The organism is Streptomyces doebereineriae (assembly GCF_031845645.1).
GTDB lineage: Bacteria > Actinomycetota > Actinomycetes > Streptomycetales > Streptomycetaceae > Streptomyces > Streptomyces canus.
This window is the reverse complement of the sequence record NZ_JAVREZ010000012.1, coordinates 112,009-308,933: the sequence shown is the minus strand read 5'-3', so window position 1 is coordinate 308,933 and position 196,925 is coordinate 112,009. Positions and strand designations below refer to the sequence as shown.

Sequence of the window (196,925 nt, the reverse complement as noted above, 5' to 3'; positions counted from 1 at the left end):
TTTGAGCCTTGGGAGACCGCGCCGTGCCCCGCCTGGGGAGTTCCTGGCGGGGCACGGCTTGGATGATCGGCAGTGGTGGTGTGCGGGTCAGTGCCTGGGCTGCTGGAGTCCGCGGCGGGTGGGGGCGTTGTGGCCGGACACTCCATGGAACGTATGCGCCGTCGTTGGTCATCGGAAGGCTGCGAGGGCGGCGGCGATGGCGGCGGCGAGCGTGAGGGTGGCCGTGAAGGCGATGGCGGCGCGGGTGAGGGCGGTGGGCTAATGGCCGAGCTGGCCGGAATGACGCTGGAGTCCAGGCATTCCGACTGGACGGGAGAGGAATTCACCGCAGAGTCGCGCTCCCATGTCTCCGTCTACAGGACGGCCGGCCCGCTCTTGACCGGGCAAGTCTCCGATGCCAGCGGCTCGTGACTGTCAGGCCACCCGTGTGTATCGAGCTGTACTCACTGGGTGGTGAGGTTGAGGTCTTTGATCCAGACCATAGAAGCACGCAGGTGCAGGCCGGCGAGGTAGCTGCCGGGGGTCTTGTCATACCGGGTGGCGACGCCCCGCCAGGCCTTGAGCTTGTTGATCAGGCGCTCGACGGTGATCCTCTCTTTGTAGAGGTCGGCATCGTGACCGACGGGTCGACCGCCTCTGGAGCCCTTCTTCTCCCGGTTGGCGGCTTGGTCCCTCTTCTCCGGGATGACCGCCTTGATGCCGCGTTGCCGCAGGTGGGCCCGGTTGCCGCGCGACGAGTAGGCCTTGTCCCCAGCGACCGCGTCCGGCCGGGTGAGGGGGCGGCCCCGGGGCCCGCGGACCCTTATCTTCCCCAGCACGGGGATGAACTGCGGGCTGTCCGCGGCCTGCCCCGCGGTCAGGACGAACGCCAGCGGGCGACACCTGCGGTCGGCAGCGAGGTGGACCTTGCTGGTCAGCCCACCCCTGGAGCGACCCAGGAGGGCAGCCTTCAGCCGAAGCTTCCGCCGACGCCGGATCCGCCATCGCTCCTTCCGCTCGGGATCGCCCTCGACTTCCTGACCGTTTTGCCCTTCGAGGCCGCCCCCTTTGACCTGGCCTTCCCATCCTGGGTGGCAACCTGCTGCAGCGCGGTGAGGACGTCCTCGCCCAGGTGCATCCCGGCAGCGTCGTGGTGAGCCCGCGCGGTAGTGGAGTCGATGCTGACCAGCGACAGGTCCACCTCGCCCCGCTTCGCGGCTTCGGCGATCAGCCCCACCAACAGGGCCTCGAACCCTCCCGCGTCCCGCCACTGGCGGAAGCGGTTGGAGACGGTCGACCAGGAACCGAACTCCTGCGGCATCTCTCGCCATTGCCCGCCCGTCTTGAACCGCCAGATCACGCCCTCGAACTGCTGCCGCAGCCGCTCGGGATACGGACCGTACTCACCGATCGGCAGGTACGGCCCTATGAACTCCCACTCTGCATCAGTCAGTTGCGCTCGCGTCACACAAGACGACCTACCGGATCACGCCTCGCAGCGAGGGCAAACCCCGCAGGTTGATCATGACTCGATACGCGCCCTAGGGCAGGCGGCACGTTGAGAGAGATACTGCCGAAACTTCCTATCACGCGGCGTGAGAGCTCTGTCATCGTCGGGCCATGATCCTTGTTACCGGTGCCACCGGCATCATCGGTAGTCATGTCGGTCTGCTCACCGAGCGGGGCGTGCCGTTCCGGGCGATGTCCCGCCGCGAGCGGCCCGGCGGGGTGCGGGCCGACTTCGACGACCAGCGGGGTGGGGAACACCACGCGGTCGCGGGCGGGCCACGGGTGCACCGGGTCAGGAGACAGGGCCGGGGTCCTTCACGTGGTGGTCGCGGGATGGTGCACTCGGTCCTGGCGGGGCGTAGCCACGGCAGGGTCGGCACCCTGGTGCGGTGGCACTTCGATCAAGGCGGTTGGTGTCAACGACTGTTCACAGATGCCTCGTTCGAGGCGGTGACCGCATCTGGATCGGTGGCACGTTGCGTCATCACGGGGCCTTTCGCGGGTTCGGACTTCGCCAGCCACAGGCCGGTGAACACGGCGATGGCCAATGTGAGGACGCCCGCCGCGACGAAGGAACTGTTCAGGCTGGCCCCGAAGGAGGCGCCGCCGGATTGCCGGGTGCGGACGATGGCTCCGAGTACCGCCACGCCGAGCACCGCGCCGATTTGCCGGGTGGTGCTGCTGATGCCGGAGGCGAGGCCGCCTTCTTGCGGGCTGACGGCTTGGATGGCGGCGCCGGTCAGTGGGGACAGGGTCAGGGCGAAGCCGGTGCCGGCGAGTGCCAGCCGCCACCACACGTTCGCGTAGCCGGTGTCTGCGTGCACCGTGCCGAGCGCAAGGAGGCCCAGGCCGGCCAGGGCCAGGCCGGTGGTGACGACGATGCGGAAGCCATACCGGGCGGCGAGCCGGCCCGCGTAGGGGCTGACGATCACCATGGCGAGGGATACCGGCAGGGTCTGCAGGCCGGCGCGCAGGATCGAGCTGCCCTGGACGTACACGAAGAACTGGGAGAAGAAGAACGACGACCCCATGAGCGCGAACCCCACCACGACCATGGCGGTGTTGGATACGGTGAACAGGCGCTGCCCGAACAGCCGCAGCGGCAGCATCGGGGCGGTACGACGGGCTTCGACGACAATGAAGGCGGCGAGGAAGATCACCGCGGCGGCGAAGCTGCCCAGGATGACCGGTGAGGTCCAGCCGCGGGCACCACCCTCGATCAGCCCGTAGGTCAGCACCCCCACCCCCAGAACGGACAGCACCGTCCCCGGGATGTCGATCGCGGGGGCGCTCGGATTGCGGGACTCGCTGAGGTGACGCAGGCCGACCAGCAGCAGGACCAGTCCGATGGGCAGGTTGACCAGGAAGATGGCGGGCCAGCCGAAGGCTTCTGTCAGCACGCCGCCGGCCACGGGGCCCGCGGCCAGACCGATCCCGCTCAATCCGGCCCACAGCCCGATCGCCTTCATGCGTTCTTGCGGCATGGGGTGGGCGGCGGCGAGCAGGGCGAGCGAGGCAGGGCTCAGCGCCGCGGCCCCGATGCCCTGCAGCACCCGGCCGGCGATCAGCCAGCCGAGCGAGGGCGCGAGGGCGCACATCAGGGACGCGGCGGTGAACACCGCCACGCCGGTGAGGTACACCCGCTTGCGGCCGAACCGGTCGGCGAAGATGCCGCCGGACAGCAGCAGCATGGCGACCAGCAGTACGTACGCGTCGACGATCCATTGCAGACCGGTCAGTTGAGTGTGCAGGCGGTGCTGCATGTCGGGCAGCGCCGCTCCGACGATCGTGTTGTCGAGCAGGACCATGAACTGGCCCAGGCAGGTCACCGTGAGTAGCACGGCCCGGTTTGATCGACTGCTTGCGGTTGCAGGCGATGTAGCCATGGGGACTCCCCGATCGGTAGTTGCACCCGGCCACGGTCGACGCGGGCGGTGATACACCTGAGCGCTCTAAAGCAGTCGGCGACTGCGTTAGATGACTGTAAGGAGGGAGCCTCATAAACGCAAGTATCGACTGCGTTAAGGTGGGGGCATGAACGAGCGACAGCGAGCCCGCAGGCCCGGCGGGCGCAGTGCCCGCGTCGGCGCGCAGGTGCACCAGGCCGTCACCGAACTGATCAGCGAGCGCGGCTACGGCAACTTCACCGTCGGCGACGTCGCTGCCCGCGCAGGTGTAGCTGACAGCAGCGTTTACCGTCGGTGGGGCAGCCTGGAAACCCTGCTCAGCGAGGTGGCGCTCACCCGTCTCAATGCGCAGTCGCCGATGCCCGACACCGGGAGCCTCGCCGGCGACCTGCGCACTTACGCTGCCCAAGTGGCCCGCGAGATCACCGGACCCGACGGTCCGGCGGTGCTGCACCTGGCCTTCGCCCTGTCGAGCAGCGGTCAGCAGGGCCTGCAGGCGAGCGACCACCTGCGCGCCGAACGCACCCGGCAACTGCAGTCCATGCTCGATCGCGCCCACGACCGTGGCGAACCCGCACTCGACGCGTTCGACGTGCTGGACCACATCCTGGCCCCGATGTACATCCGCGTCCTGTTCGGCATGGTCCCGCTCACCCCGGACTACATCGACGGGTTGGTCGACCGATTGCTGTGACCGCACCCGGTTCCCTTTCTGACCACGGAGATCCCTGACCGGGTACGCCTTTCGTCCCGCTGGTCAGCTGCACTCTGCGGAGAAGCCATCACCTGCACCGGACGTGGACAGCGACTCCGTGGCTGCGGCCTGGATGTGGCTGGGCCGGCAATGCCCGGACCGGGGAATCCGGGCTCGATAGGGCGCGGAGCAGCTGCTGGTTGTGCGCCGTCAGTTGGTTCACGACGCGCACCGGCTGCTCGACATCGGCCCGCAACTGGGCGAGCCCTACACCGCCCACACCCCCGCTTCCGCGCTCCACCTCGCCCGCTGCGCTGGATGCGGCGCCCTCTCACCCACCCGTGGAGGCGCGCCTCACCATCCACGCACGCCGCCTGACATTCCTCGCCGCGCATCTGTGTACCGCACCGGCGTAGAAACGCAGAGATGTGATCTGCCTGGCAAACCGGCAAGACCGCTAAGCCTATCCGTTTCCCCGCCCTCCAGTGACTGCACCAAATCGATCCCGGCGATTCAGCACCTGCCCTGCCTGGTCACCTCCTGAGCAAGGTCTCCGCCACGGTCACGGTCCGGGGCCCGACCACGGCCGCGGTCGGGCCCCGGCTGCAACATCCACGGCTGGTCAAAGAGCCTGGTCCTCGCGGCGCGGAACGCGCCGCTGTCGTCGTTCCCCCTTGGGTACCCCGGCCCGGCCGAGAAGGACTCGAGCGAGTCCCTTGTTGTGCAGGTCGCGGCGAGGGGCTCGGTGCTGCACGGCTTAAGGTCCCTACGTGACACACACCTTCGAAGAACTCCTGGACAAGCAACGCGCCGCCGACCAGGCACACGCCATCGTGCAAGCCCTACGCGACCAGGGCGACCCGCCCGCTTACGAGACCGCGTGGCAGGCATGGCGCGACCTCGTCCGAGACGTACAGGCCGCGGTCACCGAGCACGCGAAAGAGCAGGGCGCGATGCGGGCCGGAGTGGAACTTGATGTGAAGAGGGCGGTCCGGTACACCGAGTAGCGAACACGCGGTGGTCGCCGCCGGGGCGTTGCGCTATCCGGCGCCGGGTCAGCGCGTCGACAGGCGCTACTCCTGGACGGGCGGGTTGGCCAAGCGGGTGCGTCTGGCTGCCCCGGACGCCTTGATCCGCCCAACCAGTCTGCCCAGCTTGCGTACTCCGTGTTCGAGCAGGTAGGCGTCCGTGGGGTGGTCGATGTCGGCTTCCATCACGGTGGTGTCGATGCGCAGCTTGCGGCACCGCAGAAGCTTGTCCTCGACCAGCTTGGCCGGCAGGCCTGCCCCGCCTGCGCCACCAGGACAGCTGAGGAGGCGGCACAAGCCTGCACCACCTGCACGGGAGAGGGCCGGATCGTCCGCGAACAGCACACCTACAAGGTCCGATCCCTCGCGGGCCTCAAGGATGGCCAGGAGGTCCGGATCCGCGAACTCGGCGGCCCGGCACGCACGGCGGTGCGCCCGGAAACTCGGTGGGCCGGTGGTGCGACGACGGGCAGGAGCCCCAGAGTTCGACAGGTCCGACCTTGCGCGACGTACGCATCGCCCGGCGGAATCACCGACAAGCAACCGATGTCGGAGCGGTTAACCCCGGCTGGTGTTGATCGTGGAAGACCTGTTGGGTCGCTGGCCCCAGGCAGGTGAGTCAGGAATCCCCCTGCTTGAGCTGGGGGAGGATTCAACTCGCCGACACCCGATCCCCTGGAGCGGGCGGCGCACCCCGGGTCGGCACGGTCTCCGACCCGGGGGTGCGGGTGTCCTCCTCGGACGCCCCGCTCCTCAAAGCAATCCCCGCTCGACGAAGGCACGGAAGCTGCGTGGTGGGCGGCCGGTGAGGCGCTCGACGGTGTCGGTGGTGCGGTCCTCCGCTCCCTCGGCGATGGCGAGGTCCATGCCGGCGAGCAACTCGGCGAACTCGCCGGGCATCAGGGCGGCCAGACGGTCGCGCATCTGCTCGTAGGTCAGCTGCCGATGGGTGACGCGCCGACCCGTGACCTCGGTGAGCACCTCTGCGATGTCGCCGTAGCTCAACGCCTGCGGCCCGGTAATGACCAGGTCGGTGTTGGGAGCCTGAGGGGTGGTCAGGGCGTGCACGGCGACCGCGGCGATGTCGTCGGCGTCCACGAACCCGACACGGCCCTCGCCGGTGGCGGTCAGCAGGGTTCCGTCCTTGCGGATGCTCTGCGCGTGCGGGTGGTCGCCGGTGAAGTTCTGCATGAACCATGAGGGCCGCAGGACCGCCCACGCGTCGAACAGGCCGGGAAGGGCCTGGTGGACCTGCCCTACGGCTGGACCTCCGGAGGGGATCGCCGACGCGCTGAGCAGCACCACGCGGCGCAGCCCGGCTGCGCGGCCCCGCCGGAGGAAGGGCAGCATGACGGCGGCCGGCTCCCGGGAGCCGAGCGGCGGGATGAGATACAGGCGGTCCACGCCGTCGAGGGCTTCGTCGAACGTCGCAGGGTCGTTCCAGTCGAATCGGACGGCCGGAGCGCCGCCCACGTCGGTGGCCTGCCGGCCGGCGGCCTTGACAGGGTGCCCAGCCGCCACGAGCCGGGAGACGACACGGCTGCCGGTGGTGCCGGTGGCTCCGATGACCAGGGTCGTACCGGGGGTGCTCATCGGCTGCTCCTCGTGAAGTCGCTCATGGATTCCTGGAGCACCACGAGCGGGTTCCAGTAGTCGCGGTAGCGGGTGATCCTGCCGTCCTCGACGGTCACCACGGCGATGTACGTCATGTCGTAGGGGCTGCCGGTCTCCACCAGCCGGCCTACCGCGCGCATCTCGACCACGATGGTCTGCGCGACGGTGGTCTGGTGTATCTCCACGTAGGGGAAGTCGTGGAGGTCGATGTGGTCGGGGTAGCCGCGCATGTAGTCGGCGATCGCGGCTTTGCCCTCCAGCCGCTTTGGCCAGGCGTCCGGCGCGAACGGGAACTCGAAGACTCCGTTGTCGTCCCAGAGGTCCATCCAGGCGGCGATGTCCTTGTCGAGCAGCAGTTTCAGGCCGTGGCGGTACAGGTCCGCCGGTGCTGTGTTCGTGGTCATGAGTACTCCGTCCCGTAAGATGCGGACCGTGGGTCCGGTTCATTCGACGATACGGACCCGGGGTCCGTTTTGCAATCGGAGGAAGAACCGCATGCCCGAACGCAGGCCACGCAAGGACGCAGTGCGCAACCGGGCGGCCGTCCTCGCGGCGGCCGACAGCCTCTTCGCCCGCTGCGAGAGCCCGGAGGCCGTCACCATGGCCGACATCGCGGCAGCGGCCGGCGTCGGCAAAGGGACGCTCTTCCGCGCCTTCGGTGATCGCACCGGCCTGATCCAGGCGCTGTACGCGGAACGGCTCGAACCGGTCAGGAACGCCGTCGAAGAAGGGCCGCCGCCCCTGGGCCCCGCCGCCCCGCCGCTGGAGCGCGTACCCGCCCTGCTCGACGCGCTCCTGTGCTTCAAGCTGGACAACCGCCACCTCGCCCTGGCTCTGGAGGAGACCGGCAGCGGCAGCCCTTACCAGGCCGAACACTACGAACGGTGGCACAGCACGCTTCAAGCCGTGCTGGAACGGATCCCCGGTCTCACCGACAGCGCCTTCACAGCTCACGCACTGCTGGCCGCCACCCGCGCCGACCTCGTCGAACACCTCGCCGGCCACCAGCACATGCCCCGGGAGCAACTGCGGGCACACCTCGCGACCTTCACCGCCAGAATCCTTCAGCCGCGTGCGGCGATGGGGGCAGTGGGCTGAGCGCCCAGGACCGGATCATCTCGCTGGGTGAGGCGAATCCGGTCAGTTCGCGGGCGCGGGCGGCGAACGCGCGGGAGGACATGACGGGTGTGCCTTCGCTTCGGCACCATCTCTTGTACGCGGCGTGCGCTGCAACCCGCCATCTTTGGCCGGTCCTCTTCAGCAGCGGCTCTCATGGGCGAGAAGCCATGGTCACGCCACGGCTGCCGGTTCGTGCGAGGGCTGTAACAAACGCGGGACGACGGTCACCCGGCTCTCCCGAGTGGCAAGACTAGCCATGTCGCGTACACATCGACCGACTCCGGGTCGGTCACGGGGGAAGAGGAAACGGCATGAACTCGAAGACGGTCGGAGCCGGTTCATCGCGTCGGGGCCTGCGCGGCGCTGTCCTGGGCGCGACCATGGTCGCGGCTCTGTTGACGGCCACCGCCTGCCAGCCCTCCGGGGGTGACGACAAGGCAGCCGCATCGCCGACCGCCGCTCCCTCGGGATCCGCCTCGGCCGGGGGAAGTGCAGGGGAGAGCACCGAGCCCTCGGGTGACTCCGGGACCGGCAGCAGCAGCACGACGGGCGCGGGGACCGGGGACAGCGGCGAGACCGGCGGCGGCAACGGCACCGGGTACGCCGACTGCGAGGTCACCGGGCTCAACACCGCGGTCGAGCTTCAGGACGGTTCCGGGGAGACCCCCCGCCACTTCCTGCTGACCGTCACCAACAGCACCAGGACGCCGTGCGTCCTCAACGACGCGCCGCAGGTGCGGCTCAAGGCCGGCAACAGCGCCCCGATCGTCGATACGCTCGGAGAGCCGGACACCGAACCCGTCGTCGTCGAGGGAGGCGGCAAGGCGTACGCCGGCCTGTACGTCTTCGGCAACGACGAGGGCGGCGAGGCGGAGTACGACCAGTCCGACCGTTTCACCGCCACCCTGGTCGCCGGCGAGGGCACCGAACTGAGCGGCACGCTCATCTTCGACCTGCCCGACGGCCTCGACACCGTCTCCGTCGACGACGCGGCGCGGGTGAACGGCTGGGCCGGCACCGAGGGACTGGCGATGCGCCCGATCATCCAGCTCTGAGAAGTGGCGCGGGGGACCGCCGCACGCCCTCGCCTAGATGATCTATTCCAAGGGGGGCAACTTGGCCTCGGAGGTGAAGCCGCAACCCGTCACCTACCGGACGGTCCGCTCCCACATCGCCATCCTCCACGGGGCTCCGGCTGGCGCGCCGCCGCAACCGCCGACAGTGCGTCAGGCGATACGACTCCGGGCGCCTGTCCGAACAGGAAGCGGGTTATGTCGGCGATCAGGGTCTCCCTGCGTCGGATCATGGTGCACATGATCGAGGAATCCGCACATCACAACGGCGCTCTTCCGCGGCGCCGGCAGGCCTGGCGTTCCGACATCGGGAGGTCAGCCGGCCTCGGTCTCCTGCACTTCTCAATGTCCGGGCTCTATATGGCCGTCCCTGGCGATGAGAAGCTGATGTTCCGCATGGCTTGCGCGGGCCACCGGACTCAGCCTGGACGGCCAGTTCGATGCCCGTTTCAAACGTTGAAGTATGGACAGGCGGGGCCTCTGACCTGTGCCTAACGTGGATTCTATGGACGGCAATGAGAGCAGCACTGGCCCGTCCGAAGGTGACGCGGCCACCACCACACCTCTCCTCGAAGTCAGCCCGCCTGAATGCAGGCAGGGCATGCCGCTTGAGATCCGCGGGACCGGCTGGCAGAGCTGGCCGGTCAGACTGACGGTCGACGGACAGGCGGTCCTGGTCGACAGGGTGCTGCAGGGCCTGACCGGGCCCGTTCCCTGTCCAAACGGGAACGGGCCCGAGACGGAAGGACCGCGACAGCAGCAGCGCCCCCTGAACAACAACGAAGCCATTCGGCCGGACGGCACGGGAACCTTCCTTTGCCGGCTCTCCAGCCTGCGGCTGGAGCTGGGGCAGCACCGTCTTGAGGCGGCGTACGCACAGAACGGGCACGAGGCGGGAGCGAAAGCGTCCGTTGTCATTCTCGCGCGCCACGATCCCGACGGTGGGGAGACTCTGCCGGCGGTGCCCGACGAGAACGGGCAGGTACCTGAGACCGGTGAGCCACAGGGGGAGGGCGACCGCCCCTTCGAACGCGATCAGTTCCACTGGGAGCGCCGTTTCGGCCACCTCGGCCGCATCCCTCCGGGCGTCCGCGAGACGCAGATCTCGCAGGTCCGGGCCCTCCGTGAGCGCCGGGACCGGCTGGAGGCGGGCCTGCGTGCGGCGGCCGCGCAGGGGCAGGGCGAACTGGATCGCTCGGCGCCGGTGGTGGGCATGGCCAACTGGACGCCCCTCGGCGCCGGTCCGGTCGTGCAGGGCGGTGTCGCGTACAGCGGGCGTGCGCTGTCGCTCGCCATCGACCCCACCGACACGAATACGGTGTACCTGGGCACGGCGAACGGTGGGGTGTGGAAGAGCACGGACCGCGGCTTGACCTGGTCGCCGAAGTCCGATTACCAGCGCAGCCTGGCCATTGGTGCCCTCGCGGTCGACCCTAACGACCATCTGCACGTCGTCGCTGGCACCGGTGAGATGAGGTCCGGCGGAGACACGTACTACGGCAACGGCCTGCTCAGTTCGCTAGACGGTGGCAACACATGGACGGAGCTGGGGACGTCGTTCTTCGAAAGGGACGAGATCACCCGCTTGGTCTTCGACCCGACGGACACCACCGGCAAGCGTCTGCTGCTGTCTTCCACCATCGGCGTCTGCGAAAGCACTGACGGCGGTGTGAACTGGGCCAACCTGATCAACGGTTGGTTTACCGACATGGTGGTACTGCCCGCGTCGGGGCCTGCCGGATCCGTGAAGGTCATCGCCGCCAAGATCGGTGCCGGTGTCGGCCTATGGACGAGCACACGCAAAACCGGCACCTGGTCCGGCTGGACGGCGATCAACGACACGGCGCTGCTGCCCACGTTCGACCGAGTGGCGATGGCCCAGCAGGCAAGCAACCCCAACGTGGCCCTCGCGCTGTTCTCCACGGGCGACTACATGACAGGGCTTGCCAAGACCACAAACGGTGGAACCGCCTGGTCGGCCGTCCCCATCCGTCTCAACTTCTCGGTGACGCCGGGGACATCCACGAGCGCCGGACACTCCCATTCGTTCTCTGTGCCCGCTGCGGACATGTCCGCTCCCGCCACTGCTCACACGTACACGAGCACAACGGCCGGTACGCCAAGCCACAACCACACCATCACCTTCACGGCACAGGAGTTTGCACGCCTGGCCGGAGGCGGCCCGGTAAACCTCACCACCACCGATGCCACGGGCCACAGTCACACGGCCGGCTTCCTTGTCACCGGTGGCCAGGCCTACTACAACCTCCACGTTGCCGTGCATCCCACCAACGCCGACATCCTCTTCCTCGGCGAGGCATTCCTGTGGCGCTCCACCACAGGCGGCGTCTTCGACCGAGTCGACAACGTCCACGCCGACCACCACGAGCTCGTCTTCGATCCGGTCAATCCCGCCACCTGCTGGGAGGTCAACGACGGCGGCGTTCAGATGTCCACCGACACCGGAGTGACATGGAGCCACCGCAACCGTGACCTGGCCACGCTGCAGTACTGGTCGGTCGCCCAGCACCCGGAGTGGGAGAACGTACTGCTGGGTGGAACCCAGGACAACGGCGTGCAGCGCTACGGAGGAACCCCGGCGTGGCCCCTGACGGACGGCGGGGACGGCGGATTCACTGCCATCGATCCGTCGAAACCGACGCGGATGTACAAGCAGTACAGGAACGAGCTCATCTACCGGTCAGACAACGCCGGCGCCCTCGGGTCGTGGTCGCCGAAGACCAATGGGATAACCGGCGGCGCCCTCTTCTACGCGCCCTTCGCGTTCGACCCTACGACGTCCACGACCTGCTACTTCGGCGGCGAAGAGTTGTGGCGCAGCACGAACAGCGGGGATACCTGGTTCCCCGTCACCTCAGGGCTAGGCGCGGCAATCTCGGCCATCGCTGTGCATCCGGGCGACAGCAACACGATATACATCGGTACACAGACCGGGCGGGTCTACCTGCTACAGCGCACGGGGGCCACGTGGAACCCCCCGGACGTGCCACGCACCGACCTGACAGCTCCGCCCCTGCCCTTCGTGTATATCTCCGATCTCGCCGTGGACCCGGCAGGCACCGTCTGGGTGACGATCGCGGGAATGCTGAACTCCGAGCAAGATGGCGAGTTCAGCAACGACCACATCTACCGGCGGGGCGCGACCGACAACGTCTGGACTTCGCGTTCTAACGGACTGGCGCAGGCCAACCCCATCAACACGATCGTCATCGACCCGGCGAACAGCAACCGGCTTTTCTGCGGTGCTGACATCGGCGTGTTCCGGACTGAGAACGCCGGCCTGAACTGGTTGCCCTGGGACCAAGGCCTGCCCAACGCGCCCGTCTTCGACCTCGCCTTGCACTCCAAGCGTCGGCTACTGCGGGCGGCCACTCACGGCCGGAGCGTCTGGGAGCGGCCCGTCGACGCCGGGCAGACCAAGATGGTCGACCTGTACGTGCGCGATACCGTGCTCGACTCCGGGCGGGTCCAGCCGTCCCCCTCGGGCGTCGCGGATCCCTTCGACCCGAGCCCCACGCCGGGCACGATGTGGTGGTGGCAGAGTCCCGACATCCTCGTGGACGCCCCAGAGCCGAACTACCAGACAACCAATCCGGTCGGCGACTACGTCGCCCTTACCCAACTCGCCCACCGCACCGCACGCCGGGATCGCACGAACCGGTTCTACGTCCAAGTCCACAACCGGGGCGTCAGCCCGGCGACGAACGTCCGCGTACGAGCCTTCCTGGCCGACGCCTCCGCTGCCCTGCCGGCGCTACCTCCTGACTTCTGGTCCAGCGGCAAGCCCTTCGTCGGCGACCCCACCGCCACCAACTACACGCCGATCGGCCCGACCCAAACGATCGCCAAGCTGGAGGCGGCGGAACCAGGTGTGGTCGAGTGGGACTTCCTCGTTCCGAACACCGCAGCCGCGCATTCGTGCGTCCTAGCGGTCGCGACCTGCGACGAGGACCCCATTGGAGTGACCGGGATCTTTGACATCACGACGCTGGTGACCACCCGGAAGCACGCTGCGCTGAAGAACCTCCAGGTGGAGAACGCCGTACCCGGCGGCGTCACGCCATCCGGCGCGTTCATCCTCCTGCTCAACAACCCTAAGCAGACCGCCCAGCCGTCCACTGTGGTGTTCGAATGGGCGAGCCTGCCTGAGGGGACGCAGCTGTACACGATCCTCGAGAAGCTCGGCAACGCCCCAGGCCCGCAGCTAGGCCACGGTGTGGAGCCGCTCCCCAACGCAGACCAGTTCCTGCCCGACAAGTTCACCGACCGCAATGGGCAGGTCCGCAAGTTCGACTTCGCGCGCTCCTACGTGATGAAACCCGACGAGCACCGCAAGAACGAGCTGAGGGGCGTGCACATCGACCCCGAGCGCGGCTCCCGCGCGGTGGCCGTCAACGTCCGCCTGCCGGAGGGCACGGCGAACCGGCCCGTGGAGTTCCACGTCCTGCAGGAATTTCAGAACAAGCTGGTGGGCGGCAGCACCTACGTCGTCCGGCCCACCCACCCCGAGCAGCCGGAAGGCGCCCGCACCGACGACGGGCGGCCGGATAAATGAAGACGTGGTTCGCTGCCAGGACAGGCGCAGGCGCTTGAGCCCGGACAAATCGCGCCGAGTTCGGCACACGGAGTACGTGCTCCTCAAAGGTGTACGTCCATCCCCAACGCCCTCCTATGGGCGCGTCACAGATGGGAGCCCCACGATGGCCTTCCATGCCTCGCACCACTCCAAGTCCGGCCCGCTCCGCCCCCGCTTCTGGGCGGAAGTGGTCTTGGGGTCCTTCTCCGGGCTGCTCTTCGTAATCACACTCATCTGGCACGACTGGATCGAACTTCTCTTCGAGATCGAACCGGACGCCGGGAGCGGAGCCCTCGAGTGGCTCATCGTGGCCGTCACGGCCTTGGCCACCGTCCTGTGCGCCCTCGGCGCACGGATGGAGTGGCGTCGAGCCCACCCGGCCGCCGGGCAGGCCTCGCGGTGAAGGGCTGTGCGGGGGTCCAATCGCACGCCGCCTGCGGGTCAATGTCGCCGGCCGTCCGATGCCCGGGCGCGCTGGAAGGGCGCCGGCGGTCGGCTACGGACGGCCGGAGCGCCGGTCCGCCGGCACAGAGAAAGTGCACGTCACACGACTGGCCCCCTGGTGTGGCGCGGACGGTCCCGCGCATCGAGCGTGGTCTGAGCGGGGCAACGACGGCCCCGGCCGAGCCCATAGAACGGATCCTCATGCCCGTCACCGTGAAAAACCACCGGGTACGCCACAAGTCCACCGTCCCCGCGAATAAGGGCGAGGACGTCGAACTCTTCGTGCGGGAGCGCGACGGCACGTCCCTTGGCCATCTCGACGAGCGCACGGCCGTCCTGATGCTCCACGGCCGGAGCGTTCCGGTGCTCGCGGGCTTTGATCTCGACTTCAAGTCGTACAGCTGGGCCGATGCGCTGGCGAGGGCCGGTTACGACGTCTTCATGATGGATCTCCAGGGCTCGGGGCTGTCGCCGCGGCCGAAGATGGACGACCCTCGCAACGTCAACCCCGCCCAGCAGAGCCTTCTGAAGCCGCGACCTCCGGGTTTCACGCCGGGCCTGCCGAACTATCGGTTCCAGTTGACCAACTCGATCAGCGACCGGGACGACCTGAACGCCGTCGTGGAGTGGATCATCCGCGAGCGTGGGGTGAAGAAGGTCGCCTTCATCGGTTGGTCCGCGGCCGCGTTCACGATGGGGCCGTACGCGGTCAAGAACCCGGGCAAGGTGTCGAGCCTGTTCCTGCTGGCGCCGATCTTTCCTCCCGAGGGCACGTCGAAAGCCCCCGACCCGTTGCCGCAGCCCGGCTTCCCGACGTTCGTGAGCACGAAAGAGGGAACCTGGAAGGGGTGGGGCAGCGAGGTGCACTGCGAGGGCCAGCGCGAAGATGAGATGCGCGACAAGCTGTGGGACGCGATCATGAAAAGCGATCCGGTGGGCAGCACGTGGGGGCCGGTCGGTGAAGGGCTCAATCGCATCAGAAACTTCGCCCGGTGGGGCTGGAACAAGACCACCGCGGGGCAGGGCGGCGTCCTCGGCGAAAGAGTGCCGGTCCTCATCGCGTACGGGGAGTACGACAGGCAGGTGAACACGTCGAGCGAAGATCCGGAATTCAACTTCTCGGTCGCCGCTCTCTACAACGCCATCGCCGGCGACCACAAGCTGATGGTCAAGCTGGCCTGCGCCGGGCATTCGTTGGTGTGGGAGATGCAGCACAAGAACGTGCACAACCTCTCGAAGCACTGGCTCAAGCACCTGAAGGTCGACGGCAAGACCCAGGGCATCTTCGACATGAACACCAACGGCGACATCAGCCCGGCTCCGTAGAACAGCCGAGCCCTCGACCGCGAACCGCGGAGGGCCCAGGATCCTGACGTCAGCCTGTCGCCGTCGTCAGGGCCGCCACAGGCACTGGCGAGGAGGAGTCCGCCGTCCTCCGCGCCAGCGCCCTGGGCGCGAGCGTGACCGGGTGGATCATCTGGTGGATCCTGCAACGCCGGCCCGGCGCTGACCCCGTCGTCCACCCGGATCTGGTGGTCCCGGTCGTCCAAGACCGGGACCACCAGATCCGCCAGTACTCCCCGATGATCGGTGACGTGCGGGCTCGATCAAGGGGCCTCGATGAACGGCAGCATCTGGGAGGACGAGGACGGGCGGATCACCGGCACGGTCGTGGACGAGACCCAGTTTGAGGCGGTGACCTCCCAGATGACCCGCGCATCTGCTGCCGGCGTCGTATCCCTGACCACCGATGAGCGGCACCCGCTATTCACCGCTGTATTGCCCGACAGAGACGGCGTTCTCCGCGCACGCTGGCAGACTGATCCGACGCCAAGCGACCGGTACTGGGCCTTCCTGAAGACCCTGCGGCGCGGCCAGGTCGTCACGGGCACGGTGACGACCATCGCCAGCTTTGGCGTCACCCTCGTGGACACCGGCGGCTTCGCCGCGGTGATCAACATTCCAGAACTGTCCTGGCGCCCGTTCAACCACCTGCCCGACGTCGTCAGCGTCGGCCAGGAGATCACAGCCGAAGTCCTCGATGTCGACATGATCTGGGAACGGGTGCCGCTGTCACTCCGAGCAGTGCAGGAAGACCCGTGGCCGCAGGTAACGCAGAGGATCGGCCAGGTGGTCACCGGACCGGTCACCAAGATCATGCCCTTCGGCTTCTTCGTGCGCATCGAAGGCCGAGAGGATGGCTTCGAGGGGCTCGTGCACACCAGCGAGCTGGATGAATCGTCCGAAGACGTCATCGAGGTCGGCGACGCCCTCACCCTGAACATCATGGTCTGTGTGATCAGGCGGGTGCATCAAGGACTCTCACGTGGAGACCGACCGCTCCGCTGCCTCTGCCCGGTACTGCCCCGGGGTAGTACCGAATTCTCGGCTGAAGGCATGTGAGAGGGCGTACGGGGTGCCGTAGCCGACGCGGCGAGCGATGGCGGCCAGTCGGTCCGGGGTGTCGCGCAGCAGGCTGGCGGCGAAGGTCAGGCGCCACCAGGTGAGGTACGCCATCGGCGGGCGGCCGACCAGGGTGGTGAAGCGGCGGGCCAGGGTGGCGCGGGACACGCCTGCCTCGGCGGCCAGGCGGTCGTTGGTCCACGGGGCGGCCGGGTCCGAGTGCAGCGCCCGTAGGGCAGCGGCCGCCACGGGGTCGCCCAGTACGGTCGGCCAGGTGCCGCTCGTACCCTGTGCTGCCCAGGAGCGGATCATATAGACAAGGAGGAGGTCGAGCAGGCTGGGAACCGCGATGCAGGCGCCGGGTCCCTGTGCGCCCAGCTCGTGGCCCAGCAGGTCGACGGCGGCGCGCAGTTCGGGATGGGCGCCCACTCGGTTCGGCAGGTGGACGACCTTCGGCAGTTCCGCCATGAGCGGGTGCATGCGACTGCGGTCGAGCCGGTACTTGCCGCACAGCATCTGCACCTCCCCGGAGGCGGCTCGGGGCCGGCTCGGCCATTTGTCGTCGAGCCATCGCTCGAACGGCACCGCCTGTTTCACGGTCGCCGCATCGGCGGGGGCGTCGGCCATCACGTGTCCTGTGCCGTGCGGCAGCAGCACCACGTCACCTGCGCCGAGTGAGACTGGCGAGCCGCTGTCGGGCAGCAGCCAGCAACTGCCCTCCAGGATCACGTGGAAGCCCGCACCGTCGTACGGGGCGAGCCGCGTGCACCAGCTCCCGCTCACCCGCACCCGGTTTGACGAAGGCCGACCGACGCGTACTGCCGAGACTGCGTCGCTCACTACATCCATCAGACCAGACTACCAATAGCGTCAATGGTGAGTCGGATGCGTATCTGAATGAGCCGAACAGGCATTGAAAGGCTCATCTGCCCTTTCTAGAGTCGACTGCATGAAGAGCGAGAGCATGCAGAGCATCGTGCTCGGCGATGTCGAGGTCATCCGAGTCGTCGAGTGGCAAGGGGCGTTCGCGCCGGCACGCGGCCTGGTTCCGGAGTCCGGCGCCGAGGTGTGGAAGGGCAACGAGGGCTGGCTGGCGCCGGATCACTGGGAACCGGACAGCGACCGAGCGGTGGTGGCGCTGCAGACCTGGGTGCTGCGCAGCGGCGGACGGACCGTCCTGGTCGACACCGGGGTGGGGAACGGGCGCGAGCGGCCCGGCTCTGCGCAGTTCCACCACTGGCAAGGCGATTTCCTGGGCCGGCTGGCGCGGGCCGGAGTCCGGCCGGATGACGTGGACGTCGTCGTCAACACCCACGTCCACGGTGATCACGTCGGTTGGAACACCGTCGGTGTGGACGGAGGGTGGGAGCCCACGTTCCCCAACGCCCAGTATCTCATCCCCGCCGCGGACGACTTCCACTTCGGACCGGACAACTCATACGGGAACGGCCGCCGGGAGGATGACCGGCTGATCTACGAGGACAGCATCATGCCCGTCCACCGGGCCGGACAGACCGTCCTGTGGGACGGCACCCACCGCATCGATGAACACCTCACTCTGGAGTCTGCGCCAGGCCACACACCCGGTTCATCCGTGCTGCGGCTCGCATCCGGAAGCGATCGGGCGGTCTTCGTCGGCGATCTTCTGCACAGCCCGGTGCAGATCCTCACACCCTCCTGCAACAGCTGCTTCTGCCTTGATGCGGAACAAGCAGTGGCCAGCCGCCGTCGAATCCTCCAACGAGCCGCCGACGAAGGGGAATTGGTCGTCCCCGCACACTTCGGCGGGGCGGGTGCCGTCGAAATCCATCGAGAGGGCGACGCGTTCACCCTCGGGCGGTGGGCGGCCTAGACAGTCACAGCAACTACGGGTCGCGACCATTGCGCACCCAGTCTCGGATTTGCGCAATCAGTACGCGTCCTGAGCCGACATTGCGCATTGAGCCGTGGACCCTACCCCCGACCAGATGGCCGACCACGAGGGCCCGAGCACGGTTACGAAGCGACAACACTGCCGTCGACCAGGCCGACATCCCCGCCGACAACCGTCCGCACCTCCTCACTGGCCTGCCTACGGATCAGCAGGTCACAACGACATGCAGGTCGTGGTCGGGAGCACGGAGATCCCCTCTACGCCCCCCAGATCCACGCCTCGCAGCAGGAAGAAGAGAGGTGGGTGGGTGGGACAGCCCCTGGGCGGCGGGCGAGGCGATCGGGTGCCTCGGGTGATGCTCGCGCGCGACGGCGGGGCCGCGTGCGGCGCCGGGCAGACCGTCGGCCCGACCGGGGGCGGTAAGGCCGACGGAGGGCAGTCCTGGACGACAGCGGCTGCGGCGACTGCGTTGACCAGCAGGTCCCGCGCACCTCGGTACCGCGCTTTCGCCGCACGTAGTTCCCGAGCCGCGCCGGTTCGTCCTCGACATCGGGCGCGCGAGCTCCGCATCCTGGGAGCCGAAGCGAGCCACGACACTGGTAAACCTGTGGTGGATCGCCTGGATCACGCACGCGCTGGTGCTCCTAGTGGCGGGCCGGGTGGCCTCGGGGTCGACGGCCTTCCTCATAGTGGCGGAGGCGCTCATGATCGCGGTGGCCGTGCTGCTGGGGTTCGTCATCGAGCGCATCACGGTGTTGGAAAGCGCGGCGTTCGGCGCCACCGTTCCGGTCGCACCCTTCGCCGAGGCGTGAGGCACATCCCCCGATGTGCTCCCACACGGCGAGGCGATTGGCTGCACACGTGACCGACAATGGCCTGGCCGCAGTTCACCGCACAGGCTGTAACCGGTCACACCAGCCCTTTGGCCTGCGTCTTCAAGGTGGCGGGGGCTCAGTGCCGCGCTGTTGTTATGCGGGATGACAAGCGCGACTACATCCTCGACGGCACCCTGCCCCTCACAGCAATCGGCGCGGTGGAGTGGTAGGGCCTCGGAGCCGGTGATGCGGGCGAAGCGGAGCCGACCGCTAATGCCACCCAGAAGGACACCGCTTGATGCTACTGATTTACGCACCGTGAAATGGTGCCTCGGCGACGAGCGCAACGTCGTGATTGTCTCCCTGACCAGCTTGGAAGAGGCCTACGGTGCGGTGGTCGCGATCGTGCTGCATCCCTCCGGCCGCTAACCCGATACGGCCATGTCGGTCGCGATCGGAGACCCGATCCCGTGCACCGCGGTCGCCGTCAACCTCCAGCAGCTGCGGTTGACCCGCTGCGACGGCGCGAAACTCCTCGGTGAGGTCGACCCCGCGGCGATGGCCCGCGTCGACCAGGCGTTGCGCGCCGCCCTGGACCTGTAGTCCCCCCACCAGGGAAGAGGGAGGCTGCGGCCCAGAATCGCGCCGCAGCCGTGCGGAGGTTCAGCATTGCCGTCACTCAGCGGATGGCCCAGAGCTGGCCCGATGCCTCACCTGTACAGCCAAGATCAGCGCCGTCGTGACCGCCAGCACAAGGTTCAACGTGTCAGCAGCCATGACGACGGCGAAGGGTGCGCCGACCATGTGCGGCACCTTGGCGACGATCATGCCAAGACCCACGAGCAGGGGCATCCATATCGAGTAGAAGCGCATGCCCTGGCGGGGGCGCGCTCCTTTGCGAATCTTCGCCTGCTCCCACCAGCGGCAGCCGAAGCTGAGAAGAACCAGCAAGCAGCCCATCACGACGACGGACCAGTCCATGAACCTGAGCATCGATACCCCTCGTCGGCACGGATCTGCGTGTCGCGACATCACTGCGACTCGTTCCCTCAATGCCAGTGCACAGAGCCTGTCAGGCCAGTCATACAACGGGAATGAACCGGTCAGCTCCTTAGTGTGATCTTTACCCCTGTCGCAGAAGTTGCCGAGTGTCCTGTACCCACCACCTTCCCCCAGCTCCCATCCCGTCCGCCGTCGACCACACACCGTGGAGAGGGCGTGGTTCATGTCGGATCGGGCAGAATCCGGAACTGCACGACTTCATCCAGTCGCACCTGACCCCATCTACCAGGCCCTTTACACCCAAGGCCGCACAGAACTCCGCCGCGAACTGACCCAAACTCCGCACACCGGACGGGGCAGACGGCGCCCTTGCCACTTGGCCGACCGCCGGCGTTTCCGGGCCGTCATGAACAAGGTCATGATCAGCCAACGGCCGCCCGAGGCAGCCGACCGGGTCCCCGGGCAACTGGGAAGGCGACCTGATCCTCGGCCGCAAGAAATACTCCGCGATCGCCACTCTCGTCGACCGCAGCACCCGTTACCTGCTGCTGGTCCACCTGCCCGACGGCTACAACTCCGCAGCCGTCCGCGACGTCCTCACACCCCCTGCCACCCGATCTGAAGCGGTCTCTGACCTGGGATCAGGGCACCGAGAGGGACGGCTCACCGCGGCTTCAGCATGACCACCAACGTCCCGGTCTAGATCTGCGACCTCGGCAGCCCGCGCCGCGCGGCTCGAACGAAAACACCCCGACCACCAGCCACGAACCCGCTCCCGCGCAACCATGCACACGTTCTTCGAGAAGGCAGCCGCCGTCTGTTGGAAAACCGCCACCGCCACCAACACCCGTGGCGACCGCATGGGCTACCACCCGCCCCGCTTCGCCCACCGGTACATCGGCCCCTCCCGATTCGGAGAAAGCAGGACACCCTCCCCCTCCGGCCGTGCTCCAACGTCCTTCTACGGGCGGTAAAAGGCGCCCGCCGTTGAGCGTCTTCCATCCTCAGTCTGAGCCGGCCAGATGGAGGGTGAGGACTGCTTGGACGAGGCTGGTGATCTCGGTCGTCGGGCAGCGGAGCTTACGGAGGAGCCGCCAGGACTTGAGGGTGGCGATGGCTTGTTCGACCAGTGCCCGGACCTTCGCTTGGGACCGGCTGACGGCCTGCTGGCCGGTGGAAAGGCTGTCCCATCGGCCGCGGCAAGGGAAACGGACCGTGCCACCTGCACCCTGGTAGCCCTTGTCCGCCCAGCAGTTGATGCCGGCCTCGGCGAGAGCGTCGATGATGCCGTGCTCGCGTGCGGCCCGGACATCATGGACGGCACCGGCAAGGGCCGGTGAAGCCCACAGGACACGACCCTTCGGGTCGGCTATGACCCGCACATTCATGCCGTGCCTCTTGTGTTTGCCCGAGTAGAAGGGACGGTCGGCGGCTATCGGGTCGATCGGCAGAAGCTTGGGCGAGCGTGGGGGCGAGGGCGGCAAGGAGCTCGACGGCTTCGGCGATGTAGCGGTAGGCGGTGGTGGTGCCGATCCCGAAGCCGGCCGCGAGCTGGGCGTAGGGCTGGCTGTTGCGGAGGTGGGCGAGGGTGAGCAGGGCCTGACGGCACACGTTCAGGCGCCGCCATCGGGTACCGAGAGCCCGCCGATGTTCCCCAGGCGGTCGGCGAGGAAGCGGAGGGCAGAGCTGGAGACGGTTCTCTTCGTCGAAAACCCATCTACCAGGGGCTTCATGCTTTCGTCGGGCTAACTGCCAAGCTACTTACCCGGTTGGAAGAGGCGCAGTGTGTAGTGCAGCTCTTTTCTGCTGCCCTGTAGTTGGAAGTCTTCAGCCGCGGACTACCATCGGACCTGGCCACGCACTCCGTCTGGCTACTGGCTGCATATTCCACATCAGCCGCGCCACGCCGCCTCAAGACCTCCACGTAACACCTCAAACGGAGGTTGGAAAAGGCTAACTGATCAACGAGCGGGCCTATGAGGATGGATCTCGACTATTAAGGGCGAGACACAGAAGCAACATTTCTCCGATTGTCGATGAACCGAAGCGGAATGGTTGTCACAGCGGACACCTGTCACACGCGAGGGGTGTACTGGTCCAGGATCGCCCGTATCCGCTCGATGTCCCCAGCCTCATGCACGCCCCGCTTGGGCAGGACTTCGACGCACATGATGTTGGGATCCCGGCTGAGCAGGACAAAGTGACCTGCCGTTTCCCGGTACCCCTGGAAAACGGACCACTTCTGGATCAGTGTGCTGTGGTCGGTACGGCATGTGATCCCGGCCGGAGACACGGTGGCGCGGTACTCGCCCTGCCATCCGACGAGGCGCTGCACATGGGCGGCTTGCAGCCGCGGGTAACCCCACACCAGCAAGACGACCAACAGGAGCACAGTCGTCGAGAACACGTCGACACTGCCGCGGACGACGGCGGAGACCAGCCAGTTTCCTACCGACAGGAGGAGCAGCGCGCCCCGCAGCAGTAGCCCGGCCCACTTGATCCGCTCGCGGACCCGCAGGCCGGCCAGGGTGTCGGCAGACTGGGGCCGGTACGCCAGTTCAACTATCGTCCGCCCGTCCACGACATTGTCAGAGGATTCCGCATTGTTGATGACTTGGTCGCTGTGGCCTTCGGCCATGATCCCTCCCCGGTACAAGACATGCGGATCATAACGAACTGAAGTTCGCACTCAACCCGGGTCGAAGACCATGTCGATCACTCGGGAAGGTACGCCCTCCGCGTTCCGCGAGGCACCCCTCCCGAGTCCGATCCACAGGTCTTGAGCATTTCTCCATCCACGCCACTTGGCGCGCGTACCGTGAGGTGACGACCCGCCACCGGGAGGACCAGCCGATGAGCGCGCAGCCCGACCACGCACCCGTCACCCCGTACGCCCCCGCCCCGGGAGCTCCGGCCGAACTCCTCGCCCGGCTGCGCGCCGACCGGCGTGCCGCGCAGTGGGTGCCGGCCTTCGAGCAGGAGTGGGCGGCGGCGCTGGAGGAGTCGCGCCGGACGTGCTCCCTCGCCGGGCTGTACGAGGTTGTCCGGGACTGGCAGGGTCGCCTCGCCCATGCTCCGGAGGTCGATGCGTTCGTCGCCTCCGGCTACGACGACAGCGAGTTCACCGACATGGCTGAGCTGCGGGGAAGGCGTCGGTGACCGGACAGCCGTACGCGGTCCGCTTCTTCCCGTCGGCCGCGAAGGTCCTCGACACCCTGCCCGAGAATGTCGAAGACACCGTGTAGGACTTCCTGGACGCCGCCGCGGCCGACCCTTGGGGCTTTGGCCAGTGGAACACCGAGGACCTCGAGGACGAGGACGTGCGCTACGCGTCCGTCGGCCAGCTGTCCCTCGCCTACTGGGTGAACAGGTCCCTGCGCCGGCTGACCGTCCTGCACATCGTCCGGCTCGGATAGCCACCTGGCGGCAACGTCCTGGTCGACGACCAGCTGCTGCATCTGCGCCAAGCGCTTCTCATGCCCAGCCGCGGCGGCATCGGCCCGCTGCTGCCACCGGCTGAGCCACGCCCCGAACCACACGCCCAAACAACGTTTCTACGACGCCGATGGCGCCAACGGCGATCTCCAGCACGGACACCCCTTGCCGGCCGGTGCGACACCGGAGAACTTCTCTGTCCGCAGGCAGTCAGCCGAACAGCTCCATGGGACGCCCTTGTTCCGGAAAGCCGTGAACGAGATCCCTTCCGCTACGGGCCGGGGGGCAGAAGTTCGCGGGTCAGAGTGAAGGCAGCCGTAGCGGTGGAGAGGAGGGCGTTGATCCTTCCGAGAATGCGGGCCGTTCTGTCGGCGTCCTGCGCGTCGACGGCTGAAGCCAGGTCGTCGGCGTACTCCTGGGCCCGGGCCGCCTCATTGGGCGTCGCGGTATCCGCGTCTGTACGCAAGGCGTCGACCAGTCGCTGGTGGGGGATGTCAGAGGCATTCGCCCGGTTGCCGTAGCCGCCATGGGCCACCGCATGAGGACTGTTGACATTCGCCACGACGAACCCGCCCGATGTGGAAGAGATGTGCACCCCTTCGCCTCCCGTCCAGATGAACTTCTTCTCGTACTCGGCCCAGCCCTTGCGCGTCACGCTGTACCCGCCGAACCGCCAACCCTTGATCTTGATCAGTTTGTGCTTGAGCGGCTCGGCCAGGATGCGCATGACGTCCGCCCGGTTCCACCCTCGCTCGGCAAAATAGTCCGTCATCACCACGTGCAGGCCCGGGTTCGCGGCCCGCCGGCAGATTTCACGAAATGCCTGCCCCTGATACATCTCCAGCTGGCTCGGGGCGAGCGACAGCTTTGGCAACCTCCACCGATGCACGGCGCTGCGGGTCCGGACGAACAATGCGTAAACCGACCAGCAGAGCAAGGCGATCACCACAACTTGTACGGGTGTCAACTCCACACCCATCACCCTCCCCCGTGAGCGTCAAGTCAAATGATTGTAAGACGAGTTGACGCGCTGTGAAATCGCTCCAGCAACATGAAGAGGCTGGTTTTCACGGCCTGCTCGCCAGGTGCTGGGAGTAGGGCTCCGCTCGCGGATCCTGAGGTCAGACCTGCCAGTCGAGTTGCTGTTCAGCTTGTTCTTTATGGTCTGAGTCGGTCTCGTTCGATGATGCTCTCGGATCGTTTCACGGTCTAGTACTCCAGCCGCAGTTCGTGATCTTCATGCCTGAGCGGCTTGTCGCCGGTAGTGGCTGGCCTGGGAACGGGCCTGGTGGCGGCGTCGCCAGTGGGACCAGCCGAGCCTGTGGGCCGTGTCGTGGCCGGGGCGGATGACGAGAGTGATGAACAGGCGCTGGATTTCGTTGCAGGTGAGCGGTATGAGGGCGTCTGGTGCGGGGTGGCGGGTGTGTTCGTCGGCGTGGAGGGCGGCGAGGAATGCGTGGGCGAGCATGGCCAGGGTGGCCCAGCGGGACCAGGATGCGTAGCGGCGGACCTGGTGCTCGTCCAGTCCGGCCAGGCCCTTTCCGGACTGGAACGTCTCTTCCACTCTCCACCTTGATCCAGCGACCCGCACCAGGGTGGGTCAGCGGCACCGGTGCGGGTGAGTAGCAGCGGTAGTAGGCGAGTTCGCCGGTGCTGCGGTTGCGGCGGACCAGCAGCTGGCGGCTGCCGGGGGCGGGGTCGGCCAGGTCGATTGCAGCCCAGTCGTAGAAGCGGTGCCCTTTCGCCCCCGCTCCGGCGGACAGCTTTTGCCAGGTCCGCTTCGGAAGCTTTCTGACCAGGTCGTCTGCGCGGAACTTCCCGGCTTTGGTGGTGACTTCGGCCGAGCAGGCCACGGCGAGCACGTAGCCGGTGGCGCGTTCCTCCAGCGCGGCCCGCAGTTTCGCGTTGCCGCCGTAGACCTCGTCGCCCGTGACCCACGATGCGTGGTCGGCGTCCAGGAACCGAGTGATCATGCGGGTGGCCAGTTCCGGCTTGGTCGCGAAGGCGGTGTCCTGATCGAGTCCGGCATCCCGGCAGCGGTCGGTGTCGGAGGTCCAGGAGCGCGGGACGTATAGTTCCCGGTCCAACTGCCGCGTGCTCGCACCGGCTGGCGTGGACCAGATAGACGGCGACCTGGGCGTTTTCGATCCTGCCCGCGGTGCCGGTGTACTGGCGCTGGACGCCTACGGTGCCGGTGCCCTTCTTCACGTCCCCGGTCTCGTCGACCACCAGTCCTGCCTGGTCGTCGTGCAGGTGTTCCACCACGTAGTCGCGCAGGTCGTCGCGTACCTGGTCGGCGTCCCACTTGGCCCGGCCGAGCAGGTGCTGCATGCCGTCCGGGGTTCTCTCCCCGGCCCACTCGGCGATGGTCCAGCAGTTCTTGCGCGGCAGGTCCGACAGCAACCCGAGCATCAACTGCCGTGCCCAGCGCCGGGGTTCGACCCGTACCGCGATCCGGCTCATCAGGCCCTCGAACGCCTCCTGCCAGCGGGCAGGGTCTACGCTGTGACCTGCGGCCACTGCATGATCTTCAGTCTTGACACACCGATGATCAACGGTGGCCGCACCGGTCTCCACAGCGCGTCAGGGTCGTGTGGCGACCGTCTGCCGTCCCTTGTCAGGAGGACTTGTGCAACGTGGCGAAGTCTGGTGGGCCGAGTTCGACGAGCGGCGGCTGGTCGTACTGCTGTCGGGAGACGACGCGTCCGGGATCCGGGTGATGCAGGTCGTCGCTCCGGCGGGCGTCGACATCAGCGGCCTGGGCGTCGAAGTGGCAGTAGGCGCCGTGGAAGGACTGCCCTTTGAAGGCGTGCTGCGGTTCGCGATCCCGCGTCCAGGGTTTACCCCTTGCACGTGGCTGACCACCGTGTCCCGGGACGACCTGATCGAGCGGGCGGGGGCCCTGTCCTCCGCGAAGCTCAGCGAGATTGAGGATGCCCTCCGTCTCGGCGAACAGGCGAAGGAACGGACCCCGGCGACAACCGCGAAGCTCAGCGAGATAAGGGACGCCCTCCGTCTCGGTGAACTCGGGTAGGCGGAGAAGGAGGGTCGGTCTCGTCCAGATGATCGACACTGGCCACCTATCTCCTCGGCGCCCCTCATCAACGAGATCACGATCTACGGCTGGAGTACTAGCCCACGTCGTAGCGGGTGGCGGGCCGCTGGTTCTTCGAGCCAAGTGGCCTCCCAGGTCCGGGCGTTGAGGGTTTCGGTGCACGGGCCGGACAGTGCAGGCGCGGGCGGAGGTTAACCCCCGGCGGACTCGGGCCGGGGCGAGCCGGCCAAGCTCGGCGGGCTTCTCCCACGGCCGCCGCAAGTCGACGGCGGCCTCGCGCAGAAGGCGGATCTGGGTGTGGGCGGCGATGATCAGCGAGGTCCAGCGCTCGCCGGCCTCGGGGGTTAGCAGCTTCGGGCGGGTCCACCCGAGGGTCTGTTTCATCAGCCTGAATAGGTGCTCGATGTCGAACCTCCTCAGGAACGCCTGCCAGCGCACGTCGACGTCCTCGCTGTTCAGGCCGGTGGCGGACGACGAGAGCCAGAGCGGGAGCGGGTCGCCTCCACCAGGCAGGCGGTCGACCTGGAGCCGGATCAGCGTGCCTTCGATGATGGGGAGTTCGCCGGTGTGGTCGATCCAAGCGGAGCGGCTGGTCAGACGGGGGTGGATGCGGTCCCAGGCCATCGCGCGGGCGGTGCCGTAGTGACGCGGTCGGAGCGCATCCGCCCCAGCACCTCGACCGGGAGGCCGTCGAGGAGATAAGCCATGCGAGGGGCGTCGTAGCCGGTGTCGAAGACGATGAGGATGTCGCGGTCGCCGAATTGCCAGCGGCCCATCTCGATCAGGTCCGTGACCACACAGCGGAGTTGGGTGGCGGTGACCTCGGCGACGTCGTCCTCGGGCCCGAGACGGACAGCGTCCAGCAGCTGGCACCAGGAAGTGCGGCCCGATTCGAGGGTGGCGACGAAGGAGCACGGCCAGCCGGGATGAACTGGTCCGAGGACCGTCCGCTGTGCCCGTAGACGTGGCAGAACAGGCGGTCCGCGCTGGTCGGCGCGTCAGGGTGAAGCCAGTTGCTGACGTCGACCGCCAGGACCAGGCGCCCGTCGGCGGCCCGCGGCATCGGCAGACCGGCCAGCACCTGCCGCAGCCGGGGCACGTCCACATTTCCGTGGTTCAACGCCTCGTACATCGCGCCGTGCCCACGCCGGTGCTCGGCCACCAGCGTCAGGTCCATCAGCGAGGTCACCGGCCCATCCGCACACAGCAGCGCGTTGGCCGGCTCGAACAGCTCGTCCCCGCGAGCGGTCAGGCAGTCGAAGAAGCCGTCCCGGAAGCGTGACGCTTCGGCGAACGCTTCCCCCGGGACATTGAGGTGCGGCAGGCTCATCCCCACGGCCCTCGCTCTGGTTCGGTGCATTCCTTGGCCGGAGCACAGAATCGGACGGAGACCGCCCACACGTCTGATGAACTTGCGCGTGGGGGAGCCAGTTCGACGGACAATTCGACACTGCGGAGCTCGGGAGCTCAGGCGACCCGCTTGAAGTCGTGGCTGAAGGAGAGGTAGTGAACGGGACGTGGTGGCTCACGCAGGGCGACACTCGGATCGGCGAGCTACGGCAGTACGCAATTGATCAGCCAACGTTCCTCTGCCACTTCATCCCGGGGCCCGGATGGGACGGGATCCGTGCGCTGTTCGAGAGCTGGGCGGCCCTGCACGGCCCGGACCCCGACGGCTCTCGCACAGCGCAGGCCATCAAGCCCATCATGGACCTCGGACTAACGCTGGTTGCCGAAGACGAAGGTCGGCCCATGGCGCTCTTCAAAGAGTGCATCGTCCGTATCGACGGCGACACCGCCCGCGTGCGCTGCTGACCTCAACCAAGCCGCCGACCATAAAGCACAAGTTCAGTGCCTGTGTCTGATCCAGTCATGCCAAGACTGGCGTCCTCGTTCCCGTGGACATCCCGCAGCCACAACTCACCGTTCCGCTCCGGTTCCTTCAACGGGCTGAGCCGCCCCTCGAGGGCCGCCCCCACGACCGAGGCCGCCGCCGCCCACTGCTCGGGGCCATCTCGGACAGGCCCGTCAGGAACCGGTCTGCAGGGATGCTCCGTCACCGTCCAGGGCGGTCACGACCGCGTGCTTCATGTTGATCGGCATAATTCGGAACTCTCCGCTCCAGTACCGTGGGCCGCGGCGGAGGGTGCACGCCTGGTGACGATATGCTTGCACGCTGGCCCGGAATCCAGGCGTGCTGTCGTCGAGGGGTGCCGGAGGTTGGGGAGAAACCAGCTGGGTCGAGTGCGGTACCAGGGGAGGCGATGGGATGCGGCAGGCAGGAGTGCTCGATGTCGGATGCCACAGTGCTCTGCTGACGGTGGTGCAGCGGCGTCCGGGCGCGGTGCTGGAGCCGGTGTTCTCCCGCAAGGTGCGGCTGAGCCTGCACGAGACCCTCGACCGCAAGGGCCGTCTGGACAAGGCCGGCATGAAGAGTGTCGAGCGGGCGGTGGCCGAGGCCGTCGCAGCCGACCCGCGTCCGCGCGGACCGGAGGTGTTCGCGTTCGCGACCTCCGTCATCCGGGACGCTCCCAACCGCGACGAGGTCATCGCGCGAGTGGCCCGCGCCACCGGCACACGCCTGCGCGTGCTGCCCGGCGAAGAGGAGGCGCGGCTGGCCTATGTGGCCGCCCGCCAGTGGGCAGGCCCGACGGCCGGGCAGCTGTTGGTCCTGGACATCGGCGGCGGCACCGTGGAGATCGCCTCCGGCACCAGGGACCAGCCCCGCGTCGTCCACTCGCTGCCGCTGGGCGCCCGCAGGATCACCCGGGACTGGCTTCCCGGCGGCACAGTGCCGTCCCGACGATCCCTGGCAGAGATCCTTCAGCACCTCCGCCGGTCCCTGGAAGCCGTCCCCGGCCTGCCGCAAGCGGAGCCGGGAGTGCGGGTGCTGGCCTGCTCCAAGACCTTCGAGCAGCTTGCCCGGCTCGCCGCCGCCCAGAGCAGGACACCCCGGACACGACGGCGGCTAACCCTGCCCCGACTGCACACGGCAGTCTCCTTGCTGGCCGACGCAGCACCGTCCCGCCGGGCCAAGCTACCTGGTATTTCCCGGCATCGTGCCGAGCAGTCCCTGGCCGGAGCCCTGATCGCCCAGGCGCTCATGGAAGCCTGCGGAGCCACGAGCGTAGAGATCTGCCCCTGGTCCACCAGGGAAGGGCTTCTGCTCGAACACCTCGGCGTGGCACCCACCCCGGTCGGCCGCCCCCGCCGTGTCGGCTGAGCCCGGCGACCCGGTCTCCCGAAGAGGGCGTGCAGCTGACGATAGACACGCAGACCGATACCTACGAGCAGGCGATCGCGGCCGTGCAGGCCGCCTACGGCCTCAACCCCGCTGCCGTGGCGAGCAGTTGGCCCGACGCTCCCGCGGCGGTGCCCCGGCCGGGCCCGGAGGGCCTGAGCGGGGAGGACCTGGGGCAGGGCTGGACGGAGCGGATGCTGTTCGACACCGTCGCCGCCGTGGTGCCCGGCGCCCGGGCCGTGCTGCGCCGTCTGGTCGAAGTGGGCGGCACCGCCTCCTACGAAGAAGTCCAGGACCACTTCGCCGTGCACCCCCAGACGCCGATCGACCCGAAGCGGATCGGCGGCACGCTCACCAGCATCCGCGCGGTACGGCGCCGGGTCGGCCCCGACAACCGGTCCAACCTCCTGGAGCGGGACGACCGCAGGCGCATCGACTGGATCGAGCCCGCCCTCCTGGAGGGCCTCAAGCATGCCTTCGACCTTGCTGAGCCCGCCCCGACCTGCTGCGCCAGGAGCCGGCCGACTCGTGAACAAGGGCGGCGGGCCTGGACCGGGCCCGCGACTTGGGTCACCAGCGCGGGGCATTTGCGTCGCTGCCCGAGAGCCTCCGGACACCACTTGCTGCAGCCTGGCGCTGATCTTGATCAGCGTGGATGATCAGCGGGCGAGTTCGCGACGTGCGGGCGAGCTCAGGCGATAGGGGAGGGGCCCATGGAATGGGTCGTGGCAAGTGGCATGGTTCTGGGCCTGCTGGCGGTCACCCTGGGCATGGCGGCGATACGCACCGGCTGGACACTGCCCTGGGTACGACGCCGTGTCACCCGCCCTCGCATCTACGGACTCGCAGGTCTGCTGGTGGGCGCACTCTGCGTGATCCAGGGGTTGTTCTACTTCCACGTCGTGCCAAGTCCGTCCTGGGAGTTCCGCTTCTTCGGCACCGGCGCCGTCATGTTCTCCGGTCCCATCCTCATGGGAGTCAGCCAGATGCGCCGTCGCGCCGTAGAAGCGTCTGAGCAGACCGGACAGGCTGACGCTCCGCGTCCGAGCTGACACCTCGTCAAGTCGAACACGAGTAACTCCACCGACCGATCCGCGCGCCGGCGCAGGATGAAGGCAGCCACCCGGAACGCAACGTCAGCTCCCACATTCCCGCTGCGTAGGGGTCACACCGCCTGGATCACGAGGGATCCCCGAAGATCGAAGAGACAGGCCCTGGCTAGTGCTCTGAGCGGGAAGGTTCGCCGGGTTGGCGATGGGAACGGTTGGATGAGCGGTGACGTCCGTTTCGACGGCTGGAGGTGTGGTGGCTGAGCCTGTGCGGGTGAGCAGACTGACCGACCAGGAGGGGCAGAAGCTGCAGGAGAGCGTGCGCCGGGGATTCACGTCGCTGTGGCCGAGGCCGTCCGGAGCGACCTCGCAGCCGGCCTGCGCATCGTCCGGTCGCTCTGCCGCGACCACCGCACCGGCATCCAGCCAAAGGCGGTCTCGGACCGGGCGGTGTGGTGGTGCACGCCCAGGGCCCCTGCGAACGAACCGGTGTGCTCACGGCCGCCCGGCGGATCCGTACGGGCCTCAGGACATGCTGCCCCGGCACACTGTCCCCACGGCCGGAGTGCGGCCCGTGCGGAGGTATTTGTCGACCGCCTCCGCGACGCAGCGGTTCTGCGGGTATGTGCCGTGGCCCTCCTCCTCGGCCGTCAGGAGCACGCCGACACCGTCGCCCAGGGCGTGGGCCATGTGGCGGGCGCCGGGATATGGGGTAGTCGGGTCGCCGGTGCCGCCGACCACAAGGACAGGAGCCGCGCCGTCGGCGTTCACCTGGGGCGTGGCGCGTTCGCCGTCGAACGGCCAGTCGTAACAGAGGTAGACGCCAGTGGACCAGGCCGCGCCGAAGACGGGTGAGGCGGCCTTGATGCGGGCCTGGTCCCTGTCGAGGCGTTCGAAGCCAGGACGCAGGCTGGAGTCCGCGCAGGTGATCGCGATCAGGGCGGCGCGGCTGATGTCGCGCGGGGTCGCTGCGCGGTCGGCGGAGCCGATGTCGTCCGCGCCCTTGCTCAGCGGACCGCCGTCGTTGTGGTCGATCAGCGCGGTGAGCGCATTGGCGAGCGGCGACCAGCCGTCTGTGCCGAGGTCGAGATAGTCACTGACGGTGTGCGCGAGGTCGTCGGCGTCGAGGCTCCTTCCGCCACCGGCCGGGGCGGGCGTCTTCTCCAGGCGGTCGGCCAGGCGCGCCATGCGCCGCGCGGCCTCCACGGGCCCATCGCCCGTCGGGCAGTGGCGGATACGGGCCGCGCAGTGCGCAGCGAACCGGTCGAACGCCGCCTGGACCGCCTTGACCTGCGACACCTGCTCCTCGTTGAGGTCCTCGGTCGGATCGACGGACGCTTCGAGGACGAGCCGTCCGACGTGCGACGGGTACAGGTGAGCGTAGACCGCGCCGAGCGCCGTTCCGTACGAGACGCCGAAGTAGTGCAGCCGCTCGTCGCCGAGGAGGTAGCGCATCAGGTCGAGATCGCGCGCGGTGTGCGAGGTGCCGATGTACGGGAGAAGCGCCCCGGAGTGCTCGGCGCAGGCATCGGCCCCGTCGTAGCCGGTGTCGGCCGCGTTCTTGCCGCAGCGCACGGGGATCGTCGCGCCAACGCCGCGCGGGTCGAAGGAGACCAGGTCGTAGCGGTCGAGGAGCGGCTTGTACTGGTTGACGTGTTCGGGCAATCCGCTCACGCCGGATACGCCGGGGCCGCCGAAGTTGAGGACGAGCGAGCCGATGCGCCGGGCGTTCGGGCCGGTGGCCTTACGGCGGATCAGGGCGACGTCAATCGTCCTGCCATCTGGTTTCCGGTAGTCGAGGGGGGCCTTCATGGCGGCGCAGTCGTAGCCCGTGCGCGCGGTGGGCGGCGAGGTGCAGCGGGACCAGCGGAGGTGCTGGCCGGTGGTGAGCGCGGTGGGCAGACCGGGGGGTGGGTTGTTCGCGGTGAACTCCGTACGCGGCTCCGCACTCCGGTCGGGAGCGTCGTGCTGGAGCCAGGCGCCGACTGCCCCGATCGCGGCGAGGACGACCCCGGCGAGAATCCGCGCACCGACCGAAAGGCCCGTTCTGCGGCTTCGTATCGGATGTGCGTCACTCATCGAAATCCCCGCGCTCCCGCCCCTGGACGCCCGCCCCGTGCCCGCTTGCCCGTGTCCGTGATCGTCCGATCGTCGAACGAATGCAGAGTACAAGCCGTCTCCGACAGCAGCTCAGCTCCTGGCGTCACGGTCCCCAACTCGGTGAACGTATGCGGTCACAGCACTAGCTGCGGACCGAGTACGGCCCCAAGTAGCCGCGTTCGCGAAGCTGTGGGCCCACGCCGACGAAGGGGTGGGCCCACAGCGCAGCCGGGCGACCGGCCCACGCCGTCGGAGGTTACCTCGGCTACAACGACGCAGACATCATCACTTACGGCTAGAGGGGACCGCGGAGCATAAGACGGAACCAACAGCTCTGGGTGAACGAATCATGCGGTTCGTCACTCAGGGCATTTAGACGTCGTCTCAGTTGGAGGTATGCCGAGAGCGGATGACGCCGACGACGTCCCGGTAGCACGGCTGTGAGCGTTGGTCGTACCGAGTCAGGTGCTTAGCCGGGCGAGTTCGTCTGCGCGACGGTGGTCCTTCGGGCGGCCGAGGGCCCGCCGCATGCGGATCAGGTCGTCGAGTGCGGCGTAGCGGATGGTGAACCCTGCGGGGTCACGGGTGGTCTCCGCCGAGGTCAGGCAGGGGGTGACATCCATGGCACCCCAGCGCAGCTCGGGAGTGCACAGGTCTCCGCTGGCACAGGTGACCCGGTACCCCACCTGTGAGCGGTCGAGATCAGGCAGTTCGGTGCAGCCGCACCGGGCAAGGGCGTCGCGCAAGGCGTGCGCCTCGTCAGGGGTGCCGTCCCAGAGCAGGTCGAGGTCCCCGGTCAGTTCGGTGGAGCCATGCATGATGCCGGCGACCTGACCGATGACTACCGCGCGCGAACCGGCGGCATGGATCGCTTGGAGGAAGGGGAAGGGATCGAAGCCGAGTGCCCCGTCGGTGGCGAAGGTGCCCAGCAGATCGTCTGCCTCCTCTGGGCGGCGCCCGATGGGGATACGATCACGCGTTGCATCTTCCGTCCGGGCGATGGCCTGCCGCAGGCGCAGGGCAGCTGTCTGGCTCATGGGCCCATCCAACACGGCCGGACCCTGCTGGTGATCAGAAGTGGTCCGGTCTGGTCACTGCGGTCAACTGGGTGGCCATTTTCAGTACCACGAGGCTCGCCTACCGGGTCGTCTCAATGATGGTGCGGCGATAGCAGATGAGGGTGCTGGCGATACCGACGAACGCGAGGAAGTGTTCAGCCTTGCGCTCGTAGCGGCGAAGCAGGCGGCGGCAGCCGTTCAGCCAGGACATCGTCCGCTCGACCACCCAGCGGTGCCGTCCCAAGCCGCCGGACGATTCGATGCCGCGGCGGGCAATGCGCGGCACGATCTGCCGACGGCGCAAACATCCTCGCAGGTGGTCAAAGTCGTAACCCTTGTCTGCGTGGAGCTTGCCCGGACGGCGACGCCGGGGCCCGTAGCGGGAACGGATCGGTGGGATCCCGCGCATCAAAGGGACAAGAGCTTGGCTATCGAGAAGGTTGGCGCCGGAGACGCCCACCGAAACGCAGGTGGTCGGCGTTCTTCCCGGCCTTCCGGATGGTCAGCGGGCGACGGTGACGTCGACGTCGCCGGTATGAATGCCGGTGATGACGCCGCCGGCGCCCCGGACCAGTGCGCTGTGCCCGCGCTCGAGGTCGGGGCCGGTCGGCCCGTCCTCGTCGCTGATGCCGAACTGGTGGTACTGCACCGGGACGCTGGCGTTGCCGCGTGCGGCCTCGTCGCTCGTCTCAGCCCTCTGGCGTGCTGCCTACATGAGTGCAGGGGTTGCTCGGCGCTTGATGGTGGGTGGCGTCGTATGTGTCCAGCGCGCATGGGCGGACCCCGGGTGTTTGCGTCCGTTTCATGCGGTGTGGAGCAGCCAGCGCTGCAGGGTGGTGTTGATGCTGGAGGGCAGGGTGCTGAGCTGGTCGATGGCATCGCGGTCCTCAGGTCGGGGCGGGATACCGGCGGCGGTCAGCGCGGCGTGCAGGGCCAGACGGTGCTGATCGCGGGGGTCGATGAGGACGCTGAGGCGCTCGGCGGGGTTGGGCGGCGGCAACAAGTGGTCCACGTCCTGCCAGGCCGCGGCCGAAGGCCACGCGCTGTCCGCCGAGTCGGCGGCGTAGAGGTCGACGAAGGTCTGCGGTGTGTGGTGTTCAAGGGCGATGGTCACGTCGGTCTCCTCCATCAGCAGGTGGATGTGCAAGGGGAGAGCGCCACACGGCCACCTGCGGTTGCGGCTGCCGGGCGATGTCACGCCGATGGCGTCATCAGCGGCTCATCATCTTCTCCGACCAGTACAGCGGCAAGCCGGCCACGCGTGAACAGCCGCTCGCAGGCACCGCCATAGAGACCGAGCGCTGTTACGCACGCTCGGGTGGTGGTCGCGCAGCTGCTGGCGGTGGCGCGTCCCGGCGATCGCAGGGACAGGATGGCGCGTTAGCGGCGCACGTTCGTCGGCCAGCAGCCCTCGGCGCTATATCGGGGGAGGTGGGCAGGTCGCCTACTCAGTTCTCGTGAGCGGCACGGCCCGTTACACCCTGCCCGCCCTGGCCCCGCAACCCAAACCCCGGTGGAGCTCTTTCGTTGACTTCCTCCCCCGCCTAAGGGCGGGGGATTCCAGCGGTCGCCCGCTGGGGTTCCTGTTTCACTGACGACTGCCCCGTCCGGGAGGACTCCCCTTGAGGTCTTACACCGTCTCCACAGGCAGACGCCGCCAGCCCGGCGGCCAGGATGTTGCGCGCCGCGTTCACGTCGCGGTCATGCACCGTGCCGCAGGCGCACGTCCACTCGTGGACGTTCAGCGGCAACATCCCACGGACCGACCCGCAGTTCCCGCACAGCTTGCTGCTGGGGAAGAAGCGGTCGATCACGACGAGTTCACGCCCGTACCAGGCGCACTTGTACTCCAGCATGGAGCGCAGTTGCGTCCACGACGCATCACTGATGGCGCGCGCGAGCGTGCCGTTCGTCAGCAGGTTGCGGACGCTCAGGTCCTCGATCACGACCGTTTGATTCTCACGGACGAGACGAGTCGACAGCTTGTGCAGGAAATCACGTCGCCGGTCGGCGATCCGCGCATGCACACGGGCGACCTTGCGACGGGCCTTCTCCCGGTTCGCCGAGCCCTTCGCCTTACGCGACAGCTCCCGCTGCGCGCGGGCCAGCCGCGCGCGATCCCGCCGCTCGTGCTTGGGATTGGCGACCTTTTCCCCGGTGGACAGCGTCACCAGGGAAGTGATCCCGGCATCCAGGCCGATCGCCGCTGTGGTGGCGGGGGCCGGGGCGATGCTGTCCTCGCACAGAAAGGACACGAACCAGCGACCCGCCGCGTCCCGGGACACAGTCACCGTGGTCGGCTCCGTCCCCTCGAGCAGCGGACGCGACCAGCGGATATCCAGAGGCTCCGTCATCTTCGCCAACGTCAGCTGTCCGTCGCGCCACGTGAAGGCGCTACACGTGTACTCGGCCGACGCCCGCGACTTCTTCCGAGACTTGTAGCGCGGGTACTTCGCGCGCTTGGCGAAGAAGTTCACGAACGCCGCCTGAAGATGGCGCAGCGCCTGCTGCAGCGGGACCGAGGACACCTCCGCCAGGAAGGCCAGTTCCTCGGTCTTCTTCTACTCCGTCAGCGCGGCCGAGGACTGCACATAGGAGATCCGGCGCTGCTCGCCGTACCAGGCCCGTGTGCGCTCCTCGAGCGCCTTGTTGTAGACGAGGCGGACACAGCCGAACGTGCGCGACAGCTCAGCCGCCTGCTCGCCGGTGGGGTAAAAGCGGTACCTGAACGCCCGCTTGACCTGCTGCGTCACGCCTCACAACCTATCAACCCGTGTGAGCGGCGGGTGTCGGCCGGTGGACGGCGCACGCCGGTCCGCCCTGGCGGCGAACCGGCTTCCCCTGCCCTGCTCCGCAGGAGCTTCGATTCCTCCCCGGCCTGAAGGCTGGGGTATCCACGAAGGACAGACCCGATGAAGCGGCTCCTCGTGGTGACCTGCCGTGCGCGGTCGAGTTCCCGCACGCCATGGGGGCGCGGCGCCCGCAGGCCCTGTTACGCACTTTCGGGTGACGGGACGGCAAGCACGGGGGTGGCGTATGCCGGCGGTCACGGGCGGGGGAGCAAGGCGCGTACCGGTCGGTGATCTGACGTGGCGTCAACATGGTGCGTACGTCGCGTAAATGGACGATGCATCCAAGAGTCACAGCAATATGGACGAACAGTAACGGACCGCCCGTATCACGTTCACAATCTGCACAGCACGGCCATGGTGTGGATGTGCGGCCGACCGGCCGCCACCCGCACCCCGCACCAGCCCGTTTGGCCCGCCCCGCTGCCAGGGGCCGGGAACAGGGCGGGTGCTCGTACAAGCCTGGGGGCTTCGTGTCTTCTTCCACAGTGACCGCCCGTCGTCTGTCCGCCGCCGCACTTGCGGCCGCCGCGATCGTCGGGGCGGTGGCGCTGCCGGCGTCGGCGGCCGACCACGCCCGGCCCGACCGGACGAAGGTGGAGATCAGCGCGGTCCAGTACGACTCACCCGGCCGGGACGACCGCTCGCGGCGCTCACTGAACAAGGAGTGGGTGGAGCTCACCAACACCTCGCGGCGCACCGTCAACCTCGACGGCTGGACTCTGAAGAACGAGGACGGCGACACCTACACCTTCGACCACTACCGCCTCGAGGGCCGTGCCACGGTCCGTATCCACACCGGCAGGGGCCACGACACCGACAGCGACCTCTACATGGACCGCCACAACGAGGTGTGGGACAACTACTCCGACACCGCCACCCTGCGCAACGACCACGACCGCTTCGTTGACGACGAATCCTGGGGCCGCCACCACCGCGGCCACGGCGGCCGCCACCACGGCGGTGGCCACCACCACTGACCCGTCTTCCCGCACTTGCGGCATGAGGTGATGGCGCGGGTGTGAGGGGATGCGGCCCCCGGTTGGTTCGCCTGGATGCTGGTTGGTTGATTCTGGGGCCCAACGTGACGTCGGCCTTCGAGACCTGGTGGTGGTCGTGAAGGCCGACGTTGTCGTGTGGGGTGTGTACGGATGTCGATGCAGCCGGAGCGACCGCGGGGGAGCGCCCGGCGGCGATGGTGCGGCCGGTGCGGGCCGCGTCCCCGAAGGGCAGTATTGCGATCCGGCTGCGGGATGAGGGACCGCTCGGGGACTGCGACGCCGTCGCCTGATGCAGCACAGCCACCGGCTGGTGTGCTGTCCTGGATCCGTCGTCAGGGTGCGAGGTCGTGCGTGGCGTCCGCAGGGGGTGTGTTCCCGGCAGGCTCGGAGGGGGGAAAGAGCCAGTTCTCGAAGGCGTCCAGGGCGAAGAGGGCGCCCATCATCAGGAGGGGCAGTGCGAGCGCGAGCACGATCACAGGACCTCCCTTGGCTGTGGGCCTGGGGCTGAGGAAGTGACCGGACTTCAGGATGCGGCCGAATGGCTGATGCCGCACGTTGGCCCCCACGCTGGCCGCCGGCGGGACAGCGGCGGCCGGTGCACAGCGCAACGGGCCGTGCCCAATGCCGCAGAGCCCTCGTTCACAAGACATGGAGGAAGATCCGCAGCCGAGACGCCCCCGCCTGCTGGGTGACTACTGGTCGGGCTCGCCGCCCCTGTCACAGGAGCGCTGTGTTTGCCGGGAAAGCGGCTCGCAGGGGCGAGCCTGGTGTGGTGTATCGAAGGGCACATGGCTGCACACGGGCATAGCACTGCTGGCTTGGAGCCTGGTCGTCACCGCCATGCTGGCCACGATCATGAAGTAGGCCCCCGCACCGTGCCCAGGTGATGCCGCCGCCGTTTTTCTTTCGTCAGCGGCGGCGGCACTCAGGAGCTTCCGGGCCCAGGTGGCGACGTGGGAAGGCCGGATCAGCCCGCACTACGAGTCTGTAAGGCGGCATGGTCCAAAGCCAGCCGTGCGCCGCCGAACGGAGAATCTCACCTGTTGTGGTCGGGGTCCTGGCGGCCGTGGTCCGACCTGCACTCGCTGCAGGTCCTTGTCGTATGGCTGGTTCGGGCCGCGCCCGGGCGTGCCGGTGGTGCATGTGTCGTGTCCAGTCCATCCCGAAAGCAGCCAGCCTGAACAGCGTGAGCGCGAGCATGACCGGCAGGAAACATCGGCGACTTCAAAGCAGGTCCTCCCCAACCGGTTTGCGGAACCGACCACGACGGACGAGGCCCTCGCGCTCAGTATCTTGGAGTCGGTGACCGTCCTGGAGGCGGTCGTGTGGGTATCCCACGAAACCCTCGCCAAGACGAGCTGCAGATCTGCACGCCCTTACACGGGTGCACGCTGTGCCCAGCACGTCCACTGTCTGGGGCGGGGCATGCCGAACAGGCTGGTTCGGTGTGGTCACGTCACCGCGGTCAGCGTCGCGAATACCACGACATTGCCCTGGTAGCCAGTTTCTTCGGCGTATTCACCCCCACAGGTGATCACGCGTAATTCGGGCTGGGGGGAACTGCCGTAGACCTTCTCGTCCGGAAATGCCTCCTTGTCGTAGAGTTCGACGGCGTCGACCGTGAAGACTGCTGTTTGCCGGTCTGCCCGGGTGATCTCGATCGTGTCGCCCTTGGCCAGTGCCCCGAGCCGGTAGAAGACCCCGGGTCCTTCCCGCGTGTCGACATGTCCCGTCGTGATGGCTGTCCCCTCTGAGCCGGGAGCTGTGCCATCGCCGTACCACCCGGCAAAGGCTGGCATATCTGCCGGTGGTGGGCGCAGTGCTCCTGTCTCGTCGAGGGTCAGTTCCGTCACGGGGGCATTCACGCCGATGGCGGGGACCCGCAGCAGGACCGGATCAGAGGGAGGCAGCGCCGACACTGAGGGGTGGTGGGCCGAGGCGGTGTTGCTGGGACCCGGCCGCAGGGAGGGGGAGAAGGACTGCGTGGTCGAAGGCTGCGGAGGCTGTCCGCCCCGGAGTGCCGTGATCATCAGCATCAAGCCCGTCAGCAGGGTGCAGGCGAGCAACTTGGTGGAGGGAGTGAACAGGGGGGAAGGATCGACGGGCTCGTCGCCGGATGCCATCGCTCTAGCGCCTTTGCTTTGCGGCCGAAATGAGTGACGGGAGCGACTCGGCCCCCCGGACCGACACAGGCCCGGGGGCTGGGCCGATGGAGCAGAGCGTCAGGTGCGGGCACCGGCCAGGCGGCGGCGCATCTTGATCGCGCCTCCGGCGGCGGCTCCGGCGAGCAGCATCGCCCCCAGGGCAAGCTGTGTGCCCTTGTCGTTGCCCGTCCCGAAACCAGCATCGACTGGACCGCTGGGGTTGCCGGTGCCGACCAGGAACGTGCCCGTGACTTTGACTCGCGGCGGGCACTTCAGAGTGACGGTGTAAGCACCGGGCTCGGTTCCACTCGGCACCTGGAATTCGCCGGTCAGTACGCCCGTACGGGCGCCTGGGAAGAGGTGGAACTGGCCTCCTGCCTCGGACTCGCCCTTCCCATAGGTCTCCGAGCCACAGGCTGTGGTGCTGACGCGGACGGTGGAACCTGGGGCGGCGTGTCTCGTGCTGATGTGGATATCTGAATCACTGGTGGGGCCGCTCGCGGCTGCTGCGGCTGGGCTCGACAGACCGACGGCACCGAGAACCAGACCGATGCCGGCGCCTGCACACTTGATACGCATGAAGTTCCTCCGGGGAAGCAGTGGCCGGCCCGAATGCGCAGCCCCGTTGTTGTGCTCCGCTCATGAGAAAACCGACAGACCGTCAGGGCCGCAACACGGCATACGGACGGATGGGTCATCCGGCCGCACCCAGCGACCGCAGTCTCTTTGATCATTTACGCAGGTGAGCGGCTTTGAGGGAGAGATCGGAAGAATGCACCGCACAGGTGACGAAGGACCAGCGTCCGTCCCGTGGGTGAACCTTGAAAGCGCAGGACGCCGGTGGCTGCCGCTGCAGTGGTTCATCCTCCTGCGCGGCGAGTGACCGTGAAGAGGGTCGGTTGATTCCCCACGTTGCTTTTGGAATGACGATCGGCCTCCTGCATCGACGATCTCGATGCCGGGCCGCTCGGCGAGCCAAGCCGCCAGCGTGTCCGCCTCCCGGTCCGGCAGGAGGTCCACCGGGCGACGTGTCTCGACGTCGACGAGCAGAGTTCCGTAGATGTGGCCCCTTGCGCTGGGCGTATTCGTCCACGCCGACCACGCGGGGCGTGGCGGTAGGCGGGTCCGGCAGCGAGGCGATCAGTCTGAGCAGGGTGTTGCGGCTCACCGGCGCCCCGAAGGTGTCCGTCATCAGGGCGCCGGCCCGGCCCGCGAGCGCAAGACCGACCGAGACCAAAGTCGATCGCAGTCGCTCGGTCCGTCGGCCGAACCGGCGGGTAACGACCTTGGGATCTATTAGCGGCAGTGGGGGGGCTGCTGCTTGGGGGTCGGCGTGCCAGGCCGCCCAGGGCCCCAGGGCCCCAGGGGCAGGATGTCAGTGGCCCGTGCAAGGGTGCCCCCATGGACTCTTCAGGAGTGGTCGAGGCATTGTGGGATCGGATCCAGGCGCGCGATTGGTCAGCTGTCGCCGACTTGGTCGCGGAGGACGTCGTGGTCGAGTGGCCGATCAGCGCGGAGCGCATCGTCGGCAACAAGAACTTCGTCGCGGTGAACAGCGAATACCCGGGGGGCTGGTCGATTCGGGTACTGCGGATCGTGGCTGACGGCAACGAGGTGGTCTCCGAGGTCGAGGTGCCGCATGACGAGTTCGGCGTGTTCCGTGCGGCCTCATTCTGGACCGTCCAGCAGGGACGGATCGTGCGTGGCCGGGAGTACTGGACGAGTGTTGGGGCTGATCCGCGCCCGGAGTGGCGGGCGGCTCTGGTTGAACCCATGTGAAGCGGCTGCCGCTCGCGGCGACGTTCCGGCTGATTTGGCCGTGACATGAGAAGGGCCGCGCGGGTTGGGTGAGTTGTGAAGCTGACCTGGGCCCGCGCGGCCTGTTCCCATCCGGCCCTGTCCGGTGTCTCCCGCGCACACTTCGGCGAGTTGTTCGCCGAACTCGCCGCCCCGTGGGAGGCGGCACGTCAGTCCGGACTTCGCGAAGCCAGGGGCGGTGAACGCCGCAGGGCGGCCGGTGCCGGGCGCAAGCCGAAGCTGGTCTTCTGCGACCGGCTTGCTGCTCACCCTGGTACACCTGCGCCATCAGCTGCCACACGAGGCCCTGGCCGAGCTGTACGACGTCGACCGCTCGACCGTTTCGACGGCGATCCGACAGGTCCGTCCGTTGCTCGCGGCCTGCGGCTTCGCAGTGCCCGACCGGCCCAGAATGAGACTGCGGACACTGGAGGATCTCTTTGCCTACGCCGAGGCCGAAGGCATCGAGCCTCGACTCGATGGCGCCGAGACCCAGGTCAGGCGCCCACAGGCGGGCCGACCCGGGCGCCGAGCCTTCGTCTCGGGCAAGCGCCGCCAGAACACGGTCAAGACCACCACATTCAGCGACGGGCAGGGCCGCATCCTGCTGTCCGGGGTCGTGCGACCCGGCCGGATGCACGACCAGACTGCCGTACGCACCGAGGGCATCGCCGAACAACTCCGCCTCCACCCATCGGTGAAGTCCCAGGCCGATGCCGGGTATGCAGGACTGGCCAAGGAGTTCCCCGACCAGGTCACCGCCCCGCCGAAGAAGCCGAAGGACGACGCGTGCGACGGCGACAAGCGGGCCTGGAGCGAAGCGCGGCGGCGCCAGTCCTCGGCCCGGATCTGCGTCGAGCACACCAACGCCGAGCTTCGGCAGAGGGCACCTCTGCGGCGCTTCACCGGACGCCGTGAAATCTACGCCGAGACCCATCTGGCGATCGCCGGACTGGTCTCCGACCGGCCTGCGCAGCGCCCCACCCGAGGCCGGACAAGCACCGAACTCGTCCTCGTCCGCAACAGCACCTGCTGATCACACACCAGCCGGACCGCCAGGCCAGCACGTCCCGACCTCCTTTTTCCCCGAGGTCGTAAGCACGGGCACCTGCTCGGCGAAGGTCTTGCGCGGACAGGAGTCCTCCGCGCAGACGAACCGACGCACCCGCAACGACACCACGACGAACTTGCCGACCGCTGGCAGATCACGGGGAAATCGCAGGTACGGACCATGTATTCGGCCGGACCAGCACCCGCATCCCGGGCAGGCCGCCCGCCCGACAGTCGTCCGAGCCTCAACCCGGACGACCGTGTCGGTCACCTCGACCGACTCCACGGACACGCCATCCACCGAGGAGAACATCAACTCATACAGCTGCGGCCGTACTTCGCTCACGGCGCAGCACTGTCGACCACACCGCATTCCGGCCGGGCGATTTTCGGGGTGACCTCAACCGCCGTCACACGAAGATCGACAGTGACGCTGCGTACGTGACGACAAGAAGCGGAGCGGGCCGCTCGGCGGACGCGCCCTCGGGCAGCACGAGCCATCCGCGCAGCACGAACCCGTCGTCCGCCTCCGCCTGCGCCACGCGGTCGACGGGCCGCGTAGAGCGTCCGCCCGTCGGGGGCCACGGTCAGCGAGCCGTACGCACCCGAAGTGGTGAGACGTGCGACGCCACCGTCCGGGTCGCGCCGGAAGACGGGCGCGTGCCCCTGCTCGTCGGACGTGAAGAAGAGCGTGTCGTCCACCGGTGAACAGGCCACGCCACCGGGCCAGTTGTCGAACTCTGGCCGCAGGTCCCGCACCGCGCACGTCGGCCAGGTCGATCCTGACGAGAGTCGCTTCCCAGGGGTCGTTGTACGTCGGGTAGCGCATCCGGCAGCACACGAGGGCCGAGCCGTCGTGGGTGAACCGCGGCGCCTCGTAGAGGTGCTCCAGATCGCCGACGACGTGGATCTCCTCACCGCTCGCCGAGTCGGCCACCACCACGGCGGTGCGATGCTCGTCCGGGACCCGCCCGGGCACGAACCGGCCGCCTCCGTACCTCTTCACGGCGCTTGCGCTGCTCGGTGGTCAGCCCGCCCCGTCCGGATACCGCATGCTTCCGGGCCACCAGCCAAGGCGGACCCTGTCACCAGGTCCGACAAGGACCGAGACGTCATAACGCCAAGCTCAGTAGTCCCTGCCTGCGACATCCGACCTCCGTCTGGGCTGTGTTCGCGGCCGCTCGTCTCTACCGTGGTGGTGGAGGAGGGGTGGCAGATGGGCTCGCTGTTCGAGGAGTCGGAAGCACGCGAGGCAGCGGCTCGGGCTCGGGTGGAAGAGCTGGAAGTCGAGCTTGCTGAGCTGTCCGGGAAGCTGGAGCTGGCCCGTGAGAGCCTGAAGAGCCTGCGGATCGCACCGGAACAGTCACCGACGTTCTCGCGGAGATGACGCCTGAGATGCCCGTGGTAGCAGGCGCCGGACCGTCGCGGTCGGGTCAGCGGATAGTGTCGGCGTATGCGGGAGCGGAGCAGCAGGTTCACCACGCTGGAACAGCTGCCCAAAAGCGCCACCCACTGGTCGCGGAAGTCGATGGCGCAGCACAGGGGTCTGTCGAAGTCCACGGTCGGCCGGACCTGGCGGCAGTTCCAGCTCAAGTGTCATCTCGCGGGACATCTTCAAGCTGTCGACGGACCGTTGTTCGTGGAGAAGGTCTGCGACGTCGTGGGCCTGTACTTCAACCCGCCCGAGGGTGCGGTGGTGCTCTCGGTGGACGAGAAGTCGCAGATCCAGGCGCTGGACCGGTCCCAGACCGCGCTGCAAGGTCAGCGTCTCCAACATCTACGTGACCCAGCACTCCCATACGCGCATAAACGAACCCATATGGTGACGAGGTCGACGCCATGAGACGTCTCCTGACCACGGGACCGGTCGCCCTGCTGGCCTGCGTGTTTCTTGCCGGTTGTTCGACAAAGGGCCCTCACCTCCCCGATTACGTCGTGCTGTCCAAACACGTGACCCATGGTGTGCGCTGGCAGTTGGACGCATACCTGAGCGATGACGGGCTGTGTCTGACGGTGGACGACCCCCGGGGGCCAGAAGCCAGCGGAGACTGGTCCTCCGGGGGCTGCGGCTTCGACAGCAGCCCCTCGGGCGGCTACTGGTCAGGCGGACAGGAGCCCGGCGACGAAAACGGCTTCGTCGTGTACGGACCGCTCCCGGACAATGCCACCGCGATCAGAGTGGCAAGCCACACCGTAGTCAAGACGATCCCGTTCCCCCACGGCAGCGGCCTGCCGACCGCCCGCTACTGGTTTGTCATCGAACCACCGGGATGGCCGAGCAAGGCCGACGGAACGCTGCTGAGCACGCCCCAACCGTTGGACAAGCAAGGCAAGAATGTCGCCTTCAAGAAGTTCTGACCCGACAGTTGACTCCACAGGCGACCTGTACGACAAACGGCCCGGCGAGCCGATGCGCTCGCCGGGCAGGGTTGGGGACGCTTGATGTCCGGTTCAAGTGACCCATCGGCTCGGCGCGTTCCGGCAACGGGGCAGGCACAGGCTCCGAGTTCATGCCCTCGGCACCATCCCATAGCGGGACCTCGTCCACTCATCGAGACGACCGCCGGCACGGTGCGAGCGCACTCGGTGTACGCCACGGCGGAGCTGTCCGCTCGGCCTTCGGCAAGCTGACCCACCCAGCCAGCCAGCCAGCCAGCCAGCCAGCCAGCCAGCCGGCTCGGCTTCGCCCACGCCGCCGACGTCCGCCGACAACCCGTGCTGCCGCCACCGGTTCACCGACATCTGCGTCACGCGGAATCGCCGGGCTACGCCCGCCACGTGCCCCATCCTCGATCACGGCACCGGGCGCCGGTCGATTCGGCCGTTCTACTCGTCGCCCGAGCCGTCGAACCAGCCGCGGCGCTGTGCCTCTGCTCCTGCGGCGAAGCGGGTTTCGGCCGAGAGCTCGTCCATGAACTCGCTGATGCGGCGGCGCACAGTGCGTGGGGTCAGCCTTAGCCTCCGGGCGATGGCTTCGTCCTTGAGTCCTTGCCGCATCAGTGCCACGATCTCGTGGCGCTGCCGTTCACGGGCACTGTCGCTGGGCGGGGGAGCACCGGTCAGCGGACGGGCCTCGCGCCACAGAAGTTCGAAATAGTGGCGCAACGCCGCTACGGCGACGGGCGACGTGAGATGGAGTGCCACGCTGGAACCGGTCGGCGTGAGAGCCAGCAGCGCCTGCGAGCCGTCCGTGATCTTCATCTTCATCGGCAGTTGCGGAAGGACTCGTATCACCTCGCCCGCGGCGGCGCAGCGTTCGAGGACCTCGGCGCCGACCGGATCGCTCAGAAAGGCTCTCTCGTAGATACTCCGGTGCCGTACGCCCCGGGTCATCGACGCGGCCGTGGGGGGCTGCGCGGAACTCGCCTTCAGGGGAAGGTCGTACTGGAAGGTCTCCAGAGTCAGATGTTCGTCGACGGCCGCCGTACCGATCGTGTTGGACAGGGCGGCGATGTCGTCGGAGTCGGTGAGTACGTGCGCGAGCCTGTGTGAAGAGGCGTCCTGCATCTGCCGGTCGGCCAACTGGCGGATCCGCCGCACCTCTCGCTGGGCACGGGCGATGATGTCGTACTGGGCATCGAGCTCGTGCTGTTTGTGGACCAGGGCGGCCTCCACGGCCGACACCGGCGTCGAGGCCTTCAGGATCGGCGGATCGTGGGGCAACACATGGGCCAGGCCCAGGGCCAGAAGAGGGTCGGCGTTCCGGCCCGTGCCGAGGCGTAACTCGGCCTCCTCCAGCGGCGTGGGCCCCTCCGCCTCCGCGAGGACCCGATAGCTCCCGGCGATCTCGGCACTTGTGAGCTCCGCGAGCGTCTCGACGGCCCGGACCAGCAACTCGGCGGTCGCACCGCCGTGAGTGCCGGATTTGTCAATGAGCGGTGTGTCTACCGGTGGCCTGTTGTCCACAATCTTCCTCCCCGTTTCGGACCTTGCGCGGCCCACTCTGCCCATCCTTCGTCACAACTCCCTTGGGGCGGACGGGTTTTGTGCGGAACATTGCCGTTGTGGAGTTTTGGCGCAGGTCAGGACGGCGTTATGAGGGGGCGCCGTATGTTGTCGTATGCAGGAGAGTCGGGAAAAGGCCGTACCGAGGCTCGTGGCCGGACGGAGGGGGCGGCGGCGGACGGTGGCCGCTGGTGTCCAGTCGGCCACAACTGACCCTGGCGACCGGACCGGGCGCCCAGTGAACTCGCCTGTGTAGTCACTGCAGGAATCTACGTGCGGTTACACGACGGGGGATGTCGGAGTATGAGCAGCAGCATGACCATGGCCGGAAGCGTACCGAGGCGATTGACGCGTCGGCCGGCCCACACTGTCGTCAGGTGTCCTGGACGTTCCGTACCCATGTGACGTCATGGCCACGAGTGGCCTCGCCTCGCGTATGGCCCGATCGCGGATCCACCAGTCTGGATCACCGACGCTCCCGACTGTCCCGTACCCGTTTTCCACGCGGTGGATGTCTACGGAGACACAGTTCATGACCAGCCGTTCTTCGCTCTTTCCTGCCAGGAAACCGGCCGACTCGCTGTTGCGCCACCCTCAAGAGGGGGTCGCTTTCGTCCACTTCTACGGCACCCACGTTCCAGTCTTCGCCGTTCTCCAGAGAGCTCTCGCGGGCAGGCGCCCATGACGGACCTCGCAGGCTCCGCGCAGAGGATGCCCGTCGGGCCGCGGTCGGAACGGGTGGCGATCGCCGCGCTGGTGCCCGCCGACTCTCCGCGGTCGGGGAACGTGGATCTCGCCTACGCCAGGTCACTGATGGAGGTGCGGGAGCTGCCGCCGATCCTCGTGTGCCGACGCACGATGCGCGTCATCGACGGCATGCACCGGCTCACGGCGGCGACACTGGCCGGCCGCACCGACATCGACGTCCGGTACTTCGACGGGGACGAGAAGGAGGCGTTCGTCCAGGCCGTACAGGCCAATCTGCACCAGGGGAGGCGCCTGAACCAGCAGGAGCGAGCGGCGGCCGCGCGGCGCATCGTGGCCGCCTACCCGCAGTGGTCCAACCGTGCGATCGCGCATGCCGCGGGCCTGTCCACGAAGACGGTGGCGGCCATCAGACGGCGTTCAACCGGGGACGCGGCTCAGTTGAACACCCGGGTAGGGCGCGACGGCCGGGCCCGTCCCGTGGATCCGTCCGTCGGCCGGGAACGTGCCGCCGCCCACCTGCGTGAGCACCCGGATGCCTCCCTGCGTCAGATCGCCGCGGCCGCCGGGGTCTCCGTGGGGACCGCGAGGGATGTCCGGACCCGGGTGGAGCGGGGTGAGGATCCCGTCGGGCGCCGAGCCGAACGCGTCCAGCCCGTGACGCTGACCGCCGTCGAGCGGAACGAGCGCCTGCGGGCGCCTGCGCCACGCCATCCCGTAGCCCCGGTCGCCCCGGTCAAGGACCCCCTCGCTGTCCTGGCATGTGACCCGTCCCTGCGGTTCTCGGAAGCAGGCCGGCAGTTGCTGCGCCTGCTCGACAACCGGGTCCTCCTGGATGCCGGGGGAGACGCGCTGCTGGCGTCCGTTCCCCCGCACAACCGGGCGGCCCTGACCGCCGCGGTGCACCAGCACATCGACACCTGGCTGGCCTTTCTCAGCGTGCTCGACCGAGCAGGCTGACCTGCCCGTCCGTGGGGGCGGCAGGCGTCTTCAGACGCCTGCCGCCCCCTTTCCGTGCCCTGGGCCCGTTCCTTTTCCCGCCGTAATACATCGGTCAAGAGGCCCCCATGCCCGCCGGATTCCGGTCTTGAACACGCGTTCCCGGCGCCTACGTTCCCAGCGACATAGGAGGTGGGTATGGCTCAGGACCATGGAAACGAAGAGCGCCTGGCGCTGATCGACAACAAGCCCGTGTCGCCGGAGACCGCGGACTGGCTCGGCCGGGTCGACGGGATCGCCCCCGTCATCGAGAAGTGGCGTGAGGAAGGCGAGCGGCAGCGGTTCTCCCCGGTGCCGGTGTTCGAGGCGCTGCGGGACGCCGGGTTCCCCCGGATGCTGGTCTCCCGTCATCTCGGCGGTGCGCAGGTGACGCTGGAGACCGGGTCCCAGGCGCTCCAGGCGCTGTCCCGCGTCGACCCGGCAGTCGCCTGGCAGATGGGCGTGCAGGCCGCCATCGGCCGATTGTCGGACTATCTGCCCGAACCGACGGCGGGTGAACTGTTCCGCGACCAGGACGCGTTGGTGGTCGGCTCGGTCAATCCGACCGGCGTGGCCGAGGCGGTCGACGGCGGCTATCGCCTCTCCGGGCGCTGGGGTTTCGCCAGCGGTTCGGCGCACGCCGCCTGGCTGGTGTGCGCGGCGCGGGTCACCGTCGACGGAGCGCCACGGCACACGGAGCACGGTCCGGAGATCCGGATGTTGTTCGTTCCGAAGCAGGCCGTACGGATGCTGGACAACTGGCACACCCTGGGGCTGCGCGGCACAGGCAGCGAGGACTACGAAGTCGACGACGTGTTCGTCGCCGACGCGTACACGGTGGCCCAGCGGGACATGTTCTTCGCCCCGCCCGCCCGTCCTTCGCGCGGCTACGGGATCAGCTACTACGACTTCGGGCTGTTCGGGTCGTCGTCGACCGTGCTCGGGGCGGCCCGGGGCGCGTTGCGGGAGTTCCAGCGGCTGGCCGTTGCCAAGAAGCCGATGGCCGGCACGACCACCCTGGCCGCCGCTCACACCGTGCAGGAGCGGTTCGCCCGGGCGGAGGCGCAGGTCCGGGCGTCCCGGCTGCTGCTGGCGGACGCCGCATGGCACGCCGAACGGTTCGGCGAGGTGGGCGGGGACTCGCTGAGCGCGACGGTGCGGTTGGCCGCGGCGACCGTGGCGGACCAGTGCTGTGCGGCCATCGACAGTCTGTTCACCGTCGCGGGCACGTCCTCGCTGTACGCGAGCAGCATGCTCGAACGCTACTTCCGTGACGCGCACTCGGCCGCGAAGCACATCACCCTGTCGCCGACGAACGTCGAGATGACGGGCCAGTACCTCCTCGGCGGCGGCCTGAGCATGCGTCGCTGAGCACCATCCCGTCCCTTCTCTCCAGGGGACGGACACCCCGTGACCGCAATCTGCCCGGAAGGACAACCATGCCGACCATGAAGGCTCTCCAGCTCCTCGCCCCGCGCCAGACCGTCATCGCGGAGGTGCCGCGGCCCGAGGCCCCGGCCGACGGCCTGCTGCTGCGCACCCGCTGTGTGTCGATCTGCTCGACGGACATCTCCTTCTTCGAAGGGCACCTCTTCCCCTCCCAGTACCCGGTCGTCCTGGGACACGAGTACCTCGGAGAAGTCGTGGAGAAGGGGCCGGAGTTCACCCGCTCCGACATCGAGATCGGCGACCGGGTCGTGTACTGGGGCCAGACCGACTTCGACGGCTTCGCCGAGTACCGGACGCTTCGCCCGATCTTCTCCGGGGAGGTCGAGGAGGACGTGTTCTGGGCCGACCGGAACTTCTCCGACGATCTGCGGGCCGCCGCCGTGAAGGTTCCCGACGCCCTCGACGACCTGCAGGCGTCCTTTATCGAACCCACCACCGGCGCGCTGCGTTCGATCCTGGCCAACCCTCCGAAGATCGGCGACAAGGTCCTCATCATGGGGACCGGCCCCATCGGCGTCATCGCCGGCAGTGTCATCAAGCGCCTGTTCGCCCCGAACCGGGTGGTGTCCGTGGACGCCAACCCGGTGCGCAACGGGCACGCGGAGGAGCACTTCTCCGAGCGGGCGTATCTCCCGGAGGAGCTCATCGCCGAGGTCGCGGAGAACACCTTCGACTACGTCTTCGACGCCCTGCCCACCGTCAAGGTCGACGACGAGGAGAAGGACCCTCGGAGGGTGGCGATGCGCCGGCTGAAGCCCAAGGGCCGATACGTGCTGTACGGGGCCTCGCAGGAGATGCAGAAGTTCGACACCTGGCTGATGCTCGCCAAGGGCATCAACATCACCGCGTCCCCGTTCGACGTCACCGCGTTTCCGATGCACCACTCCGCGAACGTGATCCAGGTGGCCATGCAGATGCTGCTGTCCGGCATCGTCGACGGCAAGCGTCTGCTGTCGACCGTGCACAGCTTCGGCGACTACGAGGGTCTTGTCGAGATCTTCAAAAACTACCGCAGCACTGCCGATCTCAAGACGATCGTCGATTTCCGCGCCGCCTAGGACCTCCCCGCACACGCTGCCGTACCCGGCGGGCGCCTCCTGCCCCGCCATGTCCGCCGGGTACGGCCCCTGGAGAAAGGGAAACAGGACGTGGACACGCCCAGGATCCGTCACGCCGCGCAGTCGGACGCCGAGTTCGTCGTCGTCGCCAACCGTCTGCCGGTCCACCTGGAATGGAGGGGCACGGGTGCCCCGCGCCGGCAGCGCAGCCCCGGTGGGCTGGTCAGTGCCCTGGAACCCATCCTGCGCGCCCGGCAGGGCGCGTGGGTGGGGTGGGCCGGCACCACCGGGACGGCGCCCGCCCCCTTCCACGACCATGGCCTGCGCCTGCACCCGGTGCCCCTCGACGCCGACGAGCACAGGGACTACTACGAGGGATTCTCGAACGCCACACTGTGGCCGCTGTTCCACGACGTGGTGGCGCCTCCCGACTTCGACCGGGCGTGGTGGCGCGGCTACCACCGGGTCAACCAGCGGTTCGCGGAGCACGCGGCGGCCGTCGCCGGTCCTGGAGCCACCGTGTGGATCCAGGACTACCAGCTGATGCTGGTCCCGGCGCTGCTGCGCGCCCTGCGTCCCGACGTGCGGATCGGCTTCTTCCTGCACATCCCCTTTCCGCCCCCGGAGCTCTTCCTCCAGCTGCCCTGGCGCACGGACATCGTGGAGGGGCTGCTCGGCGCGGACCTGGTCGGCTTCCAACTGCCAGGTGGCGCACGGAACTTCCTGCACTTGGTGCACCGGCTGTGCGGCGGGGAGAGCGTGAGCCGCCCGCTCGGCACACCCGTACTGGGAACGGTGCGGATGCCCGGCCGGGAGGTCCACGTGGGCGCGTTCCCGATCTCCATCGACACTGCCGAGCTGGAGGCGCTGGCCCGCAGCGAGGCTGTACAGGAGCAGGCCGAGCGGATCCGCCGGCAACTGGGCGACGGCAGAAGGATCATGCTGGGCGTCGACCGGCTCGACTACACCAAGGGCATCGACCAACGACTGCGGGCCTTCGAGGAACTCCTGGCCGACGGCCGGGTCAGCGCGCGGGACACCGTCCTGGTACAGATCGCCACGCCCAGCCGGGAGCGCGTCGAGCACTACCGGCGGCAGCGCACCCGGATCGAGGCGCGGGTCGGGCGCATCAACGGAAGGTTCGGGCAGGTCGGCCGGGTACCGGTCCACTACCTGCACACCACCGTCGACCGTACCGAACTCGCCGCGTTCTACCGGGCCGCCGACGTGATGCTCGTGACGCCCCTGCGCGACGGGATGAACCTGGTCGCGAAGGAGTTCGTCGCCGCCCGACCGGACCTCGGCGGCGCCCTGGTACTCAGCGAGTTCGCCGGTGCCGCCCAGGAACTCACCCGGGCGCTCCTGGTCAACCCGCACCACCTGTCCGAGCTCCAGGACGTCATGGCCAGGGCCCTGCACCTGGACGAAGGGGAGCGTCGGCTCCACATGAGGGAGTTGCGCCGCCACGTCCGTGAACGGGACGTGCACCACTGGGCGCGTTCGTTCCTCACGGTGCTCGCCAGTGCCGGCCCCGGATCGCTGCCCGTGGATTCCGACGAAGCACCACGGACCGCGAGCGTCGCGTGATGCCCCGACCATGACGCCCTCTTGACAACAAGGAGGCATACCTTACGACCGCCCCGTCCGCGCGTATCCGCAAGGCCGTCATCCCGGCCGCCGGACCGGGGGCCTCTCCGGTCGCTGGCGCGGATCCACGGCGAACCCCCGCACGTCACCGTCCGGCCCGCCCGTCGACGCGCGGATGCCGGCCCGGAGTTCCCTACGTGGCCGCGGACCTCTTCGCCCGCGAACCAGCCGCGTAACCAACCCGTTTGTTCCAGACTTCGTTCGAGGAGGCGCCGTATCCCATGCCCGCCGACACGCAAGAGCTCGACTTCACCCGCGCCATGGCCCGTGTCCCGGGACCCGTGGTCGTCACCACCACGGTTGACGAGACCGGCCGCCGCTGGGGATTCACCGCCAGTTCCTTCGTCTCCCTGTCCCTGATCCCACCCCTGGTGACGGTCAGCCTGGACAAGAACGCCAGTACGCACGCTGCTTTCGCCATCGCCGACCACTTCATGGTCAATGTGCTGGCCCACGACCAGTCCGACATCGCCCGGCGCTTTGCGAGGTCGGGCGTCGACCGGTTCGCCTCCGGTGACGCCGTCCCGCTGGAGCGGGGGCTGCCCGGCATCCCCGGGGCGGTGGTCCGGCTCGTGTGCCGTATGCACGACGTGGTGGACGGCGGTGACCACAGCATGCTCATCGGGCGAGTGCTGGACTGCGTCACACCCGTCGACCGGGAGGCGCTGGTGTACGTCGACCGCGGCTTCGTCCGCCCGGCCGGCTCCGCGCCCGGAGTGGCCCGTGCCCACTGAAGCCGGGCCGGCCGGGGGAGCGTCGCGACCGAGGACCGCGATCCTCGGGACGCATCCCCACCTCCCCGACCACCTCCGCACGCTCGCCGGGTCCGCGGAGGTGTGTGCGTGCATCCCGGCCGGAGCGCCATCCGAGGGCAGCTCAGGCGGTCGTTCCTGACGGGTTCCTGGTCCGCCAGGTGGTCTTCTTGGCCTGGTTCCCGCAGGTGTCCATGGAGCACCAGCGCCGGGTGCCCGGGCGGGACATGTCGAGAAACCAGGCGGCGCAGGTCGGCCCGGAGCAGGCACGGACCCGCTCCAGCGCCGGGGACGTCGCCAGGGTGAGTGCGTCGCGGGCGATGTCGGCGACAACCGCGCCGATCGGATCGGCCGCGGCGTAGGTGAGCGTGCCGTGTTCGTCGAGCACCGGCATCGGCGTCGCCCTGGCGGCCGCCTCGTTCAGCAGCGCGCGCTCATGCGCGGGGCAGCCGGCGGGGCCGCTGTCGCCGCGGGCCGCCGTCAGGAGCGCATGGACGGCCTCCCGCACCTCCTGCGCCTGGTGCAGCACGGCCTCCGACGGGACCGGGACGACGGTGCCGTCGGGATACGGGCCCAGCTGAACGACCCAGGCGGTCAGGGCCTCGGGGGTGTCCAGCTCCTCGGCGGCACCGTCCAGGCCGCGCAGTCTCAGGGTGCGCATGAAGTCCAGGCAGATCCGTCCGGAGCCACTGCGGAAGCGGGGCACCGGCGGTACGGGAGAGAGGGCCATGCGAAACAGCCTACTGCGGAACCGGTTTTACTGGTACGTTGAGGGAACCGATTAAACCGGTTCCTAGTGGCGTGTCGTCGCTCTCCTTTCCGATCGTCTCCGTCCTTCACGTCGTTCCTGGTCTTCCCGTTCCTTCCGTTCCTTCCTTTCTCTCCTGGTCGAGGTGTGTGTCGTGGCTCCAGGCGTTTCCTCCTCCGCGCCGCCGGCGCTGAGCCGGCCCCTGATCCTGCTCCTCTCCGTCGCCTGCGGCATCGCGGTGGCCAACATCTACTTCCCCCAGGCGATCAGCCCACTGATCGCCGACGACCTGCATGTGCGCCCCGCCTCCGCGGCCGTGGTCGTCACCTGCGCCCAACTCGGTTACGCCGCGGGCATCTTCCTCCTGGTCCCCCTCGGTGACCGGCTCCGCCACCGAGGACTGGTCAGCACCCTGCTGCTGGTGACCTGCGCGGGCCTGGTGCTGGCCGGGACGGCCACCTCCCTGCCCGTCCTCGCCGTCGCCAGCTCCCTGGTCGGCCTGACCACGGTCGTGCCGCAGATCCTCATCCCCATGGCGGCCGGCCTGACCGACCCGGAGCGCCGCGGCGCAGTGACCGGCACCCTGCTCTCCGGCCTGATCGGCGGGATCCTGCTGGCCCGCACCTTCTCCGGCACCCTGGGCGACTGGCTGGGCTGGCGCGCTCCTTACCTCGTCGCCGCCGGCATGGTCCTGATCCTCACTCTCGCGCTGGCCACCGCCCTCCCGCACACCACCCCGAGCACGAACCAGCGCTATCCGGCCCTCCTGGCGGCCTCCCTGCACCTGCTGCGCACCGAACCGCTGCTGCGCCGCTCGTGCCAGTACCAGGTCCTGGTGTTCGCCGCGTTCAGCGCCGCCTGGACCGCGCTCGCCCTGTTCATCACCGGCCCGCGCTACGACCTGGGCACCCCGGCCGTGGGCGTGATCGCCCTGGTCGGCGCGGCCAGCATGTTCGCCACGCCCATCGCCGGCCGGCGCACCGACCGGCGCGGTCCCGACGCCGTGAACCTGGTGTGCATGCTGGGCGCCATCGCCGCGGGGGCGCTGCTTCTCACCGGCAGCCTGGGCGGCGCCGTCGGGCTGGTCGGCCTCGGCGCCGGGATGCTGCTGCTCGACGTGGCCATGCAGTCCGGTCAGGTCGCCAACCAGGCCCGGATCTTCGCCCTGCGCCCGGAGGCTCGCGCCCGTCTCAACACCGCGTACATGACCTGCGCGTTCCTGGGCGGTAGCGCTGGCTCGTGGCTCGGCGTCCGCGCTTACTCCGCCTTCGGCTGGAACGGCGTGTGCGGCCTGGTCGTACTCCTGGCCGGTCTTGCCCTGTTCCGTCACCTCCTGCGAGGCCGGGAGGTCACGGCCGCACAGGCGCGAGTGCCGGCATCCGCCGGGAAGGACGGCGTGCCCGCCGGGCGCTGAAGCACGCTCTCCCGCACCGTTCACCGGGCCGGTCGCGACGGCCGGAACGGCCCGGTCTCTGTCCCATGTCACCGCGGACCGCGGCGGCGTACGGCTGCCGTCGCACATCGCAACGTCACCGCAGCGCACACGTCACTGCACACATCACCGCACACGGTAAGGAGTTGCCATGGCCGAGAACATCTGCCGGAAGAGCACGACCTGGGGTGTGACCACGACCACGGGTACCGTCGCCCAGCCCCGAGAGGCGGTCGCGAAGTGAGCCGGTGGGACTACGTGATCGTCGGAGCCGGCTCGGCGGGATGCGTGCTGGCCGACCGGCTCAGCGCGGACGGCACCGCGCAGGTGCTCCTGATCGAGGCCGGCACGGGGACGCCCGAGACCCGTCCCGAGGTTCAAGTGCCGATCCTGTTCCCGCGCCTCTTCGGCGGGGACCTGGACTGGAACTTCGCGACGGTGCCACAGCGCGGCCTCGCCGATCGCGCCATTCCGATCCCGCGCGGGAAGGCGGTCGGCGGCTCCTCGGTGATCAACGCGCAGCTGTGGACCCGCGGGCATCGGGCGGACTACGACGCCTGGGCCGAGACGGGCCTGGACGGCTGGAGCCACGACGACCTCCAGCCCTACTTCGAACGCGCCGAACAGAGGATCAGCCTGACCGGCCTGCGCCATCCCCTGCCGGTGACCCCGGCATTCGTCAACGCCTGCGCGCACCTGGGGTACGCTCCGGCGGCCGAGGTCCAGGAAGGCTACGCCCTGGCTCGCGCCACACACCGCGACGGACTCAGGCACAGCTCGGCGGATGCCTATCTCGCTCCGGCCCGGAAACGGCCGAACCTCACCGTGCGCGCGGATACGTTCGTGCGCCGCGTGGTGTTCGAAGGTACGCGAGCCGTCGGGATCGAGGTCGAAGGGGACTCCGGAACCGAGACGATCCGCGCGGAGCGCGAGGTGATCCTCGCGGCCGGATCCGTGGGGAGCCCCCATTTGTTGCTGCTGTCCGGCGTGGGCCCCGCCGGGGAACTGTCCCGTCACGGTGTCCCACTCGTCCAGGACGTCCCCTCGGTGGGCCGCGATCTGACGGACCACCTGCTCGTCCCCCTCGCCTTCGAGGCGGAGGGCTTCTGGTCGCCCGGCGCGAACGCGTCGTCCGAGCAGATCGCCCAGTACCTGCGGGACCGCCACGGCGCCATGGACTCGATCATCTCCGAGGCGCTGCTGTTCCTGCGGACCCGCGACGAACTCGAGGCCCCGGACATCGAGGTCGTCCACCTGGTGGTGCCTCTGGGCGAGCACCAGCGGCCAGCGGCACACGGGCTGGCGCTGGGCGTGATCCTTCTGCGGCCGCGCAGCCGGGGCACGATCACCTTGCGCAGCGCCGATCCGCACGACGCCCCCCTGATCGACCCCGGTTACCTGTCCGACGAGGCGGGAGACGACCTGGCGACGCTGGTGGCGGGCGTCCGTTCAGCGCAACAGGTGCTGCGGCAGCCGGAGTTCGCGCAATGGATGGGCAAGCCTCTCACGGACGGGGCGTTGTCCGAGGAGATCGACGACATAACCGCCTATATTCGCACCACGGGAGGGAGCATCCACCACCTGGTGAGCACCTGCCGGATGGGTGCGGACGAGCACTCGGTCGTCGACCCGAACTTCGCGGTCCGGGGCCTGACGGGCCTGCGCGTGGTGGATGCCTCCACAATGCCGAGCATCGTTCGGGCGCACACGCACGCTCCAGTGACCATGCTGGCCGAACGTGCTGCGGACGTGTTCCTGCAGCAGCGCTGACCTCTTCCACGAACTGCCCCGACCAGCGATCCCCCGGCTGGTCGGGGCTCCCCACGTCACGTCCCTCGACGAGCCTGGCCGGCCGTGGACCGCATTCATTCGTTCGCGTACCTCACGCAGGGTCCGGGGGCGGTATCCAGGCCCGCCGCAGCAGCTCTTGTGGAACCTCACGCCGGTGTTCAGCAGCACTGTCAGTGTGCGCCATGCCGCGGCATCCCGCCGTCGGGGCGCGGCGAACGCCGAACCTACGTGGATCAGCAGCTGCGCACAACGAGGACAGGTCCGCTGTCGCGTTCTGTCGTAGGGCTGCTTGTAGGAGGTCCGGCAAGAGAGGCAGACGTACGAGGTCTTCGCATGAGCCATGCGCTCAACCCTAGAGATCTCCCTGGGGGCCGACCAACGAATTGAACGGACCGAGAGGCCAGGCAGGAGGGTCGGCACGGCTTTCAGGCTCAACTGTCCAACTCGAATGCTCAGTGGGCCAACTGACAGCGCTCAACCACAATAATGTGCCGGGGCTCGGTGGGTGCCACCGACGGCACCGCATAGGCTGCAAAGAAACCAGGTCGAAGCAGCGGGACTGTCACCAGAGAGGCGCTGGAGTTGTCTCACATAGCCGATCGCTGGTCTTCCTGTCGCCGGGGCGCAGTGTGACTCGCGACGACCTCATCGCCATGCTCCGCGAACAGACTTCGGCATGCGGGCCTGCGCGTAACGCTTTGATCGCCGGGGCTGACTTCGTCGTCTGGGACGGCCTGGTCCCGGCCAACCGGCACGCGGGCGTCTTCCGGGGTCGAATGCTCCACTCCTTGAAGCGTAGTCACACGATCGACGGCCTGGCCGACAGTGTCGACATCCTTCGGCGAGCCGGGGAAGAGCCGCTTCGTACCGGATCCATCGACGCGGTGGACAGGTCATCCTGGTTCATCATCTTCCTGAACTCCACGGCGACAGTAGTGGTGGCCTGCTGCGGCGGACGCCGACCCACCTCCATGGAGTCGGCCGGCACCTCCGACTCCGGCGCCCAACCTTGAAGGTGACAACACGCCGCTTTGGCTCACGCAATGTCGTTGAGGGTTACGTCGGAGAATCCTGCGGCGCGGGTTCCGCCGTACTGGAAATACACGTCTTTGAGTCCTTCGGGCCGCCATTTCGCCTTCACCACCTGCTTGACCACCGGGTGATCCTCCGCAAGGCGAAGGGAGCGGCGCTGCTCATGGCCCTCCAGGCACTCGGGCAGTCCGAGCTTGACGGCGGCCGCGGCGGTGGCAGTCTCGGAGATCCGGGTGAGCTGACGTCTCAGTCATCTCCGGACAATTGACGGGGTGTCTCGGTCCGCCGAGCTCAAGGCACTCATGGTCCGCCCCCCCCCAGAAGGAGGCAAGTGCGCCTTGACAATCTCAAATTGTCAAGGCGTACTTGCCTCATGACTCTTCCAGATCTGGACGATCTCATCGCGGAAGTCGACAGGAGATGCGGCACCGCACACCGCGCCGGCGGACAGGAGCAGCCCGATTGGCTCGCTCTGCTGACGGTCGCCGCCCAACTCGCAGGACAGCTACAGGCGCTGGCGGACGATCTGGTCGAGGACTACGTCGAGCACTGCCGCATGCACGGCAACTCATGGACCGACATCGGCACCGCTCTGGGCGTGACCCGACAGGCGGTCCAGCAGCGTTTCCACGCACCGCACAAGCGCTACAGCCCCGAGACGATGACCGGTGACCTGCGCCAGGCGATGGTCCACGTCAAGCAGGCGGCGGTGCACCATCGCAACAATTACATCGGCACCGAGCACCTGCTCTGGGGGCTGACCGCGGAGGACAACAGCGCCACCCGGCTTCTGCAAGCCGCCGGCGTCTCACCGGAGGCGGTCCACCAATCCGTCGGGAACCGGCTGAGCATGGGAGCTTCCCAGGCGGCCGAACGGATCGCCTGGACCCCCTACTCCCGCAAGGCCATCGACATTGCGGAAGCACGGTCCGAGCAGCACGGATCCGACCGCATCGACTGCGAGGACCTGCTCATCGGTCTTGCCCGGGTTGGCCGCGGAGTGGCCGCCGACGTCCTGACAGAGGCCGGCCTCGACCCGGCCGCCCTCGATGCCACGACTGCGGACTCCCACTCATCACAGCACGAGTGACCACACCCCCTGGATCGCGAGAACCCAACCCACCTGCCCGGACTTGCCTGGGACGACATCCGGGCACCGCAGGTCAGCACCGCCTGATGCCCGGGCTTGTCTGAGACAGGACATTGCCGCCGACCCCGCCCCACGGAGCCGGAGGCGCCCGCACGTGCCGCTCTCCCCAGCAGGACGCCGCCGACCCGCCGCCCAGTAATCGGTGAACCCGGCTGGGGACGTCGACCAGGCGCGGCGCCCGAACTCCTCTACCGGGTCGGCGGCCTCAAGCGCTGGGCGCGGAACAGGCCACGCAACCGACCCCGAAAGCGGTCACCCAGGGGCCGGCCCACAGCCCTCGCCCAGATCATCGACGGCCCTCAAGAACTTCTCGGCCGGCAACGGCAGGCGGCAGGCCGTCGCGCTTCAAGGCGCCGGTGGCACAAGGGGGTCGCTCTGGTCTGCAGGTCGTAAAGGTCCTCCCATGGTTTCGCTGGGGCCGAGGACAACTTCTGTCAACTCTTGATAGGAAACCTACACACGTCTGGTTCAGGGCATTTGCTTCCGCGTGCGCGCATGCCGACGCACGCGGCTCGGCTGCCAGAGTGCGGCTTCGACCACCGTTCCCGCCTGTCAACGGATATGACGGTGTGTCAGTTTCTATGGGAGTTTCTGCATGTTCAAAAGGGTCCATGCCTCGCTGGGACGTTCCAGACACGCGGCGGGCAAGACCGGCAGACGGGCGCGGGGGATCGCGGCGGTCACCACCACTGCCGTCGTTCTCACCGTCGCCGCCACCGCCGCCTATGGCGCGGTTACCGATGGGGCCGAGACGGGATCGCACGCGCTCAAGCGCATAGGCACGGCCCCCCGCGTCCCGGCCGGTGCGACCGCGGCCGGCACGACCGCTTCGGGAACCACGCTGCATCTCAGCGTGAATCTCTCCCCGCGTGACCCGCAGGCGCTGACCGACTTCATCACAGAGGTGTCCACTCCGGGCAACCCCCGGTACCACCAGTACCTGGGCAAGGGGAAGTTCGCCTCCGCCTTCGGCCCCACCCGGGCCACCATCGCCGCCGTCGCCCAGGCGCTGAAGGCGGACGGCCTCACTCCGGGCAAGCTCAGTTCCGACGGCCTGTCCCTCCCGGTCACCGCCACCGTCGCGCAGGCGTCCCACGCCTTCGGCACCGGATTCAAGAACGTCCGGCTCAAGGACGGCACGATCGACTATCTCAACGCCTCGGCCCCGGCGCTGCCCGCCGACGTGGCGGCATCGGTGAGCGGGATCGTCGGCCTGAGCAACGTCAACTCCATCACCAGCCACCACACGGCCGTACGCCACCTGAGCGGATCGGCCTCCGTCACCGGCCCCCACCCACGCACGGTGGCCCCCCGGACGTACACCCCGGGGATGTGCACCGACTTCACCGACGCCGCGGGCCAGGCGGGTTTCGCCGACGGCACCGACTACTACAGCCCGGGGAAGCTGGCGGCCAACTACGGCATGACCAGCTCCGCCACCGCCGGCGCGGGGCAGACGGTCGCCGTGTTCGAGATGGAGAACGCCGACCCCAACAGCATTGCCACGTACCAGTCCTGTGTGGGCACCAACACCTCGGTGTCCTACCGCTACGTGGACACCACCGCCGGGTCGGGCACCCCGGCCGGAACCGACCAGGACGGCTACGGCGTCGGTACGGAGACGGCGCTCGACATCGAGGACCTGATAGGCCTGGTGCCGGGCGCGAGCATCATCGACTACCAGGGTCCGGACGCCGACAACGCGACCGACCAGAACGTGCTCGACGTCTACCAGCAGATGGTCACCGACGACCAGGCGCAGGTCATCTCCACCAGCTGGGGTGAGTGCGAATCGGTCATGGCCGGCGCGACGGCGAGCGCCGAGAACGCGATCTTCCAGGAAGCCGCGGCACAGGGCCAGAGCATCGTCGCGGCTTCGGGAGACAGCGGTTCCAGCGACTGTGCACCCGCGACCGGCTCCACCGCCAACGCGGTCGACGACCCCGCGAGCCAGCCCTACGTCACCGGCGTCGGCGGCACCACGATGACCGGGACGGGCAGCACCAAGACCCAGAAGGCGTGGGGGGTCTCCCAGGACGGCGGCAGCGGCGGCGGTGTCTCCTCACGCTGGGGCCCCGTCCTCTACCAGGGCGGCATCGCCACCACGACCAAGCGCGCCGTTCCGGATGTCGCCGCGCTGGCCGACCCGAACGACGGCTACCCGATATACACCCTGGACGACGCCGACTCGTCCAGCCCCGAGCCCAGCATCCTCGGCGGCACCAGCGGCGCGGCCCCGACGTGGGCCGCCGCCATCGTCCAGGCCAACGCCAGTACGGGCTGCCAGACGAACGGCCGGGTCGGCTTCCTCAACGACGCCCTGTACAAGGCCGCGCGGAGCAGCTACCCGACGAACTTCTGGGACGTCACCAGCGGCAACAACTCCGTATACGCCACCGGCTACACGGCGGCGGCCGGCTACGACGAGGTCACCGGCCTGGGCTCGCCCAAGGAGGCCGGCCTGATCACCTCGCTGTGCGCGGCCAAGGGCACCGCGGCCACGGGTGCCTCCACCTTCCACCCGCTCAGCAGCCCCAAGCGCCTGCTGGACACCCGCAACGGCACCGGTTGGGGCCTCAGCTCCATCCCGTCCACCAAACCCCTGGTCGCGGGCGGAACCGCCCCGGTCAGGATCGAGGGCGCCGGTGGGATCCCCAGCAGCGGCGTGACCGCTGTCGTGCTCAACCTCACGGTGACCGGCACCACCGGCTCGGGTTCGTTGATCGCCTGGGCCGACGGCACCGCCAAGCCGTCGACCAGCAACCTCAACTGGACCGGTGCCGGCCAGACCATCGCCGCCTCGTCGACCGTCACGGTGGCCGGTGACGGCGTGGTGGACCTCTACACCAGCAGCACCACCCACGTGATCGCCGATGTCCAGGGTTACTACACCAGCGGTACCACCGGGTCCACGTACACGGCGCTGAAACCGGCCCGCCTGCTGGACACCCGCTCCAAGGTCGGCATCTCCACCACCAGCAAGATCACCAACGCGGTGGTCAGCCTCAAGGTCCGCGGCCACGGCGGCGTGCCGACCGGCGCCTCCTCCGTGGTGCTCAACCTGACGGCCACCCAGACCGTCGGCTCCGGCTACCTGGAGGCCTACCCCGAGGGCGCCACCCGCCCGACCGCCTCCAACGTGAACTGGGCGGTCACGGGGACCACCATCCCCAACCTGGTCGTCGTGCCGATCGGCTCCGACGGCAACGTCAGCCTCTACGTCCACGGCACCAGCCACGTGATCGCCGACGTCTCCGGCTACTTCTCCACCAGTGGCTCGGCCTTCCACACGGTCACCCCGCTGCGCCTGCTGGACACCCGTACGACGTCGGCACTGGGCGCCGGCAAGACACTGGCCCTGCAGATCTCGGGCCGCGACGCCATTGCGTCCACCGGCGTCAAGGCCGTCGTACTGACCGTCACCGTCACCGGCACCACCGGCAGCGGCTACCTCACCGCCTGGGCCGACGGCGGCACCCGTCCGACGGCCTCCAACCTGAACTGGGTGTCGGGCAAGACGATCGCCAACCAGGTGATCGTGCCGGTCGGCTCCGACGGCAAGATCGATTTCTACGTCAGCAGCACCACCCAGGTGCTCGCGGACGTGGCCGGCTACATAAGCTGACGCCCACCGACGACACAACGGCGATGCCCCACCGGCCCCCGTGGTCGGTGGGGCATCGCGGTTACCGGCGAAGTTCCAGCCCTACCCCCTTGTATGTCGGGCCGTCCGCGTTCTCGGGGTGTCCGTCAGCCGCAGCATGGTGCTCCGAGTGGTGGACGAGCGCGGTCAGCGTCCTGATCGTCGCACTCATTGCCACCCGTCTGCCGGAGACCACCGCCCCCAGCGAGCCCGCTCCCGACGCGGCGGGTCCGAGGAAGAGCAAGCGGAGCGGAGTCCTCCGCGACCGCCCCTACCTCGCACTCTCCCTCCTCAACGGCGTGCTCATCATGCACATGGAACTCCTCGAGGTAGGAATGCCGCTCTGGGTCATGAACCACACCCAGGCTCCGGCATGGACCCGTCCGCACTCCTGTTCACCAACGTCCTGGTGGCCATCGGCTTCCAGATGCGCGTCGGCCGCACCGTCACCGACGTGAACGCGGCAGCTCGCGCCATGCGCCGCGGCGGCTACTGCCTCCTGTCAGCCTCCGCCGTCTTCGCCCTGGCCAGTACCCTCAACCCTCTGCTGTGCGCGACCGCCCTCTTCGTCGCCGTCGTCCTGCTCACCCTCACCGAACTCCTCCAGTCGGCCGGATCATGGGGCCTGTCCTACGATCTCGCCGACACCGCACGCCTCGGTGAATACCAGGGCGCCTGGAGCGTGGGAACCCAACTCGTCCGCTCCTGCGGCCCGTTCCTGGTCACCCTGGCCCTCTCGGCCCTGGACGCCACCGGCTGGCTGGTGATCGGCCTGATCTACGCCGTGGCAGCGGGCTGCGTCGCGCCCCTGTCCCGCCGGGCGGAAGCCGCCCACCACGTGACCGCACCAGGGCCATCGGGCATGGCGGAGCTCTGTGTGGCGTCTGATGGAAGCGTGGCGGAAGTACCCATCAGGGCACGTTGACCGGTTGAGCGGGTGGGACCGCCGTACGTAAAGGCAGGGGTCGCCCATCCGAAGGGGACGGCATCCGCTGGCTGTCGTTGACGACTCCCGCTCGTCCACAAAAGCCCGCCCACCAACCACAGGCTCTTGACCACCCCTTCAGGTGGATGCCGACGCCGACGGGTCGGGTCAGGCTCGTCTCATCGGGATATGACGGAGCGTCATACCCGGCGTATCACGGCGGCGGCGCACCCGGGCGCAGAAACGGGAATCGAACACCACTCTCACTGACCGTGACGGCTCCCCGTGATCGCTGCCAGAGCCGTCATTTGGCTCCACCCGGGGCGACTCCAACTGAACCCAGTTCGCGGATGATTCGTGAAGATCGGCGTCGTACGGTGGGTGGTCCCGGAGGCGGCTTGATTTGGGGCCACTGAGGCAGCGAGGGAAGCGTGTGACGGACGCGGGAGAGCGTCGGCATGATGGCCGCATGACGGATCGGACATCGCTGGAATCTGAGCTCGCTGCGTTCATGGGCGAGTACGAACGGGCCAACAACAGCCACGACATCTCACGCGTCGTGCCGTTCATCGCCGAGGACGCCGTGTACTGGTTCTCGGACGGTTCGCATCGGGGCATTGAGGAGATCCGATCCGCAATCGAGAAGACGTTCGCGAGGATCCTCGACGAGGTGTATGAGGTGCGTGAACTGGAGTGGCTTGTGCTCACCGCTGATGTCGCGGTGTGTCGCTATCTGTTCGCCTGGACCGGCGTTGTGAACGGCGAACCCCGCTCTGGCCAGGGCCGGGGCACTAACGTCATCGTCCGGCGGGACAGCGAGTTGAAGATACTGCATGAACATCTCAGCTCCTGATCCTCGGCAGGCGCTCACCTGAGCCCGCTGGTCTTGTTCACCTTGGTGCGGGCCAGTCGGTAGGACTCCGTTCCGTTCTCGATCAGGGTGGCGTTGAAGGTGAGCCGGTCCACGATGGCTGCGCAGAGCCGCGGATCGGTGAACGTCTTTGACCAGCCACCTGGGGCTGGCACATGTTCCTTTTCACGGATCGCTGCTGCCACCGGCCCGTATCCATGTCAGCCACGTCCTCGACGCCTGCGGCCACCCGCCCCGCATGATCCGCTGCACTCGACTGCAGGACCTGGTCAACACCATGGGTCCCAAACTTGTTCGCCGCCGCGCTCGGCATGAACCCCGAAGCCACCACGATCTATCTCGCCGACCACGTCGACCGCGGACGGATGACGGAGAGGACAGCTCACTGAAAATCGCACCTGGGAAAATAGGATTGCCGCCCGTCGGACACGCTGACACCATGCGGGGCGTGACCACTGCTGGAGCGCCGAACTGCCTGATTGTGACGGGGATGCCGGGCGCCGGGAAGTCGACCGTGACCAGGCTTGTCGCCGAGCGGCTGCCACGTTCCGCCCTGCTCGACGGCGATGAGCTCAACAGGATGATTGTCAGCGGATTCGTCTGGGCTCTGGGCGAGCCCGCCGACGAGGCAGCACAGCAAGTCGAGCTGTTGCACCGCAATCTGTGCGCGCTGGCGAACAACTTCGCCGACGCCGGCTTCACGCCCCTGATCGATGCGGTGATCCCCTCCCGCGAGAAGCTGGACTTCTTCCTCGATCTCCTCGCGCCTCGTCACGTCTTGTTCGTTGTCCTCACACCGGGCATCGAGGTCTGCCAACACCGCAACACGATCAGGGATCCACGTGAACGGTTCGACTTCGACGGCTACGAAGTCCTCGACGCCGACATGAAACGCGAATTCGGCGATGTCGGCTGGTGGTTCGACACCGCGGGCCTCACCCCCGACCAAACCGCCGATTGCATAGTCCGCGAAGCAAGCCGCCGTGCCCTCGTGAACTGACCGCATTCCGACTGCAGACGGAACCGGTCCACTTTCGGAGACACCTGGCACACATAGGCCGGAGCATGTGCGCTTCACCGAACGCCTCGTTCGAGGCGATCGTGATGCTGCTCTTCTCCTCGTGTTCGGTCAGAACCTGAAGAGCTTCTCTGCCCCGCGCCGGTCGAGTTCGAGGCAGCCGAGTTCGTCGATTTCCAGAAGGTCGACGCGTCCGTAGCGGGCGATGGTCTTGCCGAGCTGCTTGTCGGCGGCCGCTTCGACGGGCTCGTTCACCAGGGAGGCTGTGGTGGAGTAGCGGACGCGGTAGCCGGCAATGGCGGCCGCGGTGCGCAGGCCGATCAACAGGTGGGACTTCAGTACCTCCGGGACATGGCCCGGGGGTCGGGCTCCTGGGCCCAAGCCAAGACGGCCGGCATGGACGACCGGACCCTCAGCCGGGTTCGCGAGGCCCGAAACGGCCACTACCAGGAGTACCTGCGGACCGAGGCCATCGAGATCGACGGAGTCGTCGACACTCTCGCCGAGCTGTCGAAGTACGTCCGCATGGCCATCGTGACGACCGCGAAACGGGCGGCCTCGGTGGTCGACGGACACGGCGCCCACGGCGCCGACAGCCGACGGGCGGCGAACACGGACTCCAGCGCGGCCCGGCGCCGCCGGTACGGCCACCCGGTCGTGTCCGTCCCGGCCAGCCTGAGCAGATCGAAGGCGGAAGCGCACAGGTTCGCAAAATCCTGAGCGGCGGCGCAGGGGAACCCGTACGCGAATGCCCGGACAGGTGGGGCTACGCACGCGGGTTGTGGCTGCTATCAGCTGTCAGGTCGGGCGGTGCATGGGCAGGGAGTACAGGGCTGCGGGGGCAAGATGGCTTGGTTCGTTCGGTTCTGCCGAGCTGTTGACGAGTGCTGAGACGCGGGCCACGCTGCTGCGTCTCGTGCGCGTCCCGTCTCGGTGGCGAGGCTTCGCGCGTGGAAGGAGGTGGCTTCCACGCGTTCGAGAACACGGCGGACCCGGGCACGCTCGGCGCGGCGGGGATTGAGTGGATGCACCAGGGGACGGCAAGCCGTGCGGAAGGCCTCCAGCGCTTGATCAAGATCACGTGCATCGAGTGCGGGCTTCGGGACGCCGGCCTGCGGCGCGCAGCGCACGAGGTGGTCGAGAAGGGAAAGTAGCTCCCTCAGACGCATTTCGGCGACCGTGCGGACAGTCATGGGGACGACCAGCGCGGCTGCCAGAATCCCGCACCCGGCCCCCAGAACGGTCTCCTGGACGCGAAGTGCGAGCAGCTGCGGGGAGAGCGTATGCAGGACTGCGAGCACCATGCTGAGCGAGCCGGTGATGAAGAAGGTCACCGCCCAGTAGCTGCCGGAGGGGGTGTAGAACATCCCGAAGACGCAGGCGAGGAGAAAGGCCAGGGCCAAGGTGGTGTGCCCGTCGGCCAGGGCGGCGAGGCCGTATCCGAACGGCACCCCGGCGACGGTGCCGATCAGCCGCCGGCCGCTCTGCAGCAGCACGTCCCCGGTGTGCTCGGCATTGATGAAGACGACCCATGCCGTGGCCACGGCCCAGTACCACAGGTGCGGGGAGAGAAGATGTCCGCCGAGTACGGCGAGCGCGGCCGCGGCGGTCACCTGGAACGCCTGCCGCGTCGTATGCCGCCACGGGCCTGAAGGCTGTGCTGCCCCTGGACGCAGCGCCACACGGTCGCGCTCTGTCCGGTCGGTCAAGTCCGCCGTCTCCGCCCCCCTCATCGTGCTGGCGGAGGACGCCGTCGAATCCTCCGCTGCGCGGATCGCGAGTACGCCGAGGCGTTGCGCGGTCGCGTCCGCACGTGCCGTCCGCTCCAGCTCCGCCGCCGTGTCGCGGAGCGGCCCGACGGGAGCCTCGTACAGGAATTGCTGAAGCAGCAGCGCGGAGGTGTGCAGCCGGTCGAGACGTCGTTCGACTCTGCGGACGCCGGCTCCGCCGTCTGCGAGTAGATCTGACGTGGCCTGCTGTGCATCACGAAGCCGTCTGTTGAATGCCGCCCTCAGGCGCCTCAGGATTTCGTAGGACGTCGTGGGTACCAGACAGAAGCGAGTGACTGCGGCTGCCGCGAAGGCGACGGCCAACGCCCCAGTCAATTGCGGGAGTTGGTGGGGCTGGATCCTGGCGAACTGGGACAGGAAGTAGGCCATGAAGGCGAAGATCCCGAGGTCCAGGCCCCGTCGTCCGAAGCGGCGCGCATATACGGCGGTGAAGATCAGCGGGAGGAAGGCCAGGTGGGACGCGACGGGGAAAGGTGCCAGCAGGCCCCCGGCCGTCAAGGCGGCCAGGGTCACGGGAGCCCCGGCGAGCAGAGTGAGGAACTGGTTGCGGGGGTGCAGGTCGCCGCTCGCCAACGAGGTGACCACCGCTGTGAAGCCGCCGGCCAGAAGTACAACCGAGGGTTGATCCCGTACCGTCAGCGCGGCCAGGGTGAGAGTGAGGCCGAGGACGGCACGCAGCCCGGCGGTCAGACGCAGCAGCCCCGGGTCGGCTGCGGCCACCCGGTCCCGTAGCGACGCTGTTTTCGCAGCCACCGTGGATTTCCGTTCCTTCGTCTTGGTCGGCCGCTCCCGTCCGGCCTCGACGAGCGGGGCCGTGTGCAGCCCGGGATCACTGGCCTGGGGCCCGCGTTTTCGCAAGGCCTTGGGGACAAGTGGGGGCCTCGGTGTACCCGGGCGAAGGGGTCGCCTGGCCGGTTACTGCTTCCTCGCTCGTGTGGCCAGTCTGGTCCGGCGGGATGGCGGGCGGTATGCGTCAGGTGACTGCTTCCACAGCCAGGGGTGCCCTTATTCCTGGGGGCCGGCCGTCGCGAGGGTGCCCTCGATGAGGTCGCGCAGCTGGGATCGGGCGGTGATGCCCAGCTTGGGAAAGCTGCGGTAGAGGTGCGAGCTGACCGTGCGCGGGGAGAGGAAGAGCTTTTCGCCGATCTCCCGGTTGGTCAGCCCGCGGGCGGCGAGCCGGATGATCTGCTGCTGTTGCGGGGAGAGTTCGGCGAGCGCGTCGGGGGCCGCATCGGTGACGTCGAGGCCGGCGGCGCGCGATTCGGCGCGGGCGCGTTCGATCCACGGGCGTGCGCCCAGTCGCCGGAAGGTCTCCAGGGCCTCGGTGAGCGGCCCACGCGCCTCTGCGATGCGCCGACGGCGCCGCAGCCACTCGGCGAGGTCGAGCAGGGTCTGTGCGCGTTCGAAGGGCCAGTACTCCAGTGCTGGATCCGCCAGTGCCGCCCGGAAGTGCGGTTCGGCGTCGTCGGGGGCCGCCAGCAGGCCACGGGCTCGGCTGATCAGTGCACGCAGACGAGGGGAAGCGTTGTCCGCCAGAGCGGATGCCGAGTGCTCGACGATCAGGGCAGCCTCCTCATGGCGGCCGCAGCGCACAGCGGCGGCGGCCAGATCCGCGAGGGCCGGGTAGGAGGCGTGGTAGTGCACGGGCGCGCCGTCTGCCGTGAAGACCATGCGGAGTTGGCCGTAGGCGGTCTCGTAGGCGCCTTCTGCGGCTGCCGCGGCACCGAGCGCACGATGGGCATAGACGGCGACCGATCGGCTTTCCAGCGGATCGATCAGAGTGAGCGCGTCCTCGGCCCGGGTTCGGGCCGAGGACGCATCGCCCTGGAAGGCCAGCACGGTGGCGTCCACGGTGGCCGCACAGGCCACGGCGTGGTCGAGGCCGGCCGCCCGGCCGACCGCGGTGGTGCGGGCGCAGGCCTCACGGGCCTGTTCCCACCGTCCTCGCTCCAGGTAGGCCCAGGCGACCGCGCCGCCCAGACCCTCGGGCAGCGCTCCCTGCAGCTCCCAGCGGTCGAAGGCCTCGTCGAAGGCGCGGACGGCCTGTGGGGTCTCGTCCAGGAGCCACGCCATGATCCCGACGGCGGTGAGCCGCTCCGGCCGCTCTTCCGCCTCGGCGGCCAACTGCGGTAGCAGGCAGACGAGTTGGGCTCGGTCGTCGAAGGGGTCCGACACCGCCCTCACCCAGGTGCGCAAACCTGCGTGTGAGGCGCTCTCGGGAAGACGCCGCAGGATGTCATGGATGCGGTGGCGCTGGGTGTCCTCCCCGGAATAGAAGCGGACCACGGCGGCGCCGGCCACGAGGTCCAGCCCGGCGGCGGGCTGGGAGGCCGCCAACTGCTCGGCGCCGTCGGCCAGTCGGGAGAAGACCACGCTGTGGCGCACGGTCAGGACCGCCAGCCGTCCGGCCTGCACGGCGGCGGAGGCCAGCAGGGTTGCGTCATCCGTGCGCGCGCATGCCGCAGCGACCAGTTCCTCGACCCAGGCGATGTCTCCGGTGAACACGGCCGCCGCGGCGGCTTCGACCAGCAGCCGGGCACTGTCCTCGCGCTGCGGTGCGAGTTCCGCGGCGCGCTGCAGGGCCTGGGCCGCCGCCGCATGCCCGCCGCGGCGGCGGGCCCGGCCGGCGGTCCGCTCCAGCTCCGCCGACGCGGCCGCGTCCGGGTGCGGGCAGGCGGCGGCAAGATGCCAGGCACGCCGGTCCGGTTCGTCCCGCAGCATCTCGGCGAGCGCGAGGTGAGCCTCGCGCTGGGCGCCCAAGGACGCGGCGTGATACACGGCGGACCGGACCAGTGGGTGGCGGAACCGGACGTCCCGGCCGGTCCGCCGGACCAGCCCGGCCTGCCCGGCCGGCAGCCAGGCCGCGTCCTCGGCGCGCGGCAGCCCCGCCGAGACGGCGATCGCGGAGTCGGCGCTGTCCATGGCGGCCAGGAGCAGCAGAGCCCGCATGGTGGAGGCGGGGAGACCGTTCAGGCGAGCGGCGAAGATCCGCTCCAGGTGATCGGTGAGCGGAAGCGGACCCGCAGACGGCAGCCCCGCAGCCGTGTCCTGTGCTGAGGCTGTCCTCGTCAGTTCCACCAGCGCCAGCGGGTTGCCGCCTGCCTGGTCGAGGATCCGCGACCTGGTGTGCCCGGTGGGGCTCTTCGGCTGCAGGTCCAGCAGCTGATGGGCCGCAGCTTCGTCGAGCGGTCCCAGGGTGAGCATCGGCACATGACGGTCGAATCCCGGAAGGTGATCGCCGCCACGGGCACCGATCAGCATGGTGACCGGTTCACCTTCCAACCGTCTGGCAACGAAGGACAGCGCATCCAGGGAAGCACGATCGAACCACTGCGCATCGTCCAGCACCACGAGCACCGGATGGTGGTCGCCCAGGCCTGACAACAGGCTCAGGACGGCGACCCCGACCAGCATGAGATCGGGTCCCGGCGTGGCCGACCCCTCGCCGAAGGCGTCCTGCAGCGCCGCGCGCTGCCTCCCCGGCAGTGCGTCCGCCTCGGCCGGCACCGGCCGCAGCAACTGATGCAGTGCGGAGAACGCCAGGCTCGACTCCGACTCGCTCCCCTCGGCCCGCAGTACGCGGGCGCCGCCGGCTTCAGCCCGGCGCACCGCGTGCTCCAGCAGCGCGCTCTTCCCCGTGCCCATGTCACCGACCAGCATCAGCACCGGGTCGGCCGACACCGAGTCCACCGCACGAATAAGGCGTGCCAATTCCGCGTCCCGGCCGACGATCAGCTCCCCCGGATCCGGCTCCGGTCCCATGACCGCACCGCGGTCGCCTGTGTGCTCGTCCACGGAGTCTCCCGGAATCGCGGCTTTCGATCTCAGTCGCCTTGCCCTGGCCCGCCCAGGCTACAAGCGGCCGGGCCCAGTGCCCGGGCCATGCGCGCAGGTGCAGTCACGTTACGGATACCGCGCGCGCCGAGGCCGCTCGTACGGTTCCAGGAAAACCTCCACATTCCCAAGGACGCCCCATGGAACACATCACGCTCGGCAACGTCACCATCACACGAGTATGGGAGTACTTCGGTTCCGTCGAAATGACGCCCGACACCTTCTTCCCCGAAAGCCCGAAGGAAGTGTGGAACGACGGTGCATCCTGGCTGACCCCGCATTTCCTCGACTCCGAGACCAATATCGTCAATTCCGCGATCCAGACCTGGCTGCTGCGCAGCGGAGGCAAGACCATCCTCGTCGACACCGGCGTGGGCAATCACAAGGACCGCCCGTACGCGCCGGTCTGGAACCGCCGCGAAACAGGCTTCCTGGCCAATCTCGCGCGCGCCGGCGTCGCGCCCGAGGACGTGGACATCGTGATCAACACACATCTCCACATCGATCACGTCGGCTGGAACACGTACCTGAACGACCGGCAGTGGGTACCCACTTTTCCCAACGCCACCTATCTGATGCCGAAGGACGACTTCGACTTCTGGAATCCCGAGAACGACCACAAGCCACTGCTCGGCCGCGGCAACCAGAACGTCTTCGAGGACAGCGTGGCCCCGGTGCACCAGGCCGGCCAGACGCTGCTGTGGGAAAACAGCCACCAGATCGACGCCGACCTCCGCCTCGACGCGGCTCCCGGACACACCCCTGGCTCCTCCGTACTGACCCTCACCTCCGGGACGGACCGCGCGGTGTTCGTCGGCGACATGCTGCACAGCCCCGTGCAGATCCTCGAACCCGACTCCAACAGCTGCTTCTGCGAGGACCCCGCGGCCGCCCGCGCCACCCGCCGCAAGGTGCTGGGCTGGGCGGCCGACAACAACGCACTCGTGATCCCCGCGCACCTGGGCGGCCACGGTGCCGCCGAAGTGGCACGCGAGGGAGACAAGTTCGCCATCAAGGGCTGGGCCCCCTTCGCCCCGTACACCGAGCAGGCCTGAGTCCTGCGGAAAGACACGAGACTTGACTTCCTCCCCTCGTGAAGCGAGGGGGATTCCTACGGCTCGCGCCGTGGGGTTTTCTGCTTCGTCGCCGACTGCCCGCCCGGAGTGCTCCGTTGAGGTCTTACACCGGCTCCACAGACAGATGCCGCCAGCCCGGCGGCCAGAAGGTTGTGCGCCGCGTTCACGTCCCGGTCATGGACCGTGCCGCAGCCGCACGTCCAGGTGCGGACATGCAGCGGCATCTTGTCCTGCAACGCGCCGCAGTGGGAGCACAGCTTGGACGAGGGGAAGAAACGGTCCACCACCACCACGTCCCGCCCGTACCAGGCGGCCTTGTACTCCAGCATGCTGCGGAACTCCGCCCAGGCCACGTCGCTGATGGCGCGGGCGAGTTTCCGGTTTTTGACCATGTTGCGCACGGTCAAATCCTCGATCACGAGCGTTTGGTTGTCACGCACGAGCCGGGTGGTCAGCTTGTGGAGCAGGTCCCGGCGCCGGTCGGCGATCCGGGCGTGAATTTTAGCGACTTTGCGCCGGGCTGTGCGGCGGTTGGCGCCCTCACCCGGGGCCTTGCGGGACAGCTTGCGCTGGGCCTTGGCCAGACGGGCGCGGTCACGGCGCTCGTGCCGGGGGTTGGCGACCTTCTCCCCGGTGGACAGGGTCAGCAGGTTCTGAAGGCCGACATCGATGCCGACCGCGCTGTTCGTGGCGGGAAGCGGCTTCACGGACGAGTCCTTGCACAGCATCGAAACAAACCAGCGTCCCGCCGCGTCCTGCGACACGGTCACAGTGGACGGCTTGGCGCCTTCGGGCAGCGGCCTCGACCATACGATGTCCAGCGGCTCGGTCATCTTCGCCAGGGTCAGCTTGCCGTCGCGGAAGCGGAAGCCGCTGGCGGTGTACTCGGCGGACTTCCTGGATTTCTTCCGCGACTTGAAGCGGGGGTACTTGGCCCGCTTGGCGAAGAAGTGGGTGAACGCGGTCTGCAGGTGCCGCAGCGTCTGCTGGAGCGGCACCGAGGAGACGTCGTTGAGGAAGGCCAGTTCCTCGGTCTTCTTCCACGCCGTCAGCATCGCCGAGGTCTGGTTGTAGTTGACCCGCTCCGTGCGCGTCCACGCCTCGCTGCGGGCGGCGAGCGCCAGGTTGTAGACCTTCCGCACACACCCGAACGTCCGCGACAGCTCGGCTGCCTGCGCATCACTGGGATAGAAGCGGTACCTGAACGCCCGCTTCACACCGTTCACGGCCACGCCCACACGCTAGCCAGACCACAGGTACAGATCAAACCTGCGCGTCAGGACACTGGGAGCCGCCCTGACGGCCCATCCCCGCTCTGCCCTGCTCCGCAGCCGTTTCGTTTCCTCCCCCGGCTGAAGCCGGGGGTACCCACGAAAGGACCCCGATGAGCCACCACACCGACCCCATCGTGACCACGGCGCAGGGAGCCGTCCGCGGCCTGCGCCAGGGCGACACCACCGCTTTCCTCAACATCCCCTACGCCGCCCCGCCCCGCGGCGCCGGCCGATTCGAGCCGCCGCAGCCGCACGAACCGTGGGACGGCGTACGGGACGCCACCGTGCCGGGGCCCAACGCGCCGCAGTCCGAGCGCAAGCTCGGCAGCGTGGACATGTCCCCCTACTTCGGCACCGGTTGGAGCCGCGGCGAGGACCACCTCACCGTCAACGTCTGGACGCCCGCCGCCTCTGGCGGCGACCTGCCCGTCATGGTGTTCGTCCACGGCGGCGGATTCGTCGCCGGATCGACGCGGTCCGCACTGTACGACGGCTCCGCCTTCGCCCGCGACGGCGTCGTCCTGGTCACCCTCAACTACCGGCTCGGCATCGCCGGGTTCCTCGACATCCCCGGCGCGCCCGCCAACCGTGGTCTGCTCGACGTCGTCGCCGCACTGGGCTGGGTGCGGGAGAACATCGCCGCCTTCGGCGGTGACCCGCACAACGTCACCCTCTTCGGTCAGTCGGCCGGGGCGACCATCGTCGGCGGCGTCCTCGCCACCCCCGAAGCCGCAGGCCTCTTCCGCCGGGCGATCGTCCAAAGTGGCAGCGGCCTGGGGGCGTTCACCACCGAGCAGGCCGCCCGCGTCACCCAGGCAGCGGCCCAGGCCCTGGGCATCGAGCCCCGCGCCGACGCCTTCGCGGACATCTCCGACGACCGCTTGGTCGAGGCCGCCTCCCGGCTCGCGGGCATCGACCTGCAGACCGGGACGCACCACGATCCGCTGATCGGACTCAGCCCCTTCAGCCTGGTCTTCGACACGCAGCCCGCCGAATCCGTCGCCGCCGGCCTGAGCGCCGACGTCGACCTGCTCATCGGGACCAACACCGAGGAGGGAAACCTCTACCTGGTCCCCGTGGACAAGTACGCCACCTCGACCGCCGGGGACGTCGACGACGTGGCGGCGCGCGCGCACCCGAAGCCGGCGCGACTCGTCGAGACGTACCGGAAGGCACGCCCCGATGCGTCCTTCGGCGAGCTGCGCTCCGCCATCATGGGCGACGCACTGTTCGGCGCGGGCAGCTGGGCCCTGGCCGACGCACATACCGCTCACCCCGAGTCCGCCACCTATGCCTACGAGTTCGCCTGGCGCTCCCACGCTCTGGACGAAGAGCTCGGCGCCACCCACGCGGTCGAGCTGCCCTTCGTCTTCGATCTCGCGCACCTCCCTCAGCTGCACGGCCCATCCGCCCTGCTCGGCCCCGACAAGCCTCCCGCGGATCTCGCCGCCCGTATGCACGTCACCTGGGTACGGTTCGCCAGGACCGGCAACCCCGGCTGGGACGCGTACGACGACGAGCGCCGGGCCACGATGCGCATCGACGCCGAGTGGACCCAGGTCGACGACCCCCGCAGCCAGGAACGACAGGCCTGGCGCTGACCCTCCGGCCACCCTTCCCAAGGACACACCATGACCAGAACCGTCATCACCACCGAGAACGCACCTGCCCTGGCAGCCCCGCTGTCCCAAGGCATCCGCAAGGGCCCCGTCCTGCAGGTCTCCGGGCAGCTCCCGCTCGATCCGGACACGGGCGAGGTCGTCGGGACCACGGTCGCCGAGCAGACCGAGCAGACCCTGCGCAATGTCACCGCCGTACTCAAGGCGGGCGGTGCGGGCCTGGAGGACGTCGTGATGCTCCGCGTGTACCTCACTGATCCCGCTCACCTGGCCGAGATGAACGGGGCGTACGCGGCGGCCGTCGGCGGGCCCTTCCCCGCCCGCACCACCGTCTACATGCAGCTTCCGCCGGGACTGCTCGTGGAGGTCGACGCCCTGGCAGTGCTGGACGACTGACGACGATGGCCGGTCGTCTGACGAGGGCGTGCACCAGCCTGAGGGTTCCGCCGGCGCAACTGCTGGACGCCCTGTGCGCACTCGCCGGACGACCGGCGTCCTCCTGCGGGCCTCATCCCGTACGTCGCGTCCACCGGCAGGTGCTCCAAGCAGTGGGGTCCTCGCCGCTGGGCGCGCTGCAACCAGGCGATGTGAGCGCGGCCACGGACGTGCACGCGGGCCTCTTGAACGTCCAAGTCCCGCCCCACGCCGATACGGCCGCCCTCTGCATCCGCCGCACGGTCGACGACCTCGGATCATCCGACCTGTGGGAGCTGGCCCGCGGCACCGCCCTTACCCGGGACGATCTCACGTGGGGCGCTGCCGCGACCCTGGCGGAGGGACGTCTCGGGAACAGAGACCTTCTGGACGAACTCGCCGCGCACACTCTCGCGGAGGAGATCGCCGAACGGCCCCCGTGCCACTGGGGCCGACACCACGCCGATGCGGTACGCGCCGCGCTGTACCGGAGCCTGGCCGACCTCGCGGATGCCCTTCTGGAAGTGTCGGAGTCGACCCCGGCATTCCTGGACTGGACCGCCGACGACAACAGCGAGAGGTACGCCACCGCGGTGATCGACGGGATGGCATACGGCCTGTTGATCCAGACGGTGCAGAACGCGTCCTCGGCCGCCGAGCCCGTCTGGTACCACCCCGCGCTCCCTGCCGCACGCACCGTTTGGCAGTGGCGGATCGCGAGCGGGCCGGCCGACCGTGCCTCCCACAGCTGTGGGCCCTTCCCCTCCGCGCTCGCTGCACGGCACGCCGCCGAGTGCGCGATCACGGCACTTGCCACCGGGAGATGTGGCCTGTGAGCAGCCAGTCGGCACGCGGCCCTGAGCTGCAGCTACAGGACGCGCAACCGCCCGCTCCGTCAGCACCACTGGCACGCCGCACAACGCCACCCTCACCGAACAACCACAGAGGTAATCCTCTGGCGCGTGTGGTGTCCGCCGACATCCTCCGCAGGGTGTCGCGGCTGTCCGTCGGCCCTTCCACGTAGACGCGCAGGCCGCCGAGCTTCTCCTTGAGATCAACGAGGCGGTGGCCGGGAAAGACCGCGTGAAGCTGTTCATGCGTATGCTCCAGCAGCTGCCGCCAGCCCGGCCCCACGGCGTGAATCCGTCCGGGGTGTGCACCAAGGCCAGTGGGGGTGTCGGTCATTTCCCCATCCTCGCGCGGCGCGTACCTGCTGGCTCTCCCCGCCCGGCGCTCCTGTTCCGGCACGAGTGCGGGTCAGGTCTGGTGAGGGGCGCAGTGGCCCGAGCGGGGATCTCGGCGAGTAAACCCGCCGCACCTTGCGGCACTGACCAGGAAGGCGGCCGCACGGCGGACGGCACTTCGTGCCGCGCTGGCGGTGCGTGCCCGGGCCGGCGGCAACCCGGGGCCCGCGCCGAGTCCGCTTTCACACAAGGGGGAGGCTGTTGTCCAGGGTGGGATTCGCCTTCACGGCACGGTCGCGGACCAGGTTGTAGTGGACGCGTTCGGAGGGGTGGTCGCGTCGGATCCAGGGGATTGTCGAGACGAAGCTTGCGAACTCGGCTGCGGCGGCTATCACGGCGTCGCTGTCGCGTTGGCCGATTCCCAGTTGCATGGTGAGGATCGCCCACTGGGCTGTCCAAATCTCTGACCCCGAGGCGCGGATGATCTTGTCTGTGGTGTCGTACATGCGATGCACACTGGGCGGTATCCAAAACCGCTCCCGGTTTTTGCGCGCCCGGTCGGTGGCGAGAATGAACTCGGTCTCGAACTGGGAGCGGGCTGCTGCAGGCAGATAGAAGTGCACCCCTGTTTGCTGGTTGAAGTCGAAATAGCTGCGGGAGAGCGGGCGCGCGTCAAGGGGCGTGGGCTGGTGACGCAGGTCGAGAGCTACATGGACGAGTTGGCTCATCAGCACACAGGTGATGAGATGACGTTCGGCCTCCGCGCACTCGGCCCGTTTCGCATCCTCGAGCGCCTGCCTCAGGACGTGCAGAGCACGCAGGTGGTAGCCGTTGCCGCGCAGGGCGATGACCTCGTCGTGGACGGCATACAAGGCGGCGGGCGCATAGGGGCCCTGGAGCTGCCGTATCCGCTGCGCCGCCCAGACGGCGGCCATGCGGGCGGACTGCTGGCGCAATTCGATCGCGCAGATCCGCAGCATCTCCGCCTCGAGCCCCGGATCCGGCGAGGTGGGGTACTGGGCCAGCGCCCACATGCACACTTCCGTCAGCGCGGCAGCGCGGCCGTCCTTGCTGACGTGGGCGTCTTGCAGGTCGCCCAGGAGTCCGGCCAACCAGTCGATGTCCGGCGGCTTGCTGCGGGAGCGGATCGTGCCCGGCACCAGATGAGTGAGGGCCGCAGGCAGGGGCTGGCCGATGGCCAGGAACGGCGCGGGATAGCGGGAAGGGCCTTCCGGCGGCAGCTGTTCGACGCGCTCCTTCAGGTGCGTGCGCAGGCGGTAGCTGCGGCTGCGGGCCGGGCTGCCTTGCGGGCGGGTCCTGTTGCGGGGGAGAGGGGCGCCGCGCACCTGGGCGGCAAGGCCGGCCAGCGCGTGGGAGGCGTCCTGGCGAAGGTCGTGGTCGCCGACGTCGAGTTGGGCGTGCAGCGCGGCGAGCGCAGCCTCCAGGCGGGCGGGGGAGAGCTTTTCTAAGCGGACCGCCGACACGTCGGGCGCGGGAATGTGCAGGGCTATGGCGCGGTGCACATTGTGCACGTGGCGCACGGTCAGATCCCACTTGGCGGCGAGGCTCTTCTTCGCCACTGGTGTCGGCGCCATCCCCGCGGCCCGCAGCCAGATCGAGGCGTTGCGGGGGCTGACTTCGCCCATGCCTACCAGCTTCGTCACGACGGTGACGGGATGCTCTTGCCGGCCGGAAGCCTCTTCCACCGTTGCCCCCGAGGAATGACGATCGGACCGATATTTCTGATCTGTGTCACGTTAAGTGGCTTGGATGGAGGTGTCTACATCGTGGGGGTCATGGTGGAGGCCGGCGCCCGGCCGATGGACGGGTTCAACCGCCGTCGGCCATCCGGCAGATACACCCCGAGGGGGATTTTTCGATGCTGGCACTTGAGTGGTCCGCCCTCACCGTCCTGGTTCTCCGTCACCTCGTGCACTTTCTGACGGTGCGGTGTCTGACCCGCAGTCAGGAACGCCGCGAGCGCCAGCTGTTGCAGTTCTTGGCCGCATGCGGAGACGGCAGCGCAGCTCGTCGCCCCGTCGCCGAGGCGCTGCGCGCGTTGCAGGCGGCGCCAGGCGTCGCCGAGCCTGGTCGGCGACACCCCTCCCGCGCTCGAGGTGCCGCCCGCGGCGGGAGCAGAGGCAGAGGCTGATTCGGGAGGGTCGCTACTGGCCCACTTTCAGCGTCGCCGACCAGACCCCTGCTGGCGCGCACCCCGGTGCGGTCTACGTAGAGGATTGCGTTCATGATCTCGCGCAGGTCATGTTCGGGCGGCCGACCGAAGTCCAGGGCCCGGCCGCGACGTTCGAAGCGCCACGCGGACAGGACCGGCTGAATCAACTCCCAGCGGGCATCGGACAGATCACTCGGATACGCACGGCGGTCGGCCATGTCCTGGACTTACCGCCGGCCGGGGGCGTGCACCCAGGCGTGCATCCTGCCTGGTGGAAGCACGGCACAGATCCGGGCGTCCTGGAATGAGACAGGCGTAAGCCGACTCACTCCCCAGACGTCACACCATCGGCCTCAGGAAGCGAGACCACCTCGGCGGCCCCACTCGCACCAGTTCAACGGCGGGCGCAATAGCGGAGCTATCACCGCATTAGAGATGAAAACGACCTCTCAGCAAGGCCCAGAGGCCCGGAGCACGGTCATAAGGAGGAGCGCTGAGAAAAGAGGGAGGCCACCGCCGTACGTAGTAGTCACGCTGTGTCCAGCGGCCACCCGTGAACTTCGACGCCCTCGATCGTCGTTGTCAGCAGATGCTCGGGCACCTCTTGCGGGGTGTAAGGGAGGATCAACGGCATGCTAGGCCAGCGCTATTGGACAGAAGCCGCTTCGGACAGCCCAGGGTCACACGTCCCCGCGTGCCCGGACCGTTGCCTCTTGCCGAAGCCGGGATAGCACCGCAAGAGACTGCTCAAGAGCTCCCTGATGGATCACGGGGCGGGTGTTGGCGAGTTCGCGCCGGATCTGTACCGCTTCGGTGATCGCTTCCAGTGCCTCCTCTTGGCGTCCCAGATGCCCCAGCCGGATGGCGAGGTTGTTCAGGCTCATGGCGAGGTCGGGGCGCTGCTGGGGGTCTTGGTTGGAACGTTCGCGTTGCAGGTTGGCGATGAGCTGGGTCAGGCGTGCTGCCCAGGGGGCAAGGTTGCGGCTAGCGCTCGGCAGCTGGTCGGCCCACTGTTCCAGGCTGGCGAGCGATGCATCTGGCGCATTGGTGATCTCGTTGAGCGCGTCGAGCAGGGGCTGGGGTTCGGCGGTCTGGGTGGTGACTTCCATGGCCGGCACCACGAGGGTGTCGGCGTGCTGGATGCAGAGGGTGGTCAGGTGGGCGTCGAGTTGATGCTGGAAGGCGGGTTGGGCGGCGGCGCGGGTGTAAACGGTCAGGACCTGGGTGGCCTGGCGTTGGCTGCCGCCGGGGATGACCTGGTGGGCGAGGTCGGGGTGGGTGAGCAGGCGGCGTCCGATGAAGCGTTCGGTGAGCCGATCTGGTTGGAGGGTGTCCCAGGGGCGGCCGGGTGTGGTGGGCGGGTAGAGGGCAGTGATCCAGTCGCGTACGGCGTCGCGCCGGTCGCGTGACTGGTCCTTGAGAGCGGGCAGGCGGGCGAGGAGGTCGTCGGCTTCACCAGTGGTGTCGGCTCCGGCGAGGAAGACCGCGGCGAGGGCGTCGGTGAGCGTCGCCAGGGTGAGCGTGGTGCGCAGCTGGGTGCTGCTGGTGGACCAGTAGCGTTCTTCGTGTTTGAGCAGCCGGTCTTCAACTGCGCTGTCGCCCTGGGCTTTGGCCGGGTCGGCCGGATCCTGGTCCTGGTGGGAGGCGATGTCGAGGAGGTCGGCCAGGGCGCTCATGTGCAGGGTCAGGGCGGTGGTCTGTGGACTCTGGTCTTCTGCACGTGGGGCGTGGCCGCGCTCCGGCGCGGCGGCGCTGGTGTGGGTGAGCCGGGTGGCGGTGGCGGGCCAGTCGTGGTGCTGCAGGTCGGTGACGTGGGGCAGTTGGCCGGCGTAGGCGTGGATGGCCTCGCGGTAGGCGGTGGTGCGCGAGTGGCCGGGGTCGGGCTCCAGCGGGGGCAGGTCGATGGTGGGGGCGCCGTCCAGCAGCTCCTCCGCCAAGGCGCTCTGGGCCTGCAGCTGCCTCCACCAGTCACCCGCGGTCCGTGCCACCAGGAGCAGCTTCACCGGTGTGCTGCCGGTGTGCCGGAAGGCCGCCTCGAGGAGGGCGGCGAGCTGGGCGGTGCGGGTTTCGGCGTAGTCGACGACGACCAGCAGCGGCACCGCCGCCTGCGCCAGCACATCAAGGCTCCCGGGCCCCGTGTCGGGCCGCAGCCACAGCACACTCCTCGCCACCCATTTGCTCTATGTGGGGTACACCACGATCGCGGAAACGTGGACACTTCCCACGAATCCGTCATCCGAAGGATCACCGCCAGAATTATCCTTTAATCCGACTGTGATTTTCACGCCAGGGCTTTGCACTCCGCCAGTCACGTGCCACCCGTCGTTCTCGACGACAACTTCCATCTGCCGCAACCAATGTTGAGAAGGGTGGAAAGTCGCGTTGGTCGAACCACTGCTGCCGCCCTGGCCGGAGCGGGCGCCGGGGCCGCTGCCGGTGGTGGACCGGCTGTGTCTGCAGGGCATTCTGTACGTCCTCTGCAACGACATAGCCTGGCAACTGCTGCCGCTGGAGCTGGGTTTCGGCTCCGGGCAGACCTGCTGGCGGCGCCTGGAACGGTGGCAGCAGGCCGGTGTCTTCGACCAGTTGCAGCGCATCCTGCTCGCCGAGTTGAACGTGGCCGGCGAACTCGACTGGTCGCGCGCGTGTGTGGACGGCTCCCACATCCGCGCGAAACAGGGGGAGCCGACACCGGTCCGTCGCCGGTCGACCGGCGGAAGACGGGCAGCAAACACCACCTGATCTGCGACGGACGCGGCACCCCGCTCAAGGTCATCACTACCGCTGCCAACGTCAACGACGTCACCCAGACCCTCGCCCTGGTCGACGGCATCCCGCCCGTTGCAGGCCGCCCCGGCCGCCCGCGCCGCCGCCCCGACTCGCTGCTCGGCGACAAGGGCTACGACTCCAACTCCCACCGCGAAGAGCTGCGCAAGCGGCGGATCCTGCCGGTCATCTCCCGCAAGGGCTCCCCGAACATCAAAGGTCTGGGCAAACTCCGCTATGTCGTCGAGCAGACCTTCGCGCTCCTCCACCAGTTCAAGCGCCTCGCCGTCCGTTGGGAACGCCGCACCGAACTCCACGACGCCTTCGTTTCATTGGCCTGCGCCCTCATCTGCTGGAGGCGGCTGAAGAAGCACCGATCATGATCGTGTTGCGAGCTCATAGCGCCCTGTGTCCACGTTTCCGGGGGCGGGGCGACCTGGCTGTCAAGGTGCTCGATATGCCGTGCCGTGCCGAACGAGGATGATTGAGCCCGGTGCGATGCACCACATCAACCCAAGCTGATAAGTCGCAGCCGGACCGCCCCGCGGTCAGGGCTGGTCGTACCAGGCAAACGCTGCGATCCGCCAGCCCTCGGAGGTGCGGACGAACTGGATGGTCTTGGTCCCGTCTCCCTCGAACGGCTCACCATCCAAGATCCCGGACTTGCGGTACTCGCCGAACCGCGACGCGATATCGCCCGCGATCTCTGTCCGTTCAGAGGTCTCCCACTCGGAGAACTCGACCAGCCGACCGTCGGTCAGCAGCCGCTGGCGAGGCTCGATGAACTCGTCCACGGTGTAGACCGTGAACTCCGGGCCGGTCTTGACGATCACGCCACCCGGAAGAATCAGCTGGCGGATCCGGGCCACGTCGGCAGCCTTGCCGCCCCGGTTGTCAAAGGCATCGAAGAACTCGGCGGTCACGACGTCTATCTCGATCTTGGACATGGCGCGACAGTAACAGCGAAGGGGCGGCGGACGTCGTCGGTCTCGACGGGCTGCGGAATGTCGTCGTGGCAGACCGTCGCGCGCCAGTTCAAGCGCCTCGCAGTCCGCTGGCAGACGGCTCGACCTCCACAACGCCATAGTCTCCCTGGCCTGCGGACTGATCTGCTGGAGACGACTCAACAGCCCTTCACCATGATCGTGTTACGAGCTCGCAGGGAGCGAAAGAGGCTTTCCGTCTGGGCCCGTGGCCGGGATCAGCTCCCCGACACCGGTCACCACCTTGCTCGAGTCGGCGGCGAGAGCGGGCGCGATCGACACGATCAACGCAGCAGCGAGCAGAGCGCCGATGAGGCGCATGCGTCTTAAACGGTGCACGTGGTTCCTTCCCATCGCGCGGCGGAGCCCAGGCGGTGGGGGGACGTGCGTACACCCGTGGCCAAATCAGGAGCTGTCAAATTACATGCCCCTGCCATACCCGTTAAACGCATATGTGCACTCGCGCGAAGATACACTCCATACTTCCGCATTATGGTGAGTTCGCTGCACAACAGGCGGTCCCCTCACCGGGGTTCACGCCAGCCAACCCCACACCCTCTTCGGGATTGAAATCGAACACCTGCCCCGCTGGTGATTGCTTGAGGTCGACGACATGGTCGCCGCTGTCGCGGGCTTGGACGCCCTCCACGTCGATGCCGAGGCGGGTGCCGTGCTCCACGACGGCCTCCTTGCACCCGGCGTCCACCCACGCCTTCATCACGGTGGGCGCGTTCGCCATCACCCTGTCCAGCCGGGCGATACCGATGGCGAGCCCTTCGCCGGTGGGGTCGGAGAAGGTGGCGGTGGCGCTGTAGGTGTAGCCGTTGAGGGTTTGTGGTTTGTCGGTTTCCAGGAGTGGGTCGACGCTGATGAACCGGGCGAGGACGGGGTCGTACTCGCGGGCGCCGATGTGGGTGAGACCGGAAGATGAATCACGTCTCTTGCCGAGGAAGGTCTTGTCGTCCGGCCAGGTTCCGGTGCCGCCGGTGCGGAAGGCGCCGAAGGGGGTGGTGTAGCGCTTGGTGATGGCCTGGGTTGTGGCGTCCAGGGCGAGGCTGGATGTGCCGTCGTGGTCCGCGGCGAGGTAGGAGAGGGTCGAGGTGCCGGACTTGTTGCTGCGGACCGCGATCGCGGCGGAGCGGGCCGAGTAGTAGCGCTGAGCCCAGTACTTGATGGTGGAGGTGCTGGTGTCCAGGTGGACTTCGGTGGCGCCGGGGTAGAGGACGGTCTCGCCCGTGGTGTTGCGGCGGATGAGGAGGCTGCCGTCGGCGTCGTAGATGTACCCGGTGGTGCTGCTGCCTTCCACCAGTTGGCCGAGGCGGCTCTCGTTGTCCCAGGTCAGCTGGTCGACGCCTTCATCAGGCCCCGGAGTGGGCCAATAGGCGTGCGTAGCGCTCGGTCTGCCATCCGATGGCGTCCAGAACCCCGCGGAGCAGGAGCGAGTCGCCGCGGCCGGGGAAGACGTGGACCACTTCCGTGAGCGGCGAAGTGCCCAGTCCGTTCGCGTACTCATCCAGGGCCGTGCGCCTGGCCGCGGCTGCGCGGGCCGGGGCGGCCAGTGCGGCCGGCGATGGTTCATCGCGTCCTGTCATGCGTCCTGATCCGACGCGTTCGCCAGGGAGGATCGTGGCCAGGAGATCACGGCCCTGTGCGATGTCGGCCGGGAGGAGGTATGAGCCGAAGACCGGGACATCACACGATGCTGCCGCGCCGGCCACCGCCCGGTGGATCAGGATGTGGTCCGGATGGCCGGTGAGTCCGTCCGGTCCCACTGTGAGCACGACATCAGGAATGATCTTCTGGATCTGGTCGGCAATGACGTCGGCCAGGTCTGAGACCGATGCGGTGGTCAGTGAGCCGGGCGTCGGCCGTCCTGCGGTATCTGTCCATCGTCCCTCGGCCAGCCAGTTCCACTCGCTTACGCCGAGTCTGGTGCATGCCGCATCCAGTCGAGCGGCACGGCGTCGACGCGCCTTGGCGGTAGAAGGGGCGTCAGGTTCTGCGGCCTCCCCGCCCGAAGCAGTAATCAAGACGACACGGCTTCCCTGCCGGCTCAGCATGGCGATCGCAGCACCGTGGGCGAACACCTCGTCGTCGGGATGCGCAGTCACCACAAGCGTCGTCGAGCCCCGGCCCAGATGACGGAACAACACGGCAGTCCCTTTCCGGGGCCAAAGCCCACTGATCGCAACCTGACAGCATCAGAAACAGCCACGAAGCTCACTGGCCGACCATGTCCAGCCAGGTTCGGTACTGACGGCTGAAAGGCTCCGTGCCGTCGTGCAGAGCACCGGGGAGCCACTCGGCTGTCGCAGTCGCTTGCATCACCACCTCCAGCGGGTAGCCGTACTGCACCCGATGACGGGCGAACTCGTCTTCGTCATCGACGGATACGGCACCCGTCGCCCGTATCCGGCACATATCGGGATCCAGGTCGACCATGGTGACCTCTCCCGGGTTCGGCCACTCAGGCACCGTGGTGACATCGCAGTAGACATACAGGTCGGCGGGAGCTGCCTGGAAGAGCGCGGTCCACCAGGCATCGCGGGGAAAGAGCATGACCCGCGGCTCTTGAGTTGTGCAGACCGGGCCCACTTGGCCTTTGCTGTAGACCGTACCGACCTGCGCACCCAGCCGCACGCCGTGCTCGTCCTCACCAAGACGGGCCATCGGATGGTGCCAATGCAGGCGGCCGTCGAGCTTGCGCACGCAGACGAGAACCTCGGCAACGTTCATGATCAGGAGGCTACTTGACAGTCTTCCCCCGGTGAACCGTCCCGGTCGGGCGCTAGAGGTTGTCCCGTATGGGGCGTGAGCTATCCGGTGCGGGCGATGCCGAGCATGGCCTGGTGAACGCCGTTGCCCTTGAGGCGGCAGTCCCGCAGGATCTTCCAGTTCTTCAGCCGGGATAGGGCGTGTTCGACTCGTGCCCGTGCCCGTGCCCGGCGGTGGACGGCGTTCTCTGCTTCCTGTTGCGGGCTGAGGTGTCTCTGGCCTCGTCGCCTGCGGTGCGGGATGAGAAGGCCGGTGCCCTGGTAGCCACCGTCGGCGATGGTCGGGGCGCCGCGGCAGACCCGGTCCACACCGGACTCGGTGAACGCCCGGCAGCCGTTGCGACTGCCGGGCAGCGGCAAGCCGATCGCCACCACCAGGCGGCTGTTGGCGTCGATGACGACCTGAAGATTCGTCGAGTACCGATAGTTCTTGCTGGACGCGGCGACGCTGCGGTCCCGGGTAGGCACCAAGGTGCTGTCGACGATGGAGACGGTGTCCTTGCGCGCCGCACGCCGCTTGCCGTGCGCATCGGCGTCGGCGGCACCCGGCAGCAGCCCCGCTGTGTGACACATTGCGCCGGAGTCCCGGGCGGCGGTGACCGCGGCGATCCCCCTGGGTGACGGGTCACGACAACGGCATCTCCGCGCGGCGGCAGCGCCCACAGCGCGGCGTCCTCGGCCTCGTGCTCGTCCACGGCGGCGCGTTCGGACGGGCCGTCCGTGAAACACAAGGACTGGGGCGGGCAGGAGCGCTCGCCTCGGCAGGAGCCTCGGTCGTGGGCGCGCTCAGCACACTCGCGCACTGGCTCGGCCCGCTGCGCGCGGGGGTGCTCGGCCTGCTGTGACGGAGTGAGAGAGCTGCTTGGCTCTGCGATGAACCGATGTGTGCACTCGCGACAAGGCTTCTGAGCCAGGCAGCAGAGCGAGCCGATCCCGGTGCTGCAGTCAGCGCGCTCACAGACCACCCGCCGATCCGGCAGGCCGTGCCCACAGCATGCCCCTCGGAGCGGAAAGCCACGGTCAGAAGCGATAAGAAGCGCACCGCACGACCACCGCAGAGTGATGACGTTTAAACAGGTCAGAGATAAGGCGCTCATCCAAGCGCCGTCGCATCCCGAGCTGAGAGCGCGAGTTCGGTCCTCGTCACCATGCGAACCCCAGGCCGGCGGCCCGGACTTCGCAAGCGGTCACCTCCCTGCGGCCATGCCTGACCGAAGCTGGACCGGGCGGCCCAGTTCTGGCCGCGGCCCCGTGCCGGTGGTCGTCGGTCGGCAGGTCGCGGGCGGGCTCGCGCAGGTCCGGTTGGGACCGCGACCGCTGTCGGGGCCCTTCCCCGGCCCGTGAGTTCGACGTACTTCTGGCCCCGCTCCTCGCGTTCCGTACCAGGGGCACCCTGGGCTCGACGAACTCGTACAACCGCGTTTCAGGACCCGGGGCACCGCGCCTACGGGTGTGGAACCCTACGGATCGGCACCACCGGCTCCTCGTCGTGGAGGACAGCCAGGCCGCGGTGGCGGCGATGGCGAGGTCCACCGGTGGCATGTCAGGCCGGCGCGGCACCGGGTCGGCCCCTCTGCAGCAGTGTGCGCCGTGTCACGCATCGCAGAACCTCCCAAGTTGCCCAGATCACAGCGCAAACGCCCCTGTGGCATCCATGCTCGAAACGGATATGGAGTCCCTAACCGGAGCGCACTGTCATGGACTTGGATGAATAGCTCACAAGTGATCTATGGCACAGCGCCCGCGACAATTCATCTCGTTCTCTGTAGAAAGGCGCCAATCATGGCCGCTTACCTGTGCCCGCCTGCCGTGATACACGGCAAGCACGCCGTGCGGACCAGTCAGATTGTGGACGAAGTGCGCGGTCAGCACCCGAACGCGGCGTGGGCGCCGCGGATCGACGCCATCGCGGCCAGTACGAGCATCGAAACCCGTGGCTGGATGCTGCCGTTGGAGGCCGCCGTCGCGCCCGGCAGCGGAAGCGGCCTGCCGGCCGCCGGCATAGGGCCGGCCCGAGAGGCGCTGGCCGGTGACGGGTTCACCGAACAGGACGTGGATCGCGTGATCGCTGCCCTTGAGGCGATACCCGCGCGACAGACCGTCCAGGAACGCACTGCGCCGGCCTGGTCGGCAGTGCAGTCCTACGGTGAGCGTGCGGCGCGCGGGGCCCTGCAGATCGCCGGGCTGGACGCCGCGGACGTCGACTGTCTGATCACCAGTCACTCCACCACCCCGGCGCTGCCGGGGCTGGACGTCTCCCTCGCCAACAGACTCCCGCTCCGGCGCGACGTGCTGCTGCTGCCGGCCACGCAGTGGGCGTGCATAGCCGGGACCCGCTCCCTGGCGCTGGCGGCGGATCTCGTGGCCGCGGACCCCGACCGGGTGGTCCTGGTCGTGATCGCGGAGGCACTGAGCACGACCTACCAGCCCGCGGACGACACTCTGGAATCCCTGATCGTCCGGTTGCTGTTCGCGGACACTGCGGTCGCCACGGTGGTCACGGGCCGACCGAGGCCCGAGTCGACGCTGCGGCTGGACACCGCCTGGCACCACACTCTGCCCGGCACCCAGGACCTGCACCGCCTGGAGACACGGGAGGACGGCACCCACTTCGTGATGGACCGGCGCGGGCCGCGCGCAGTGCAGGAGACGGTCACCGCGATGTGGGAGTGGTTGCGCCTCCGATACCAGGACGACCCCGGCTCCTGGCACCCCGACGTTCTGCTCGCTCACCCCGGCGGGACGCGTGTGCTGGAGTACATGGAGGAGACGATGCCCGACGGGTGGCCGTCGGGGCTCCTGCGCTACAGCCGGGACAGCTACACCAGCGGCAACCGCGGAGGCGCCGCCGTGTTCGACATCATGCGGAGGGCGTACGACGCCGGGCAGAAGGCGGGCAGCCGTGCCGTCCTGTACGCGGCTGCACCGGGCCTCACTGCCACCGCCCTGGAAGGGGAGTGGCTGTAGTGCGGACTCGCGCCCCTCGTAACGCCGGTGCCGCCGCCTGACGAACAGCTCCCGCGCCGCCCGGCCAGCGCCCCGTCACCACCCGGCCGGAGCCTCGCCACCAGCCCGCTGACGCCTCATCACCGCCGAGCCGACACACCGTCACCGCTCGACCCAAGCCCACACCACCTTCCCGGTGTCCGTCCACCGCACCCCCCACCGGGTGGTGAGCCCATGCACTACGTGCAGGCCACGGCCAGTGTCGTCGAGGAGCCCGCCCGGGCCCAGCCGCGGCCTGCCGTTGCCGGTGTCGCCCACCTCGCACAGCAGCCCGTGGCCGGTCCTGATCAGCCGTACCGTGATGGGTCCGCCGGCGAAGCGGACCGCGTTGGCGACCAGTTCGTCGACCACCAGCAGCACGCTGTCCCTGGCGTGCTCTCTGGCGCTCCACTGCCCCAGCAGCTCGGAGACCAGTGTGCGGGCCCGGGCGGCCGCGTCGCCGCGGGCGGGTAGACGCCACGTCGCGGTGTCCTCCTTGCGGTAACCGATCATGCGAGCGATCAGCAGAGTCACGTCGTCGCGCCGACGTGTCGGCGCGACCGCCGAGACCACGCGCCGTGCGGCCTGGTCCAGGGCGTCCCACGGGTGCACCGAGGACACGGCGCCCGTCAGCCTGTCGATGCCCTCGTCGATCGACAGGGCGGGATCCTCCACCAGGCCGTCGGTGTAGAGGGCGAGCAGCGAGCCCGGGGGCGCACAGAACGCGTGCACGTCGTACGGCTCCCGCAGCGCGAACTCGGCGCCCAGTCCGGGGTGGGGGCGTATCGCGACCGGGCCGGCAGGTCCGTCCAGGGGGACCAGGACCGGGGGGAGGTGGCCGGCGCTGGCCACCGCCACGTGGTGGCTGACCGGGTCGTACACGGCGATGCAGCAGGTCGACCCGAGGGCGCTGTAACCGGCCGCCAGCCCGGAATCCGCGTCGTCCAGCAGCGACACGGTCTCGTCCAAGTGCTCCAGCACCTCGTCGGGCGCCAGCCCCGCTGACAGCAGCGCGCGGGCCTCCATGCTCAGCTGTCCCATGGTCGCCGCGGCGCCCAGCCCGTGCCCGACGACGTCTCCGACCACCAGCGCGGTACGGCCGTCCGGCAGCGGAAAGCTGTTCACCCAGTCGCCGCCGACACCCGCGCTGTCGGGGGTGGCGGGCTGGTAGACGCTGGCCGTCTGGATGGTGTCGCCGCCGGACCGCGGCAGCAGTCGGCGCTGCAAGGCCAGTACCTGTGTGTGCTCGCGCTGGTGTTGACGGGCCAGGTCCACGTGGTGGGAGGTCCTGGCCACCAGTTCCTGCAGGTCGAAGAGCTCGCTGTCCGCGAAGGGGAGGTCCGCCCGCCGCCAGACCTCCGCGACACCCAGGACGACGGGCGGCGTCCCGTCCAGGACCAGCGGTATGCACACCACGGCCGCCGCCTGGTCGCCGGGCACCAGGGCACGTACCAGCCGAGGACTGTCGAGCACCCGTTCGATCGCTTTTCGGTCGGGTATGACGATGGCCTGCGCGGCATCGTCACGCCGTATGGCCTGCGACAGCAGTCGACTCGCATCGCCGGGAAGATCGTTGCCCGGGGTCACGTAGCCGTCGGGCCACGCCCGGTCCGGCACCAGGGCCGCCCGCCGCAGCCGGAGGCGCCCCTGCGGCTGCTCGGTGACCGCCTCACCTGTCCACACGGCGAAGTCGAGGTCGATGGCGGTCACGTCACCCCAGGCCAGCAGGGACTCCGCCAGCGACTGCGCGGTCTCGCCGATGTCCAACGAGGTGCCGATCGCGGTCTCGGCGGCGTACAGGTGCAGCCTCCTGGCCATGGCGATCAGTGAGACGGTCAGGCCCTCCTGAGGCGCCGCGGCGACCAGGATGCTCATCGAGACCACCAGCTCCGACCCGTCGCCGCGTCGCAGGCGCTGGACCCGGGCGACGTGCGGCTCACCGGTCTCGAGGACCTGCCGCAGGCGCCTGGTGACCGTCGGTACGTCCGAGGGAGGCAGGAGATCAACGAAAGGGCTCCCGGCCACGGCCTCCACCCCCGCGAAGACCGGGGCGTCCAGATTGCAGCGGGTGATTCTCAGATCCCGGTCCAGATTGACCGCGCCGAGGATTTGCTCCTGACCGGCGGGGGTCGGGTTGTCGGATACGTCTCGACGGGCGGCGTGGTCCCCCTGCGAGTCGGCGGAACCGGCGGCCGCTGCCGCTCCGTCGCCTGGCATGTACTGCCCCAAAGCGCTGCTGACCATGTCGAACGGTGACGCAGACGAGGGGGGTGGGGTGGAGTCCATGCGACTCTCTCAGCTCGCTCGCCGACCCCGGCACCACGTCGGAGCCGTACCAGAACCCGGGCGACAGAGTCCCGGGATTCTTGACCGCAAACCTCATTCAATAACACCCGGGGCCGCTTCGCCTACATCAGCGGGCCGCACGGTGACGCGGTGGCAGCCGACGACCAGTCGACGACCGGTGTTCCCTCGCAGTCGTTCCATGGTCGTCGCCGCTCTGCACGTCGTCGAAGCCGCCTGCATGGAGGCTGCGCACCCTCGGTGCGGGGCGGGCGGACGTCGAATGACAGCGCGGCCCCTCGGCGGTGCGGGAGAAGGGCGGATCGCCTCAGGATGGCGCTGCGGCGGCCGCCCCGTACGCGAGTGCTGCGGTTGACCGCTCCGTCCGCGATGATGTCCGTGGTCAGCACGGAGGTGTCCAGTAGCACGCGGCGCAAGGGCCCGCGCTGATACAGGGGGCGCTGTCGGGCCGGCACCAGCTCACTCATCCGCGGATCGTAGTGATGGCCTTGACCGACGGTGCGGAAATCTGGGCCGTGTGCGGGCTGTACCGGAGAGCGCTGAGCCCTACCGACCAGTCGACACGCGCTCGACCTTCGGTCCTTTCGCTGCGAAGGGACGGTTCGTTCCTCGCCACTGTCGTCGCGTGAGGAAAGGCTAGAGGTTGTCCTGGCATGAGCCTCTACAGCCGCATCACCCAGGTCGCGGTCCACCTGCTTGACGGCCACCAGAGCGCGCGAGCTATCGCGGACCGGCTGCGCGAGCACAGTCCCGGTGTACGGGTCCCGGCTGGCTTGCTGTCCAGGCTCTATGGGCTGAAAGCGCGCGTCGTCGCGGACGGCGAGTTGCCCTCCGACCTCGCCTCCCACGCCGTCGGCCGTGTCCTGGCCCAGGCGGCCCTCGAACCGAGCCAAGCGACCTGCTGCTGTTCGCCGCCGTCAGCGCCGATGTCCAGGAACCCGCCAACGCCCACATCGTCGCCGCCCAGACCGGGCTGTCCTGTCCGGTCTTCGACGTCTCCAACGCCTGCTGATGGAAGTACCAGGCGTCGAGACGGTTGGTCCGGCTGGCCAGCACGCTTGCCCGCTCCGCAGCGCGACGGCGGCGTGCCGCCACGGTCGGCGGACCGAACTGAGGGAGCTCGCGGGCGATCCGGACTGGGTCCGGCTCCAGATACAGACCGCTCTCGTAGAGGTGCAGGAAGAGGTCGAGCTCGTCGACGGCGTCGAACTTCTGCGTTGTCTCGACGTCGGTGCGGCGGCGCAGGTAGAGGATGAGTTCGGCGGGGCGGGCGAGGAGTTCACCGATGGTGCGCAGGTCGTGCTGGGACACGGTCCAGGGCAGGTTCGCGGCGGGCAGCCGACCGGCCCGGACCAGGTCTGCGGTCGTGGTGGCGATTCCCGACAGGTCTTCGAGGCTGACGGCGACGGTGTGCACCTCGCGGATGTGCGCAAGGTCTAGCCAACTCCCGTCCCGCAGTCGCAGGCCGTGGTCGGTGTCTATGCGTTCGCGCAGCCGTTCGGCTTGTGCGGCTGCGTCCGTCACAATGCGGGTGAGGGCGGCGCAGCCGCCAGCTGTCTCCGGTCCGTGCGCGCGGGTTGAGGGCCACCGCCTTGGCCTCGATGATGAGGAGGCCGAGGGCAGGACGGCTACAGCGGCTGCGGCTGCCCCACGTTCACGGCGGCCACGATCGAGGAACTGCCGTACACCACGCCGGACGACCCGGACAGCCCCGCACCCTGGTACGACGCGGACGTGTCCGAGTCGGCCGAGTTCGCCGGCGTGATGGTGCTCCAGGTCGAGGGGCTCGACGACTACCCGGTGCAGCGCACCGTGACCGGCGGCATCGCGGGAGGCGGGGCGATCGGCCCGGCGCGGGCGCTGCCCCGCACCATCACGGTGACCGCGCTCGTCCTCGGCTCGTCCTGCTGCGGCGTAGACTACGGGCTGCACTGGCTGGGGGAGGTCCTCCAGGGCTGCGGGACGGGCGGCTGCGATGGCGACTGCCTGACGGTCTACAACTGCTGTCCCGGCGAGGAGCTGGACGCCGTCACCTTCAACTCGAGGCACCGGCGCACCCTGCGCCGGGTGGCGCTCGTCGAGGGCCCCCGCGTCACGGCTCGCGCGGGCAAGGGCTGCGAGGTGGGCGAGTGCCAGAACGGCGCGGACATCCTCACGGTGGAGTGGGTGATGACCGCCGCGGTGCCGTGGTTGTGGACCGATCCGCTGCCGGTGCTGGAGGTCACCCCGCCGATGGACTTGGTCGGGTCGTGCGTCGAGTGGTGCCTGCTCCCACCAGGCGAGTGCCCGGGAGGCTGCCGGTTCGCCGAATGCCCGGACCCGACAGCAGCGTGCGCAGACCCCCGCTGTAGGCCGTCGACGCCGCCTCTGCCTGGGGCACCGCTGAACACCTGCTTCTGCCTGCCGCTGGCCGCCGAAAGGTCCTGCTACGAGATGGACCTGACCGGGCGTCCCAACTGGAGCTCCGACGTCCCGATCGTCACCCTGCGGGCCGGGTCGGGCGATCTGCGGAACATCACCGTCGAGATCTACGAGCACGGCGACCAAACGATGACGTGCGAGCAGGTCGCTGACTTCAACCGCTGCAACCCGCAGAACTACTGGCACGTCACGTTAGTGCCTGCCGGAGGCGCCGTGACGCTGGACGGCCAGACGGGCAGGGCAACGGTTGAGTGCGGCGGGGTATGCGAGTCCAGCCCCGACGTCTACGGCCGCGACGGCATGCCTCCCACGTACCAGCTGCTGGAGTGCGCCGAGTAGTGCATCTCCACGGATATCGAGTCGCCGCCGGCGATCGACGCGATGGTCACGGTCAGCGTGTCAGGCCGAGGACACTGACGGCTTGTCAATCTTGGGCTGAGTCTTGCACACCGGCCGCTCATACGCCTCGCGCAACTGCTCAGGGGTCGTGATGCCGTCGCGGTGCAGCCATCCGCGCGAAGCGGCAAGCGAACTGGTCGTTGAACCTTCGACGTTATTTACCTCCCTGTACACCTTGACGACTTGAGGCGACGAGGAGAAGTGTGGGGTGTGAGCTGCACTTGCAAATGGTCAGGTGACGCACGATGGAAGCCGCCATCCGCAGCCGCACACGGCTATAGCTGTGTGCACTTCGCACTCTGCGGAGCCCTCGCCCCACCAGCGCCCATCGGAGCAGCTCGGTCGTAACTAAGAGCGGACAGACCCAGGTTGACGCGGAGACGAAGGTCAAGCCGCCCAAGAAGCCGAAGAAGATTAAGTAGATCCCACTAGCTCGGTCTGGTGATGCATCATGGAAGCCGCCATCCGCAAGCGCACGGCTATAGCTGTGTGCGGCTTCGCACTCTGCGGAGCCCTCGCCGCACCAGCGGCCATCGAAGGGGCCTCGGTCATATCCGATAGCGGACATACCCAGGTCGACGCGGTTAAGAAGCCCAAGCCGCCCAAGAAGCCACATAAGCCGCCGAGGCATTAGGCGGTGGGCTTGGAAGTCCGCCCGGCGGTGGTCGTGAACCGCTGCCCTAGCAGGTGTCCGCGCCACGACTCCGGCTCCCCGATGGAAAGGTGAGGGGCCGGGGTCCTTTGTTGCTGCGGTCCTCGTCCTTGTCATGCGGTCACAGTGTTGCGCGCCAGATACCCTGACACGCGGACGCCGCTGGTTTTGGGCCGGGCTCACCTCACGCCAGGGGAGTCGCTATGGCCGTAGCGGGCTGCGGGAGCCACACCGCGACCATCCTCGACCGCAACGGGGCCACCGTGACCACGGCGGAGGTGCTCACGGAAGTCGAGTGGAGCCGCGTCCTGGACGGCACGAGTTCCGCGCGGGCCCTGATCCAGCCGGACGGCGACTGCTGCAACCGCCTCGGCCAAATCGGGTCCTGGCGCTCCCGGCTGGTGATCTTCCGGGATGGCAAGTACGTGTGGGACGAGCCGGTCACCGGCGTCACCTGGTCCCTGGGACAGGTCGAGGTCCTCGCCGAGGACATCAGCGTGTGGCTCGACGACCGCGTGCCCCACGAGAACAAGACGTTCACGAACGCCGACCTGGCGGAGATCGCCCAATGGCTGATCGACGACGGGTTCGCCCCCGACGACCCGGGCCACACCGTGCAAGTCGTCGGGAACGCGGGCATCACCGGCTCCCGCTCGTACACGGCCGGGGTCGGGCAGACCGGCGACCCCCTCGACCAGCTCGCCGAGGCGGGCATCGACTACACGGTCATCGGGTCGACGTTCCTGCTGCTGCCCGAGACGCACATCGTCAGTGTGGGCCGGCTGTCCGATGCGGACATGCCCGAGGGCCTGGAGGTCAGCGACGACGGCAGGGCCCTGGTCACCCGCTGGATCGTCGCGGGCAGCGAGCAGTCCGGCGTCACCGGCTCGGACGGCGGCATTGACCCGGTGTACGGGTTGCACGAGCGGTACATCGAGATGACCGAGATCGCCGATGCGGCGTCGGCGACGCAGGCGGCGAAGGCGCGGCGCCGGACCTCGGCGCAGGTACCGGTGTTCATCGACACGCAGCAGGTCACCATCAGCCCGCTCGCGGCGATCGACGTGCCGCACCTGGTGCCCGGGTGGGCGCTGGACGTCACCAGCGCCAGCACGTGCCGCAAGGTCACCCAGCGGCTGAAGATCACGGGTGTGAAGGTCACGGAGACCGGCGGCGACGAGAACACGCCCGGCACGGAGAGCGTGCAGGTGCAGGTCGCTGCGGCGGCAACGGAGGCGGCGTAGATGGCCATGCGTGGAACCCCGGCCCGCCGCATGGTCGGCAACCCGTAACCGCGTCAGGCTGTGGGCGCGGCCATCAGGTGGACCTGCACGCCGGGCCCGGCCGGCTCGGCGAACGCCCGGGTCCTGGAGCCGCTGCCGGACAGCATCAGCCCGCTCGTCCTGGCCCTCGTTCCCGGCCTGCTGACGTTCGCGGCCGGATGGAAGGCGCGGCATACCCCGCGCCCGGGTTGAACGTCGGGGCACGGAAGTGGTCAGGGGCGGACAGGCCGACGACCAGGCGGGCCGCGGCGGCGAGGAAGGCGGTGTTCAGGTCGAGGCCGACCGCGAAGGGCAGCACGCACTCCTCATCGCTCAGCTGGTCCACCGACCGCACCCAGTGGTACGCCTCCTCGTTCAGGAACCCGCCGCTCCAGCCGGAGTTCACGACGACGGGGTGTTCGGCGGTGGCCTCCGGCGGCGCCGGGTCCATCGGCTCCGTCCCCAGCGAGCCGGGATTGTGGCCGGGCCCCCAGTTCCCCGTCGCCGGGTCCTGCTTGATGTCAGCCGTGGATGTCAGCGGCTTCTGATCCGTAGCTCTAGAGAGAACGGTTGGTCACGGTCATACCGGCCGGAGTTGAGGTCGTGGCAACCACTGCCGAGCGGCGGCGGTTGCTGTGGTTGCTGTACTTCGCTGCTGTACGCAGAATCGCCCGCATGGGATCTATGCAGCCTGAGCTGAGCTGGCCGTATGAGGGTGAGGTCTTCCCTCAAGGCCTACTGGCCATCATCCAAAGAACCGTCTCAGCAGGGGAGTTCCCGGCCCTGACTGTGATCCATGATGACGAGGACGACTGGCTCGTGAGCGACGGCGTACACGATCCCAACGGCGGGGCCTCATCAGTGCTCCACCTCCAGCACGTTGTGGACTCGGACCCATCGCTTGCCGAGCTGGCCACCATGCCGCCTGGATACGTCGCCTGCCGCTCAACAGCCGGTGATGCCTGGGTCATTGAGGAGTGAACCTACCTCGATGATTAGCAATGCGGATCGGCCGTAACCTGGCGCGTTGCTGACCTGCGCGTTCCCGGGGCGTTCGCCGACATTCCCCGTTGCTCCCCCTTGTGCGCTGTCCGATCGGGCACGAAGGGGGCCTCTGCCGGGTGCGCGCCCCTCCACGCGTTCCTGGGCGACCGTAACGCCCGTCCCCCTCACGCGGCCGCTGAACCTGAACGGAGGCTGCCTGGGGTTCCCGCTTCCCTGCGATCGCCCATGTCGCATGATGTTCGCCATGTCATTGACCTTTGGCCCGGACCGGCAGGCCCGCGATTTTCAGTGTGACTGCTGCCAAGCTCCGATCGAACGGGCGTGGAACTTCGTCTACGCCGACGACGCCCCGTACGCCCTGTACTACGCGAACTGCTACCACCACCGGGACCAGGATCACGACGTATGGACAGACGTGATCTTCGGAACGTGGGGGGCTGGGTCCGACCAGTGGGACGATCACGTCGCGTTCGCGTGTCGGACCGGCCCTGTCGCTGGGCAAGACGAGCCCGCATCCACCCTGGTGACGGCACTCCATATATCCGGACGGGCCCCTGTTCGGCCGCAAGCTCGACCGGGAAGCGGCCCTGCAACATCCACGCTTGTCAGAGTTCTGGCGGGCCTCTGACTTCATCCTGGAGAACGACCCGCTGGTTCGTCGCCCGTACGAGGCCAAGGCTTTGAGGTCTGGCCTCATCCCTATCAGGTCGATCATGGGGACTGCCTACGTCGACCAAGCACTCTTGCGCCTCTCGATCGTCCCCTGGGATCCAGCGTCAACCGCTGCTGTGCGCGCTTGTTGGTGCCACCATTGGTGTCAGCCGCCGCACGCGATCTTGACAAGGGCACCCTCGCCCGTTCTGCAGCACCGGCCGCGCCCGAACCGTCCAACACACCGCCCGCCTTACCAGGACTCGGCCTGCAGGAACAGCGTGATCACCTCCACGAAGAACCAGATGGAGAACACCAGACACGCAAACCACAGCCCCCATGAGACCCAGCGGACCTCTCGCCGTATACGCATGTGCGGATCATCCCCCTCGCGGTCCTGCCCTGTCACCAGCCCGGCTCACCCACCACTCACCCCAGCTCCCATCCCGTCCGCCGTCGACCCACACATCGTGGAGCGGGCGTGGTTCATGGCGTCCAGGTGGAGCGCGCCACTGTACGAACGACCTGAACGCCATGGTCCGCGTCTGCTCGGCTCTGCCTGGGTCGATGGTGGACGGGATGGGAGCTCCCCGCGCACGCCACTACGAACCCGCAGTCGGGAACGGCGCCCCCTCGTGCGCTGACCGACCTAGCGTCAATCCGGTGTTCGCCGCGTTGATCGGCATGCTCGTTCTCGACCAGCATCTCAGTGCGCCATCGTGGCTGGCCATCACCATGATTGTCGCCGCCAACGCTATCTCCGTGGGCACCGCCTCCAACAGGTCGACGAAGAAAACCGACCTCTTGCAGTGACACCGTGTCGGACGCCCGCGCCTCGGTCTGAGCCTTCGCCCGCTGCCACCTCGACGTACAGGCACCTACCGGCATCGGTGTTTCCGCGCGTCGGCGGGACGCCAGCGACGTGCTGGGGCGGCGTCTGCCGCAGGAGGTCCGCGAGCGCGGCGCTTCGTTCTGTTCGGAGGTGTAGTCACGGACGTAGGCCCGCACCGGGACAAGTGTGCCGCGCCCTTCCCGTTGGTTCCGCGGCGTGTAGGGCCTCGTGCGCTTGTGCTTGGTGCCGGCCTTCGCGAGCGGGCCGGCCCTTGCGGTCCTTGGTGGGCTGCTTAAGCGTCACATGAAGCCGGTGATCCGCAGTGTCTGCTCCAGCAGTCGTGTCTCGGTCTCCCGTACTCGTTCCAGGAAGTCCATGCCGAGTGTGGCCTCATGGGCGGACTCTGCGGGTGGGAGGAACAGCAGTCGTAGCCTGAACTCCCTTACCTGGTGGTCCAGGTCGCGGTAGGCCCGGAGAGTGCCGGTCAGCGGCTGGTGGAGTGCACACGAGTCGGCGAGATGGGTGATCCGGCGCAGGATCATCCCCTTGTGCTCCGAGAGCAGGTGGAACCTGCGGTAGTCCAGAGCCGCCGTTCCATTCTTCACCTGGGCGAGGTGGTGGGCGAGATGGTCGTACGTCCTCGTTCCGGCGTAGATCTCGAGATCGGTCGGGTCCGGTGCCTGGCCGGTAGGTGTGGACCACCAGGTGCCGGTGTCGTGGTCCTCACCCGGTGTGCCCGAGAGATAGTTCTGAAGTGCCTGGGCGAGGCGGGCAGGGCTGAAGCTGTGGGCAAGGGGGCGGGGCCTCAGGAGCTGGACCGGGTAGCGGACGTCCGAGCGTCCCTCGTCGACAGCGGCCTTCGCCTGTCGGAAGGCCGTGGTGAAGTCGTCGTAGGAGAAGCGGAGTTCGCGGAAGATGCGGGGTCTTCCGCCGAATCCCACCACGGCGATCTCCCGTCGTTCGTCGTCGTAGCCGAAGACGAGGTACTCGTGCAGCCGGACGAACTCGCGGCCGCGCAGATGGTCGTCGTCGACGAAGACGGTGCCGTGGTGGCCTGCGGAGATCCGGTCGCGGATCAGGTCGATGACGGATGGGCCCGCTTCGGCGACGGCCGTCCAGTCGAGGGTCTGGCACTCCAGGACCCGCTGGTAGCCGAAGGAGTCGGCGAAGTCGAGGTGCGGCTGCTCGCCGCTGCTGGGGGAGTACTCCGAGTGGAGCTGGACGTAGTGCTCCAGGTACCAGGGCCGGCTGTCTTCGTGGGCCAGGACCACGCACAGGGGGAGGGCTCCGTAGAGGTAGGAGGTGTACTCCCGCTGGATGTGGGTCTTCAGGCAGGGCACTGAGTGCTCCCCGGGGCTCAGGAGAAGACGCGGACGACGTCCCTGACGTGTGCCACAGCGTCGCCGTAGGCCCCGAAGTGGGCCAGCACGCTGAGGTGTTCACGCAGGTGCAGCAGGGGCATGCGATCCTGCCAGCCGTCTGTCAGGGGGGTGATCTCCTCGTACGCACGGAAGAAGCGCTCCGGTGGAGGGTCGCAGCAGTAGATCATGCTGAGGTCGGACTCGGCCCATGCCCAGCACACTGCCGGGTCGATGAACACCGGCTCACCGGCCGCATCCGCGACGAGGTTGCCGCGCCAGAGGTCGCCGTGGTTGAGGACGCTCGGGGCCGCCGGGACGAGTTGTGGGAGCCGCTCGCAGATCCGTTCCAGGCCTGCGAGGTCGGCCGGTTCGAGCGCGCGGCGGACCTTGGGTTCGCGGAGGTAACGGCGGATCCTGTGCTCGGCGAAGAACTCATGGCCGTCGTCGGTCCAGGTGTTCTCCTGGGGGAGCAGGCCCAGCCATCCGTCGGTGTCCCAGCCGAACCGCTCACCGCGCACCGCGTGCAGCTTGGCGAAGGCGCGGCTCGCTGCCTCCCAGAACGTCTCGGTATCGGGCCGTGGGCGCAGCGCCTCCATGAGGAGGTGGTGGGCACTTACCTCGAAGACCCGGGGCGTCCGGATGCCTGCCCGCTCCTGGAGCGCCGCGAGTCCGGCCGCCTCCAGGGGGAAAAGGTCGGCCGGTGCGTCGGTGGATCCCTTGAGGACGTACGTCGTCGAGTCGTCGAGGGTCAGCCGCCAGACGTCGTTCACGGCGCCGCCGGAGAGCGGCACGGCGTCGGCGACGTGCGGGACGACCGAGCTGGGCAGGCTCTGCCACCGGTCCTTCACGAGGTCAGCTCCGACAGGGCGTCCCACAGAGTGCGGGCGGTATGGAACATCGCGAACATGATCCTGTCGTCCGGGAAGGTCACGTCGAACCCCTGCTCGAGGTCCACGACTATGTTGACCGCGGTGAGTGAGTCCAGGCCGTAGTCCGCGAGGGGTGTGTCGTAGTCCAGCGGCCGTTCGGCGGGGAGGCCGAGGTTGGTCTGGAGGATCTTCTCGAAATCGGTGGAACGCTGCATCCCTGGTCTTCTTCCGTTCTCAGTCGTCTTCATCCGTCCTCGCGGTGCCGGTCGCTCAGAGAATCAGCATCGAGTCGCCGAACTCGTTGAAGAGGTAGCCGCCCGGCAGGACCTCCTCCCGGTACACCCGCAGTAGTTCCGGCGCTCCGGTGAAGGCGGAGGTGAGACGCAGTTCGGAGCTCTGGGGCATGTGGAAGTTGGTGAGGAAGGAGTCGCACACCTTGAAGCGGTGGCCCGGGCCGAGGATGAGGTTGGTCCAGCCGGAGCCCGGCCACACCCGTCCGGTGCGGTCGTCCGCCACGGTCTCCAGCGCGCGTAGTGCCGACGTGCCGCACACCAGGATCCGGCCACCGGCGCGGCGCCGTTCGTTGAGCGTGTCGGCGGCTCGGAGCGACACCTCGTACCGTTCGGCCCTGGGGAACGGCAGGCTCACGCCGGCCCTTCCGCTCGGTACGTCGACGCCCTCGTCGTCGGCCCACTCCACGTCCTGGCCGAGCCATTCGCGCAGATAGCCGTGCTGCCACCGGGCGGCGATGAAGTGAGTCACCTCCACGACGTGAACGCCCTGTTCCCTGAGGGAGTCGAGCATCTCGGGCGTGAAGTGCCGTGCGGCGGACGGGAAGAGGGTGGCGCCGGGCCGGGAGGCGAGGGACGTCTGGTAGTACTCGGGGTCCTCCGGGTCCTTGTCCAGGTAGTCGGGGTAGGCGATCTGCCCGACGCGGGAGAGGACGTCCATGCCTCCCGGTTCGAGGCGCAGCCGCCACACGCCCACGGACTCCTCGTGGAGCAGTTCGCCGGTCACCTCGCCGTCCGTCCCGAAACGGAAGCGCTCACCGGGCGCCGCGACGGGAGCAGGGAGGACCAGACAGTGCCAGGTGCCGTCCTCCATCGGGGAGAAGACGTTCACCACGATGGGCTTTCCACGGGCGTCGGTGCCGCGCAGGATCGAGGGGACCACTCGGGCGTTGTTGACGACGAGTGCGTCCCCCGGGGTGAGGTACTGGCCGAGGTCGGCGAAGTGCCGGTGCTCGACGGTGTCCGTGCGGCGGTCCAGCACCAATAGCCGGGCGTCGTTGCGTGCCGTGGCACGCACTTCGGCGGGTTCCTGGGCGATGAGGTCGTGGGAGAAGGGGAAGTCGTACTGGCCCGTGCGCTGCTCGGCTGTCTCGGTCACGTGCGTTCTCCTTGGGCTGCCGGGTTCGGCTGAAACCGATCGTCGGGGTTCGGCTGAAGGGGGGTGCGGTGGAGTTCGACGCGGGACGACGAGGCGGTGCCGCCGTCGAGGACCACCTCGGCGGGGAGGTCGCGGCTGAGGAAGGCGAGCAGGCCGGCCGTCATGCCGTAGGCGCCGACGTTCGGTACGACGAGCACGTCACCGGCCTCGACCTCGCCCAGCGGTACCTGGTGGCCGAGCACGTCCGCAGGAGTGCACAGCGGGCCGGCCACCGTGACGGGGCCGGGATCGGACGCCACGTCGGGTGTGCCGCCCGCCCGCTCCACGAAGGGCTCCATCACGGGCCGCAGCAGCCGACCCGAACCGGACATGCCGGCAAGGTGCGGGGCCAGCGCGGCCGACCTGCCACCGGGATCGGAAACCCTCGCTCGCTCCCACACCGCCATTGCCTACGACGAGAACCGTCCCAGCAACGCCACCGTCTCCGACCTGCTCACCTCTGTCACCACCGGAGCCGCCGTCCCCCTTTACCCGACAGACGGCGACCGGCAGACCACGGCCACGACCTACAACTGGACCACCGGCCGTCCGCTGACCACGGTCACCGACCCCTCGGGCCTGGCCATCACCACCACCTACAACTACGACAACGACGGCAACCAGACCAAGGAAATCCAGCCGACCTCCTCCGGCTCCGACGCCAAGACCACGCTGACCACCTACTACACCGCAACCGGAAGCGGAACCTGCGCAGGCCACCCCGAGTGGGCCGGCCTGGTGTGCACCAAGACCCCCGCGAGCACCATCACGGGCGTGGGCAGCAACCCGAACCAACTTCCCACCCTGACCTACACATACGACAGCTACGGCCAGGTCAAGACCCTGACCGAGACAGCGAACAGCACGATCCGCACGACCACCACCGCCTACGACAGCGCCGAGAGAATCCACACGGTCACCACCACCGGTGGCGCGGGCACCGCCACGCCAGCCGCGACCTACACCTATGACACCACCACCGGCGCCGTTTCGTCAGTGACCTCCAACAGTCAGACCATTACGGCAACCTACGACAAACTCGGCCGCCAGATGACCTACGACGACGGCGCCGGCAACTCCACCACAACCGCCTACGACCCCTCTGACCGCCCCGTCAGCCGCACCGACTCGGCGCCCTCCACCACCGCCTACACCTACGACGCCACCATTGGCCTGCCCGCAACCCTCACCGACTCCGTCGCCGGCACCTTCAGCGCCGCCACCTACGACGCCGACGGCAACCTCACCGGTGAAACCCTCCCCGGCAGCTACACCCTCACCCAGACCTACGACACCACCGGCGCACCGACCACCCGCGCCTACGCCGGCGCCAGCCGAACCCCCGTCCTGACCGACAGCGCCGACTACATCGCCAACGGCCAAGAGGCCGGCCACACAGAGAACAACGGCGTCACCACCGCCAGCGCCTACAGCTACGACGTCGCCAACCGCCTCACCCAGGCCAGCGACGACACAGGCTCCGCCTGCACCACTCGCAGCTACAGCTTCGCCAGCAGCGCCAGCTTCAACCGGACCGGCCTGGCCGCCACCTCCAGCAGCACCGACTGCGCTGACACCACGACGGCCACGAGCACGACAACCACCACCGCCCACACCTACGACAGCGCCGACCGCATCACCGACACCGGCTGCACCTACGATGCCTTCGGCCGTACCACCTCACTGCCCGACGGCACCAGCCTCGCCTACTACACCAACGACCTCGTCCGCCAGGAAACCACCAGCACGACCAAACAGACCTGGGCCCTCAACGCCGTCCACCGCCTCGCTTCCTGGACCACCCAGACCAGCACTGACGGGGGGAGCACGTGGACGACCAGCGCATCCCGTACCACCCACTACGCGGATGACGGCGACAGCCCCACCTGGACCGTCGAAGACACCAACGGCAGCATCACCCGCAACGTCGAAGACCTCACCGGCGCCCTGGCCGCCACCACCAGCGCCAGCGGCAACACCACACTCCAGATCGCCAACCTTCACGGTGACATCGCCGTCCAACTCGCGCTCAGCACCACTACCGCTACGGCACTCAGCTACGACGAATTCGGGAACGCCACGGGAACGGCTCGTTACGGATGGCTGGGCCAGGCACGCCGCAAACTCGGAAGCATCATCCGGGATCATGCTCATGGGCGTTCGCCTCTACAACCCGGACGCACCGGACGATTCCTGTCTGCGGATCCTGTCTCAGGAGGCAGCGCAAACCCATACGACTACACCAACCAGGACCCGGTGAACCAGGTGGACCTCGCCGGCGCCGCCGCAGTCCACCACACCTGCGGATACATCACCTGCACGTTCTACCTGTCACGCAAGGCTAGCGAGTCGATGTACAACCTCTTCGCCCGGCACGGCTGGGTCTTCGCGGCCGGAGGTGCGGTCCTGGGCGCCATCGTCGGAACCCTGATGTGCGACGGAGACGCCTGGTGCGGACTCGCGGTCGCGGCCGTCTTTGCGATCTGGGCGTCCTGGCTCATCGACGTCGCCGATGAGGCCCACATGGATCACAAGTGCATGGCGATCAAGACGACGTTTCCTCAGTACGGGTATTACGGCCGGCATGTGTTCCGCTGGTACGCCCCGCTGTATCCGGAAGAGGTTGGAGGCAAGAATTGCGTCAAGAGGTAAGCAGTGCCGACGGACACCCCCTCGTACTCGTGGTGCGGATGCTGCTCGCCCAGGCAGCCCTCGCGTTCCTGATCATCGGCGTGCTGCTCTTCGCTGAAGGACTGATCTTCTTCGGAGCAGACACCGCGCTACGTCACGCGGTCGAGCGAGCCCCATTCGCGGGGGTGGCGGCGGCCCTCATCGTCACCATCCCACGGCTGGTGAAGGCACGAACGGGATCGGGACTGGAGGCGCGTTCGATACTCGGCATCGAACGCATCGACATTCCCATCCCGGCGGCCTCCACCCCGCAGGGCGTCGAAGAGGCCCTGATGGCGGCGCCGAGAGTCGACGGCGTGACCTCGCTCGGCGACCAGCGGTGGCATGTGATCCTCCACGCTCCCGCCCGATGGCTCGGCACCGCCCACGTGGCCGTGACCGGCGACCGGCTGGTCGTGGAAACAGCACCACGGCACCCCTTCTTCTTCCCCAGCTGGACCGGAAGGCGGATAGCGGCCACCCTGGCCGAGAAACTGCAACGATAGTGACAACGTGGCCGGGTGCGCGGGACTGCGGACCGCCTGCCCGGCCCACTCCCGCCCGTACATCCAGGCGCCCACAAACCGTAGACCCCCCAGTAGATTGCGGAGCGAACCACTCTCCGCACACGGCCCCGGCTGGTCTCCCCCGTCCAGCCGGGGGCTTCGCGATCGTCCCGGGCGCGGACCACGTCGACCTGTACGACCGCAAGAACCTCATCCCCTTCGACAGGCTCGACGAGTTCTTCCCCAAGAGCTTCGCCTGATCAGGAGCACGTCTGCCGAACTGCACCAGCCAGGAAGCATCTTCAAAATCTGCCTCTCGTCGGCAGAGCCCGGACTGGGGGAGGTGGGCTGGGAGAGCGCGTGGAGCAACTCTCGATTGTGCGCGGTCAGTTGGAGTGGCTGTGATCGAAGCATTCGAAAACCGCGCCGGGCGCTACCATGCGGAGCATGGAGTGCTTTGACGCTTGGCGTACACGTCACTGAGGGGCCCGGCTCACCGCCAATCCTGTGGCCGGGAGCGGGCCGACCGATGCCCTGTTCCGCCCGGGTATCAAGCCCTCAGCCAGAGAGGCAACACTTCCATGCTCATCCGCGCCTTCACCCAGCACGACCTGGCACCACTCACCGAACTCACCATCGACACGTTCCGGCCGTTCTACGAGGACACCTTCCGCCCGCTGATGGGCGAGGACGTCTTCACTGTTCAGCACGGCAACTGGCGCGACGACTACCGCAAACAGGTCGCCGAACTCCACGCGCCCGAACGGCACACATACATCGCCATCGCCGAAGTCGAAGACACCATCGCGGGCTACGTGGCGTGGAACGTCGACCAGGCCCGCAAGAAGGGTGAGGTCACGATCCTCGCCGTCTCGGCCGAGCATCGACGCCACCACGTGGCTACCGCACTGTGCGAGCACGCCTTCGACCAGATGCGGGCCCTCGATGCCGAGGTCGTCGAGATCGGCACCGGCGGAGACCAGTTCCACGCGCCGGCCCGAGCCCTCTACGAGGCCCTCGGATGCACTCCCCTCCCGCTCACGGTCTACTTCCGTCAGCTCTGACACCTCCCGGACGGGCGCCATCGAGCACGCGTGAGAGCGGACCTCATCGGCCCTGCGTGGTGGCTCCAGTTGGCTGCGGCTACGCCGACTCGCGCAGCCTCAACTCCGCCCCCACCATCAGCTCGTCACGGCTCAGCGGACCCCTTCCGGTCAGCAGCCGTACCGCCGGTTCGACGGCGAGCGCGCCGATCCCGCGTGTGTCCAGGGCGACAGTCGTCAGCGGTGCGGCGGTTGCTGCCGACGGCCAGATCGACAGAGGCCCGTCGGGCGATAGCTGACAAAGCGTCGGGGAGAATCGAACGGTCCTACCTGTTCGCTGTCTGATCATTCGACGTCGACTCCGTAGGCCCGAGCGAGGCCGTCGAGCCCGTCCGCCCAGCCCTGGCCCAGGGCTCGGAGCTTCCACACCGGGGTGCCGCCGACAGTGTGCCGGTAGAGCTCGGTGATGACCATGGCCCGAATGGACGGGTCGGCGGGAGGCCTGAAGGTCCAGGCTGTGCCGCTTGGGCAGGCCAGGTCCAGCGCCGCGTGAGTGAGATACCCGCAGGTCAGTCCGGTCTCGACGTCCATGTTGATGGACACGGCGACCCGGTGTACCCGGTCGGGCAGGGCGGACAGATGGACGGTGGCGCGTTCCACCGTTTGCGGTCCCTCCTGCTGTTTTCCGAGGAGACGTATGCCTCCGTCGGCGGCGGACGGTTGGTTGTAGAAGACGAAGTCTTCGTCATCGCAGACCCGGCCGTCGTTCCCGAGCAGGAACAGAGTGAGGTCTGCGTCTGCGCCGGCGAAGGCGAAGGAGATACGAAGTCCCTGCCAGGACTCCTCGGGCAGGACGAGGGTCTGTCCTGGGACGAGTACTGCAGGTGCGGCTGGAAGGGCAGTGGGTGCGGGGGGTGACGGCGGCAGAGTCTGTTGCTTCCACTCGGCGAATGCTCTGATCCGGTACGGATCGCCGGCCGCGGTTCGCGAATCGGGAGGCGTGTTGGCCCCGAGGGTGATGTCCAGGTCGGCGAGGGAGGGTTCGCCGATGGCGGAGTCGTCTTGGGCGCCGTCCAGCAGGGCTTGCAGGCCGGCAATGCGTGTGGTGTCCAGCGGCTTGAGCGTGCTGGAAAGATTGCCGGAGGCGGTGGTAGTGACGGAACAAGCGGTGTCCTGCCCGATGTCCAGAAAACGCAGGGCGTCCTCGGGCCCCCGCCAGGGGGTTGACTCGACCGCCTGCCGTGTCCAGCGACCGTAGGCGACGAAGCCGAGTCGCTGTGTGTCGGGCAGGCGAGTCATGACGGCCAGGTCGATGGCTTCGATGCCGGGTGCGGTGGTGAAGCCCTCCTTGAGCGTGGCGACGATGTTGGAGCCCATGGCTGTCAGCCACCACAGAGTCCGGTCGCGTTTGGTGAGGTTCTTCAGGGTGGGGCGACCGCTAGGGGTCAGGCCGGCGGTCTGGGTGGGCATCGTGTCGAGGTCCTGCTGTCGCATCACGACGGACAGGACTGAGCCCTCCACGCCGACTGCGCAGCCGGCGGCCGGATTGTCGGAGAACGCCGTGTTCACCACCTCGCAGACAGTGGCCTCGTCGTTGGCCAGCAGCGCGTGCCACCACTGTCCGGCCTCGGCGACCATCTGTTCACGGACGGCGTGCAGACGTGCCGTCTCCGCGGCCAGGTATGCGGGAGCGTCCTGTTGAGCGCGCTGTTTGGCAGCAGCCCGCTCGGCGCGTGCGAGTCGGCCCACTCCTTGCAGGTGAAAGGTCTGCGCTTCGGCGAGTGCCCATGGCAGGCCGAGTTGCGGAGCAGCGGGGAGCAGGGGCGGCTGCGCAACGGCGAAGGTCTGCAGGTGCACGCTGGTCATCTGCCGCCTGAGCTCCTGCAGCTGAACGATGGCGGCATCGCGTTCCGCCTCCTGCTGGGCTCGTTCCGCCTGGCGGCGCGCTCGCTCCAACTGACTGACCGAAGGGGCCACCGACCGAGTCTGCGCGGTACGGCGTGTGCTGGTCCGCCGACGACTGCCGCTGAGAGAACTCGACGCGTAGAAGGGGCCGAGTCCCGTCGACACCCTTGCGCCGCCGCTGCCCATGCTGAGCCTCGCCGCACGCGGACCGACAGACGTCCGCACCCCGCGAGTGGAGACGCGAACACTGAGCCCAGGCACACCGACACGGAAACCGAACCCCATGGCCCACCCCTTTCCCCCGGGGCACAGTGTGGCACCAACAGACGCTTCGGGAGTGCCTGCGAGGCTCATCTGCCCCTGGGGAGAGCAGCCCGGCCAGCAGGGTGCGGGCCGCGCGGACCTCCCGGAACAGCAGCGGGACGGGGTAGTGGGCCGGGCTCAGTGATCGCCAAAGAAGATCTCCTTCACCTCGCGGAGTGCGTAGGACACGAGCACATAGCCGGCGGCCGGGTCCGCCCACCACAGCCCCGCCAGGGCGTTGAGGACCAAGCCGAGAAGCACCGCGGCTGCCAGCAGACCGTCGATCAGTGTGACCCGGCCCTCCGTCGTCAGCACCGGGTTGTCCAGGGCGGCACCGGTGCGGGCCTTGCCGAGCACCTGCGCGAGGGCGTCGACGCCGTCGCGGCGCACGGCGCGTTCACGGAGGTGCTGCTGTCGCGGGTCCCGCTGGACCACACCGGCGAGCGGGTCTGGTCGCGAGCGCACCCGTACCTGCTGCGGCACCTCGCGACGCACGCCGCGCGGTGCGGGCGGCTGGACGAGTTCGTCGCCGACCCCGGCTACCTGGCCCACGCGGAACCCGACGAGCTGCTCCCCGCGCTCGACCACGTCACCACGCCCGGCGCCCGCCTGGTGCGCTCGGTCTACCGCGCCTCATCGGGCGTGCATCGGCGCCTGCCGCCGCAGCGGCGCCGGTTGGTGCTCGCCACGGATGCGGCGAGGTTCGGTGCGACCGAACTGTACCGGGCGCTCGTGCCGCCCCTGCGGTGGTTCCCGCGCTGGGCGACCGGGCAGCAGATCAGTCCCGCCCTCCGCGCGACGCTCGTCGGCGGCGACAAGCCGGTGACGGCGAGCGCGTGCGCCGTCCTCGACGGTCGCCCCGTCGCGGTCACCACGGGCCACGACTGCGTGGTCCGGCTGTGGGACCTCGAGACCGGGGCCGTCCGCGCCACGCTCACCGGTCACACGGACACGGTGGACGCGGTCGCGTGCACGGTCGTGGACGGGCGTCCGCTCGTGGTGACCGCAGGCCGCGACGCTGAGCTGCGGGTGTGGAACCCGGCCACGGGCGCGGTGCGGAGCACGCCCACCGGCCACGGCCGCCACCTGAACGCGGTCGCGTGCGCCGAACTCGACGGCCGTCCCGTCGCCGTGGTGGGCGGACCGGCGCTCGAGGTGTGGGACGCCCGCAGCGGCACCCGCGTCGCCGCTTACGACGGTTCCGTCGAGGCGCTGGCGTGCACGGTCCTCGACGGCCGGCCGGTGGCCGTCGTCGCGCGCAACTCGACCGTCCGCGTGGTGGACCTGGCCACCGGCGCGCAACGCAGGATCACCGACGACTTCCTCCACGGTCACCGGTTCGGCGCGGTGGCCTGCACCGTCCTCCAGGGGCGTCCGGTCGCAGTGGTCGGCAGCACCGACGGCAGCGCCCGGGTGTGGGACCTCCACAGCGCCGAGGAGGCGCTTGCCCTCATCGGTCACGAGAGCACGGTGACCTCGGTGGACTGCACGGTGATCGACGGCGCGACAGTCGCGGTCACCGGCGGGATCGACGGCACCGTCCGGATGTGGGACCTGGTCACGGGCGAGTCGCGAGCGGTCATGGCCGGCCACGAGCACTTCGTGTCGTCGGTGACCTGCACCGTTCACAGCGGACAGCCGGTCGCGGTGAGTACCGGGCTCAACGGCACGGTGCGGGTGTGGGACCTCACCGCGTCCGTGCGCGCCAGCCTGCCCGCCGCCGGCCACACCTCGGACATCGGCGCGGTCGCGACCGCGGTCGTGGACGGCGTTGCCGTGGCGGTCACCGCCGGGCACGACGACGTCGTGCGGGTGTGGGAACTCGGCACCGGGCGCCTCCGCGTCACCCTCACCGGGCACACGAGCGCCGTCTATGCTGCCGCGTGCGCCGTAGTGGCCGGACGGCCCGTAGCGATCACCGGCGGGGACGACGAGACCGTGAAGGTCTGGGACCTGGGCAGCGGGACGCCGACGTCTACCTTCACCGGCCACCGGGGACCGGTGAGGGGGATCGCGTGCACGACTCTGGCGGGACGGCCCGTGGCGGTCAGCGCCGGGGCGTACCACGACTCGCTGTTCGTCTGGTGGCTCGACACGGGCGAGATGTGCCGCGAGATCCACACCAGGCACGAGATCGGGGTGAACGGCGTCGCGTGCTCGGTCGTCGGCGGGCGGCCGCTCGCGGTCTCGGTCGGCTACGAGGGCACCGCGTGGGTGTGGGACCTGACCACGGGCACCCGGCGCGTAGCGCTGACGGGACACAACGGCACCGTGGAAGCAGTGGCATGCGGATCGGTCGACGGCTGTCCCGTGGCGGTCACCGGCGGCAAGGACACGTACGTCCGAGTGTGGGACCTGACGACCGGTGCCGCCCTGCACGCCCTCGCCGGGCACGAGCACCCGATTGCCGCGATCGACTGCCGCACACTCGACGGCGTGCCCACCGCGCTCACCGTCGACAGTGGAGGGTCGGTGCGGTTCTGGGACCTGCGGACCGGCACGCAGCGCGACGCGTTCGACGTAACCGGCATGATCCGCGGGGCGCTGTGCGTCGGCCCGCGCGGGGAGATCGTGGTCGGCACCGGCTGGGACCTCGTGGTGTTCGACCTCGCCGAACCACCGAGCACGCTGTAGCACTGCCGATTCGCCCCGGCGGCCAGGGCCTCGGTCACTGGCTGAAAGAAAGTGTGCCCACCACAGGGACGGAACACCACGGATGACCGGATGTGACAGAGTTTCCGAACAACCCCCGAGAGCCGCTGCGTTCGCGCCGTACAAGGCCGTCGGCGACGGCTACCAGCAGCACGACCGAAGCGAGGGAGAGACACGGTGGCGGACGCAGAGGTACACCGCCGGGAGACGCTCGCTCGGCAGCGCCGTGAGTGGGAGACCGAGACGGCTCTGAACGCCGTGATGTCGGACCCCGAAGTTCAGCGACTCAAGGAGGAGATCGAGGAACTGGAGGCCTCCCTGGCGCGGGACCTCAGCCCCACGCTCCGGCGCTTCGAGGAGCGGTACGACCGCGCGGTCCAAGACGCCAACCTAGACGTACTGAGCCGATCGTGTCCGGGCAAACACGGCAGGTGGGGGAGGATCTGCGTCCTGGACGCCGGGCACCAAGCCGAGTACCCCCGCCTGGGAACCAACCCCGAAGGCCAGCCCGTGGCGTGGCTGGGCTCCGCTCCCGACGAGGACTGACCTGCCGGACCGGTAGACGTGACACACGGCGCCGCGGTGGACGACGTCGTCGCTGACTTCGCAGACGGGGTTCAGCCAAGCGAGTCTTCGGACGCGATCTGCGCGGTGAGCGTCGGCGACGGCCACGACGCCGGGGGCGGGCCGAACGCGCGCCGGGCGGTCCACACATGCAGGGCGGCGAGAGCAGCGGTGGCGCTCCCACCGATCACAGCACCGAAGCCGAGCGGTGCCACCTGGCCGAGCACGACGATGCCCTGCTTGGTCCCGTGCTTCGTGACGAAGTTCGGTCCCAATAGCCCGTTGATCTCGCGCAGCCTCGCGACGGGAACCTTGGCGACCGCCCGACGTCCCCAGTGTGGGCCGGTACGCGCGGCGACCCTGGGAATGGCTGCCGAGCCGATCACGTAGAGCGCGACTCCGATGAGCATCCGCAGGCGCTCGTCCTCGCCGTCGGAGACGCCGTGGACTTCGGCGATCGACAGCGCGAAAAGGGATCTCAGCTGAAGAGACGAGACGACCTCGCCTGTCGACGCGACTCCCGAGCCGAGGCCGGGCGCGACCGCACACGCTCCCACCACGACGCCCCTCCCGGCGAATTCCCTGACGTACTTGCGCTCCAAGTCGCGGATGATCTTTGCCGGTGCCGCCCTCGTGCGAGGCGGTGCGCGACCCCAGGATCCGTCAAGGCACCTCAGTGCGAGGAACGGCAGGTGTTGTGGTGGGCGATGTCGAGGACGAAGCGCTCGGGGCGGTGCAGCTGCTTCGTCGTGTAGGAGGGCTTGCTGTCGAACGCGGCCCCGAAGGTGACGACGCCCTCGAAGTCGCCGGTCAGTGCGAAGCCCTTGAGTTTCGGCAGACTCAGCTTGATCAGGCGCGGGCCTTTGTAGACGTTCCCGCCCGCGTTGTTGTGGGCTGCGGCTGGGGAGAGCTTGATCTCCAGGAAGTGCTTCCCGGCCAGCGGGACCTTCTTCCCCGAGCCGTCGTAGCGGAGTTCCTTGACACGCGTGACGGTGGTCGGCGGCAGTTTGCCCTTCACATCGATGACGACCCGGTCGAAGGAGCAGTGACCGGCGATCCTGGCGTTGACGACCAGACTCGTGGACGGTGCCGGGGACGTGGCGGCGGCAGAGGCCGACGCCGCGGTGCCGGCCAGCAGGAGTGCGCTCGCGGTGATGGCCATGAGGCGATGGCGGGTGTACATGACGCCCCCTTATGAGACGTCGGGGACTGGTGGTCACAGTATGAGACATATGTGAGGGTCATACGGTTGCACGCTTTGGTGATTGATTCTCATGTACTGAAGTGCGACCGCCGACCTCGATGATCGCCGGCATAGCCGCGGTCGGCACAGATCCGGGTGATCGGCGGCTGGGTGAGGCGCAGCCGCCAGAACACGTCGCGGGCAGCGTCGCGGTCCAACCCTTCCAGGACGGCGCGCACATCCTGGGGCTCCTGCGGCATCGCCACCAGTACGAGAAAACCGCCTTTTCCTACGAAGCGGCGGTCAAACTCGCGTCATTCCTGTTCTGGGAAAGATCCGCTTTCGAAGACGACCCCTAGTAGTGCTTCGTTAGGTTCTGGTTCTGCTGGTTTTGAGGGGGCGACCGCAGGTGCGTCGGCCCACTCACTGGCACCGCGTCCTCGGACCGGGACGCCGGGCCACGGTTCGCTGGGCAACAGACCCTGCCGGTGCACTGTGGCCAGGGCCTCGGCCAGCGTCGCCGTCAGCAGCGGGCAGCGGGCCGTGGGCGACCACGTGACGGCTCAGGTCGAGACATCGTCTTGAGGAGCTCCACTTCCTGCGCGAACCTCGTCCGCGTCTCGGAGTCGACCACGGACGGCTTGGTCACCCTCACGGCGCCCGGCTCCCGCCGGGCGGCTCGCCCAGGTACACCTGGCCCATCCCGCCTGTCCGAGCCAGCCGAGCAGTTCGTATCCGCTCAGCCCGGGTGACGCGGGCGAACCTTGATCCAGGCCGCGGTGAAGGTGCGACGGCTCCGCAGAGGGGGCCGCCTCGCGTCACTCTTCGTCGGCTCCGGCGGACTGCCGACGGGCCGGTCCCCCTCTCGGCCTTGGCCCCGGGTGGCTGCCCGTGGACCGGGGTCATCGGCCGGCGTCAGTCTCCAGCCGTTCGACGAGGGCGAGCGCGGCTTCGGTGTCACCGTCGGTGAGTTCTTTCGCCCGGCTTACCGCGGCCACCCGGCGGCCGGAACGCAGCAGGGACAGGACGGCCTCCTCGGAGGCAGGGGCGGATGCCGGGGCGTGGCGGCGGCGTAGGGCGCCGCGGACGGCGGCGTAGGCGCAGAGCAGGAGTACAGCGAAGGCGATGGAACAGATCAGCTTCAGCATGGGCCCTCAGTCGGATGAAGCGGTACTCGCGGCAGGACCAGGGGGCGGGCCGGTGGTCCGCCCCCTGGTATCGGTCAGTTCAGGGGTGCGCGGTGGTTATCACTTGATTTTGCTGTGCACCCAACTCTCGACGTACGACAGGGCCTCCAGAACCCACTTGCCGACCGTCTTGCCGGCGACTTTCTCGACCCATACCGCGATCTTGGGGCCGTACTTCTCCAAGTAGGGGTAGAGCGGTTTCATCGCCTTGAGCAGGGTCCCGACGCCGGCCGCCGCGAGCCCGTACTCCCAGCCGTTCGTCTCCGCGGCGTGAGCCGCGCCTGAGACCGTGAAACCGCGACCGACGTACTCGTAACTGTAGACAGCCAGCCCGTAGGCGACACCGACGAAGAAGCCGCAGATGGCGCCGCCGAGCGGCCCCTGCGCACCGCAGAACGCGGCGGCGAGGTCCGCGACGCCATCGGTCACGATGCCGCAGATGAACCCGCACGACCGCGGCTTCATCCCGCTGGTGTCCTCCTGCATCACGGGGTTCTGATTCGTGTAGTCGTAGGCGTTCGCGCTGCCCAGGAGCTCCGGGTCGACCTGGGCGAACCTGCCGAGCGACGGGTTGTAGACCCGTACGCCCATCAGAGCCGTCCCGCCCAGAGAGGAGGAGCTGCGCTGTGCCGCTCCCTGAACGCCGTACTCACCGGGCGTGCCGGTCTCGACGGTTCCGAACTCGCTGTACGTGCAGGTACCGGTGACCGCGTCGGAGGCCACGTCGACCGTGGCCATCTCGTCGCCGTGCAGATCGGACAGGTCCAGCGTGACGCCGGCGGCCGTCGTGGTGGCCACGAGGCCACTCGGTCCCGTGGTTATCCGGGTCCAGCCGCCGTCGGAGCCGGTGATCAGGTCGGGGCTGTCGCCGGGGTCGGCGTAGTGGTTGGTCGTGGTGACGCCGGTCTGGCTGTCGGTGTATGAGCCGAACCTGACGCCCATCGGGTCGAGCTGCCAGGTCATTGTGCGGCCGGCCTCAGCCTGTGATGCCAGCATGTCGTTCGCGTAGTAGGTGGCGGTCAGGTCACCGGCGTTCCCCGCGTCGACCGAGGGCGTGGTGGTGATGTCGCCCTGTGTGTCATAGGCGTATCCGGTATCGGTCAACCGGTCGGCGGTGTCGTAGGAGTGGTACTCGTTCTGCGTGGACGTGGTCTGGCAGCTGCCGTCCGCCGCCGGGGCCGCGGTCGAGACCTCCGTACGGTTGGAGTCCGCGTCGTAGGTGTAGGAGCGAGTGGTGCATCCACCACTCTGGGTGTCGGCGACGCCGGCGATCCGGTCTGCGGCGTCGTAGGAGTACACCTCAGAAGAGGCCAGCACCGTGCGGTTCGCCCAGTCGCCGGAGCTGTTCGGCGTGACCGTGTCGCTCAGCGCTCCGCTCCAGGCGCTGTTGGTGTAGGTGAGGGACGTGGCGATGCCGGTCGGGTCGTAGGCGTATGTGGCGCTCGTGCCGCCCGGATAGGTTTCGCCGGTGAGGTTCCCGTCCTGGTCGTAGGTGGCGCCGTACGTGCCCGAGACGCTGTCGGTCTCGCTGGTGGCCGCTCCCGTGTGGTTGCCACCGCCGTCGAAGGAGAGGGTGACGGTGTCGCCGCCGTCAGCGCTGTCGCTGCGGCCGGTGAGCCGGCCCGCCAGGTTGTAGGTGTACTGGGTCTGTGTGCCGGACGCGTCGGTGTACTCGCTCGGCTGGGCGAAATCGTCGTACTGGGTGGAGACCTCGGAGGAGACGTTGCCGCCGGAGTCGAGGTTCTGTTGGTCGGTCACCAGGCCCGTCGTGGACGAGTAGACCGTGTGCGCCGGGGCGACAGCCGCGCCCATTCCGGGGCCGGTGGTCGCCGTCGACACGTCGGTGAGGCGGCCGGCCGCGTCATAGTGGTCGGTCGTCGTCCGGGTCGAGGTACTGCCGTCGGCAGCCGTGTAGGTGTCAGTCGTGGTGAGCGGCTGAAGGTAGATGTTGTACGTGTAGGAGGTCACCGGCAGGCTCGCCGTACCGGTGGTGCCCGGCTGTGCGGCCGGCTCGGTCTTGCACGTCAGGTCCGCCCAGGCGGGCTGATCGCCGCATGCGCTGTCGGCGCTGTTGGCACCGGCCATGTAGTAGATGGTCTTGGTGGAACCGGCGCCGCCACCGCTCGGGTTGCTCGGCTGGCGTGTCTCGATGGGCAGGTTTTCCCCGCCGTACAGCGAGGTGTTCTCGTTGTAGACGGTGGTGCTCGTGATGTTCAGATGTCCGCTGCCGGGATCGGTCACGGTCTGGAGCGGGGTGTGCAGACTCCACCCGAGGGTGTCGGAACCGCTGGAGTACACGTACCGGGTCGTCCGGACGTCGACGTCGCCGGAGCCGGGCACGCTGACACCGGGGCTGGCTGCCGAAGTCTCGGTGGTGACCAGCTGATACGGCTGACCGTCGCTGTCCAGGCCCTGGTTTGGGGCGCCCTCGTCGTAGGTGTCGTGAACGTGGGAGCGGACGGTCTGGGTCGTCCCCGCGGCCATGGCCTGGTGGGCGGGACCGTAGGTGTCGAGCAGTTCGGTGCCGTCGGCCGAGTACAGGTACTGGGTGTCGAGCTGTCCGGCGACGGTCGCCGAGGCGGAGCCTGCGGCCAGGGCGGTGGCCCGGTTGTCGGCGGTCAGTTCACGGATGTCGTTGCTGTACTGGTCGTACTCGGTGGTGGTGACGTTCCAGCCGTTGTTGTAGGTGGCGGTGTTGACCTCGCGGCCGCTGGCGTCGTAGTAGAGGATCCGGGCGTAGGTCCAGTCGGAGGGCGGGTTGGACGTGGGGGCGTGATCGGCTGGGAAGATCGCCACCGCGGAGACGGGGTTGTCCCTCTGTCCCCAGTTGGCGGTGGTGGCCGGGTCCATGTTCGTGGGGCCGCCGTTGGCGGTGGTCAACGGGACACTGTAGGAGACGGTGTTGACTGCGGTGCCGCCGCCGTTGGCCGCGTTGTGGGTGCGGGTGACGGAGAGGATCTTGCCGTAGCCGGCGTCGCCGGGGGTGTAGTCGTAGGCGAGGGCCCAGGGCTGGAGGGTGTTGGCGGGCTGGCCGCGGTCCTGGGCCGGGTAGACGGCGGTGATGCGGCCGTAGTCGGAGTCCGAGGGGGTCTCGTCGTACGTGTACATCGTCTTGAGCGGAGTGCTGATGCGCGGGTCCCACTCGTACTTCAGCCGACCGCTGGAGTCGTAGGTGTAGTCGGCGACCGGGGTCTGCGTCAGGTGGCTGCCGTCGGAGGTGACGAAGTCGATCTCGGAGACGTTGCCGGTGGCGCTGTCGTAGGAGAACTGCAGCGCGCGGCAGCCGGCGTCCCAGGTGGAGGCGGACGGCGGGTTCGGGCACGCGGTGGAACTGGCCGTCCCAGTGGGCGCGTTGGCGTCCGGCGCGATCACCAGCAGGGGCTTTCCGTAACCGGGATCACCGCTGGTGGAGTCGTAGACGTAGCTCGTGGAGGTGTTGCCGCCGCCGGGCTGGGTGACGGTGGACGGCAGGTAGGTGCCGGCCGTGCCACCCGCGGGGACGGCGAAGCTGGTGGCGATGCCGCTGCCGTCGGTGAGCGTGAAGACGCCGGATTTCTTGGTCAGCGTCACGCCGGCTGAGACCGCGGGGCCCTGCGGGGAGTAGGTGGTCAGGCCGTTGCCGTTGGTGCCCGTCGTGGCGAACGTCAGCCTGGAGCCGTCGGCGCCAGTAGCGGTGGCGTAGCTGGTTGCGTCGGTGACTGAAGACCAGGTCGCGCTGGTGCCCTCGACGGGCAGCGTGGTGGTCCAGCCCGGGCCGAAGAGGGAAGGGGCGGCCGGGGCGAGGGAGTTGAATGTGCGGGTGACGCCGAGTCCGCTGCCGAAACTGCCGATGGAGACGTCGGTCATGGACACGGAGGCGTTGCCGGACTGCAGGCCTATGGTGACCGGGCCGACCTGGGTGGTGCCGAAGTCGGCACCGGTGCCGATGCGGTCGAGAGTGACACTGACCGGTGGGGTGGTGATCGGGTTGTTGCCGGAGGAGTCGGTGAAGACCGCCTCGATCTGCAGCAGACCGTCGTTGTTGAGCGTGTGGGTGACGTTCCAGGTCAGAGCCGGGGACTGCACCTCACCCGAGCCGCTGGTCGTCGCCACCGGCCACGTCACCGAGGACGAACCGCTCTTCACATCACCAGCCGGGATCGTAGTGAACGACCCCGTGGTGCCCTTGCGGTACTGGAAGGTCACCTTTGCCGAGCCGGGCGGGGCGGCGGCCTGCAGGGGGAACGTCGTCGACGTCGTCGCCTGGTCGTCCGGAGCGGTCATGCCCGCGGACCCCACGCCGAACGAGTAGTTCGCCGTCGCACCGTTCTTGCTGGCCTTGCTCACGGCGTAGACCGCCACCGTGTGGTAGCCGGCCGGCGGGTTGACGGTGATGCTCGGGGCGGTGCCGGAGACGTAGGTTGAGGTGCCCCCGTCCAGGTTCCAGTCGTATCCGGTGATGTCGCCGGACGAGTCGGTCAGGGAGCAGGTAGCGCCGCCGCTGACGGCAGCCGTCCACTGCCCGCTCGGGTAGCTCGGGCAGCTGACGGTGGGTGCGGGCGGGGTGGACGTGTCGATGGTGAACGCCTTGGCGGTGGTCCAGGCCGAGTAGTCCTCACCGTCGTAGGCGCGCACCTGCCAGGTGTAGGCGCCGTCCGGCAGCGCGGTCGACGGCTTCCACGTCGCGGCCGTTCCGGCGGTGACGAAGGCCGTGTTCCCGGACGCCTTGACCGTGGATCCCGACAGGATCTGGTAGCCGAGCTGCACCGTGTCGCTGTTGGCGTCGGTGGCCGACGCGGACAGGGTCGGCGTGCCGGTCGAGGTGTAGGTGCTGGAACCAGTGACGACGGACGGCGTCATCGACAGATTCGCCGGGGTTGCCGGCGGGTTGTTGTACGTGATCGAGAAGGTCGGGTTGTCCGTGAACCGCACGAAGTCGACGTCGTTGGTCTCCGTCGCGTTGTACAGACCCAGCGTCCAGTTGTTGTTGTGGAGGTTGGCGATCGTCTGCATCCCGGCCGTGACGTCGAACGCCACCGACAGGTTCGGGCTGGAACTTGTCGTGGTGAAGGACTTGGACACGTTGGGACTGGGGTAGTTCGGGTTCGTCGCACCCGTCGCCTTCGCCGGCTGGCTGTTCCACGTGGTGGTAGAGCTGATCGGCCCTTCGGAGAAGACGTTGACCGTTGTCGAGTTGGATCCGGAAGCCGCCGCGTAGGTCACCTTGGTGTTCAGCGTGGCCGAAATGACATGCGCACCGTAGATAGCCGAGGGCACGCTCAGGTTGTAGAAGGTCCGCTCGATTCCCGTCGGGGACGAGAACCCCTGGTAGCCGGTGGCCAGGCCGCCACTGCCGCCGGTGTCGTAGTTCGACACCGTCGGGAAGGCTTGCTGCACCTCGTCGTAGTGCAGCGTCGAGCCCGACGTCGGGTGCGGGGTGAACGCCGGGTCGATGTAGACCGGGTAGGCGGTTGAACCTCCCTTTAGCAGGGAAATGTCAGGTGACAGTGCCAGGCGGCGACCTCGCAGCGTGGTCCTCACCCGGCCTGTGTGTGCCCGCGAACCGGGAACCTCCGCCGTCGAGGCCGTCGAGGCCGTCGGGACCGTGTCGGTCTCCGGGTGGACGCTCGGCCGGTCGGCGTCGGCGCCCGTCGGCGGGACGGTGGCGGAGTCCCACATCACTGGAGCCGGCGAAGTGACCAGCGCCCGGCCGCGCTTGTCCTTCATCGTCACGTTGCCGCCGGCATCCTGCGACAGTGACGTCCCCGAGCCGTTCACGGTGGTCAACGCGAGGGACGCAAGCTGCGGATCGGACGCCGCCTTCGCGTTCTTGACGACCAGTATCTCCTCGACCCCGCCCGCCGGCGTTACCGTCACCCGCAGGTCCACGCCGTGCGGCAGCACGTTCGGGTACGTCGCGGTGTCACCCGACAGCACCGGTTTCGGCAGCGCCGACGGCCACGACACCGACAACTTCCGGCTGTTCACCGTCATTGTCGCCAACGGCCCCGTACCACCGCCGGACAACACCAACGGCGACTCCGACAAGCCCGGCACAACAGCGCCGGACTTCGTTCGCCGCAACGTCGCGTCCAGGGACTTCCACGACCCACCCCGCATCAACCAGCGGGGCTGTGCGGAGACCTGGTACTCGAACGTACCGTCCGGCTCAGCGAACGTCTGCGACGCATCGGTGCGATCGTCGAGGACCTCGACCCGCGATCGCTGCGCCTTCGCCGACATCATCGCCGCCACCGCGTCCGGCCGCGATGCCACCGGAACCACCGCGTGATGCCTTGGCGCGGCCTCGGCCGACTGCGCCCCGATCGTCGTCCCCAACAGGGTCGAGACAACCGCACCAGTGACCGCCACCGCGATCCCACGGCTGCCGCGCGGAGGCCGCAGGCCACCGTATCTTCGCCAACTCACTGCACGTTTCCTTCGCTCCACGATCACATGCCTGCTTTTTATGACATGCGTATTCGTCGCGTGATCTTGTCATCGGCCTGGCGGCCACCCCCGGAAGGTTCCATCGCCCGATGCGCAGTCCGCGCACTGTCACACCGCCTCCCGCCAGGTGTCGTTACTTGACGTAGCCGTCGGAGGAGCAGGCGCCCGCGCGATGTTGCTCTCGGTGATCGTCGCTGGCCGGGTCGGTAAAGGGGGTGTCAGTCAGATGCAAGAAGTGTTCATGCAAAGTTGACTGAAACATGATGGTAAATTCCTTCTTTTATAGTCAACTAATACTTTTATAGGCGAAAGCGGGTAAGTAATTAGTTACCGTGTGCTGGTGATGGTTTCGGGTGGGCAGTGAAGGCCGGTGACCGTGTTGGTCGTCGTGCGGCGGGTGTGAGGCGCGGGCTGCGTGGAGGCCCGCGCGGCGGAGAGTCCCTCGGGAGAGCGCGCCAGAAGGAGGGATACCAGGCGTCCCGGCGGCCGTCAGCGTGGACTTGCGGTCAGCGTGTGCAGTGGCGGCATCCCCAGCCACATCAAAGGCGACGCCGTCATGGACGAAGGGGAGTAGACCCGTGGTGCGACGGATTCGTCCGGGCGACGCCGGCGCCGACGACGCCCTGGTCCAGGAAGCCATCGAGCGGGCCGGCCAGGAAGTCTTCACCCCACGCACCGCCCAAGACTCTCAAAGGGCGGTCAACTTCCTGCTGAAGCAGCTGAAGACAACCACGGCCGTCGCCCAGGAACTCGGCATCACCCAGCGGTCTGTGGAGCGCTACCGCACCGGCGCGCGCAAGCACCCGCCCAGGGCGCGGGCCGCCCAGCGCCCCTCCCACGCCGACAGCCCGCACCGACCCGCGAACTCCACGAGGCCCCGCCTCGTTGCATGGATTTCTTGGTGCAGGGCGACTGGCCTGCGGGAGGTCATCCCGTCCGCAGGCATCGATTCGCCCGCCAGCGCAGTGACACTGGGCCTTGCCGGCACGGTCGGCGTCCTGTTTGCCGTGTGGGTGGGGCTGGTGATGTTGACCATGGAAAGCAGTAGCTGGAGGGAAGTGGTGAAAGTCCTGCTCAAGCCCGTCGAACCCGCCCGGGTGGGCCGCGATCGTCGCCCCTCCAGCTCAAGCGCTGGTTCCAGTGCGTACAACAACCCGTCGGACAGCGGGTTCTAGGGCAGCGGAGGGGCAGCGGCGGCAACCCGGTCGCCTAGAGCCTTGACCGCCGGAGGAACGGATCGGTTGGCCGCCTGTCCGCTGTCCGCAACGACGGCACCCCGCAGGGGGCTTCTCTCACGCCCGTACCAACGCCGACGGCGACGGCGGGACACGGCCCGCCGAGGGGACCGGAGCCAGGGGCAGCCACGCGAGCGCAGAAAAAGAATCTTGGCTGTTGTGTCAAGAATCCGGCGGCCCCTCGACTGTCAGGGAGGTGTACGGCCGCAGCTTCACGGTGAGGTGCTCGAGGCCGCAGACTGGAGGGGTTCCGGTGGAGGTTACTGGCGTCGGTATTGCTGCGTTCGTGGCGTTCGTGCTCGCGCCGGGGCTGAGCAGCGTGCTGAAGAGCGTCGCGTTCCGTATCCGGGCGTCGGGCAAGGCGGAACTCCTGCGTGCAGGGGGCGAGTCGACCAGGCAGCTGAGCGACGGGCGCCGCGCGGGAAAGCGGGGACGGCGTGGCTGAGGGGGAACGGCCAGCGGTGCACGCCCAAGCGGTCGCGGAACTGGTCGCCGAACGGTACGAGGAATTCGTGGGCTACGCCCGCAAGAGGCTGCGAGTCCTCGGGGTCCCGGCGTCGTCTGCGGACCCTGAGGACCTGGTGCAGACCGCTCTGACGAACGTGCTGGCCCACGGCGAATCAGTCGAGAAGCTGCGCCCGTACGTCTACGCCGTCATCAAGAACGAGGTCAGCCATGCTGCCCGCCGTTACCGCAGCGGTCAGGGCTATGGATCACTGGACACGGATCTGCGCCTGGAGAGCGCGGGGCTCGCCGACAGCCCCAGCGCGGAAGTCGACCTGCGTCTGGACCTTCAGGCGGCGATGAGGGCCCTGCCGCGCCAACAGCGCAGGGTGATGTTCTACCGGGCGCGGGGATACACACAGACGGAAACAGCCGCGGCCCTGGGGACTGCACCAGGCACGGTGGCCACCCACATGTCGCGGGCGGTCGTCGCGCTGAAGCTGACCCTTGGAGCCCTGGCGGTGGTGCTAGCCGGCTCCGCGGCCTCAGGGCTGTGGGTGATGCTGCATCTCGTGACCCCTGCTGCGGGTGGCCCGGTGGCGAAGCAGTCGTGGGAGTGGCTGTCGTTCTGGGGGGTCCTGATTCTCGCCTCCCTGGCCACCACCCTGGCCCTCAGCGTGCTGATCTGGACGTGGGGGACGGCGCGGCAGGCACTGGAAGAGCGCCGGTTCAGGTCAGAGCAGGAAGGCTCCCGGTTCGGGACGCGTTAGTGGGGTTGTCGGACGGCCGGGCACGTTCGCGGGCGGCCAGGAGTCATGGTTCCCGGAGAACCTCCCCATATCCAGGTTCCATGGAAGCTCTCAAATCCGGTGAACGGGGCGTGGTGTGTCAGATGGTCAGAACGCGGTCGAACCGGTCGTCATCCCCGCGGCGCCAGCCCGGCCGGAGAAGTACGACACCGCGACCCGGGCCGCACTCGACCACATCGACCGCCAGGCCGTGCGCATCATCGCCGACGGCCGCCCGTCGAGCACCCGCAGAAGCTACGCCCAGGACTGGGCGAGCTGGACGAAGTTCTGCGCCGCCTCCGGGGTCCCCGTGCTCGCCATCACCCCCGGCACGCTGGTGATGTTCGTCGATTGGCTGTGGACCCAGCCCGGCGGGAAGAAGGGGACGTGCACCGCGCCGTCCACCATCGACCGGCGGATCTCCGGCACCGTGGTGTCCGCCCGCGCCGAGCACGGCGTGCGGCCGGAGGACGGCGTCGCCCGCCTCGCCCGCAACCGGCTCAAGCAGCTGGTCAAGGAGATGGAGGCCAGCGGCGAGAGTCGCGGCCGCGGCCAGGCCCCGCCGCTGCTCGTCGAGCACCTGGTGAAGATCAGCGCCGCCTGCCCCGACAACCTCCGGGGCATCCGCGACCGCGCCCTGGTCCTCATGCACTTCGCCGTCGCCGGCCACGAGCACGAACTCGCCTTCAACCGGGTCCGCGACTACGCCGACACCCCCGCCGGCATCCACGCCGACCTGCGCGTGTCCAAGGTCCGCCCCCGTGTCGTCCCGGTTCCCTACGGCTCCCACCCCTCGATCTGCCCCGTCCGCGCCTGGCAGGCGTGGACGGAGGCCGCCGACCTCACCGACCCGGACGGATACGCCTGGCGCCGCCTGCACAACTGCTGGCACACCGTCATGGACAGCGGGCTGCAGCCCGCTGTCCATCGGCGACATCGTCACCCGCGCCGGCGAACGCGCCGGGATCGAGATCCGCTTCACCGGCCACAGCCCCCGCCGCGGCCTGGCGACGTCCTCCCGCCTGAAGGGCCACGACCAGATCGTCATCGCCAAGCAGGGCGGCTGGGCCCCGCACTCCAAGGTCCTCGCCGGCTACCTCGAAGTCGTCGACCAGTGGGAGGACAACGCCCTGCTCGGCGTGCTGTAGGCATCCGTGAGCAGGCCTTCGCCGCACCGAAGTGCGAGGGCATCTGGGACGAGGTGGCGGCGACCAGTGACCGGCGGCCGGGCCGAGAGCGGCAGTTGTATTTCGCCGCCCCACGGGTGCCAGTACGCCGCCGAACAGCCGTCTCAGCCGCCGGGCGGACGCGGAGCTCGCGCATGGTGAAGGGGTGGCAGACAAACTGAGGTGGTATCACCAGGGTCGGGCATCGGGCGGATGACACGCCCCGCGCCTGGTGCGGGTCTGGATCGTCGCTCCGCTCGCCGTCCTCGGCGCCGTCGGAGCGGGCTATCTGATCTACCGCTTCATTGTTGACCCGCTCGTCGCCAACACCTCGGACGCCATCAAGCTCACCCTCGCCATCCTCACCCTGATCGGCGCCTTGCTGGCCGGTGTGTACGCCTACCGCAAGCAGCGCATCGCCGAGAGCGACGCCCACCGCGCCGTCGCCAACCAGCTCGCCGACCGCTACACCACGGTGGCCGGACAGCTCGGGCACGACAAGGCCGCCGTGCGCCTCGCCGGTGTCTACGCTCTCGCCCGGCTCGCGGACGACTGGGAAGCGCAACGACAGGTCTGCGTCGACGTTCTGTGTGCCTACCTCCGGATGCCATACGAAACCAACCCGGCGGCCACCCTGTACAAGGAAGGCGAACGGGAGGTACGCCAGACCATCACTAGGGTGATACGCCAACACCTCCAAGATCCGGAATCGCTAACTTCCTGGTCAGGTTGCAGCTTCGACTTCACGGGTGCCACCTTCGACGGCGGCGATTTCTCAGACAGTCACTTCCACGGCTCGGTCTCCTTCGACGAGGCGACCTTCTCCGGCGGGCGGACCTACTTCACCGACACGACGTTCGCCAACGCGGTGTCCTTTACCTTGGCCACGGTCTCTGGCGGCCTGCTGGCCTTCGTTCGGGCCAAGTTCGACGGCTTCGTTGACGCCACGTTTTCCGGCGGCCAGGTGGACTTCACTCAGGCATCCGTCCCCCGAGGCGGCCTGCTGTTCTTCGACCACGCCAAGTTCGCTGGCGCCCGGGTGGACTTCTTGGAGGCCACGTTCTCCGGCGGTTGGGTGAACTTCCATTCGGCCGTTTTCGCGAGCGGCGGTGTGTCCTTCGACGGGGCCAGGTTCTCCGGCGGCCGGATGAGTTTCGCCGAGGCCACGTTCGTGGGGGGAGAGGTCGACTTTCAATCCATCGGGTCGTGGGAAGTGCCACCGACCTTCGACCGCGGGGTGTTGGAAGCCCCACCAGCCAACCTGCTTCTTCCCTCCCCGTCCATTCTGGCTGACCGATCAGCGCGCAGACGTGACTGACGAGGGTCTTGAGCTGTCGACTGCAGCGGGTGCGTCGACGTCAAGGCACCGCCGATCAGGAACCCATCGGTTGTTGAACATCGCGCTCATAGATGGCCACCGCTCACATATGCGGGACACAGATGCGACAAACAGCGCTACGAGTAAAGGGGCGTGACGGGCCATCATTGAGCAGAGCGAGACGAGTAAGGACGTTCGGCGCGTTCTGACGCCCACCGTGGTGCTGCCGACGTCGGCCGGTCCGGCGGGCACCACCGCGGCGACGAACGCCGCGGCGTTCACCCCGGACGTGCTCGCCAAGCTGCAGGAGCTGGAGGAGCGCAGCGCGCAGCACGAGAAGAACCTCCGGCCTTACAACACCACCGACTCCTACGCCGCCGACGGGAGGCAGTGGGAAGAGTTCTGCGCGCTGCTCGAACTGCCCGTCACCGCCATCACGCCCGGATCGCTGACCGCGTTCGTCGAGTGGCTGTGGTGGCAGCCAGGTTGGAAGGCACCAACACCGCGCCCTCGACCATCAACCGCCGCCTGTCCGGCGTGGTCGTCACCGGCCGCACCTACCACCGCCTGGTCCTCGACAAGACCGTGGCCGCCCGCGCCCGCCGGGTGCTCAAGGCCAAGGTGAAGGAGATGCAGAAGACCAAAGAGACCCGGGGCCGCGGACCGGCGCCCACCCTGCTCGCCGAGCACCTGCGCGCCACCGTGGTGGCCGCTCCCGACACCCGGCTGGGCATCCGCGACCGCTCCATCGGGCTGACCTGCTTCGCCACGCCGGACCGCGGGCATGGAACGGATGCCGTACGCAAGCGACTTGTCCGACAAGCAGTGGGCGCTGATTGAGCCGCTGGTCGCCGCGTGGAAGCAGGAGCGGGTGGCGCGGTCGGCGACCGGGGGCGCCGACCGCGTCCGCGTGCTGGGCGCGACTTGTCAAGCCGGCGGGCGGTAGTGCTGCGTGCCCTTGACGAGAAAATGGCCATTCGGCCGATCTAGGAACTCTGTATCGGAGAGTACTCTCTGCTCCAGGTTGCTCTTGGCAGCGGGTGGACGTGATGGGAAAAGCTGCCGAGTCCGGTGGTGTCCTGGCTGAGGTGGAACGCCTGCGCAGGATGGCGCGAGGGGAACGAAGAGCGTCGTCTGTGCCGTTGCTGGCCTTCGGTGTGCTAACGCTCGGGTACGTCCCTCTTGCTGGGCAGTTGTCGTTGCTGAGCCTTGTGTACTGGTCGGTCGTCGCCCCGGTGGGTTTTCTGCTGGTGGCTTGGTGGTACCGGCGCCGGCTGGTGGGTGTCGGTGTAGGTGCAGGTGACGCCCCTTATGCGAAGACTGGCTGGATCTTGCTGGCGGCTTTCGCCTTGGTCCTCCCGCTGACCGCTGTCCAGTTGCCGGTCATCGGGATCGCCCTGCTGGTGTTGGCAGTGCGGCAGCGCAACGCCTACCTCGGGGCCTTTGCGGTGCTTTTCGCTGTCATTGGGGTGCTGGGGACGTTCACAGCTACGCTGGAGAACCTGCTGTACCGCGCGGCGTACGGCCTGGGCTGGTTCCAGCCGCAGTCGGGTTATTTCGACGGCGCGCCTACGATCATCACTGCAGCGGCCGGACTGCTCCTGCTGGCCGGTGGACTGGCCGCCATGCGGCGGGAGCGGAGGCTGGCTGCATGAGCCGCGAGGAGGACGCACCAGCAGAGGTGCAGCAGCCCCCCGACGTCTCCGCCGCCGTGCACTTGGACGACGTCGTCCACCAGCGGACCCGGCTCGGACTGCTCGTTGTCCTCGCCGAGGTCCATCAGGCGGACTTCACCTACCTGAAGACGAGGCCGCAGCTCACAGACGGCAATCTCGGCAAGCAGATCGAGATCCTCGCCCGCCACGATTTGGTCTCGGTCCGCAAAGGCTACGAAGGCCGAAGGCCGCGAACGTGGATCTCCATCAGCCGAGCAGGCAAGGAGGCACTGCAGCAGGAGGTCAACGCGCTCACGGCCTTGCTGAGCCTGGACGCACAGCGTTAGTCCCGCCGATCAGTGTGCGCCGGTTGCCGGCAGATAGTCCGGCAACCGGCCCGCAACTTGACTAGCGGTGCAGAGCGACACCACTGCACCGGGAGCGTGGGGACGCCGCCTCGGCTGCTGGAGCGCTCCGGTCAGACGTCAGCTGTGGATGGTGTGGCATACCGCGTCGACGCGGACCTGACGCCACTCGACGTACAGAACAGTGCAACTCTTGCCCGCGCGCATGTGGGCGCCACCGGGATAGACGTATTTGGTGCCTCCGTAGCCAGTGCAGTTGTTGTGCGTGCTCGTTCGGTGCGGTACTTGTGCCCAGTGCTGTCGTACCAAACCTGGTCAATGTTCCATTCGCACATGCTGTGATAGGTGAAAAAGTCACCGCCTGCGTTTTGAACAGTGAGCCCGCTGCCGACGACCTGTCCGTAGAGTTGGCCGTTGGGAATGTCGTAGCCGCCGACCGTGGTTGTTCCGCCGAAGTAGGTCCAGCCGTAGGCGCTGTACGGCGTCACGCTGGTATTCGAGTCGGTGTTGCTCTGGTAGTACGCTGAGTTGTCGGTGTCGTAGTACGACATGTCGCTCAGATTCGGTGTCGCTGCGGCGTAGGCCGGATCGCTGGTGTCTGTTCCCGCGATCGGGGCCGTGTCTGGTGCCGAGGTGTACAAGGCATCAGGGGACGGCACCGACGCAGGATGCACGCCGACGGGCCCGCTGGCCTGCGGGCGAGCGGATTCCCATCCTCCTGGTCCCTCGGCTGGCGGACAGCGCGCGGTTGGTACGCGACTTCTCACCGTACGGTCACCGGGGTGCTGTGTGCCGCGCGTGGGCCACGCATTCCTCCACGAACGCCAGGGCCTTGAGGTGGTAGGCGCGGGCGGTCCAGCCGAGGCTGATGTTGTGGCCGGCGTGAGGCAGGCGGTCGACGACGATGCGTGGAGCTGCGGACAGCCGCGCAGTCAGATCCGTGATCGCGTCATCGTCGTGGCGCCACCAAGCCTCATGCTCGGCGAAGGTCAGGCGGACGGGGACCCGGACGCGCGGCAGGAGCACAGCCGACAGCCGCTTCCAGCTTGCCACCGTGCCGATCTCATGCTCAGGCATCGATGCCATCGCGGTCCGGCTCACCTGGAATGTCTCCACCGGATACAAGCTCAGTGGCCCCCAGTTCAGCTGCCGCAGGCCCGGTCCCGGGTCCCGGCCGAGCGATCCGGGATGCGCGGCGAGCCTGCGCCCGCACCCGGAGACATCCACGCCCAGCACCTCCCGCACGCCGCTGTCCGCGGCGACGGCGAAGGCGACCTTGGCCCCGAAGGAATGCCCCAGCAGCACAGTGCCTGCAGCGGGTGCGTGGCGGGCAGTGAAGGCGCTCACTGCGGCCCGCACGGTCGCGGCTTGCGCGGTCAGTCTCTGTCCGCGGGGAAAGCTGCCGTATGACGCACCGTAGCCGGGGCGGTCCAGCGCCAGCACCATGTACCCCAAGCGGGCACCCAACGCCAGCAAGGACATATCCGGGTGCGCCTGGCCATCGAAATAGCCGGCGTTCATACCTCCGCCGTGCAGCGCGATGATCACCGCGCGAGCGCAACTGTCCGCGGGTTCACTCATCAAACCGGACAGTGTGACACCGTCCGCATCGATGTTGACAGGCCGTACACCCGGGGACGCCTGCCTTTCGTGCCCTTGCGGGACAGCCGGTGTTCGGGTGGCCGCCCGCACCATAGAGGGCCGGTGGGGCGAGGGGCCGGAGGTCATCATGCGCGAGGCCGAACGCCAGGGCATTCTCCACGGCGCAGAGTCCGACCCGGCCAGGAAGGGGAATGCGCCCACACCGATGTGTCAGCCGAATACATCACAACAAACTCCTCCGCGATCATCCCAAGCCGGGCAGAACCAGAGCAGCGACCCCGCTCCTCATCCTCCAAGCCGCGCCGGGCCCGGGCCAGCCGAGCTAGCCGCGCCTTCCGCCATTCGAGGAACACCGCCCCCACGCGGCTGACATGAGGTGGCCTAACCCGCGTCCTCGTCCATGGACCGTGAATCTGGATGTGCGCCATGCCTGGCCGTCGGGCTTGAGGGCGAGCGCCTCGTATCCCTGCAGCGATTCGAGCCAGTCCCGGGAGCTGTCGGGCGAACGCGGCGGTGGCGTAGTCGTCCGTCATGGTCAGCCGGGGGCCGGTGACGGTGCGGGGAAAGGCTTGTGACCGCGCCCCTGTCAGTAGTCGGCGCGGCGCTGCGTCCGTTCGAGCCAAGCCCGCCTGACGTCGCTGATCCATCTTCCGCTCGGCCACGGGTCGGGGACGAGGGATTCGTAGCGCATGTGGCGTGCGGGATGCCGTCCTGGAGCAGGCTGGGTGCGGACGGTGCGCATGGAGGGCACGCAGCCGCACAGGTAGACGTCGGCGTCCCCTGTACGGCCACGAGACGAGAACTCGTACATGCGTTTGGTTGCAGGTGGCAGGGGCTACTCGCACCTGCGAGCCTGCGTCGCAGTGAGGGACAGCGCCGACGGGGCCACTCAGAGACAGATGGCAAGGGGTTGGTCGGGATGACCGTGGCGACACAGCAGGGTGGCGGGGGAGGTTCCAGCGGCCTCTACGACGTTCTGGAACTCATTCTCGACCGAGGGCTGGTGATCGACGCGTTCATCCGGGTCTCCCTGGTCGGCATCGAGATACTCAAGATCGACATACGGATCGTGGTGGCCAGTGTCGACACCTACCTGCGCTTCGCCGAGGCGTGCAACCGTCTCGATTTGGAGGCGGGGCCGCGCAAGCCAGCCGGGCTTACGGAGCTCACGGGGCAGGTTACTGAGTCCGGCGCCAGCGGCAAGACCAAGGGAGCGCTGTCCGGCGCCGCGGAGACGATCTCCGACGCCTTCCAGCAGTCCCGTGACGAGGGCAGAGAGCATCAGGGCGCACGGCCCGCCGCGCGCAGGAGGGAGACAGAGCGGTGAGCACCTACGTATATGGAATCATTCGCGCCTCGCACTCCTCGCCCCCGCAGGACACGGACGGCATCGGCGACCCACCGCGGCCGGTGCGCGTGCTGCGTCGGGGCGAGCTGGCCGCGATCGTCAGCGATGCCCCCGAGGAGCTGCGGCCCAAGCGGCGTGACCTGCTCGCCCACCAGCGGGTACTGGATGCGGCCGGAGCGGATGGCGTGGTCCTGCCGATGCGGTTCGGCAGCGCCTCCCCCGACGACGACACGGTGACCACGGTCCTCGCCGAACGTGCGGAGCACTTCCTGGAGCGGCTGGACGCGCTGGACGGCAAGGCGGAGTACAACATCAAGGCCAACCACAATGAAGAGGGCGTGCTGCGCCTGGTGATGGCGGACAACGACGAGATCCGGTTGCTGGCGGAGGCGAACCGGGAGGCCGGTGGCGGGGCGCACAAGGAAAAGGTCCGGCTGGGGGAGATGGTGGCTGCTGCCGTCCAGGCGCACGAGGCGACTGACGCGGAGCTGCTCCAGCAGGCGCTGGAGCCGACGGCCGAGGCGGTCAGCGTCGGCCCGCAGAGCACCGGCTGGCTGGCCAACCTCTCCTTCCTCGTGGACCGCCGTTCAGCGGAGCAGTTCCTGGCCGCGGTCGACGGACTCCGCCAGGAGCACCCGCACCTGGAGCTGCGTGTCCACGGCCCGCTGCCGCCCTACAGCTTCGTCGACACGCCCTCGTCCCAGCAGGCCGAAGGCGGCACCGCGGAAGCGTTCGGAGCCGGAGCAGCTCAGCCGACCAACGGGTAACAAGCTCTGGTGCTCGCCATGCCGGCACGGTACTGCGGACTCACCGCCCATCCGGCGCGTCCGGCGTCACCGGGCACGTACGCGCCCCGACCGTCCGGATAAACGGATGGTCGGGGGCGAGCGTGACGCGGCAGGATGCTCCGCATGACCTTGCCCACCCCCGAGCTGCACACCGCCCGCCTGCGACTGCGGCCGTTCACCGACGCGGACGCGGCGTCGCTCTACGCGCTGCACAGCAGCGCCCACGTGCTGCGGTACTGGGACTCCCCGCCGTGGACCGAACCGCCCCGCGCCCAGCGCTTCATCGCGACCTGCCGGACGATCGAGGAGGAAGGCACGGGGGCGCGGGTGGCCGTCGACCGCGCCTCCGACGGCGCGTTTATCGGTTGGTGCGGCCTGACCAGCTGGAACCCGGACTTCCGCAGCGCGTCCCTGGGCTACGTCTTCGACGCCGCCGCGTGGGGCCACGGCTACGCCACGGAGACCGCGCACGCCGTCCTGCGGTGGGCGTTCGACACCCTGGACCTGAACCGCGTCCAGGCCGAGACCGACACCCGCAACGTGGCGTCTGCCCGGGTCCTGGAGAAGCTCGGCTTCGTCCGCGAAGGCACCCTCCGCGAGGACTGCGTCGTCAACGGCGACGTCTCCGACTCCTGGGTCTTCGGCCTCCTCCGCCGCGAGTGGCACCCGACGGCCACCCTGACGGCCGGCCGCTAGGACCGAGACCTGCCCGCCTTTCGGTCCGCAACCCCCACCGAGGTCACCGTGGGCCGCTCCGGCGAGCTCAACGTCTTCGCTTGCCCCACCGATCCCGACCATCCGCACCGCTGGAGCATCCCGTAGTTCGTAGGGTCTGCCTGGAGTGGCAACAACCTCATCGCCGTGCGCGGGTGCTGTCGCTTCTCGTGAACATCGAACATGCCGCGGCCCGGGTGCCTCCCGAGGCACTGAACAACTGCTGTCGAAACCGGTGAACAAGGCCACCGCGGGCCAGTTGGACGCGCAGGTCCTCGATCTTCTTGGCGGAGGCCTGTTCCACGGGTGCTTCCCGCTCGCCGGTGTCGGCCGGCTCGTTGGAGTTGAGAGGGCGGGGCGGATGACCAGGCTGGTCTCCTCGTAGTGCCGGATCGTGCGCAGGGACAGCTCGGTCCGCACGGCGACACCGACCGATCTGCGACCCCACCGACGCTGAGCCTCTCCCTTCTCTCCTGATCGGTCCGGCGCGCAGGGCGGCGTCGATCTCCAAAGAGGACATCAAGCACATGCGGCCGAAGCAGCGGAACAAGTACCGCCGTCTCGGCTTTACCTGGGCAGAGATCAAGAAGATCGATCTACGCCAACTGGTCGCTGGCCCGGGCCTTGACTGATCAGACGAGAGCGATCGTTGACCTGATGCTCGCCCACCCGACGCCCCCTGCCCTGCTGACCTCCGATCGGGCCGTCGAGCCGTTGGAATGATCGGAGTGCGGTGAGGCTGTCACCGGGAGAGGGGCCCGCCCCTTGGGTCAGGTGGGCGGCGTCTGGCGGTCGTGCACGAGACCGGTTTCCCAGGCCCAGGCGGCGATCTCGACGCGGTTGCGGACGCCGAGCTTGTCCTTGATGTTGGCCAGGTGGGTCTTGACCGTGCCCAGGGACACGTACAGCTCGCCGCAGACCTCCTGGTTGGTGCGGCCCACCGCCACCAGGCGTGTGACCTCGAGCTCCCGCTCGGAGAGCGGGTGCGGGAGCGCCGCCGGCGGCTGCTGTCCGGCGAGGTGCTTGAGGAGCCGGATGGTGACGGCGGGGGAGACCAGGGCGTCCCCGCGGGTGGCGCAGCGCACGGCCTCGATCAGCAGGGTGGAGCCGGCGTCCTTGAGGAGGAAGCCGCAGGCGCCGTTGCGCAGGGCGGTGTAGGCGTAGTCGTCCTGGTCGAAGGTGGTCACCACGACCACGCGCATCGGGTCGGTGACGCCCGGTCCGGCCAGGGCCCGGGTGACCTCCAGACCGTCCAGCCTGGGCATGCGGATGTCGACGAGACACACGTCGGGACGCATCCTGCGGGCGAGTTCGACGCACTCGGCGCCGTCGGCGGCCTCGCCGATCACTTCGAGGTCTGGCTGGGTGCCGAGGATCAGCCGGAAACCGGTACGGACCATTTCCTGGTCGTCCGCGATCAGTACGCGCGTCCGGGCCCCGTTCCCACCATTGTCACCGCTCACGCCGATGATCCTTCCACAGCTGCCAGGACGGGGAAGGCGGCACTCACGCACCAGCCGCCGTCCGCTGTCCGGCCGCTGGTCAGCGACCCCTCAACGGCCTCCACGCGTTCCCGCAGGCCCACCAGGCCGAAGCCGCCCCGCCCGCCGATCGGCCCGGTGGCGCGCGTATGCGGCGCCGCGTTGCGCGCCTCCACCCGGAGGTGACCTTGAGAGTCCAGTTCGAGGCGGACGACGACGTCCGCACCATGGGCGTGGCGGCGCACGTTCGTCAGCGCCTCCTGCACCACGCGGTGGACGGACGTCTCCACCTCCGGAGCCACCCGGATCTCGCGCACCTCGGGCGCGATGACCAGCGCCGACGTGGTCCCGTTCTCGGCGAACGCGGAGACCAAGCGGTTCAGCTCGGTCAGCAGCTGACCCGGGCGGGTGGTCTGGTGGTCGTCCTCCCGCAGCACCCGCACCAGGCGGCGCATGGAGTCCAGGGTCTCCCCGCCAGCTCGGGAGATGCCCTCGAGCAGGGGCTTGATCTGCTCCGGCGAGGTCTCCTGGATCATCAGCGCGGCGTTGGCGTGCACGATGATGCCGGTGACGTGGTGGGCGACGAAGTCGTGCAGTTCCCGGGCGAGTTCCAGGCGCTCGTTGTGGCGTACGGAGGTCACGGCATGGGCCCGGCGGGAGTCCAGGAGACGCAGATAGCAACCGAGGCCCGCGGCGCCGCCGACGGCGAACGTCAGCACGAAGGAGTACTCGGAGATGTTGGGGCCCGTGCTCCAGCGCAGCGGCAAAGCGATCACCGCGGCAGCCAGCGCCACCGACAGCGTCATGGCGGTGGCAGGGCGTTCCACCCGCCGCGCGGTCCGGGAGAGCAGCACGAGCAGGGCGAATGTTTCCAGCAGGCCCCAGGTACCGCTGTTGAGACGGGCATATGCATGCAGGCTCACGGTCAGGGTCAGGGAGCCCAGCGCGGCGGCGCCGGCCCGCCATTCGGGGCCCGGCCGGCGGGCGGGAAGGAGCAGCGCGGCGGCGAGGGGGCCGGAGACCAGGGTCAGCCAGCTCGACCAGCGGTTCTGCGGGTCGTAGTGGGCCGCCAGGTCGAACAGCCACACCAGGACCAGGCCTCCGCAGAGGGAGACCGTGATGGCGCGCTGGACGGCCGGGGAGAGCGGAGTATCGGGTTCCACGCCGCACAGAGTACGGAGGCACGGCCGAGCAGCGGGTCGGCCCGCAGGCCGATGCCGGCCGCCCCGGACCGGTCCGGCGGCCGAGGACGGGAGGGGTGGTACGGCGGGATCGCCAGCGGTATGCGGATACTCGGCGTTCAAGTGGCCCTGGCGGCGCTCGCCGGGCTGTGCCTGGTCCTGTGCGCCCTTGTCGCCGTCGAGGCCGCCCGATGAACTGGTACCGCACGACCGCCGCCCACCCCGTCCTGGTGGGCGTCTGAATAGGTCCTCCGGCTCGCCGGCGACCAGGGGCCCGTCCGGGTCGGGCAGTCCACCGACGCGGGGTCCCGGGTCGGGCCGAACGTCGGGTGCAGTGTCCGGCACCACTTCGCTGGTCTCGTGCAGATGCTCGGGTCTGTCGTAGCGGACGAGGAAGGCCACGATAGCGACGGCGGCCGCCGCGGTGGCGCGGGCGTTCGGGCGGCCGGGCGTTCGGGCGTTCGGCCGTGGTGGGGAAGCCGTCGCTGCCGAGCAGGCGGAGCGTGACGTTGTCGAATGGCAGGGGACACAAGGGGATGTCGGCGCGGGTGGGGTGATCAATCCCGTCTTCGTCATGGTCATGCCGTCCTGACAGTCCCGCCCCGGGCTACAGCGGACAGTCCTAATTCTCCAGCACCGCGTAGTCGTACGAGACGCTGTTCCCCTTGGCCTTGGTCACGGACACCATGATCTGCTGCCGCTTCCCGTTCTCGGACGTCACAGTGCACTCGACCGAGTCGAGCTGCCGCGGCTTGAGACCTCCGGCGCAGCTCACGGATTTCGGCTTCTCCTGGATGAGTGGCACGGAGTAGTTCTCGCGGACCTGCTTCTCGACCTCCGCACGGCTCACGGCCCCGGTGGAACCGACGATGCTGGTCGACTCCGTGCTCAGCAGCCGCGGTACGGCCACGAAAGCGAACCCGCCCACGGCCACGGCGGTGGCGGTCACCAGGGACACGGCGACGTACTTCATGTTTCTCTCCTGCGATGCGCTTGCTGCGGTGAGGCTGTCACCAGGAGAGTGGCCCGCCGGACGGCGGCCGCGCTTCGGCCTGGCGGCGGACAGCGTGCGGCCGGGGTCGGCCCGCAGGCCGATTCACGGGGCAGGCGGGCGGCATCTGGCGGTCGCGTACCGCAGTGCCGGTCCAGTTCGAGGCGGACGACGACGTCCGCACCAGGGGCGTGGCGGCGCACGTTCGCCAGCGCCTCCTGCACCACCCGGTGGCCGGGCGCTCCACCCGCCGGGTGGTCCGGGAAAGCAGCATCGGGTCGGCCCGCAGGCCGATGCCGGCCGCCCAGGACCGGTCCGGCGGCCGAGGACAGGCGCGCGCGTCCGGCGGGATCGTCGACGGCATGCAGATCCTCACCGTTGTCCAACCGGCCCTGGCGGCGCTCGCCGGGCTGTGCCTCGTCCTGTGCGCCCTCGTCACCGTGGAGGCCGCCCGATGAACCCGTACCGCACGACCACCGCCTACCCCGTCCTGGTGGGCGCCGGGCTGAGGAAGTCCTACGGTCTGACCCGCGCCCTGACCGATGTCGACGTGTCCGTCGCCGCGGGCGAGTCGCTGGCGATCATGGGCCCGTCCGGGTCGGGCAAGTCCACCCTGCTGCACTGCCTCGCCGGCATCGAACGCCCCGACGAGGGCCAGGTGATGCTCGTCGGCGAGCGAAGCGAGACGGGGGTCCCTCCGGACGGAGCCTGGGTGAGCGTGGACCAGCTGGGCGAGCCGCACCGCAGCGAGCTGCGCCGGACCCGCTTCGGCTTCGTCTTCCAGTCCGGGCAGCTGCTGCCGGAGCTGCCCGCCGACGAGAACGTGGCCCTGCCGTTGATGCTCGGCGGCATGTCTCGCCGCCAGGCGGTCCAGAAGGCGCGGGAGTGGTTCCCGCCGCTGGGCCTGGCGGGCATGGAGGAGCGGCGGCCCGGACAGCTGTCCGGCGGGCAGGCGCAGCGTGTGGCCATCGCCCGCGCGCTGGTCGGCGGCCCGCAGGTGATCTTCGCCGACGAGCCCACGGGCGCGCTGGACCAGGTCACCGGCATGGAGGTCATCGACCTGCTGGTCTCCGTCACCCGCAGGCAGGGAGCCGCACTCGTCGTGGTCACCCATGACGAGGACGTGGCGCGCTGGTGCGACCGCACCGTCCGGGTCCGCGACGGCCGCCTGTCCGAGGACCACCGGACGCCGGACGGGGCCGCGGTCACGAGCGGCCTCGCCCACGCCCCCCGGGGCACCGCCGGACGCCCGGCCGGCTACGACGCGGACGCGAGGTACGACCGATGAGGGCCCTGGACCGCACCACCTGGACCCTGACCTGGCGGCTGACCCGCGCCGGGGGCCGCACCGGGCTGCTGGCCACCTCCCTGTCCGTCGCCGCGGCCGCCATCAGCACCGCGCTCCTGCTGATCTGCGTGGCCGTCAACCTCGGTTTCCAGCAGCGAGCCGACCGCATCGACTGGCGCACCCCCGTCACGTCCGCGGCTCCGGTCGCCGTCGAGGCGGTCGGCACCACCTTCAGCGGCGGTACCCCCGTCACGGTCGTCGACGTGGCACAGCTCCCGGGCAAGAAGGCCCCCGCCCCGCCCGGCATGCCCCGCTTCCCCGAGCCGGGCGAGGTGTGGGTCTCCCCGGCCCTCGCCGACCTGCTCCACCGCCTTCCCGCCGACCGGCATCCCGTGCCCGGCACCGTGTCGGGAACCCTCGGCCGGGCCGCGGTGGCCCACCCCGGCGAACTGGTCGCGGTCGTCGGCCACGAGTCGACCGCCGCCGCCGTCACCACCCCGCGCGAAGACGATGCGCGCCGCCCCGGCGACATCGTCACTCCCACCCGGGTCGCCGACTTCACCGGACGGCGCTCGTCCGACGGCATCGGCGGCGGGTACGTGGCTCTCGCGAAGATCGCCACCATCCTCGTCGTCGTACCGCTGCTGGTCCTGGGCGCCTCCTCCGCCCGCCTGTCGGTCTCCCGCCGTGACCAGCGCCTCGCCGCACTGCGGCTCATCGGCGCCACCCCGGGCCGGATCGCCGGGATGACCGCCGCCGAGGCGGCCCTCACCGGCGCGGCGGGTGCGCTGCTGGGCACCATCGGATACGGACTGCTCCTTCCGGCCACCGCGCAGGTGTCCGTGGCGGGCGGCTCCTGGTACGCGGCAGACCTGTGGGTGGGGCTCCCGGTGCTGCTCGCCGTGCTCGCCGGTGTCGTCGCCATGGTGGTCGTCAGCGCGCTCGTCGGGCTGCGCCAGGTCGTCGTCGGCCCCCTGGGCGTGGCCCGCCGCTCCAAGCCACCCCGCATGAGCTTCCTGCGCGCCCTGGCATTCGTCGCGGTGATCGTGGGCTACAGCTGGTACACCGAGGAGCACAAGAGTGATGTCAGTGATGTCAACGGCCCCCTGGTGTTCTTCGCCCTGGTCTTCCTCGCCCTGTCCGTGATCGGCCCGTGGGTGGTCGGCGTCCTCGGGCGGATCATCTGCGCACTTGCCCAGAAGCCGGCGACCCTGCTGGCCGGCCGCCGCCTGCTGGACGATCCCAAGAGCGGCTGGCGTACGGTCTCCGGGCTCACCCTCGCCGGATTCGTGGCCGGGTTCTTCGCTCTCTTCGGGATCTCCAGCGCCTCGCCGTGGGGACATCCGGACACCCTCGCCGTGTCCGTCCCCAAGAGCCGGGTGGCCGTGGTCCAACAGGATGCGCGGCACCGCCTGGAACACGCGGGGATCACCGCCACCATCGGCACGGACACCGACTGGGTCGCCCCGGGGGGCGAGAACACCGTGCAGGTCGTAGCCCACGTGCCCGGCGGCACCGAGAAGCTGGACCGCGCCCGCACCGCGCTGACGTCCCTCGTACCCGGCCAGTACCCCGTCACCGGAACCGACATCGACTGGTCGACCAGGTTGTTCTCAGACGACTTCTCCAACGCCACCCGGGTCGTCCTCGGCGTCACCTTCATCACCGCGATCGCCTCCGCGGGCATCACCGCGGCCGCCTCCGTCCTGGACCGCCGCCGCACCTACGGCCTGCTCCGCCTCGCGGGTACACCGCTGCGGACCCTGGACGCGGCCCGCCGCAAGGAGACCCTCCTACCCGTGGCCGTCCTCGCCGGCGGAGCTGCCCTGACCGGCGTCTTCGCCGCCGCCCCGCTCACCCTCGGCAGCGGCGCATCGGTCGACACCGGCGGCATCGTCCTGCTCGCCCTGTGCTTCGGCGTCGGCGTCGCGGGACTGCTGGCGGCCGGCGCGCTCAGCCGCCCGCTGCTGAGGTCGGTCACGGAGCAGTCGGGCCCACGCCCCGAGTAACAGGCACCTCCGTACCCGCATCCCGGGTCAGGGCGACGCCCCCGATCAGCAAAGGTGACAACAACCCATGCCTGCCGTCATTTTCGCGATCCTCGCCGGGCCGGCCTTCCTGCTCCTCCTGGCCCGGACGCGGCAAGACCCCCGCCGCTTCGGCAACGCCGTCCTCCTCGGACTGTGCCTCGTCCTGCTGACCCTGGCGCTGCTCGCCCAAGTGGCAACCGGCAGCGCGCCCGCACCCCTCCTCGCGGCAGTGACCCTCGCCTTCGCGCTGCTGGCTCTGGGGGTGCTGGCCCTCGCGTTCTTCCTGATCGCGAACGGAGTGACGATGGTCCGCAAGGAGGGTCGACGCCCCGCCAATCTGCTCTCCGGGCTGGCGGGGCTGGCCGTCCTCGGCTGCGTCACGCTCACCGTGACGGCCGCCGACCTCGACTCGGCGCCGCTTCGGCACGTCGCCGGAGCGGTCCTCCTCGTGGCCGGCTACGTCTCGTACGTCTTCCTGTCGTTCCTCGCCTACGCCTTCCTCTACGCGCGCCTGAAGGTCCGTCACGACGTGGACTTCGTCGTCGTCCTCGGCTCCGGTCTGGTCGGCGGCTCCCGGGTGCCGCCCCTGCTGGCGAGCAGACTGCAGCGGGCGCGCGCGGTGTACGAGGCGCAGGCGGCGCGGGGTACGCCGCCCGTGCTGGTCACCTCCGGCGGCCAGGGACCCGACGAGGACCTGCCCGAGGCCGAGGCGATGGCCGACTACCTCATCGCCCGTGGCGTCCCGGAGCGGCATGTCGTACGGGAGAACCGCTCGCGCACCACGGAGGAGAATCTGCGCTTCAGCGAGGCGCTCATGCGCGAACGCGTGCCGGACCACCGGTGTGTGGTCGTCACCAACAACTTCCACGTCTTCCGCGCCGCCCTGACGGCCCGGCGCACCGGCGTGAACGGCCAGGTCATCGGCTCGCCGACCGCCGCCTACTTCTGGCCCAGCGCGACGATCCGCGAGTTCGCCGCGATCTTCCTCCACTACCGGGCGGTCAACCTCGGCTCGTGCGCGCTGGTCGCCCTGATGGGATTCTTTCTCCCCTCCTGAGACTGAGGTCCCGTCGTCGAACCGCGCTGCACGGGCCCGAGTTCGGGCCCGCCTCGGCACGGCCTCGGAACCGTCTCCCCGGCCGGGCTCCCCGCGGAAGGAGATCGGCCCGGGGCCGAGGCCGATCGGCCGCTGGGCTGAAGCGTCGCTGCCACCGGTGGCGACCTGGAGGCTTTCGGCACGGCCGACCGCTTGGCGTTCTTCGCCGGCCTCTCACCAGTGCCGCGGGACTCCGGATGCGTCAGCGGCAACATGCGCCGCCCTCGCCGCTACCATCGCGGCCTGCTCCGGGCCTTCTACCTCACCGCGATGGCCAGCCTGAGAACCTGCGCAGCCTCCCAGGCTTACTACGCTCGCAAGCGGAACGAGGGCAAGGGGCACAAGCAGGCCCTGCTCGCTCTGGCCCGTCGACGAGCCAACGTCTTGTGGGCCATGATCCGCGGCGGAGAGTGCTACGAGGTCGTACCAACCGTCACGGCGGCAGCTTGACATCGTCATTGGGAAGTTCTTTGTGCGGCGCGCCGCAAGTTCAATAGCGACGAAGCTGTTGTAGTAGGCGGTGTTCATTGCTGAAAAGAGTGACGTCGTAGCCAACTCCGTTGGCTGGTAGGTGTATCGGTACGACCTGGAGTGTGCCCGGCACTTCGGCGCTCGACTGATATGCGCCGGTGGTCAGCCGGTGAAGGACTCGGGGCCGAAACGGCCCCATGCGATGAAGGCGGCAAGGGCGAGGTAGATCAGGTCGAGGGCGATCGTGGCCTTCTCGCCACGGCGCAGACGCATGGTGACCGTGCAGGCGAACAGCAGAGTCCGGTGGCGGCCGGCGGCACCAGCACCGGCGCGATGTCGAGCACCGCGGGCAGAATCAGGCCGACCGCAGCCAACAGCTCGACGGCGCCGATGGCCTTGAGCGTCCCGGGGCTGAACTCCAGGACCCACTGCGCAGAGGAGCCCATCGCGGCCAGCTTCTCCTGCGGCACGAACATCTTGGAGCTGCCCACCAGGCAGACATCGGCGAGCACCCAGCGATGATCCACAGCGCGACGTTCATCATCAACACCCTGATCGAGGACTTCCGTACCCGAGACGAGGCAGCGACTCGGGTAGTGACATCCCGAGTTCGGTCAGCGGAGAGACGTGGGTCACACCGCGTCGTGTCACAGGCGTGAGGGCCGCCTCGTCTCGGGGGTGAAGGCATCGACGAACGTGGAGGAGCACACGATGGACGCGCGATTGAACTACTTCGCCAGCCCGACCGCCGGCAAGGCGCTCAAGTACTTCATGTCGGTCGGCCGGGAGCTGAAGGAATCGCCGCTGCCGGCTACGACGCAGGAGTTGGTGGCGCTGCGCGTGAGCCAGATCAATGGCTGCGCGGTCTGCATCGACATGCACACCAAGGAAGCCGCCGCGGCCGGCGAGAGCCCGGTGCGGCTGAACTTGATAGCGGCTTGGCGGGAAGCAACGGTCTTCACCGAGGCTGAACGCGCCGCGCTCGCATTGGCGGAGCAGGGGACCCGGGTCGCGGACGCAGCCACCGGGGTCAGCGACGACGTGTGGGCGCGTGCCGCCCAGCACTATGACGAGGAGCAGCTCACGGCCCTCGTGCTGCTGGTCTCGTTCATGAACACGGTGAACCGGCTGAACATCATCACCCAGCAGCCGGCCGGCGATTACCAGGTCGGCCAGTTCCACTGAACCGCCACCGCACCAATGGCCCGGGTCAGGCTTGCCGGGACCGGGACGCCATGCTCAAGGCCATCAGGTCGTCCCGGGCGCGGGCGTTGTCTACTGTCCGCGCTCGGCCCGCGAAACCCGCGCGCGGACGCGGGCATCACCTCCCGTGGTACCCGCGCGATCGTCGCGGCGATGCAGCCCGAGCACGTCCGGCGGATCATCATCGTCAGCGCTGCACCCGTCGGACCGGTGCCGCTGCCGGGCCGGCCGACGCCACCCAGGCACGATCCCGGCGACGGCTTCTTCATGCGCCACCTGGGAGTCCCGTTGACCCGGGCCATGTTCGGCCGGCACTACGCCGACCTCGCCGTCACCGAGCAGATCCTGCGCGACAGCGGACGGCAATGGACGGTGTCGCGCCCGCCCAAACGAGGATCTTGCCCTCGTCGCCCCAATCGACCTGGGCCTGAGCACTCGGGACGACCTCGAACCGCCGGTGCAGGCCCGCCAGCTCACCCGGGCTGATGCCCAGTTCCTCCGCCATCCGGGGCCGGGCCTCCTCCAGATAGAGCTTCACCCGCTCGTAGTTGATCGTGACTCCGTACTCCTGTGCCAGGCGCTCCTGGATCAACCTTCCCTGGAGCAGGATCTCGGACCTGAGCATCGCGTCGATCAGCGGCGCGACCTCGTCCACCACCCGCCGAGGACGCTGACCTGCTGCTTCTCTTTTCGGCGGCGCAACCGATGCGGCATCGTTGAGGTACTTGCTGACGCCCGGCGGTTCAGCCCCGTCTCCTTCGAGATCTCCCGCAAGCTCATCGCACCGGACTCATACAGCGGACGAAACCGCCTCAACTCCAGCCAGCGATGCAGATCCAAGAGCACCGTCAGCCTCCCTGCCACCCCGAACCGACAGCAGCAGACTCACGGCCGACACCCCGTCACCGCATCAAGAATGGTGCACTTTCGTCCGTAGGAGTTGGTGCACGCTCGAGGCCCTGGCAAGATTTCCGTGAAGCGGGAGTGTGCCTCTGTGCGCCGGTGACGTTCCGTCACGGGTAGCTGCGTCGGAGTCCGGCCATGAGGATGACGCGGTGACGCAGGAGCGGAACTCCGGCACGGCCAGCCATGATCCTCTTCTGAAGCTTCAGATCCGTGATCCGGCCTTCATTGACGCCGGAGTTGAACGGGGTGGTGATCCCCTGAACGACTGCGTGCTGGTCCTCGCGGATTGCCTTGGCCAAGCCGTCCAGCGCCGGGAGGCGGGAGACCGCGAGGTGGTCTAGCCAGTCCGGCAGTGGGGCGGCGTCGCGCGCATCGAGCATTGACGCGAACTGCCGCACCAGGTCGTGGGTCCGGTCCAGCTCCGGGCAGTGCTCAAGCAACCGCCGAAGCGCCTCGGTGGCGTGCAAGCTGCGCCGAGACGGCGTGGTGGTGATCCAACGGGCGACCTGGCGGGGCGAGGGTGGCCGCTCGCGCGGTGTGTCGATCGGCAGACCGCGACGCAGGGGGCAATGGCCATTTTGACTCTCTGATAGTGGCCGCCGTAGCCCTTGGCGACGATCTCCTGGTGCAGCACCGTCGCAGTGTGCTCGCCTTCCTCCCAACGCTGACGCAGATGCTCCAGATACGGATCGAGGCTCGTGGACCGGCGGGGCGGAGTGCGGCGTACGCAGTCCTGCCAGGAGGTCGCACGTGCGTACTTGGCAACGGTGCGTCGGTTCAGGCCCAGCTCGCGGGCTATCGCGCTGAGCGAGCGGCCGGAGTGGGAGGCCGCGTGCACCGCCTCGAACAGCCGCTTGGCGTGGAGGCGAGCAGGAGAGTCAGCTGTCTCGAATGGTTCTGCCGCCGGTGGTGAGGCAGGTTCGGATTCAGGTATGGCGGCGGACAGACACCCGCGGTGCGCGGCGGCAATGTCCGAGACCCGCTTCGACAATCCCTGCCAGAGGTGCAAGCGGTCGCTGACCTGCACCGCTTCTGGGGCGCCGTCGGTGATGCCCTGCCGGTAGACCAGTGAGCCGTCCCTGCACACCACCTCGACGCCGGGATGCGTACGCAGCCAGGAGGCCAGTTGCTCGGCATCGCGCCCGGCCCACAGCTCGATCGCCAACCGCGTGTCGGCATCCACCAGCAGCGTGCCGTAGGCGTCCGCGTACAACGCGAAGTCATCCCAGCACTCGCGGTGTCGCGATCGACGGCAGCCGCATGCGCATCAGCTGGAACAGCACACTCGTCCGCGACAGCGGCGCCTTCAGAATGTGCAGGAGCCGAGCCCCGCCACGGCCGGCGAGCAGCACTCCGGCCATCTCCACCAGGTGCTGCAGCAGCGGACTGCGACGCTGGTACCGCACCGTCAGCCCTTTTACCTGCTCGGTAAACGTCCGCCGCCGCAGCTCGGACTGTCACAGAACAAGCGCGCCGCACCGCCAGGGTGATCACCACCGCGCGCCCACCGGCAGCGACATCGGCCAGCGTGCGGGAGTACCGGCTGTGCACCCGCGCCGATCCGCGCCCGCAGTCCGGACACGCCATCGTCAACTCGCGTGTCCGAGCGACGATACGGACCACGCCGCCCGCCGACCACACCCGCTCCACCCGCACCACATCCAGGTGCGGAGACATAATCCGTACGAGGTCATCACACACTCGCAGACGGTCCCGTTACCGGTGACGTAGCGTCACCGGCGCACGGAGGCACACTCCCGCTTCACGAAAATCTTGCCAGGGCCACGTTCGCTTGTACGCCGACAGGCCTGGCGGCGATGCACCGACTGAGGTGTCACGGTGGCCGGGCTGGGGGTGAGCCGGCCGGCCACGGTTGCAGCGGGGCAGGCCGGCAGGCGCGGACTGGGATCTCCGCGTTGATGAGGAGGCAGGCGGCCCTGCATGAGGTGTGCAGGGGTGAGGATGGCGTGCCTTCTCGTCAGGGAGTCAGAGTGCGCCCAGCGCCGCGCGGGCGACCTCGTCGTCCTGGGCCGGGGTGCCTCCGCCGACGGCGAGGGCGCCGATGAACTGACTGTTCTCGAAGATCGGTCGACCGCCGGCCAGCAGGCTGGCGCCACCGGCGACGAGGGAGGCGATCTGGCCCGGGTCCTTGATGTTGGAGGCCAGGTCGGCGGTGGCGGTCCGGTAGGTGCGCGCGGTGTGTGCCTTCTGCGGAACCAACGCGGCCGCCGCCGGGCTGTTGTTGTCCATGCGAAGGGATGCCTTGGCTTCGCCGGCGGAGTCGACGACCAGCACATACATGGGGGGGAGGTTGGGGTGGGCGCGCACGTAGCGGATGGCGGCCTCGGCGAGCCGCTGGGCCTGGGTCAGGCTGATCGTCCGCGTGGCGGTCGATCCCATGCTGCCGGTGGCGGCTGAGGCGCTGCCGGCAGCCATCTGGCTGACTGCCAGTCCGCCCGCGACCGCCCCCGCCATCCCAAGCATTCCGCGCCTCGTGGCCAGGGTGTTTCCGGACTCTTCTGTCATGACTTTGCTCCTGCGTCTGTGTGCGGAACGTTCTTAGGCATCTCGGAGGCGTTCTTGGGCGTCCTGCCCGCGTCGACGGGCAGGACGTTGTCGGTGACCATGGGTGCCTGATGTGGACGGCAGGAGATGGCGTGGTCGCCGCACCCTCCCGATCACTTCATGCATGAAGTTATATCCGGCATCACTTCATGACGCAAGCGATGTGTCGAGTGATGCACTTCATGCATGAAGTCATGTCTCGTGCCTGAACTGAGACGTCACGGCTTGAAGGCTCAGTGGAGTTCGGCGCTGCCCGCTGCCTGCACGATCCGCCGCGCAATCTGGGCCATCTGACGCACCTGCGCGGGGGACAGGCTGTCGAAGACGAGGCGGCGGACCGCGCTGACGTGACCCGGGGCGCTGGCCTCGAGCTTCGCCATACCTGCGTCGGTCAGGCCGACCAGGGTGTAACGGCCGTCGGTGGGATCAGGGCGGCGGGTGAGCCAGCCGCGCCGCTCCATGCGGGCCGCGACCTGGGACAGACGCGGCAGCTGACCCGCGGTGAAGTCGGCCAGCTCGCTCATGCGGAGGGTGCGCTCGGGGGCCCGGGACAGGCCTACGAAGACCTGGTACTCGAAGTGTGTGAGCCCGGCGTCGCGCTGGAGCTGCCGATCCATTGCCGCGGGCAGCGTGCTCATCATCCCGGCCAGGGCCATCCAGGCGTGGAGTTCCTCCTCGTTCAGCCACCGGACCGATTCCGCAGCCTCGCTATCCTCTGCCGGCTCGGTCTGCCCGCCGACGCTGTGTTCGCCGGCGGGTGCGCTGCGGGTCCGCTTCACGGCGCGGTTCTTGGCCATGAGCAGATTCTATGGGCAAGGCAACTACGACCAAGACGTACGCGGCGCCGGCGATGATGAGGGGTGCGCTTTCCCTCCGGTGATGCCGCGACGGGGGCTCATGCCGGGGGTGCCGCCGAGGACCGCACGTCGACGGTCCTGGATTTGCGGCCAGGCCGAGACCAGCACCTCTTCCGCACCGTTTCGGCCTGCCCCGCCAGCTCACTCCGCGCCGAGCCTGAAGCCGCGCTACCGGCGAACCGGCGCGAGAAGCATGCGACTTGTCGCCGAAACGCGGCGAACGGGGGCAGGGAGCGTTCCTCGCGGTCCGACGCGATCGGCATGACCTTGAAACCGTCGAGTGCCTCGACTACCCGTGATCGGTCCCACGGCCGAACGGTGGCGTCCTGAGTGCGGACGCGGCAGGGTGTAGCGCTCTGTCGGCTGTCCTCCCCGACGACCCCTGATTGGACAAGGGCGCTGAGTCATCGGGAAGTGAGTGTAAAGATGCTTGATGCAATTAGACTTGCTTGGTGTGAATCAAGGGGTTAATGCTGGGCGGGTGCACCGAACCCTGGCCCTGATCACCGGCGGCTCCTCGGACGGCGGTGACGCGTGTGCCGCGACGCTGGCAGACGTCTGCGCCTTCCTCTCGGTGGCCCTGCGGGCGGACCGGCCGAACAGCATGGCCATCGAGCTGCGCCGGGCCGACACAGCAGCGGCCGACCGGCTGACCGCCGGTGACGTTCGGCTGTTGGAAGGCCCCGCCGGAGTCGGCGGCTTCGCGCCGCTCAGCAGACCTCGCCGGGCTGCGCCCGAGGGAATGGGTGGACCTACCGGGCCTGCAAGACACGTGTCCCGCGCTCGACACGCCCCTGGCTGCCGAATCCGCCCTGCTGTCCGGCGGCACCACCCATCTCCTGCCATCACGCCAGCGGGAACAGCAGCCCGCACACGTCTTCGCGGTGCGGCTCGGCCATTCATACGCCTCTGACCACCACCCGCACCCCACACTGAGGGAGAGTGGACATGTCCACCGAACGTCCCCCCCAAGTCGTGACTCCCCCCGGCGAGTCCCCCACACAGCCACCCACCCGGCGTACCTTCATCGCCACGACCACTGTTGTCGGAGGGGCCGCCGTGGCAGGCGGCCTGATCGCGGCGCCGCACGCGCTCGCCGCCGAGGGAGCGGTTGCCGCCGAGGGGCCGCCAGGCAGCCGCCTCTCCTTGACGGTCAACGGCGTCCGGCGCACCGTCACGGTCGACAACCGCACCTCGCTGCTGGACCTGCTGCGCGAGCATCTCGACCTGACCGGCTCCAAGAAAGGCTGCAACGCCGGTGCCTGCGGCGCCTGTACGGTCCTGGTCGACGGACGCCGGGTCAATTCCTGCCTGACGCTCGCCGTGCGACTGGAAGGCGCCGAGGTCACCACGATCGAGGGCCTGGCACAGGGTGACCGGCTCCACCCGCTGCAGCAGGCGTTCATCGACCAGGACGCCTTCCAGTGCGGTTTCTGCACGTCGGGCCAGATCGTGTCCGGCGTCGGGTGCATCCAGGAGGGTCACACCGGCTCGCCGGAGGAGATCCGGGAGTGGATGAGCGGCAACCTCTGCCGCTGCGGCTGCTACGTGAAGATCGAGCGGGCGGTCGAGCAGGCCGCCGGCCGGAAGTGAGGACCGCTCTCCATGTATCCCTTCACCTACACCAAGGCCGCGGACATGCGTGAGGCCCTCAACGCGGGTTGGCGCGGCGGGCGTTACATCGCCGGCGGCACCACACTCGTCGACCTGATGCGGGAGACCGTCGAACGCCCCGGCTGGCTGGTCGACATCAGCACTCTGCCGCTGCGCGAGGTCACCGTCACCGAGCGCGGGGGCCTGCGCATCGGTGCCCTGGTCCGCATGGCCGAGGCCGCCGCCCACCCCAAGGTGCGTGTCCTGTATCCCGTCATCTCCGAGGCGCTGGAGTTGAGCGCGTCGGCGCAGTTGCGGAACATGGCGACCATCGGCGGCAACATCATGCAGCGCACCCGGTGCACGTACTTCCGTGACGTGACGGCTGCCTGCAACAAGCGCGAGCCGGGCTCCGGGTGCGCCGCGCTGCGCGGCTACAACCGCAGCCACGCGATCCTCGGTACCTCGGACCACTGCGTGGCCACCCACCCTTCCGACGTCGCCGTGGCGTTTGCGGCACTGGAGGCGACGGTGCACCTGCTGGGCCCGGACGGGGAGCGCCGTGTCGCCTTCGCCGACTTCCTGCTTCAGCCGGGCAGCACGCCGAACCGTGAACAGGCCTTGCGCAAGGGCGAGTTGATCACCACGGTGGAAATCCCGGCTCATGCCCGCCCGCTGAAGTCCGGCTACCTGAAAGTGCGCGACCGCCAGTCCTACGAGTTCGCGCTCACCTCGGCCGCGGTCGCGCTGCACATCCGCGGCGGCGTCATCCGCGAGGCGAAGGTCGCCGCCGGCGGTGTGGGCACCGTGCCGTGGAGGCTGCCCGCCGTCGAGGGCCACCTCATCGGCGAACGCCCCTCCGACCGGCTGTGGGCCGAGGCCGCCGAGCATGCGGCCGACGGGGCCCACCCGCTCACGCACAACGGCTTCAAGCCCGAGCTGCTCAAGCGCACCGTCGAGCGCCAGCTGCGCACCGTAGGAGGCATCAAATGAGCCAGCCGCAGGCGGCAGTCGGTGCGGGGCTGCCTCGGGTCGACGCACGGCTGAGGGTGACCGGGGGAGCGAAGTACGCCGCCGACAATAGCCCCGACGGAGTCGTGCACGCGGTCATCGTGGAAAGCAGCATCGGCCGCGGCCGGATCACGGGCGTCGACACCCGCGCCGCCGAAGCCCAGCCCGGCGTGCTGAAGGTGATCAGCCACGTCAACGCGCCCAAGCTGCCGCCCGTCGAAGGGCGGTTCCCGCCGGGCAAGCCGCTGCGCGCCTTCCAGGACGACCGGGTCCAGTTCTTCGGACAGCCGGTCGCGGTCGCGGTGGCGACCACACTGGAGAGCGCACAGCACGCCGCGAGCCTGGTGAAGATCTCCTACGCAGCCGAGGCCTCCTCGACCGATCTGAGCGAAGCCGACGCCGCCGGCGAAACCCAGACCTATGCCCGCGGCGACGCCGACGGGGCCCTGGACTCCGCCGCTGTCCGGCTGGAGGGCACGTACCGGACGGCCCGCAACCACCACAACCCGATGGAACCGGCCGGCATCGTCGCCCACTGGGATGGCGACCGGCTGACCGTCTGGGAGAAGACCCAGTATGTGCAGGGCACCGTGTTCTCCCTGTCCGGCGAGTTCGGCATCCCGCCGGACCACATCCGCGTCATCTCGCCGTTCGTCGGCGGCGCTTTCGGCAACGCCGCCCGCACCTGGGTGCACTCCGTCATCGCGGCCATGGCCGCGCGCGAGGTGAAACGCCCGGTGAAGCTCGTCCTCACCCGCCGGCAGATGTACTTCGCCGTGGGATTCCGGCCCGCGTATGAGTACGAACTGCGCGTGGGCGCCAACCGACAGGGCCGCCTGACCGCGTCGACGCACGACGTCCGCGCCGAGTCCTCCCGCTACGAGACCTACAGCGAAAGCGTTCTCGTCCCAGGCCGCATGCTCTACAGCACGCCCAACGTCCGCCAGGCGTACGACCACGTCCCGCTGGACGTGAGCACGCCGTGGTTCATGCGCGGCCCCGGATACGCCAGCGGTGCCTACCCTGTCGAGTCGGCCATGGACGAACTCGCCCACGAACTGGGCGTGGACCCGATCGAGCTGCGGTTGCGCAACGAACCGTCCGACGACGAGTCCAGCAACCTGCCGTTCTCCACCCGCCGCCTCCGCGACTGCTACCGCGCGGGCGCTCGCGAGTTCGGCTGGCACCGGCGCAACCCCAAGCCCCGCTCGACGCGTGACGGCGACTGGCTCATCGGTATGGGCATGGCCGCCGGTGTCTACGACACCGCGCGCAGCGAGGCCCAGGCCTCGGTCCGGCTCGACGCCGACGGCACCGCCCTGGTGCAGTCCTCGACCAGCGACATGGGTCCCGGCACGGCCACGTCCATGAGCCAGGTCGCCGCCGACGCCCTCGGCCTGACCATGCGCCAGGTGACCTTCCGGCTCGGTGACTCCCTCATGCCCCCGGCCCCTGTCCACGCCGGCTCGATGACCATGGCCAGTGTCGGCTCCGCCGTCCAGGACGGTTGCGACAAGCTGCGCAAGCAGGCGATCACGCTCGCGGTCAAGGACGAGGGATCACCGCTGTACGGTGCCGACGCCGCCGACATCGTCGTACGAGGCGGCCGGCTGTATGTGAAGGACGAGCCCACCCGCGGGGAGACATACCAGCAGCTCCTGGCACGCAACGACCAGACGTACCTCGAAGTGCTCGGCTCGTACGCCGGGGCGCCGGAACCGGAGAAGTTCTCTCTCTACGCCTACTCCGCGCTGTTCGCCGAGGTGGCCGTCGACGCCCACCTCGGTCTGGTACGGGTGAGGCGCATGGTGGGCGTGTACGACGCTGCTCGGATCATCAACCCGAGGCTCGCCGACAGCCAGGCCATCGGTGCCATGACCGGCGGGATAGGTCAGGCCCTCCTCGAGCACACGGTCACCGACCACCGCGACGGCCGGATCGTCAACGCGAACTTCGCCGATTACCTCGTGCCGAGCCACGCCGACATCCACGACCTGAAGGCGATCTTCATCGATGGGGAGGACCGCGAAGCCGACCCCATCGGCGTCAAGGGACTCGGTGAGATCGTCATCGTCGGAGTGGCGCCCGCCATCGCCAACGCGGTGTTCAACGCCACCGGCCGCCGCATCCGCGAACTGCCCATCACCGCCGAAGCCCTGCTCTGAGCGCATGGGTGACCGGTCCGCCACCGGCACCCACGGCAGCCTTGTACGCCACACCGCGGGCACCAGCGGCCGCCGCCGTGTCCTCCTCCCCTAGGACGCGGCGGCGGTTCCCAGAAATCACCCCACCTCACGAAAGCCCGCCATGCTGAACATCGCGGACACATTGCACAAGTGGTGCCGCGAGGCCCGCCCCTTCGGCCTCGCCACCGTCGTCCACGTCAGTGGGAGTGCACCCCTGCCCGTCGGTACCGCACTCGCCGTCGACACGGACGGCACCGCCGTCGGCAGCATCTCCGGCGGCTGTGTCGAAGCGGCGGTCTATGAACTGGGCCGACATGTCCTCGCACACGGCGGGCCGCCCACTCGCGCCCGCTTCGGCTACGCCGACGACGACGCCTTCGCCGTAGGCCTGACCTGTGGCGGCGAGATCGAGGTCCTGGTACAGCGTGTGGATCCCGCAGCGGAGCCCCACCTTGTAGCCGCACTCGAAGCCGTGCTGGCGGGGCACCCCACGGCCGTGGCCCATGTCGTCGACGGCCCCGACGAGTTCGTCGGACGTACGCTCCACGTCCCCGACGAAGGGCCCCACGACGGCACTCTCGGCGAAGAGAGCGAGGACCGGGCGGTCGTGTCGCATGCCCGCGCGCTCCTGCGGGCGGGCCGCACAGCCCGCATCGAGGTCGGTGGTGACGCCGACACCTGCCCCGAGCGGCTGTCCGTGCTCGTCCACACCCACGCACCCCGCCCCCGCATGCTGATCTTCGGTGCCGTCGACTTCGCCTCCGCCCTCAGCCAGGCCGGCCACTTCCTCGGCTTCTCGGTCACCGTCTGCGACGCCCGCCCCGCTTTCACCACCCCCGCCCGATTTCCGTACGCCGACGAGGTGGTCGTCGACTGGCCCCACCGCTACCTGCGCGATGCCGAGGTGGACGCTCGTACCGCCGTCTGCGTCCTCACCCACGACGCCAAGTTCGACATTCCCCTACTGCGTCTGGCACTGACCCTCCCCGTCGGCTACGTCGGCGCCATGGGCTCGCGACGCACACACGAGCACCGCATCGACCTGCTCCAGGAAGCCGGCGTCACCCAGGACCAGTTGGTCCGTCTGCACTCACCGATCGGCCTGGACATCGGCGCCCGGACTCCCGAGGAGACCGCGATCTCCATCACGGCGGAGATCATCGCCCACGCCAACCGCGGCACGGGCCGGCCTCTGTCGCACGGCACCGGCCCCATCCACCGTCCCGCGCGGGCTCTGCCCGGCCTGGCGACGGCGGTGTGAGCCCCATGCAGCCGCCGCCCGGCAGTTGACGGGCAACTGGCGCCGCCGTTCGGGCCGGGATGGGTCGGTGGTCCCTCGACGCGAACCCGGCCTTCATGGGCCAGTACCAGATCCAGGTCGGAGTCACCTGGGCGACCCGCGACCCGCGACCCTCGACGACCATGGTGCCTTGTCTGCGTCGGCCGTACGGCCCCGAGATGAACCCGGCCCCGAAGCGCCGATACATGCGCCCCTGGGGCGGGTGGTTGCACGGTCGGGCACTTGCCAGTACGCCTCTGTCGGTCATGCGCTGGGGTGGGCGTAGCCGGTCTGGTAGGCGATCACGACCAATTGGGCGCGGGCGCGGACGTCGAGCTTGGCCATGATGCGGTTCACGTGGGTCTTGGCGGCCCAGGGCGAGATGTGGAGCTGTTCGGCGATAGCGTCGTTGGAGAGGCCGCCGGCCACGAGGCCGAGCACTTGGCGTTCGCGTCCGGTCAGGCTCGTCAGCTCCGGGGCCGGAGTGCTCGTCTTGTCGGGTGTGGTGAGGTAGTGGGCGATGAGTGCCTTGGTCGCCCTGGGCGACAGCAGCGACTCTCCGCGGGCGACCAGCCGGATGGCGTCGAGGAGGTAGGAGAGGTCCATGCTTTTGAAGACGTGCTCGTCGGCTTCGAAGGTCGTCAGGATCAGCACCCGTACGCCCGCGAGGTCTTCGTCCGCCGAAATGGCGCGCGTGGCGGCGAGGCCGTCCATGTCGGGCATCCGGACCATCAGCACGAAGTCGGGCCCACGTGCTGCGAGCCAGTCTGACCGCCTCCTCGCCCGTCGCCGCCTCTCCGACGACCTCCAAGTCCGGCTCACACTCCATGAGCATGCGGAAGCTGGTGCGTACCAGGGCCTGGTCGTCGACGAGCAGAACGCGGATGGTCATCCCCGGCTCCCCTTGGCGGCGGTCGCGCGCAGGGCCGTGCCGGACCGTTCTGATGCGCGGGTGTCGGTCGGTGGTCCGGCTGCGGGCAGCGGTAGATGTACGGCGAGGCGGAATCGACCGTCGGCGCCTGCACCGGCATGAAGGCTGCCGCCGAGTGCGTGGGCACGCTCGCGCATGCCCATCAGCCCGTGTCCGGCGCGCGTCGCGGACGACGCCGGGGACGGGCCGACGTGCGGCAGGTTGGTGATCCGGATACGCAGTTCCTCAGGCCCGTAATCGAGGAACAGGTCAGCCTCGGCGGTCGCGCCGTGTTTGTGGGCGTTGGTCAGCCCTTCCTGGATGATGCGGTAGGCGGCCAGGTCGATGGCGGTCGGCAGGGAGCGCGGGTGGCCGGCCTGCCGATGGCGGACGCTCAGCCCGGCCGCGGCCAGCGATTCGAGGAGCCCTCCGAGGCGGGACAGGCCGGGCACGGGATCGGTCGGTGGGGCCTCGTCCGTCTCGTCGCCGGACTGTCGCAGTACGTGCAGGAGCGGGCCCAGTTCGTCCAGGACCATGCGGCCGGCGTCACGGATGTGGCCGAGCGCCACCTCGGCCTGATCCGGCCGGCCTCGCAGGAAGCGATGGCCACCCCCGCCTGAATGGTGATCAGGGCGATGTAGTGGGCGATCACATCGTGGAGTTCCCGCGCGATACGCAGCCGCTCTTCGGCGACCCGGCGGCGGGCCTCTTCTTCCTTGGTCGCCTCCGCCCGCAGCGCTCGCTCCTCCATCGCGGCGGCATAGGCGTGCCAGGTGCGTACGGTGGTCCCGACGGCGGCGAACATCCCGGTCCAGGCGAACACGGCGCCGGCCTCCGGGCCGGTGGCCGAATCCGTCGCGTAGGTGATGACGGCGTACAGGGCAAGGGCCGTGCCCGAGACGGCGATCAAGACGATCCGCCGACGGACCGTTCCGGCCACGGTGTAGACCGCGATCAACGCGGCCATCTTCAGAACCCGCGACGGATACGACTCCAGGACGGTGAAGGCCACCTCCCCGAGCACCGCCAGCGCCAGGACAGGCAGCGGTGCCCGGCGGCGGGCCAGCACAAGCAGGAACGCAGCCGCCGCGGCGACGGCGTCGGCACCCGAGGGACGTACGCTGTCGGGCCACCGTCCGAACAGCAGGGGCAGCAGGCCGAAACCGCCCACGAGGGTGGCGAGGGCGGCGTCCAGCAAGGGTGGGTGAGCGGCGAACACCGCGAGCCGGGGCTCGCCCGTCGAGCTGCAGCGCCTGCAGAATCTGGAGGTCAAGGGGGTCGAGGATCGGCGGGCCCACCGGCTCATGCTTCCCGGACCACGTCGGCCACCTCGTCGAGCAGTGCCCTCAGCTGTGCGGCCTTCTTGGGCCCCAGCTTCTCGGCGATCAGCTGCTCGATCCCCACGATCACCGCGTCGGCGTCGCGCAGGGAGGCGCGGCCGGCGTCGGTGAGGTGAAGCTCCTGCACGTGGCGGTGGCGCGGGTGGGGCCGGCGTGCCAGTTGGCCGCGCTCCTCCAGACGGGCCACCTGGGAGGCCACGGCTTGCGGGGTGACGTTCAGGCGGCGGGCTAGTTCCGCGCCGGTCAGGCCGGGGTCGCTGTGGACGTTCATGAGCAGGGTGTACTGCGCGGCCGCCATACCCAGCGGTCGTAGCCGCTGATCCTTCCGGGCCTGCACCGCCCACTCGGCCCGCCGAAGCGCCCACGTCACCCGCTCCAGTGCGCTGGCAGCGACGGGCCACTCGTCATCGTGTCTCACGCGGCGACAATACGACACCTGGGCAGGCCTCAATGACCTGATACCCATAAGTCAATTGAAGGCCGAAGAGGGCACGGCCGTTCCGCAGAGTGGCTGATGCCGTGCATCGCGAGGCACGGGTCCCGCCAGAAACAGCACCGTCGCGTTTGGCGACCGGAGAGTCCGTCGTCATCAGCGCCTTCATCGAAGCGAGGCGATGCCCCCAGGTCCGAGAAGGTCGGAGAAAGTCAGAGGCGCTCCGGATGATCACGGCGCACGGCACCCGCAGCCGGGGCGCGGAACACCGACGCGCTGATGGAGGAAGTCTGTGCCGTGGGCCTGCCTGTCTGGTGAAGGTGACCGGCTGTGCGCACTCCCGTTTCGCCAGGTACGGGCCTGGCCGTCTGCCCGGGTGGTGCAGGAGCTCCCCAGAGGTCGTTTCCTCCCGTTGTTTCATCCTGGTATGCGTAGTTGGTTGGGTGATGTCAGGTCGCGCCAGGAGATGGTGTTCTCGCCAGTGAGGCGGCGGGCCATGAGGTCGGTCATGGCGAGGTGGATCATGGCTTCGGAGCGGGCAGGGAGGGTCTCGTAGTCTCGTGCCAGGCGGCGGTGGAGCATCAGCCAGCCGTAGGTCCGCTCGACCGTCCACCGCTTCGGGATCGGGGTGAAGCCCCTGGTCCCGGGGGTGCGTTGGACGATTTCGAGGTCGATGCCGAGAGCTGCGGCGTGCTCGACGAAGTGCTTGCGGTAGCCGCCGTCGACCCAGACCTTGCGCAGGGTGGGGTGGTCGGTGGCGGCCTGCTCCAGGAGGGGTCGGCCGGCGGTGGAATCCTGGACGCCGGCTGCAGTGACCAGCACCGCGAGCAGCAGGCCGAGGGTAGTTGGTGATGATGCTGCGCTTGCGGCCCACGATCTTTTTGCCCGCGTCGATGCCCTGTGTCCTGGCGGGGACGGAGGTGGAGGTCTTGACGCTCTGGGCGTCGATCACGCAGGCGGAGGGGTGACGGTGTTTGCCCTCCTGCTGACGCACCAACTCCCGCAGTAAGCCGTTGAGTTGGGTGAAGATGCCGTCAGATTGCCATTTGGCGAAGTAGCCGTAGACCGTGTTCCAGTTCGGGAAGTCGTGCGGCAGGTAGTGCCACTACACGCCGGTGCGGTCCACGTAGAGGATCGCGTTCATGATCTCGCGCAGGTCATGCTCGGGCGGCCGGCCGAAGTCCAGGGCCCGGCCGCGACGTTCGAAGCGCCACGCGGACAGGACCGGCTGAATCAACTCCCAGCGGGCATCGGACAGATCACTCGGATACGCACGGCGGTCGGCCATGTCCTGGACTTACCGCCGGCCGGGGGTGTGCGCCCAGGCGTGCATCCTGCCTGGTGGAAGCACGGCACAGATCCGATCGTCCTGGAATGAGACAGGCGTAAGCCGACTCGCACCCCAGACGTCACACCATCCGCCTCTGGAAGCAAGACCACCCCGGCGGCCCCACTCGCACCAGTTCATCGGCGGGCGCAATAGCGGAGTTATCACCGCACTAGAGATGAAAGCGACCTCTGATTAGGTGTTTTTGAACCTGGTGACCTGGCATCCGGGCCCTTTGGAGCACTTAGAACTCGGTGTCCTCCGGGTATGGCGCTGTGCCAAAATCCAGCGCATGGCTGTTCGATACCCGTCCCCCCTGCGTCCCGGTGACCGTGTTGGTGTTACCTCTCCATCGAGCGGGGTCGCGAAGGAATTGCGTGGGCGCCTCGATGTCGCCGTTCGTGACGTCCAGGACCGCGGGTACGAGGTCGTCATCGGCCGGTGCATGGACGGCTCCGGGCACGTCAGTGCTTCGGCCGCTGACCGCGCGAGCGAACTGATGTCGATGCTGACCGACTCCACCATCAAGGCCATCGTGCCGCCGTGGGGCGGAGAGACCGCAATTGACCTGCTACCACTGCTCGACTGGGACAGGCTGCGGGAGGCAGAGCCCACTTGGCTCGTCGGATTCTCCGACATGTCGACCCTGATTACGCCGATGACTCTGCTCACTGGGACGGCGACGGTCCATGGCAACAACCTCATGGACACGCCCTACCGAGTGCCCGAAGGACTGCGATCGTGGCTCGACATCGTCGCAACGCCCCGGGGGCACCAGTTCACCCAGACCCCGCCCGGTCGCCACCGGTCCCCGGGCTTTGACGACTTCGCCGCCTTCCCCGACATACGTGAGTACACGCTCGACTCCATGGGCGCCTGGACCCGGCTCGACGGGAGCGGTGACGTGGAGGCCGAGGGAAGGCTGATCGGCGGCTGCATCGAAACTCTGTGTAATCTCGCGGGGACGGCCTACCTCGACGTCTCGGCCTTCGCTCGCAACGAGTCACCGGATGGGCTCCTCGTGTATGTGGAGGCAGCCGGCGACGATGCTTTCACCATCTGCCGGAACCTCCATGGCATGAGGCTCGCTGGGTTCTTCGACCGGGCGAACGCGGTTCTCGTTGGCCGGACCAACGCACCCGACAACCGTTCCCTCAGTCAGCACGAGGCCGTCCTTGACGCACTCGGTTCTCTCAACGTGCCGATCATCGCCGACATCGAGTGCGGCCACGTACCGCCCTACATGCCGATCGTCAACGGAGGGTACGGCCGTATCGTTCACACGCCGAGCCGGAGCGAACTGACGCAGACCTTGGACTGACACATCAGACCGGCCGCCCAGCTCTGACCGAGGTGGGTCGGGTCAACAGGACGGCTCCCCGCTTCCGGTGCGCCTCTTTCGCCCAGCCGGTGCGGGGGCTTTTGCGGGTCAGGCACCGGGTCATCACGGTTATGAGTGCCCAGTTCAGATGTGCTTCGGAGTGCTGCGGAAGACGTTCGTAGTCGCGTGCGTTGCGGCGGGCGTTCATGCACCAGCCGATCGTGCGCTCGATTTCCATCGGCACCGGTCCTGGTCCTGGCGTTCACCGCCACGCTCTTCGCGGCCACCGCGGTGTTCTCCACCGGGTGGGACCTGCTCGGGGCTGGGCTCAAGACCGAGCACTGCATCGACTCCACGACGCTGCTCGACCTGGCGAAGCTGTCGTTCGGGGTGGTCGCCCGGGCTGGCGCGCTGGTCTATTACCCGCAGCCAGCTCCAGGCCGCCCTCAAACGTGCCAGCCGCAAGCGCGGCATCGAGGCAGAAGCCGACCGCATCCGCGACATCTTCCGCGCCGCCTGGGCCCACCAACCGCCAACCGTCGAGGACGCCCTTGGCAAACAGATGCTCGCCCTCCTCGCCCAGTTGGAAGCCGCCTGCACCGCCGTCGATCAGCTCGCCGAGGCGGTTGAAGGAGCGTTCCCACAGCACCCGGGGTCGGCCGCTACGGGCCGGAGGGTGCTGCAACACCGGCGAGCGCGCCCCTATCCCCGGCAGCGTCCACGCCACCCATCCGCGTCACCCCTGCTGGAGCAGCCCGCTGCCGCAGCAGCTCCGTCATTTACCGTGACGGCTTCCCAGGAAGCTGATCAGGGCAGACGGCTACAACCGCCACTTGGCCGCAGCTATACCAGAACAGGGCCGACACCGTTGTCGGTGCCCGATGACACCATGCGGCCATGAGTAGCGAGTCTTTCAACTGGCACGGCTTCCTGGGACGTTGGCAGGAGGAGTGGGTTCCGCGCGCGGACGAGGAGGACGACGGCGGGCAGAACGTCGTCCCTCTGGGCAGACCCGGGGCGGACGAGGCGGCGATCGCCGCGGCCGAGGAACGGCTGGGTCGGCGGCTGCCTCCTTCGTACCGGGAGTTCCTGGCCGTGAGCGACGGGTGGCATGTGGACCAGACGGCCGGGGTGTATCAGCTCGGCGGCGCTGCGGACATCGACTGGTTCCGGGATCCGTTCGACATGACCCCCCTGTACGAGCAGAGTCTGGGCGACAGTCCGCGCGAGGAAGACGTCCTGCTGGCCGGGATGTGGCAGCGGGCGCTGCGGCTGGAGACGGACTCCGACATGTCGCACGCCCTGCTCGACCCGGGCGACAGCGACCAGGACGGTGAGTGGGCGCTCTACGTCTACAAGGGCTGGAGCGGCGAATTTCCGGACCGCTACTCGTCGTTCCGCGCGTACATGGAGGCCATGTACCGCGGCTTCCACGCCGACCGGGCGGAGAGACCCGACTTCGTGAACGCGACCACGCGCCTCCAGGACGCCCATATGGAGGAGGCCCGCCTGCTGGCCCTGCGCGGACGCTACGAGGAGGCCCTGCTTCTACTTGAGGAGGCGCTGTCCTTCGGGCGGCCTCGGAGCGCCGTCCTGCTGAACCAGCTCCGGCATCTGCTGGCTCCACGCGGCTCCTGGGATTACGGCAACCTGGTGGCGGACCAGCGCTACCTGCCGGAGATTCTGCCCGTGGAGGCCATGAGGCCGGCAAGCGGCGAATGGCGGCTGGGCGGGGACGACCACTGGCTGGGGATGATGGCCGCCCGCGGGGCAGCCCGGGAGACCGCCGAGGCCGTCCTGAAGACGATGCGGGACGGCACCCATCGCTACGCGCCTGCCAGCCCATGGGGCCGGGCCGTCGCCGAGGCCCGGGAGCTGGCCCGCTGGGGGGCGACCGATGCCGCGTGGCGGGTGCTGCGGGACGCGCTCCCGCTGTGGGAGGCCCCGGGGCCCTCGCTGATCGCCCCGATCGGTCTGCTCGCCGATCCGGTCCTGGGTCCGCTGGTCACCCCGGAGCGTGGGCGGGAAATCCTCGCGACACCGCGGGCCGGGGAGACAGGAGCCGCGCCCGAGCCGGTGTCTGATCTCGACCCGCCGGGCCTCGTATGGCTGACGGAGCCTTCGGGGGCGAACTTCGACGGATACCGCTGTGTCTGGGCCGAGGGAGTCAACCCCACCCGCCTGCCCGCGCTGATCGGCGAGGAAGGCGCCGAACTGAGCGCACCAACGGATCCACGCAAGGCGTCCTGGCGGGCACCCAAGCCCCATGAGCGCGAAGGCGTGGAGCTCTGGGAGGACCGGGCCGTGGCCGCCGTCGGCCGCACTGCGGAAGGGTGGGCGTTCGCCTTTGACGGCCACTCCCACCGCCACTTGAGCAAGCTGTTCCTGTCTCCCGCTCCGGCCGCCTCCTTGTCCGGCCGCGCGGTGGTGGTGTGGCGCGAGCCGAGGCGCACGTCTGCGGGCGACCACCCAGCCGCGTTCCACCTGTCGGTGGCCGAACGGGGCGAGGAACTCTACGCGTTTACCGTGCGGGGTACGGAGATCGAGCACTCAGGCGCGATACCCGAGGCCCTGGACCCCGCAAGGCTGTTCCGTCCGGAGGACTCTGAAATGGACTCCGAACTGCGCGTACTGGAGGCCCTGCACACCGAACTCGGGCTCTCGCTCCCCCGCTTCGCGCTGACCCAAGGCAGGCTCCCCACCCTCACCACCCGCTCCTGGACCCGGGCGCCACGCGCAGGCGAGGGGTTCGCCTACGCCTACGTCGTGCAGCATCGGCTTTGACCCGGACAGGCCCGCACCGTCCAAGGAAGGCGGGCCCGCCGACGGCGACTCCTCCCTTATGGCGCCCGCCCGCAGATCGGGTGCCATAAGAGAGGGGAGATCCACCGAGCAGGTATGAGGTCACCCTTGAGCACGGGGTGGCCGCTTTCTGGCTCTGGCTCAACGTCCGTGGTCTGAGCACAGTGGGTGATGATGCGACGGTGCCATCGGGATCGAGAGGTCGCCTGATCTTGACCGGTACACCGACGGCAAGCAGGCAGCGCATCCGATTCGGCAGCAGCTCGATCACTCGCCGTGACCACTCCACAGAACCTGAGCCAGAACCCGTTCTCGTGAACAAGGCCGCTCCGTAAGGTGTTTGGCGATCCGGAAGAATGGGGTGTGGCTCTAAAGTCGCTTGCCCCCGCTGGCTCCGGTGGAGTGGCCGCCCCGCTCTTCGGGACGCTCGGGCCGCTGATTGAGATGTGCGAATCGGTCGCTGTTTACGGAGCTGACGGCGCGGTGTCCCTCGGACCGGAACGGGCACGCTGTCCGAGGCCAAGGAGACGCACATGACCACACAGGTGCTCTGTTTATGGGTCGGTATCGACGCCAGCAGAAGCCCACCGCTGGTGGGTCGCCATCGACGACAGCGGCACCACCGTCTGGAGCCGGAAGGTCAGCAACGACGAGACCGTCATCCTCGCCGGCCTGAGCGAGGTCCTTGCACTGGCCGGTGAGGTTCGCTGGGCAGTGGATCTCACCGGCACCGCTCCTGCCCTGTTGTTGGCCCTGCTCGCCGACCACGACCAACGAGTCGTCTACGTGCCGGGCCGAACGGTCAACCGCATGGCTGGCGCCTACCGGGGCGAGGCAAAGACCGACGCCCGTGACGCCTACGTCATCGCCGAGACCGCCCGTCTGCGGAGGGACTGCGCCCCCGTCGAGGTGCCCACGAACCTGGCCGCTGACCTGGCTCTGCTCACGACCCACCGCTCCGACTTAATCGCCGACCGGGTCCGTCTGCTCTACCGCCTCCACGACGTGCTCACCGGCATCAGCCCCGCCCTGGAAGCCGCCTTCGACTACGCCGACCACAAAGGCGCCCTGGTCCTGCTCACTGGCTACCAGACCCCCGCCGCCCTGCGCCGCTGCGGCCACGCCCGCCTCAGCCGCTGGTTCGCCGCATGAGGCGTGCGCCACTCCGAAACGGTCGCCGCCACCGGCCTCACCGCCGCGTACGCCCAGCACATCCAGCTGCCCGGCCAGGACACGGCCGCGGGCATCACCGCAGACCTCGCCGCGCAGGTGCTGGCCCTGGACGAACGGCTCAAGCAGCTCGACCGGCAGATCAGCGACGCCTTCCACACCCACCCGCAGGCAGCCGTCATCGAGTCGATGCCCGGAATCGGCCCCATCCGCGGCGCCGAGTTCCTCGTCGCCGCGGGCGACCTGGCCGCCTACCCCGACGCCGGTCACCTCGCCTCCGCCGCCGGCCTTGGTTCCCATCGCCAAAGACTCCGGACGCCGCACCGGCAACCTCCGCCGGCCCCAGCGCTACAGCCGCCGCCTGCGCACAATGTTCTACCTCTCCGCGCAGACCAGCATCATCCGCGACGGCCCCAACCGCACCTACTACCTGAAGAATCGAGCCCAGGGTCACAAACACATTCCCGCCATCATCTCCCTTGGCCGCCGCCGCGTCCTCTGGGCCCTGCTCCGCGACAACCGCCCCTTCACTACGAGCCCACCGGCAAGGACGCGCACCACCACAGCAGCTTGACTCGTTCGTAAAGATTCCGCCGACCGCGATCGCAGGTGCGGCGTGCATGATGACGCAGTGGAAACAGCTTCCGGTCAAGCACAGACGATGGGGGAATCGTGGTCTACCAACTCAGCTTCTTCTGCCGCTCTGGAGAAGACAGAGGCGACGAGGCGCTTGATCGCCTGCTGGACTACCTCCTGGAGAGCGGCGACCGTCTGGTGGGCGAGTGGTTGGGGCCGTTCGAGGATTCGGTGGCCGCGTTCAGGCTCGGTACTGGTAGTAGCGACAGCGACAGGCCAGTCGCGGACTTGTTGACGCTGGAAGTACACGTGGGCGTAGCCGAGATCGCAGAGTCTGTGATCGCTGCATCGCCTAATGACGAGCGGGGCATCTGGGGATGCGACCTGCTAGCCACCGTCACCCTCAGCGGGGACACCCCCGACTGGGCTCTGGTGCACCGAATTTGGGCCGCCGTGGTGAGCCTGTGGAGGGCGGTTCCTTGGGACGAGTCCTCCGGGTTCGAGATCGCTGCCAGGACACCGCAGCTCTGAGCTCATACCAAAATCCCGGCCGGTTGCGGCGCAGGTCAGCGGCACCGCAGACCAGAGGCCATCCGGGTACGCCATCTCCAGACTGATGCGGAAGCACCCGGCCAACGGCGCTTGACTGGGTCATTAAGACTCCCCAACGCCACTGCCTGGACCTCAGACTCCTCCGGCGGCTGGAGCAGGAACGTGACGGGTCCCGATGACCAGCTGTCGGCCGTCACCAACGGGGCGGGCACGAGTCTGCAGCTCGTCGACCTTCATGGTGACGTGATGGCCACGGAGATCTCCGGAACCGGTGACACGGGACCCACCGCCACGTACACCTACACGGAGTTCGGCGCACCGGACGGTGCGGCGCCGGGCACGTACGGTTGGCTCGGGGGATACCAGCGCTCCGGGTCCTCGCTGGGCGGGACCGTCCTGATGGGCCTGCGGGTCTACGACATGTACACCGGGAGATTCCTCCAGGTGGACTCGGTCCTCGGGGGGAGCGCGAACGCCTACGACTACGCCGACCAGCGCCGAATGGCCGAATGGCCGGACGGCCAGGACGCCCCGAAACTTGAGCCGTTGCTGCTGTCTGATGACGAGCGGGCGGTGTTGGAGCGGTGGACGCGTCGGGCAACATCGGCCCAGGCGCTGGCCCTGCGGGCGCGGATTGTGCTGGCGTGCGCGGGGCTGGAAGTACCGCCGATCGTCGCGGTCGCCCGGGATCTGCGGGTGACCGCGGACAGGGTCCGCAAGTGGCGGCGGCGCTTCCTCGCCGAGCGGCTGGACGGTCTGGCCGACGAGCCGAGGCCGGGTCGGCCGCCCACCATCAGTGTCGATCAGGTCGAAGCGGTCGTGGTCACGACGCTGGAACAGCTGCCGAAGAACGCCACCCATTGGTCTCGGACATCGATGGCCGAGCACAGTGGTCTGTCCAAGTCCACGGTCGGCCGGATTTGGCGGCAGTTCCAGCTCAAGCCGCATTTGGCGGACACCTTCAAGCTGTCGACGGACCCGTTGTTCGTGGAGAAGGTCTACGACGTCGTCGGCCTATATTTCAACCCGCCCGAGGGCGCGGTAGTGCTCTCGGTGGACGAGAAGTCGCAGATCCAGGCCCTGGACCGGTCCCAGCCGGTGCTGCCGATAATGCCGGGCATGCCCGAGCGGCGCACCCACGACTACGTCCGCAACGGCCTGACCACCCTCTTCGCCGCCTTCGACGTCGCCACGGGTGAAGTCATCACCGCCCTGCACCGCAGGCACCGGGCCGCGGAGTTCAAGAAGTTCCTGATCCGCATCGACAAAGTGGTGCCCGCGCACTGCAGATCCACCTGATCGTCGACAACTACGGCACTCACAAAACACCGGCGATCAAGGCCTGACTGGCCAAACACCCGCGGTTCGAGCTGCACTTCACCCCGACCGGCTCCTCCTGGATCAACCAGGTCGAGCGGTGGTTCGGCTACCTCGCCCACCAGATGATCCGCCGCGGTGCACACAAGAACATCCAGGCCCTCGAAGCCGACATCCGGACCTGGGTCAAGGACTGGAACGCAGACCCCAAGCCGTTCATCTGGACCAAGACAGCCGAAGAAATCCTCGACTCACTCGCCCGCCTCTGCCGACGGATCTCTGGCGCAGGACACTAGTCGCCTCCACCGCCGTCGCCGCCTCCGCTGTCGCTCCCTCCGGAATCCACGCCGTCGCCGTCGCCGTGCCAGCCCCAGCCGTCGCCGCCACCAGGCTCGTTGTCATTGCTGCCGCTCCCGAGGTTGCTGAACCACGGGCGGTCCCACGCCGCGTCGGTGGCGAACGGCTCGCCCCCGGCGACCGTCGGGCGCCGCTCCGGCCGAAACCTCGCCGTGCCCGTCGCGTCCCCGAGCCCGAAAGCGATGGCGAAGACGTGCGCCATAACGGCATTCAGCGGGTCGGTGCTCTCGTACGGCACATCGGCCAGCGGCCGAAGCAGCGTGCCCGGCGCGAGCACCGGGCGGCGCGGGGGACACGTCAGCAGGGCGACCGGCCGCTCACCGCCCAGCAGCCACGAAGTGAGCGCGCTCTCCCTCCGCAGCACCCAGTGCCGCTCGGGCAGCCGCACCTCCACGGAACTCTTGGATTTGCGCAGTTTCTTTTTGAGGCTGAGCTGTGCCGGAACATCGCCGACGGTCAGACGCAGGCCCTTTGACGGGTCGGCGGCATCGGGCTGGAAACCGTGCGGCGCCCGGATCCGTACGACGGGTGCGTGCGGTCCCCACACGTCCACGCGCCCCAGACGCCGGTCGAGGGCGACGGTGACCGGGCCCGCGGGCCCCGGCGTGTGCCGCCGCGCGATCCACAGCGGTACGCCCTCGGCCTGGGCGCGGGCTGCCAGGGCGGCCACCTGCTGGGGCCCGCCGCACTGCCGTACCGCCATCGCGCCCAGCTCGCGGGCGAACTGCGCGGCTTGCCGCACCCGCACCGGCCTGGCGGTCCCGGTGACCCGGGTCACCGGGACGACCCCGGCCCCCTCCGCCAACAACTGCAGCGGCCGTTCGCTCCCGCCGCCCCCGAGCCAGCACCCACGCTGGAAAGCCTCGGCCATGGCACCGAGGTTCAGCTCGCTCGGCGGCATGGTCCAGCCGCCCACCCGCAGCCCGTCCTCGGTCAACTCCAGGGTCCGCGCCAGTGGATTCCACGACCGCTCGCCATACAGCACCTGGCTCATCACAGATCCCCGTACTTCCCCGGCTCAGCTCAGTCCACCGTCGCTGACACTGCCAGACGGGGCTGCCCCACCCTCACACACCTAGGGCTTCTCTCGTCGCCAAGAGTCTGACCTGGGCCTGGACCGACGCCCAGGCTCGTGGTGCACGGCTTCGACCATGCCAGCGCCCCATGGGTTCCCGCGCCGGTCAGTGCCTGTTTCTGATCCTCTGATCCCCGGCTCTGAGCAGCGCTGGGCCTGCTGGCGTTGTGTCCCAGGGTGCCGCCTTGCGGATCTCTAACCGAGCTGGGTGTGTCGGCAGGTTCCGGTGAATACGCGGCCGATTTGGTCGTCCAGTGCGGCGAGGGTCGCCGGTTTCGGTGTGCCGTCGGGGTCGATGTGCGTGTGCAGGGCGAGTCCTTCGGTGAACGCAACGATTTGCAGGGCCTGGTCAGCCGCGTCGATTCCCTGAGTGACCTCGCCGCATACCGTGCCATTTTTGATGGCTTGGGCGACGCGTGAGCGGATGCCCGCGAGGGTCTCTTTCTGGACGGCGGCCAGGCGGGGGTTGTGCGCGGCCTGGTCTGCAAAGGCGAGACGGACCAGGAATTCGGCGCGGCGGGCGTCGTCGAGCGGTATGAGTTCGGCCAGCGCCTGCCGCAGCATCTCGGCGATGGTGCGGCCCTCGGCCTCGCCTCGGTTCACCAGCTTGTCCACGCGTGCGGTGAAACGCCCGTTGACGCGGGTGAATGTGGCCAGCAGCATCTCGTCCTTTGCCATGAAGTAGTGCTGCACCAGGCCGACGGACATGCCCGCTTCTGCGGCGGTCCGCGCGACGGTCACGGCGGTGAGGCCGTGTCGCACGATCAGGCGTTGGACGGCGTCGGTGATCTGCCCGTGTCGGGCGTCATGGTCGGCAACTCTCGGCACGTGAAGACGGTATCGCGTGCTATAACCGTATGTCTATATTGCTACCGGAGGGGGCCCTTGCGATGATCCGACGACACTCAACCCGCTTGTTAGGCCTGGGACTTGCTCTTGCTCTCCTGCTGCCACCCGGTATGGCCACCGCGGGCCAGGCCAGTGACGGACAGACGGCCGGCAGCCGCCGTGACCCGGTCCTGCAGGCCCTGGCCGACCAGGTGGTGGCGGACCCGAACCCCAACCCAGGCGCTTTCCTGCTCGCCCGACTTGGCTCGGACGACCGCTTCGGCGCGGCCGGCGTCGCCGACCGTTCCGCCGGCACGCCGATGGCACCGGACCTGAAGTTCCGCACCGGGAGCGTCACCAAGACCTTCACCGCAACGGTCGTCCTGCAACTCGTCGCCGAGCACCGGTTGAGACTCGACGACACCGTGCAGAGCCTGCTGCCCGACCAGGTCCGCGCCGACAACGCACTGTCCGGTGCGCCCATCACCGTCCGCCAGCTGCTCAACCACACGAGCGGGCTGTACGACTACATCGAGGGGCTGCTTCCGCACTTCCGCAGGCTTGACCAGTACTGGCCCCGCGACCAGCTGATCAGCATCGGTCTTGCCCAGCCCCGGTACTTCCCAGCTCCCGGCACCCGGTTCCGCTACTCCAACACCAACTACTTGCTGCTCGACCTGATCGTTGAACGGATCACCGACCGCGATCTGCGCACCAACCTCGAACGCCGCATCTTCGCCCCCCTCGGGCTGCGCGACACTTCGTACCCGCTGACACAGACCGCCATCGACGGAGCCCATGTACACGGCTACGCGGACATCTCGCCCCTGTTGCCGAACGCGCCGGACGCAACCCGGTTCGACGTCACCGCGTTCAGCCCATCCGAGGCCGGCGCATCGGGCGCCCTCGTCTCGACCGCGGCCGACATCGCACGCTTCTACCGAGCCCCGCTGCAAGGACGTCTGCTGCCCCCAGACATGCTTCGTCGGATGCTCACCGAGACGGTCCCCACAGCCGGCAGCGCCCCGCCCGCTGTCGCCTACGGCCTGGGGGTCTACGTCTACGCCACCAGCTGCGGTCGTGCGTACGGCCACGGCGGCAGCGCACCCGGTTACCTGACCTACGCCCTCAACAGCCGCGACGGGCGCGGCCAACTCGTCGCCCACACCAACTGGAACTCGTTCGCCGCCGGGATCGACGAGGCCTTCTGGGCTGCCTTCCAGCAGGGTTACTGCGGAAGGCCTGGGCCGATCCCATCGGCGCCAGACAGTAAGGACTGACGTCGCGCAGGACTGCGGCGCGGTCCTGGCCGATCTGGCCGGACGGCTGCGGGATGACCGCGCGGATGCCCCGGCGCCGGAGGTGGTTGCGAACGGCACGGGAGGAGTACGCGCGGTCGGCCAGGACAACCAGGGGCCGGCCGGGTGCGCGGTCTGCCCACACCGCTTCGGGGCACGCGGATGCGAGACATCACCGTCTCGAAGGCGGGTGCGTCACCGGCCTGGCCTGCTGTGACGGCGAAGGCGAGGGGCCGCGCACGCCGTGTTCCCGGGCATCAGGCCCGGCCAGGGTCGGGACTCCCGTCGGCGTGCGCAGGTGGGCGGGGCAGTCCTTCTTGTCGTTTGCGGCCGGCCTTCATCGTTACGCCCGGTCCGGCGTTCCCGTCCCGCACACGCTCTCTGTAACTGATCCTGTTCACACCGTTGACATCTCCCCTCACCCGCCTTTACCGTCGCGCCGGCATATAGAACGCGTGACGAAATTTCGGACATCTGAAGGCGGTTCCCCTGTGCACGCCCGGAACAGCGGGAGCAGGCCTGTACGGCAGGGACCGCCGACCCCCTGACGTTCGGCCCGTCCAGGGCATTCGGGTATCCACCCGCTCCACCCGCACGGCACCCGTCCGGGTACCCGCACGTCTGATGCGCCGTCATCGTGTCAACGACGAGAAGAACAAGGACCCATTCACGATGCTCAACCGAAGAGCCGCCCTCGCCGCCCTCGCCGGAACCGCCTCCCTCGCCCTTACCGTGTCCGCCTGCGGCAAGGAGAGCGAGGGCAGCTCCCAGAGCCGCTCCGAGGGCGGTACCGTCGGCATCGCCATGCCCACCCAGTCCTCCGAGCGCTGGCTCGCCGACGGCAAGAGCGTCGTCGGGGGTCTGAAGAAACGGGGGTACAAGACCAAGCTGGTCTACGGCAACGACGACCCGAAAGCCCAGCTGTCACAGATCGGGACCCTGATCGAGCAGGGCGTCGACGCGCTGATCATCGCGGCCATCGACGCCAAGTCGCTGAACGGCGTGCTTCAGCGGGCCTCCGACGCGCGCATCCCGGTGATCTCCTACGACCGGCTCATCCTCGGCACCGGGAACGTCGACTACTACGTCTCCTTCGACAACGAGATGGTCGGCCGGATAGAAGCCAACTACATCATCGAGAAGCTCGGCCTGGAGAAGGGCAAGGGCCCGTTCAACATCGAGCTCTTCGCCGGTTCCCCCGACGACAACAACACCAAGTACTTCTTCAACGGCTCCATGGCGCTCCTGCAACCGTTCCTGGACAGCAAGCAGTTGGTCGTCCCGTCCCGTCAGACCGGGCTGGGCCAGCTCACCACCCCGCGCTGGGACGGACCCACCGCGCAGAAGCGCATGAGCGGCCTGCTCACCCGGTGGTACGTCGGCAGGACGCTCGACGCGGTCCTGTCGCCGTACGACGGCATCTCCCGGGGTGTCCTGTCCGCGCTGGAGGCGCAGGGCTACGGCTCCGCCGGCAAGCCCCTCCCGATCGTCACCGGCCAGGACGCCGAGCTGCCCTCGGTGAAGTCGATCATCGCGGGCCGGCAGTCGCAGACCGTCTACAAGGACGTCCGCGTCCTCGCCGGCGCCGCCGCGTGGATGGTCGACGACATCCTCAGGGGCCGGGCGACGCGGATCAACGACCGGTTCAGCTACAACGACGGCGTCAAGGACGTGCCCGCCTACCTGCTCCAGCCGCAGAGCATCGACAAGACCAACTACGAAGTACTGGTCAGGGACGGCTACTACACCGCCGAGGAGCTCACGTAGCGACGGGATGTGTGCCGAGACCGGCCCCGGCCCTCAGGCTGGCTGCTGCTCGGACAACTCTCGGAGCAACGCGCTGTATTCGTCGGGATGCTGCTCGCGCAGGATCCCCAGCCACAGGCGAGCACTCTCGGCGAAGGCCGCTGGCTCCATCTTCAAATGAAGGTGGTTGACGACGTAGAACGCGTTGTCGTAGGGCGGTTGACGTGGCTGTCCGTGGCTATCCGGTTCGTCCGACACGGCTTCAGCGGAGTCCGTTGCGGGTTCAGAGCCTTCCTGCTTCGGCTGACGCTGAGCCGGAGGCTTGGCCGTTCCTCGTACAGTCCCGTCGGCCGGTTTGTTGTCCGCGGACAACAAAATGGCGCCTTTAGCATCGCGCAGCGTCTGCAACTGCCGGCGTTCCTCGGCTTTGGCCAGGGCTGCAGCTTCCTTCTCCGCTTGCAGATGGCCAACAGCGCGGCTGCCCCCCCCAGCCCTGGGTTCTCCTTGGCGTATCGGGCCAGTGTTCGCCCATCACGCTCAGGAAGCGTGCCTGCGTTCAGCATGGTCTGCAGCTCTGCTGGCAGCTCAAGCAGTACCAGCTGGTTGGTCACCCACGAGCGGTCCTTACCGAGCTGCTCGGCTGCCCGAGTCCTGGCACCGCGTTCCGTCGTCTCCGCGCACACGGCAACGAGCTGCTCCACGCCACGGGCCCGCTCGATCACGTCGAAGTCCTCCCGCGCGAGGTTTTCCTTGAGCAGGTGGTTGATGAACGCTTCACGGCTGGAGGCCAGATCGTCGCGGTCAACGAAGTCCAGCGCCTCCAAGCCGACGTGGACAGCGCCGTGGAAGCGCCGCTCACCGTTCACCAGAACATGCGGAGCAGCGCCGATTCGTTCTTCGTGGTCCGGCCACAGTGCCAGATACGCGGCCCGGGTCGCGGCGACATAGGCAGCCGGTTGTGCATGCCGCAGTTCCTCGCCGAAGCGCGTCTTGTCCTCGTCAGTGCCGAAGTTGCGGCGCGGGTTGAGGGGGAGGGTGGGGGAGGCCTCGTCCAGCCGCCCTCCTCTTCATGGCCGACGTGTTCACCGGCTGCGCGACGTGGCGGAGCTGATCCTCTGGGTGGTCGGACGGGTGTGTACGACCCCGTCGGAGTGCGTGGTCGTCGATGACCTCGGTGCGCACGTCGAAGCCGCCCGCCGGGCGGGCGGGCACGGCATCCTCGTCCCCTCCGGCCGGACCCGGCCGGAGGAGACGGCGGGGGCCGAGCATGTGGCCCCGGATGTCCTGACCGCCGTACGCGCGGTACTGAACGGCCCTCCCCAGGGCCGGATCATGGTCGACGAGCGGCCCATGGAGGCCGCCTTCGACACCGGTCCGCGGCCCCGGTGAGAGCCGTCCGCAGGTGTTACTGGGCGTAGAACGTGGCGTCCGCCCGGTCCGTGGCCGTGCTCGGCGTCTGCACGTACAGCAGGTAGTTGAAGTGGCGGACGTAGCGGCCTGGTGAACCGTAGGACTCGTAGGAGACGCCGGCCGAGTCGGACAGCCCCGCCCGCTTGGAGAAGGTGGCGTCGGACACGAACTGCGCCGTGCCGTCGTTCTTCTCCAGCCGGACCTCGAAGCTCGCGTTGCTCCGCAGGTAGTAGCCGGGGAAGTTGGCCGACTCCAGCGACACGGTGCCGCTGCCGGCCAGGCCGGTGACCACGCGGAACTGCGAGTCCGCCAGCGGGCTGACGTTGGCGTCGATCCGGCCGCGGTAGTCGAAGTGACGGATGAAGCGGTCCGCGAAGTTGTACGACGAGAAGCGCTGCGGGGTGACTCCGTCGGCGACCGGGATGCCGAAGTCGGGGGTGCCGTCGGCCTTCCAGTACACCTTCTGGACGCGGGTACGGCGGTTGGGGTCGTTCAACGGGTCGCCGGTGATGTCCTTGTAGCTGCGGTCGTGGTAGACGAGGACGTCGGACTTGCCGTCCTCGGAGACGGTGAAGGAGTTGTGGCCCGGTCCGTACTGCGAGGTCGCCTCGCTCGTCTTGAACACCGGCTGGGAGCCCTTGGTCCAGGACGCCGGGCTGGTCAGGTCGGCCGTCGCGGAGGCGGTCAGCATGCCGAGGCAGTAGTTGGCGTCGGTCGCGCTGGCCGAGTAGGTCATGAAGACCTTGCCGCCGTGCTCGATCACCGCCGGACCCTCGTTGACCTTGTAGCCGACCGTCTCCCAGGACAGCGTGGGCTGGGAGATCTCCGCCGGAGTGCCGGTGAGCGTCCAGGGGTTGGCCATCTTCGCGACGAACAGGCTGGTGTTGTTGTTCTCGGCGGGGTTGCGCTGCGCCCAGGCGAGGTAACGGACACCGCCCACGACGAAGGTGGTGGCGTCGAGGGAGAAGCTCTCCCACGTCGTCTTGATCTGGCCCTTCTCGGCCCAGGTCGCGGTGAGCGGGTTGGCTCCGGTGCCCTCCAGGACGTACATCCGGATCGCCCACTGGTCACTGGTGGAGCCGGCGGCGAAGTACACGTACCACTTGCCGTCGATGTAGTGGATCTCCGGTGCCCAGATGTGGTTGCCCATGACGCCGCTGGCGTGCTTGGTCCAGATCGTGGTCTCGGGGGCCGTCGACAGGCCCTGGATGGTGGTCGCCCGGCGCAGCACAATGCGGTCGTACTCGGGGACGGTCGCGGTGAAGTAGTAGTAGCCGTCGGTGTGCTTGAAGATGTGCGGGTCGGCGCGCTGTGCGGCGATCGGGTTGGTGTAGGTGACGCCGGGGGAGGCGGGCACGGCCGCGTGGGCGACGGTGCCGGGCCCGGCGAGGCAGCCCACCACGGCGAAGAGGACGGCCGTGAGCAGCCGTACGGCGTTGCGTCTCAAGGGGTTGCTCCAGATCACGGGGTGCGGGGTGGGGAGAAAGGTCAGGTCGTGGGGACGAGGCGCCACTGCTGGCAGTTGTTGTTCAGCCAGGTCCACAGCCGTACGTCGGTCCCGTTCGCGGTGCCGCAGTTCGCGACGTCGGCGACCTTGCCGCTGTTCTCGTTCACGATGCGCACGTAGTCGCCGGTGGCCGTGTAGACCAGACGGAACTTCTGGCAGTTGTTGTTCAGCCAGGACCACTGCTTGATGTCCGTGCCGTCGGCCGTCGCGCAGCTCGTGGTGTCCATGACCTTGCCGGTCGCGACGTTGACCAGTCGACTGGTGTCGTTGCCGAGGTCCTCGACGCGCCACTTCTGGTTGGCGCCGCCGGTGCAGCTCCACTGGAAGATGTTGGTGCCGTCCGCGGTGTTGCCGCCCTCGACGTCCAGGCACTTGCCGCTGTTGCGGTTCACCAGGGTGTACGCGGTCGGGGTCGCCGCGGTCTCGCCCGAGGGGCCGGGCAGCGTGGTGCCGAGCGCCACCGGGGTGCCGAAGTTCGGCGTGCCGTCCGCGTTCCAGGTGAACTTCTGCGCCCGCGTCGTACGGCCGTTGCCGCAGCCGCCGGTCGCGGTGTCGTTGGCGTGGTAGACGATCCAGTTCTCGGTGCCGTCCGGCGAGGTGAAGAAGCCGTTGTGGCCGGGGCCGTAGACACCCGCCGCGTCGTTGCGCTGGAAGACCGGCGTGGACTTCTTCGTCCAGGAGGCGGGGTTCAGCGGGTCGGTGCCGGTCAGTTCCAGCTGGCCCAGCTTGTAGTCCGCGGTCTGGCAGTGGCTGGCGGAGAAGGTGAGGAAGGTACGGCCGTCGTGGTACAGCGGTTCCGGGCCCTCGTTGACCGCGCCGCCCGAGGTCTCCCAGCTCGCGGTGGGGCTGGAGATGATCGTGAAGGTGCTGCTGGCCAGCGTGTACGGGTTGCTCATCGGCGCGATGACCAGGCTCTGCTTGCTGCCGTTGATGAAGCCGCTGCCGATCAGGTACAGGCTGTTGTTGTTCTGGAGGACGGTGGCGTCGATGAGCCAGCCGCCGGGGGTGAGGTTGGAACCGGAGAGCTGGTTCTTGTAGGTGTACGGGCCCATCGGGTCGGTGCCCGCGCTCTCCAGGACGTGGGTGCGCTGGGAGTCGCAGCAGGCGACACCGCTCTGCCCGGCGGAGTAGTACAGGTACCAGTGGCCATCGAGGAAGTGGATCTCGGGCGCCCAGATGTTGGTGTTGCGGGTGGAGGTGGTGTCACTCCAGATCTGGACGCTGGCGGCCGTGGAGAGCCCGGCCAGGGTCGGCGACTTCCGCATGGTCAGCACGCCGGTGAAGGACGTGGTGACCAGGTAGTAGTTGCCGTTGTAGTACTCGAGCCAGGGATCGGCCCCCTTGGTCGACTTGACCGGGTTGGTGTACGGGCGGCCCTCGGCGGCGGTGGCCGGGGTGGTCGCCGACACCATGGCGATCAGTACGGCGAGCACGCAGAGGATGAGGGATCTGTGGCGTCTGGCGGGGGGCTGCTCTGACATCTTAGGCATGCGGGACCGTCCCTGTCCGTAATTTCGAACCTCGTTCGCAAATTCGGTCAGAAGATAAGCGGGGGCAATGATCCGGTCAACGGTTTCGTCACATGCACTTCACCTGCGTGACTTCATCCCGTGAACGGGACCAGGACCGGCCCATCAGTGCTCCGAGGAGGAAGTCGCGACGTTCGACCGGTGGCAGACCGAACTGGACGACGCTGCGCCCGCCACGGCGCAGTCTCCCGCGGAGACCGACGACGCCGCCGTGTCCGACGAGGCCGCCGCCCATCCCGCCGGGTGGGCGTTGGTGGAGTGGGCGCTGCGCTCAGCCCGGCTTCTGCGGAATCAGGTCAGCGCCCAAGACCTCAGGGCCCTGGTCCTGACGAAGCGGGCCCGTTCCGCAGCGTCGGGCCCGTTGGCGTCACTGGACCAGCATCGCCGTCCGCTACGGCGACCACGGCGGCCTGGGCTTCGCCGTAGCGTACGGTCGCCGGCCCTCCGTCCTCGGGCCTGCGTACCACGACGGGACATCCCGAGACGGGGTCCACGTCTTCGAGCTCTACCACGAGAAGCAGAACCTAAGGTCCCGCCCCTTCATTCGCCTACTTCCACGACGACCACTATGCGTGCGGCTTCGGCATATACATGCACACCTGGTCGCAAGATGTCACCGGACCCGACGCCGACCTCATCCGCGCTGACATCATCGCGGTCGGAATCCCGGAGGAGAAGACGGGGGATCTGCACTGCGGTGCGGTGCAGATCCCGAGCCGTGGGCATCATGTGCGGGGCCGATCACTTCCGATACCGCTGGGCCACTGCCGTGAAGGCGGCCTTGGGTTCCCATTCCATGTCGGGGTAGGTCTGCCCCCGGCGTCCTTCGAGGAGTTTGACGATGCCCAGACCGGCCCGGTCCAGGTCGTCCCTGGGGTCGCCGTCCGGGCGGTGCGGGTAGCCGGGCAAGGCGAACAGGAACACGAACGCGCTGTCCACGCCCTCGGTGTCGAAGATCTCCAGGAGTTCGCTCAGATATGCGGCCTGGCCGGCCTCGTCACGCTCGTATATACCGTTCAGTCGTACAGGGGACTTGGTCTGCGGGTCGTGCTCGACCACTTCCAGCACGCGCCCGCCGCGGTCTCCCGCGCCGTGGTAGGCCGCGGTGCCGAACCCGGTGATGGCGAGCGGCTTCGGGCTTTGGGCCAGGGTGCGCACCGCGTCCCGGAACCGGTCGGCGACCTCGGCGGAGCGGATCAGCTCGAACGTCACCATGTCGAAGGGAGTCCAGTCGACCTGCTCGAACTGGATGGATGCGTAGGTGAGCTTGCCCTGGAAGCGCTCGCGGACCGTGGTCGCGGCATCGCGGAGGAACGCGTTGATGCGCACGCCGAGCTCGCGCATCGCTTCGGCCCGCCGCTCGGGTGGGCTCATCAGCTGTTCGACCCGTTCCTCGGGGCTTTCTCCGGGCAGGAACCCGCGGTTCATCACGCTCAGCTCGACCCCTGCGACGAACACGACCGTGGCCCCCTGCCGCCGGAGCCGTTCCGCTCGCTCGGCGCAGTCGCGGAGGAGCGTGAGGATCTGCTCCGGGTCCAGTTCCAGCGGATAGGGCGAGAACCAGACCTCCAGGCCGAGCTCGGCGGCGGCACCGGCGGCCAGCTCCAGTCGGTCCGGGTCGCCGCCGATGATCTGGATCGCGTTGCAGTGCAGGTCGTCGCGGATGATGGCGAGCTCGCGCCGGACCACCGCGAGGTCGAAGTGCTCGCGGGATATCTGGCCGTGCACAACGAATCCGGTGTCGTAGGTCATTCCTCGTGCTCGCACGGTGACGTCCTCTCTGTCGATCTCGGGCGGGTCGAGGCTGACAGAAAAAGTGCGTGCACGCAAGTTTGCGCGCACGCAGCCTTGTGTGGAACGCTGACACTGTGACGACACCACCACCAGGGCTGCGGGAGCGGAAGAAGCAGGCCACGCGCGAGGCACTACGCGAGGCGGCTCTGTGCCTGGCCGTGGAGCGCGGACCGGACCAGGTGCGGGTCGAGGACATCGCCGAGGCCGCCGGGGTCTCGCCGCGCACCTACAACAACTACTTCGCCAGCCGCGAGCAGGCGATCGTCTCCGCTGTTACTGCAGGCCGGGAGGCGCGGATCGCGGCGGCTGTCGCGGCTCGGCCCATAGGAGTGCACCTGGCCGACGCCGTCACCGAAGCAGTGGTCGAGCAGTACACGAACACCGGCGAGCGCGAACAGCAGGCGCTGCTGCTAATCACCACCCGGACCGCGCTGCGCGACGCATTCCTCGACACCACCGCCGACATCGAGCCCCCGCTCACGGCGGTGATCGCCGAACGCCTAGGTGACACCGGAGCGCACACAGCCCGCGTTCTCGCGGCAAGCGTGGCCGCGGCGGTTCGCATCGCGCTGGAAGGCTGGCTCCGGCCGGCCGGGAACGCAGAGGCCGCCGAGAGTTTCGGCGCCGGAGGACTCGTCTTGCCCTCCGGCTCACTGCCCGACCAGCTCCGCGCGGCACTGGCCCCGCTCGCGCCCGCGTTCGACGCCGCCGAGCGACGCACCCAGCCGTGAAGCCGACCCAACTGGGGCATTCCGCTGGACAAACAGTAGATCCGGAACAGGCCGATGCACCCGGCCGTCATCATCCTCGTCAGCCGAGTCAACATAGATGACACTGCGTCAGATCGCGATCTACGACTGGAGTACTAGTAATAGGCACGGCGGGCGAGAGGTCCGGGGAAACGGACCGGGAGCAATCCCGGCACCGCGCCCCGGGCCTACTCAGCGAAACATGAGTCTTCAAGTTGCGTGAAATCCTCACCAAGCGGGCTGCCTCTTCACCCAAGTTCCAGGCTAATCAAATCCTGAGCTGCGGGCGTTGGGGTCGAGTCGGAGTCTGGGAACCTCGACGCAACTGAAGCAGCCCGACCATGACGGCAGCGCGATGACGGATACGGTGACGGATCTGCTTCCATTCCATCATTCGTAGGGTTGGGCGTGATCGGCGTGCGCCATATCGGGGGACGCCATAAACTGCGAAGTCGTCGCTGTTTCGGGCCTGTCAGCGCCTGGGATCGGAACCGCTGCGGGTGCTGTTTGCCACGACCGTGAAACCGATGGGCACCCAGGCCACTCCGGGGTGCTTCTGGTGCGGCCTGCGGCTGCTGGCGGTGGACTCCACCTGCTGGGACGTGGCCGACAGCCCGGCCAATGAGGCCGCCTTCGGCCGGCCGGGAAACAGCCGCAGCCACGACAAGTCCAGCTTTCCCCAGGTGCGGATGGCCTGTCTTAGCGAGGTGGGCACCCATCTCGTGCTGGATGCAGAGCTGGCCGGCTGCCGCACCGGCGAAGTCACCCTGGTCGGCCGCCTGCCCCGCTCCTGCGGACCCGGCGAACTGGTCCTGGCGGACCGGGAGTTCCTCGGCGTGCCCATGTGGCGGGCCTTCACCGACAGCGGTGCCGATCTGTTGTGGCGGGTGCCCGCCAACCGGCTCCTGCCCGTGGAGCGGATGCTGCGGGACGGATCCTGGCTCTCGCGCATCCACGCCCACACCGACCGCGCGCACCGTGATCCGGTCACGGTGCGGGTGGTGGCCTATCAGCTGCACGGCACCGGCCACGAAGGCGAGGACTACCGGCTGGTGACCACGCTGCTCGATGCCCGTCGCTATCCCGCCCGCCAGCTGGCTGCGCTCTACCAGGAACGCTGGGAGGCGGAGGCTGTCTTCGCCGAGCTCAAGACCCATCAACGCGGAGCCCGCGTCGTACTCACCAGCAAGACGCCCGACGGGGTCCTGCAGCAGATCTGGGCCCACCTGCTGGTCCACCATGCACTGCGTGAGCTGATGGTGAGAACCGCGGCCACCCGGGGCCTGGATGCCGACCGGGTCTCCTTCACCGAAGCCCTGCGCTCCGCCCGACGCAGCGTGACCGTCACGCCGGGCAGCTTTTCCCCCTGAGCTGCTGGTCAGATCCCTCGTCCTGCTCCAGCACGACCTGCTCGAACGCCTCCTGCCACGCAGACGCCTGCGCAGTCAGCCCCGCGTCGTCAAACGCAAGATGTCCAACTACCGGCTGAAACGGGCCGAACACCACACTTGGCCCCAACCCACCCGCACTGGCACCCGAGCAGTCCGCATCCAACGACCCCAACCCTCACCCACATAAACCAACGGGCTTGGGTCTAGCGCTGCAGTGTCAGCACGCCCGGCCGGTACGGCAGGAGGCCGTAGTCCATGCCGTCGGTGCTGGGGTCGCGCCCCTGGTAGAGGAACTGGAGGTTGCAGGGGTCAATGGTCTTGGTCTGGTCGGGGTTGGTGCGAACCAGATCGCCGTGGCTGATGTCGTTGGTCCAGGTCGCGCCGCTGTTGGCCTTGCCGGCGAAGGGGTTGGTCGCGGTGTCGGCCTGCGGTGTCCAAGTGCCGTCGAGGCTGGTGGCCGTGAACGAGCGGAAGTAGCGACCGTAGCCTGTGTAATTCTGGGCCTCGACGATCATCAGGTACTGGTTCTGGCCCCGGACCTTGTAGACCTCAACGGCCTCGAACAGGTTGAGCGGCGTGTCGCTCATGATCTTCGTGAAAGAACCGAAGGTGCCAGGGAAGTTGCCGATGGGCATGCTGGCGCGCCAGATGCCGCCCTCATCGTCGGCGAAGAACATGTACATGTTCGTGTCGTCGCCGATGAGGGTCACGTCGAGGGGGCCGCCCTTCGGGAGGGCGCCCGTGAACAGTTCCTGCTGCGCGGACCAGCCGTTGGGGTTGGTGGGGTCGCTCGAGGTGCGGTAAGAGAAGCTGTATGGCCAACCCCCGTTGTAGGCGAGCACCCAGAGGTTCTTCGGGGCGAAGTAGAACAGCGTCGGCGCGATGCCATCGAAGGGGATCGTGTTCTGGGTGGCGGTGGCCATGTCGGACCAGTTCGTGAAGGGGCTGAAGCTCGTCAATCCCCAGCGCCCGTCGTCACCGGCGAGGGTGTTGTGCGTCGTGGCATAGACGACGTGCTTGCCGTTGTAGACGACGCTGGTGAAGTCCTTGAGCGAGGCCCACCCCGCCTTCGGCTGCGCCAGCGGGCTGGTCGAGGTCCAGCGGTACGTCGATGGAAGAGCACACGAGTTGCCCGTCCCGGACAGGCCGGTCCACTTCTGGTTGGTGCCGCCGTGGCAGGACCAGATCTGCACCGCCGTGCCGTTGGCCTTGCCCCAGCCCGAGGCCTCCAGGCACAGTCCGGACCGCACGCCGACGATGGTGCCGTCGGAGTTCACCCGCCACTGCTGGTTGTCACTGCCGTTGCATGTCCAGATCTGTACCGGGGTCCCGGGAGTGGTGGCGCCGCCCCGGACATCCAGGCACTTGTTGCCGTACACGGTCAGCTGGTTGCTGTCCGTCAACGTCCACTGCTGGTTGATTCCGCCGTGGCAGTCCCAGATGTGCACGTTCGCGCCGTCGGTCTGGCTGAAGCCCGCCACATCGAGACACCGGCCGGAATCAACACCGTGCACGTCGCTGGTGGTGGCCGCCTGAGCTGGGCTGGCGACGAGCAGTGCCGCCAACGCGGCCAGGGCCGCGACCGCGGCGGCGAGTACCGCGGACGGATTTCTGCGGCTGAAACTACGTCTGCGCATAAGGACCTCGTCATCCTTGAGCAAGCGACTCCGGTCTTCCCTGTCAGAGGCTGTCCGGATTGGCGGTGTGATAGGACCTGACTGTGCGGTATACCGAACGAGGGTCGAAGTGTCGATCGAGAGAATGCTAGACATCCCATGAATGACGTCAATGCTTCTCGCGAAATCCGGGGGCAGAAACGTTCGCAGGCTTAAACCAGACGGCTTCAAGTCCCGTGGTTGTAAGGAGTCTTTGGTTGGGGGGGCAGGTAGCGGTGCGCGCGCGGGCTCGGCAAAGCTCCGCCATGTGGGCGACCGCCCTGGTCAGGTCCCTGCGCGTCCTCACAAACCGCGACCTTTCCCGGTGACCGACGATCTTCACGAAGTTATCCACCCACGACCAGGCCGACGCACCCACCGCCGAGGAGGCCGACTGGGTGCAGATCGTCGAGTGGCACAACGAGTTGGTGCGCCTGACCGACAGCCCGGTCGTCCGGCTCAACCGCGCGGTGGCCGTCGGCCAGGCCGACGGCCACGCGTCGGCCTGGCGGCGCTGGACGACTCCTCCCCAAGTTCTTCGAGCAGGGGATACCCCATGCTCCGCCATGCCGCGGTGGCGGCGTACCTCCACGAGCGCGACGGCGACCTGGCGACGGCGGCTCGGCTGTACGCCGAGGCGGCCCACAAGGCACCCGGCCTCGCCGAGCGCGACCACCTGACACGCCAGGCCCCCGGCTCAACGCTCGCCTGCCAAGGGTGTTCTCCTGCGCGTGGTGATGCGGCGTGGCCGGGTCGTCGGGTGCTCCGGCCACCACGCTCCGGCCGGCCAGTGCGGCCTGGGCCGCGCCGCCGCCCGCCGCGCCGCCGCCCGCCGCGGTGGCGGCGGCCGCCGTCTGTCTTTTCCTGTGCTTCCTGTGAGGCTTCAGCCGCTCGGCCACCGCGGGGCGGTGTGCGGCCGGAAACATGTGATGGTTCGCGCCGTCGAGGTGGAAAGGGAGCCCGGGCGTGTCACCGGGGCACGGGATCACCGGGTCCGGTGAGACCGTGCGACCGCGTCTCGGCGAAAAAAGTAGTTGAGACGGCAACCTTTCCGCTCTGAGTGGCCACTTAGGGGTGTACCGACGAGGGCGAGCCGTGGTCAGCGGCGCTACGCCCTCTGTGTCAGCACCCGATCGGAGCATTACGTGTCATCAGAAGACCCGAGATCCGCCGAGCAGCCGATGCCTCGGGGTCGCACGCCCCGCCGTAGCCGGATGCGCTTCCGCTTTGTCGCGGGGGCGGTGGCGGTGCTCGCCGCCTCGGCCGTTGTCGGCGCCTTGGCGACCAGCGCGGACGCCGCGGCGACCGTCGGCATCAGTGTGAATGCCGGTACCTCCCTGGGCACGGTGCCCAGCAGTGGTGTCGGCCTCAACACGGGCGTCGGGGACGACCGGATGGGGGACGCCAAGGTGACATCGCTGATGAAAGCCGCGGGAGTTCGGCAGCTTCGCTATCCCGGCGGCTCCGGCGCGGACGACTTCCACTGGAAGACCCACACCATGGGCAACGGCGGCTGGATCGTACCCAACACCGACTTCGACAGCTTCATGGCCACCGCGAAGAAGGTCGGCGCCCAGCCGATCCTGACCGCGAACTACGGTTCCGGCACCCCCCAGGAGGCCGCCGACTGGGTCAAGTACGCCAACGTCGACAAAGGTTACGGCGTGAAGTACTGGGAGATCGGCAACGAGGTCTACGGCAACGGGCACTACGGCAACGGCAAGGGCTGGGAAACTGACAACCACGCCGACAAGAGCCCGAAGGAGTACGGGAAGAACCTCGTCGCCTACTCGAAGGCGATGAAGGCCGTGGACCCGAAGGTGAAGATCGGAGCGGTGCTCACCACCCCCGGCTTCTGGCCGGATGCGGAGAAGGCTCCCGGTGACAGCGCCGACTGGAACAACACGGTGCTCTCCATCGCGGGACGCTCGATCGACTTCGTCATCGTCCACTGGTATCCGGGCGGCACCACCACTGCCGACCTGCTGAACACCCCCTCCCGGATCGCCGGTGTCAGGTCCTCGCTGCGCTCGCTGATCGCCAAGTACACGGGCTCGCGCGCCGCTTCGGTGGAGATCGCGGTCACCGAGACCGACGGCGTCGGCTCGCCCGCCTTGACCAGCCAGGCCGCAGCCCTGTTTGCGCCGGACACCTACATGACCTGGTTCGAGCAGGGCGCCACCCACGTGGACTGGTGGAACCTGCACAACGGCACGGACCAAGCACCCACCACCGTCCACGGCCAGACCGACTACCAGGACGGGGGCATACTCTCCGCCGGAACCTGCGCCGGCGGGAAGTGTCAACCGCGGCGCGACACGCCCTTCCCCACCTACTGGGGCATCCGCTCGCTGACCGCACTGGCGAAGCCTGGCGACACCATGGTCAAGTCGTCCTCGGGCAACTCGTCGGTCACTGTGCACGCGGTGCGGAACAGCACCGGCGGTCTCAACGTCATGCTGACCAACAAGAGCCCGCAGAACGCGGCGCAGGTGTCGCTCTCGTACGCCGGATTCACCCCGGCCGCAGGGGCGGTCACGACCGTTTCGTATGCCAAGGGAGATACCGCCCTGACGACGGCGAAGCGGGGCACGGCGGCCGCACAGACGCTGCCGCCGTACTCGATCACGACTCTTCAGCTGAAGCCCGTGTCGGGGACCGCCGGCGCTGACAAGCCGACGCCCGCCCCCACGCCGACCGCCGTCACGCCGGTTGTCTCCGCCCCCGGCACGACCGGCACCCGTGCGCAGGGGGAGATCGGCGCACCCGTCGGCCAGCCGACCCCGAGCAGCACGTCCGGCGACCTGGCTTCCACCGGGGCGAGCAACGCTGTCACGTACAGCGCCCTCGGTGGCCTGCTGGTCATCGCCGGCGGCGGCGTGCTGGTGCTTCGCGGACGTCGCCGCAGGGGTTTGCACGGGAGGTGAGACCGCGTGAGTGACTGACGGCCCGGCAGCAACGCCACCCACCCGTGGCGTACGCGCCGGGCCGTCGGCCTCCGCGGCGGCGTCGGCGGGCAGGAATGCGCGACATCCCGTGAGTTCTACTGAGCCCCGCGGAGTCCCCAACCTCGTGGCCAGGGGTTTCGCCCTCTCTCTGGTGACGCTTCGCGCTCTGACGTAACTTCGGGATTCCTGAAGCGTTCTCACTGTGTATGACCGGTCGACGGTCATGGTGAAGGTGAGGGGCTCGGGTTGGCGCTGGCTGTTGTCCGGGACCTGCGCGATGTCCGGCCGCCGGCCACGGCCGAGGAGCTGGAGCAGTTCGAGACCGACGTGCTGGCGGGGTTCGTGCTGGCTCGGGCCTCGGCGGGGCTGGCGGACGGCACGATCCGCGGCGACGTCGGGCACGGGAGCAGATGCGGTCCTGGTTCGGCGGGCCGCTGTGGGAGATGGAGCCGCCTGATGCCGACGCGTACTTCGGGAAGGTGCTGCGGGCTTCGCCGAGCGGCACCCGGCTGGGGCGCTCTCAGGCGCTGACCACGTACTTCCTGTTCCTGGAGCTGCGGCACAAGGCCGAGATCCACCGGATGACCGGTCGGGTGATCGAGTGCCCGATCGACGAGATGATCCGGCCGCGCGGCGCGAAGGATGCGGCACTTCGGATTCCGCCGTCCGGGCCGGAGGGCAAGGCGCTGTTCGCTGGCCACGCCGTGCAGCGCCTCCGTTCCGGTCCGGAAGGAGGCGACGCCCAGGCGCTCGACAGGCGGCGCGTCATGGTGCAGCAGGGCGATCCTCTCGTCGAGCGTGAGCCGTTGCAGCAGGTCGTCGACGCGCTTCACCTGCGGGAGGGCGGTATCGCGGTACGGCGGCCGGCCGGCGTCGGGTAGGAAGGCAGAACCCACGGGAGAAACCCCTCAACGAGTGGGACGGGAAGCCAGTGGTGAAGCGCTTCGACGCTGTCATCGCCCCTGATCGGGTGTCAATGCCCGAAATGAAGAAAGCTTCTTTTAGTCCAACCCCTTGTTTCGCTGGAAAGACCTCATTAACTTGCGTCGCGAAGTGAAGCGCTTCGACACTTGGACCACTCTCGCGCTCTCCATCGGGGGAAGGGCCGCCGGCCGACAGGAAGGAAGCCGAGACACCACCATGGTGACCATCGCCGATGTGGCTCGGCGCGCGGGCGTCTCGACCAGCACCGTGAGTTACGTGCTCAACGGCAGGACCTCAGTGTCCGACGCGACCCGGCGCCGTGTGCAGCGCTCCGTAGCCGAGCTCGGCTACCACCCCAACGCCGGCGCCAAGGCGCTGGCCGGCCGCCGTCACGCCTACGACGTCCTGCTGATCACGAGCGACGAAGGTCCTGAGGGCGTGCGGCGCGTCGCGGCGAGCGGTCTCGCGGACGGCGTGATCCTCATGGTCGTCGAGCTCGACGACCCGCGCATCCAGGTACTGCGGGAGCAGGGCACGCAGGCCGCGCTCATCGGTCTGCCCGACGATTCGCGCCAACTGTCCTGCGTGGACCATGACTTCGCCGTGGCGGGCGGCTGTGCGCGGACCACCTCGGCGACCTCGGCCACCGGGACATCGCCTTCATCGGCTACGGCTCCCGGATCTACGAACGGCACGCCGGGTACGCCGAACGCACCCTCGCAGGGTTCGCCGAGCGGGCCGGACAGCGCGGCCTGCGCTTCCTGCACCGCCCGTGCGAGGGTATGTACGAGAGCACCGCCCAGGCACTCCACCGCATCTTCGCCGAGCGGCCGGGAACCACCGGGTTCGTGGTGCAGAACGAGGGGGGCGACCTCCGTGTCGGGACAGTCCAGGGGACTGGGCCGGGACACCACCCGTGGTTTCAGCACCTGCGCAAGGTGGTCGGCATGACCTCCGCCTCGCGGTCCGAGCGCACCGTCGGCCACGGCCCGCGCGCGGGCACCACATTCCCGGTGGAGGTGGCCACGCACGTCACCGGCGTTCTGGAGCACGCGAGCGGGGCGCTGTCGACGCTGGTGATGTCGTTCGACGTCTGGGTAGCGGGCCTGCCGCACATCGAGATCTACGGAACGGAAGGCTCGCTGTCCGTCCCCGACCCCAACCACTTCGACGGCCCGGTGCGCCTCTTCCGGGCCGACGCGGAGACCAAGGACTGGGAGGACGTCCCCGTTCGGGGCGGCTACCCGGGCGCCGAGCGCGGCTACGGCATCGCTGACCTGGCAGCCACCCACGCCTCCGACACCCCGCACCGCGCGGACGGCTGCCTCTCCTATCACGTCCTGGAGGTCATGGAGGCGCTGCTCGCCGCGGCCGAAGCCGGACAGCCGGTCCACATCACCAGCACCCCCGTGCGGCCCGCTGCCGTACCGGCGCACGCGGGCCGGGCGTTCGCCGCGCACACCGGCCGCTGACACCGAAGAAGCGAAGGAACACTCATCATGATCGACACCCGCGTTCTCCTCGACTGGGGCCACGACGCCCTGCGCCTGATCATCGACGCCGACCAGGACGGCCGTCCGCGACTCCGTCACCTCGGCGCCCCCGACACCGTGCCCAGGCCGGCCGGTTCGAGGGAGTCGCTGCCGCTGGTCGAGGCCGTCGTGGGCGCCCAGGGCCCGGACTCGTCGAGCCGGCGCCTGATCGACAGTGTCGGCGCACGGCTGCGCTACCTCAGCCACGACGCCCGGCGCGACGGGGACTGGCACCAGCTGACCGTCCGCCTGCACGACCCCGAGACGGACCTCGCCGCTGACGTGGTCTACCGCTCGCCCGACGGCATCCCGGTCCTGCGTGCACACGTGGAGCTGCGCAACGGGGGCAGCAACCCGCTCGACCTGGAGTCGGTCACCTCCCTCGTCCTCGGCGTCCTCACCACGGACCCGGCGCAGTTGGTGACCGCGGACCTGCTGTGGGCGGAGAACGATTGGATGGACGAGCACCGCTGGCAGCAGTGCCCGTTGCGCCAGGCCGTCCCGCACATCAACGGCCGCGTCCACCAGCCCTACCGCAAGGGGGCCTTCACCATCGCCGGGAAGGGTTCCTGCTCCAGCGGCGGTCACCTGCCGATGGGCGCGCTGAGCGACCGCGGGACGGGGCGGACCTGGCTGTGGCAGCTGGAGACCAACGGCGGCGGCTGGCAGTGGGAGTGCGGCGAGAACATGGACACGGGATTCCTGTCCCTGTCCGGTCCCACCAACGTCCGGCACGGCTGGTCGCACCGTCTTGAGCCGGGGGCGAGTTTCACGACCGTACCCGTGGCCCTCGCCCCCACCGAGGCCGGCGGCATCGACGGGGCGTTCGCCGCGCTCACCCGATACCGGCGGGCGATCCGCCGCCCGCACCCCGACCACCAGCACCTTCCCGTCATCTTCAACGACTACATGAACTGCCTGATGGGCGACCCGACCACAGCCCGCCTGCTGCCGCACATCGACGCCGCCGCCGAGGCGGGCGCCGAGTATTTCGTCATCGACGCCGGCTGGTACGACGACGGGGACGGCGGCTGGTGGACCACCGTCGGCGCGTGGGAGCCCGCCCCCTCCCGCTTTCCCGGCGAGGGCGGCCTGGGGGAGGTCATGGATCGGATACGGGAGCGCGGCATGGTGCCGGGACTGTGGCTGGAGCCGGAAGTGGTGGGGGTGGAAAGCCCGGTCGCCACCGCCCTGCCCGACGAGGCGTTCTTCCGCCGCCACGGCGCCCGCGTCAACGCGAACGGCCGCTACCACCTCGACCTGCGCCACCCCGTCGCCCGCGCCCACCTGGACTCGGTGGTGGACCGGCTCGTCGACGGCCTGGGCATCGGCTACTTCAAACTCGACTACAACGTGGACGCGGGTTCCGGCACCAGCAGTCACCCCGGTGAGGCCCCGGCGGACGGCCTGCTCGGCCACAACCGCGCCTTCCTCGACTGGCTGGACGGCGTGTTGGACCGCCACCCGGGCCTCGTCCTGGAGAGCTGCGCCTCCGGCGGCAAGCGCGCCGATTACGCCCTTCTCTCGCGCGTCCAGCTGCACTCCACCAGCGACCAGCAGAACCTGGAGTTGTACGCCCCGATCGCGGCGGCGGCACCCACCGCGGTCACGCCGGAACAAGGGGCGGTGTGGGCCTACCCGCTGCCCGACGACTCCCTCGACGAGGTCGCCTTCACCATGGCCAGCGCCCTCCTCGGCCGCATCCACCTCTCCGGCCTCCTCCCCGAACTCGCCCCCGAAGCCCTCGCGTTGGCGCACGAGGCGGTCGCCGTCCACAAGACGATCCGCGGTGACCTGGCCACCGCTGTCCCCGCCTGGCCGCTGGGCCTCCCCGGCTGGTACGACCCGTGGGTCGCCCTGGCTCTGCACACACCCGACACCACGTACGTCACCGTGTGGCGCCGTCCCGGTGACGACTCCGACGAGTCGGCCGTTCTCCCGTTCCCGACCCTTCGCGGCGCCCGGGGCGGCGTCGACGTGCTGTACCCCTCCACCACCAAGGCGCAAGCCACGTGGGACCCGGAGGCCGCGACGCTCGACGTCTCCCTCCCGTCGGCCCCTTCGGCGGTGCTGCTGCGTCTCTCCACCCGCCCGGAGTGAACCGACAGAACAAAGTAGCGACGGCTCCGCACCGGGGAGGTGCGGAGCCATTCATCGGTGTTCTCCTTCGTGGATACCCCGGCGTTTAGGCCGGGGAGGAATCGAAGCTCCTGCGGAGCAGGGCAGGGGAAGCCGGTTCGCCGCCAGGGCGGACCGGCGTGCGCCGTCCACCGGCCGACACCCGCTGCCCGCACGGAAGTTGATAGGTTGTGAGGCGTGACGCGGCAGGTCAAGCGGGCGTTCAGGTACCGCTTTTACCCCACCGGCGAGCAGGCGGCTGAGCTGTCGCGCACGTTCGGCTGTGTCCGCCTCGTCTACAACAAGGCGCTCGAGGAGCGCACACGGGCCTGGTACGGCGAGCAGCGCCGGATCTCCTATGTGCAGTCCTCGGCCGCGTTGACGCAGTGGAAGAAGACCGAGGAACTGGCTTTTTTGGCGGAGGTGTCCTCGGTTCCGTTGCAGCAGGCGCTGCGCCATCTGCAGACGGCGTTCGGGAACTTCTTCGCCCAGCGTGCGAAGTACCCGCGCTACAAGTCCCGCAAGAAGTCCCGCGCGTCGGCCGAGTACACGCGTAGCGCCTTCACCTGGCGCGACGGACAGCTGACTTTGGCGAAGGTGACGCAGCCCTTGGACATCCGTTGGTCGCGTCCGCTGCCCGAGGGGACGGAGCCGACCACGGTGACGGTGTCCCGCGACCCGGCGGGACGCTGGTTCGTGTCCCTGCTGTGCGAGGACCACATCGCCCCGGACCCCGCCACCACGGCGGCGATCGGCCTGGACGCCGGGATCACCTCCCTGGTGACCCTGTCCACCGGGGAAAAGGTCACCAACCCGAAGCATGAGAAGCGGGACCGTGCCCGCCTGGCCCGCGCGCAGCGTGAGCTGTCGCGCAAGGCCAAGGGCTCGGCGAACCGGGAGAAAGCCCGCCGCAAAGTCGCCCGCGTGCATGCGCGGATCGCCGAAGCGGCGCCGTGACGTCCTGCACAAGCTGTCGGCTCGACTCGTCCGTGAGAACCAAACGGTCGTGATCGAAGACCTCACCGTCCGCAACCTGGTGAAGAACGGCACGCTCGCACGCGCCATCAGCGATGCTTCGTGGACGCAACTGCGCTCCCTGCTGGAGTACAAGTGCGCCTGGTACGGCGTGAACTCGTCGTGATCGACCGATGGTTCCCCAGCAGCAAGCTGTGCGGGAACTGCGGGTCGGTCGCGGCGAAGCTGCCGCTGAACGTCCGCGAATGGGCGTGCGTCTGCGGTGCGGTGCATGACCGCGACGTGAACGCGGCGCGCAACATTCTGGCCGCCGGGCTGGCGGCGTCTGCCTGTGGAGACGGTGTAAGACCTCAACGGGAGTCCTCCCGGACGGGGCCGTCGTCGCTGAAGCAGGAACCCCAGCGGGCGACCGCTGGAATCCCCCGCCTTTAGGCGGGAGAGGAAGTCAAGACGGCTCCTCAGTGCGCGCGGGCCACGGGGGCCTGGACGGTGACGAACGAGTGGGGAGGCAGCGTCAGAACGAGCCCCTGACCTGTTGGCTTCACGCCGTCGAACGGGCGCGGAACCACCGCCTCGGGCGAGTCCGGGGAGTTGTGGACCTGGAGTCTGTCCGCGGTCAGCAGACGAGCGGTCGGCTCGCCGACCGCTCCTCCGCGCAGGTCGAGTGTCACCTCGACCGGTTCCTCGGCGTCCAGATTGGACACTGAGATCAGCACCGCGCCGTCCTTGATGCTGGCCGAGGCGGACAGCGTGTCGAGCTCGGCATCCCCCACCCGGCGCCGGGCATCCTCGGTGCGCAGGTGCACGGCGAGTGAGGTGGCGTCCTGGTGGCCCTTGTTCATCTCGAAGACGTGGTAGGTGGGGGTGAGGACCAACGCGTCGCCGTCGGTGAGGATCATGGCCTGCAGGACGTTGACGGTCTGCGCGATGTTCGCCATGTACAGGCGTGCCGCGTGCTTGTGGAAGATGTCGAAGTGGGTGCTGGCCACCAGCGCGTCGCGCATGGTGTTCTGCTGGAACAGGAAGCCCGGGTTGGTACCCGGTTCCACGTCCCACCAGGTGCCCCACTCGTCCAGGACCAGGCCGACCTTCCGGCCCGGGTCGTAGATGTCCATGACGGTGGAGTGACCGGTGAGGATACGGTCGATCTGCTGTGCCGAGGCCATGGTGCGGTAGTAGCCCTCGGTGTCGAAGCCGGTGGCGCTGCCCTTCGACTCCCAGGTGCCGGTCATCGTGTAGTGGTGCACGGATATGGCCTGGAAGAACGTGCGCGGTGTGGCCACGCAGCCGAAGCAGTTGATCTGCTCCATCAGGGTGCGCGTCCACTTGTAGTCGTCGCCGGCCGCGCCCGAGGCGATGCGGTACAGCTTGTTGTCGCCGTGGTCGCGGCAGTACGTGGCGTACTGCCGGGCCAGATCTGCGGAGTACTCGGCGCGCATGTTGCCGCCACAGCCCCACGTCTCGTTGCCGATGCCCCAGAACTTCACTTGCCACGGCTGGTCGCGGCCGTTGGCCCTGCGCAGCCTGGCCATGGGGCTGTCGCCGTCGCGGGTCAGATACTCGACCCACTCGCTCATCTCCTGCACGGTGCCGGAGCCGACGTTGCCGCTGATGTAGGGCTCGGTGCCCAGGAGTTCACACAGCGCCATGAACTCGTGGGTGCCGAAGTGGTTGTTCTCTTCGACGTCGCCCCAGTGGGTGTTGACCATCCGGGGGCGCCGGTCGCGGGGGCCGATGCCGTCCTTCCAGTGGTACTCGTCGGCAAAACAGCCGCCGGGCCAGCGGAGGTTGGGGATGTTCAGGGCACGCAGCGCCTGGACGACGTCAAGGCGGATGCCGCCCTCGTTCGGGATCGTCGAGTCCTCCCCGACCCAGAAGCCGCCGTAGATGCAGCGGCCGAGGTGCTCGGCAAAGTGACCGTAGAGATGTCGGCTGATCGTCGGGCCCTCGATGTCGAGGTCGACGATGGCGGTAACGGTGGACATGGGGGCTCCAAGAGGCTCGGGAGAATTCTGTATCGGTAAGAGAGTTGGGGGGGTACCTGGAGGGGAGGCCGTCAAGAGACCGGGGTGAAGGGCGGCTGCGCACCTCCCCGTACGGAGCCTTCGAGACAGCTGTCGAGGAACTGGTGGACGCGACCGACCCGCTCGTTGCCGGTGTCAAAGGTGGGCGGTCGGCTCCGGCGTCGCCTGAGGAAGACGCCGGGGTCGGGCGCCGGCGGTTACAGAGCCGCGGCCTCCTCGGTGGTGAGGAAGCGGAGTTTGTGAACGTGCTCATTGGCGAACTTGGGCACGCCGTCCGAGGCCAGCTACCAGGCCGGCTTGCCCCCGCTGTCGCGGATGATCCGCCCGTTGACGACGAGGTTCTCGAATGTGACGTCCTTGCGGATGTCCTCGACGCGGATGTTGTCGCACCTGATGTCGCGGATGAGGTTGCCGTGGATGCCTATGTTGATCGGGGGGCCACGTCTGCCCAGAGGCTGCAGTTTCCTGGTCCGTCCAGGTCCGAAGGTGTTCCCGCAGGTACGGCGAGACATGGTTCGGCCGCCCGTTGACGAGGTTGTACGCGGGCATCACCCCGGCCACGGCGCCGGCCTCGACGGGGCGGCGGAAGGCGCGCATGTCGTACTCGTGGAGGACCCTCGGCCGTACCGAGGAGGACGAAGTCGACCTGTCCGTCTCGTTGTTGTGGGCCGGCCAGCGCTTGAGGACGGGGGCCGTCATCCAGTACGCCGGGTCGTCGCCGTGTAGGCCGCGGGTGTACGCCGTGGCGATCGCCGCCGTCAGGTGCGGGTCCTCGGCGTAGCCCTCCTCGTTCCTGCCCCACAGCGGGTGCCGCAGCAGACTGACCGTCGGCGCCCATACGTTGAGCCCCACCCGGTCGTCGCGTGCGCGCATCGCCCGCGTCTCTTGGGCGACGGCGTCGCCGACCCGGCGGAGGAGGCCGTCGTTCCGGGTCGCGCCGAGGCCGACCGCCTGCGGGAAGATCGTCGCCGGGCCCCATCCAGGCCACACCGTGCAGGGCCTCCTGTCCGGTGCGGAAGGCGGCGAGACCGAGACGGTCCACTGCGGGGGTGAACTGGTGCAGGAATGCGATGCGTTCGTCGAGTGTGAGGCAGGAGAGGAGGTCGTCGACGCGCTGGTCCAGGGCGGGGGTGGGGTCGCGGAAGAGGGGCGGCGAGCTTTCGGTCACGTACTCAGATCCCTTGAGGATGCGAAGCAGGAAGAAGACCTGGAGGCCGAGCTGGAGGTGGTGCGGGAGCAGATGAGTCGAGGTTCGAAGCGCTTCGATGTTCCGTCGCCCCGACCCAGACGTCAAGGCGTTCACCCAAGCTCACACAGACCCGCAGAAGACCCCGTCAACCTCCCACTCTCCAATGGTCTCAGGGAAAATTGACGCGAGCCTTGTGGCCCTACAGGTGGCCCCTTAACCTCGCTGCAATATCGAAGCGCTTCGAAGACTTGTACTCCTGCCCGCGCTGCTCGTTCCGCAGTGTCGCGCCACGAAGGGTTGAACAATGACGCCGAACTCGTCGCCGGTTCCCGGTCCCCGGGCCCCCAGCCGGAGAAGCTTTCTCGCCTCCGCCACTGTCGCCGCCGCGGCGGTCGGCGGTGGTGCCTCGTTCCTGACCGCCTGCGGAAGTTCCGACAGCGGTAAGTAGGTGTTTTTGATCCCTGGGCGTAAGGTGCGTGCGCCCTGGACGATCTCCGGTGGGGGGGCTGGCGGGAGGGGCCGGGAGTATTCAGTGCGGACATCAGCCATCGTCACAACGCGGTGGGCGAAGAGACCCGCCCCTGTCCCACCCTTCCCGGGCTTGACCCTGCACCCAATTGGCTGGGGAGGCTCAGATGTTGCTCAGACCGCTTGCTGGGGTCTCTGCCGCGATGGTCGGATCACCACGTGTTCGAGCGGCACCGGCCGCTCACCGCAAGGGGGACTCGTGGAACGTGACCGCCGAGGTCTGCCAGTAGGCGCTATGCACGTAAGAGCCAGGACGGCAGCCGCGTACGCCGTCGGCGGCATGGTCCATCTCATAACGGCCGCGCTGTTCATCGGCAGCGTGTTGCTGATTGTTTTCGGATTGAACACGGTTGTTCAGCCCATGATGGGCCTGGCGCTTCTGGGCCTGGCTCTTGCTCTGCGTCCGCGGATCGGACGGCTGAATCCCGACCTGCCCACCCTGCGAGAGGCAGACGCCCCGGCGTTGTTCGACTTGTTGGGCGGCATAGCCGACACGTGCGGAGTGCGGCCTCCCGAGACGGTCCAGCTCGCTGCGGAGTTCTCAGTCACCGTCACCCACTACGGGTTCTCCCGGAAGCGCTGCCTCGTTGTCGGCCTCCCGCTGTGGGCCGCCTACCCGCCCCAGCAACGCGTTGCTGCCGTAGCCCATGCGCTGGCCTATGCGGCTCCTCGCAACGCCCGTTCCCGTGCATTCGTCGCCATGGCCCTCGAGTCACTGGCCGCCGGGTCGGGGACCATGCGAACCAACGACACCGCGTACATCTCCTGGAATGCCAATCCTCTCGCCTTCGGTGCGGACCATGTGGCGGCCGGAGCACGGAACTTCAACATCCGGGGCAAGTTCAGCGAGTGGGTGCTGGTAATCCCGAGGGCTGCCATGTCCGCGACAGCGCGTCTGCTGCTCTGGCTCACGCTGCCGGCCAGTTGGAGCGCGCTGCTGGAGGCGGACGACGCTGCAGCCCGGACAGCGTCCAGCGAGGCCACCGTCGCCGCGCTGAACGACCAGGACCTTGCCCGCCCGGTCTGTGTAGAAACGCATCGCATGGTGATCGAGACGAAGACACTCGCCCCGAGACGATCCACCCGAGCCCCCCAGCAGGACTTCTGGGAGAAACTCGCCCGTCAAGCGGCACGTCTGCGTGAGCAACGGGGCGGTGACGCCACCCAAGATTCTCTCAATGCTTCGCGCGTGGCCAGGTTGAGCGCCGCGCCGAGGTGCCAGGCGGCGATCACTCTCGATGAGCCCGGCTTGACCCGTATCGCCGACGAGCTTCGCCGGCCCGAGAAGGCGGTGGTGGACAAGATCATGCGTGACGGCGTCGCTGAGAGGTCGTTTTCATCTCTAGTGCGGCGATAGCTCCGCTATTGCACCCGCCGATGAACTGGTGCGGGTGGGGCCGCCGAGGTGGTCTTGCTTCCTGAGGCGGATGGTGTGACCTCTGAGAGGTAAGTCCACTTGCGCCTGTCTCATTCCAGGGCGTCCGGATCTGTTCCGTGCTTCCGCCAGGCACGACACACGCCTGGGCGCACGCCCCCGGCCGGCGGTACGTCCAGGACATGGCCGACCGACGTGCGTATCCGAGTGATCTGTCCGATGCCCGCTGGGAGTTGATCGAGCCGGTCCTGTCCGCGTGGCGCTTCGAGCGCCGCGGCCGGGCCCTGGACTTCGGCCGGCCCCCCGAGCATGACCTGCGCGAGATCATGAACGCAATCCTCTACGTAGACCGCACCGGGGGTGCAGTGGCGCTACCTGCCGCACGACTTCCCGAACTGGAACACGGTCTACGGCTACTTCGCCAAATGGCAGTCCGACGGCATCTTCACCCAACTCAACGGCTTACTGCGGGAGTTGGTGCGTCAGCAGGAGGGCCGGAACGCGAACCCGTCGGCGTGCGTGATCGACGCACAGAGTGTCAAAACCTCCACCAGCGTCCCCGCCTCAAGTCAGGGCACGGACAACGCCAAGAAGATCGTGGGCAGGAAGCGCAGCATTGTGCCCGACACGCTCGGCCTCCTCCTCGCGGTGCTGGTCACCGCGGCCAGTGTCCAGGACTCCGTGGCCGGCACCCAACTGATCGACCACGTCGCCACCACTCACGCCTCGATCCGCAAGGTCTGGGTCGACGGCGGCTACCGCAAGCACTTCGTCGAGCACGCCGCCACCCTCGGCATCGACTTGGAAATCGTCCAACGCGCCCCGGGACCAGGGGCTTCACCCCGATCCCGAAGCGGTGGACGGTTGAGCGGACCTACGGCTGGCTGATGCTCCACCGCCGCCTGGCGCGAGACTACGAGACCCTCCCCGCCCGCTCCGAAGCCATGATCCACCTCGCCATGACCGACCTCATGGCCCGCCGACTCACCGGAGAGAACACCAACTCCTGGCGCGACCCGACATCACCAGACCAACTACGCATTCCGGGATGAAACAACGGGAGAAAACGACCTCTACGGCGGCGAAGCTCGGGTCGCTCACTCCTCCATGATGCCCTTGGGCGTTTCCTGCACCACGGTCACCATCCTGGTGAGTGCAGCGCGCATGTAGCGGATCCAGAGCTGCTTGAACGGTCCCGCGACGATCCAGCGGCGGCCTGGCAGCGGCCGGAAATCGTAGGTCCACCGGATCGACGTGCCGGTGCCATCGGGCAGGAACGACCACTCGCCGCGCACCCCGGAGGTCAGCTTGGCCAGCACGTTGGTGAAGCCACTCAGCTCGTAGGCGAACCCGTGCCCTTCCGCGATCTCGGTGAGCCGCTCGTCGGCCTTGGAGCCGTCGGTGAACCAGGTCTGGCGCGACGTCCCCGGCCGGTTCCAGGTGCCGGTCTGGTCGCGCACTTCCGCGACGCCGGGGAACGGTCCCCACGGCTTGAACACCTGGGCGAGGTCGATCGGCACGATGACCTCATAGGTGTGGGCGGGGCTGGACGTTGTACAGGCGAAGACGGTGATCGGGACACTCGTTTTGGTCATGCCACGAGCATCGCGGCAAGCGCCTGCCCGAGGCACACACCTGTGCTGCTCAACCGTGCTCAGCGCTGCCCACAGGTCACTCCCTCGGCAACTGGTGTGGCGGGGTCGGTGTGGGTGTCGTGGCCGGTTGTCGCAGCAGTTGTTCGGTGAGGCGTTCCTTGGCCAGGGCGAGGTGGCGCCGGTAGGTGCCGTAGGGCACCCCGAGTCGTCGGGCGGCGGCCCTGTGGGTGCGGGGGGCCGTGATGTACGTGGCGGTGAGGGCCTCGTGGGCTTTGACGCCCGCCGGGTCGATCTGTATCGCGTCGAGGGCGGTGGCGATGGCGCCGCGCAGGTCCGCGGCCGGGTCGGGTGAGCCCGGCGCCACGAGATGGGAATGCAGCAGGACGCTGGTCGCGAATTCGCGCGGGGTGTGCCAGGTGCGCAGCGCCTCGAGTACCCCTTCCTCGAACGCGGCGCGCGGCAGCTGGTCGCCCGGGCCCCTCGCGGGGGCGGTTGCAGGCCATGTCGCCAGGGGCGTGACCGCGGTGCGAGCCCGGTTTTGCACCCACTGTTCCATTGTCTGCCGTCGCCAGTCCCGGCCGAAGACGTGCTGTCGCAGGCCGCCGACGTCCACGGCCGCGACTTCCGGTATTCCGGCCTCGGCGAGGTAGCGTCCCCACCGGTCGGCGTCTTCGAAGACGGTGAAGGTCACCGCGCGTCCGTGGCTCCTCATCTCCTCGGCGAGGGTGCGCCGGCTGCTGAGTTCCATCAGGGGCGAGGGCCGCTGTCGCCCGCCGGGTTGCACCGCGAAGCGGCGGATGCCCAGGTGCTCGCCCGGTCCCAGGGGAGCGGCCGTCTCCACGAGGTCCCAGACCGCTGCGATCACCGGGTCCTCGGCGCGGTCCTCGGGCAGCGGTGCGTCCAGCCGCAGGATGGCCATGAACGAAACAGGTGTGGTGGAGCTCGTGTAGCGGTGGACGCGGAAGGCGTCCGGCTGACGGCGCAGCCAGTGCGCGACCGCGGCTGCCGATGCCGGGCCCTCGGCCTCCTCGGCCATGCGCAGCACGGCGGGCACGTCTTCGGGCCGGAGCGGAGCGTCCTCGATGTGGGGGTGCTTCCGGTGGTCGTACAGGTTGTCCGGGCGGTCGTGGTCGCGGAAGAGGAACATCCATTCCGCGACTCGTAAGAGCGCGTCGTCGGCGGTGGCGGAGCGTACGGCCTGCAGGCCGGCGAGCGAGATGCGGGCGCGGATGTCGTCGTAGCGCTCGGGGTCCCGCCAGCGCAGGTCGGCCTCGAGGGTCGCCCGCACCGCGTCGTGCGGGTGCAGCCCTTCGGGTGTGACCTCGATGTAGGGCAGTTGGCGCAGCCAGGGGAACACCGTATTGGTGTCCTCGTCACCCAGTACCGCGCGCAGCAGGGGCTCGCGGGTGACGTAGGCCTGCGCGACGACTTCGAGGGCGCGTCGGTGGAGGGCGCTGGGCAGGTCGCCGACCAGCCGCTCGACCAGGGTCGTCAGGGTGTCGCCGGTGGGGTACCACGGTGCGCCGGGTGCGGCCGGGGGCACGGAGGCGGCCAGGGAGAGGGCGAGCGGGCTGCCTCCGGCGAAGGCGACGAAGGCGCCGCGCTGCTCGGCGGGGACCCCCCGGGCGGCGAGCAGGGCGTCGGACTCGGCGGGATCGAGCGGCCGTACGGGCAGTGCGGTGAACAGTTGCGCCCACCCGGGGTCCAGCGACCATTCGGCGTCGGGGGCGGTCCTGCCGGCCACCACCACGATCGCCTGGTCGGCGAGCCGCAGCAGGAAGGTCTCGCGCAGCCACGTCTCGAGGGGCTGGCACTGTTCGAAGGTGTCGATGAGCAGCACCGTGCCGGGTTCGGAGCATGCCGGGGCGGCGGCCTCCTCGAGTCGGCGCGGATCGGTTTCGAGGAACCGTCCGTCCACGTGTACCACGAGGCGGCCGGCGAGTTCCGCCTGCCGGGCGGCGTAGCGCACGAGCGAGGACTTGCCGATGCCGCCGGGGCCGTGCAGGTAGGCGACGAGCGGAGCGTGCGCCGCTCCCGACAGCATCAGGTCGAGCACCGCCCGCTCCGGCTCCCTGCCCACCAGCGCTCCGGCACGTGCCGCGGTCAGCCGGTCCGCCAGGCCCCTCGCACCCAATCCGGGTTCCTCGCGGCCCACGCCTCGGTGCCGGGAGTCCAGCCCTACTGTGCGAGACGGCACGACGACCCATGGCGGAGGACGCGACGGGGACCCCGCTTCCTGTCCGTCCCTTCTGCCGGCCCCCCTGCCGTCCAGGCCTCCCAAAGGGCGGTCCTGACCGCTTCCTGCGCCTCCTGCGGTTCGGTCTCCTCGCCCGGAGCTTCCGCTCGTTCGTCCATGTCCATCTCTCCTTCGGTCTGTTCTTCTCCGGGCGTGAAGCCGCCGGTTCAGGGAGCGGGGTGCCTGCCGGCCAGTGACGTGACGATCAGTCCGGGGCCGCTCCCGCGAACCGGCGGCCACGGAGGCGACCGGCATGAACCGGTTCGCCGCACGCGGGTTGCAGGGAGCTGACGAGCATTTCGCGGGTTGCGCCCGGTGGGTCAGGTGAGGAGGTACGCCCTCAGGATCGTCGCCG

The 196,925-nt window shown here is 68.6% G+C and carries 158 protein-coding genes and 34 pseudogenes (1 of these 192 running past the window's edge); 101 read left to right on the top strand and 91 right to left on the bottom strand.

The features are described 5' to 3' along the window. Positions 1-144: 144 nt before the first annotated feature. Positions 145-411, top strand: coding sequence for a hypothetical protein (locus RNB18_RS31795; RefSeq protein ID WP_311717572.1), 267 nt, complete (start codon positions 145-147; stop codon positions 409-411). Positions 412-443: 32 nt separating this feature from the next. On the opposite strand, the pseudogene RNB18_RS31790 reads toward RNB18_RS31795, so the two are convergent. Both RNB18_RS31790 and RNB18_RS31785 read right to left on the bottom strand, forming a co-directional pair. Further along, positions 444-1,447: pseudogene (locus RNB18_RS31790) on the bottom strand (IS5 family transposase). A gap of 457 nt (positions 1,448-1,904) precedes the next feature. Continuing rightward, positions 1,905-3,374, bottom strand: coding sequence for an MFS transporter (locus tag RNB18_RS31785; protein ID WP_311717555.1), 1,470 nt, complete (start codon positions 3,372-3,374; stop codon positions 1,905-1,907). 148 nt (positions 3,375-3,522) lie between these two features. Between RNB18_RS31785 and RNB18_RS31780 the strand changes: the two genes are divergently transcribed. Both RNB18_RS31780 and RNB18_RS31775 read left to right on the top strand, forming a co-directional pair. After that, positions 3,523-4,089, top strand: a complete 567-nt coding sequence (locus RNB18_RS31780; protein ID WP_311717554.1) for a TetR/AcrR family transcriptional regulator — start codon at positions 3,523-3,525, stop codon at positions 4,087-4,089. A 770-nt stretch (positions 4,090-4,859) separates the two neighbouring features. Continuing rightward, positions 4,860-5,096 (top strand): hypothetical protein, encoded by a 237-nt coding sequence (locus RNB18_RS31775; RefSeq protein WP_311717553.1) that lies wholly within the window; start codon positions 4,860-4,862, stop codon positions 5,094-5,096. A 96-nt stretch (positions 5,097-5,192) separates the two neighbouring features. Here RNB18_RS31775 and RNB18_RS31770 read toward each other — a convergent pair. The 3 genes and pseudogenes from RNB18_RS31770 to RNB18_RS31760 form a co-directional block, all read right to left on the bottom strand. After that, positions 5,193-5,375, bottom strand: a pseudogene (locus RNB18_RS31770) (ISNCY family transposase); the annotation flags it as partial. Between the two features lie 495 nt (positions 5,376-5,870). Next, complete coding sequence (locus tag RNB18_RS31765; protein ID WP_311717552.1) at positions 5,871-6,710, bottom strand: NmrA family NAD(P)-binding protein; 840 nt, start codon at positions 6,708-6,710, stop codon at positions 5,871-5,873. Next, the gene (locus RNB18_RS31760; RefSeq protein WP_311717551.1) at positions 6,707-7,135 is read right to left on the bottom strand and encodes a nuclear transport factor 2 family protein; all 429 of its coding nucleotides are present in this window, start codon (positions 7,133-7,135) and stop codon (positions 6,707-6,709) included. Before RNB18_RS31760 ends, RNB18_RS31765 begins: the two co-directional genes overlap by 4 nt. Before the next feature lie 91 nt (positions 7,136-7,226). On the opposite strand from RNB18_RS31760, the gene RNB18_RS31755 reads away from it, so the two are divergent. From RNB18_RS31755 to RNB18_RS31730, 7 genes are all read left to right on the top strand, one after another. Continuing rightward, complete coding sequence (locus tag RNB18_RS31755) at positions 7,227-7,829, top strand: TetR/AcrR family transcriptional regulator (protein ID WP_311717550.1); 603 nt, start codon at positions 7,227-7,229, stop codon at positions 7,827-7,829. 332 nt (positions 7,830-8,161) lie between these two features. Continuing rightward, the gene (locus RNB18_RS31750; protein ID WP_311717549.1) at positions 8,162-8,905 is read left to right on the top strand and encodes a DUF4232 domain-containing protein; all 744 of its coding nucleotides are present in this window, start codon (positions 8,162-8,164) and stop codon (positions 8,903-8,905) included. Positions 8,906-9,121: 216 nt separating this feature from the next. Further along, positions 9,122-9,418 carry a hypothetical protein gene (locus RNB18_RS53830; protein ID WP_394817701.1) on the top strand — a complete coding sequence of 99 codons (297 nt, stop codon included), beginning with the start codon at positions 9,122-9,124 and terminating at the stop codon, positions 9,416-9,418. A 10-nt stretch (positions 9,419-9,428) separates the two neighbouring features. Next, positions 9,429-13,499 (top strand): WD40/YVTN/BNR-like repeat-containing protein, encoded by a 4,071-nt coding sequence (locus tag RNB18_RS31745; RefSeq protein ID WP_311717548.1) that lies wholly within the window; start codon positions 9,429-9,431, stop codon positions 13,497-13,499. Positions 13,500-13,644: 145 nt separating this feature from the next. After that, positions 13,645-13,923, top strand: a complete 279-nt coding sequence (locus RNB18_RS31740; protein ID WP_311717547.1) for an ABC transporter permease — start codon at positions 13,645-13,647, stop codon at positions 13,921-13,923. Between the two features lie 323 nt (positions 13,924-14,246). Continuing rightward, the gene (locus tag RNB18_RS31735; RefSeq protein ID WP_311717566.1) at positions 14,247-15,290 is read left to right on the top strand and encodes an alpha/beta fold hydrolase; all 1,044 of its coding nucleotides are present in this window, start codon (positions 14,247-14,249) and stop codon (positions 15,288-15,290) included. A 294-nt stretch (positions 15,291-15,584) separates the two neighbouring features. Beyond that, entirely contained in the window at positions 15,585-16,367 is a 783-nt protein-coding gene (locus RNB18_RS31730; RefSeq protein WP_311717546.1) for a S1 RNA-binding domain-containing protein, read from the top strand. Here the strand turns inward: RNB18_RS31730 and RNB18_RS31725 are convergent. Then, positions 16,287-17,216: an AraC family transcriptional regulator gene (locus RNB18_RS31725; protein ID WP_311717545.1), complete on the bottom strand. Its 930-nt coding sequence runs from the start codon at positions 17,214-17,216 to the stop codon at positions 16,287-16,289. The genes RNB18_RS31730 and RNB18_RS31725 overlap by 81 nt on opposite strands. A 100-nt stretch (positions 17,217-17,316) precedes the next feature. Here RNB18_RS31725 and RNB18_RS31720 point away from each other — a divergent pair, with 100 nt between their 5' ends. From RNB18_RS31720 to RNB18_RS31710, 3 genes are all read left to right on the top strand, one after another. After that, entirely contained in the window at positions 17,317-18,219 is a 903-nt protein-coding gene (locus tag RNB18_RS31720) for an MBL fold metallo-hydrolase (RefSeq protein ID WP_311717544.1), read from the top strand. Between the two features lie 659 nt (positions 18,220-18,878). Next, positions 18,879-19,052 (top strand): hypothetical protein, encoded by a 174-nt coding sequence (locus RNB18_RS31715; RefSeq protein WP_311717543.1) that lies wholly within the window; start codon positions 18,879-18,881, stop codon positions 19,050-19,052. 444 nt (positions 19,053-19,496) lie between these two features. Then, the gene (locus RNB18_RS31710) at positions 19,497-19,658 is read left to right on the top strand and encodes a hypothetical protein (protein ID WP_311717542.1); all 162 of its coding nucleotides are present in this window, start codon (positions 19,497-19,499) and stop codon (positions 19,656-19,658) included. A gap of 72 nt (positions 19,659-19,730) precedes the next feature. Here RNB18_RS31710 and RNB18_RS31705 read toward each other — a convergent pair whose 3' ends face one another. Continuing rightward, positions 19,731-20,036 (bottom strand): hypothetical protein, encoded by a 306-nt coding sequence (locus tag RNB18_RS31705; RefSeq protein ID WP_311717541.1) that lies wholly within the window; start codon positions 20,034-20,036, stop codon positions 19,731-19,733. Between the two features lie 248 nt (positions 20,037-20,284). On the opposite strand from RNB18_RS31705, the pseudogene RNB18_RS54160 reads away from it, so the two are divergent. Beyond that, positions 20,285-20,807 (top strand): annotated as a pseudogene (locus tag RNB18_RS54160) (IS30 family transposase); the annotation flags it as partial. Positions 20,808-21,061: 254 nt separating this feature from the next. Here RNB18_RS54160 and RNB18_RS31700 read toward each other — a convergent pair. Both RNB18_RS31700 and RNB18_RS31695 read right to left on the bottom strand, forming a co-directional pair. After that, a pseudogene (locus tag RNB18_RS31700) lies at positions 21,062-21,790 on the bottom strand (transposase family protein). Between the two features lie 341 nt (positions 21,791-22,131). Next, positions 22,132-22,695, bottom strand: a complete 564-nt coding sequence (locus tag RNB18_RS31695; RefSeq protein ID WP_311717540.1) for a YcxB family protein — start codon at positions 22,693-22,695, stop codon at positions 22,132-22,134. Positions 22,696-22,910: 215 nt separating this feature from the next. Between RNB18_RS31695 and RNB18_RS31690 the strand changes: the two genes are divergently transcribed. Further along, the gene (locus tag RNB18_RS31690) at positions 22,911-23,216 is read left to right on the top strand and encodes a DUF6247 family protein (RefSeq protein ID WP_311717539.1); all 306 of its coding nucleotides are present in this window, start codon (positions 22,911-22,913) and stop codon (positions 23,214-23,216) included. 547 nt (positions 23,217-23,763) lie between these two features. Here RNB18_RS31690 and RNB18_RS31685 read toward each other — a convergent pair. Further along, positions 23,764-24,471 carry a hypothetical protein gene (locus RNB18_RS31685; protein WP_394817700.1) on the bottom strand — a complete coding sequence of 236 codons (708 nt, stop codon included), beginning with the start codon at positions 24,469-24,471 and terminating at the stop codon, positions 23,764-23,766. Between the two features lie 258 nt (positions 24,472-24,729). Continuing rightward, positions 24,730-25,955 (bottom strand): annotated as a pseudogene (locus RNB18_RS31680) (IS701 family transposase). A 166-nt stretch (positions 25,956-26,121) separates the two neighbouring features. Here RNB18_RS31680 and RNB18_RS31675 point away from each other — a divergent pair. Continuing rightward, complete coding sequence (locus tag RNB18_RS31675; protein WP_311717537.1) at positions 26,122-26,526, top strand: type II toxin-antitoxin system PemK/MazF family toxin; 405 nt, start codon at positions 26,122-26,124, stop codon at positions 26,524-26,526. 97 nt (positions 26,527-26,623) lie between these two features. Here RNB18_RS31675 and RNB18_RS31670 read toward each other — a convergent pair. Beyond that, positions 26,624-27,877 (bottom strand): annotated as a pseudogene (locus RNB18_RS31670) (transposase). 176 nt (positions 27,878-28,053) lie between these two features. Between RNB18_RS31670 and RNB18_RS31665 the strand changes: the two are divergent. The 4 genes from RNB18_RS31665 to RNB18_RS31650 all read left to right on the top strand — a co-directional run bounded on the left by RNB18_RS31665 (position 28,054) and on the right by RNB18_RS31650 (position 30,840). Further along, positions 28,054-28,362 (top strand): hypothetical protein, encoded by a 309-nt coding sequence (locus RNB18_RS31665; protein WP_311717536.1) that lies wholly within the window; start codon positions 28,054-28,056, stop codon positions 28,360-28,362. Between the two features lie 454 nt (positions 28,363-28,816). Further along, positions 28,817-29,770, top strand: coding sequence for a Ppx/GppA phosphatase family protein (locus RNB18_RS31660; protein WP_311717535.1), 954 nt, complete (start codon positions 28,817-28,819; stop codon positions 29,768-29,770). Between the two features lie 29 nt (positions 29,771-29,799). Beyond that, complete coding sequence (locus RNB18_RS31655) at positions 29,800-30,447, top strand: hypothetical protein (RefSeq protein ID WP_311717534.1); 648 nt, start codon at positions 29,800-29,802, stop codon at positions 30,445-30,447. A 54-nt stretch (positions 30,448-30,501) separates the two neighbouring features. Next, on the top strand, positions 30,502-30,840 hold the full coding sequence (locus RNB18_RS31650) for a hypothetical protein (RefSeq protein WP_311717533.1): 339 nt from the start codon (positions 30,502-30,504) through the stop codon (positions 30,838-30,840). Positions 30,841-31,362: 522 nt separating this feature from the next. Here RNB18_RS31650 and RNB18_RS31645 read toward each other — a convergent pair. The 6 genes and pseudogenes from RNB18_RS31645 to RNB18_RS31620 form a co-directional block, all read right to left on the bottom strand. Next, positions 31,363-32,916, bottom strand: coding sequence for an alpha/beta hydrolase (locus tag RNB18_RS31645; RefSeq protein ID WP_311717532.1), 1,554 nt, complete (start codon positions 32,914-32,916; stop codon positions 31,363-31,365). Positions 32,917-33,398: 482 nt separating this feature from the next. After that, positions 33,399-33,974 carry a hypothetical protein gene (locus RNB18_RS31640; protein ID WP_311717531.1) on the bottom strand — a complete coding sequence of 192 codons (576 nt, stop codon included), beginning with the start codon at positions 33,972-33,974 and terminating at the stop codon, positions 33,399-33,401. A gap of 100 nt (positions 33,975-34,074) precedes the next feature. After that, a pseudogene (locus RNB18_RS31635) lies at positions 34,075-34,461 on the bottom strand (transposase); the annotation flags it as partial. A gap of 36 nt (positions 34,462-34,497) precedes the next feature. After that, on the bottom strand, positions 34,498-34,644 hold the full coding sequence (locus tag RNB18_RS31630; RefSeq protein WP_311717530.1) for a hypothetical protein: 147 nt from the start codon (positions 34,642-34,644) through the stop codon (positions 34,498-34,500). Between the two features lie 153 nt (positions 34,645-34,797). Continuing rightward, positions 34,798-35,109 (bottom strand): hypothetical protein, encoded by a 312-nt coding sequence (locus RNB18_RS31625; protein WP_311717529.1) that lies wholly within the window; start codon positions 35,107-35,109, stop codon positions 34,798-34,800. A gap of 430 nt (positions 35,110-35,539) precedes the next feature. After that, a pseudogene (locus tag RNB18_RS31620) lies at positions 35,540-36,748 on the bottom strand (RNA-guided endonuclease InsQ/TnpB family protein). A 569-nt stretch (positions 36,749-37,317) separates the two neighbouring features. Between RNB18_RS31620 and RNB18_RS31615 the strand changes: the two are divergent. Next, a complete protein-coding gene (locus RNB18_RS31615; protein ID WP_311717528.1) occupies positions 37,318-37,824 on the top strand; it encodes a lamin tail domain-containing protein in 507 nt (168 codons plus the stop codon). A gap of 353 nt (positions 37,825-38,177) precedes the next feature. On the opposite strand, the gene RNB18_RS31610 is transcribed toward RNB18_RS31615, so the two are convergent. The 3 genes from RNB18_RS31610 to RNB18_RS31600 all read right to left on the bottom strand — a co-directional run bounded on the left by RNB18_RS31610 (position 38,178) and on the right by RNB18_RS31600 (position 40,568). Next, the gene (locus RNB18_RS31610; protein WP_311717527.1) at positions 38,178-38,321 is read right to left on the bottom strand and encodes a hypothetical protein; all 144 of its coding nucleotides are present in this window, start codon (positions 38,319-38,321) and stop codon (positions 38,178-38,180) included. 975 nt (positions 38,322-39,296) lie between these two features. Next, on the bottom strand, positions 39,297-39,968 hold the full coding sequence (locus tag RNB18_RS31605) for a class F sortase (RefSeq protein ID WP_311717526.1): 672 nt from the start codon (positions 39,966-39,968) through the stop codon (positions 39,297-39,299). A gap of 99 nt (positions 39,969-40,067) precedes the next feature. Then, the gene (locus tag RNB18_RS31600; protein WP_311717525.1) at positions 40,068-40,568 is read right to left on the bottom strand and encodes a sortase; all 501 of its coding nucleotides are present in this window, start codon (positions 40,566-40,568) and stop codon (positions 40,068-40,070) included. A gap of 822 nt (positions 40,569-41,390) precedes the next feature. Between RNB18_RS31600 and RNB18_RS31595 the strand changes: the two genes are divergently transcribed. Both RNB18_RS31595 and RNB18_RS31590 read left to right on the top strand, forming a co-directional pair. Next, a complete protein-coding gene (locus RNB18_RS31595; protein WP_059203638.1) occupies positions 41,391-41,768 on the top strand; it encodes a nuclear transport factor 2 family protein in 378 nt (125 codons plus the stop codon). 277 nt (positions 41,769-42,045) lie between these two features. Continuing rightward, the gene (locus RNB18_RS31590; protein ID WP_311717524.1) at positions 42,046-42,822 is read left to right on the top strand and encodes a transposase family protein; all 777 of its coding nucleotides are present in this window, start codon (positions 42,046-42,048) and stop codon (positions 42,820-42,822) included. Here the strand turns inward: RNB18_RS31590 and RNB18_RS53825 are convergent, their stop codons facing one another. Then, entirely contained in the window at positions 42,823-43,149 is a 327-nt protein-coding gene (locus RNB18_RS53825) for a transposase family protein (protein ID WP_394817706.1), read from the bottom strand. A 97-nt stretch (positions 43,150-43,246) separates the two neighbouring features. Beyond that, the gene (locus RNB18_RS31585; protein ID WP_311717523.1) at positions 43,247-43,378 is read right to left on the bottom strand and encodes a hypothetical protein; all 132 of its coding nucleotides are present in this window, start codon (positions 43,376-43,378) and stop codon (positions 43,247-43,249) included. Positions 43,379-44,052: 674 nt separating this feature from the next. On the opposite strand from RNB18_RS31585, the gene RNB18_RS31580 reads away from it, so the two are divergent. The 3 genes and pseudogenes from RNB18_RS31580 to RNB18_RS31570 all read left to right on the top strand — a co-directional run bounded on the left by RNB18_RS31580 (position 44,053) and on the right by RNB18_RS31570 (position 45,194). Further along, the gene (locus RNB18_RS31580; RefSeq protein WP_311717522.1) at positions 44,053-44,223 is read left to right on the top strand and encodes a hypothetical protein; all 171 of its coding nucleotides are present in this window, start codon (positions 44,053-44,055) and stop codon (positions 44,221-44,223) included. A gap of 93 nt (positions 44,224-44,316) precedes the next feature. Next, positions 44,317-44,583, top strand: a pseudogene (locus RNB18_RS31575) (IS630 family transposase); the annotation flags it as partial. A 92-nt stretch (positions 44,584-44,675) separates the two neighbouring features. After that, a complete protein-coding gene (locus RNB18_RS31570; protein WP_311717521.1) occupies positions 44,676-45,194 on the top strand; it encodes a hypothetical protein in 519 nt (172 codons plus the stop codon). A gap of 468 nt (positions 45,195-45,662) precedes the next feature. On the opposite strand, the gene RNB18_RS31565 is transcribed toward RNB18_RS31570, so the two are convergent. Then, positions 45,663-46,742, bottom strand: coding sequence for a helix-turn-helix domain-containing protein (locus RNB18_RS31565; RefSeq protein WP_311717520.1), 1,080 nt, complete (start codon positions 46,740-46,742; stop codon positions 45,663-45,665). Positions 46,743-47,462: 720 nt separating this feature from the next. Here RNB18_RS31565 and RNB18_RS31560 point away from each other — a divergent pair. The 5 genes from RNB18_RS31560 (at position 47,463) to RNB18_RS31540 (ending at position 53,352) form a co-directional block, all read left to right on the top strand. Then, the gene (locus RNB18_RS31560) at positions 47,463-48,446 is read left to right on the top strand and encodes a ParB/RepB/Spo0J family partition protein (protein WP_311717519.1); all 984 of its coding nucleotides are present in this window, start codon (positions 47,463-47,465) and stop codon (positions 48,444-48,446) included. Positions 48,447-48,623: 177 nt separating this feature from the next. Next, positions 48,624-49,835 (top strand): acyl-CoA dehydrogenase family protein, encoded by a 1,212-nt coding sequence (locus RNB18_RS31555; protein WP_311717518.1) that lies wholly within the window; start codon positions 48,624-48,626, stop codon positions 49,833-49,835. A 68-nt stretch (positions 49,836-49,903) separates the two neighbouring features. Next, complete coding sequence (locus tag RNB18_RS31550) at positions 49,904-50,971, top strand: zinc-dependent alcohol dehydrogenase (RefSeq protein ID WP_311717517.1); 1,068 nt, start codon at positions 49,904-49,906, stop codon at positions 50,969-50,971. A gap of 90 nt (positions 50,972-51,061) precedes the next feature. Further along, positions 51,062-52,558, top strand: a complete 1,497-nt coding sequence (locus RNB18_RS31545; RefSeq protein ID WP_311717516.1) for an alpha,alpha-trehalose-phosphate synthase (UDP-forming) — start codon at positions 51,062-51,064, stop codon at positions 52,556-52,558. Between the two features lie 281 nt (positions 52,559-52,839). Continuing rightward, positions 52,840-53,352 carry a flavin reductase family protein gene (locus RNB18_RS31540; protein ID WP_311717515.1) on the top strand — a complete coding sequence of 171 codons (513 nt, stop codon included), beginning with the start codon at positions 52,840-52,842 and terminating at the stop codon, positions 53,350-53,352. A 142-nt stretch (positions 53,353-53,494) separates the two neighbouring features. On the opposite strand, the gene RNB18_RS31535 is transcribed toward RNB18_RS31540, so the two are convergent. Then, complete coding sequence (locus RNB18_RS31535; protein WP_311717514.1) at positions 53,495-54,100, bottom strand: CGNR zinc finger domain-containing protein; 606 nt, start codon at positions 54,098-54,100, stop codon at positions 53,495-53,497. A gap of 172 nt (positions 54,101-54,272) precedes the next feature. On the opposite strand from RNB18_RS31535, the gene RNB18_RS31530 reads away from it, so the two are divergent. Next, positions 54,273-55,532, top strand: coding sequence for an MFS transporter (locus tag RNB18_RS31530; protein ID WP_311717513.1), 1,260 nt, complete (start codon positions 54,273-54,275; stop codon positions 55,530-55,532). A 258-nt stretch (positions 55,533-55,790) separates the two neighbouring features. Further along, a complete protein-coding gene (locus tag RNB18_RS31525; protein WP_311717512.1) occupies positions 55,791-57,320 on the top strand; it encodes a GMC family oxidoreductase in 1,530 nt (509 codons plus the stop codon). A gap of 96 nt (positions 57,321-57,416) precedes the next feature. On the opposite strand, the pseudogene RNB18_RS31520 reads toward RNB18_RS31525, so the two are convergent. Next, positions 57,417-57,683, bottom strand: a pseudogene (locus tag RNB18_RS31520) (deoxyxylulose-5-phosphate synthase); the annotation flags it as partial. Between the two features lie 446 nt (positions 57,684-58,129). Here RNB18_RS31520 and RNB18_RS31515 point away from each other — a divergent pair. The 5 genes from RNB18_RS31515 (at position 58,130) to RNB18_RS31495 (ending at position 64,944) form a co-directional block, all read left to right on the top strand. Beyond that, positions 58,130-58,354: a hypothetical protein gene (locus RNB18_RS31515; protein WP_311717511.1), complete on the top strand. Its 225-nt coding sequence runs from the start codon at positions 58,130-58,132 to the stop codon at positions 58,352-58,354. Positions 58,355-58,746: 392 nt separating this feature from the next. Next, positions 58,747-59,463, top strand: coding sequence for a Clp protease N-terminal domain-containing protein (locus tag RNB18_RS31510; protein ID WP_311717510.1), 717 nt, complete (start codon positions 58,747-58,749; stop codon positions 59,461-59,463). Between the two features lie 655 nt (positions 59,464-60,118). Continuing rightward, complete coding sequence (locus RNB18_RS31505; protein ID WP_311717509.1) at positions 60,119-63,148, top strand: S53 family peptidase; 3,030 nt, start codon at positions 60,119-60,121, stop codon at positions 63,146-63,148. A gap of 391 nt (positions 63,149-63,539) precedes the next feature. Further along, on the top strand, positions 63,540-64,091 hold the full coding sequence (locus tag RNB18_RS31500; RefSeq protein ID WP_311717508.1) for a hypothetical protein: 552 nt from the start codon (positions 63,540-63,542) through the stop codon (positions 64,089-64,091). A gap of 469 nt (positions 64,092-64,560) precedes the next feature. Next, entirely contained in the window at positions 64,561-64,944 is a 384-nt protein-coding gene (locus tag RNB18_RS31495) for a YybH family protein (protein WP_311717507.1), read from the top strand. A 14-nt stretch (positions 64,945-64,958) separates the two neighbouring features. Here the strand turns inward: RNB18_RS31495 and RNB18_RS31490 are convergent. Next, positions 64,959-65,105 (bottom strand): annotated as a pseudogene (locus RNB18_RS31490) (ATP-binding protein); the annotation flags it as partial. 296 nt (positions 65,106-65,401) lie between these two features. Between RNB18_RS31490 and RNB18_RS31485 the strand changes: the two are divergent. Continuing rightward, positions 65,402-65,962 (top strand): AAA family ATPase, encoded by a 561-nt coding sequence (locus RNB18_RS31485; protein ID WP_311717506.1) that lies wholly within the window; start codon positions 65,402-65,404, stop codon positions 65,960-65,962. Positions 65,963-66,038: 76 nt separating this feature from the next. Here the strand turns inward: RNB18_RS31485 and RNB18_RS31480 are convergent. Continuing rightward, positions 66,039-66,316: pseudogene (locus RNB18_RS31480) on the bottom strand (ATP-binding protein); the annotation flags it as partial. A 60-nt stretch (positions 66,317-66,376) separates the two neighbouring features. Between RNB18_RS31480 and RNB18_RS31475 the strand changes: the two are divergent. Further along, positions 66,377-66,700 (top strand): HAD family hydrolase, encoded by a 324-nt coding sequence (locus RNB18_RS31475; RefSeq protein WP_311717505.1) that lies wholly within the window; start codon positions 66,377-66,379, stop codon positions 66,698-66,700. 71 nt (positions 66,701-66,771) lie between these two features. Here the strand turns inward: RNB18_RS31475 and RNB18_RS31470 are convergent, their stop codons facing one another. Together RNB18_RS31470 and RNB18_RS31465 are read right to left on the bottom strand one after the other, a co-directional pair. Next, positions 66,772-68,523: an FUSC family protein gene (locus RNB18_RS31470; protein ID WP_311717504.1), complete on the bottom strand. Its 1,752-nt coding sequence runs from the start codon at positions 68,521-68,523 to the stop codon at positions 66,772-66,774. Between the two features lie 252 nt (positions 68,524-68,775). Continuing rightward, positions 68,776-71,565: a helix-turn-helix transcriptional regulator gene (locus tag RNB18_RS31465; protein ID WP_311717503.1), complete on the bottom strand. Its 2,790-nt coding sequence runs from the start codon at positions 71,563-71,565 to the stop codon at positions 68,776-68,778. A 179-nt stretch (positions 71,566-71,744) separates the two neighbouring features. Between RNB18_RS31465 and RNB18_RS31460 the strand changes: the two genes are divergently transcribed. Further along, on the top strand, positions 71,745-72,659 hold the full coding sequence (locus tag RNB18_RS31460; protein ID WP_311717502.1) for an MBL fold metallo-hydrolase: 915 nt from the start codon (positions 71,745-71,747) through the stop codon (positions 72,657-72,659). 56 nt (positions 72,660-72,715) lie between these two features. Here RNB18_RS31460 and RNB18_RS31455 read toward each other — a convergent pair whose 3' ends face one another. After that, a complete protein-coding gene (locus RNB18_RS31455) occupies positions 72,716-73,912 on the bottom strand; it encodes an RNA-guided endonuclease InsQ/TnpB family protein (RefSeq protein ID WP_311717501.1) in 1,197 nt (398 codons plus the stop codon). Positions 73,913-74,064: 152 nt separating this feature from the next. Here RNB18_RS31455 and RNB18_RS31450 point away from each other — a divergent pair, with 152 nt between their 5' ends. From RNB18_RS31450 to RNB18_RS31440, 3 genes are all read left to right on the top strand, one after another. Further along, positions 74,065-75,555 carry a carboxylesterase/lipase family protein gene (locus RNB18_RS31450; RefSeq protein WP_311717500.1) on the top strand — a complete coding sequence of 497 codons (1,491 nt, stop codon included), beginning with the start codon at positions 74,065-74,067 and terminating at the stop codon, positions 75,553-75,555. A gap of 30 nt (positions 75,556-75,585) precedes the next feature. Beyond that, on the top strand, positions 75,586-75,969 hold the full coding sequence (locus RNB18_RS31445; RefSeq protein WP_311717499.1) for a RidA family protein: 384 nt from the start codon (positions 75,586-75,588) through the stop codon (positions 75,967-75,969). A 191-nt stretch (positions 75,970-76,160) separates the two neighbouring features. Next, positions 76,161-76,823: a hypothetical protein gene (locus RNB18_RS31440; RefSeq protein ID WP_311717498.1), complete on the top strand. Its 663-nt coding sequence runs from the start codon at positions 76,161-76,163 to the stop codon at positions 76,821-76,823. Between the two features lie 590 nt (positions 76,824-77,413). Here the strand turns inward: RNB18_RS31440 and RNB18_RS31435 are convergent. The 4 genes and pseudogenes from RNB18_RS31435 to RNB18_RS31420 all read right to left on the bottom strand — a co-directional run bounded on the left by RNB18_RS31435 (position 77,414) and on the right by RNB18_RS31420 (position 81,515). Continuing rightward, positions 77,414-78,835, bottom strand: coding sequence for a hypothetical protein (locus RNB18_RS31435; RefSeq protein WP_311717497.1), 1,422 nt, complete (start codon positions 78,833-78,835; stop codon positions 77,414-77,416). A gap of 116 nt (positions 78,836-78,951) precedes the next feature. Beyond that, positions 78,952-79,272, bottom strand: a complete 321-nt coding sequence (locus tag RNB18_RS31430; protein ID WP_311717571.1) for a hypothetical protein — start codon at positions 79,270-79,272, stop codon at positions 78,952-78,954. Positions 79,273-79,382: 110 nt separating this feature from the next. After that, positions 79,383-79,562 (bottom strand): annotated as a pseudogene (locus RNB18_RS31425) (transposase); the annotation flags it as partial. A 462-nt stretch (positions 79,563-80,024) separates the two neighbouring features. Continuing rightward, the gene (locus tag RNB18_RS31420; protein ID WP_311717496.1) at positions 80,025-81,515 is read right to left on the bottom strand and encodes a tetratricopeptide repeat protein; all 1,491 of its coding nucleotides are present in this window, start codon (positions 81,513-81,515) and stop codon (positions 80,025-80,027) included. 211 nt (positions 81,516-81,726) lie between these two features. Here RNB18_RS31420 and RNB18_RS31415 point away from each other — a divergent pair. After that, positions 81,727-82,493, top strand: a protein-coding gene (locus RNB18_RS31415; protein WP_311717495.1) for an IS5 family transposase whose coding sequence is annotated in 2 segments (ribosomal slippage) — positions 81,727-82,018 and positions 82,018-82,493 — 768 coding nt in all. Because the reading frame shifts where the segments join, the coding sequence is not laid out codon by codon here. Between the two features lie 165 nt (positions 82,494-82,658). Here RNB18_RS31415 and RNB18_RS31410 read toward each other — a convergent pair. The 5 genes and pseudogenes from RNB18_RS31410 to RNB18_RS31390 all read right to left on the bottom strand — a co-directional run. Beyond that, positions 82,659-83,057 (bottom strand): nuclear transport factor 2 family protein, encoded by a 399-nt coding sequence (locus RNB18_RS31410; protein ID WP_257542460.1) that lies wholly within the window; start codon positions 83,055-83,057, stop codon positions 82,659-82,661. A 526-nt stretch (positions 83,058-83,583) separates the two neighbouring features. Next, positions 83,584-84,399, bottom strand: a complete 816-nt coding sequence (locus RNB18_RS31405; protein ID WP_311717494.1) for an RHS repeat protein — start codon at positions 84,397-84,399, stop codon at positions 83,584-83,586. Between the two features lie 52 nt (positions 84,400-84,451). Continuing rightward, complete coding sequence (locus RNB18_RS31400) at positions 84,452-85,243, bottom strand: PIG-L family deacetylase (RefSeq protein ID WP_311717493.1); 792 nt, start codon at positions 85,241-85,243, stop codon at positions 84,452-84,454. 70 nt (positions 85,244-85,313) lie between these two features. Next, positions 85,314-85,829: a DUF402 domain-containing protein gene (locus tag RNB18_RS31395; RefSeq protein ID WP_311717492.1), complete on the bottom strand. Its 516-nt coding sequence runs from the start codon at positions 85,827-85,829 to the stop codon at positions 85,314-85,316. Between the two features lie 80 nt (positions 85,830-85,909). Next, positions 85,910-86,383: pseudogene (locus tag RNB18_RS31390) on the bottom strand (transposase); the annotation flags it as partial. Positions 86,384-86,484: 101 nt separating this feature from the next. Here RNB18_RS31390 and RNB18_RS31385 point away from each other — a divergent pair. Further along, complete coding sequence (locus tag RNB18_RS31385) at positions 86,485-86,712, top strand: hypothetical protein (RefSeq protein ID WP_311717491.1); 228 nt, start codon at positions 86,485-86,487, stop codon at positions 86,710-86,712. 937 nt (positions 86,713-87,649) lie between these two features. Beyond that, positions 87,650-88,834: a beta-ketoacyl-[acyl-carrier-protein] synthase family protein gene (locus RNB18_RS31380; RefSeq protein ID WP_311717490.1), complete on the top strand. Its 1,185-nt coding sequence runs from the start codon at positions 87,650-87,652 to the stop codon at positions 88,832-88,834. Between the two features lie 141 nt (positions 88,835-88,975). On the opposite strand, the gene RNB18_RS31375 is transcribed toward RNB18_RS31380, so the two are convergent. Both RNB18_RS31375 and RNB18_RS31370 read right to left on the bottom strand, forming a co-directional pair. After that, positions 88,976-91,138 carry a SpoIIE family protein phosphatase gene (locus RNB18_RS31375; RefSeq protein WP_311717489.1) on the bottom strand — a complete coding sequence of 721 codons (2,163 nt, stop codon included), beginning with the start codon at positions 91,136-91,138 and terminating at the stop codon, positions 88,976-88,978. A 738-nt stretch (positions 91,139-91,876) separates the two neighbouring features. Next, on the bottom strand, positions 91,877-92,680 hold the full coding sequence (locus RNB18_RS31370; RefSeq protein ID WP_311717488.1) for a hypothetical protein: 804 nt from the start codon (positions 92,678-92,680) through the stop codon (positions 91,877-91,879). Between the two features lie 210 nt (positions 92,681-92,890). On the opposite strand from RNB18_RS31370, the gene RNB18_RS31365 reads away from it, so the two are divergent. Together RNB18_RS31365 and RNB18_RS31360 are read left to right on the top strand one after the other, a co-directional pair. Beyond that, positions 92,891-93,916 (top strand): hypothetical protein, encoded by a 1,026-nt coding sequence (locus tag RNB18_RS31365; RefSeq protein WP_311717486.1) that lies wholly within the window; start codon positions 92,891-92,893, stop codon positions 93,914-93,916. A 915-nt stretch (positions 93,917-94,831) separates the two neighbouring features. Then, on the top strand, positions 94,832-95,872 hold the full coding sequence (locus RNB18_RS31360; protein ID WP_311717485.1) for a hypothetical protein: 1,041 nt from the start codon (positions 94,832-94,834) through the stop codon (positions 95,870-95,872). 223 nt (positions 95,873-96,095) lie between these two features. On the opposite strand, the pseudogene RNB18_RS31355 reads toward RNB18_RS31360, so the two are convergent. After that, a pseudogene (locus RNB18_RS31355) lies at positions 96,096-96,404 on the bottom strand (telomere-associated protein Tap); the annotation flags it as partial. Positions 96,405-96,460: 56 nt separating this feature from the next. Between RNB18_RS31355 and RNB18_RS31350 the strand changes: the two are divergent. Together RNB18_RS31350 and RNB18_RS31345 are read left to right on the top strand one after the other, a co-directional pair. After that, the gene (locus RNB18_RS31350; protein ID WP_311717484.1) at positions 96,461-96,871 is read left to right on the top strand and encodes a hypothetical protein; all 411 of its coding nucleotides are present in this window, start codon (positions 96,461-96,463) and stop codon (positions 96,869-96,871) included. A gap of 1,338 nt (positions 96,872-98,209) precedes the next feature. Then, positions 98,210-98,359 (top strand): hypothetical protein, encoded by a 150-nt coding sequence (locus RNB18_RS31345; RefSeq protein ID WP_311717482.1) that lies wholly within the window; start codon positions 98,210-98,212, stop codon positions 98,357-98,359. 318 nt (positions 98,360-98,677) lie between these two features. Here the strand turns inward: RNB18_RS31345 and RNB18_RS31340 are convergent, their stop codons facing one another. The 5 genes from RNB18_RS31340 to RNB18_RS31320 are packed head-to-tail and all read right to left on the bottom strand — an operon-like array spanning position 98,678 to position 102,368. Continuing rightward, positions 98,678-99,718, bottom strand: coding sequence for a hypothetical protein (locus tag RNB18_RS31340; RefSeq protein WP_311717481.1), 1,041 nt, complete (start codon positions 99,716-99,718; stop codon positions 98,678-98,680). 17 nt (positions 99,719-99,735) lie between these two features. Beyond that, positions 99,736-100,587 carry a fructosamine kinase family protein gene (locus RNB18_RS31335; protein ID WP_311717480.1) on the bottom strand — a complete coding sequence of 284 codons (852 nt, stop codon included), beginning with the start codon at positions 100,585-100,587 and terminating at the stop codon, positions 99,736-99,738. Beyond that, a complete protein-coding gene (locus tag RNB18_RS31330; protein WP_311717479.1) occupies positions 100,584-100,823 on the bottom strand; it encodes an acyl carrier protein in 240 nt (79 codons plus the stop codon). Before RNB18_RS31330 ends, RNB18_RS31335 begins: the two co-directional genes overlap by 4 nt. Positions 100,824-100,878: 55 nt before the next feature. Then, on the bottom strand, positions 100,879-101,997 hold the full coding sequence (locus RNB18_RS31325) for an S-adenosylmethionine:tRNA ribosyltransferase-isomerase (protein WP_311717478.1): 1,119 nt from the start codon (positions 101,995-101,997) through the stop codon (positions 100,879-100,881). Further along, positions 101,994-102,368 (bottom strand): type III PLP-dependent enzyme domain-containing protein, encoded by a 375-nt coding sequence (locus tag RNB18_RS31320; protein ID WP_311717477.1) that lies wholly within the window; start codon positions 102,366-102,368, stop codon positions 101,994-101,996. Before RNB18_RS31320 ends, RNB18_RS31325 begins: the two co-directional genes overlap by 4 nt. On the opposite strand from RNB18_RS31320, the gene RNB18_RS31315 reads away from it, so the two are divergent. The 3 genes from RNB18_RS31315 (at position 102,367) to RNB18_RS31305 (ending at position 106,276) form a co-directional block, all read left to right on the top strand. Next, entirely contained in the window at positions 102,367-104,688 is a 2,322-nt protein-coding gene (locus RNB18_RS31315; protein ID WP_311717476.1) for a hypothetical protein, read from the top strand. The genes RNB18_RS31320 and RNB18_RS31315 overlap by 2 nt on opposite strands. Next, a complete protein-coding gene (locus tag RNB18_RS31310) occupies positions 104,673-105,212 on the top strand; it encodes a hypothetical protein (protein ID WP_311717475.1) in 540 nt (179 codons plus the stop codon). The genes RNB18_RS31315 and RNB18_RS31310 overlap by 16 nt, the downstream gene beginning before the upstream one ends. Before the next feature lie 581 nt (positions 105,213-105,793). Then, positions 105,794-106,276 carry a GNAT family N-acetyltransferase gene (locus RNB18_RS31305; protein WP_311717474.1) on the top strand — a complete coding sequence of 161 codons (483 nt, stop codon included), beginning with the start codon at positions 105,794-105,796 and terminating at the stop codon, positions 106,274-106,276. Positions 106,277-106,600: 324 nt separating this feature from the next. Here the strand turns inward: RNB18_RS31305 and RNB18_RS31300 are convergent, their stop codons facing one another. Together RNB18_RS31300 and RNB18_RS31295 are read right to left on the bottom strand one after the other, a co-directional pair. Beyond that, on the bottom strand, positions 106,601-108,121 hold the full coding sequence (locus RNB18_RS31300; RefSeq protein WP_311717473.1) for a TerD family protein: 1,521 nt from the start codon (positions 108,119-108,121) through the stop codon (positions 106,601-106,603). Positions 108,122-108,601: 480 nt separating this feature from the next. Then, entirely contained in the window at positions 108,602-108,853 is a 252-nt protein-coding gene (locus RNB18_RS31295; RefSeq protein WP_311717472.1) for a hypothetical protein, read from the bottom strand. A 15-nt stretch (positions 108,854-108,868) separates the two neighbouring features. Between RNB18_RS31295 and RNB18_RS31290 the strand changes: the two genes are divergently transcribed. Then, positions 108,869-111,097 carry a WD40 repeat domain-containing protein gene (locus RNB18_RS31290; RefSeq protein WP_311717471.1) on the top strand — a complete coding sequence of 743 codons (2,229 nt, stop codon included), beginning with the start codon at positions 108,869-108,871 and terminating at the stop codon, positions 111,095-111,097. 195 nt (positions 111,098-111,292) lie between these two features. Next, the gene (locus tag RNB18_RS31285; protein ID WP_311717470.1) at positions 111,293-111,661 is read left to right on the top strand and encodes a hypothetical protein; all 369 of its coding nucleotides are present in this window, start codon (positions 111,293-111,295) and stop codon (positions 111,659-111,661) included. 71 nt (positions 111,662-111,732) lie between these two features. Here RNB18_RS31285 and RNB18_RS31280 read toward each other — a convergent pair whose 3' ends face one another. Beyond that, entirely contained in the window at positions 111,733-112,281 is a 549-nt protein-coding gene (locus RNB18_RS31280) for a hypothetical protein (protein WP_311717469.1), read from the bottom strand. A gap of 71 nt (positions 112,282-112,352) precedes the next feature. Then, complete coding sequence (locus RNB18_RS31275; protein WP_311717467.1) at positions 112,353-112,862, bottom strand: AMIN-like domain-containing (lipo)protein; 510 nt, start codon at positions 112,860-112,862, stop codon at positions 112,353-112,355. Between the two features lie 119 nt (positions 112,863-112,981). On the opposite strand from RNB18_RS31275, the gene RNB18_RS31270 reads away from it, so the two are divergent. Then, complete coding sequence (locus tag RNB18_RS31270; RefSeq protein WP_311717466.1) at positions 112,982-113,221, top strand: hypothetical protein; 240 nt, start codon at positions 112,982-112,984, stop codon at positions 113,219-113,221. 543 nt (positions 113,222-113,764) lie between these two features. Here the strand turns inward: RNB18_RS31270 and RNB18_RS31265 are convergent. Both RNB18_RS31265 and RNB18_RS31260 read right to left on the bottom strand, forming a co-directional pair. Beyond that, positions 113,765-114,010: a hypothetical protein gene (locus tag RNB18_RS31265; RefSeq protein ID WP_311717465.1), complete on the bottom strand. Its 246-nt coding sequence runs from the start codon at positions 114,008-114,010 to the stop codon at positions 113,765-113,767. 99 nt (positions 114,011-114,109) lie between these two features. Beyond that, complete coding sequence (locus tag RNB18_RS31260) at positions 114,110-119,905, bottom strand: RHS repeat-associated core domain-containing protein (RefSeq protein WP_311717464.1); 5,796 nt, start codon at positions 119,903-119,905, stop codon at positions 114,110-114,112. A gap of 43 nt (positions 119,906-119,948) precedes the next feature. Between RNB18_RS31260 and RNB18_RS31255 the strand changes: the two genes are divergently transcribed. From RNB18_RS31255 to RNB18_RS31210, 10 genes and pseudogenes are all read left to right on the top strand, one after another. Then, positions 119,949-120,320 (top strand): hypothetical protein, encoded by a 372-nt coding sequence (locus tag RNB18_RS31255; protein WP_311717462.1) that lies wholly within the window; start codon positions 119,949-119,951, stop codon positions 120,318-120,320. A gap of 736 nt (positions 120,321-121,056) precedes the next feature. Next, positions 121,057-121,653: a hypothetical protein gene (locus RNB18_RS31250; RefSeq protein ID WP_311717461.1), complete on the top strand. Its 597-nt coding sequence runs from the start codon at positions 121,057-121,059 to the stop codon at positions 121,651-121,653. A gap of 313 nt (positions 121,654-121,966) precedes the next feature. Further along, positions 121,967-122,158 (top strand): hypothetical protein, encoded by a 192-nt coding sequence (locus RNB18_RS31245; RefSeq protein WP_311717459.1) that lies wholly within the window; start codon positions 121,967-121,969, stop codon positions 122,156-122,158. A gap of 16 nt (positions 122,159-122,174) precedes the next feature. Next, positions 122,175-122,927: a sigma-70 family RNA polymerase sigma factor gene (locus RNB18_RS31240; protein WP_311717458.1), complete on the top strand. Its 753-nt coding sequence runs from the start codon at positions 122,175-122,177 to the stop codon at positions 122,925-122,927. 115 nt (positions 122,928-123,042) lie between these two features. Continuing rightward, positions 123,043-124,293 (top strand): hypothetical protein, encoded by a 1,251-nt coding sequence (locus tag RNB18_RS31235; protein WP_311717457.1) that lies wholly within the window; start codon positions 123,043-123,045, stop codon positions 124,291-124,293. A 50-nt stretch (positions 124,294-124,343) separates the two neighbouring features. Then, a complete protein-coding gene (locus tag RNB18_RS31230) occupies positions 124,344-125,429 on the top strand; it encodes a pentapeptide repeat-containing protein (protein WP_311717456.1) in 1,086 nt (361 codons plus the stop codon). A gap of 474 nt (positions 125,430-125,903) precedes the next feature. Continuing rightward, entirely contained in the window at positions 125,904-126,269 is a 366-nt protein-coding gene (locus RNB18_RS31225; protein WP_311717455.1) for a hypothetical protein, read from the top strand. Continuing rightward, a pseudogene (locus RNB18_RS31220) lies at positions 126,223-126,321 on the top strand (IS5/IS1182 family transposase); the annotation flags it as partial. The gene RNB18_RS31225 and the pseudogene RNB18_RS31220, both read left to right, overlap by 47 nt. Positions 126,322-126,565: 244 nt before the next feature. After that, on the top strand, positions 126,566-127,084 hold the full coding sequence (locus RNB18_RS31215) for a hypothetical protein (protein ID WP_311717454.1): 519 nt from the start codon (positions 126,566-126,568) through the stop codon (positions 127,082-127,084). Next, a complete protein-coding gene (locus RNB18_RS31210) occupies positions 127,081-127,431 on the top strand; it encodes a transcriptional regulator (protein ID WP_311717453.1) in 351 nt (116 codons plus the stop codon). The genes RNB18_RS31215 and RNB18_RS31210 overlap by 4 nt, the downstream gene beginning before the upstream one ends. Positions 127,432-127,562: 131 nt before the next feature. Here the strand turns inward: RNB18_RS31210 and RNB18_RS31205 are convergent, their stop codons facing one another. The 3 genes from RNB18_RS31205 to RNB18_RS31195 form a co-directional block, all read right to left on the bottom strand. Continuing rightward, positions 127,563-128,108, bottom strand: a complete 546-nt coding sequence (locus tag RNB18_RS31205) for a hypothetical protein (protein ID WP_311717452.1) — start codon at positions 128,106-128,108, stop codon at positions 127,563-127,565. A gap of 115 nt (positions 128,109-128,223) precedes the next feature. Beyond that, complete coding sequence (locus RNB18_RS31200) at positions 128,224-128,997, bottom strand: alpha/beta hydrolase (protein WP_311717451.1); 774 nt, start codon at positions 128,995-128,997, stop codon at positions 128,224-128,226. Between the two features lie 640 nt (positions 128,998-129,637). After that, on the bottom strand, positions 129,638-129,862 hold the full coding sequence (locus RNB18_RS31195) for a hypothetical protein (protein ID WP_311717450.1): 225 nt from the start codon (positions 129,860-129,862) through the stop codon (positions 129,638-129,640). Between the two features lie 108 nt (positions 129,863-129,970). On the opposite strand from RNB18_RS31195, the gene RNB18_RS31190 reads away from it, so the two are divergent. The 3 genes from RNB18_RS31190 to RNB18_RS31180 all read left to right on the top strand — a co-directional run bounded on the left by RNB18_RS31190 (position 129,971) and on the right by RNB18_RS31180 (position 131,883). Continuing rightward, on the top strand, positions 129,971-130,378 hold the full coding sequence (locus tag RNB18_RS31190; protein ID WP_311717449.1) for a gas vesicle structural protein GvpA: 408 nt from the start codon (positions 129,971-129,973) through the stop codon (positions 130,376-130,378). Continuing rightward, complete coding sequence (locus RNB18_RS31185) at positions 130,375-131,166, top strand: GvpL/GvpF family gas vesicle protein (RefSeq protein ID WP_311717448.1); 792 nt, start codon at positions 130,375-130,377, stop codon at positions 131,164-131,166. Before RNB18_RS31190 ends, RNB18_RS31185 begins: the two co-directional genes overlap by 4 nt. A 144-nt stretch (positions 131,167-131,310) precedes the next feature. Beyond that, entirely contained in the window at positions 131,311-131,883 is a 573-nt protein-coding gene (locus RNB18_RS31180) for a GNAT family N-acetyltransferase (protein ID WP_311717447.1), read from the top strand. Positions 131,884-132,246: 363 nt separating this feature from the next. On the opposite strand, the pseudogene RNB18_RS53820 reads toward RNB18_RS31180, so the two are convergent. From RNB18_RS53820 to RNB18_RS31165, 4 genes and pseudogenes are all read right to left on the bottom strand, one after another. Continuing rightward, positions 132,247-132,321: pseudogene (locus tag RNB18_RS53820) on the bottom strand (MerR family transcriptional regulator); the annotation flags it as partial. 350 nt (positions 132,322-132,671) lie between these two features. Then, positions 132,672-133,364, bottom strand: coding sequence for a response regulator transcription factor (locus RNB18_RS31175; RefSeq protein WP_311717446.1), 693 nt, complete (start codon positions 133,362-133,364; stop codon positions 132,672-132,674). Continuing rightward, positions 133,361-134,545, bottom strand: a complete 1,185-nt coding sequence (locus tag RNB18_RS31170) for a sensor histidine kinase (RefSeq protein ID WP_311717445.1) — start codon at positions 134,543-134,545, stop codon at positions 133,361-133,363. Before RNB18_RS31170 ends, RNB18_RS31175 begins: the two co-directional genes overlap by 4 nt. Before the next feature lie 640 nt (positions 134,546-135,185). Beyond that, positions 135,186-135,536 (bottom strand): DUF4333 domain-containing protein, encoded by a 351-nt coding sequence (locus RNB18_RS31165; RefSeq protein ID WP_311717444.1) that lies wholly within the window; start codon positions 135,534-135,536, stop codon positions 135,186-135,188. 164 nt (positions 135,537-135,700) lie between these two features. On the opposite strand from RNB18_RS31165, the gene RNB18_RS31160 reads away from it, so the two are divergent. The 5 genes and pseudogenes from RNB18_RS31160 to RNB18_RS31140 form a co-directional block, all read left to right on the top strand. Further along, positions 135,701-136,012 carry a hypothetical protein gene (locus RNB18_RS31160; protein WP_311717443.1) on the top strand — a complete coding sequence of 104 codons (312 nt, stop codon included), beginning with the start codon at positions 135,701-135,703 and terminating at the stop codon, positions 136,010-136,012. Further along, the gene (locus RNB18_RS31155) at positions 136,009-136,842 is read left to right on the top strand and encodes an ABC transporter ATP-binding protein (protein WP_311717442.1); all 834 of its coding nucleotides are present in this window, start codon (positions 136,009-136,011) and stop codon (positions 136,840-136,842) included. The genes RNB18_RS31160 and RNB18_RS31155 overlap by 4 nt, the downstream gene beginning before the upstream one ends. Further along, the gene (locus RNB18_RS31150; RefSeq protein WP_311717441.1) at positions 136,839-138,851 is read left to right on the top strand and encodes an FtsX-like permease family protein; all 2,013 of its coding nucleotides are present in this window, start codon (positions 136,839-136,841) and stop codon (positions 138,849-138,851) included. The genes RNB18_RS31155 and RNB18_RS31150 overlap by 4 nt, the downstream gene beginning before the upstream one ends. A gap of 67 nt (positions 138,852-138,918) precedes the next feature. After that, positions 138,919-139,929 (top strand): YdcF family protein, encoded by a 1,011-nt coding sequence (locus RNB18_RS31145; RefSeq protein WP_311717440.1) that lies wholly within the window; start codon positions 138,919-138,921, stop codon positions 139,927-139,929. A gap of 144 nt (positions 139,930-140,073) precedes the next feature. Next, positions 140,074-140,418 (top strand): annotated as a pseudogene (locus tag RNB18_RS31140) (transposase); the annotation flags it as partial. Positions 140,419-140,666: 248 nt separating this feature from the next. On the opposite strand, the gene RNB18_RS31135 reads toward RNB18_RS31140, so the two are convergent. Further along, positions 140,667-140,951: a DoxX family protein gene (locus RNB18_RS31135; protein ID WP_311717438.1), complete on the bottom strand. Its 285-nt coding sequence runs from the start codon at positions 140,949-140,951 to the stop codon at positions 140,667-140,669. A 199-nt stretch (positions 140,952-141,150) separates the two neighbouring features. Here RNB18_RS31135 and RNB18_RS31130 point away from each other — a divergent pair, with 199 nt between their 5' ends. Further along, positions 141,151-141,624, top strand: a complete 474-nt coding sequence (locus RNB18_RS31130; RefSeq protein ID WP_311717437.1) for a carboxymuconolactone decarboxylase family protein — start codon at positions 141,151-141,153, stop codon at positions 141,622-141,624. Between the two features lie 15 nt (positions 141,625-141,639). Then, positions 141,640-141,972, top strand: a pseudogene (locus RNB18_RS31125) (hypothetical protein); the annotation flags it as partial. A 1-nt stretch (position 141,973) separates the two neighbouring features. On the opposite strand, the gene RNB18_RS54155 reads toward RNB18_RS31125, so the two are convergent. The 7 genes and pseudogenes from RNB18_RS54155 to RNB18_RS31090 all read right to left on the bottom strand — a co-directional run bounded on the left by RNB18_RS54155 (position 141,974) and on the right by RNB18_RS31090 (position 145,910). Then, entirely contained in the window at positions 141,974-142,300 is a 327-nt protein-coding gene (locus RNB18_RS54155; protein WP_449657643.1) for a hypothetical protein, read from the bottom strand. Between the two features lie 355 nt (positions 142,301-142,655). Then, complete coding sequence (locus tag RNB18_RS31115) at positions 142,656-143,015, bottom strand: transposase (RefSeq protein WP_311717435.1); 360 nt, start codon at positions 143,013-143,015, stop codon at positions 142,656-142,658. 560 nt (positions 143,016-143,575) lie between these two features. Beyond that, positions 143,576-143,731 (bottom strand): annotated as a pseudogene (locus RNB18_RS31110) (ISL3 family transposase); the annotation flags it as partial. Positions 143,732-143,768: 37 nt separating this feature from the next. Next, positions 143,769-143,954 carry a hypothetical protein gene (locus RNB18_RS31105; protein ID WP_311717434.1) on the bottom strand — a complete coding sequence of 62 codons (186 nt, stop codon included), beginning with the start codon at positions 143,952-143,954 and terminating at the stop codon, positions 143,769-143,771. A gap of 118 nt (positions 143,955-144,072) precedes the next feature. After that, a pseudogene (locus tag RNB18_RS31100) lies at positions 144,073-144,135 on the bottom strand (hypothetical protein); the annotation flags it as partial. A gap of 399 nt (positions 144,136-144,534) precedes the next feature. Beyond that, a complete protein-coding gene (locus RNB18_RS31095) occupies positions 144,535-145,074 on the bottom strand; it encodes a GlcG/HbpS family heme-binding protein (protein WP_311717432.1) in 540 nt (179 codons plus the stop codon). A 272-nt stretch (positions 145,075-145,346) separates the two neighbouring features. Continuing rightward, positions 145,347-145,910, bottom strand: a complete 564-nt coding sequence (locus RNB18_RS31090) for a MarR family winged helix-turn-helix transcriptional regulator (protein ID WP_311717431.1) — start codon at positions 145,908-145,910, stop codon at positions 145,347-145,349. Positions 145,911-146,918: 1,008 nt separating this feature from the next. Between RNB18_RS31090 and RNB18_RS31085 the strand changes: the two genes are divergently transcribed. The 4 genes from RNB18_RS31085 (at position 146,919) to RNB18_RS31070 (ending at position 152,021) form a co-directional block, all read left to right on the top strand. Beyond that, positions 146,919-147,563, top strand: coding sequence for a (2Fe-2S)-binding protein (locus tag RNB18_RS31085; protein ID WP_311717430.1), 645 nt, complete (start codon positions 146,919-146,921; stop codon positions 147,561-147,563). A 12-nt stretch (positions 147,564-147,575) separates the two neighbouring features. Then, complete coding sequence (locus RNB18_RS31080) at positions 147,576-148,556, top strand: FAD binding domain-containing protein (protein ID WP_311717429.1); 981 nt, start codon at positions 147,576-147,578, stop codon at positions 148,554-148,556. After that, entirely contained in the window at positions 148,553-150,739 is a 2,187-nt protein-coding gene (locus RNB18_RS31075; RefSeq protein WP_311717428.1) for a xanthine dehydrogenase family protein molybdopterin-binding subunit, read from the top strand. Before RNB18_RS31080 ends, RNB18_RS31075 begins: the two co-directional genes overlap by 4 nt. Before the next feature lie 142 nt (positions 150,740-150,881). Next, on the top strand, positions 150,882-152,021 hold the full coding sequence (locus RNB18_RS31070) for an XdhC family protein (RefSeq protein ID WP_311717427.1): 1,140 nt from the start codon (positions 150,882-150,884) through the stop codon (positions 152,019-152,021). A 282-nt stretch (positions 152,022-152,303) separates the two neighbouring features. Here RNB18_RS31070 and RNB18_RS31065 read toward each other — a convergent pair. From RNB18_RS31065 to RNB18_RS31045, 5 genes and pseudogenes are all read right to left on the bottom strand, one after another. Then, positions 152,304-152,931: pseudogene (locus RNB18_RS31065) on the bottom strand (LuxR C-terminal-related transcriptional regulator). Then, positions 152,928-153,401: a sensor histidine kinase gene (locus RNB18_RS31060; RefSeq protein ID WP_311717426.1), complete on the bottom strand. Its 474-nt coding sequence runs from the start codon at positions 153,399-153,401 to the stop codon at positions 152,928-152,930. The pseudogene RNB18_RS31065 and the gene RNB18_RS31060 overlap by 4 nt, the downstream one beginning before the upstream one ends. Next, positions 153,344-154,222: a histidine kinase dimerization/phosphoacceptor domain-containing protein gene (locus tag RNB18_RS31055; RefSeq protein ID WP_311717425.1), complete on the bottom strand. Its 879-nt coding sequence runs from the start codon at positions 154,220-154,222 to the stop codon at positions 153,344-153,346. Before RNB18_RS31055 ends, RNB18_RS31060 begins: the two co-directional genes overlap by 58 nt. Positions 154,223-154,251: 29 nt before the next feature. Next, positions 154,252-154,707, bottom strand: a complete 456-nt coding sequence (locus RNB18_RS31050) for a MarR family winged helix-turn-helix transcriptional regulator (RefSeq protein WP_311717424.1) — start codon at positions 154,705-154,707, stop codon at positions 154,252-154,254. 432 nt (positions 154,708-155,139) lie between these two features. Further along, positions 155,140-156,010 (bottom strand): annotated as a pseudogene (locus tag RNB18_RS31045) (IS5 family transposase). A 331-nt stretch (positions 156,011-156,341) separates the two neighbouring features. On the opposite strand from RNB18_RS31045, the gene RNB18_RS31040 reads away from it, so the two are divergent. Then, the gene (locus RNB18_RS31040) at positions 156,342-157,370 is read left to right on the top strand and encodes a S66 family peptidase (RefSeq protein WP_311717565.1); all 1,029 of its coding nucleotides are present in this window, start codon (positions 156,342-156,344) and stop codon (positions 157,368-157,370) included. A 4-nt stretch (positions 157,371-157,374) separates the two neighbouring features. On the opposite strand, the gene RNB18_RS31035 is transcribed toward RNB18_RS31040, so the two are convergent. Further along, a complete protein-coding gene (locus tag RNB18_RS31035) occupies positions 157,375-157,608 on the bottom strand; it encodes a hypothetical protein (RefSeq protein WP_394817698.1) in 234 nt (77 codons plus the stop codon). A 192-nt stretch (positions 157,609-157,800) separates the two neighbouring features. On the opposite strand from RNB18_RS31035, the pseudogene RNB18_RS54150 reads away from it, so the two are divergent. From RNB18_RS54150 to RNB18_RS31015, 5 genes and pseudogenes are all read left to right on the top strand, one after another. Then, positions 157,801-158,022: pseudogene (locus tag RNB18_RS54150) on the top strand (IS110 family transposase); the annotation flags it as partial. Between the two features lie 245 nt (positions 158,023-158,267). Further along, positions 158,268-160,154: an SMI1/KNR4 family protein gene (locus RNB18_RS31030; RefSeq protein ID WP_311717423.1), complete on the top strand. Its 1,887-nt coding sequence runs from the start codon at positions 158,268-158,270 to the stop codon at positions 160,152-160,154. Between the two features lie 551 nt (positions 160,155-160,705). Further along, positions 160,706-161,916, top strand: a pseudogene (locus tag RNB18_RS31025) (IS110 family transposase). A 98-nt stretch (positions 161,917-162,014) separates the two neighbouring features. After that, positions 162,015-162,449, top strand: a complete 435-nt coding sequence (locus RNB18_RS31020) for a hypothetical protein (RefSeq protein ID WP_311717422.1) — start codon at positions 162,015-162,017, stop codon at positions 162,447-162,449. A 522-nt stretch (positions 162,450-162,971) separates the two neighbouring features. Further along, positions 162,972-164,083: pseudogene (locus tag RNB18_RS31015) on the top strand (IS630 family transposase). Here the strand turns inward: RNB18_RS31015 and RNB18_RS31010 are convergent. Together RNB18_RS31010 and RNB18_RS31005 are read right to left on the bottom strand one after the other, a co-directional pair. Further along, positions 164,080-165,138: a hypothetical protein gene (locus tag RNB18_RS31010; RefSeq protein ID WP_311717421.1), complete on the bottom strand. Its 1,059-nt coding sequence runs from the start codon at positions 165,136-165,138 to the stop codon at positions 164,080-164,082. The pseudogene RNB18_RS31015 and the gene RNB18_RS31010 sit on opposite strands and share 4 nt — an antisense overlap. A 276-nt stretch (positions 165,139-165,414) precedes the next feature. Continuing rightward, the gene (locus RNB18_RS31005; protein WP_311717420.1) at positions 165,415-166,047 is read right to left on the bottom strand and encodes a TetR/AcrR family transcriptional regulator; all 633 of its coding nucleotides are present in this window, start codon (positions 166,045-166,047) and stop codon (positions 165,415-165,417) included. A 131-nt stretch (positions 166,048-166,178) separates the two neighbouring features. On the opposite strand from RNB18_RS31005, the gene RNB18_RS31000 reads away from it, so the two are divergent. Continuing rightward, positions 166,179-167,327 (top strand): serine hydrolase domain-containing protein, encoded by a 1,149-nt coding sequence (locus RNB18_RS31000; RefSeq protein ID WP_311717419.1) that lies wholly within the window; start codon positions 166,179-166,181, stop codon positions 167,325-167,327. A gap of 34 nt (positions 167,328-167,361) precedes the next feature. Here the strand turns inward: RNB18_RS31000 and RNB18_RS30995 are convergent. Then, positions 167,362-167,590: pseudogene (locus tag RNB18_RS30995) on the bottom strand (transposase); the annotation flags it as partial. A 427-nt stretch (positions 167,591-168,017) separates the two neighbouring features. Between RNB18_RS30995 and chvE the strand changes: the two are divergent. Then, positions 168,018-169,112, top strand: coding sequence for a multiple monosaccharide ABC transporter substrate-binding protein (gene chvE / locus RNB18_RS30990; protein WP_311717564.1), 1,095 nt, complete (start codon positions 168,018-168,020; stop codon positions 169,110-169,112). Positions 169,113-169,145: 33 nt separating this feature from the next. Here the strand turns inward: chvE and RNB18_RS30985 are convergent, their stop codons facing one another. Together RNB18_RS30985 and RNB18_RS54145 are read right to left on the bottom strand one after the other, a co-directional pair. Further along, positions 169,146-169,499: a hypothetical protein gene (locus RNB18_RS30985; RefSeq protein WP_311717418.1), complete on the bottom strand. Its 354-nt coding sequence runs from the start codon at positions 169,497-169,499 to the stop codon at positions 169,146-169,148. A gap of 152 nt (positions 169,500-169,651) precedes the next feature. Then, positions 169,652-169,774: pseudogene (locus tag RNB18_RS54145) on the bottom strand (hypothetical protein); the annotation flags it as partial. Between the two features lie 415 nt (positions 169,775-170,189). Between RNB18_RS54145 and RNB18_RS30980 the strand changes: the two are divergent. Further along, the gene (locus RNB18_RS30980) at positions 170,190-170,480 is read left to right on the top strand and encodes an HAD hydrolase-like protein (RefSeq protein ID WP_311717417.1); all 291 of its coding nucleotides are present in this window, start codon (positions 170,190-170,192) and stop codon (positions 170,478-170,480) included. A gap of 16 nt (positions 170,481-170,496) precedes the next feature. Here the strand turns inward: RNB18_RS30980 and RNB18_RS30975 are convergent, their stop codons facing one another. From RNB18_RS30975 to RNB18_RS30965, 3 genes are all read right to left on the bottom strand, one after another. Then, entirely contained in the window at positions 170,497-171,948 is a 1,452-nt protein-coding gene (locus RNB18_RS30975) for a family 43 glycosylhydrolase (RefSeq protein WP_311717416.1), read from the bottom strand. Positions 171,949-171,989: 41 nt separating this feature from the next. Next, positions 171,990-173,420, bottom strand: coding sequence for a family 43 glycosylhydrolase (locus RNB18_RS30970; protein WP_394817705.1), 1,431 nt, complete (start codon positions 173,418-173,420; stop codon positions 171,990-171,992). An 858-nt stretch (positions 173,421-174,278) separates the two neighbouring features. After that, positions 174,279-175,289 (bottom strand): hypothetical protein, encoded by a 1,011-nt coding sequence (locus RNB18_RS30965; RefSeq protein ID WP_311717563.1) that lies wholly within the window; start codon positions 175,287-175,289, stop codon positions 174,279-174,281. Between the two features lie 116 nt (positions 175,290-175,405). Between RNB18_RS30965 and RNB18_RS30960 the strand changes: the two genes are divergently transcribed. Continuing rightward, positions 175,406-176,062 carry a TetR/AcrR family transcriptional regulator gene (locus RNB18_RS30960; protein ID WP_311717414.1) on the top strand — a complete coding sequence of 219 codons (657 nt, stop codon included), beginning with the start codon at positions 175,406-175,408 and terminating at the stop codon, positions 176,060-176,062. A 476-nt stretch (positions 176,063-176,538) separates the two neighbouring features. Then, positions 176,539-177,450: an IS4 family transposase gene (locus RNB18_RS30955; protein ID WP_311717562.1), complete on the top strand. Its 912-nt coding sequence runs from the start codon at positions 176,539-176,541 to the stop codon at positions 177,448-177,450. Positions 177,451-177,674: 224 nt separating this feature from the next. Here the strand turns inward: RNB18_RS30955 and RNB18_RS30950 are convergent, their stop codons facing one another. Then, complete coding sequence (locus RNB18_RS30950) at positions 177,675-179,108, bottom strand: non-reducing end alpha-L-arabinofuranosidase family hydrolase (protein ID WP_311717413.1); 1,434 nt, start codon at positions 179,106-179,108, stop codon at positions 177,675-177,677. A 383-nt stretch (positions 179,109-179,491) separates the two neighbouring features. Between RNB18_RS30950 and RNB18_RS30945 the strand changes: the two are divergent. Together RNB18_RS30945 and RNB18_RS30940 are read left to right on the top strand one after the other, a co-directional pair. Continuing rightward, a pseudogene (locus RNB18_RS30945) lies at positions 179,492-179,864 on the top strand (RNA polymerase subunit sigma-24); the annotation flags it as partial. Between the two features lie 476 nt (positions 179,865-180,340). Next, positions 180,341-182,053, top strand: a complete 1,713-nt coding sequence (locus RNB18_RS30940; RefSeq protein WP_311717412.1) for an LPXTG cell wall anchor domain-containing protein — start codon at positions 180,341-180,343, stop codon at positions 182,051-182,053. A gap of 716 nt (positions 182,054-182,769) precedes the next feature. On the opposite strand, the pseudogene RNB18_RS30935 reads toward RNB18_RS30940, so the two are convergent. Further along, positions 182,770-182,970, bottom strand: a pseudogene (locus tag RNB18_RS30935) (hypothetical protein); the annotation flags it as partial. Between the two features lie 244 nt (positions 182,971-183,214). Here RNB18_RS30935 and RNB18_RS30930 point away from each other — a divergent pair. The 4 genes and pseudogenes from RNB18_RS30930 to RNB18_RS30915 all read left to right on the top strand — a co-directional run. Further along, positions 183,215-183,861: pseudogene (locus tag RNB18_RS30930) on the top strand (LacI family DNA-binding transcriptional regulator); the annotation flags it as partial. 84 nt (positions 183,862-183,945) lie between these two features. Then, positions 183,946-184,470 (top strand): Gfo/Idh/MocA family protein, encoded by a 525-nt coding sequence (locus RNB18_RS30925; protein ID WP_311717570.1) that lies wholly within the window; start codon positions 183,946-183,948, stop codon positions 184,468-184,470. 27 nt (positions 184,471-184,497) lie between these two features. Beyond that, entirely contained in the window at positions 184,498-186,630 is a 2,133-nt protein-coding gene (locus tag RNB18_RS30920) for an alpha-galactosidase (protein WP_311717411.1), read from the top strand. Between the two features lie 216 nt (positions 186,631-186,846). Further along, a pseudogene (locus RNB18_RS30915) lies at positions 186,847-188,055 on the top strand (RNA-guided endonuclease InsQ/TnpB family protein). 26 nt (positions 188,056-188,081) lie between these two features. On the opposite strand, the gene RNB18_RS30910 reads toward RNB18_RS30915, so the two are convergent. The 3 genes and pseudogenes from RNB18_RS30910 to RNB18_RS30900 form a co-directional block, all read right to left on the bottom strand. Then, positions 188,082-189,608 carry an alpha-N-arabinofuranosidase gene (locus tag RNB18_RS30910; RefSeq protein WP_311717410.1) on the bottom strand — a complete coding sequence of 509 codons (1,527 nt, stop codon included), beginning with the start codon at positions 189,606-189,608 and terminating at the stop codon, positions 188,082-188,084. A gap of 323 nt (positions 189,609-189,931) precedes the next feature. After that, positions 189,932-190,159 carry a hypothetical protein gene (locus tag RNB18_RS30905; protein WP_311717569.1) on the bottom strand — a complete coding sequence of 76 codons (228 nt, stop codon included), beginning with the start codon at positions 190,157-190,159 and terminating at the stop codon, positions 189,932-189,934. Then, a pseudogene (locus tag RNB18_RS30900) lies at positions 190,080-190,815 on the bottom strand (glycoside hydrolase family 3 N-terminal domain-containing protein); the annotation flags it as partial. The pseudogene RNB18_RS30900 and the gene RNB18_RS30905, both read right to left, overlap by 80 nt. 325 nt (positions 190,816-191,140) lie before the next feature. On the opposite strand from RNB18_RS30900, the gene RNB18_RS30895 reads away from it, so the two are divergent. From RNB18_RS30895 to RNB18_RS53815, 3 genes and pseudogenes are all read left to right on the top strand, one after another. Then, positions 191,141-191,284, top strand: a complete 144-nt coding sequence (locus tag RNB18_RS30895) for a ubiquinol-cytochrome c reductase iron-sulfur subunit N-terminal domain-containing protein (RefSeq protein WP_311717409.1) — start codon at positions 191,141-191,143, stop codon at positions 191,282-191,284. 360 nt (positions 191,285-191,644) lie between these two features. Further along, positions 191,645-192,721 (top strand): M48 family metalloprotease, encoded by a 1,077-nt coding sequence (locus tag RNB18_RS30890; RefSeq protein ID WP_311717408.1) that lies wholly within the window; start codon positions 191,645-191,647, stop codon positions 192,719-192,721. A 200-nt stretch (positions 192,722-192,921) separates the two neighbouring features. Then, positions 192,922-193,791 (top strand): annotated as a pseudogene (locus RNB18_RS53815) (IS5 family transposase). Between the two features lie 45 nt (positions 193,792-193,836). Here the strand turns inward: RNB18_RS53815 and RNB18_RS30870 are convergent. The 3 genes from RNB18_RS30870 to RNB18_RS30860 all read right to left on the bottom strand — a co-directional run. Continuing rightward, the gene (locus RNB18_RS30870) at positions 193,837-194,334 is read right to left on the bottom strand and encodes an SRPBCC family protein (RefSeq protein ID WP_311717407.1); all 498 of its coding nucleotides are present in this window, start codon (positions 194,332-194,334) and stop codon (positions 193,837-193,839) included. Positions 194,335-194,410: 76 nt separating this feature from the next. Beyond that, entirely contained in the window at positions 194,411-196,468 is a 2,058-nt protein-coding gene (locus RNB18_RS30865) for an ATP-binding protein (protein WP_311717406.1), read from the bottom strand. A 422-nt stretch (positions 196,469-196,890) separates the two neighbouring features. Beyond that, positions 196,891-196,925: the 3' portion of a S8 family peptidase gene (locus RNB18_RS30860; RefSeq protein ID WP_311717405.1), read on the bottom strand. It continues 3,352 nt past the right edge of the window; only the last 35 of its 3,387 coding nucleotides appear in the window; its start codon lies beyond the right edge, outside the window — the gene reads right to left on this strand; it ends in the stop codon at positions 196,891-196,893.

Excerpts from the sequence above, each read along its gene's own strand:
- RNB18_RS31395 (WP_311717492.1), bottom strand. The coding sequence starts at position 85,829 with ATGAACGTTGCCGAGGTTCTCGTCTGCGTGCGCAAGCTCGACGGCCGC.
- RNB18_RS31320 (WP_311717477.1), bottom strand. The coding sequence starts at position 102,368 with ATGTCCGGTTCGGGTCGGCTGCTGCGGCCCGTGATGGAGCCCTTCGTG.
- RNB18_RS30870 (WP_311717407.1), bottom strand. The coding sequence starts at position 194,334 with ATGACCAAAACGAGTGTCCCGATCACCGTCTTCGCCTGTACAACGTCC.
- RNB18_RS31570 (WP_311717521.1), top strand. The coding sequence starts at position 44,676 with ATGAGACGTCTCCTGACCACGGGACCGGTCGCCCTGCTGGCCTGCGTG.
- RNB18_RS31595 (WP_059203638.1), top strand. The coding sequence starts at position 41,391 with ATGGACTCTTCAGGAGTGGTCGAGGCATTGTGGGATCGGATCCAGGCG.
- RNB18_RS31510 (WP_311717510.1), top strand. The coding sequence starts at position 58,747 with ATGACTCTTCCAGATCTGGACGATCTCATCGCGGAAGTCGACAGGAGA.
- RNB18_RS30940 (WP_311717412.1), top strand. The coding sequence starts at position 180,341 with ATGCGCTTCCGCTTTGTCGCGGGGGCGGTGGCGGTGCTCGCCGCCTCG.
- RNB18_RS31550 (WP_311717517.1), top strand. The coding sequence starts at position 49,904 with ATGCCGACCATGAAGGCTCTCCAGCTCCTCGCCCCGCGCCAGACCGTC.
- RNB18_RS31300 (WP_311717473.1), bottom strand. The coding sequence starts at position 108,121 with ATGACCAGCGTGCACCTGCAGACCTTCGCCGTTGCGCAGCCGCCCCTG.
- RNB18_RS31080 (WP_311717429.1), top strand. The coding sequence starts at position 147,576 with ATGTATCCCTTCACCTACACCAAGGCCGCGGACATGCGTGAGGCCCTC.
- RNB18_RS31090 (WP_311717431.1), bottom strand. The coding sequence starts at position 145,910 with ATGGCCAAGAACCGCGCCGTGAAGCGGACCCGCAGCGCACCCGCCGGC.
- RNB18_RS31375 (WP_311717489.1), bottom strand. The coding sequence starts at position 91,138 with ATGGACTCCACCCCACCCCCCTCGTCTGCGTCACCGTTCGACATGGTC.
- RNB18_RS31305 (WP_311717474.1), top strand. The coding sequence starts at position 105,794 with ATGCTCATCCGCGCCTTCACCCAGCACGACCTGGCACCACTCACCGAA.
- RNB18_RS31265 (WP_311717465.1), bottom strand. The coding sequence starts at position 114,010 with ATGCTGAAGCTGATCTGTTCCATCGCCTTCGCTGTACTCCTGCTCTGC.
- RNB18_RS31360 (WP_311717485.1), top strand. The coding sequence starts at position 94,832 with ATGGCCGTAGCGGGCTGCGGGAGCCACACCGCGACCATCCTCGACCGC.
- RNB18_RS31600 (WP_311717525.1), bottom strand. The coding sequence starts at position 40,568 with ATGCGTATCAAGTGTGCAGGCGCCGGCATCGGTCTGGTTCTCGGTGCC.
- RNB18_RS31155 (WP_311717442.1), top strand. The coding sequence starts at position 136,009 with ATGAACCCGTACCGCACGACCACCGCCTACCCCGTCCTGGTGGGCGCC.
- RNB18_RS31710 (WP_311717542.1), top strand. The coding sequence starts at position 19,497 with ATGTCGGTCGCGATCGGAGACCCGATCCCGTGCACCGCGGTCGCCGTC.
- RNB18_RS53830 (WP_394817701.1), top strand. The coding sequence starts at position 9,122 with ATGTCGGCGATCAGGGTCTCCCTGCGTCGGATCATGGTGCACATGATC.
- RNB18_RS30925 (WP_311717570.1), top strand. The coding sequence starts at position 183,946 with ATGACCTCCGCCTCGCGGTCCGAGCGCACCGTCGGCCACGGCCCGCGC.
- RNB18_RS31495 (WP_311717507.1), top strand. The coding sequence starts at position 64,561 with ATGACGGATCGGACATCGCTGGAATCTGAGCTCGCTGCGTTCATGGGC.
- RNB18_RS31560 (WP_311717519.1), top strand. The coding sequence starts at position 47,463 with ATGACGGACCTCGCAGGCTCCGCGCAGAGGATGCCCGTCGGGCCGCGG.
- RNB18_RS31760 (WP_311717551.1), bottom strand. The coding sequence starts at position 7,135 with ATGACCACGAACACAGCACCGGCGGACCTGTACCGCCACGGCCTGAAA.
- RNB18_RS31010 (WP_311717421.1), bottom strand. The coding sequence starts at position 165,138 with ATGAGCCAGGTGCTGTATGGCGAGCGGTCGTGGAATCCACTGGCGCGG.
- RNB18_RS31040 (WP_311717565.1), top strand. The coding sequence starts at position 156,342 with ATGGCTGTTCGATACCCGTCCCCCCTGCGTCCCGGTGACCGTGTTGGT.
- RNB18_RS31605 (WP_311717526.1), bottom strand. The coding sequence starts at position 39,968 with ATGGCATCCGGCGACGAGCCCGTCGATCCTTCCCCCCTGTTCACTCCC.
- RNB18_RS31485 (WP_311717506.1), top strand. The coding sequence starts at position 65,402 with ATGCGGGGCGTGACCACTGCTGGAGCGCCGAACTGCCTGATTGTGACG.
- RNB18_RS31660 (WP_311717535.1), top strand. The coding sequence starts at position 28,817 with ATGCGGCAGGCAGGAGTGCTCGATGTCGGATGCCACAGTGCTCTGCTG.
- RNB18_RS31275 (WP_311717467.1), bottom strand. The coding sequence starts at position 112,862 with ATGTACACCCGCCATCGCCTCATGGCCATCACCGCGAGCGCACTCCTG.
- RNB18_RS31165 (WP_311717444.1), bottom strand. The coding sequence starts at position 135,536 with ATGAAGTACGTCGCCGTGTCCCTGGTGACCGCCACCGCCGTGGCCGTG.
- RNB18_RS31640 (WP_311717531.1), bottom strand. The coding sequence starts at position 33,974 with ATGAGCCAGACAGCTGCCCTGCGCCTGCGGCAGGCCATCGCCCGGACG.
- RNB18_RS31475 (WP_311717505.1), top strand. The coding sequence starts at position 66,377 with ATGGACGACCGGACCCTCAGCCGGGTTCGCGAGGCCCGAAACGGCCAC.
- RNB18_RS31380 (WP_311717490.1), top strand. The coding sequence starts at position 87,650 with ATGGCCGCTTACCTGTGCCCGCCTGCCGTGATACACGGCAAGCACGCC.
- RNB18_RS31780 (WP_311717554.1), top strand. The coding sequence starts at position 3,523 with ATGAACGAGCGACAGCGAGCCCGCAGGCCCGGCGGGCGCAGTGCCCGC.
- RNB18_RS31315 (WP_311717476.1), top strand. The coding sequence starts at position 102,367 with ATGCCGGCAAGGTGCGGGGCCAGCGCGGCCGACCTGCCACCGGGATCG.
- RNB18_RS30895 (WP_311717409.1), top strand. The coding sequence starts at position 191,141 with ATGACGCCGAACTCGTCGCCGGTTCCCGGTCCCCGGGCCCCCAGCCGG.
- RNB18_RS31785 (WP_311717555.1), bottom strand. The coding sequence starts at position 3,374 with ATGGCTACATCGCCTGCAACCGCAAGCAGTCGATCAAACCGGGCCGTG.
- RNB18_RS31750 (WP_311717549.1), top strand. The coding sequence starts at position 8,162 with ATGAACTCGAAGACGGTCGGAGCCGGTTCATCGCGTCGGGGCCTGCGC.
- RNB18_RS31210 (WP_311717453.1), top strand. The coding sequence starts at position 127,081 with ATGAGCCGCGAGGAGGACGCACCAGCAGAGGTGCAGCAGCCCCCCGAC.
- RNB18_RS31180 (WP_311717447.1), top strand. The coding sequence starts at position 131,311 with ATGACCTTGCCCACCCCCGAGCTGCACACCGCCCGCCTGCGACTGCGG.
- RNB18_RS31755 (WP_311717550.1), top strand. The coding sequence starts at position 7,227 with ATGCCCGAACGCAGGCCACGCAAGGACGCAGTGCGCAACCGGGCGGCC.
- RNB18_RS31330 (WP_311717479.1), bottom strand. The coding sequence starts at position 100,823 with ATGCAGCGTTCCACCGATTTCGAGAAGATCCTCCAGACCAACCTCGGC.
- RNB18_RS53825 (WP_394817706.1), bottom strand. The coding sequence starts at position 43,149 with ATGTTCTCCTCGGTGGATGGCGTGTCCGTGGAGTCGGTCGAGGTGACC.
- RNB18_RS31745 (WP_311717548.1), top strand. The coding sequence starts at position 9,429 with ATGGACGGCAATGAGAGCAGCACTGGCCCGTCCGAAGGTGACGCGGCC.
- RNB18_RS30965 (WP_311717563.1), bottom strand. The coding sequence starts at position 175,289 with ATGACCTACGACACCGGATTCGTTGTGCACGGCCAGATATCCCGCGAG.
- RNB18_RS31445 (WP_311717499.1), top strand. The coding sequence starts at position 75,586 with ATGACCAGAACCGTCATCACCACCGAGAACGCACCTGCCCTGGCAGCC.
- chvE (WP_311717564.1), top strand. The coding sequence starts at position 168,018 with ATGCTCAACCGAAGAGCCGCCCTCGCCGCCCTCGCCGGAACCGCCTCC.
- RNB18_RS31085 (WP_311717430.1), top strand. The coding sequence starts at position 146,919 with ATGTCCACCGAACGTCCCCCCCAAGTCGTGACTCCCCCCGGCGAGTCC.
- RNB18_RS30905 (WP_311717569.1), bottom strand. The coding sequence starts at position 190,159 with ATGTCTCGCCGTACCTGCGGGAACACCTTCGGACCTGGACGGACCAGG.
- RNB18_RS30920 (WP_311717411.1), top strand. The coding sequence starts at position 184,498 with ATGATCGACACCCGCGTTCTCCTCGACTGGGGCCACGACGCCCTGCGC.
- RNB18_RS31000 (WP_311717419.1), top strand. The coding sequence starts at position 166,179 with ATGGCCACCGCGGGCCAGGCCAGTGACGGACAGACGGCCGGCAGCCGC.
- RNB18_RS30910 (WP_311717410.1), bottom strand. The coding sequence starts at position 189,608 with ATGTCCACCGTTACCGCCATCGTCGACCTCGACATCGAGGGCCCGACG.
- RNB18_RS31720 (WP_311717544.1), top strand. The coding sequence starts at position 17,317 with ATGAAGAGCGAGAGCATGCAGAGCATCGTGCTCGGCGATGTCGAGGTC.
- RNB18_RS31130 (WP_311717437.1), top strand. The coding sequence starts at position 141,151 with ATGGACGCGCGATTGAACTACTTCGCCAGCCCGACCGCCGGCAAGGCG.
- RNB18_RS30950 (WP_311717413.1), bottom strand. The coding sequence starts at position 179,108 with ATGCGCAGACGTAGTTTCAGCCGCAGAAATCCGTCCGCGGTACTCGCC.
- RNB18_RS31450 (WP_311717500.1), top strand. The coding sequence starts at position 74,065 with ATGAGCCACCACACCGACCCCATCGTGACCACGGCGCAGGGAGCCGTC.
- RNB18_RS31190 (WP_311717449.1), top strand. The coding sequence starts at position 129,971 with ATGACCGTGGCGACACAGCAGGGTGGCGGGGGAGGTTCCAGCGGCCTC.
- RNB18_RS31505 (WP_311717509.1), top strand. The coding sequence starts at position 60,119 with ATGTTCAAAAGGGTCCATGCCTCGCTGGGACGTTCCAGACACGCGGCG.
- RNB18_RS31070 (WP_311717427.1), top strand. The coding sequence starts at position 150,882 with ATGCTGAACATCGCGGACACATTGCACAAGTGGTGCCGCGAGGCCCGC.
- RNB18_RS31580 (WP_311717522.1), top strand. The coding sequence starts at position 44,053 with ATGGGCTCGCTGTTCGAGGAGTCGGAAGCACGCGAGGCAGCGGCTCGG.
- RNB18_RS31740 (WP_311717547.1), top strand. The coding sequence starts at position 13,645 with ATGGCCTTCCATGCCTCGCACCACTCCAAGTCCGGCCCGCTCCGCCCC.
- RNB18_RS31650 (WP_311717533.1), top strand. The coding sequence starts at position 30,502 with ATGGAATGGGTCGTGGCAAGTGGCATGGTTCTGGGCCTGCTGGCGGTC.
- RNB18_RS31795 (WP_311717572.1), top strand. The coding sequence starts at position 145 with ATGGAACGTATGCGCCGTCGTTGGTCATCGGAAGGCTGCGAGGGCGGC.
- RNB18_RS31145 (WP_311717440.1), top strand. The coding sequence starts at position 138,919 with ATGCCTGCCGTCATTTTCGCGATCCTCGCCGGGCCGGCCTTCCTGCTC.
- RNB18_RS31645 (WP_311717532.1), bottom strand. The coding sequence starts at position 32,916 with ATGAGTGACGCACATCCGATACGAAGCCGCAGAACGGGCCTTTCGGTC.
- RNB18_RS31730 (WP_311717546.1), top strand. The coding sequence starts at position 15,585 with ATGAACGGCAGCATCTGGGAGGACGAGGACGGGCGGATCACCGGCACG.
- RNB18_RS31270 (WP_311717466.1), top strand. The coding sequence starts at position 112,982 with ATGATCGCCGGCATAGCCGCGGTCGGCACAGATCCGGGTGATCGGCGG.
- RNB18_RS31695 (WP_311717540.1), bottom strand. The coding sequence starts at position 22,695 with ATGGCCGAAGGCCACAGCGACCAAGTCATCAACAATGCGGAATCCTCT.
- RNB18_RS31150 (WP_311717441.1), top strand. The coding sequence starts at position 136,839 with ATGAGGGCCCTGGACCGCACCACCTGGACCCTGACCTGGCGGCTGACC.
- RNB18_RS31075 (WP_311717428.1), top strand. The coding sequence starts at position 148,553 with ATGAGCCAGCCGCAGGCGGCAGTCGGTGCGGGGCTGCCTCGGGTCGAC.
- RNB18_RS31705 (WP_311717541.1), bottom strand. The coding sequence starts at position 20,036 with ATGGACTGGTCCGTCGTCGTGATGGGCTGCTTGCTGGTTCTTCTCAGC.
- RNB18_RS31535 (WP_311717514.1), bottom strand. The coding sequence starts at position 54,100 with ATGGCCCTCTCTCCCGTACCGCCGGTGCCCCGCTTCCGCAGTGGCTCC.
- RNB18_RS31685 (WP_394817700.1), bottom strand. The coding sequence starts at position 24,471 with ATGGGTGTGGAGTTGACACCCGTACAAGTTGTGGTGATCGCCTTGCTC.
- RNB18_RS31500 (WP_311717508.1), top strand. The coding sequence starts at position 63,540 with ATGGACCCGTCCGCACTCCTGTTCACCAACGTCCTGGTGGCCATCGGC.
- RNB18_RS31195 (WP_311717450.1), bottom strand. The coding sequence starts at position 129,862 with ATGTACGAGTTCTCGTCTCGTGGCCGTACAGGGGACGCCGACGTCTAC.
- RNB18_RS31410 (WP_257542460.1), bottom strand. The coding sequence starts at position 83,057 with ATGTCCAAGATCGAGATAGACGTCGTGACCGCCGAGTTCTTCGATGCC.
- RNB18_RS31095 (WP_311717432.1), bottom strand. The coding sequence starts at position 145,074 with ATGACAGAAGAGTCCGGAAACACCCTGGCCACGAGGCGCGGAATGCTT.
- RNB18_RS30970 (WP_394817705.1), bottom strand. The coding sequence starts at position 173,420 with ATGGTGTCGGCGACCACCCCGGCCACCGCCGCCGAGGGCCGCCCGTAC.
- RNB18_RS31030 (WP_311717423.1), top strand. The coding sequence starts at position 158,268 with ATGAGTAGCGAGTCTTTCAACTGGCACGGCTTCCTGGGACGTTGGCAG.
- RNB18_RS30890 (WP_311717408.1), top strand. The coding sequence starts at position 191,645 with ATGGTCCATCTCATAACGGCCGCGCTGTTCATCGGCAGCGTGTTGCTG.
- RNB18_RS31540 (WP_311717515.1), top strand. The coding sequence starts at position 52,840 with ATGCCCGCCGACACGCAAGAGCTCGACTTCACCCGCGCCATGGCCCGT.
- RNB18_RS31690 (WP_311717539.1), top strand. The coding sequence starts at position 22,911 with ATGAGCGCGCAGCCCGACCACGCACCCGTCACCCCGTACGCCCCCGCC.
- RNB18_RS31035 (WP_394817698.1), bottom strand. The coding sequence starts at position 157,608 with ATGGAAATCGAGCGCACGATCGGCTGGTGCATGAACGCCCGCCGCAAC.
- RNB18_RS31460 (WP_311717502.1), top strand. The coding sequence starts at position 71,745 with ATGGAACACATCACGCTCGGCAACGTCACCATCACACGAGTATGGGAG.
- RNB18_RS31725 (WP_311717545.1), bottom strand. The coding sequence starts at position 17,216 with ATGGATGTAGTGAGCGACGCAGTCTCGGCAGTACGCGTCGGTCGGCCT.
- RNB18_RS31555 (WP_311717518.1), top strand. The coding sequence starts at position 48,624 with ATGGCTCAGGACCATGGAAACGAAGAGCGCCTGGCGCTGATCGACAAC.
- RNB18_RS31765 (WP_311717552.1), bottom strand. The coding sequence starts at position 6,710 with ATGAGCACCCCCGGTACGACCCTGGTCATCGGAGCCACCGGCACCACC.